The organism is Bacteroides ndongoniae, from assembly GCF_900108345.1.
Lineage (GTDB): Bacteria > Bacteroidota > Bacteroidia > Bacteroidales > Bacteroidaceae > Bacteroides > Bacteroides ndongoniae.
Genome location: NZ_FNVV01000012.1, coordinates 576,715 through 807,400, shown reverse-complemented (window position 1 = coordinate 807,400; position 230,686 = coordinate 576,715). Strand labels below are relative to the sequence as shown.

Annotated in this window: 168 protein-coding genes, 2 tRNA genes and 2 pseudogenes (2 of these 172 running past the window's edge); 84 read left to right on the top strand and 88 right to left on the bottom strand. The window is 51.6% G+C overall.

Annotation, left to right across the window (positions count from 1 at the left end; all coding sequences use genetic code 11):
• On the bottom strand, window positions 1–356 hold the 5' portion of the coding sequence (locus tag BQ5591_RS03395) for a cation:proton antiporter (protein ID WP_071148594.1). The gene continues 1,780 nt to the left of window position 1, outside the view; the window shows 356 of its 2,136 coding nt (coding positions 1–356); its start codon is at window positions 354–356; the stop codon falls past the left edge of the window.
• A gap of 135 nt (window positions 357–491) precedes the next feature.
• Between BQ5591_RS03395 and BQ5591_RS03390 the strand changes: the two genes are divergently transcribed.
• Window positions 492–1,499: an aspartate-semialdehyde dehydrogenase gene (locus tag BQ5591_RS03390; protein ID WP_022161865.1), complete on the top strand. Its 1,008-nt coding sequence runs from the start codon at window positions 492–494 to the stop codon at window positions 1,497–1,499.
• A gap of 361 nt (window positions 1,500–1,860) precedes the next feature.
• A complete protein-coding gene (locus BQ5591_RS03385) occupies window positions 1,861–4,401 on the top strand; it encodes a DUF5686 and carboxypeptidase-like regulatory domain-containing protein (RefSeq protein ID WP_071148433.1) in 2,541 nt (846 codons plus the stop codon).
• A gap of 121 nt (window positions 4,402–4,522) precedes the next feature.
• Here BQ5591_RS03385 and BQ5591_RS03380 read toward each other — a convergent pair whose 3' ends face one another.
• The 9 genes and pseudogenes from BQ5591_RS03380 to BQ5591_RS03335 form a co-directional block, all read right to left on the bottom strand.
• Window positions 4,523–7,285, bottom strand: coding sequence for a hybrid sensor histidine kinase/response regulator transcription factor (locus tag BQ5591_RS03380; protein WP_071148432.1), 2,763 nt, complete (start codon window positions 7,283–7,285; stop codon window positions 4,523–4,525).
• A gap of 218 nt (window positions 7,286–7,503) precedes the next feature.
• Window positions 7,504–8,397, bottom strand: coding sequence for a carbohydrate kinase family protein (locus BQ5591_RS03370; protein WP_071148430.1), 894 nt, complete (start codon window positions 8,395–8,397; stop codon window positions 7,504–7,506).
• Between the two features lie 165 nt (window positions 8,398–8,562).
• Window positions 8,563–9,729: an MFS transporter gene (locus BQ5591_RS03365; RefSeq protein ID WP_071148429.1), complete on the bottom strand. Its 1,167-nt coding sequence runs from the start codon at window positions 9,727–9,729 to the stop codon at window positions 8,563–8,565.
• A 37-nt stretch (window positions 9,730–9,766) separates the two neighbouring features.
• Complete coding sequence (locus BQ5591_RS03360; RefSeq protein WP_071148428.1) at window positions 9,767–11,962, bottom strand: alpha-galactosidase; 2,196 nt, start codon at window positions 11,960–11,962, stop codon at window positions 9,767–9,769.
• Window positions 11,963–11,983: 21 nt separating this feature from the next.
• The gene (locus BQ5591_RS03355) at window positions 11,984–13,855 is read right to left on the bottom strand and encodes a glycoside hydrolase family 32 protein (RefSeq protein WP_071148427.1); all 1,872 of its coding nucleotides are present in this window, start codon (window positions 13,853–13,855) and stop codon (window positions 11,984–11,986) included.
• A 265-nt stretch (window positions 13,856–14,120) separates the two neighbouring features.
• A pseudogene (locus BQ5591_RS03350) lies at window positions 14,121–16,477 on the bottom strand (TonB-dependent receptor).
• Window positions 16,478–16,648: 171 nt separating this feature from the next.
• Window positions 16,649–17,002 (bottom strand): DUF2023 family protein, encoded by a 354-nt coding sequence (locus BQ5591_RS03345; RefSeq protein WP_071148426.1) that lies wholly within the window; start codon window positions 17,000–17,002, stop codon window positions 16,649–16,651.
• A gap of 27 nt (window positions 17,003–17,029) precedes the next feature.
• Complete coding sequence (gene fldA, locus BQ5591_RS03340) at window positions 17,030–17,539, bottom strand: flavodoxin FldA (RefSeq protein ID WP_022163038.1); 510 nt, start codon at window positions 17,537–17,539, stop codon at window positions 17,030–17,032.
• Window positions 17,540–17,824: 285 nt separating this feature from the next.
• Window positions 17,825–19,387: an ATP-binding protein gene (locus BQ5591_RS03335; protein ID WP_071148425.1), complete on the bottom strand. Its 1,563-nt coding sequence runs from the start codon at window positions 19,385–19,387 to the stop codon at window positions 17,825–17,827.
• Between the two features lie 221 nt (window positions 19,388–19,608).
• On the opposite strand from BQ5591_RS03335, the gene BQ5591_RS03330 reads away from it, so the two are divergent.
• The 7 genes from BQ5591_RS03330 to BQ5591_RS03300 all read left to right on the top strand — a co-directional run bounded on the left by BQ5591_RS03330 (window position 19,609) and on the right by BQ5591_RS03300 (window position 28,579).
• Complete coding sequence (locus BQ5591_RS03330; protein ID WP_083380864.1) at window positions 19,609–20,820, top strand: exo-beta-N-acetylmuramidase NamZ family protein; 1,212 nt, start codon at window positions 19,609–19,611, stop codon at window positions 20,818–20,820.
• An 11-nt stretch (window positions 20,821–20,831) separates the two neighbouring features.
• Window positions 20,832–22,283: a sodium:solute symporter gene (locus tag BQ5591_RS03325; protein ID WP_071148424.1), complete on the top strand. Its 1,452-nt coding sequence runs from the start codon at window positions 20,832–20,834 to the stop codon at window positions 22,281–22,283.
• A 41-nt stretch (window positions 22,284–22,324) separates the two neighbouring features.
• On the top strand, window positions 22,325–23,788 hold the full coding sequence (locus BQ5591_RS03320) for a glycosyltransferase family 2 protein (protein ID WP_071148423.1): 1,464 nt from the start codon (window positions 22,325–22,327) through the stop codon (window positions 23,786–23,788).
• A 180-nt stretch (window positions 23,789–23,968) separates the two neighbouring features.
• Window positions 23,969–24,865, top strand: coding sequence for a DUF4922 domain-containing protein (locus BQ5591_RS03315; RefSeq protein ID WP_083380879.1), 897 nt, complete (start codon window positions 23,969–23,971; stop codon window positions 24,863–24,865).
• Entirely contained in the window at window positions 24,862–26,202 is a 1,341-nt protein-coding gene (locus tag BQ5591_RS03310; RefSeq protein ID WP_071148421.1) for a SpoIID/LytB domain-containing protein, read from the top strand. Before BQ5591_RS03315 ends, BQ5591_RS03310 begins: the two co-directional genes overlap by 4 nt.
• Window positions 26,203–26,280: 78 nt before the next feature.
• Complete coding sequence (locus BQ5591_RS03305) at window positions 26,281–27,618, top strand: AmpG family muropeptide MFS transporter (RefSeq protein WP_071148420.1); 1,338 nt, start codon at window positions 26,281–26,283, stop codon at window positions 27,616–27,618.
• A 130-nt stretch (window positions 27,619–27,748) separates the two neighbouring features.
• Window positions 27,749–28,579 (top strand): ATPase, encoded by an 831-nt coding sequence (locus BQ5591_RS03300; protein ID WP_071148419.1) that lies wholly within the window; start codon window positions 27,749–27,751, stop codon window positions 28,577–28,579.
• 160 nt (window positions 28,580–28,739) lie between these two features.
• Here the strand turns inward: BQ5591_RS03300 and BQ5591_RS03295 are convergent, their stop codons facing one another.
• Together BQ5591_RS03295 and BQ5591_RS03290 are read right to left on the bottom strand one after the other, a co-directional pair.
• Window positions 28,740–29,363, bottom strand: coding sequence for a BamJ family beta-barrel-assembly machinery protein (locus tag BQ5591_RS03295; RefSeq protein ID WP_071148418.1), 624 nt, complete (start codon window positions 29,361–29,363; stop codon window positions 28,740–28,742).
• 165 nt (window positions 29,364–29,528) lie between these two features.
• Window positions 29,529–31,070 carry a glycine--tRNA ligase gene (locus BQ5591_RS03290; protein ID WP_022163863.1) on the bottom strand — a complete coding sequence of 514 codons (1,542 nt, stop codon included), beginning with the start codon at window positions 31,068–31,070 and terminating at the stop codon, window positions 29,529–29,531.
• Window positions 31,071–31,484: 414 nt separating this feature from the next.
• Between BQ5591_RS03290 and BQ5591_RS03285 the strand changes: the two genes are divergently transcribed.
• From BQ5591_RS03285 to BQ5591_RS03270, 4 genes are all read left to right on the top strand, one after another.
• Entirely contained in the window at window positions 31,485–34,169 is a 2,685-nt protein-coding gene (locus BQ5591_RS03285) for a DNA gyrase/topoisomerase IV subunit A (RefSeq protein WP_071148417.1), read from the top strand.
• Window positions 34,170–34,289: 120 nt separating this feature from the next.
• Window positions 34,290–35,135 (top strand): DUF3316 domain-containing protein, encoded by an 846-nt coding sequence (locus BQ5591_RS03280; RefSeq protein ID WP_071148592.1) that lies wholly within the window; start codon window positions 34,290–34,292, stop codon window positions 35,133–35,135.
• Window positions 35,136–35,147: 12 nt separating this feature from the next.
• The gene (locus BQ5591_RS03275; protein ID WP_071148416.1) at window positions 35,148–36,158 is read left to right on the top strand and encodes a S41 family peptidase; all 1,011 of its coding nucleotides are present in this window, start codon (window positions 35,148–35,150) and stop codon (window positions 36,156–36,158) included.
• 134 nt (window positions 36,159–36,292) lie between these two features.
• Window positions 36,293–36,374 (top strand) — tRNA-Leu (locus BQ5591_RS03270).
• A gap of 268 nt (window positions 36,375–36,642) precedes the next feature.
• Here BQ5591_RS03270 and BQ5591_RS03265 read toward each other — a convergent pair.
• The 5 genes from BQ5591_RS03265 to prfB form a co-directional block, all read right to left on the bottom strand.
• On the bottom strand, window positions 36,643–39,198 hold the full coding sequence (locus tag BQ5591_RS03265) for a TonB-dependent receptor domain-containing protein (protein ID WP_083380863.1): 2,556 nt from the start codon (window positions 39,196–39,198) through the stop codon (window positions 36,643–36,645).
• A 213-nt stretch (window positions 39,199–39,411) separates the two neighbouring features.
• A complete protein-coding gene (locus tag BQ5591_RS03260; protein WP_071148415.1) occupies window positions 39,412–40,710 on the bottom strand; it encodes an MgtC/SapB family protein in 1,299 nt (432 codons plus the stop codon).
• A 47-nt stretch (window positions 40,711–40,757) separates the two neighbouring features.
• Window positions 40,758–41,225: a CYTH domain-containing protein gene (locus BQ5591_RS03255; protein WP_022163869.1), complete on the bottom strand. Its 468-nt coding sequence runs from the start codon at window positions 41,223–41,225 to the stop codon at window positions 40,758–40,760.
• Between the two features lie 15 nt (window positions 41,226–41,240).
• Window positions 41,241–41,375 carry a hypothetical protein gene (locus tag BQ5591_RS21980; RefSeq protein WP_022163870.1) on the bottom strand — a complete coding sequence of 45 codons (135 nt, stop codon included), beginning with the start codon at window positions 41,373–41,375 and terminating at the stop codon, window positions 41,241–41,243.
• Window positions 41,376–41,742: 367 nt separating this feature from the next.
• A complete protein-coding gene (prfB, locus tag BQ5591_RS03250) occupies window positions 41,743–42,855 on the bottom strand; it encodes a peptide chain release factor 2 (RefSeq protein ID WP_071148414.1) in 1,113 nt (370 codons plus the stop codon).
• Window positions 42,856–43,006: 151 nt separating this feature from the next.
• Here prfB and BQ5591_RS03245 point away from each other — a divergent pair, with 151 nt between their 5' ends.
• Together BQ5591_RS03245 and BQ5591_RS03240 are read left to right on the top strand one after the other, a co-directional pair.
• The gene (locus BQ5591_RS03245) at window positions 43,007–45,925 is read left to right on the top strand and encodes a M16 family metallopeptidase (RefSeq protein ID WP_071148413.1); all 2,919 of its coding nucleotides are present in this window, start codon (window positions 43,007–43,009) and stop codon (window positions 45,923–45,925) included.
• 412 nt (window positions 45,926–46,337) lie between these two features.
• Complete coding sequence (locus BQ5591_RS03240; protein WP_071148412.1) at window positions 46,338–48,542, top strand: BACON domain-containing protein; 2,205 nt, start codon at window positions 46,338–46,340, stop codon at window positions 48,540–48,542.
• Between the two features lie 267 nt (window positions 48,543–48,809).
• On the opposite strand, the gene BQ5591_RS03235 is transcribed toward BQ5591_RS03240, so the two are convergent.
• Complete coding sequence (locus BQ5591_RS03235; protein WP_159434426.1) at window positions 48,810–49,835, bottom strand: hypothetical protein; 1,026 nt, start codon at window positions 49,833–49,835, stop codon at window positions 48,810–48,812.
• Between the two features lie 105 nt (window positions 49,836–49,940).
• Window positions 49,941–51,749, bottom strand: coding sequence for an AMP-dependent synthetase/ligase (locus tag BQ5591_RS03230; protein ID WP_071148410.1), 1,809 nt, complete (start codon window positions 51,747–51,749; stop codon window positions 49,941–49,943).
• A gap of 212 nt (window positions 51,750–51,961) precedes the next feature.
• Between BQ5591_RS03230 and BQ5591_RS03225 the strand changes: the two genes are divergently transcribed.
• Together BQ5591_RS03225 and BQ5591_RS03220 are read left to right on the top strand one after the other, a co-directional pair.
• Entirely contained in the window at window positions 51,962–52,570 is a 609-nt protein-coding gene (locus BQ5591_RS03225) for a porin family protein (RefSeq protein ID WP_022163875.1), read from the top strand.
• A 316-nt stretch (window positions 52,571–52,886) separates the two neighbouring features.
• Window positions 52,887–53,957 carry a M20 family metallo-hydrolase gene (locus BQ5591_RS03220; protein WP_071148409.1) on the top strand — a complete coding sequence of 357 codons (1,071 nt, stop codon included), beginning with the start codon at window positions 52,887–52,889 and terminating at the stop codon, window positions 53,955–53,957.
• 21 nt (window positions 53,958–53,978) lie between these two features.
• On the opposite strand, the gene BQ5591_RS03215 is transcribed toward BQ5591_RS03220, so the two are convergent.
• The 4 genes from BQ5591_RS03215 to dut all read right to left on the bottom strand — a co-directional run bounded on the left by BQ5591_RS03215 (window position 53,979) and on the right by dut (window position 58,346).
• Window positions 53,979–55,271: a murein hydrolase activator EnvC family protein gene (locus BQ5591_RS03215; RefSeq protein ID WP_022163877.1), complete on the bottom strand. Its 1,293-nt coding sequence runs from the start codon at window positions 55,269–55,271 to the stop codon at window positions 53,979–53,981.
• 63 nt (window positions 55,272–55,334) lie between these two features.
• Window positions 55,335–55,880, bottom strand: coding sequence for a DUF4292 domain-containing protein (locus tag BQ5591_RS03210; protein ID WP_071148590.1), 546 nt, complete (start codon window positions 55,878–55,880; stop codon window positions 55,335–55,337).
• Window positions 55,881–56,034: 154 nt separating this feature from the next.
• A complete protein-coding gene (locus tag BQ5591_RS03205) occupies window positions 56,035–57,897 on the bottom strand; it encodes a tetratricopeptide repeat protein (protein ID WP_071148408.1) in 1,863 nt (620 codons plus the stop codon).
• A 14-nt stretch (window positions 57,898–57,911) separates the two neighbouring features.
• Window positions 57,912–58,346, bottom strand: coding sequence for a dUTP diphosphatase (gene dut, locus BQ5591_RS03200; protein ID WP_071148589.1), 435 nt, complete (start codon window positions 58,344–58,346; stop codon window positions 57,912–57,914).
• A gap of 294 nt (window positions 58,347–58,640) precedes the next feature.
• Here dut and BQ5591_RS21325 point away from each other — a divergent pair, with 294 nt between their 5' ends.
• Window positions 58,641–58,829, top strand: a complete 189-nt coding sequence (locus BQ5591_RS21325) for a hypothetical protein (RefSeq protein ID WP_159434425.1) — start codon at window positions 58,641–58,643, stop codon at window positions 58,827–58,829.
• A gap of 234 nt (window positions 58,830–59,063) precedes the next feature.
• Window positions 59,064–60,395, top strand: a complete 1,332-nt coding sequence (locus tag BQ5591_RS03195) for a deoxyguanosinetriphosphate triphosphohydrolase (protein WP_071148588.1) — start codon at window positions 59,064–59,066, stop codon at window positions 60,393–60,395.
• Window positions 60,396–60,461: 66 nt separating this feature from the next.
• Here BQ5591_RS03195 and BQ5591_RS03190 read toward each other — a convergent pair whose 3' ends face one another.
• Complete coding sequence (locus tag BQ5591_RS03190; protein WP_022162790.1) at window positions 60,462–61,448, bottom strand: glycine N(alpha)-acyltransferase GlsB; 987 nt, start codon at window positions 61,446–61,448, stop codon at window positions 60,462–60,464.
• Between the two features lie 24 nt (window positions 61,449–61,472).
• Entirely contained in the window at window positions 61,473–62,303 is an 831-nt protein-coding gene (locus BQ5591_RS03185; protein ID WP_071148407.1) for a lyso-glycine lipid O-acyltransferase GlsA, read from the bottom strand.
• A gap of 232 nt (window positions 62,304–62,535) precedes the next feature.
• Between BQ5591_RS03185 and BQ5591_RS03180 the strand changes: the two genes are divergently transcribed.
• The 15 genes from BQ5591_RS03180 (at window position 62,536) to BQ5591_RS03110 (ending at window position 80,208) form a co-directional block, all read left to right on the top strand.
• A complete protein-coding gene (locus tag BQ5591_RS03180) occupies window positions 62,536–63,039 on the top strand; it encodes an RNA polymerase sigma factor (RefSeq protein ID WP_022162788.1) in 504 nt (167 codons plus the stop codon).
• Between the two features lie 416 nt (window positions 63,040–63,455).
• The gene (mraZ, locus tag BQ5591_RS03175; protein WP_071148406.1) at window positions 63,456–63,956 is read left to right on the top strand and encodes a division/cell wall cluster transcriptional repressor MraZ; all 501 of its coding nucleotides are present in this window, start codon (window positions 63,456–63,458) and stop codon (window positions 63,954–63,956) included.
• Window positions 63,957–63,990: 34 nt separating this feature from the next.
• Window positions 63,991–64,923: a 16S rRNA (cytosine(1402)-N(4))-methyltransferase RsmH gene (gene rsmH / locus BQ5591_RS03170; protein WP_071148405.1), complete on the top strand. Its 933-nt coding sequence runs from the start codon at window positions 63,991–63,993 to the stop codon at window positions 64,921–64,923.
• Window positions 64,924–64,935: 12 nt separating this feature from the next.
• Complete coding sequence (locus tag BQ5591_RS03165; protein ID WP_022162785.1) at window positions 64,936–65,298, top strand: FtsL-like putative cell division protein; 363 nt, start codon at window positions 64,936–64,938, stop codon at window positions 65,296–65,298.
• 59 nt (window positions 65,299–65,357) lie between these two features.
• Complete coding sequence (locus BQ5591_RS03160) at window positions 65,358–67,502, top strand: penicillin-binding protein (protein ID WP_071148404.1); 2,145 nt, start codon at window positions 65,358–65,360, stop codon at window positions 67,500–67,502.
• Window positions 67,503–67,637: 135 nt separating this feature from the next.
• Window positions 67,638–69,092, top strand: coding sequence for a UDP-N-acetylmuramoyl-L-alanyl-D-glutamate--2,6-diaminopimelate ligase (locus BQ5591_RS03155; RefSeq protein WP_071148403.1), 1,455 nt, complete (start codon window positions 67,638–67,640; stop codon window positions 69,090–69,092).
• Window positions 69,093–69,204: 112 nt separating this feature from the next.
• A complete protein-coding gene (gene mraY, locus BQ5591_RS03150) occupies window positions 69,205–70,473 on the top strand; it encodes a phospho-N-acetylmuramoyl-pentapeptide-transferase (protein ID WP_071148402.1) in 1,269 nt (422 codons plus the stop codon).
• 91 nt (window positions 70,474–70,564) lie between these two features.
• A complete protein-coding gene (gene murD, locus BQ5591_RS03145) occupies window positions 70,565–71,971 on the top strand; it encodes a UDP-N-acetylmuramoyl-L-alanine--D-glutamate ligase (RefSeq protein ID WP_235817031.1) in 1,407 nt (468 codons plus the stop codon).
• A gap of 254 nt (window positions 71,972–72,225) precedes the next feature.
• A complete protein-coding gene (locus tag BQ5591_RS03140; RefSeq protein WP_071148401.1) occupies window positions 72,226–73,542 on the top strand; it encodes an FtsW/RodA/SpoVE family cell cycle protein in 1,317 nt (438 codons plus the stop codon).
• A gap of 31 nt (window positions 73,543–73,573) precedes the next feature.
• Window positions 73,574–74,719, top strand: coding sequence for an undecaprenyldiphospho-muramoylpentapeptide beta-N-acetylglucosaminyltransferase (murG, locus tag BQ5591_RS21060; RefSeq protein ID WP_071148586.1), 1,146 nt, complete (start codon window positions 73,574–73,576; stop codon window positions 74,717–74,719).
• A gap of 24 nt (window positions 74,720–74,743) precedes the next feature.
• Window positions 74,744–76,114 (top strand): UDP-N-acetylmuramate--L-alanine ligase, encoded by a 1,371-nt coding sequence (locus BQ5591_RS21055; RefSeq protein WP_071148400.1) that lies wholly within the window; start codon window positions 74,744–74,746, stop codon window positions 76,112–76,114.
• A 10-nt stretch (window positions 76,115–76,124) separates the two neighbouring features.
• Window positions 76,125–76,859 (top strand): cell division protein FtsQ/DivIB, encoded by a 735-nt coding sequence (locus BQ5591_RS03125; RefSeq protein WP_071148399.1) that lies wholly within the window; start codon window positions 76,125–76,127, stop codon window positions 76,857–76,859.
• 16 nt (window positions 76,860–76,875) lie between these two features.
• Window positions 76,876–78,300 carry a cell division protein FtsA gene (gene ftsA, locus BQ5591_RS03120; RefSeq protein ID WP_071148398.1) on the top strand — a complete coding sequence of 475 codons (1,425 nt, stop codon included), beginning with the start codon at window positions 76,876–76,878 and terminating at the stop codon, window positions 78,298–78,300.
• Between the two features lie 30 nt (window positions 78,301–78,330).
• A complete protein-coding gene (gene ftsZ / locus BQ5591_RS03115) occupies window positions 78,331–79,644 on the top strand; it encodes a cell division protein FtsZ (protein WP_022163386.1) in 1,314 nt (437 codons plus the stop codon).
• A 114-nt stretch (window positions 79,645–79,758) separates the two neighbouring features.
• Complete coding sequence (locus BQ5591_RS03110; RefSeq protein ID WP_022163387.1) at window positions 79,759–80,208, top strand: GatB/YqeY domain-containing protein; 450 nt, start codon at window positions 79,759–79,761, stop codon at window positions 80,206–80,208.
• A 144-nt stretch (window positions 80,209–80,352) separates the two neighbouring features.
• Here the strand turns inward: BQ5591_RS03110 and recO are convergent, their stop codons facing one another.
• Window positions 80,353–81,081 (bottom strand): DNA repair protein RecO, encoded by a 729-nt coding sequence (recO, locus tag BQ5591_RS03105; RefSeq protein WP_071148397.1) that lies wholly within the window; start codon window positions 81,079–81,081, stop codon window positions 80,353–80,355.
• Between the two features lie 521 nt (window positions 81,082–81,602).
• Here recO and BQ5591_RS03100 point away from each other — a divergent pair.
• The 5 genes from BQ5591_RS03100 (at window position 81,603) to BQ5591_RS03080 (ending at window position 84,921) form a co-directional block, all read left to right on the top strand.
• Window positions 81,603–81,674, top strand: a tRNA-Glu gene (locus tag BQ5591_RS03100).
• Between the two features lie 41 nt (window positions 81,675–81,715).
• Entirely contained in the window at window positions 81,716–81,970 is a 255-nt protein-coding gene (rpsT, locus tag BQ5591_RS03095) for a 30S ribosomal protein S20 (protein ID WP_022163390.1), read from the top strand.
• A gap of 116 nt (window positions 81,971–82,086) precedes the next feature.
• Entirely contained in the window at window positions 82,087–84,060 is a 1,974-nt protein-coding gene (gene gyrB, locus BQ5591_RS03090) for a DNA topoisomerase (ATP-hydrolyzing) subunit B (RefSeq protein WP_071148396.1), read from the top strand.
• A 411-nt stretch (window positions 84,061–84,471) separates the two neighbouring features.
• Complete coding sequence (locus BQ5591_RS03085; protein ID WP_022163392.1) at window positions 84,472–84,699, top strand: winged helix-turn-helix domain-containing protein; 228 nt, start codon at window positions 84,472–84,474, stop codon at window positions 84,697–84,699.
• Window positions 84,700–84,702: 3 nt separating this feature from the next.
• Complete coding sequence (locus BQ5591_RS03080; RefSeq protein ID WP_071148395.1) at window positions 84,703–84,921, top strand: winged helix-turn-helix domain-containing protein; 219 nt, start codon at window positions 84,703–84,705, stop codon at window positions 84,919–84,921.
• An 88-nt stretch (window positions 84,922–85,009) separates the two neighbouring features.
• On the opposite strand, the gene BQ5591_RS03075 is transcribed toward BQ5591_RS03080, so the two are convergent.
• The 7 genes from BQ5591_RS03075 to BQ5591_RS03045 form a co-directional block, all read right to left on the bottom strand.
• Window positions 85,010–85,687 carry an MIP family channel protein gene (locus BQ5591_RS03075; RefSeq protein ID WP_071148585.1) on the bottom strand — a complete coding sequence of 226 codons (678 nt, stop codon included), beginning with the start codon at window positions 85,685–85,687 and terminating at the stop codon, window positions 85,010–85,012.
• 303 nt (window positions 85,688–85,990) lie between these two features.
• Entirely contained in the window at window positions 85,991–86,308 is a 318-nt protein-coding gene (locus BQ5591_RS03070) for a DUF3784 domain-containing protein (protein WP_022163395.1), read from the bottom strand.
• 9 nt (window positions 86,309–86,317) lie between these two features.
• Window positions 86,318–86,893, bottom strand: a complete 576-nt coding sequence (locus BQ5591_RS03065; RefSeq protein ID WP_071148394.1) for a hypothetical protein — start codon at window positions 86,891–86,893, stop codon at window positions 86,318–86,320.
• A 110-nt stretch (window positions 86,894–87,003) separates the two neighbouring features.
• Entirely contained in the window at window positions 87,004–87,585 is a 582-nt protein-coding gene (locus BQ5591_RS03060; RefSeq protein WP_022163397.1) for a DUF3109 family protein, read from the bottom strand.
• Window positions 87,586–87,612: 27 nt separating this feature from the next.
• The gene (locus tag BQ5591_RS03055; RefSeq protein ID WP_071148393.1) at window positions 87,613–90,186 is read right to left on the bottom strand and encodes a DEAD/DEAH box helicase; all 2,574 of its coding nucleotides are present in this window, start codon (window positions 90,184–90,186) and stop codon (window positions 87,613–87,615) included.
• A gap of 114 nt (window positions 90,187–90,300) precedes the next feature.
• On the bottom strand, window positions 90,301–91,818 hold the full coding sequence (gene gpmI / locus BQ5591_RS03050) for a 2,3-bisphosphoglycerate-independent phosphoglycerate mutase (RefSeq protein WP_071148392.1): 1,518 nt from the start codon (window positions 91,816–91,818) through the stop codon (window positions 90,301–90,303).
• 115 nt (window positions 91,819–91,933) lie between these two features.
• Entirely contained in the window at window positions 91,934–94,054 is a 2,121-nt protein-coding gene (locus tag BQ5591_RS03045) for a glycoside hydrolase family 31 protein (protein ID WP_394331794.1), read from the bottom strand.
• 193 nt (window positions 94,055–94,247) lie between these two features.
• Here BQ5591_RS03045 and BQ5591_RS03040 point away from each other — a divergent pair, with 193 nt between their 5' ends.
• Together BQ5591_RS03040 and BQ5591_RS03035 are read left to right on the top strand one after the other, a co-directional pair.
• Window positions 94,248–96,491: a TlpA family protein disulfide reductase gene (locus BQ5591_RS03040; RefSeq protein ID WP_113740833.1), complete on the top strand. Its 2,244-nt coding sequence runs from the start codon at window positions 94,248–94,250 to the stop codon at window positions 96,489–96,491.
• Between the two features lie 425 nt (window positions 96,492–96,916).
• The gene (locus BQ5591_RS03035; RefSeq protein ID WP_071148390.1) at window positions 96,917–97,843 is read left to right on the top strand and encodes a magnesium transporter CorA family protein; all 927 of its coding nucleotides are present in this window, start codon (window positions 96,917–96,919) and stop codon (window positions 97,841–97,843) included.
• A 97-nt stretch (window positions 97,844–97,940) separates the two neighbouring features.
• Here the strand turns inward: BQ5591_RS03035 and BQ5591_RS03030 are convergent, their stop codons facing one another.
• Together BQ5591_RS03030 and BQ5591_RS03025 are read right to left on the bottom strand one after the other, a co-directional pair.
• Entirely contained in the window at window positions 97,941–101,180 is a 3,240-nt protein-coding gene (locus BQ5591_RS03030; protein WP_071148389.1) for a hypothetical protein, read from the bottom strand.
• Window positions 101,181–101,726: 546 nt separating this feature from the next.
• Window positions 101,727–104,468, bottom strand: a complete 2,742-nt coding sequence (locus BQ5591_RS03025; RefSeq protein WP_159434424.1) for a hybrid sensor histidine kinase/response regulator transcription factor — start codon at window positions 104,466–104,468, stop codon at window positions 101,727–101,729.
• Between the two features lie 308 nt (window positions 104,469–104,776).
• Here BQ5591_RS03025 and BQ5591_RS03020 point away from each other — a divergent pair, with 308 nt between their 5' ends.
• Window positions 104,777–105,550 carry an IS5 family transposase gene (locus tag BQ5591_RS03020; protein ID WP_071148388.1) on the top strand — a complete coding sequence of 258 codons (774 nt, stop codon included), beginning with the start codon at window positions 104,777–104,779 and terminating at the stop codon, window positions 105,548–105,550.
• Between the two features lie 105 nt (window positions 105,551–105,655).
• Here BQ5591_RS03020 and BQ5591_RS03015 read toward each other — a convergent pair whose 3' ends face one another.
• From BQ5591_RS03015 to BQ5591_RS03005, 3 genes are all read right to left on the bottom strand, one after another.
• Complete coding sequence (locus tag BQ5591_RS03015; protein WP_071148387.1) at window positions 105,656–106,261, bottom strand: ribonuclease HII; 606 nt, start codon at window positions 106,259–106,261, stop codon at window positions 105,656–105,658.
• Window positions 106,262–106,361: 100 nt separating this feature from the next.
• Window positions 106,362–106,781 carry a lipocalin family protein gene (locus tag BQ5591_RS03010; protein ID WP_022163404.1) on the bottom strand — a complete coding sequence of 140 codons (420 nt, stop codon included), beginning with the start codon at window positions 106,779–106,781 and terminating at the stop codon, window positions 106,362–106,364.
• Window positions 106,782–107,026: 245 nt separating this feature from the next.
• Window positions 107,027–109,228, bottom strand: coding sequence for a sodium-translocating pyrophosphatase (locus BQ5591_RS03005; RefSeq protein ID WP_071148386.1), 2,202 nt, complete (start codon window positions 109,226–109,228; stop codon window positions 107,027–107,029).
• Window positions 109,229–109,413: 185 nt separating this feature from the next.
• On the opposite strand from BQ5591_RS03005, the gene BQ5591_RS03000 reads away from it, so the two are divergent.
• Both BQ5591_RS03000 and BQ5591_RS02995 read left to right on the top strand, forming a co-directional pair.
• Window positions 109,414–109,761: a hypothetical protein gene (locus tag BQ5591_RS03000; RefSeq protein WP_071148385.1), complete on the top strand. Its 348-nt coding sequence runs from the start codon at window positions 109,414–109,416 to the stop codon at window positions 109,759–109,761.
• Window positions 109,762–109,859: 98 nt separating this feature from the next.
• Window positions 109,860–110,903, top strand: a complete 1,044-nt coding sequence (locus BQ5591_RS02995) for a CNNM domain-containing protein (RefSeq protein WP_071148384.1) — start codon at window positions 109,860–109,862, stop codon at window positions 110,901–110,903.
• Window positions 110,904–111,064: 161 nt separating this feature from the next.
• On the opposite strand, the gene BQ5591_RS02990 is transcribed toward BQ5591_RS02995, so the two are convergent.
• The 10 genes from BQ5591_RS02990 to rimP all read right to left on the bottom strand — a co-directional run bounded on the left by BQ5591_RS02990 (window position 111,065) and on the right by rimP (window position 122,776).
• The gene (locus BQ5591_RS02990) at window positions 111,065–111,385 is read right to left on the bottom strand and encodes a heavy metal-binding domain-containing protein (protein ID WP_071148383.1); all 321 of its coding nucleotides are present in this window, start codon (window positions 111,383–111,385) and stop codon (window positions 111,065–111,067) included.
• Window positions 111,386–111,579: 194 nt separating this feature from the next.
• The gene (locus BQ5591_RS02985; RefSeq protein WP_071148582.1) at window positions 111,580–112,815 is read right to left on the bottom strand and encodes a cysteine desulfurase; all 1,236 of its coding nucleotides are present in this window, start codon (window positions 112,813–112,815) and stop codon (window positions 111,580–111,582) included.
• A gap of 158 nt (window positions 112,816–112,973) precedes the next feature.
• Window positions 112,974–114,317, bottom strand: a complete 1,344-nt coding sequence (gene sufD / locus BQ5591_RS02980; RefSeq protein ID WP_071148382.1) for a Fe-S cluster assembly protein SufD — start codon at window positions 114,315–114,317, stop codon at window positions 112,974–112,976.
• A 60-nt stretch (window positions 114,318–114,377) separates the two neighbouring features.
• Complete coding sequence (locus BQ5591_RS02975; RefSeq protein ID WP_071148381.1) at window positions 114,378–114,758, bottom strand: GxxExxY protein; 381 nt, start codon at window positions 114,756–114,758, stop codon at window positions 114,378–114,380.
• Window positions 114,759–114,812: 54 nt separating this feature from the next.
• Window positions 114,813–115,565, bottom strand: a complete 753-nt coding sequence (gene sufC / locus BQ5591_RS02970; RefSeq protein WP_071148380.1) for a Fe-S cluster assembly ATPase SufC — start codon at window positions 115,563–115,565, stop codon at window positions 114,813–114,815.
• A gap of 106 nt (window positions 115,566–115,671) precedes the next feature.
• Window positions 115,672–117,126: a Fe-S cluster assembly protein SufB gene (gene sufB, locus BQ5591_RS02965; protein WP_113740832.1), complete on the bottom strand. Its 1,455-nt coding sequence runs from the start codon at window positions 117,124–117,126 to the stop codon at window positions 115,672–115,674.
• Between the two features lie 36 nt (window positions 117,127–117,162).
• The gene (locus BQ5591_RS02960; protein ID WP_071148581.1) at window positions 117,163–117,693 is read right to left on the bottom strand and encodes a CvpA family protein; all 531 of its coding nucleotides are present in this window, start codon (window positions 117,691–117,693) and stop codon (window positions 117,163–117,165) included.
• A 200-nt stretch (window positions 117,694–117,893) separates the two neighbouring features.
• Complete coding sequence (gene infB / locus BQ5591_RS02955; RefSeq protein ID WP_022161953.1) at window positions 117,894–120,968, bottom strand: translation initiation factor IF-2; 3,075 nt, start codon at window positions 120,966–120,968, stop codon at window positions 117,894–117,896.
• A gap of 63 nt (window positions 120,969–121,031) precedes the next feature.
• Window positions 121,032–122,303, bottom strand: a complete 1,272-nt coding sequence (nusA, locus tag BQ5591_RS02950) for a transcription termination factor NusA (RefSeq protein WP_071148378.1) — start codon at window positions 122,301–122,303, stop codon at window positions 121,032–121,034.
• A gap of 5 nt (window positions 122,304–122,308) precedes the next feature.
• The gene (gene rimP / locus BQ5591_RS02945; RefSeq protein WP_071148377.1) at window positions 122,309–122,776 is read right to left on the bottom strand and encodes a ribosome assembly cofactor RimP; all 468 of its coding nucleotides are present in this window, start codon (window positions 122,774–122,776) and stop codon (window positions 122,309–122,311) included.
• A 348-nt stretch (window positions 122,777–123,124) separates the two neighbouring features.
• Between rimP and BQ5591_RS02940 the strand changes: the two genes are divergently transcribed.
• The 3 genes from BQ5591_RS02940 to BQ5591_RS02930 all read left to right on the top strand — a co-directional run bounded on the left by BQ5591_RS02940 (window position 123,125) and on the right by BQ5591_RS02930 (window position 126,315).
• Window positions 123,125–124,546 (top strand): DUF1593 domain-containing protein, encoded by a 1,422-nt coding sequence (locus BQ5591_RS02940; RefSeq protein WP_071148376.1) that lies wholly within the window; start codon window positions 123,125–123,127, stop codon window positions 124,544–124,546.
• 16 nt (window positions 124,547–124,562) lie between these two features.
• On the top strand, window positions 124,563–125,615 hold the full coding sequence (locus BQ5591_RS02935; RefSeq protein ID WP_071148375.1) for a DUF1593 domain-containing protein: 1,053 nt from the start codon (window positions 124,563–124,565) through the stop codon (window positions 125,613–125,615).
• Between the two features lie 301 nt (window positions 125,616–125,916).
• A complete protein-coding gene (locus BQ5591_RS02930; protein WP_071148374.1) occupies window positions 125,917–126,315 on the top strand; it encodes a hypothetical protein in 399 nt (132 codons plus the stop codon).
• 10 nt (window positions 126,316–126,325) lie between these two features.
• Here BQ5591_RS02930 and BQ5591_RS02925 read toward each other — a convergent pair whose 3' ends face one another.
• Complete coding sequence (locus tag BQ5591_RS02925; RefSeq protein ID WP_071148373.1) at window positions 126,326–127,045, bottom strand: YgjP family zinc-dependent metalloprotease; 720 nt, start codon at window positions 127,043–127,045, stop codon at window positions 126,326–126,328.
• Window positions 127,046–127,370: 325 nt separating this feature from the next.
• Here BQ5591_RS02925 and BQ5591_RS02920 point away from each other — a divergent pair, with 325 nt between their 5' ends.
• Window positions 127,371–128,231: a head GIN domain-containing protein gene (locus BQ5591_RS02920; protein ID WP_071148372.1), complete on the top strand. Its 861-nt coding sequence runs from the start codon at window positions 127,371–127,373 to the stop codon at window positions 128,229–128,231.
• Between the two features lie 396 nt (window positions 128,232–128,627).
• Here the strand turns inward: BQ5591_RS02920 and BQ5591_RS02915 are convergent, their stop codons facing one another.
• From BQ5591_RS02915 to BQ5591_RS02895, 5 genes are all read right to left on the bottom strand, one after another.
• Window positions 128,628–129,110: a hypothetical protein gene (locus tag BQ5591_RS02915; RefSeq protein ID WP_071148371.1), complete on the bottom strand. Its 483-nt coding sequence runs from the start codon at window positions 129,108–129,110 to the stop codon at window positions 128,628–128,630.
• A complete protein-coding gene (locus tag BQ5591_RS02910) occupies window positions 129,100–129,609 on the bottom strand; it encodes an RNA polymerase sigma factor (protein WP_022164154.1) in 510 nt (169 codons plus the stop codon). The genes BQ5591_RS02915 and BQ5591_RS02910 overlap by 11 nt, the downstream gene beginning before the upstream one ends.
• Before the next feature lie 81 nt (window positions 129,610–129,690).
• Window positions 129,691–130,467 carry an acetylglutamate kinase gene (argB, locus tag BQ5591_RS02905; RefSeq protein ID WP_071148370.1) on the bottom strand — a complete coding sequence of 259 codons (777 nt, stop codon included), beginning with the start codon at window positions 130,465–130,467 and terminating at the stop codon, window positions 129,691–129,693.
• 97 nt (window positions 130,468–130,564) lie between these two features.
• A complete protein-coding gene (speA, locus tag BQ5591_RS02900) occupies window positions 130,565–132,457 on the bottom strand; it encodes a biosynthetic arginine decarboxylase (RefSeq protein WP_071148369.1) in 1,893 nt (630 codons plus the stop codon).
• A gap of 168 nt (window positions 132,458–132,625) precedes the next feature.
• Window positions 132,626–133,153, bottom strand: coding sequence for a shikimate kinase (locus BQ5591_RS02895; RefSeq protein ID WP_022164157.1), 528 nt, complete (start codon window positions 133,151–133,153; stop codon window positions 132,626–132,628).
• 192 nt (window positions 133,154–133,345) lie between these two features.
• Between BQ5591_RS02895 and BQ5591_RS02890 the strand changes: the two genes are divergently transcribed.
• The gene (locus BQ5591_RS02890) at window positions 133,346–133,993 is read left to right on the top strand and encodes a ribonuclease H1 domain-containing protein (protein WP_071148580.1); all 648 of its coding nucleotides are present in this window, start codon (window positions 133,346–133,348) and stop codon (window positions 133,991–133,993) included.
• A 7-nt stretch (window positions 133,994–134,000) separates the two neighbouring features.
• Here BQ5591_RS02890 and BQ5591_RS02885 read toward each other — a convergent pair whose 3' ends face one another.
• From BQ5591_RS02885 to BQ5591_RS02860, 6 genes are all read right to left on the bottom strand, one after another.
• The gene (locus tag BQ5591_RS02885) at window positions 134,001–134,660 is read right to left on the bottom strand and encodes a hypothetical protein (protein ID WP_159434423.1); all 660 of its coding nucleotides are present in this window, start codon (window positions 134,658–134,660) and stop codon (window positions 134,001–134,003) included.
• Window positions 134,661–134,941: 281 nt separating this feature from the next.
• Entirely contained in the window at window positions 134,942–135,391 is a 450-nt protein-coding gene (locus BQ5591_RS02880; protein ID WP_071148367.1) for a DUF6078 family protein, read from the bottom strand.
• Between the two features lie 136 nt (window positions 135,392–135,527).
• Window positions 135,528–137,369 carry an ABC transporter ATP-binding protein gene (locus BQ5591_RS02875; RefSeq protein ID WP_071148366.1) on the bottom strand — a complete coding sequence of 614 codons (1,842 nt, stop codon included), beginning with the start codon at window positions 137,367–137,369 and terminating at the stop codon, window positions 135,528–135,530.
• Window positions 137,370–137,482: 113 nt separating this feature from the next.
• Window positions 137,483–138,421 (bottom strand): glycosyltransferase family 2 protein, encoded by a 939-nt coding sequence (locus BQ5591_RS02870; protein ID WP_071148365.1) that lies wholly within the window; start codon window positions 138,419–138,421, stop codon window positions 137,483–137,485.
• Window positions 138,422–138,460: 39 nt separating this feature from the next.
• Complete coding sequence (locus tag BQ5591_RS02865) at window positions 138,461–139,786, bottom strand: glycosyltransferase (protein WP_071148364.1); 1,326 nt, start codon at window positions 139,784–139,786, stop codon at window positions 138,461–138,463.
• 86 nt (window positions 139,787–139,872) lie between these two features.
• Window positions 139,873–141,927, bottom strand: coding sequence for a glycosyltransferase (locus BQ5591_RS02860; RefSeq protein WP_159434422.1), 2,055 nt, complete (start codon window positions 141,925–141,927; stop codon window positions 139,873–139,875).
• A 541-nt stretch (window positions 141,928–142,468) separates the two neighbouring features.
• On the opposite strand from BQ5591_RS02860, the gene BQ5591_RS02855 reads away from it, so the two are divergent.
• On the top strand, window positions 142,469–143,425 hold the full coding sequence (locus BQ5591_RS02855) for a glycosyltransferase (protein ID WP_071148362.1): 957 nt from the start codon (window positions 142,469–142,471) through the stop codon (window positions 143,423–143,425).
• Here BQ5591_RS02855 and BQ5591_RS02850 read toward each other — a convergent pair.
• Window positions 143,402–144,268 (bottom strand): glycosyltransferase, encoded by an 867-nt coding sequence (locus tag BQ5591_RS02850; RefSeq protein ID WP_071148361.1) that lies wholly within the window; start codon window positions 144,266–144,268, stop codon window positions 143,402–143,404. The two genes, BQ5591_RS02855 and BQ5591_RS02850, sit on opposite strands and share 24 nt — an antisense overlap.
• A 145-nt stretch (window positions 144,269–144,413) precedes the next feature.
• Between BQ5591_RS02850 and BQ5591_RS02845 the strand changes: the two genes are divergently transcribed.
• From BQ5591_RS02845 to BQ5591_RS02825, 5 genes are all read left to right on the top strand, one after another.
• Window positions 144,414–145,388 carry a glycosyltransferase family 2 protein gene (locus BQ5591_RS02845; protein WP_235817030.1) on the top strand — a complete coding sequence of 325 codons (975 nt, stop codon included), beginning with the start codon at window positions 144,414–144,416 and terminating at the stop codon, window positions 145,386–145,388.
• 287 nt (window positions 145,389–145,675) lie between these two features.
• The gene (locus tag BQ5591_RS02840) at window positions 145,676–146,566 is read left to right on the top strand and encodes a beta-1,6-N-acetylglucosaminyltransferase (protein WP_071148359.1); all 891 of its coding nucleotides are present in this window, start codon (window positions 145,676–145,678) and stop codon (window positions 146,564–146,566) included.
• Window positions 146,567–146,623: 57 nt separating this feature from the next.
• Window positions 146,624–147,730 carry a UDP-galactopyranose mutase gene (gene glf / locus BQ5591_RS02835; RefSeq protein ID WP_071148358.1) on the top strand — a complete coding sequence of 369 codons (1,107 nt, stop codon included), beginning with the start codon at window positions 146,624–146,626 and terminating at the stop codon, window positions 147,728–147,730.
• Window positions 147,731–147,881: 151 nt separating this feature from the next.
• On the top strand, window positions 147,882–148,751 hold the full coding sequence (locus BQ5591_RS02830; RefSeq protein WP_022161877.1) for a hypothetical protein: 870 nt from the start codon (window positions 147,882–147,884) through the stop codon (window positions 148,749–148,751).
• 1 nt (window position 148,752) lies between these two features.
• On the top strand, window positions 148,753–150,009 hold the full coding sequence (locus BQ5591_RS02825) for a protoporphyrinogen/coproporphyrinogen oxidase (RefSeq protein WP_071148357.1): 1,257 nt from the start codon (window positions 148,753–148,755) through the stop codon (window positions 150,007–150,009).
• On the opposite strand, the gene BQ5591_RS02820 is transcribed toward BQ5591_RS02825, so the two are convergent.
• The 8 genes from BQ5591_RS02820 to BQ5591_RS02785 form a co-directional block, all read right to left on the bottom strand.
• Window positions 150,006–150,917, bottom strand: coding sequence for a glycosyltransferase family 2 protein (locus BQ5591_RS02820; protein WP_205410616.1), 912 nt, complete (start codon window positions 150,915–150,917; stop codon window positions 150,006–150,008). The two genes, BQ5591_RS02825 and BQ5591_RS02820, sit on opposite strands and share 4 nt — an antisense overlap.
• A gap of 15 nt (window positions 150,918–150,932) precedes the next feature.
• A complete protein-coding gene (locus BQ5591_RS02815) occupies window positions 150,933–151,778 on the bottom strand; it encodes an alpha-1,2-fucosyltransferase (protein ID WP_071148356.1) in 846 nt (281 codons plus the stop codon).
• Window positions 151,779–151,825: 47 nt separating this feature from the next.
• On the bottom strand, window positions 151,826–152,728 hold the full coding sequence (locus BQ5591_RS02810) for a glycosyltransferase family 2 protein (protein ID WP_071148355.1): 903 nt from the start codon (window positions 152,726–152,728) through the stop codon (window positions 151,826–151,828).
• Between the two features lie 29 nt (window positions 152,729–152,757).
• Window positions 152,758–153,534 (bottom strand): lipopolysaccharide kinase InaA family protein, encoded by a 777-nt coding sequence (locus BQ5591_RS02805; RefSeq protein WP_071148354.1) that lies wholly within the window; start codon window positions 153,532–153,534, stop codon window positions 152,758–152,760.
• Window positions 153,535–153,941: 407 nt separating this feature from the next.
• Window positions 153,942–154,658, bottom strand: coding sequence for a family 2 glycosyl transferase (locus BQ5591_RS02800; RefSeq protein ID WP_071148353.1), 717 nt, complete (start codon window positions 154,656–154,658; stop codon window positions 153,942–153,944).
• Window positions 154,659–154,798: 140 nt separating this feature from the next.
• On the bottom strand, window positions 154,799–155,386 hold the full coding sequence (locus BQ5591_RS02795) for a DUF5025 domain-containing protein (RefSeq protein ID WP_071148352.1): 588 nt from the start codon (window positions 155,384–155,386) through the stop codon (window positions 154,799–154,801).
• A 131-nt stretch (window positions 155,387–155,517) separates the two neighbouring features.
• Window positions 155,518–156,207 (bottom strand): outer membrane beta-barrel protein, encoded by a 690-nt coding sequence (locus BQ5591_RS02790; RefSeq protein WP_071148578.1) that lies wholly within the window; start codon window positions 156,205–156,207, stop codon window positions 155,518–155,520.
• Window positions 156,208–156,371: 164 nt separating this feature from the next.
• Window positions 156,372–158,009 (bottom strand): tetratricopeptide repeat protein, encoded by a 1,638-nt coding sequence (locus BQ5591_RS02785; RefSeq protein ID WP_205410615.1) that lies wholly within the window; start codon window positions 158,007–158,009, stop codon window positions 156,372–156,374.
• Between the two features lie 344 nt (window positions 158,010–158,353).
• Between BQ5591_RS02785 and BQ5591_RS02780 the strand changes: the two genes are divergently transcribed.
• On the top strand, window positions 158,354–160,159 hold the full coding sequence (locus tag BQ5591_RS02780; protein ID WP_071148350.1) for an LTA synthase family protein: 1,806 nt from the start codon (window positions 158,354–158,356) through the stop codon (window positions 160,157–160,159).
• 101 nt (window positions 160,160–160,260) lie between these two features.
• Window positions 160,261–161,325: a 4-phosphoerythronate dehydrogenase PdxB gene (gene pdxB, locus BQ5591_RS02775; RefSeq protein WP_071148577.1), complete on the top strand. Its 1,065-nt coding sequence runs from the start codon at window positions 160,261–160,263 to the stop codon at window positions 161,323–161,325.
• Window positions 161,326–161,457: 132 nt separating this feature from the next.
• Here pdxB and purN read toward each other — a convergent pair whose 3' ends face one another.
• Window positions 161,458–162,078 carry a phosphoribosylglycinamide formyltransferase gene (gene purN / locus BQ5591_RS02770; RefSeq protein ID WP_083380860.1) on the bottom strand — a complete coding sequence of 207 codons (621 nt, stop codon included), beginning with the start codon at window positions 162,076–162,078 and terminating at the stop codon, window positions 161,458–161,460.
• 98 nt (window positions 162,079–162,176) lie between these two features.
• Between purN and BQ5591_RS02765 the strand changes: the two genes are divergently transcribed.
• From BQ5591_RS02765 to rnc, 3 genes are read left to right on the top strand one after another with little or no spacing between them, the layout of a single operon-like run.
• Window positions 162,177–162,413, top strand: coding sequence for an acyl carrier protein (locus tag BQ5591_RS02765; protein ID WP_004291965.1), 237 nt, complete (start codon window positions 162,177–162,179; stop codon window positions 162,411–162,413).
• Window positions 162,414–162,436: 23 nt separating this feature from the next.
• Entirely contained in the window at window positions 162,437–163,702 is a 1,266-nt protein-coding gene (fabF, locus tag BQ5591_RS02760) for a beta-ketoacyl-ACP synthase II (protein ID WP_022161832.1), read from the top strand.
• A 9-nt stretch (window positions 163,703–163,711) separates the two neighbouring features.
• Window positions 163,712–164,689, top strand: a complete 978-nt coding sequence (gene rnc, locus BQ5591_RS02755) for a ribonuclease III (protein ID WP_083380859.1) — start codon at window positions 163,712–163,714, stop codon at window positions 164,687–164,689.
• A 61-nt stretch (window positions 164,690–164,750) separates the two neighbouring features.
• On the opposite strand, the gene BQ5591_RS02750 is transcribed toward rnc, so the two are convergent.
• Window positions 164,751–165,761: an ATP-dependent 6-phosphofructokinase gene (locus BQ5591_RS02750; RefSeq protein WP_071148348.1), complete on the bottom strand. Its 1,011-nt coding sequence runs from the start codon at window positions 165,759–165,761 to the stop codon at window positions 164,751–164,753.
• A gap of 131 nt (window positions 165,762–165,892) precedes the next feature.
• On the opposite strand from BQ5591_RS02750, the gene BQ5591_RS02745 reads away from it, so the two are divergent.
• Window positions 165,893–167,404, top strand: a complete 1,512-nt coding sequence (locus tag BQ5591_RS02745; protein WP_071148576.1) for a GH3 auxin-responsive promoter family protein — start codon at window positions 165,893–165,895, stop codon at window positions 167,402–167,404.
• A gap of 20 nt (window positions 167,405–167,424) precedes the next feature.
• Here BQ5591_RS02745 and mnmA read toward each other — a convergent pair whose 3' ends face one another.
• The gene (mnmA, locus tag BQ5591_RS02740; protein ID WP_235817029.1) at window positions 167,425–168,474 is read right to left on the bottom strand and encodes a tRNA 2-thiouridine(34) synthase MnmA; all 1,050 of its coding nucleotides are present in this window, start codon (window positions 168,472–168,474) and stop codon (window positions 167,425–167,427) included.
• Window positions 168,475–168,953: 479 nt separating this feature from the next.
• Between mnmA and BQ5591_RS02735 the strand changes: the two genes are divergently transcribed.
• From BQ5591_RS02735 to cysS, 3 genes are all read left to right on the top strand, one after another.
• Window positions 168,954–169,778: a Cof-type HAD-IIB family hydrolase gene (locus tag BQ5591_RS02735; protein ID WP_071148347.1), complete on the top strand. Its 825-nt coding sequence runs from the start codon at window positions 168,954–168,956 to the stop codon at window positions 169,776–169,778.
• Window positions 169,779–169,790: 12 nt separating this feature from the next.
• Window positions 169,791–172,091 carry a sensor histidine kinase gene (locus tag BQ5591_RS02730; protein WP_071148346.1) on the top strand — a complete coding sequence of 767 codons (2,301 nt, stop codon included), beginning with the start codon at window positions 169,791–169,793 and terminating at the stop codon, window positions 172,089–172,091.
• Between the two features lie 80 nt (window positions 172,092–172,171).
• Entirely contained in the window at window positions 172,172–173,647 is a 1,476-nt protein-coding gene (gene cysS / locus BQ5591_RS02725) for a cysteine--tRNA ligase (protein ID WP_071148345.1), read from the top strand.
• A gap of 140 nt (window positions 173,648–173,787) precedes the next feature.
• Here the strand turns inward: cysS and BQ5591_RS02720 are convergent, their stop codons facing one another.
• Window positions 173,788–174,132: a HigA family addiction module antitoxin gene (locus BQ5591_RS02720; protein ID WP_071148344.1), complete on the bottom strand. Its 345-nt coding sequence runs from the start codon at window positions 174,130–174,132 to the stop codon at window positions 173,788–173,790.
• Window positions 174,133–174,140: 8 nt separating this feature from the next.
• Complete coding sequence (locus BQ5591_RS02715; RefSeq protein ID WP_071148343.1) at window positions 174,141–174,458, bottom strand: type II toxin-antitoxin system RelE/ParE family toxin; 318 nt, start codon at window positions 174,456–174,458, stop codon at window positions 174,141–174,143.
• A 302-nt stretch (window positions 174,459–174,760) separates the two neighbouring features.
• Here BQ5591_RS02715 and BQ5591_RS02710 point away from each other — a divergent pair, with 302 nt between their 5' ends.
• From BQ5591_RS02710 to BQ5591_RS02700, 3 genes are all read left to right on the top strand, one after another.
• A complete protein-coding gene (locus BQ5591_RS02710) occupies window positions 174,761–177,106 on the top strand; it encodes a TonB-dependent receptor (protein ID WP_083380876.1) in 2,346 nt (781 codons plus the stop codon).
• A 224-nt stretch (window positions 177,107–177,330) separates the two neighbouring features.
• Window positions 177,331–178,743, top strand: coding sequence for a DUF4374 domain-containing protein (locus tag BQ5591_RS02705; protein ID WP_071148342.1), 1,413 nt, complete (start codon window positions 177,331–177,333; stop codon window positions 178,741–178,743).
• 34 nt (window positions 178,744–178,777) lie between these two features.
• Window positions 178,778–179,938, top strand: a complete 1,161-nt coding sequence (locus tag BQ5591_RS02700) for a PepSY-associated TM helix domain-containing protein (protein WP_071148341.1) — start codon at window positions 178,778–178,780, stop codon at window positions 179,936–179,938.
• Between the two features lie 22 nt (window positions 179,939–179,960).
• Here BQ5591_RS02700 and BQ5591_RS02695 read toward each other — a convergent pair whose 3' ends face one another.
• Window positions 179,961–183,875, bottom strand: coding sequence for a hybrid sensor histidine kinase/response regulator transcription factor (locus tag BQ5591_RS02695; protein WP_449374826.1), 3,915 nt, complete (start codon window positions 183,873–183,875; stop codon window positions 179,961–179,963).
• Window positions 183,876–184,260: 385 nt separating this feature from the next.
• On the opposite strand from BQ5591_RS02695, the pseudogene BQ5591_RS02690 reads away from it, so the two are divergent.
• The 5 genes and pseudogenes from BQ5591_RS02690 to BQ5591_RS02670 all read left to right on the top strand — a co-directional run.
• Window positions 184,261–185,280: pseudogene (locus tag BQ5591_RS02690) on the top strand (SusC/RagA family TonB-linked outer membrane protein); the annotation flags it as partial.
• A 135-nt stretch (window positions 185,281–185,415) separates the two neighbouring features.
• A complete protein-coding gene (locus BQ5591_RS02685; RefSeq protein ID WP_071147970.1) occupies window positions 185,416–186,702 on the top strand; it encodes an IS1380 family transposase in 1,287 nt (428 codons plus the stop codon).
• Window positions 186,703–186,873: 171 nt separating this feature from the next.
• The gene (locus BQ5591_RS02680; protein WP_071148338.1) at window positions 186,874–188,859 is read left to right on the top strand and encodes a SusC/RagA family TonB-linked outer membrane protein; all 1,986 of its coding nucleotides are present in this window, start codon (window positions 186,874–186,876) and stop codon (window positions 188,857–188,859) included.
• A 32-nt stretch (window positions 188,860–188,891) separates the two neighbouring features.
• Window positions 188,892–190,562 carry a RagB/SusD family nutrient uptake outer membrane protein gene (locus BQ5591_RS02675; protein ID WP_071148337.1) on the top strand — a complete coding sequence of 557 codons (1,671 nt, stop codon included), beginning with the start codon at window positions 188,892–188,894 and terminating at the stop codon, window positions 190,560–190,562.
• Window positions 190,563–190,695: 133 nt separating this feature from the next.
• A complete protein-coding gene (locus BQ5591_RS02670) occupies window positions 190,696–192,660 on the top strand; it encodes a family 20 glycosylhydrolase (protein ID WP_071148336.1) in 1,965 nt (654 codons plus the stop codon).
• Window positions 192,661–192,830: 170 nt separating this feature from the next.
• Here BQ5591_RS02670 and BQ5591_RS02665 read toward each other — a convergent pair whose 3' ends face one another.
• Window positions 192,831–194,378, bottom strand: a complete 1,548-nt coding sequence (locus BQ5591_RS02665) for a sulfatase family protein (RefSeq protein ID WP_071148335.1) — start codon at window positions 194,376–194,378, stop codon at window positions 192,831–192,833.
• A 26-nt stretch (window positions 194,379–194,404) separates the two neighbouring features.
• A complete protein-coding gene (locus tag BQ5591_RS02660) occupies window positions 194,405–195,607 on the bottom strand; it encodes a glycoside hydrolase family 88 protein (RefSeq protein ID WP_071148334.1) in 1,203 nt (400 codons plus the stop codon).
• Between the two features lie 154 nt (window positions 195,608–195,761).
• Here BQ5591_RS02660 and BQ5591_RS02655 point away from each other — a divergent pair, with 154 nt between their 5' ends.
• Window positions 195,762–196,166 carry a PaaI family thioesterase gene (locus BQ5591_RS02655; RefSeq protein ID WP_022164169.1) on the top strand — a complete coding sequence of 135 codons (405 nt, stop codon included), beginning with the start codon at window positions 195,762–195,764 and terminating at the stop codon, window positions 196,164–196,166.
• Here BQ5591_RS02655 and BQ5591_RS02650 read toward each other — a convergent pair.
• Together BQ5591_RS02650 and BQ5591_RS02645 are read right to left on the bottom strand one after the other, a co-directional pair.
• Window positions 196,156–197,028: a DUF3108 domain-containing protein gene (locus tag BQ5591_RS02650; RefSeq protein WP_071148333.1), complete on the bottom strand. Its 873-nt coding sequence runs from the start codon at window positions 197,026–197,028 to the stop codon at window positions 196,156–196,158. The two genes, BQ5591_RS02655 and BQ5591_RS02650, sit on opposite strands and share 11 nt — an antisense overlap.
• Window positions 196,976–198,889 (bottom strand): Ig-like domain-containing domain, encoded by a 1,914-nt coding sequence (locus BQ5591_RS02645; protein WP_071148332.1) that lies wholly within the window; start codon window positions 198,887–198,889, stop codon window positions 196,976–196,978. The genes BQ5591_RS02650 and BQ5591_RS02645 overlap by 53 nt, the downstream gene beginning before the upstream one ends.
• A 299-nt stretch (window positions 198,890–199,188) precedes the next feature.
• On the opposite strand from BQ5591_RS02645, the gene BQ5591_RS02640 reads away from it, so the two are divergent.
• The 4 genes from BQ5591_RS02640 to lpxA all read left to right on the top strand — a co-directional run bounded on the left by BQ5591_RS02640 (window position 199,189) and on the right by lpxA (window position 206,166).
• Window positions 199,189–200,364 carry an efflux RND transporter periplasmic adaptor subunit gene (locus tag BQ5591_RS02640; RefSeq protein ID WP_071148331.1) on the top strand — a complete coding sequence of 392 codons (1,176 nt, stop codon included), beginning with the start codon at window positions 199,189–199,191 and terminating at the stop codon, window positions 200,362–200,364.
• Between the two features lie 136 nt (window positions 200,365–200,500).
• A complete protein-coding gene (locus BQ5591_RS02635; protein WP_071148330.1) occupies window positions 200,501–203,917 on the top strand; it encodes an efflux RND transporter permease subunit in 3,417 nt (1,138 codons plus the stop codon).
• A gap of 73 nt (window positions 203,918–203,990) precedes the next feature.
• Window positions 203,991–205,382 (top strand): TolC family protein, encoded by a 1,392-nt coding sequence (locus BQ5591_RS02630; RefSeq protein ID WP_071148329.1) that lies wholly within the window; start codon window positions 203,991–203,993, stop codon window positions 205,380–205,382.
• A 16-nt stretch (window positions 205,383–205,398) separates the two neighbouring features.
• Window positions 205,399–206,166: an acyl-ACP--UDP-N-acetylglucosamine O-acyltransferase gene (gene lpxA, locus BQ5591_RS02625; RefSeq protein ID WP_071148328.1), complete on the top strand. Its 768-nt coding sequence runs from the start codon at window positions 205,399–205,401 to the stop codon at window positions 206,164–206,166.
• A 119-nt stretch (window positions 206,167–206,285) separates the two neighbouring features.
• Here lpxA and BQ5591_RS02620 read toward each other — a convergent pair whose 3' ends face one another.
• The 4 genes from BQ5591_RS02620 to BQ5591_RS02605 form a co-directional block, all read right to left on the bottom strand.
• The gene (locus BQ5591_RS02620) at window positions 206,286–207,092 is read right to left on the bottom strand and encodes a hypothetical protein (protein ID WP_159434420.1); all 807 of its coding nucleotides are present in this window, start codon (window positions 207,090–207,092) and stop codon (window positions 206,286–206,288) included.
• A gap of 116 nt (window positions 207,093–207,208) precedes the next feature.
• The gene (locus BQ5591_RS02615) at window positions 207,209–207,880 is read right to left on the bottom strand and encodes a hypothetical protein (RefSeq protein ID WP_071148326.1); all 672 of its coding nucleotides are present in this window, start codon (window positions 207,878–207,880) and stop codon (window positions 207,209–207,211) included.
• 91 nt (window positions 207,881–207,971) lie between these two features.
• Entirely contained in the window at window positions 207,972–209,810 is a 1,839-nt protein-coding gene (locus BQ5591_RS02610) for a heparinase II/III domain-containing protein (RefSeq protein ID WP_071148325.1), read from the bottom strand.
• 152 nt (window positions 209,811–209,962) lie between these two features.
• The gene (locus BQ5591_RS02605; protein WP_071148324.1) at window positions 209,963–210,424 is read right to left on the bottom strand and encodes a transposase family protein; all 462 of its coding nucleotides are present in this window, start codon (window positions 210,422–210,424) and stop codon (window positions 209,963–209,965) included.
• A 64-nt stretch (window positions 210,425–210,488) separates the two neighbouring features.
• Between BQ5591_RS02605 and BQ5591_RS22265 the strand changes: the two genes are divergently transcribed.
• Entirely contained in the window at window positions 210,489–210,839 is a 351-nt protein-coding gene (locus BQ5591_RS22265; RefSeq protein WP_449374825.1) for a hypothetical protein, read from the top strand.
• 149 nt (window positions 210,840–210,988) lie between these two features.
• Here the strand turns inward: BQ5591_RS22265 and BQ5591_RS02595 are convergent, their stop codons facing one another.
• Window positions 210,989–211,816 carry a SecDF P1 head subdomain-containing protein gene (locus BQ5591_RS02595; protein ID WP_071148322.1) on the bottom strand — a complete coding sequence of 276 codons (828 nt, stop codon included), beginning with the start codon at window positions 211,814–211,816 and terminating at the stop codon, window positions 210,989–210,991.
• A gap of 340 nt (window positions 211,817–212,156) precedes the next feature.
• Between BQ5591_RS02595 and BQ5591_RS02590 the strand changes: the two genes are divergently transcribed.
• Together BQ5591_RS02590 and BQ5591_RS02585 are read left to right on the top strand one after the other, a co-directional pair.
• Window positions 212,157–214,568 (top strand): glycoside hydrolase family 127 protein, encoded by a 2,412-nt coding sequence (locus tag BQ5591_RS02590; RefSeq protein WP_071148321.1) that lies wholly within the window; start codon window positions 212,157–212,159, stop codon window positions 214,566–214,568.
• A 277-nt stretch (window positions 214,569–214,845) separates the two neighbouring features.
• Window positions 214,846–215,373, top strand: a complete 528-nt coding sequence (locus BQ5591_RS02585; protein WP_159434419.1) for a hypothetical protein — start codon at window positions 214,846–214,848, stop codon at window positions 215,371–215,373.
• Window positions 215,374–215,412: 39 nt separating this feature from the next.
• On the opposite strand, the gene BQ5591_RS02580 is transcribed toward BQ5591_RS02585, so the two are convergent.
• The 3 genes from BQ5591_RS02580 to BQ5591_RS02570 form a co-directional block, all read right to left on the bottom strand.
• Window positions 215,413–216,915 (bottom strand): glutamine synthetase family protein, encoded by a 1,503-nt coding sequence (locus tag BQ5591_RS02580; protein ID WP_071148319.1) that lies wholly within the window; start codon window positions 216,913–216,915, stop codon window positions 215,413–215,415.
• 394 nt (window positions 216,916–217,309) lie between these two features.
• Window positions 217,310–217,960 (bottom strand): carbohydrate-binding family 9-like protein, encoded by a 651-nt coding sequence (locus tag BQ5591_RS02575; protein WP_083380856.1) that lies wholly within the window; start codon window positions 217,958–217,960, stop codon window positions 217,310–217,312.
• Window positions 217,961–218,016: 56 nt separating this feature from the next.
• Window positions 218,017–219,099 carry a phosphotransferase enzyme family protein gene (locus BQ5591_RS02570; protein ID WP_071148317.1) on the bottom strand — a complete coding sequence of 361 codons (1,083 nt, stop codon included), beginning with the start codon at window positions 219,097–219,099 and terminating at the stop codon, window positions 218,017–218,019.
• Window positions 219,100–219,337: 238 nt separating this feature from the next.
• On the opposite strand from BQ5591_RS02570, the gene BQ5591_RS02565 reads away from it, so the two are divergent.
• Window positions 219,338–223,426 (top strand): hybrid sensor histidine kinase/response regulator transcription factor, encoded by a 4,089-nt coding sequence (locus tag BQ5591_RS02565; protein ID WP_071148316.1) that lies wholly within the window; start codon window positions 219,338–219,340, stop codon window positions 223,424–223,426.
• 275 nt (window positions 223,427–223,701) lie between these two features.
• Here the strand turns inward: BQ5591_RS02565 and BQ5591_RS02560 are convergent, their stop codons facing one another.
• A complete protein-coding gene (locus tag BQ5591_RS02560) occupies window positions 223,702–224,688 on the bottom strand; it encodes a metallophosphoesterase family protein (RefSeq protein ID WP_022164185.1) in 987 nt (328 codons plus the stop codon).
• Window positions 224,689–225,215: 527 nt separating this feature from the next.
• Between BQ5591_RS02560 and BQ5591_RS02555 the strand changes: the two genes are divergently transcribed.
• From BQ5591_RS02555 to BQ5591_RS02545, 3 genes are all read left to right on the top strand, one after another.
• Window positions 225,216–226,757 (top strand): sulfatase family protein, encoded by a 1,542-nt coding sequence (locus tag BQ5591_RS02555; protein WP_071148315.1) that lies wholly within the window; start codon window positions 225,216–225,218, stop codon window positions 226,755–226,757.
• Window positions 226,758–226,803: 46 nt separating this feature from the next.
• Window positions 226,804–229,275: a polysaccharide lyase family 8 super-sandwich domain-containing protein gene (locus tag BQ5591_RS02550; protein ID WP_071148314.1), complete on the top strand. Its 2,472-nt coding sequence runs from the start codon at window positions 226,804–226,806 to the stop codon at window positions 229,273–229,275.
• Between the two features lie 174 nt (window positions 229,276–229,449).
• Window positions 229,450–230,686, top strand: partial view of a sulfatase family protein gene (locus tag BQ5591_RS02545; RefSeq protein ID WP_083380855.1) — the 5' portion only. The gene runs 143 nt beyond the window's last position; the window shows 1,237 of its 1,380 coding nt (coding positions 1–1,237); the start codon lies at window positions 229,450–229,452; its stop codon lies beyond the right edge, outside the window.

The window sequence follows — 230,686 nt, the reverse complement described above, 5'->3', positions numbered from 1 at the left end:
AGCAGCGCGACATTGGCCACAAAACCGATGACGATAGGCACCACAAAAGCCAGCAGACCCAGCACGAGCGCCTTGTTGCGGTTCTGCTTGAAGTCGCTCATGTTCATTTCCAGTCCGGCCAGAAACATGATGTAGTACAGGCCCACCTTGCCGAAAAGTTCAAAACTGCTGTCGCGCGCCAGGATGTTGAACCCGTGCTCGCCGATGACCAGCCCCGCCAGAATCATGCCGATGATGTGCGGAATGCGCAGCTTGCTGAGCAGCATGGGGGCAAACAGGATGATAAGCAGCACCAGCAGAAATATCCACGTGGGGTCGGTTATAGGTAGTTCCAAACTGAAGTTGAGCCAATCCATACGCATCACATATTAGGTTTTCATGTGCAAAATAACAAAAAAGTTTTCATTTAGTGTGATGCCGTACTGCATTTTGTAGTAAATTTGCGGCCGAAAAGCTCAATTTTTAACCCATTAATTAAAAAGAAAAGAAAAATGAAAGTAGCTATTGTTGGAGCAAGCGGAGCCGTAGGACAAGAATTCCTGCGGGTGCTCGATGAAAGAAATTTCCCGCTGGACGAGTTAGTGCTGTTCGGATCGAAACGCAGTGCAGGTACGAAATACACCTTCCGCGGTAAACAGATCGAGGTCAAACTCTTGCAACACAACGATGACTTTAAAGGTGTGGACATCGCGTTCACTTCCGCAGGCGCAGGCACCTCCAAAGAATTCGCCGAAACCATCACCAAGTACGGAGCCGTGATGATAGACAACTCAAGCGCCTTCCGTATGGATGCCGACGTGCCCCTCGTAGTGCCCGAAGTAAACCCCGCCGACGCCAAAGACCGTCCGCGCGGCATCATCGCCAACCCCAACTGCACCACCATCCAGATGGTCGTTGCACTGAAAGCCATCGAACAGCTATCACACATAAAGACCGTACACGTGTCTACCTACCAGGCAGCCAGCGGCGCCGGAGCAGCCGCCATGGACGAACTGTACACACAATACCGTCAGGTACTGGCCGGAGAGCCCGTCACCGTCGAGAAGTTCGCCTACCAGCTTGCCTTCAACCTCATCCCGCAGATCGACGTGTTCACTGAAAACGGCTATACGAAGGAAGAGATGAAGATGTACAACGAGACACGCAAAATCATGCACTCCGACGTCAAGGTCAGCGCCACCTGCGTACGCGTACCCGCCCTCCGTTCTCACTCCGAGAGCATCTGGGTAGAGACCGAACGCCCCATCTCCGTCGAAGAAGCCCGCGAAGCCTTCAGCAAGGGCGAAGGACTGGTGCTGATGGACAACCCCGCCGAGAAGGAATACCCCATGCCCCTCTTCCTGGCAGGCAAAGACCCCGTATACGTAGGCCGCATCCGCAAGGACCTGACCAACGACTGCGGACTGACGTTCTGGATTGTAGGCGACCAGATCAAGAAGGGAGCCGCCCTGAACGCTGTTCAGATAGCCGAATGGCTCATCAAGGAGAACGCCCTCTAAACGAATCGCACACGCGCACACATACCGGCAGGCGGTCGCGGAAGCCACATCAGGCTCCGGCGGCCGCCTGTCCTTTTTTCCACCTGCCAATACAAGCACCACACAGCTTCGGGAGCGGCGCAAGTGTCGCTCGCGAGAGACACAAGTGTGGCTCGCGAGCCGTACAAGTGTCCCACAAATGAAACACAAGTGTCCCACAAATACCCTGCAAGCGCCCTACGGAACACTGAAAAAGCCGTTTTTCTCCATAATTCCAGCCACAAAAAAGAGAAACAGAACATTTCTCCAGCAAAACTGAACTTTCCAAAAAAGTTTTCCGCCGTAACTTTGCAGCCCGAATCAGAGCCTAAAACATAGTAGGATGAAGCTTGCAAAAACAGTTCTTTGGATCATGCTCGTATGTGCCGCCCTCCCCCTGAAGGCACAGTACACCCTGCGCGGGACAGTAACCGATTCCCTGACAAAGGAACCGCTGCCCTACACATCCGTCTACCTGAAAGGAACCACCGAAGGAGGCATGACCGACAACGAAGGGCACTTCCGCTTCACCACCCGCCGTACGCAGGCCCAGCTCACAGTGTCGGCCGTGGGATACAACGAATACACCCGAACCATACGCCCCGCCACGCAATCCGAACTGCACATCGCACTGTCGCCCGCCACCTACGCCCTGCAGGAAGTCGTCGTGAAGCCCCGCCGCGAACACTACAGCAAGAAGAACAACCCTGCCGTCGAGTTCGTCCGCCGGATGATAGACCACCGCGACGACTACTCGCCCGACGAACAGGACTACTGGCAGCGCGACCGCTACGAGAAGACCACCTTCTTCATCAACAACTTCGACAGCCTGAAAAGCCAGAAATGGATCTACCGCAAATTCGACTTCCTGACCGACTACGTCGACACCTCGGCCGTCAGCGGGAAGCCCATGCTCGCCGTGTCCAACCGCGAACTGCTGGCCACCGACTACTACCGCCGCTCGCCCCACACCGAAAAGCAAGCCGTCCGCGCACGCCGTCAGGCAGGCGTCGACGAAATGCTGTCGCAGCAAGGCATGGAGCAGGCCATCAGCGTCACCATGACCGACGTCGACATCTACCGCAACAACATCACCCTCTTCACCAACAAGTTCGTCAGCCCTCTGTCGCAAATGGGGCCCTCGTTCTACAAATACTACCTGGCCGACACCCTCGACATCGGCGGGCAGCCCTGCGTCGACCTCACCTTCGTACCCTTCAACTCCGAGTCGTTCGGATTCACGGGACACCTGTACGTATCGCTCGACAGCACCTACTTCGTCCACCGCGTACAAATGAACTTCCCCCGCAAAATCAACCTGAACTTCGTCGACGACATGACTCTCGAACAGAACTTCGACCGCGCCCCCGACGGCACCCGCCAGCTCACCGACGAAACCATCCTGACCGAATTCAAGCTGACCGAAGGCAGCGACGGCATCTACGCCAAGCGGCAAGTGTCCTACACCAACTACCGCTACATCCCTACCCCCGAAGGACTCGCCGCCTTCGAGCGCCCCGAGAAAGTCATCGAGCCGCGCGAAGCTGCCGCCCGCACCGACCAGTACTGGGCACAGAACCGCCCTGCCGGCATCAGCCCCAAGGAGACCTCGGTCGACCAGATGATGGCCCGCCTGCGCACCTACCCTGCCTACTACTGGACCGAAAAGATACTGAAAATACTCTTTACAGGCTACGTTCCCCTGCCGCGCGACCACTCGCCGCTGTTCTACTACGGTCCCGTCAACACCTCCATCAACGGAAACACCCTCGAAGGCGTACGCATCCGCGCCGGGGGCATGACTACCGCCTGGCTCCACCCGCACCTCTTTGCCAGAGGCTACATGGCCTATGGTTTCAAGGACCAGCGCGTCAAGGGACTGGCCGAGCTCGAATACTCCTTCAACGAGAAGAAGGAATACGCCAACGAATTCCCCATCCACTCGCTCAAGCTCAGCTACTACTCCGACGTCAATCAGTACGGACAGAACTATCTGTACACCAGCAAAGACAACGTCTTCCTGGCCCTGAAACGGAAGAAAGACGACCGCATCGGCTACCAGCAGAAGGCCGAACTGACCTACAGGCATGAGTACCACTCCGGTTTCTCCTACCAACTCATCGCCCGCTTGCGCCGCGACGAGTCGTCGTACCTCATTCCCTTCATCCGTCAGGACGAAAACCACACCTACGTGCCCAGCATCGCCAACAGCGAACTGGAGCTGAAGCTACGCTATGCCCCGGGCGAAAAGTTCTTCCAGACGCAATGGAACCGCTTCCCCGTCTCGCTCGACGCTCCCGTCTTCAGTCTGTCGCACACGATGGCCGCCAAAGGCATATTGGGCAGCGACTACAATTACCAGTACACCGAAGCGGGTTTTCAGAAGCGTTTCTGGTTCTCGGCCTTCGGCTACACCGACGTCATTCTGAAAGCAGGAAAGGTATGGAACAAGGTGCCCTTCCCCCTGCTCATCATCCCCAACGCCAACCTGTCGTACACCATACAGCCCGAATCCTTCAGCCTGATGAACGCGATGGAGTTCCTCAACGACGAGTACGCCTCGTGGGACGTCACCTACTATCTGAACGGATGGCTCTTCAACCGCATCCCCTTGCTGAAGAAACTGCAGTGGCGCGAAGTCCTCTCGTGCCGGGGCATGTATGGCCACCTGAGCGACCGCAACAATCCCGCCTGCTGCGAAGGCCTCTTCCAGTTTCCGGCAGGCAGCCACCTGATGGGCAGCAAGCCTTATGTAGAAGTAGGTGCAGGTATCGAAAACATTCTGAAAGTCCTCCGTTTGGACTACGTATGGAGGCTCACCTATCGCGACCTCCCCGGCATCGACCGCAGCGGCCTGCGCATCAGTCTGCACATGACGTTCTGACGGGGGATGGTCGGGAGGTACAACACCCACTCCGCTTCCCTCGTTCTTCCTTTCTTCCAAAGAATCACAACTGTAACCGAAGCCATACGGCCGACGCACTTCCGTCCGCAGAGCGGCAGGCTCACTCCCCACCATTCTTCCGACGCAGGAATTCGGTCGGTATCTCGCCGAAATACTCCTTATAGCACTTGGTGAAGTACGAGGGCGAACTGAAGCCTACTTCGTAGGTAATCTCGGCCACGGTCTTTTCGGTCGAGGCCAGCAGCGAGGCGGCACGCTTCAGGCGGGCAATGCGCAGCAGCTCGTTGGGCGAGTAGCCGCACAGGGCCTTCGTCTTGCGGTACAGCTGCACGCGGCTCAGACCTATCTGTTCGCCCAGCTCCTCTACGCTGAGATTGGGGTCGGACAGACGCTCGTCGATCAGGCGGCGCAGCTTATCCATAAAGCCCTTGTCCACATCGGTGACCGCGGGTTTGGGCTGTTGCAAGGCAGTGTTGCTGCCATCGGCGAAGAAGTTCTGCAGGCGGTGACGGTTTTCGATAAGGTTGCGCAGGCGCACAGTCAGCAGGCGGGCACTGAAGGGCTTGGCGATGTACGAGTCGGCACCGCATTCGTAGCCTTTTATCTTCTGCTCGTCCACAGCATAGGCGGTAAGCATCATCACGGGGATGTGCGACGTCTGCAGTTCGGACTTCAGGCGGCGGCAACACTCCATGCCATCCATCACGGGCATCATCACGTCGCAGATGATGACGTCGGGCACATACTTCATGGCCTGCTGAATGCCCTCCTGACCGTTGGCAGCCTCGATTACACGGTAGTCGTCCTGCAGGATGGAGTGCACGTAGTCGCGGATGTCCTGATTGTCGTCTATCACGAGCACGGTTTCCTTATCCTCGGCAGGGGTGTCGGACTCGGTAGCTTGCAGTGTCTCCTGGTCGGCGGCCAGCACGGCACCTTCTTTCAGATTGGCCAGCACGGCGCTGCGTGTGGTGTCGGGGTCGAGGTCGCCCGTCTGGCAAGCGGGCATCTCGATAGTGAAGCAAGTGCCCTGCCCTTCGGTAGTGTCTACACGGATGGTGCCGCGGTGCATCTCGACAAAGGCTTTCACCAGGGCCAGACCGATGCCCGAACCGGCATGATGGACGTCGATCTGATAGAAACTGTCGAAGATGTGCTGCACGTGCTCGGCAGGCATGCCTACGCCGGTATCGGTGACTTGCAGGCGCAGCGCGGGTTCGCCTTCGCGGCTGAACAAAGCCAGGCCGACACTGATGTTACCGTTCTCGGGCGTGAACTTGAAGGCGTTCGAGAGGAGGTTGTAGACGATGCGTTCCAGCTTCTCGGCATCGGCGGTCACGGTGTAGTCGGCAGCAGGGTCGGCCTCGATGCGGAAGTGTATGTGCTTGCGGAACGACAGGGTGCGGAAAGCGTCGGTCCACTCCATCAGCGCCGTACGCAGGTCGAAGCGGCTCAGACGCAACTGCAGTTTGCCATCCTCGAACTTCCGGAAGTCGAGCACCTGATTGACCAGGCGCAACAGCACGGTGACGTTCTTGTGAATGATGTTCAGCAGGAAGCGTTCGTGCTCGGTCAGGGTGTGGCTGTGCATTAGCTGCTCCACGGGGTCGGCAATCAGGGTGAGCGGGGTGCGGAAGTCGTGCGAAACGTTGGTGAAGAAGGCCAGTTTGGCATGTGTGGCGTCCTCCAGCTGGCGCGACAGGTGGATGAGCTGGTCGCGCTGTTCCTCCACCTGCTGCTTCTGTTGCGAAAGTTCGGTATTCAGGCGATTCTTGGTCCAGAAGGCACGCACCACGAAGACGAGCAACGCTCCTACCAGCACCAAAATAACGATGCAGGCATATAGAAACATGCGTTGGGCCGAGTAGCGCAGCAGGAAGGCGTCGAGCTGGCTGTTGAGCTTCTCGATTTTTTCGTCGAGGGTGCCTATGTGGGTCGTCTGCATCTGCATGATGCGGGCGTTCTGACGGTTGACCAATGCGGTAGAGAGGAGCGTCTCGCGCGGATAGCTGCGTCCTTCGAGAATATCCATGGCCACCTGCACGACGCGGTCGCCGCCGGTGGGATAGATGAAGGTGGCATCGAGGGTGCCGTCGGACACCATCTCCACACCCAGTCCCTTGCCCGAAAGGGCATCTACACCGACAAACAGCATCTCTTCGGCACGTCCCCGTCTGACGGCAGCATCGTGCGCACCGGAGGCCATACGGTCGTTGTGGGCAAAGACGAGGTCGATGCGCGGCTGGCGGTCGAGGATGGAGTCGAAGGCCTGTTCGGCCGATTGCCTGAACCATCCGGCATCGGCTGCAGCCACGACGTGTATGCCCGGAGCGTCGGCCAGGGCGTCCATCAGTCCGCGATGGCGGTCGCGCGCTGGGGTCGAACCCTGTAGTCCGGTCAGTTCCACAACGTTACCTTCCCCTTTCAGGCGACTGACGATGTAGGCACCTATCTGGCGTCCCATCTCGTAATTGTCGGCACCGATGTAAGCGGTATAGCGGTCGGAGTTGATACGACGGTCGACCAGCAGCACGGGAATGCCTTTGTCGTGCGCCTTTTCGATGGCGGGTGTCAGCGCTTCGGCTTCGTTGGGCGCCACCACAATCAGGTCAGCTTTCTGGTCGATGAAATGTTCGATGTCGGCTGTCTGCCGGGCATTGTCATCGCCGGCCGAGCGGATGTCCACTTCCACACCGGGATAGAAAAGTGCTTCGCGACGGATTTCCTTGTTCATCTGCGTGCGCCACTCGTCGTCGCTGCATTGCGACACGGCTATCAGGAAACGGGCCCGTTCGCGCCCGCATGCCGTCAGCAGCAGACACAGTGCGCACAAGGTAAAAAGGTAGAAGGTATTGTGTTTCATGGCCTTTCTTTTGGGGATTAGAGAAGGCAAATATAACGAATATAATGCAGAAGAGCGACACGGGGCGGGAAAAGATTGGGGGAAAGGCTTGGAAATTGGCAGGAATGTGGGACACTTGCATTCCATTTATGAAACACAAGCACGGCTCGCGAGCCGTACTTGTGTTGCTCGCGAGCCGTGCAAGTGTCCCACAAACGGGGAATAAGTGATGTCGGAGGTCAGGCCAGACGGCTGGTCAGCGACTCGGGCAGCACGGGCATAGCACCCTGCTGTGTGCAGACGTAGGCCGAGGTGTCGACGGCCAGGCGATGGGCTTCGGCTACGGGAAGTCCCTTCAGCGTGGCGGCCACGAAGGCGGCGGTGAACGAATCGCCGGCACCCACCGTGTCGGCTACCTGCACCTTCGGCGTCTCGACAAACGAAACATGACCGGGCGTGAAGACGTAGCTGCCATTGACACCACAGGTCAGGATAAGCATCTTCAGGTTGTACTTGGCCAGCAGAATCCAACACTTGTCCTGCAAGTCGATGCCGGGATAGCCGAACATGCGGCTCACGGTGACCAGTTCCTCATCATTAATCTTCAGAATGTTGCAGCGGCGGAACGAATCGCACAGAATCTCTTTCGTATAGAAACCCTGACGCAGGTTGATGTCGAAGATGCGCAGCGTATCGGCATCGTTGGGCATGGCGTCGAGAAAACGGTGGATGGTCTGGCGCGACACGATGCTGCGTTGTGCCAGCGAACCGAAGCAGACGGCACGCGTCTGACTGGCCAGTCCTTCGAGGGCCTGCGTGTAGGGGATGTTGTCCCAGGCCACGCCTTCCTTGATGTCATAGCAGGGCACGCCCTCGGCATCCAGCTCTACCTGAACGGTACCCGTGGGGTAAGGCACGGTTTCGATAAGTCCGTACAGCTGTTTCTGGCGGAAGTTTTCCAGAATCTCTGCGCCCAGTTTGTCCTGACCTACGGCACTCACCACGCGGCTCTCCAGCCCGAACTGCGACACGTGATAGGCAAAGTTGGCGGGTGCTCCACCCAGTTTTTTTCCTTCGGGCAGCACGTCCCACAGTGCTTCGCCCATTCCGACTACGATTGGTTGACTATTCATGGTTGTTGGTTTTAAATGGTGGACGAGTTGACAAGGGAATCAGTTAGTAGACGAGTTGACAAGGCTACAGGCTACAAGGACTTGTGGTCTCGTTTACTTGTTGACTTGTTAACTCGTTTACTTGTTTCTTGATTACTTGTTGACTCGTTTACTTGTTTACTAAAATCAGGCTTTCTTCATCTTCAGCGTATAGGCAATCAGATAGAGCACGCCGACCGTCATCACGGCCACCGCACCACTCTGACCTACTGCATCGCTGGCCACACCCATCAGCAACGGGAACACCGTGCCGCCGAAGAGGCCCATAATCATCAGACCCGAAACCTCGTTCTTCTTCTCGGGCACAGTCGTCAGCGCCTGCGCAAAGATGATGGGGAATACATTCGAGTTGCCGAAACCGATCAGCGCGATGCAAACGTAGATGACGTAGTGCGCGTCGGACACCAGCAGTCCTGCCATTGCCACCAGCATGCAAACCACACTGATGCCCAGGAAGCGGCGTGCCGACAGATGTTGTAGGATGAACGTACCCAGCAGGCAGCCCGCCGTACGGAAGATGAAGTAAAGGCTCGTGGCAAATCCCGCCTCTTCGAGCGTCAGGCCCACACGTTCCATCAGCAGTTTGGGAGCCGTGGTGTTGGTGCCCACGTCGATGCCCACGTGGCAGACGATGCCCAGGAAGCACAGCAGAATGAACGGACGGCCCAGCAGGCGCAGGCAGTCGGCAAAGCCCGATGCCTGGTCGGGTTTCTCTTCCTCGATGGGTGTAGACGACAGCCACAGGATGGCAATGACGGCCACTACCATGTAGACGGGGAACAGCACACGCCAGCCCAGTCCGAAAGTAGGCATGGCCTGCGTAGCGCCCCACATGGCGATGTAGGGGGCCAGAAACGAAGCGATGGCCTTGACAAACTGTCCGAAGGTGAGCGAACTGGCCAGGCGGTCGCCCGTGATGATGTTGCTCAGCAGCGGGTTGAGCGAAGTCTGCATCAGCGCATTACCGATGCCCAGCAGCGAGAAGGAACAGAGCATCAGCCCATAACCGTCGCCAAAGAGCGGCAGCAGCAGCGACACGGCAGTCACAAGCAAGCTGAGCAGCACGGTACGCTTCCGCCCGATGCGGTTCATCAGCATCCCCGTCGGCACGGAGAAGATGAGGAACCAGAAGAAGACAAGCGACGGAAAAATATTGGCCTGCGAGTCCGTCAGCCCCAAGTCGGCCTTTACGTAATTGGAAGCGATACCCACCAGGTCAACAAAGCCCATGGCGAAAAAGCAAAGCATGACGGGTATCAGCCTTCCGTATTTCATTTGTTGTTTTGCGGTCATTGTTTTTAAGAATTTAAAGAAGTTAGAGAAGTGATATTCATTCTACCTCCGTCAGTTCCACCACCCGACTCTGCATCGGCTGGAAGCCGAAAGCGTCGAGTCCCACCTTCATCAGATAGTCGCCCGAGAGCACTTTGCCGTTGGCAGGCAGTGTGGACTGTGTACCGGGCATCAGGTTGATTTCCTCTACCTTGTAACGCTTCGTCGGGTCAAGTCCCTGCAAGCGGACGGGCAGCAGTTTCTCCTGATAGCGCGGATAGACATCGTAGGCAAAGAGTACGGCCTTGCGGCTGTCCGTGCTCACGTAGTTTACTGCCATGTGGTTGCTTTCGTAAGGTGACACCAGACGATACTGACTGCCGTCCAGAATGACGGGTTGCAGACGTTTCCAGTTGGCCACGGCCGTCTGGCAGTAGAGCAGTTCGTCAGCACTCAGCTCCTTCAGTCCCAGGTCGAAACCCAGCTTGCACATCGAAGCCACATCGGTACGGAACTTCACCGAAGCTGCCTTGTTCCAGCTCGTCACATGAGCACACATGGCCTTGGCCGGGAAGAACTGCGAGAAACCCCATTGAATGTAAATGCGCTCCACAGGATCGGTATTGTCGCTGCACCAGAACTCGGTGAAATACTTTAGCGCCTCGTAGTCGCAACGTGCACCGCCGCCCGAGCAGAGCATCATGGGCACGTCGGGATAGTTGTCCTTCACCCGTTTCATCACGTTATAGACGCCGCGTACATGGTCGATGTACAGTTGTCCCTGTTCGGCCTTGAGGTAGGGTGAGTAGATGTTGGTGATGGGGCTGTTGCAATCCCACTTGAAGTAAGCAATGTCGGGGTTCTCCTTCAGCAGCTTGTCCACGATGCCGTAGACGTAGTCCTGCACGGCCGGGTTGCTCAGGTCGAGCACCAGCTGGTTGCGGTAGTAGTACGTCTCGCGGTTGGGATAGTGGATGGCCCAGTCGGGATGCTGTTCGAAGAGTTCGCTTTTGGGATTCACCATTTCCGGTTCTATCCACAGTCCGAACTTCACGCCAGCCTCTTTGGCTGCGTCGGTCAGGGCACGGATGCCGCCGGGCAGCTTGTCGTGCGTCACTTCCCAGTCGCCCAGTCCGGCACGGTCGTCCTTGCGCGGATACTTGTTGCCAAACCATCCGTCGTCCAGCAGAAACATGTCTACACCCAGGTCTTTGGCTTCCTTCATCAGTTCGGCCAGAATGTCCTGATCGAAGTCGAAGGCGGTGTTCTCCCAGTTGTTGAGCAGCGTCAGGCGTGTGCCTTTGCCGTCCTTCAGCTGGTAGTTGCGTGCCCAGGCCTGCAGGTCGCGGCTGCCCTGGCCGGTACCTTCAGTGCTCAGTGTAAAGATGAATTCGGGGGTAGTGAAGACCTCATCGCGTTCCAGTTTGTAGGCCGACGCATACGGATTGATGCCGGGAATGATGCGCAGGTTGCCCACATTGTCCACCTCGAAGGTGAAGCGGAAGTTGCCTGTCCACGCCAGTGTGCCCATCAGCACTTCGCCCTGCCGTTCCTGAGCGGGCTGGTCCAGCCCCACGATGAAGAAGGGATGCGTGTGCATCGCGGCACGGCTGCCCAGCTTGGTGTCGATCACCTTCTTGCCGAAAAGCAGGGGCTGCGTGCTCATCTGCGCTTCCTTGGCCCAGTCGCTGCTGAACTCCGTCAGGTAGTAAGTCGGACGGCTAAAGTAAAGCATGGTCGAGGCATAGGCCGACAAGGTAACAGGCTTCTTCTCCTGATGGCGGATTTCGCTCCAGGTCTTGATGACGTTCTCCTTCGGATAGGCCACGTAGTGCAGCGTCACGTCGACGGGATACTTGTCGTCGCGCAGCTGGATGTCGGTCCGCACGCCTCCCTCCACGGGGTGCGAGGAGGAAGAAACGTAGTAGAGCCATGTGGAAGGATTTCCGTCGTTGTGGGTGACGGCCAGGGCAGGTTCGAAGAAGTCTTCGTTGCCCGAACCGCTGTACACCTCCCACCCGCGGCGGCTGACACTGCCGTCCGAGGCGGGGTGTACGCTCCAACCCAGTTCTTTCAGGTCGGACTCATTCAGCAGCCGTTCACCAAAATAGCTCTGGTAGAGGCGGCCGTTGTCGCCCACCTGCAGCACCAGGTCGGTGCGGTCAGTGGAAATGCGTATTTGTTTCATGTCACTGGCATTCAGTGTAGTGGTGGCGAGCAGTGCAAGTGCCGCCGTTGCGATGAGGTGTTTCATGGGATATAAGGGCTTTTAGTGTTACAATCCTAATTGATGTATCTTCAGGTTCTTCACTTCGGCCTCACCTCCCTGAGTATAGAAACGCAGGGCATTGTAAGGCTGGGTGGGGAACACAAGGTTGGTCATGGCGATGCGGCCACCGTCTACGAAGATTTCAACAGAGCACTTGTCTACGAACACATCGAGGTGATATGTCTTGCCTTCGCACAACGAGAGCGGTGCCCAGGTGCCCAGAGCGAAATCGTTGATGTAGTTCACTGATTCGGTCTTGCGGTGATCGTCGGTCTCTTTGGCGTGAGGTTCTGCTTTCTCGCCGAAAGCGGTCAGTCCGCTCTGAGTACGATCCATGACGAGGCGGCCGGCCTTCATGTCGAGGTAGATGTCTACCTTTTCGCCTTTATCGTTTAGCAGTTGGAAGCCTGTGGTTTGTGCTTTGCCCGGGGTGATGTCCATTTCCAGTTCGCAAGCGCCTTCGGCACCGGTAGCCAGCGGGCTGACCAGATGTTCGTCGGCCAGGGTGAAGTCGTTGACAGGTGTAGTGCCTTTGCGCAGGCCTTCGGTCTCCTTCACGGCATTGGCGGCCATGTAGATTTCACCGTCCTTGGTGTAGAGTGAAAGCTCGCGAGGCAGGGCGTTGGCACCGCGGTACTGACGGATGGGGGTTACGTTGGCATACTGCCAGTTGCTCATCCAGGGAACTGCGATGGTGCGGTCGCCGGTATTCGAGAAGCAGACAGTGGCATAGTGATCCTTACCGAAATCGAGCCACTTGGTGACGCTCTTGTCGTTGTCGCACTTGAATTCCTTGCCATCGAACTCGCCTACGAAATATTCCGTAGCACTACCGCCGAAGGGGCAACCGGGGTTGATGTTGACAATCATCACCCACTTCATGTTGTCCTTGTTGCCATCGACAGGCAGCTGTACAAAGTCGGGACATTCAAACTGGTTGGGTTGTACACCGTAACCTTCGCCAAACTGGCTGAGGTATTCCCAGTTCTTCATGTCGGTGGACGAGTAGAAACGCATGTTCTTGTCGGCAGAAACAATCATATACCACTTCTGTGCGGGTTCGTACCAGAAGACTTTCGGGTCGCGGAAGTCCTTCAGTCCGTCGAACGGAGTCAGGATGGGGTTCTTTTCGTACTTGGTGTAGGTGCGGCCGTTGTCGTTGCTGTAGGCCATGCACTGTATCTGTCCGTGCTCGTCGCTGGCCGAGGTGTAGAAAGCAATCATGGCGTCCTTGCCGTAGCCGGCGCTGTTGTTCTTGTCGACAACGGAGCTACCCGAGAAGATGTGTCCCAGCGTGTCGCGTGCGATGGCCGGGTCGAGGTGTTCCCAATGAATGAGGTCGCGGCTGACGGAGTGTCCCCAGTGCATGTTGCCCCACTTCGATCCGTAGGGGTTGTACTGGAAGTACAGGTGATATTCGCCATCTTTGTAGACCAAACCATTGGCGTCATTCATCCAGCCATAAAGCGGCGTGTGGTGATAAACGGGACGGTAATAATCGGTATTGGTAGTATCGAAAGTGTCGGCCAGGCGGATGCTATCCCAGCAGATGGCGTTAGCGGCCACGCGACCAATGGTTACAGTGGCTTCTTTGGCTCCCTGCGGCAGGGCGAAAGGCACGTAATACTCCACGCTGTCTACAGCCAGACGCACGTCCATCGCCATGTCGGCCGGACTGCCGGTATCTAGTTTCACCTTACCCTCGGCACACGATTCCTGAATGGGGAGGATGAGATATTTCTTGGGATTGCTGATGTGAACGATGGTGAGTGTATCGCCCTGATGTTCGAGGCGGATACCGTTGTTCTGCGGCTGGCAGGCGCTGAGTGCGGCAACCGTTGCCAAAGCCATTGTCAGATGATTGAAATTAAGTTTCATGGTTGCAATATCTGTTTTATATGTTTAAAGATACGAATTAAAATGTTATCCGAAAACAATCTATCTGCCTTTTATAAATTAAAGTGAAGGAGCCACCAGATGAAAGAATTGTAGAGGTGTTTCTATCGGTTGTTCCCCGAAGGGAACATCAGGAATCAGGAAGCCTAACCTATTGCTTCGTCTCCCGTCGCAGGAGGAATGATTCATTTAAAAGACGGTCTGTGTGTCTCCTTCACTTTCCGGCTTCCCGATTCCTTTTAGGGTTTCAGAACTTCAGGCTGGCGCTGAATTCTACGGTGAACGGACGGATGTAGCTACCTGCCATCACATGTCCGGCATACTGTCCGGCATCTTCCTTTTCGATAAGTTCGGCACCGGCGATGCTGCCTTTAGCACCTGTCTGGTTCAGGAAGTTGACTACGGTACAGCCCAGGGCAAGTTTATCGTTTACCTGCCAGTTCAGTCCGCCGAAGGTTTCCCAGCGGCCGTTGAAGTAGTAGGCATCGTTGATGTTGGCGTATGTCTTGCTGAAGTAACGGAAGCTGGTCCAGATCTTCAGGTCTTTGGTGATCATGTAGCTGGGGTCGATTTCGACGATGACCTGCGGAATCTCGGCTACGATGTTGCCGGTAGCGTTGATCTGGCCTACATAGCCGTCAGAGAAGGTGACGGAAGTCTCGTACTTCTTATAGGTCGGCTTCTGGTAGGTGAAGAGGAAGTGGAAATCAAATCCCTTGAACGGATGGGTTACCACGTCGGTAGTCCAACCCAGCGTCTTGATGTCGTAAGTCAGCGGAGCGGCCATGATTTCGGTCTGACCGGCGGCTGTCTTGTGTTGCAGGTTCAGCGTAGAGTTGTTGTTGGTTTTCGAGATGTAAGAGAACAGTGAAGTCAAGCTCAACCACTCGTTGTTGTAGTAGATACCGGCACGTCCCAGGGGAACGGAAATCTTGTCGGTATTGGGCAGTGTGGCGGGAGCAAAGTTCTCGATCTTCGGGTGCTGGGTGATGTAAGTGAAGTCACCTGTCAGTCCGAACTGTCCGGTCAGCTTATAAGTAGCGGCGGCAGTCAGGGCGTAGTTCAGCCAGTCGTAGCTCATGGGCGTGGGGCAATCTTGGTGCCGTCGGCAGCAGTAGCGCCCAGGTAATAGTCGGCGAAACGGCCTACGTAGTTACCCTCGGCATTCTTCACGGCTGCATTGTCGCCACGCAGGGCCTGATATTCCAGACGGGCACCGTAGTACAGGTTCAGCTGGTCGGTTACGTCCCAGTCGTGGGTGAAGTAAAGGGCTATCTTGTTTTCGTGTCCCTTGTAATATTCGGATGCATTCTTGTTGAAGTCGTAGTAGTAACCGTTTCCGGCATAGGTGCGGTCGGCGTAGGTAGCATAGTCGGCATTGTAGAGGCGTACGGGGTAGCTACCGTCGGTAGGTACAGACTGGTCATACATGGTAGTGGCCGATGCGTAGTCGATGTCGTAGTACCACTCGTTCAGTCCCAGGCGCCAAGTGCTGTTACCAGCTTTGCGCGACAGCTCGGTGGTGAACATGAAGGAGTCGATGAAGCCGCGGTTCAGACACGACATACGGCTTTGTACGTAGTCGCCAGTATAGGGTTTCATGCTACCGTCGGCTGCTTCGTACAGGTAGTTGATGCCTGCTTCGTTCTGGTCGAGCGACATCGGAGTCTGATAGACGCACGAACCGGTGGAGTGGTCGTACTTCATGATGGTCTTCCAGTTCAGGCCGTTGTCCCAAGTGTAGTTGTTCATCAGGGTAAATTCGCTGCCTTTATTCTGCACGGCGTCGTAGAGGTTGGTCTTGCAGACTTCTCCGGTACGCATGTCGCGGTATACCATTTCGTTGTCCATCGGCAGGTAAGAGGTAGTTCCGAGGGCAAACTGGCCGAACTCCTTCACACTACCGTCGCCCACGTAGACGAAGGGAGCCGACTGAGTGGCGTACATGTAGACGGGATGGCTGTTGCTGTAGTGATAGATGGCAGTCAGTTCGCCGCGTCCTTCGTTGTACTTCTTGGTGAGGGCGAACTTATAGATCTGTGTGCGGTCCTGGAAAGGAGTCGATTTGATTTTGAACGTTCCCGGGTCGAAGTCCTGATAGATGCTTCCGCTGTAGTACCAGTCTTTGGCGATGTCGCCGTTCAGGTTGAGCGAGAACTCCTGCATACCGAAGTGGTTGCTCTTATAGTTAAGTGTTCCGTTGAATCCTTTTTGTCCGAGTTGGGTGAAAGAGTTGACGGCGTAACCGATGTTACCAGTCGTGATGGCCGTTTCCGAGATTTTCAGCAGTCCCACGTGGCTCAGGCTGGCATCGGCGCGCCACAGAGAGTTGACGGAGTGCGGGTTGGTGGCATAAGTGACGGGGATACCGTTTTCCAGTACGTTGACGTCGGCCGAGGGGAGTCCGATCTGGATTTCGCGCGGGCCGTTGGCACTGGCGGCATTCAGCATGACGTTACGGTTACCTTCTTCTTTACTGTTCGAAGAATCATCGTTCTTGGAGGAAGCATTCTGTTCCTGCGCCAGCGCGCTTCCACATGTCAGAGCCAGAAGCACTGCGGCTGTACCGGCCTGTCGGAAAATTTGTTTCATACCTTTTTTCATGGTATCTGAATTTAGTTGTTAAACGAAAGTATTTCTTGTTTTCAAACGCTGGGCAAATGTAGGCATTGCATACTTCCGGGTATGAAACAGATGTTTCGGATGCTGACAAAAATGTTGCATGAAACATTTGTTGCAACAGATGTAACATGCGTTATAGTGCATCCAGGAGGCTCAGAGGCGGGATTTGCGGGCACAGTAGCGTTTGCACTGCGCACAAAGGTCGTATCCCAACATGGCACCCAGGATGAAGTCTTCCTCGGGCGTCAGCCGGTTCAGCGGTTTGTCGACCATGCAGGCAATGGCATGGATGCATTCGGGTTTGCCGAAGAACAGATTAATCTTCGATTCGTCAACCGGGCGTACCAGATAGGCAATGTGCTGGCTTTGCAAGCGCGCCACAGCAAAGGCCTCGTACCGCCGGTTGACGGTATAAAGCACCATCTGGCGCACGCCTTTCTTGAACTCGTAAACGTGGTTGAGGAAAACCTTCAGATCACCGGGGTGCATGTCGGGAGAGAGAGTCATATAAGTACTACAGGGTAAAGAGAACAATTAATCCAGAAGAGGCCTCAAGGTGGCAATCCAGTCGTCGATGCGCTGCGGGGTGCGGTCGCTCTCGTTCACCTCGTCGAGGGCCAGGCCTACAAAGTTACCGTCGACCACCGCAACGGACGAGGAGAACATGTAACCGTCGGCACTGACACCACCCCCGATGAAGTGGCATCCACTGCCTTTCAGACCTTCGTACAAGAGGCCCATCGCGTCGCAGAACGTGTCGGCATACGATTCCGAATCGCCACAGCCGAACAGGGCCACATCCTTGCCCGTCAGGTCGGACGAATTCAGCACCCGGATGCCGTCGTACCAGTCGTCTTGCAGTTCGCCGTCGCCCCAGGTCGAGGTGCCCAGCAGCAGTACGTCGTATCGGGCCACGAGATCGGCCGAAAGCCGGTCGGCACTATGCACATCGCCCTTGTCCACACCCAGCCGGTCGGCAATCATGCCGGCCAGCTCTTCACAGGTTCCGGTACTGGAACCATAAAAAATTCCGATTCTTTTCATTGCAACTAACAGTTTTTGATTGTCCGTTGCAAAGTAAAGGCTTTGGCCGAAGCTGTGAAATACCCAGAAATAGGCTTTCTGAAGCTGCCGTCTACCTACATGAAGTTAGCTTTTCAGGGGGATGCGTGAGGGACGTTTGAGCGGCGCAAGTGTCGCTCGCGAACAACACAAGTGTGGCTCGCGAGCCGTGCAAGTGTCCCACAAATGGAATGCAAGTGTCCCACACGAGCCGTACAAGCGTCGCTCGGCGGGGCGGAAAAAGGGTGTCTGAACAGGTGGCGGAGGTCAGCGCACTTCCCAGTCGCTGATGGTGCCCGTCTCGGACGAGAAGGCGGCGCCAATCTTAAATACCCGGCGCGGATCGGCCGAATACTCCAGGGCATAGCCTTTCGAGTCGATCTGGCGCATAGCCTCGGCGGCGGTGCCGTCCAGCTTGAACTCGAATACATAAATGAACATCGGCGTCTGCACCACGCAATCTACACGACCCTGGCTCTGCACCTTCTCCACATAGACGGTGTAAACGCTGATCAGACGCATCAGCAGGTAGAAGGTATATTGGAAGTAGCGTTCGCGCTCGGCCTCGTCGTCTTTCCGGCGCATGGTGTAGGGAATGCTGGCCAGAAAAGATGTGAACAGAGTGCGGAGGCGTTCCGTATCGCCGTCTTCCATGGCCAGTACCACATCGCCGGTCCAGCCCTCGACACGTTGTTTGGGCTTCAGGTACGAGGTGGCCAGCATGGTCAGGAAACCGTCTTTCACCTCGTTGTTGGGGAAGTCGAGCAAGAAGCGGTTCAGGCGCATGTCATAGCCTTTGATGGTCAGGTAGCCGCTCTGGTATATCATCGGCAGGGGGCGCTCCACATCGGCCTTGTAGTCGATGAACTCTTCGGGGCGGTAGTATTTGCCCGTCAGTTCGTTCAGGTTCTCGTTGAAGTGGGCCAACAAGCGGATGAGGTAAGTGGGGGTGCCCGAACGGAACCAGTAGTTGTCCAGACTCTTTTTGCTGAAAGCGTTGAGCAGACTAAAGGGGTTGTACACGTCCGTCAGACCTTTGCTGAAGTGATAGCCATCGTACTGTTGTTTTAGCCGCTGCTTCATATCATCGGGCGCACAACCGTAATCAGCCGCCATAGCAGCAATAGATTCGGCAAAGTATCGCTCCAGTTCTTCCTGCGTGATGCCGCACAACGCTTCGTAACGGACATCCATACTGATGTCATCGGGTTGGTTGAAACCGCTGAACACACTGACCTGCGAAAACTTGGTAACACCTGTCAGCAGCACAAACTGCAAGTAACTGTCGGCCGCCTTGAATACGGAGTAGAAACCTTTCAGCACATTGCGGTGACGGTCTTCCAGCGTAGTGTCGGCATCGAGCACATCCAGTATCGGCTTATCGTACTCGTCAATCAGCACCACGCAGCGGCGCCCCGTCTGTTCGTGGGCTGCTTCGAGCACACGGGCAAAACGGTTGCCCACGCTCACATCGCTTTCGGGCTGCACGCCGTACTTCTTTTCCCATCGGGACACGTAACTCTGCAATATGGCCTCCAGTTCGCCGGGATTGAAGAAATTTCCCCCGTTGAAGTCCACGTGGAACACCGGATACACTTCCCAATCCGTTTCCAGCCGTTCGATGGCCAGTCCGCGAAACAGTTCCTTGCGTCCCTCGAAATACTTCTCTAATGTCGATATCAGCAGACTCTTGCCGAAACGGCGCGGACGGCTCAGAAAGTAAATCTTGCCTTCGTGCGTCAGGTTGTAAATCAGTTCGGTCTTGTCCACATAAACAAATCCGCCTTCGACAATCTGGTCAAAGCTCTGCATTCCGATAGGGTATTTCATAACGGCGTTCCTCCTATTGTTTATCATTCGAGGCAAAGATAGCGAAAGGTGAGCACAGAAGCAAGACAAAAGCTTGCTTTTGGCAGGATATTGCCGAACCGCATCCTATCTTCGTTAATAGAAAGATAAACAAATTATACGAAGATTGATGCAGGCCGCAAAAGACAAAACTTGAAAAATAACATTATCTTTGTGGGCACAACCATGTCGTACTGATAAAAATGAAACAGAAAAACATACCTCACCGACAAACCGCAAGTATAAAAACCCTGACCGCCCTCTGCTGTCTGCTCCTGCTCACAGTCTGCCTGCCCGTCCGGGCACAAGGCGAACGGATTATACTCGGCAACGAACGAACCTCCGAATACTACCCCCTGCTGCGGGGAAAACGTGTCGCCCTCTTCGGCAACCATACCAGCCTGCGCGGCAACCAGCATCTGTTGGACTGCCTGCTGGCGGACAGCATCCGCGTAGTGGCCGTCTTCTCGCCCGAACACGGTTTCCGAGGCAATGCCGACGCAGGCGAAAAGGTAGGCAGCAGCGTGGACAGCCGCACGGGTGTCCCCATCCTCTCCCTTTACGACGGTAAGGACAAGCGCCCCTCGGCTGCCTCGATGAAGAAGTTCGACGTGCTGCTAGCCGACATTCAGGACGTGGGGCTGCGCTTCTATACCTATTACATCACCCTGTGCCGCCTGATGGACGCCTGTGCCGAATATGGCAAATCCGTCATCGTGCTGGACCGTCCCAATCCGAACGGCCACTACGTCGATGGTCCCCTGCTCGACATGAAGTACAAGAGTGGTGTAGGCTGGCTACCCATTCCCGTGGTACACGGCATGACACTGGGCGAACTGGCCCGCATGGTGAACGGTGAAGGCTGGCTGCCCGCCGGGCGAACCTGCCGCCTGACCGTAGTGCCCTGCCTGAACTACACCCACCAGACACGTTACGACCTGCCCGTGCCGCCCTCGCCCAATCTGCCCAACATGAAAGCCATTTACCTCTACCCCTCGCTCTGCCCGTTCGAGGGGACGGTGGTCAGTCTGGGTCGCGGAACGGACAAACCCTTCCAGATATACGGTCACCCCGATATGAAAGGCTATTCCTACAGCTTCACCCCGCACAGCGTGCCCGGTGCCAAGAATCCGCCCCTGTTGGGCAAACGGTGCCACGGCGCAGACCTGAGCGGAAAGAGCGACGAAGAACTCCGCCGCGAAGGCCTCAACCTGACCTACGTCATCGATGTCTATCGCAACCTGAACATCGGCGACCGCTTCTTCACCTCCTTCTTCGAACTGCTGATGGGTACCTCCTACGTGCGCCAGATGATCAAAGAAGGCCGCAGTGCCGAAGAAATCAGAGCACGCTGGATGCCCGAGGTGGAACGGTTCAAGGAGCAACGCCGCCCCTATCTATTGTATAACGAATAAACACTACACACATGTCTCCCCTATCCGTTCTGCTTACCCTCGCCGCCTACTTTGTCATCCTTTTCACCGTCTCCTACCTGGCGGGACGCAAAGCCGACAATGCGGGCTTTTTCACTGGGAACCGCCGTTCGTCGTGGCCAGTAGTGGCGTTTGCCATGATCGGCGCCAGCATATCGGGCGTCACCTACGTCTCCGTGCCCGGCATGGTGAAGGACAGTGGCTTCGGCTACCTTCAGATGGTGCTGGGTTTCATTGCGGGGCAGTTCATCATTGCCTTCGTACTCACGCCGCTGTTCTATCGTCTGAATCTCGTTTCGGTCTATGAATACCTGGAAAGCCGCTTCGGACGGGCATCCTACCGCACGGGGGCGTGGTTCTTCTTCCTCTCGAAGATGCTGGGAGCTGCCGTACGTCTGATGTTGGTCTGCATCACCCTGCAGTTGCTCGTCTTTGGTCCCTGCGGGCTGCCCTTCGTGCTGAATGCCGCCCTGACGGTGGCATTGGTGTGGCTCTACACCTGGCGCGGAGGCGTGAAGTCGCTCATCTGGACCGACTCGCTGAAGACGCTCTGTCTGATTGTGTCCGTCGTGCTCTGCATCGGCTACATGGCTTCAGGGCTCGGGCTCACGCTGGATGGGGCTGCGGAAGCCGTCATGTCCAGCGAACTGTCGCGCATCTTCTTCTTCGACGACCCGAACAACCGCCAATACTTCTTCAAGCAATTTCTGGCAGGTGTATTCACCACCATCGCCATGAACGGGCTGGACCAGGATATGATGCAACGCAACCTGAGCTGCCGCAACTCGCGCGAGTCGCAGAAGAACCTGCTGACCAGCGCCGTGCTGCAGTTCTTCGTCATCCTGCTGTTCCTGATGCTGGGCGTGCTGCTCTACCTCTTTGCCGAAAGTCGCGGCATCCGGGTGGAGAAGAGCGACGAACTGTTTCCGCTGATTGCCACCGGCGGCTACCTGCCCATCGTGGTGGGCATCCTCTTCATCGTGGGACTTACCGCGTCGGCCTATTCGGCGGCGGGTTCGGCACTGACGGCACTCACCACTTCGTTCACGGTGGACATCCTGGGCATCAAGGGCAAGACCGAAGCCGAAGTCGCCCGCTTGCGCCGCAGGGTACATGCCGGCATGGCGGTGCTGATGGGCATCGTCATCGTGGCCATCAACCTGCTGAACAATACCAGCGTCATCAACGCCGTCTATACATTGGCCAGTTATACTTACGGACCCATCCTCGGCCTGTTTGCCTTCGGCATCTTCTGCCGGCGCAGGGTGCGCGACCGCTACATCCCGCTGGTGGCTCTTGCCTCGCCCGCACTGTGCTACGTGTTGCAGCGCAATTCCGAGGCTTGGTTCGGCGGCTACCAGTTCAGCTACGAACTGCTGATATTCAATGCGCTGTTCACCTGTCTGGGGCTGTGGATGGTAAGCCTGCCCCGGAAGAACGTATAAAGAATAATCCATTATCCACTATATTTTACTTATTACAGATTATGAACATCGATTGCTACCTCCTTAGTACAGGAAACAAAGACATAGAACAGATCGTCAGCGGCCTGAAGGCCACAGGACAGGTCGCACAAATCAGCCTCTTCGGCCCCAATGTGCCCGCGAACCTGAAGAACGGTTACGGCGTTCTGGAAACAGAAGCTCCTTTCAGCAGCCAGGTGATGCAAACCATCGCCCGAAGCGCACAGGCGCCCTATACGCTGCTCTACACCAAGGACACCACCCTCTGCCTGGGCATGTTCGCCCTGGAGCGTATGATGCGCATTCTGGAAGACAGCGGCGCGGGCATGGTCTATGCCGACCATTATCAGCTGAAGGAAGGCCGGCGGCAGGCAGCTCCCGTCATCGACTACCAGCCGGGATCGCTGCGCGATGACTTCGACTTCGGCTCCGTCCTGCTGCTGCGCACCGACGCGCTGAAAGAAGCTGCCGACCGCATGACGTCCGACTATCGCTACGCCGGCCTGTACGACCTGCGCCTCAAGCTGTCGCAACATCATCAGCTGGTACACATCAACGAATACCTTTACACGGAAGTGGAGACCGACACCCGCCTGAGCGGTGAGAAGCAGTTTGACTACGTCGATCCGCGCAACCGCGACCGCCAGATTGAGATGGAGGCAGCCTGCACCGAACACCTGAAGGAGGTGGGCGCCTATCTGAAACCGGAGTTCGAGTCCGTAGCCTTCGATGCCGGCGACTTCGAGTACGAAGCATCGGTCATCATCCCCGTGCGCAACCGTGTCCGCACCATCCGCGACGCCATCCGCTCGGTACTGTCACAGCAAGCAGACTTCCGCTTCAACCTGATTGTCATCGACAACCACTCCACCGACGGCACCACCGAGGCCATCGACGAATTTGCAGGCGATCCGCGCCTCATCCACCTCGTGCCCGACCGCGACGACCTGGGCATCGGCGGCTGCTGGAACGTGGGTGTGCACCATCCCCGGTGCGGTAAGTTCGCCATTCAGCTGGACAGCGACGACGTCTACAAGGACGAACACACGCTCTCGACCCTCGTACGCGCCTTCTACGAGCAACAGTGCGCCATGGTGGTAGGCACGTACCTGATGACCGACTTCCAGATGAACCCCATCCCGCCCGGCATCATCGACCACCGCGAGTGGACACCCGACAATGGCCGCAACAACGCCCTGCGCATCAACGGCCTAGGAGCACCCCGCGCCTTCTACACGCCCGTGCTGCGAGCGATAAAGGTGCCCAACACCAGCTATGGCGAGGACTATGCCCTGGGACTCGCCTTCTCGCGCCGCTACCGCATAGGCCGCGTTTACGACGTGGTCTACCTGTGTCGCCGCTGGGAAGGCAATTCCGATGCCGCCCTCGACATTGCGAAGCAGAACGCCAACAACCTTTATAAGGACCGCATCCGCACTTGGGAACTACAAGCGCGCATCGCACTGAACAGGCAGCGGAAAGCCTGAAAAATGCCGCGCTTGCAGGACGTCCGAGCAACACTTGTGTCGAACACGAGCCACACAAGTGTGGCTCGCGAGCCGTACAAGTGTCCCACAAATGAAATGCAAGTGTCCCACACGGGGCATTCGAGCGTTTCAGCAAATATCTATAAATCAACAAATTAAGAAATACACTTCATGAGCACTCTGAACGAAAACATACGCCTGCTGACCGAGCAGCAACTTGCCACCTGGGAAACCGCCCGCCGCAACTACGAGGCCCTTGCCCACGTGAAGCTGAAGGAGGTGGACGTGCGGGGCGTGCGCTACCGGGTGCAGTTCAACCCCGCGCGCATCGTTTCGTCGGCCGCACGGGTGGACGACCGCTCGCTGCGCGAACGCCGCTGCTTCCTCTGTCCCGCCAATCGTCCGGCCGAGCAGCAAGGCATCCCCTTCCGCGGGCACTACCAGCTGTTGCTGAACCCCTTCCCCATCTTCCCCCGCCACCTGACCATCGTGGAGGACGAGCACACGCCCCAGCGCATAGCCACGCGGGTGGACGACATGCTGGAACTGGCCCGACTGCTGACGGACTACACCGTCTTCTACAACGGTCCCCGCTGCGGTGCCTCCGCCCCCGACCATGCCCACTTCCAGGCAGGCAGTCGCGGCTTCATGCCCATCGAAAGCCAGTGGCGCACACTGGGACAGACGCAGATAGACACCTGCGGCACAGCCCGGCTGCTACGGCTCGACGACGCACCACGCCACACGCTGGTCATCACTTCGCCCTCGGCCACGGATGCCGCACAGTTGTTCCGCCATGTATACGACGCCCTGCCCGTCGCCCCCGGCGAAGACGAACCGATGCTGAACCTGCTTGCACTGTACGAGCCCGCCGGATGGACGCTTTTCGTCTTCCCCCGCCGCAAGCACCGCCCTTCGTGCTACTTTGCCGAAGGCGATGCCCGCCTGCTGTGCAGTCCCGCGTCGGTCGATCTGGGCGGCGTATTCATCCTGCCGCGCGAAAAAGACTTCCTCCGCATCGGCAGCCACGAGATAGAAGAAATGTTGAACGAAGTTTGTTGGGAGGGAACCCTATGATAGAACCACACATCACACACGAACCCATAATCGAAGTCGGCATCGTGTCCGGCACCGAAATCCATTTCAACCTCTCCGCGCACTACCGCCTGACGGGGACTTACGTCGGCGGCTGCGTGGTCTATTCCTGCTACGTGCAGGGCCCGCAAACCGTCCGCTATGCCGACGGGCAAATCGGCTGGCAGAACAAGACCTTCGACACCCTGATGCTGCAACCCGCCGAGTCGGCAGACAGCACTTTCGAGCTCCAGGAAGTCACCATCGGCATCGACTTCCACTGGCAACGGCGCGAGAACCAAACCTTCGGCGGCCTGCTGAAATTCGTCATCGAGAACGAACGCCTCACCGCCGTCAACGTCCTCCCCCTGGAAGACTACCTCGTAAGCGTCATCTCCAGCGAAATGAGTGCCCATGCCTCGGAAGAACTGCTGAAGGCGCATGCAGTGATTTCGAGGAGTTGGGCGCTGGCGCAGATGTTCCCTTCCCCCCTCTCCTTGGGAGAGGGGTCGGGGGTGAGGCATCACACGCTCTACCACGTCTGCGCCGACGACCACTGCCAGCGCTACCAAGGACTGACGCGACCCATCACCGAAAAGGCGCGGCAAGCTGTAGCCGACACACGCGGACAGGTGCTGACCAGCGGAGGACGCTTGTGCGACACCCGCTACTCCAAGTGCTGCGGCGGCGCGTTCGAGGAGTTTCAGTACTGCTGGGAAGACACGCCCCAGCCCTACCTGCGCAAACAACGCGACTGGCGCGTGCCTCAGGGCGATACGACGGTGCCCGCCCCCGACCTGCCCGACCTCACCGTGGAGGCCGAAGCCGAACGCTGGATTCGGTCCACGCCCGACGCCTTCTGCCACACCACCGACCAGCGCATCCTGAAGCAGGTGCTCAATCACTACGACCAGGAAACGACCGACTTCTACCGCTGGCGGGTGGAATACACACAAGAGGAGCTTTCAGCCCTCATCCAACGCCGCTCGGGAGTGGACTACGGACAGATCATCGACCTCGTCCCCATAGCCCGCGGCACCAGCGGACGCATCTGGCAACTGAAGATTGTGGGCACGCAGCAGACGCGCATCATCGGCAAGGAACTGGTGATACGGCGCACGCTCTCACCCTCGCACCTCTACAGTTCGGCGTTTGTCGTCGATCGCGAAGACCTGTCGCCCGAAGGCATCCCCGCCCGCTTCATCCTGACCGGAGCCGGATGGGGGCATGGCGTAGGCCTCTGCCAGATAGGTGCCGCCGTAATGGGAGAGCAAGGCTACAAGTACGACGAGATACTGAAGCATTACTATGTGGGGGCGGAGATAGAGAATATTTATTAAGAGGAGCCTCACCCCTAACCCCTCTCCCAAGGAGAGGGGAATTAGGATAGAATACATATATAGAAAGAAAGAACAACTATGAGCAATAACAAAAAACACACACACACTCCCCCCCTCTCCTTGGGAGAGGGGCCGGGGGTGAGGCCCCACAAGCCCTGGCTATGGATCCCCACCCTCTACTTTGCCGAAGGGCTGCCCTACGTAGCCGTGATGACCCTGGCCGTCATCCTGTACAAGCGGCTGGGACTTAGCAACACGGAGATTGCCCTCTACACCTCGTGGCTCTACCTGCCCTGGACCATCAAGCCGCTGTGGAGCCCCTTTGTGGACCTCATCAAGACCAAACGCTGGTGGATAACCACCATGCAGGCGTTGATAGCCGCCTCGATGGCGGGCATCGCCTTTTTCATCCCCACCGACCATTATGTACAGGCTACACTGGCCTGCTTCTGGCTGATGGCCTTCGGCTCGGCCACGCACGACATTGCCGCCGACGGCTTCTACATGCTGGGACTGACCACGGGCGAACAGTCGTTCTTCGTGGGCATCCGCAACACGTTCTACCGCCTGGCCAATATCTTCGGGCAAGGCATCCTGGTGATGCTGGCCGGATGGCTGGAAACATCGGGCGGGAACATTCCGCTGGCATGGAGCCTGACGTTCTACTTCATGGCAGGTCTGTTCATTGCGATTACCCTGTACCACCGCTTCGTCCTGCCCCGCCCCGACACCGACGTACGCCGTCCCGAACTTTCGGCCGGCAAGCTGCTGAAGGACTTTGTGCAGACGTTCGTCAGTTTCTTTCGGAAGAAGCACATCGGTCTGATGTTTTTCTTCCTGCTGACCTATCGCTTGGGCGAATCGCAACTGGTCAAGATAGCTTCACCCTTCCTGCTGGACAGTCGCGAGGCAGGTGGCTTAGGACTGGACACAGCCTCCGTGGGTATGATATACGGCACACTGGGTGTGGCGGCGTTGCTGGTTGGCGGTATAGTCAGCGGACTGCTGGTGTCGCGCCACGGTTTCCGTCGCTGGCTGCTGCCCATGGCACTGGCCATCAACCTGCCCGACCTGCTTTACGTCTGGCTGGCCGTTGCTACGCCCGACAGCGCATGGGTCACGGCACTTTGCGTAGCCGTGGAGCAACTGGGTTACGGCTTCGGCTTCACCGCCTATACGCTATACCTTATATATATAGCCGAAGGCGAACACAAGACGGCACACTATGCCATCGGCACCGGTTTCATGGCCTTAGGCATGATGCTGCCCGGGATGCCTGCCGGCTGGCTGCAGGAAACGATGGGCTACTCCACCTTCTTCGTGTGGGTTTGCCTCTGCACCGTGCCGGGCATCGTAGCGGCACTACTGGTGAGAAAACAGATAGAGCCGGAATTTGGGAAAAGACAGGTTAGTTGACGAGTTAACAAGTAGACGAGTTGACGAGGCTACAGACTACAAGACATTTCCTCGTGGTCTCGTTAACTTGTCAACTCGTTAACTTGTTTACTTATCAACTTAAAAACTCAGAAACTTAAAAACTCAAAATATGATACTTTTAGCCGACAGCGGCTCCACCAAGACCGACTGGTGCGTGGCCGAAGGCGGGAAACCGCTGAAACAACTGACTACACGGGGCATCAACCCGTACTTTCAGACAGAGGAGGAAATAGAACAGGAAATCACCAGCGAACTGTTGCCCCGGCTGGACGGGTTACGCCCCGACAGCGTGCACTTCTACGGTGCGGGCTGCATCAACGACAAGGCAGAGGCAGTGCACCGTGCCTTGACTCGCAGCCTTGGCACCGATGCCGTAGAGGTCTGCACCGACATGCTGGCCGCTGCACGTGCCTTGTGCGGACACGAGGCGGGCATTGCCTGCATACTGGGCACGGGCTCGAACTCGTGCTTCTACAACGGTCGCGAAATTGAGGCCAATGTATCGCCCTTAGGCTTCATCCTGGGCGACGAAGGCAGTGGTGCCTGTCTGGGCAAACTATTGGTGGGCGACCTGCTGAAAGGGCAGATGCCGGCGGCACTGAAGGACGAATTCCTGTCGAAGTACGACCTTACGCCCGCCGAGATTATCGACCGCGTCTATCGCCGTCCGTTCCCCAACCGTTTTCTGGCAGGCCTGTCGCCCTTCCTGGCCGGACACTTGCAGGAACCTTGCGTGCGTCGTCTGGTGACGGACAGCTTCCGCGCCTTCCTGTGCCGCAACGTGAAGCACTACGACTATCGCCGGTACGAGGTCCACTTCACGGGTTCCATCGCCTTCCATTACCAGCCGCTGCTGGCCGAGGCTGCCGAAGCCGAGGGCATCCGCCTGGGACAAGTCGTAAAAAGTCCGCTGGAGGGGCTGATCGGATTTCATGCCTAAAGCAGTTTTTGTACAATGGGGGAAGGAAATATGCAAACGGCCTGTTCCCCAAACATAAAAAGCGCAGACCTACACCGAATGTTGTCCGGAATTGTCTGACAATTCCCGCACTTTTCCATTCGATATAGGTCTGCGCCTGTTTATTTATAGCGGCAATAGCTTAGTCAATGCCTTCTAACTGCAAGTCGAAGGTAAGAGCAGAATACCCCAATACATTATTACTTCCACTCTCACCATATCCACTCTGGTAAGGAATATAAAGCATCCAACGTTCGCCTACGTGCATGTATTGCAAAGCTGCAGTCCAGCCAGTAATTACCCCACTTACCGAGAATTGTCTTGGACTGTCGAAAGCTGTCGGTGCCTTTGTCTCAGGATCAAGTACACCGCGGTCGGTTGCTCCGTACCCCTCAAACGTGCCTTGGAAGCTATCGCCCGTAATCAGCGTACCGTAATAGTGAGTCTCTACGGTATTAGTATATACAGGCACGGCACCTGCCGTATTTTTTACAATCTTCTTGCAATACACATACTGCTTGCCCGCAGTGGTGCTTGCCGTAGTCTCCAAACCGAATATTTCGCCCGGTTCGAACTTGTCCGCTTCTTCCTGCGCAGCGTTCAGGGGCAGCAGACGGTCGGCAGCAAGGGCGTGAATAGAGTCGATAAAGGCAGTATTGCGCGGCTCCCAGTTGTCGTACTCGCCCACTTCTTCTACCTCATCGCAAGCGGCAAAGCCTACCGACAGAAACAGGAAGAGGGATAGGTATAAAAGACATTTGTTCATATGGATTATTTTTAGTTAACGAGTTGACATGTTAACAAGTTGAGGAGTTGACAAGTTAACGAGTTAACGGGGGAAGCGGATAAGCAGAATATTCTTTCACCCTCTGCCTCCTTCATCTTTGTAGCCTTGTTCACTTGTCAACCCGTCAACTTATCAACTGAAAAATTACAGTGTCTTCAGCAGTGAAGTGATGCTGACGCGATCGGCAATCAGACGGTCAAGGTCGGCGATGGCCACACGTTCTTGCTGCATCGTGTCGCGGTTGCGCAGTGTGACGCAGTTGTCTTCGAGTGTCTGATGGTCGACAGTGACGCAGTACGGAGTACCGATGGCATCCTGACGACGGTAACGCTTACCGATGGAGTCTTTCTCGTCGTACTGGCAGTTGAAGTGGAACTTCAATGCGTCGATAATCTCGCGTGCCTTCTCGGGCAGTCCGTCTTTCTTGACAAGCGGCATCACGGCCAGTTTCACCGGAGCCAGGGCAGCGGGCAACTTCAGCACTACGCGGCTTTCGCCGTTTTCGAGCTGCTCTTCCTTATAAGAAGCCGACATGATGCTGAGGAACATACGGTCGACACCGATTGAAGTCTCGATGACGTACGGTGTGTAGCTTTCGTTGGTTTCGGGATCGAAGTACTTGATGTTCTTGCCCGAGAACTTCTCGTGCTGCGAAAGGTCGAAGTTAGTACGGCTGTGGATACCTTCCACTTCCTTGAAACCGAAGGGCATCAGGAATTCGATGTCGGTAGCGGCGTTGGCGTAGTGAGCCAGTTTTTCGTGGTCGTGGTAGCGGTAGTGATCGTCGCCAAAGCCCAGGGCCTTGTGCCATTTCAGGCGGATTTCTTTCCACTTCTTGAACCATTCGAGCTCGGTGCCGGGTTTTACGAAGAACTGCATTTCCATCTGTTCGAACTCGCGCATGCGGAAGATGAACTGACGGGCTACAATCTCGTTACGGAATGCTTTTCCTATCTGGGCGATACCGAAGGGGATCTTCATACGACCCGTCTTCTGCACGTTCAGGTAGTTGACGAAGATACCTTGTGCTGTCTCGGGACGGAGGTATACCTTCATGGAGCCGTCGGCAGTCGAACCCATTTCGGTAGAGAACATCAGGTTAAACTGACGTACTTCAGTCCAGTTCTTCGTACCGCTGATGGGGCATACGATTTCTTCGTCGAGGATGATCTGACGTAATTCGTTCAGGTCGGGACCGGCGTTCATCGCGTCGGAGTAGCGTTGGTGCAGGGCGTCGCGCTTGGCCTGATGTTCCAGCACACGGGCATTGGTGCTGCGGAACTGAGCCTCGTCGAAGGCGTCGCCAAACTTCTTGGCAGCCTTGGCCACTTCCTTATTGATTTTTTCGTCGTACTTGGCTATCTGGTCTTCGATAAGAACATCGGCACGATAACGTTTCTTCGAGTCACGGTTGTCGATGAGCGGGTCGTTGAACGCATCCACGTGTCCGCTGGCCTTCCATATTGTGGGGTGCATGAAGATGGCCGAGTCGATGCCCACGATGTTTTCGTGGAGCAGCACCATGCTCTGCCACCAGTATTGCTTGATGTTGTTTTTCAGTTCCACACCATTCTGTCCGTAGTCATACACGGCTCCCAGCCCGTCGTAGATTTCGCTGCTGGGGAACACAAAACCATACTCCTTGCAGTGTGATACAAGTTTCTTAAAAACGTCTTCTTGTGCCATTTTCTTAAAATATCGATTAATTTTATTGCTAATTCTCGTTTAAAACGCCACAAAGATAGATATTTATCCAATATGTAGCACCGTGCAAGGACTTAATAATTGAAAATTTACGCACCCCTTCAGCCTCTGCCTCCTGCCCTTACCCCCTGCGGAGAGGCATGCACGCAAGGCCTTCGAGCCACACTTGCATTCCATTTGTGGGACACTTGCACGGCTCGCGAGCCGTACAAGTGTTGCTCGCGAGCCGTGCAAGTGTGGAACAAAGGGGGGAGAAACACTTGCGAAACAGGGGGCAAAAATCGAGAAATAGGGGTGTATTCTTCGGTTTCACTGCACAAAATCCCGATAATTTTCGTAATTTTGCCTGCAACAGAAAAAATTTCCGTAACGACATTGACAATTCCCCGATAGAATATGAGCGAAAACTTGGACGAACCGAAAGACGATTTGGAAAAAGACTTCAACGAAGCAGGCAGCGAAGAACACTCCGACTACAAACCCGCCGACACGAAAGATGCCAACGTGAAACACCAGCTGAGCGGCATGTACCAGAACTGGTTTCTGGACTACGCCTCGTACGTTATACTGGAACGCGCCGTGCCGCACATCCTCGACGGACTGAAGCCCGTGCAACGCCGCATCCTGCACTCCATGCGCCGCATGGAAGACGGCCGCTACAACAAGGTGGCCAACATCGTGGGGCACACCATGCAGTTCCACCCCCACGGCGACGCCTCCATCGGCGACGCGCTGGTGCAGCTCGGACAGAAGGACCTCCTCATCGACTGCCAGGGTAACTGGGGAAACATACTGACCGGCGACAGTGCCGCTGCCCCCCGTTACATCGAAGCACGCCTCTCGAAGTTCGCCCTCGACGTGGTGTTCAATCCCAAGACCACCGAGTGGAAGCTGTCATACGACGGACGCAACCGCGAGCCCGTCACCCTGCCCGTCAAGTTCCCGCTGCTACTGGTTCAGGGGGTCGAAGGTATCGCTGTGGGATTGTCGTCGAAAATACTGCCGCACAACTTCAACGAGCTGTGCGACGCCGCCGTCCGCTACCTGCATCACGAGGAATTCCAACTCTACCCCGACTTCCAGACCGGAGGCAGCATCGACGTCAGCAAGTACAACGACGGCGAACGGGGAGGCGCCGTACGTATCCGCGCACGCATCGAAAAGATTGATAACAAGACCCTCGCCATCCGCGAAATTCCCTACGGCAAAACCGTGGCAAGCGTGTGCGACTCCATCGTAAAGGCTAGCGAAAAGGGCAAAATCAAGGTGAAGAAAGTGGAAGACCTTACCTCGGGCAACGTCGAGATACTCGTTCACCTGGCTCCCGGCGTGTCGTCGGACAAAACCATCGACGCCCTGTACGCCTTCACCGACTGCGAGGTGAGCATCTCGCCCAACTGCTGCGTCATCGACGGACAGAAGCCCCACTTCCTCACCGTGAGCGACGTGCTACGCAAGTCCGTGGACAATACCCTGGCCCTGCTTCGCCGCGAACTCCAGATACGCCGTGGCGAAATCATGGAAAGCCTGCACTTCGCCTCGCTCGAAAAAGTATTCATCGAAGAGCGCATCTACAAGGACCGCGAGTTCGAACAGGCCCCGAACATGGACGCCGCCTGCGAGCACATCGACCTGCGCCTGACACCCTACTACCCCACCTTCGTACGCGAGGTGACCAAGGACGACATCCTGCGGCTGATGGAAATCAAGATGGCGCGCATCCTCAAGTTCAATTCCGACAAGGCCGAAGAAGCCATCGCCCGCATGAAAGCCGACATCGAAGAGATTGACCGCCACTTAGACAACATCGTGGAATACACCGTCGATTGGTTCCGCATGCTGCAGAACAAATACGGCAAGAACTTCCCCCGCCGCACCGAACTGCGCAATTTCGACACCATAGACTCGGCCAAAGTGGTCGAGGCCAATGAAAAACTATACATCAACCGCGAGGAGGGCTTCATCGGAACCAGTCTGAAGAAAGACGAGTTCCTGGCCAACTGCTCCAACCTGGACGACGTCATCATCTTCTTCCGCGACGGACGCTACCTTGTCACCCCCGTGGCCGACAAGAAGTTCGTGGGCAAGAACATACTCTATGCCAACGTGTTCAAGAAGAACGACAAGCGCACCATCTACAACCTGTGCTACCGCGACGGCAAGGAAGGCACCACTTACATCAAGCGCTTTGCCGTGACCTCCGTTGTGCGCGACCGCGAGTACGACGTCACCCAAGGCACTCCCGACTCGCGCATCACCTACTTCACTGCCAACCCCAACGGCGAGGCCGAAATCATCAAAGTCACCCTGAAACCTAACCCGCGCCTGCGCAAAATCATCTTCGAGGAAGACTTCAGCAAGATAGGCATCAAGGGACGGCAGGCCATCGGAAACATTCTGACCCGCAACCCGGTGCACAAAATCAGCCTGAAGCAACGGGGAGGCTCTACCTTGGGCGGACGACAAGTATGGTTCGACAGCGACGTGCTGCGCCTGAACTACGACGGACGCGGCGACTACCTGGGCGAATTCCAGAGCGACGAACTCATCCTGGTGGTGCTGAACAACGGAGACTTCTATACCACCAACTTCGACGTCAACAACCATTACGAAGACAACATCCGCATCATCGAGAAATTCAGTCCCGACAAGGTGTGGACCGCCGTCCTCTACGATGCCGACCAGCAGAACTATCCCTACATCAAGCGTTTCTGCTTCGAGCCCTTCACCCGCAAGCAGAACTACTTAGGCGAGAACAAGAACAACCGCCTCATTCTGCTGACCGACGAATACTATCCGCGCTTAGAAGTAGTATTCGGCGGACACGACAGCTTCCGCGAACCATTGGTAGTCGAGGCCGACGAATTCATCGCCGTGAAGGGCTTCAAGGCCAAGGGAAAGCGCCTGACCACCTTCACCGTTGAGACCATCAATGAGCTGGAGCCCACCCGTCAGCCCGAACTGCCCGACGACAACGCCGGCAACACTCCCGACGAAGAGCCCGAAAACCTGGACCCCGACCGCGACAAGAGCGAGGGCGACATCATCGACGAGATAACGGGACAGATGAAACTCTTCTGAGGAAATCAGGAGCATACCTTTATATATACATCAAAAAAGGTTTTGAGCCAAGCGAATGAAAAATAAGAAATGAAGAATCATGAAATGCGGGATGCCCCGGACATTTCTTTAAAGAATAAGATGAACCACAGATTTTTATACCTGATCCTGACCCTGCTCGGCTGTACCACGCTGGCGGCACAAAGCCCCGAACAGCAAGCCGTGCAGGCACTGAAGGCCGACTCGGCGGCACAGAGCCGCTTCATCACCCGCGCAACGCTGTACGGCGTGGGGGCCACCAACGTATTCGATACCTACCTGTCGCCGCAGGAGTACCGGGGCATTGAGTTCCGCATCGCACGCGAAAGCATGCGCATGACCCACTGGCTGGACGGCAACATCTCGCGCCAGACCTTCTTCCAGGGCAACTTGGGATACACGCACAACCGTGCGGAAAACAACAACACCGTGAACGCCCTGCTCAACTGGAACTATGCCCTGCACTACAACTTCCGCCTGACCGACAACTTCCGCCTGCTGGCCGGAGCCGCGGGCGAGCTGAACGGCGGCTTCGTCTATAACATGCGCAACGGCAACAACCCCGCACAGGCACGTGCCTACGTCAATCTGGCCGCATCGGGCATGGCCATCTGGAACCTGCGCATCCGCAACTACCCCATCACGCTGCGTTACCAGCTGAACCTGCCCGTCATGGGTCTGATGTTCTCGCCCCACTACGGACAGTCGTACTACGAAATATTCTCCTTGGGCAATGCCGACGGAGTGGTCCGCTTCACCTCGCTGCACAACCAGCCCTCGCTGCGGCAGATGCTGACGGCCGACTTCCCCGTGGGACGCGTCAAGATGCGTCTGGCCTACCTGTGGGACGCACAACAGTCCAGCATCAACGACATCCGCACCCATACGTACTCGCACGTATTCATGGTGGGCTTCGTGAAAGAACTCTACCTGATGCGCAACAAATAAACCGAAAGCCTTATGAAAACCCGTTATACCCTATACAGCCTGCTGCTGTCCCTGCTTGTGCTGGCAGGCGGCTGCATCCGCGAAGAAGAATTCGACAATACCCCGCAGGGCAACTTCGAGGCCCTTTGGAAAATCATCGACGAGCAATACTGCTTCCTCGACTATAAGCAGATAGACTGGGACGCCATCCACGACAAGTACCAGCCCCTGATCAGTCCGGGCATGAGTAACGACGGCCTGTTCGAAGTACTGGGCAACATGCTGGCCGAACTGAAGGACGGACACGTCAACCTGTACAGCGCCTCGAACACCGCCCGATACTGGGACTGGTATCTGGACTACCCGCGCAATTTCGACGAAGCCATCATCGAGCAATACCTGGGACGCGACTACCGCATCTCGGGCGGAATGAAATACCGTATCCTCGACGATAACATCGGCTACATCTACTACGGCGACTTCTCGTCGGGCGTGGGCGACGGCAATCTGGACGAAGCCCTGTCATACCTCTCCATCTGCAACGGCCTCATCATCGACGTGCGAAACAACGGAGGAGGCAATCTTACCTATGCCAGCCGCATTGCAGCCCGATTTACCAACGAACGGGTGCTGACGGGCTACATACAGCACAAGACCGGCAAGGGTCACAACGACTTCTCCGACCCCGAACCTATCTACCTGGAGCCTTCGAACAGCATCCGCTGGCAGAAACAGACGGTGGTACTGACCAACCGCCACGCCTACAGCGCCACCAACGACTTTGTCAACTCGATGAGTGTGCTGCCCGGTGTCACCCTCGTGGGCGACAAGACCGGAGGCGGTTCGGGCCTGCCCTTCTCGTCGGAGCTGCCCAACGGCTGGGCGGTGCGTTTCTCGGCCAGTCCACACCTGAATGCGCAGATGGAACAGATTGAGTTCGGCATCGACCCCGACATTCACATCGACATGGACGAAGCCGACCAGAGCAAAGGCATAGACACCATCATCGAACGGGCCCGTCAGTTGCTGAAGTCGGGGCAGTAAGCCTTTCAGCAAACGGCCTGAAGGCATCGTACAGACGCAGTTTATGCCCTGCAACCGCCAAAATCTTTGTCAAAGAGTTTGGCACAACCGAAAATCTTATTATCTTTGCCCCCGCTAAACCAAATTAGCCCCCGGCGGGTGTGGCGTAATTGGCAGCCGCGCCAGACTTAGGATCTGGTGCCGCAAGGCGTGTAGGTTCGAGTCCTATCACCCGCACTCCTTCGCTGAAGGAAAAAAGAAGATGCACCTCAATCGGGGTGCATCTTCTTTTTTGTCCATACCCGACGGTCTGTTCCGCCGGCATGCCGCCGCCCTGTCTACTACCGGAGCAAGACCCGCCACAAGCCCTCTGGACAGGGGTTTGAGCGACGCAAGTATGGCTCGCGAACAACACTTGTGTGGCTCGGGAGAAACACAAGTACGGCTCGCGAGCCGTGCAAGTGTCGCTCGCGAGCCGTACAAGTGTCCTGTAAACCGTCTGTTTTTACTCCATTCCGCCACCGGAAGCTCCGCTGCTTTCGCCCGACTTCACATCGTCGTTCGAGATAGTGCGTGCTGCTTTCTTTACGGTAGCTTTCAGTTCGCCAATGCGGTAGCTGATGCTGACACCGAAGCGCATTTGCGGATATTTGTTCCACGTGTCGTAAACGAAGCCCTGTCCCTCGATGTGCGACTCGTTACGGTTGTACTTCTTCAGGAAGTTGCTGGCAAAAGCTGAAAGCGACAACCGCCGTTCCATGAACGACTTGTTCAGACTCAGGCTATAGCCGAAGTAACTGCTGCCTTTTCCCTGCAACATAATCCACGGAGTCTGGCCGAAGACGTTCAGGCTCAACCGCCAGTCGTGCTTGAAGGTCTGCTGCGCTCCGCCGTAGCCGAAGAAGCTCCATCCGCTGTTCTTCAGTCCCTGTGCACCCTTCAGGTCCGTGTAGCTGCCGAAAGCGTTGATGTAGATACGCGTATCTTTCGTGGCATTCCAGTTGACGTAGCCGCTCAGACTGAGGTCGCGGCTCTTGCCGATGTTCCGGTAGGTGGTGTAGAGCACGTCCTTGCCGGTCTTCTTGTCTTCGGACAGGTCGGGAATCTCGTCCTCGGACACCAGGTTGGTGACGGACTGGATGCTGTTGTTCGTAAACGAGTAGCGGACCGAGAGGTTGATGTTGAACTTCTGCGTGAAGTTGCTGTAGCTGAGGTCGAAGGCATGGCTGTGCTCGCTCTCCAGCTCGGGATTACCCTGGCTGAGGTTGGAGGGGTCGCTGTCGTCGAGGTACGGATTCAGGTAGCCGATGCTCGGACGATAGATGCGCATGTTGTAGCCTAAGCGCAGGTTCGACAGGTCGCTCAGCATCCAGCCCACCGAAGCGGAGGGCACTACGTCGTCGTAGTTCTTGCGGAAGTCGTCGCCGCGTCCCAGCAGGTATTTCACGTCCTCGATGGTATGCTCGTAGCGCACGCCCAAACGTCCGGAAAGCTTTTTCCACTTCAGCCCGTAGCCCAGGTAGGCGGCTATGATGTCGTTCAGATGACGGTAGTGCTTGCTTTGCTCGTCGTCGAAGCTGTAGTCCGATTCGGCATTGCCTGCCGTGCGCAGGTAGCGGTCGTTGTCCGAGGCGTTGTTGCGCAGGATGTACTTCACGCCCGTCTCCAAGGTGTGCAGCTTGCCGATGGGCGTGGTGTAGTCGGCCTGAAAGGTATGTTCGGTAGTGCTCTGGCTGCCGTCGTTGTGCTGGTCCTGCAAGCGTCGCAGGTAGTCGGCCCAGTCGGTTTCGCCGAAGGCAATGCCGTATTCGGAGTAAGCGTCCGAGGTTTGCGGGCGGGTATTGATTTTGTACGAGAACGTCAGCATGCGGCCTGCCACCGTACGCGACAACTTCTGATAGTCGATGCCTCCGTCGATGGAGTACCACGACGACTCGCTCCGGCTGCCGATGCCATACTGGTAGAGCAGGTGGTTGTCCAGCGGCGAGAATCCGCGATAGGCACTACCACCGTTGCTGTTGCTGCCGCCGCCCCACAGGCCGAAAGAGGCCGAAATCAGGTTCAGCGAGTCGATCTCGTAACTGGCTTCCATGCTGCCCGACTGAAACGAATAGTTGCTTTCGCTGCTTCCGTCGTAATCCAGGTTGGCCACGTCGGCAGAAACCTCGGTAGCACGCTGCGAACCGCCCGAATAGCTGCGGGGCGAGTCGTTATAGTTGTAGTTGTAGCGTGCGCTTACGGTCAGTTTTCCTTTCTGCACGGTGCCGAACAGTCCGCCTCCGGCGCCGCGGTTGCTGACGTTGCCGCTTACAGTCACCGTGTAGCCTTCGAATCCGCTACCCTCGGTCACGATGTTCAGGATACCACCCACGCCCTCGGCATCGTATTTAGGGCCGGGGTTGGTGATGACCTCAATGTGCTTGATGGTGTTGGCGGGCATGCTCTTCAGCACTTCGGTGGGGTTGTTGCTCATCATGTTGTTGGGCTTGCCGTTCACGTAGACCTTGAAGGAGCTGCTTCCGTTCACTTTGATGTTGTCTTCTCCGTCCACGGTCACCAGGGGTACCTTGCGAAGCATTTCGAGCAGCGAGTTGGTTTCCGAGTCGGGGTCGTCCTTCACGTTGTATTCTATTTTGTCAATGTCAGCCTTCACCAGCGGCTTCTGTGCCACTACTTCCACCTGGCCCAGTTCGTTCGAGGCATCGGTGACGTAGAGGGTTCCGAAGTCTACCAGCTTCTCGCCGGCCTTGACGGTAAAGTTTTTCACAATGGGGTTGCGTCCCACCGAAGTGATGGTCAGCACAAAGTTTCCTGTGCCGGGCACCTTCTCGCGGAATTCGCCTTTCATGTCCGACACCAGCATTTTCACCGCCTGCTGCGGTTTCTCTTTCTTAGCCACTCGGATGGTGGCATACGGCTCGCCTTCGTGGGTGAGCGAATCGAGCAGCACTCCCTTGATCTGGAAAGTAGCCGCCGTGCCCTGTGCCACTGCTACGGCCGATACTCCGACGAGCATCCACAGCAGTACACAGCACTTCATCATGCGTTTAGCGCTTTTCATACTCTTTTTAAATAACCTACTGTCTGTTTGTTGATGTATTGTTCTGGCCGTATGCCTCTCTTCTTACATACGACTGGGCAAAAATAGAACTTTTTCCGATAGTTACGAGAGTTTCGGAGTTAAAAAAGGCAAAACTACACGAATTCACAAGCCAGCCGGTACAGTTGCTTCTGCACCGATTTTCCAGAATGATGCACATTAGGATGGTTTAAGCTACTTTATAAGATAGAAAAGCAGGAGCAGGCATACGTTAACGGCAATCACGCAACCGAAGCCTTTCAGTATCCAGCCACGCAGCGCACTGCCCCGCCCCGCAAAGAAAAGGGCGTAACACATGTTGACGGCAATGTTGCTGACAATGGCCTGCATGCTGCATGCCGTAATGACAAGCGTGGCCACGCCGCCCGTACCTTGCAGCAGGTTCAGGATGAAAGGGGTAATGTCGCTAAAACCGGAAACGAAAGACAGCAACGTCAGACCGCCCGTACCGGCATAGAGCAGCGTATAGTGCGTCAGCACGGTAAACACCACAAACAACCCCGCAAAAATCAGAGCCACCTTGAATTCAAGCGGGTTGCGGCTGTCTTCTTCCTCCTCGCTCTGCCCGGCTTCGTTCGTACGCTTGCGGCGCAGGTGCAGATACCATGCCGCCCCGGCCGACACGACTGACATACCCAACAGGTAAGGATAAATGGTCAGCAGCGTTTCGCGGCTGAAGATGCCTATCAGGATGAGGAAACGCAGAAACATCATGCTCACTGCCAGCAGCATGGCAGCCACATACTCGGGTGCCTCCTGTGCCGAAGCTCCCCGACTCTTGCGGGCCAGCACCGAAATGGTGGCCGTACTGCTGTACAATCCGCCGATGATGCCCGACACCAGGATGCCCGACTCGCGGAACACATAGCGCCGCAACAGGTACGAAAGGTAGGAAATGCCCGACACCACCACCGTAGCCAGCCAGATGCTGTAAGGCGTCAGCTTGATGCCCGGAATCAGAGGTTCATCGGGCAGCATCGGCAGTATGATGCCACTGATGGCGAGGAACTTGGCCAGCGTAATCATTTCGTCGTTCTTCATGCGCTGTGCCAGCTCGGTAAAGGTATGTTTCAGTTCGGTGAACAGCAACACGGTGACCACCACCATGATGTAGAACCACGAAGGCTGCGTGGCCACGATGGGGGCAATGCAATAGGTGATAAGGGCGATGACGATGGTCGTCACCCCGAATACGCGGTACTGCGTCTGCTTGACGTAATAGTTCAGTGCCAGCAGCACACCCAGCACAGCCCCGCCACCCATAAACAGACGATAGTCCACGGGGTCGAGGATATAAAGCAGATAACCCAGAATGCCGATGAAAGTAAACGTGCGGTCGGTTCCGAAGAGCGTAGTCTCGCCTTCGTGCTTCAGACTAATGCGCCGTTGCGAAAGCCCGATGAGCAGGGAGAAGAGGGTCACCAGTACGAAGGTGACCAGTTCGCGGGGCAGGTATTGATAAAGTTTCTCCATAATACTCCGTTATAAAATTGGCTGGCACCTCCCGCGCCCGCACGTCGTCACCAGCGGCAGAAAGGATGCCTCATCAGCTGCGCATTGTAGTAACGGGCGTCTCCCGTCACTTCCTGCCCGATGAAATCGGGCTTTTCGAAGGGTTCGTCGGGCGAGGACAGTTCGACCTCGGCAATGACCAGCCCTTCGTTTTCGCCATAGAATTCGTCCACTTCGAACACGTGCCGGCCGCTCCGCACCAGGTAGCGCGTCTTGTCGATGGCACCCGGTTCGCAGATTTTCATCAGGTCGCGGGCTTCGTCCAGCGGTATCTCCTTCTCCCACTCGTAACGGCTGATGCCCGAGGCATCGGCGGGTCCCTTTATGGTGAGGTAGCCTTTGTCGTCGCGAATACGGATGCGCACGGTCCGCCCGCGCGCACTACAGATGTATCCCTGCACGATGCGGCTGCTGGCGTAGGCCTTCGACTTGTACTCGCCGTCGACGAGGAATTTCCGTTCGATCTCTTGTGGCATAATTCTATCTTCTTATCAGCCCCAGAAGGAGTAGAGCACAAACATTGCAATGACCAGGACTACGGCTACGACGCCGATGCCTATCAGAACTTTCTTGCCTTGCTCTTCTTCCTTGCGGGTGTGTCCCATATTTTTCTTATTCTTTCCCATGGTCTTTCTATAGTTTTAAGTTCAACGATGAACAAAGTAAGAGGAAAAAAGGGAGGAATGCAAGAAAAAAGAAAGAAAATTTGTGTTTTTCGTGTCCGGCAGGCAATCGGCCGCCATCCGGAGGGCCGGAAACAGGAAATCGGGGCAGAAACAGGGGTTTTACAGGACACTTGTACGGCTCGTGTGGAATGCAAGTGTGGCTCGTGAGCCGTGCAAGTGTCGCTCGCGAGCCGTGCAAGTGTCCCAGACGAGCCACACAAGTGTCCCAGAAAGCGGTGAAATGTGCCCTATAAAAAAGAGACGCGGCTGCAGGTGCTAATCCCTACAGCCGCGTCCCCGGCCATCCGTGTCCAAGGGGACACGAACGTTATTCTGCTCCGGCAAATTCCATCAGGTAAGCCTTGACGAATCCGTCTATCTTACCGTCCATCACGCCGTTCACGTCGCTTGTCTGGTAGTTGGTGCGATGGTCTTTCACACGGCGGTCGTCGAAGACGTAGCTGCGGATCTGCGAACCCCACTCAATCTTCTTCTTGCCGGCCTCAACCTTCGCCTGCTCGGCCATGCGGTGCTTCATCTCCTTGTCGTACAGCATGGAGCGGAGGAGTCGCAATGCGTTTTCGCGGTTCTTCGGCTGGTCGCGCGTCTCGGTGTTTTCAATCAGGATTTCTTCTTCCTCGCCCGTGTAGGGGTCTTTGTACTGATAACGCAGACGGACACCGGACTCAACCTTGTTCACGTTCTGTCCACCCGCGCCACCGCTTCGGAAGGTATCCCACGAAATGCGTGCCGGCTCGATGGTCACTTCGATGGTATCGTCGACCAACGGGGTGACAAAGACGGATGCGAACGACGTCATTCGCTTGCCCTGCGCGTTGTAGGGCGACACGCGTACCAGGCGGTGTACTCCGTTTTCGCCTTTCAGGTAACCGTAGGCATAGCTGCCTGCTATTTCGATGGTACAGGTCTTGATGCCCGCTTCGTCACCTTCCTGCAAGTTGGCAATCGTGGCTTTGTAACCATGAGTTTCGGCATAGCGCAGGTACATACGCATCAGCATGCTGGCCCAGTCCTGGCTTTCCGTACCTCCGGCACCGGAGTTGATCTTCAGCACGCAGTCCATCTGGTCGGCCTCGTCGCGAAGCATGTTCTTCAGTTCGAGTGCCTCGACGGCATCGGCAGCTTTGCAGTAAGCCTCGTCCACCTCTTCTTCGGTCACCAGTTCGTCTTTATAGAAGTCGAAAGCCAGCTGCAGTTCGTCGGCCAAGGTCTTCACTTCGTTGTATCCCTCAATCCATTGCTGCAGGCCTTTCACCTTCTTCATCTGCGCTTCGGCAGCCTTCTGGTCGTCCCAGAAGCCGGGTGCCTGCGTGCGCAGCTGCTCTTCTTCTACTTGAATCTTTTTCCCTTCGATGTCCAGATAGCGGCAGAGCGCTTCGGTACGTTCCTTGATGTCCTTCAGTTGTTCTATGGTAATCATCTGTCTATGTGATTTAGCTGTTATTCTTGATGCATGGAAGTCGAAATCTGCGCAAAAGACCTGCCTTCGGCAGCAGATTCTTCCGTTCGGCTTGCAAAGGTATGAAAAAAACGCATAAATTTGCGGTTATCAACCTAATTAAGTATTGCTTATGAACAAACGAATCAGACAATTCGGTTTTTCGCTCCTGCTGCTGGCCACGTTAGGACTGGGCAGCTGCAGTTCGAAGTACAGTTACGAGACTGTTCCCAACGACCCGCTTCAGGCACGCATCTACACCCTGGACAACGGGCTGAAAGTGTACATGACCGTCAACAAGGACGAGCCACGCATCCAGACCTACATTGCCGTGCGCGTAGGCGGTAAGAACGACCCCGCCGAAACAACCGGTCTGGCCCACTACTTCGAACACCTGATGTTCAAGGGTACCAACCACTTCGGCACCCAGAACTACGAAGTGGAAAAGCCATTGCTGGACCAGATTGAACAGACATTCGAAGTCTACCGCAAGACTACCGACGAAGCCGAACGCAAAGCCCTCTACCACGTCATCGACAGCCTTTCGTTCGAGGCCTCGAAATATGCCATCCCCAACGAATACGACAAGCTGATGGCCGCCATCGGAGCTAACGGCACCAACGCCTACACCAGCTACGACGTGACCTGCTACACGGAAGACATCCCCAGCAATCAGGTGGAAAACTGGGCCAAGATTCAGGCCGACCGCTTCAAGAACTGCGTGATCCGCGGTTTCCACACCGAGCTGGAGACGGTATACGAAGAAAAGAACATGTCGCTCACCCAGGACGGACGCAAGGTATACGAACAGACCCTCGCCGCCCTCTTCCCCCATCACCCCTACGGCACACAGACCGTGCTGGGCACACAGGAAGACCTGAAGAATCCTTCCATCACCAACATCAAGAACTACTTCAAGACGTGGTACGTGCCCAACAACATGGCCATCTGCCTCAGCGGTGACTTCGATCCCGACCAGATGATTGCCACCATCGACAAGTACTTCGGCGACATGCAGCCCAACCCCAATCTGCCCAAGCTCGACCTGCCCAAGGAAACGCCTATCACCGCGCCCGTCGTACGCGAAGTGTTCGGCCCCGAGGCCGAGAACGTAAGCCTGGCATGGCGATTCCCCGGCGCAGCCAGCAAGGACATCGAAACCCTGCAAATCGTTTCGCAGATATTGTACAACGGACAGGCTGGCCTCATCGACCTCGACCTGGCGCAACAGCAGAAAACACTGCTTGCCTACTGCTATCCCATGACCATGAGCGACTACAGCGCCTTCCTGATGGCCGGTCGCCCCAAAGCCGGACAGACGCTGGACGAAGTGAAAGACCTGCTGCTGGGCGAGCTGAAGAAGTTGCGTGACGGCGACTTTGACGAAAGCCTGCTCGAAGCCAACATCAACAACTTCAAGCTGTACCAGCTGAAACAGCAGGAAAGCAACGACGCCCGTGCCGACTGGTTCGTACAGTCGTTCATCAACGGAAGCCAATGGGCCGACGAAGTGACCGCTCTGGACCGCATGGCCAAACTGACCAAGCAAGACATCGTGGACTTTGCCAACAAGTATCTGAAGGACGACAACTATGCCATCATCTACAAACGTCAGGGCAAGGATCCCAATGAAAAGAAGATAGAGAAACCCCAGATTACGCCCATCGTAATGAACCGCGACACCGTGAGCGCCTTCCTCAAAGAGATTCAGGCAAGCACGGTGCAACCCATCGAACCGGTCTTCCTGGACTTCTCGAAAGACCTGACCCAACTGAAGGCCAAGGACGACATCCCCGTCATCTACCGCCACAACAGCACGAACGACCTGTTCGAACTGATTTACCTCTTCGACATGGGCAACCGCAACGATAAGGCGCTGGGCATGGCCGCTCAATACCTGGAGTATCTGGGCACCTCTGACATGACGCCCGAACAGGTGAAGAGTGAGTTCTACCGCATGGCTTGCACCTTCTATGTGTCGCCGGGTAGCGAACGTACCTATATCGTACTCTCCGGCCTCAACGAAAACATGCCGAAGGCCGTGGCTCTGTTCGAGAAACTGCTGGCCGATGCGCAAGTCAACCCCGAAGCCTATAACAACCTGGTGGCCGACCTGCTGAAGAGCCGCTCCGACGCCAAGCTGAACCAGTCGCAGAACTTCAGCCGACTGATGGTCTACACCGAGTGGGGCCCCACCAACTACGCCACCAACCAGCTGAGCGAAGCCGAACTGAAGGCCATGGATCCGCAGCAACTTGTCGACCGCATCCACCAGCTGAACAGCTACAAGCACCGCATCACCTACTACGGTCCCAGCAAGACCGAAGAACTGCTGGCCGTCATCAACAAGGAGCACCGTGTGCCCGACACCCTGAAAGACGTGCCGCAGGGCATCGAATTCAAGCAACAGCTTACGCCGGAAACCAAAGTCTATATCGCCCCCTACGAAGCCAAGAACATTTACATGGCACAGATTTCGAACCGAGGCGAAAAGTATGACCCCGCCATCGAACCCGGCCGCAAACTGTACAACGAATACTTTGGCGGCGGAATGAACTCCATCGTCTTCCAGGAAATGCGCGAAAGCCGCGGACTGGCCTACTCGGCATGGGCCGGAATGGACCGTCCGAGCCTGCCCAAGTACAACTACACGGTCAGCACGTACATCGCCACCCAGAACGACAAGTTGATGGACGCCATCCGCACGTTCAACGACATCATCGACAACATGCCCCAGTCCGAAGCCGCCTTCAAGCTGGCCAAGGAAGGCCTCATCGCCCGACTGCGCACCGAACGCATCCTGAAGAGCGACATCATCTGGGCATACATCAACGCACAGGACATGGGCGAAACAACCGACAGCCGCATCCGCCTGTACAACGACCTGCAGACCGCAACCCTGAAAGACGTTATCGACTTCCAACAGAAATGGATCAAAGGCCGCACGTACAACTATTGCATCCTGGGCGACAAGAAAGAGCTCGACATGGAATCGCTGAAGAAGATAGGTCCCGTCATCGAACTGACTACGGAAGACATCTTCGGCTATTGATACTTCCGCCATCCTGATACGCAAGCGGGTGTACCGGCACAGGGGATTTTCCCCACCGGCACACCCGCCTGTTTTTTATCCCCCGACCCTGCTCACAACTGCCCTACGAAGGGTCGTCGAGCAACACAAGTGTGGCTCGCGAGCCATGCAAGTGTCCCAGAAATGGAATGCAAGTGTGGCTCACGAGCCGTGCAAGTGTTGTACAAATGGGGGACAGACGGGGTATGGAAAGAAAAGAGACCGAGAAACGGGAGTGCAAAAAAGATGAATAAAAATTATACATCATCCGCACCATATTCGCGACCTACTACAAAATTCACATTCAGCGATAAATAAGCAGCTAATCAGTTGCATTTTTCAGAACAAAATCAGTATATTTGTAAAAGCCTTACTTACAAAATACAATACTATCATGAAAAAACTTTTATTTCTCTTGCTGAGTGTTTTTCTCTGCATCAGTTGCAGCGACGACAACACCACTACCGACGAACCGACACCCAACCCGGGCGAGCCTCAAATCGAAATACCGGCCACTTCGCTGACACCTAACTTTAAATCCGAAGGCGGCGAAAGCACCATCGAATTTACAGCTAAAAGCGATTGGAGCGTTTCTGTTGTCAACACACGGGCCGAAAGCTGGTGTAGCGTGTCACCGCTTAGCGGAAAAGCAGGAAAAGCCAGCCTGACTATCCGTACTGCCGCCAACGAAACATACGACGAACGCAACGCCACCATCACTCTGCGCGCCGGAACCGACAGCAAGAACATCATCGTGACACAGAAACAGAAAGATGCCCTACTCGTCAGCTCCAGCAAAATCGAAATGAAAAAAGAGGGCGGCGAATTTACCATCGAAGTAAAAGCCAACGTCACCTTCAGCCACTCTATAGACGAAGGCATCGACTGGATCAGTGCTGCTACAGCCGACACCCGCGGTCTCACCACCACCCAACTGAAATTCAGCGTCAGTGCCAACACTTCAGTCCACAAACGCGAAGCGGGCATCACCGTGACCGACGGTACCTTGTCCGAACGCATCACCGTCTATCAGGAAGGCGAAGAACCTCAGCTGACAGCCACTGCCAGCCAGCAGACTTTCGGTCCCGAAGGCGGCACACTGAAAATCGAAATAAACAGTAATGTCGACTACGAAACCCTCCTCCCCGACGCATCCTGGATTACGGAAGACCAAGCACGCAACCAGTCCACCCATACCCTTTACTTCACCATAAGCCCCAACGAAACCTACGACAACCGCCAAGCCGACATCGTGTTCAAAGACAAAGAAAGCGAACTGGCGGATACGGTGCGGGTGATGCAACATGGGAAACAAAATAATACAGAAATAAACATCAAAAAACTGTTGATGAAAATCTATAATAGCGCAGGAGGGAATAATTGGACAAGGAAAAAAAACTGGGGTGAAAATACCTCTATTAGATTTTGGGATGGAATCAGCATTCTCACAGATGAGCAAGATAATATTATCCAATTAGAAATTCAATTATCCGACAATAATTTAGTCGGCACTATTGATTTATCAAGTACTAATATTGACATTCCTTTCATTCTACATTGTAACAATAATAAATTGACCCAAATTAATCTTAAAGCTAACAATAATATAAAAGAATTAAATTGTTCATACAATCTAATCACAGCCATAGATGTTGGAGAATGTAATATCTTAGAAATACTAAGATGCAATCATAACAATATAGTCTCTTTAAGTACTTCAGGCCTAACGAAATTGTCACATTTCGAATGTTCATATAATCCTTTAACAAGCCTAGATATTTCAAACTGTACCTCACTTGAATGGGAACATATATGGGGATTATTAGAATGTCCTTTAGTCATATTAAAAGCCTCCAATACATCGTATACATCTATAAAAATCTCACGAAATAAATCATTTCCTGAGTCACTACAAATCATAGATTTGAGTCATTCTGATAATCTAACAAAAATAGAAACTGCTTGGGAGACATACACGTCCCCTTCTCTAAAATCAATAGATATCAGTCATTGTAAAAACCTAAAATATGTATCATGTGGGTATGGATGCGAAAACTTAGAATCACTTAACATAGAAGGAAGTTCCAACATAGAAGAATTGTATTGTAGCTATACTAAGATACCATTTCTTGAATTTATAGATTATCCCCATTTACAAGAATGTTGGATTGAATATAGTATGTCTTTCAAGAACTTAAGCTTCCGCAACTGTCCTTCATTAACAAGAATTATCTGTAATTATTGTGCACTTGAAAATTTGAATATAGAAGAGTGTCCTCAACTAACATATTTAGGATGCAATGACAATCAATTGACAGGCCTTGATTTACGACAAAATTTAAAACTCAAAAGCTTATGGTGCCAAAACAATTTTCTAACAGCAGTTGCATTTCCAGCGAGCTTAGAATTCCTAGATTGTCGCGGAAATCACTTAAACTCTGTCATTCCTAAATGGTTTAGTGAAATACCTACTTTTTTCTGCGATTGGAAATATAAATATACTCATATTGGGGAAGATGGTAAATGGCGATATGAAACTTTTCAATATGGTTGGTGGTATGATGGAGAACCTGAGTGTGGACCAGTATATCATTTTTAGATTTAATAAATTCAATTTGAATAAGAAAAAAACATAATCAGATCGACTATCATCATTATGCATAACTAATCTTACAAGTTAGTAAAGTTTCATATAGTTCTTAAACATTCAGGCGAGTGTACCAGCACAGGGAATTTTCCCCACCAGCACACCCGCCTGTTTTTTATCCCCCCGACCCTGCCCACAACCGCCCTCCGAAGGGCCGTCGAGCAACACAAGTGTGGCTCGCGAGCCGTGCAAGTGTTGTACAAATGGGGGAGTTGTGCCTCACTTCCCGATATGCACCGGCACTTCCTTCTTCGTCAGCGAATAAGCTTGTGGGGTGTAAAGGTCGGCACGGCCTTCGTACACGCAGCGGTGGCCGGTTTGCGGGTTGCTGGCATACAAAGTGTAGGAGACACCGGTGAAGCGGTACCAGCACTTAATGGTACACTCTATCTGTGTGAGGGGCGGAACGTCAATGGTGTCGACTACCGACAGCAGATCGTCTGACAGGGGGAAGTGGGTCTTGCCGGGCGCGAACGCAAGCTTCTCGCCCAGCAACGCCGGAGACTGAAACCTGTCAAGCCCGGGTACGTCCACAACGGGCTTTTCTTTGCCGAAGAGCTGGAAGGCTACCTCATCAATGGGCTCGTGCCACTGATCTCCTCCCTGAAAGGTGAACGTCCGCTGGAAGTATTCGTAGGGATGGAGCTCATACTTCCAAGACGTTTCGGTGGCATTGGTGGGGCCAACCACATACGTCGAGTACATGGCACTATCCTCTTCGAGCCAGAAATTCAGCTTGTAGACAAGGCTGTCCAGCTGATAACGGGGCGAAGGGTCGATGTACAGGTCTATCTGTTCGTAACTGTAATCATTGCCCACATTCAGTTGCAGCTGTAACGAGCCGGTACCCAGGTTCTCCGCATCCAGAAAACGGAGTTCTTTCCCCGAAGTACGTTCTATGGTCAGTTTGAAGGTCGAGGAATGAGCCACAAAGCGGAAGGGCTCCTCATCCTGGCAATAAAGCTCCGTGTCCCGCGCCATCAGCGTGCCGTCGAGGCTGTAAATGTCGCCCACGACCGGATCGTAAGTTCCCCCGTTAACCGACTGGGTAAAGTCGATACGGAGCCACAAGCCCAGAGTGCGCCAGTTGGACGCACCGAAACGGAGAATAGCTTCGGAACCGTCGGCAGGCACATGCACCTTTTTTGCCGAAGGCAAGAAATTGTCAACAAATACGTCGCTGTTGCAGCTGCACAGCACGAGCAGCATCAGGTATAGGGTCAGACGGGAAAAAGTTCGCTTCATAACGTTGATGATTTGGATTGGATTGCAAAGAAATGAATTTCCCTTCACTTCTCCAACAATCCAACCCAACAATCAACCTATGTTGACGCTCCGTGTGCGACGGACTTACTCCTCGTACATGCGGTCGATGACATCCTTGTAGTTCTGTGCCACAACAGCACGTTTCAGTTTCAGCGTGTTCGTCAGTTCGCCGCGCTCCATGCTGAAGGGCTTGGGCAGCAGCGTGAAGCGCTTCACCTGCTCGTAGTGGGCAAACTGCTGCTGCAGGGTGTCGATGCGGGCACGAAACAGAGCCTGTATCTTGGGATGCTGCAACAACTCTTCCATACTGTTGTAGGCGATGCCTTTCTCCTTGGCATAAGCCTCCACCAGCCCGTAAACGGGGACGATGAGGGCAGAGACAAACTTGCGTTCGTCGGCTATGATGGCCACCTGGTCGATGTAGCGGTCGATGATGAACCTCGTCTCCAAAGCCTGCGGACAGATGTATTTGCCATTCGAAGTCTTGAACAGGTCCTTGATGCGGTCGGTCAGGTAGAGCACGCGGCCTTCCAGACGTCCGGCGTCGCCCGTATGGAACCATCCGTCCTTGTCGAAAGCGGCGGCGGTGGATACCGGTTTGCGGTAATAGCCGGGCGTGATGGTCTTACCACGCAGCAGGATTTCGTTGTTCTCGCCTATCTTCACTTCCAGGTCGGGCATCACCTCGCCCACCGAACCCAGCTCGAAGCCCACGGGCGGGAAGCAGGACACGGTGGCCGTCGATTCGGTCAGTCCGTAGCCCACCACCATGTTGATGCCTACCGAATGGACAAACTCGCACACTTCGTTGGACACGGCGGCTCCTGCCGTGGGGAAGAAGGTGCCGTTCTCGATGCCGATGGTCTTCTTCAGGATGGCATAGACGGTCTTTTCGTAGAACTTGTATTTCATGTGGAGCATCAGGGGCGGTGTCTTTCCCTGACGAAGGTAGTCCAGGTTGTACGCCCGCCCTACCTTGATGGCATCCAGTATCATGGCCCGTTTCAGACCGGTCTCCTGATTGATGCGTTCCTGCACGCCCTGATAGACCTTCTCCCAGAAGCGGGGAACGCTGCACATCACCGTGGGGCGTATCTCCTTGATGGTCATCTGGATGTCCTGCGGATGCAGGTTGATGCAGACTTGTGCACCGCGTTGCAGGCAGACGTAGGTCCAGCCACGCTCGAAGACGTGCGTCAGCGGCAGGAAGTTCATCGAAACGTCTTTGTCCGTCAGCGAAGGGATACGGATTTCGTGCGTACGGAAGGCTTCCATGTAGTTGTAGTGCATCAGCATGACGCCTTTTGGTTCGCCTGTCGTGCCCGAAGTGTACAGAATGTTGGCAATGTCGCTGTCGGCCACTTCTGCTGTGCGTTTCTCTACTTCGGCTTCGTGCGGCAGCCCCTTGCCCAGTGCAAGGAACTCGTCGAAGTAGATGGACATCGACTGGTCGCGGGCGTCTTTCTGCACCTTGCGGTCGAAGATGATAACTTGCTTGAGCGACGGACACATGCCGAACACACGGATGGCGGCGTCGTATTGAAACTGTTCGCCAACGAAGAGGTAACGGATGCCGGCATCGTTGATGATATACTGCGCCTGTGCAGGCGAACTGGTGGCATAAAGCGGGATGGTGACAGCACGGTCGGCATAGGCGCCGAAGTCCACGTAAAGACATTCGGGTTTGTTCTGCGAGAAGACGCCGATGTTTTCCTGAACTTCCACACCCAGCGTCAGCAGGGCATTGGACACTTGGCGCACTGTCTGCGAGAATTCGTTCCAGGAGACAGCGTTCCACTGTGCTTTTTCATAGTCCCTGTATTTCAGGGCTACTTTATCTCCATACTTCTCCGCCTGGCGGTGTACCATGACGGACAAATGATGATAAGCCATGTCTGTTATAAAATTGGTTAATGTTTTGCAAAGGTAGTGGTTTCATTTGAAACTATCTGCCTCCTTATGATAAAATATTCGGAGCAAAACCTCCCAAGCGGGATATTCCTATACAAAAAACAAGAATTACCTGATTTTCTTACCTGCCGATTAACAAAAAATCAAATATATTCCTATATTTGCAATTGAGTAACCCTTAAATTTTAACAAGCATGAAAAAGTTTTTAGCATTAGTAGCATTATTAGTGGCCGGCATTTCGGGCATGAATGCACAGGAGAGTCTTAAGTGGGGTATCACCGCAGGTCTTAATTCAAGCAACTTCTCGGTAAGCGGATTCGACAGCCGCATCGGTTTCCATGCCGGTGTAAAGGCCGAAATGGGACTTCCCCAACTGGCCGATGGAATCTATCTGGACATGGGAGCACTACTCTCGCTGAAAGGTGCCAAAGTAGATCTTGGCCCTGCAGGATCTGTTAAATACAATCCTTTCTATCTGGAAATCCCTATTCACATGGGTTACAAATATGCCGTTAACGACAAGTTTGCTATCTTCGGCAACTTCGGTCCTTACATTGGCATCGGACTGTTCGGCAAAGCAAAAGCCAGCGGTGAACTGATGGAAGGCGAAGACACTTCTGTCAATGTCTTCGGTGACGATGCCATGAAACGCTTTGACTTTGGTCTGGGGCTGAAAGCAGGCGTAGAACTGAATCAAAAATACCAGTTATCCATCGGCTACGACTGGGGCTTGATTGACAACATCGAAGACAGCGGCAACAAGAACCGCAATCTGATGATTTCACTCGTGTACTTCTTATAACCGAAGAATATACCGAGGAAATTACTTCCTCTTCTTGTGTGGGCAATTCCGCAAGCCGCCAGGTAACGGAGTTGCCCACACCTCTTTTTTACCACCCACCCGATATCGCCCTAGACCCTACAAAAGGGCACTTTGAGCCACACTTGCACGGCTCGTGAGAGACACTTGTACGGCTCGCGAGAAACACTTGCACGGCTCGCGAGCCACACTTGTGTCCCAGAAATGCACTGCCAACGATGAGTTTTTTCCACAGCGGCGTGCGTTGTCTTTCACTTTTTATCCGTAAGTTTGCAACAGTAAAATCAAACTTCTGCTTATGACCTACGACATACCTACCCTGGCTTCGGACGCCATCGGCCTGCTGAAGTCGCTGATAGCCATCCCCTCCGTAAGCCGCGACGAACAACAGGCGGCCGACTTCCTGCAACGCTACATCGAAATGCAGGGAATGGATACCGGACGAAAAGGTAACAACGTGTGGTGCCTCAGCCCCATGTTCGACCTGAACAAACCGACCCTGCTGCTCAACTCGCACATCGACACCGTGAAGCCCGTCAACGGCTGGCGGAAAGATCCGTTTACCCCGCAACTGGAACCTAACGGCAAACTCTACGGACTGGGCAGCAACGATGCCGGTGCCAGCCTTGTCAGTCTGCTGCAAGTGTTCCTCCAGCTGTGTCGCACACGCCAGCACTACAACCTGATCTACCTGGCTTCGTGCGAGGAAGAAGTTTCCGGCGCCGGAGGCATCGAATGCGTGCTTCCCGAACTGCCGCCCCTGGCGTTTGCCCTCGTGGGCGAACCTACCGAAATGCAACCCGCCATTGCCGAAAAGGGTCTGATGGTGCTCGACGTCACTGCCACAGGCCGCTCGGGACACGCTGCCCGCGAAGAAGGCGACAACGCCATCTACAAGGTGCTGGACGACATCGCCTGGTTTCGCGACTACCGCTTCGAGCAAGTATCGCCCCTGCTGGGTCCTGTCAAGATGAGCGTAACCATGGTCAATGCCGGCACCCAGCACAACGTCATCCCCGACCGCTGTACGTTCGTGGTGGACATCCGCAGCAACGAGTGTTACACCAATCAGGCATTGTTCGACGAAATCACCCGCCACATCCATTGTCAGGCCAAGGCCCGCTCCTTCCGACTGAGTTCATCACACGTATCGCCCAAGCATCCGCTGGTGCAACGCGCCGTCGCCCTGGGTCGCACACCTTTCGGCTCGCCCACCCTCTCCGACCAGGCCCTGCTGTCGTGTCCCTCGATGAAGATGGGTCCCGGCAAAAGCGCCCGCTCGCACACGGCCGACGAATTCATTTTCGTAAAAGAAATAGAAGAGGCTATCGGACTGTATCTGGAGTTGCTGGACGGAGCACAGCTGTAAACCTGTTACCCCTAAACAGTATCAACGCTCCAGCCACCCCTCCGGATTCAGCTTTTCCTTCTCCTTGCGGAGCTGGAAGTGGAGAACGGTGCGACCGCCGTCGGAAGCATCGGAGAAGACGGTACCGAGCGACTGACGGGTCTTCACCGTGTCGCCCGTCTTGACGGAGGCTGAAGAAAGGTTGCAATAGACGGAGATGTAGGCGCCGTGGCGGACAAGGATGTTGAACAGGCCGTTTAGCTTGAAGACGGCAGCTACCTTACCGTCGAAGATGGCACGTGCCTGTGCGCCGGGCTTGCCCTGGATGTCGATACCCTTGTTGTCGAGCTTCACCCCGCGAAGCCCCTCGACGCTGTATTGCCCGTAGTGGCTGGTGATGAGGTAAGGACCCGTGATGGGCATGGGCAGCTTGCCGCGGTTGCTGACAAAGGTGCCCGACAGTTCGCGGTCGGCCTTGCTCATGTTGAACCGCTCCAACGGAGCAGCTTTCGACTTGGTGCCCGACGAGCCGCTTTTAGTCCCCTCTGACTTACGGCGTGCGGCAGCTTCGCGACGGGCTTCTTCCTCGGCCCGCTTGCGTGCCTTCTCTATCTCTTCGGCTATCAGGCGATCGATACGGGCATTCAGTTGGTTGGCCTCGCGGCGTTTGCGCGATATTTCGTTCTGCAGTCCGCGCTGCTTCTTTTGCAGATTGGCAATGAGGGTGCGTTTCTCTTTCTCCTGCGCCTCCAGTTTTCCCTTTTCGGCTTCACGCTCCTTCAGCAGACTTTCCTTGGCCTGCTTCACCTGTTTCAGCTCGGCTTGCTTGGCAGCAATCTGTTGCTGCTTTTTCTGAATTTCTTCGCCTTGCAGACGCTGGTAGGTGGCATACTCGCGCACGTAACGCAGACGGCGGTAGGTTTGTGCCAGGTTTTCGGCAGAGAAGATGAACATCAGCTTTTCTTCAACCGAACGGTTCTTGTACAGGTAACGCACGGAAGCGGCATACTTCTGGCGCTTCTCCTTAAGCTGACGGCGCAACGTAGTGAGTTGGCGGTTGAGCGAGGAAAGTTCCTGCTCGATGGCTTCCATGTCGCGGTTGATGCTGAGGATGTAACGTTTCCGTTCTTCTATCTGTCCGGTCAGTGCGGCAAGGCCGTTCAGCTGGCTGCCCACGGTTTTCTTGGTAGACTTCAACAGGGTTTCGGTCTCGGCAATCTGTTTCTGCAAGTCGCCACGCTTGTTTTCCAGCTCCTTGATCAGTTTGTTCGACTGAGCCAGAAGCGGCGATGCACAGGTGCACAAGAGGAAGAGAAGAATCAGTATTCGGGACATTTCGGAAACGGTTAGGGACTTATAAATTCAACGTTGTTCAGTACTCCGGCGACCGCCTTGGGCTCAGGCGGAAAGGTCGAGCAGCATTTCGAGCAGCTCTTCCAGCGTCACTTCGCGATAGCGGGAAGAAACTTCGGTGGGCGTCAGATTGATGGGTTTGTTGGAGAACTCGGTCAGCTCGATGCGGCACTTTTCGAGGTCTTTCAGCCCCAGCTCCTTGCCGTCGATCCAGTTCTTGGCACCTGGACGCGAAGCCTTGAAGAGCATCTTCTCCAGATTCTCGAAGTTGGCCTTGCGGGGCAGCATGCCGCGAAGTTCGCCACGGGTGACACGCACGTAGCGTTTCCCCATACGGTCGACGAGCAACACCTCATCGGGCGTAATATCCATTCGGGCTACCTCGGTGCGCAGGATAGGCATGAGGAAGGAAAGCTGCATACGCTCGCCACTCTTCAGTTTCATAGTGCCGCTTACGGTGAACGTGGCATCCTTGTGAGGGATGGTCAGACGGACTTTCGACGACAGGCAGAGGGACTGTGCACCATGGCTTTCGGCCTTGCGCGAGGTCTTACAGCCGGCCAGACTTACGGTCAGCAACACAAGAAGCATCAGCCGCAGGCAGAGGCGGGCGGTGAAGAACGGTGTCCGCACGGCAGCGGAACGCAGAATGGGAGTGTTATCGGTCATTGTTTCGGATATTATCGGTTGATATATATGGTTTCGTTATCGGCGGGAAGAAGCAGACCGATGCCGGCCAATGGTGTCAGTCGGCAGGAATGTACTTCTTCTTCTCGATTTTTTCTTTCAGCTTGGGCGACTTGCATCCCATGTCGAGGGCTTGTTTCCAGTACTTCAGGGCACCGTCCACGTCGCCTGTCATGTAGTAGATGTCGCCGCAATGCTCTACGACGTCCTCGCTCTGCCCGCCGCCGTTCTTCATGGCGTCGTCGATGTAGAGACGTGCCTCGGCGTAGTTGCCCTTTTCGAAGAGAATCCAGGCGTACGTGTCGAGGTAGGTGGCATTGCCCGGCTCGGCCTTGACGGTGCGATAGCTCATTTCCTCGGCACGGTCGAGGTCGCGACGTTCGAGCGAAAGGTAGTAGGCGTAGTTGTTGAGCACGCCGATGTTATCGGACTTGTAGACCAGTGCTGAGTCGTAGGCGGCATAGGCCTGCTCGGTCATGCCGTCGGTGTGGTAGGCATCGCCCATGATGGCATAGAAGTCGGACACGAGATCTTTCTTGCTTTCGGGGGTGACGCGTTCCAGTGCTTTCCGACAGGTGGAAAGCACGTCGGCGGTGCGATTGTCCTGGTTGTAGCCGATGGCCAGGTAGAAGTAGAATTCGAGCATATCGGGATTGGATTCTACTCCGGCCTCGCAGAGGTCGACCACAGCTTTATTGTCGTTCTGCCGTACGGCTTCGCCCAAAAGTGTCATACGGGCAGCCGTGTTGGTAGGATCGATATCGAGCACGCGTCTGAGCACGGGGAGCGACTGTTGGTTCATGCCTTTCGACAGGAGGTACTGTGCATAGAGCATGGGCAGGTCGGGCTCGTCGGGGTCTTGCTGCATGATGCGGTCGAAGAGGGTGATGATGCGCAAGCTGTCGCCGTCGGCCTGCTCGTTGCGGATGATGAGCTGGCGCATGATGTTGGACTTGATGTCGGGCGTCACCTTGCGGTTGAGCAGCAGGGAGTCGAGTTGCTGCTGGTAGAGGGAGTCCTGACCCGTTTCTTCGTAATAGCTTGCCAGCGAGTACATGGCCATGGCGTTGTCGGGTTCTTCGGCAAGCACCTGCTGGTAGATGTCGTAGGCTTCGTCTTTCTTGCCGTTCTGCAAGTAGACGTCGCCCAGCACAACGCGGTAGCGCAGGTCCTGGGGATATTCGGCCACAAGGTTCTCCATCTCGCCGAAAGCGCGCTTGTTGTCGCCCTTGCGCAGATAGATGCGGAACTTCTCAAGGCTGAGCTGTTCGTTCTTGCCCATGCGCTGTTCGAGCAGGTTCAGCACGTCGAGCACCCGGTCGTAGTCTTCCTGCTGGTTGTAGATTTCGAGCAGGCTGTACAGAGGGTCAATACGGGTGGAAAAGCGCTGCACCATATCTTCAAGCAGGACGGTTGCCTTTTCGGCCTCGTTCTGCTGCAGGTAGAGCTGCGACAAGGCCTGGGCGTACCAGTAATTGTCGGGGTCGGCAGCTACGGCCTGTTCGATGGTGGCCGTGGCACGGGCAGGCTGCTTCAGGTAGAGGTAGTACTGAGCCAACTCGTACAAAGCCGAAGCGTCGTGCGGATTGATGGCAAGACTGTGTTGCAACAAGTCGAAGGCAGCATCGTAGTCGCCCGCCTGCTTCAGGCGGATGGCTTCGAGGAAGTAGTAGTCGAACTTGCGCTGCTGTTCCTCGGTGAGTTGGGGCACGGGAGCGGCTTCGGCCTGACGCTTTTGCTTGTTGCGCTTCTTCTTCGGCTTTTTGGCGTCGGGCTTCTTCTTGTTGGCGGCGGTGTGAGCACCTGCGATGGCAGCCGATGCCGCCAGGCCGCCGGGCAGTCCGCCTACGATGGCGGCATAGGAAGTCATACACAGGGCGCTCATCCAGAGCGCGAGCAATATTTTTATTCCGAGTTTCATGCTACGTTTGTTCGTTAGTTTTTGCCCGTGTGGCCGAAACCTCCGGCTCCACGTTCTGTTTCGTCCAACACTTCCACTTCCTGCCACACGGCCTGCTCGTGGCGGGCTATCACCATCTGGGCGATGCGTTCGCCGTCTTCGATGACGAAAGGCTCGGCCGACAGGTTAACAAGGATGATGCAGACCTCACCGCGATAGTCGGCATCGATGGTGCCGGGCGAGTTGAGCACGGTGATGCCCTTCTTCAAAGCCAGTCCGCTACGCGGGCGAATTTGCGCCTCGAAGCCCGCAGGCAAGGCGATGTAAAGCCCCGTGGGTACCAGGCAGCGCTGCATGGGAGCCAGCGTAATGGGTTCTGTCAGATTGGCGCGGATGTCCATTCCCGCCGAGAGCGAAGTGGCATAAGCCGGAAGCGGATGCTTCGATTTATTGATAATCTGTACGTTCAGCATATTCTTGTTCGGTATTTGGCGCCTGCCCTACCGACGGATGACGACGAAAAGCAGGCCTCGTTTTAACGGGCAAAAATACAGATTTTGGAGCAAACGGACACAATTTTGCAGTTAAATAATGAGAAACACGTTCGAAGCCGTGGGCAAAGGCTGAGTTCCAGAAATCAATCTGACGAAAATCCAGACCAAAAGCAAGCAAAAAGACAGAAAAACGCCCGTTTCAGCAACAACGCCTTCCGACAAAACCTGCAAAGCAGGGAAACCGGAAGCAGCCGATATGCAGAAAAGCGCATGAATATACGTGAAAAAGAACCGAATTGTGCATACCTATGCGCCGGAGACGATGCTGCACTGCGCCGGAATGCTTGTGCGGAAGGAGAGCAACGCTTGTCCGGCTCGGCTGAAATGCTTGTGTGGCTCGACCGGATTGCTTGTGCGGCTCGGGAAGAAAGCAGACGACGGATGCGAAGAGGGCACTGAATGAAGGCAAGAAGCATCTTTCGCCTCCAGAATATTTGTAAGCATTTCGCTACCATACTATCCGACAGACAGATAAGCAGTTTCCGCTTCGAAAACAGCCGGTGCGCCGCACCTCCGGACGAAAAACGCGATTCTAAGGCGACCGGCGCGACAAAGTGTCAAAATGAAAGGAAGCATTTTTTCTGTCGGAAAATAGTGATACATTTGCAGACGGTAAAACATAAGGAACGCAACATGATGAACTGGAACCAACTCCTCTCCGCCAAGCGCTTCGGACTGGAAGAATATCACTCCGAGCATCCCGAGAACCGCTCGGAATTTCAGCGCGACTACGACCGACTCATCTTCTCCGCCCCCTTCCGGCGGTTGCAGAACAAGACGCAGGTATTCCCCCTGCCGGGCAGCATCTTTGTGCACAACCGACTGACGCACAGCCTCGAAGTGTCGTGCGTAGGACGCTCGCTGGGCAACGACGTAGCACGCGCCCTGCTGGCCAGCCAGCCCGAACTGCACGAAACCTTCCTGGCCGAAATCGGTTCCATCGTCTCTGCCGCCTGCCTGGCGCACGACCTGGGCAATCCGCCCTTCGGGCACTCGGGCGAACGTGCCATCTCCACCTTCTTCTCCGAAGGCGGCGGACTGGCTCTGCGCGACCGTCTGACCGACGCCGAGTGGAGCGACCTGACGCACTTCGAAGGCAACGCCAACGCCTTCCGTCTGCTCACCCATCAGTTCGAGGGACGCCGCCGCGGCGGCTTCGTGCTGACCTACTCCACGCTGGCCAGTATCGTGAAGTACCCCTACTCGTCGAGTCTGACCGGCAAAAAGTCGAAGTTCGGCTTCTTCACCACCGAGGAAGACAGCTTCCGCCGCATTGCCGAAGAGCTGGGCATGCAGAAGCTGAACGACGCTCCGCTGAAGTATGCCCGCCACCCGCTGGTCTACCTCGTCGAAGCCGCCGACGACATCTGCTACCAGATGATGGACCTGGAGGACGCCCACAAGCTGAAGATCATGACCACGGCCGAGACGCAGGCACTGATGCTGTCGTTCTTCACCGACGAGCGGAAAGCACGCATGCAGAAGACCCTGCAGATAGTGAGCGACACCAACGAACAGATAGCCTACCTGCGTTCGTGCGTCATCGGACTACTGATACGCGAGTGTACCCGCGTCTTTTTGGAGAACCAGCAGGCCATCCTGGCCGGTACGTTCGAGGGACCACTCATCCGCCACATCGACTCCCTGCCCGCCTCGGCCTACGAACACTGCGCCGACGTTTCGTTCGAACGCATCTACCGCTCGCGCGACGTACTCGACATCGAGCTGGCCGGTTTCCGCATCATCGGCACCCTGCTCCAGCTGATGACCGACGCCGTGTGTGCCCCGGAGAAGGCTTACTCCCAGTTACTCATCAACCGCGTGTCAAGCCAGTACAAAATAAATTCGCCTGTATTCCACGAAAGAATACAGGCGGTATTGGATTATATTTCGGGCATGACCGACGTCTTTGCGCTCGACCTCTACCGTAAGATAAACGGCAACAGTCTGCCTACTATTTCTTAAATACAAGCGAAGAAGGGCGTACTGAAACCAAAGGGATGCCTGTCAGTACCCCCCCTACTTACATTATTACTTGCTGGGGTAGAACAGTTTATTCACCCCCGAAGTCAGGTGGCACGCATCCGGTTCGCTCTCGATGAACGACTGGATGTGACGCATACGCTTCTCGGCCAGAATCTCGTCGACGGCAATCAGGATGCCGGTCTCTTCCACGTCGCCAAAGCCGTAGTTGATGGCGGTGCCGAACATACGCATTGTGGGGCTCAGGCTCATGTAAGCGTTCACCAGCGGCGGAATGTTGTAGCCCAGCTTACGGATTTCGCCGTTCAGAATCTTATAATCTTCCTTGAACGTGTCTTTGCAGAACAGTGCGGCAAGTTCCTTCTCGTCCGACTCCAGCTGCAACGGCTCCATGGGAACAATCAGTCCCTCCTTATCGCCGAAATGCTTGCGCAGGAAGTACAGAATCATGTCGCGTCCCTTGCGGTTGTAGCTGGGGTACATGGTCACCTTGCCGAAGAAATACTTCACATTGGGCATTACTACGGTCAGCGCGCCCAACCCGTCCCACAAGTTGTCCAAAGCAAACAGACCTTTGCTTCCTGCACGTGTAGACTGGTACTCCAGCGTCACAAACGAACGTCCCAGCTCGATCGTGGTAGGAAGATACTCTTTCAAAAACTTCTCCGAAAAGTGGAACATGTGCGAAGTAGCCAGAATAGGAGCTCCGTGCTCGTCGAAGCGCACATCGGTGCCCAAAATATACCGGTAACCTCCCAGAATTTCCTCTGCTTCGGGATTCCATACAATCAGCTGCTTGTAAGGATGCTCCATGGTGTCGAACTCGTCAATGTCCATCGACATGCCGGTTCCTCCGCCTGCCGCACGGAATGCAATCTCGCGCAGACGGCCAATCTCCTTCATGGTGTTGGGAGAGTCTTGCGCCGTGATGATATAAATCTGGTTGTTGCTCTTGTTGGTCATTCGCAGGCGCTTGTCTTCGGTCAACTCCGCTTTCAGCAGTTCCTTACTGATAGGTTCAATAATATCTTCCATATCTCTCTTTACCTAACTCTATTGTTAATTCTCTATTTTCAGTTTATAAACGATGTCTTTCACATACTGCGCCCATTGGGTCGGCGTCTTCGACTTGTCAAACGTCTGCCAGGGAATCGGCTTGCCTATGGTGATGGTGAAAGTCTTGTGGCGGTTCTTCAGCATTTCGTCAGCCAGATACAACATCGCAATGTTGAACTTCAGGCCGATAGCCTTGCAGAAGTTGGCCAGATTGTAAAAGAAGTCGGAGTTTCTTCCTTCGAAGTGAATGGGCACGATGTCGCGGTGCGACTGTACACTCTTTACAATGAATGTCTTCTTCCAGTCCAGGTCGCGGATCACACCGTTGCGACGCCGCGAGCAAAGCCCGGCGGGAAACATTATCAGATGATTGTCGGATGCAAAGCCGGCCTCCACCAGCTTCGGGAAATCTTTCGCCTGACGTCCGGTCTTGTTGATAGGGATGCAAAGGGGAGCCAGTCCGCGGAGATTCATCAGCAGGTCGTTGACCATATACTTCACCTTGCCGTCGTAGAACGAGCCTAGCACGTAGCCCAGCGCCAGTCCGTCCTGTCCGCCCAGCGGGTGATTGCAGACAAAAGTGCAAAGCCCGTCTTTCGGCAGATTCTCTTTCCCTTCTACCACAATCGTGGCATCGAGGAAGTCGAGACTGGCTTTCAGGAAATCCACACCAACCTTGTCTTTCGACTCTCGCAAAAAGACATTCAGTTCATCCTGGTGAACAATGTGTTTCAGATAAGAGACGACAAACTTAGGTATATACTTCGACTGCTTCGGAGCTTTCTCCCGAAGAATTCTGTCAATGTCAATCAAAAACAAAGAGTCATCAGCCATTCTTCTTTACAATGAAATGAGTGCGCAAAATTAATTCATCTTTTTTATTAATTGCAAACATTTAACCGAAAACTGCACCCAAAATCTATCAAAACTCACATAAAACCTATCAATTGATAGTTTTTCCCCCTAATAATGTCTGTTTTCGGTCGGCCCAAGCCAAAGAAGTTTCGTAAACTTGCACAAGAAATCACCTGAAAGAACAAGTAAAAACCAAAACAAAGCACATTTTATGAACAGCATCGCATTTCAAAACGACTTAGTAGGAATACAAGACGAGCTCTTGCGCTTTGCATACAAACTGACTGCCGACCGCGAGGAGGCAAACGACTTGCTGCAGGAGACATCGCTCAAAGCACTCGACAATAAGGACAAATACATGCCCGACACTAATTTTAAGGGTTGGATATATACGATAATGCGGAACATCTTCATCAACAACTACCGCAAAGTGGTGCGCGACCAGACATTCGTGGATCAGACCGACCAGCTCTACCACCTGAACCTGCCGCGCGACACAGCCTTCGAAAGTACCGAAGCCGCCTACGACCTGAAGGAAATGCACCGCATCGTCAACACGCTGCCACGCGAGTACAAGCTCCCCTTCTCCATGCATGTAGCAGGGTTCAAGTACCGCGAGATAGCCGAAAAACTGAACCTGCCGCTTGGCACAGTGAAGAGCCGTATCTTCTTCACCCGCAAAAAGCTTCAGCAGGACCTCAAGGACTTTGTCTGATTTCCCAATCTTTCTCCATACATATTCAAGTTTGGCCGGCTCGCCCATGGCAACAAACCGGGCGGGCCGACTGGCCAAACAACACATTTAGCAACAGCCAACGCCAGGCACAGCCTGCAAATGAAATAACCATCGTAAATTTTAGTTGTGTCGACAAGAAGAGCTAAGCGGAACATACTCCACTTAAGCTCTTCTTTCTTTTTCCCCCACTTTACGCCACTCCCCAACAGCCATCCGCACAATGCCCTAACCCACAGATTGCCCACCAGTAAAGGGATACAGCATATTCTTCATTCTCAAACGGATAAGTCATCAACAGGGTGTTGAAAACTTCTTATAAAGATTTTGGTTAAAACATTGTGGGGAATTGTGGGGAATTATGTACTTTTACAGTCGCTTATTATAATAAGGTAGATATGATACGTTTTTTAGGCAACATCGAGGCCAAAGCAGACGTTAAAGGAAGAGTCTTTATCCCTGCTGGTTTCAGGAAGCAGCTTCAGGCCGCCTCCGAAGAACGGCTCGTGTTGCGCAAAGACGTCTATCAGGACTGCCTGGTGCTCTACCCCGAAAGCGTGTGGTTCAGCACCCAGAACCAGCTCCGCCAACGGCTGAACAAGTGGAACGCACGACAACAGGCCATCTTCCGCCAGTTCGTCAGCGATGCCGAAATCGTAGTGCCCGACGGAAACGGACGCATCCTGATTCCTAAACGCTACCTGCAAATGGCAGGCATACAAAGCGACGTGCGCTTCATTGGCATGGACAACACCATTGAAATTTGGGCGAAGGAACGGGCCGAACAGCCCTTCATGTCGCCCGAAGAGTTCAGCCAGGCCTTGCAGGAAGTACTGGGCGACGAAACCTGCCTACCGGAAGACGCAATCGAAAGCCAATACCAGAACCCAATGCCCTGAAAGCACACCAACCCAAAGCAAAGGAGAAAAAGAAATGGCAAATGAAGAACAGACATATCACATACCGGTACTGCTGAAACCCAGCGTAGACGGAATGAACATACGCCCCGACGGAACGTATGTCGACGTTACATTCGGCGGAGGCGGACACTCGCGCGAAATACTTTCGCGACTGGGCGAAGGCGGCCGTCTGCTGAGTTTCGACCAGGACGAAGACGCCGAGCGCAATATTGTGGACAATCCGCACTTCACGTTCGTGCGTAGCAACTTCCGCTATCTGCACAACTTTCTGCGCTATCATGGCATTGAGCAAGTGGATGCGATATTGGCCGACTTGGGCGTATCCTCCCACCACTTTGACGACAGCGAACGGGGCTTTTCCTTCCGCTTCGACGGGGCTTTGGATATGCGCATGAACAAACGGGCCGGACTAACCGCCGCCGACATTGTCAACACCTACGACGAAGAACGCCTGGCCAACATCTTCTACCTGTATGGCGAACTGAAGAACAGCCGCAAACTGGCATCGGTCCTCGTCAAGGCACGAAGCACACAGGCTGTCTCGACCATCGGCGAGTTTCTCGACATTGTCAAGCCTCTCTTCGGACGGGAACGCGAGAAGAAAGAACTGGCTAAAGTCTTTCAGGCTCTACGCATCGAAGTCAATCAGGAAATGGAAGCACTGAAAGAGATGCTCTACACAGCTACCGAAGCCCTGCGCCCCGGAGGAAGGCTCGTAGTCATCACCTATCACTCGCTGGAAGACCGCATGGTGAAAAACATCATGAAGACCGGCAACGTCGAAGGCAAAGCCGAGAAAGACTTCTTTGGTAACGTGAAGACTCCGTTCCGCCTGGTCAACAACAAAGTGATTGTCCCCGACGATGACGAAATAGAACGCAACCCGCGCTCAAGAAGCGCCAAGCTGCGAATTGCAGAAAAGACCGATAATGCCGATAACAAATAGAAAGAAGCAATTATGGGCAACAACGAACATACAGAAGAAAAGAAGAACGAAAAGATAAGAAGACGCACTGCATGGAAGAACATCATCGGAGGCGACATTCTGGCTGCTGACTTCTTCCGCCGCCAGAGCAAGCTGATTGTGCTCATCATGGTTCTTGTCATCTTCTATATCCACAACCGATACGCCGCTCAACAACAGCTGATAGAGATTGACCGGCTGAAGAAAGAACTGATCGACATCAAATACGATGCATTGACACGTAGTTCTGAGTTGTTGGAAAGAAGCCGGCAGTCGAAAATCGAAGAATACATCGCCACCAAAGAAAGCGACCTGCAAACTTCGACCAATCCGCCATACCTGATAAAGAACAAATAAACATATTCCATTTGAACGATAAAAACTAAACAACATTGGCTGTCAATAAACGAAACATAATGACCCGTTACTTCTTCGTCATGCTCATCATGGGTGTGATAGGAGTATTTATTATTGCCAAAGGCGCCATCATCATGTTCGCCGAGAGGCAGTACTGGCAGGATGTGGCCGACCGCTTCGTCAAAGAGAACGTCACCATCAAGCCCAACCGCGGAAACATTCTCTCCGCCGACGGTAAACTGATGGCCAGCTCGCTTCCCGAGTACAAGATCTTCATGGACTTCATGACGGGCGAACGCGACGAGAAGCGCAGAAAGAAAGAACAACACCGCAAAGACTCTGTCTGGAATGCCAACCTCGACTCCATCTGCATCGGGCTGAACAAAATATTCCCGGAGTACTCTGTCGCCACGTTTAAAGCCCATCTGAAGAAAGGGCGCAAGATGAAAAGCCGCAACTACAACATCCTGCCCAGCCGAAGCCGCCGTATTTCGTACATCCAGTACAAGGAAGCCAAAAGGCTGCCTGTATTCAAGATGAACAAATACAAGGGAGGTTTCCACGAACAGATATTCAACCAGCGCAAGAAACCTTTCGGCTCGCTGGCAGCCCGAACTTTGGGCGACCTTTACGCCGACACGGCTCAGGGAGCAAAGAACGGAATTGAGCTGGCTTTCGATACCCTGCTGAAAGGACGCAACGGTATCACACACCGCCAGAAAGTGATGAACAAGTACCTGAACATTGTCGACCTGCCGCCGGTAGACGGATGCGACATTATCTCGACCATCGATGTCGATATGCAGGATATTTGCGAGAAAGCACTGGTTGATAAACTGAAGGAACTCAACGCCAGTGTAGGTGTAGCCGTACTGATGGAAGTGCAGACGGGCGAAGTAAAAGCCATCGTCAACATGATGAAAGCCGGCGATGGCAATTACTACGAAATGCGCAACAACGCCATCAGCGACATGCTCGAACCGGGCTCTACCTTCAAGACAGCCTCCATTATGGTGGCCCTTGAAGACGGAAAGATTACGCCCGACACCGAAGTCGATACCGGCAATGGTGTTATGAACATGTACGGCAGCAAAATGAAAGACCACAACTGGCATCGCGGAGGATATGGAAAGATCAACGTCACACGCATACTGGAAGTATCGTCCAACGTAGGTGTATCGTACCTGATAGACAAGTACTACAAGGACGACCCTCAGAAGTATGTGGACGGGCTGAAGCGTATGAGCCTCGACCAGCCCCTGCATCTGCAGATACCCGGCGAGGGAAAGCCAAACATAAAAGGTCCCAAAGAACGCTACTTTGCCAAGACTACCCTGCCTTGGATGAGTATCGGTTACGAAACACAGCTTCCACCGCTCAATACCCTGACGTTCTACAATGCCATTGCCAATAACGGCGTAATGGTACGCCCCAAGTTTGTCAAGGCAGCCGTAAAGGACGGAGAAGTTGTCCAAGAGTACCCAACCGAAGTCATCAATCCGAAAATCTGCTCCGACCATACCCTCACGCAAATTCGTGAGATTCTGCGGAAAGTCGTTTCGGAAGGACTGGCCAAACCGGCAGGAAGCAAACAGTTCTCGGTATCGGGGAAAACAGGAACCGCACAGATTTCGCAAGGCGCAGCCGGATACAAAACCGGACGCACCAACTATCTGGTAAGTTTCTGCGGATACTTCCCCTCGGAAGCACCGAAGTATAGCTGCATCGTCGCCATACAGAAGTCCGGACTACCGGCCTCGGGAGGTTTGATGGCGGGAAGTGTTTTCAGCAAGATAGCCGAAAGGGTATATGCCAAGAACCTGCGCTTCGACCTGAGCAACGCAATAGACAGTACCACAAACGTGATTCCCCCGGTCAAAGCCGGCGACTTGCGTGAAGCCTCGTACGTACTGAACAGCCTGAATGTACCCGTTCAGGGCGAGGTAACCGACGGAAAGAAAGGCACCGACGTATGGGGACACACTCAGGCAGCTCCCAGCGCCGTTATCCTGCAAAGCCAGGAGATAGCAGACAATACCGTGCCCAGCGTCATCGGAATGGGAGCCAAGGATGCGGTCTATTTGCTGGAGAAACAGGGGCTGAAGGTAAGAATCAGCGGAGTGGGACGAGTGAAGCGGCAGTCCATTGCAGGTGGAAGTCGTGTCGTGAAAGGTCAGACCATCCTGCTGACCATGCACAACTAAGCATTCCGGAACTTCAGGCAAAGCTAACTGCCCGGAAAACCAAAACAACAAAGAGAAAAGACAGTATATATAATAAGGTATAGAATAAACAAGCTAACGGGAAACACCCCGTTATCCGTTATCAGAACAAAAGACATGAAACTGAACGAATTGCTTAAGACGATACAACCGATACAGATTATCGGAAGTACGGAAACGGAAATAAACGGAGTAAACATCGATTCAAGACAGATAGCCGACGGACACCTGTTCATGGCCATGCACGGCACACAGACCGACGGCCATGCCTATATTCCGGCCGCCATCGAGAAGGGAGCCGTCGCCATCCTGTGCGAAGACCTGCCCGATGAACGCAAGGAAGGCATCACTTACATACAGGTGAAAGACAGCGAAGAAGCTGTCGGCAAGGTTGCCACCCTGTTCTACGGCGATCCGACCTCGAAACTGGAGCTGGTAGGCGTAACCGGTACCAACGGAAAGACCACCATCGCTACCTTATTATATCACACCTTCCGTTACTTCGGCTATAAGGTGGGACTGATATCGACCGTGTGCAACTACATCGACGACCGTGCCGTGCCCACCGAACATACAACCCCCGACCCCATCACACTGAACCGTCTGCTGGGCGAGATGGCCGACAGCGGCTGCAAGTATGCCTTCATGGAGGTAAGCTCGCACTCCATTGCACAGAAACGCATCAGTGGATTGCGCTTTGCCGGAGGAATCTTCACGAACCTGACGCGCGACCATCTGGATTACCACAAGACGGTGGAGAACTATCTCAAAGCCAAAAAGAAATTCTTCGACGACATGCCTAAAGGCGCATTCAGCCTGACCAACTTGGACGACAAGAACGGCCTGGTGATGACACAGAACACGCGCTCGCAGGTGTACACCTATTCGTTGCGCAGCCTGAGCGACTTCAAAGGCCGCGTACTGGAGTCACACTTCGAAGGCATGTTGCTCGACTTCAATAACCACGAAGTAGCCGTTCACTTCATCGGACGCTTCAATGCCTCCAACCTGCTGGCTGTATTCGGCGCTGCCGTATTGCTGGGCAAGAAGGAAGAAGACGTACTGGTGGCCCTGAGCACCCTGCACCCGGTGGCCGGCCGCTTCGACGCGGTGCGCTCGCCCAAAGGTTTCACCGCCATCGTGGACTATGCCCACACGCCTGATGCACTGGTCAATGTGCTGAACGCCATCCACGGCGTACTGGAAGGCAAAGGAAAAGTAATCACCGTAGTAGGTGCCGGCGGCAACCGCGACAAAGGCAAACGCCCCATCATGGCCAAGGAATCGGCCCGACTGAGCGACCGTGTCATCATCACCAGCGACAATCCCCGCTTCGAAGAACCGCAGGACATCATCAACGACATGCTGGCCGGACTCGACAAGGACGACATGCAGAAAACCATCAGCATCGTCGACCGCCGCGACGCCATCAAGACGGCCTGCATGCTGGCACAACCGGGCGACGTCATCCTCATCGCCGGCAAGGGACACGAAAACTATCAGGAAGTGAAGGGCGTAAAGCATCACTTCGACGATAAGGAGGAAGTGACCCGAATCATGAACGGCGAGTAAAGCATCTCCCTCCTGCCCCTCTCCTAAGGAGAAAGGAAACGAAGGCCAGCTTCGAAAAACGAACAATGGGAAACTTTGGTAAATATAGAAACTGATAAACTAAAAGACTGATATGCTGTATTATTTATTCCAATGGCTGGACAAATACGACTTCCCCGGCGCGGGTATGTTCGCCTACACGTCGTTCCGCTCGCTGATGGCTGTCATTCTGGCCCTGCTCATTTCGAGTATCTGGGGTGACAAGTTCATCGACCTGCTGAAGCGGAAACAAATCACCGAAACACAGCGCGATGCCAGCATCGACCCCTTTGGCGTGAACAAAGTGGGTGTGCCGAGCATGGGAGGTGTCATCATCATCTTTGCCATACTTATCCCCTGCCTGCTGCTGGGCAGACTGGAGAACATCTACATGGTGCTGATGCTGATTACGACCGTATGGCTGGGTTCGCTCGGATTTGCCGACGACTACATCAAGATTTTCAAGAAAGACAAGGAAGGCCTGCACGGCAAGTTCAAGATTATCGGTCAGGTAGGTCTGGGCCTCATCGTGGGACTGGCGCTGTACCTGAGCCCGCAAGTGGTGATACGCGAAAACATCGAAATCCCCCAGCCCGACGGACAGGTGGAAGTGGTGCATGCCGCCAAAGAGATAAAGGCGACGCAAACCACCATCCCCTTCTTCAAGAGCAACAACCTGGACTATGCCGACCTGATGGGCTTTCTGGGCGAACACGCACAGACCGCAGGATGGGTGCTGTTCGTGCTGGTCACCATCTTCGTAGTGACGGCTGTGAGCAACGGTGCCAACCTGAACGACGGCATGGACGGCATGGCAGCCGGAAACTCGGCCATTATCGGCGTAACGCTGGGCATATTGGCTTACGTATCAAGCCACATTGAGTATGCCGGCTACCTGAACATCATGTACATACCGGGCTCGGAAGAACTGGTTATCTTCATCTGCGCCTTCATCGGTGCGCTGATAGGCTTCCTGTGGTACAACGCCTACCCGGCACAGGTCTTCATGGGCGATACCGGCAGTCTGACCATCGGCGGCATCATCGCCGTGTTTGCCATCATCATCCACAAGGAACTGCTTATCCCGATTCTGTGCGGCGTGTTCCTGGTCGAGAATCTTTCTGTCATTCTGCAGCGCGTCTACTACAAAGCAGGCAAACGGAAGGGAGTGAAACAACGCCTCTTCAAGCGTACGCCCATCCACGACCACTTCCGCACCAGCATGAGTCTGGTAGAACCGGGATGCAGCGTAGTCTTCAAGAGCCCCGAAAAGCTGTTCCATGAATCGAAGATCACCGTCCGCTTCTGGATTGTAACCATCGTGCTGGCAGCCATCACCATCATTACACTGAAGATAAGATAAAAGGCCTCTCCCCCAACCCCTCCCCCAAAGGGAGGGGAGAAGGTGACTGAGAGACAGAAAAAACAAAAACTGAACATTAGAAGAACAAGATATGAAACAGGAAAGTAATTGTACAGACAGAAGTAACTCTACCGCTCTCCCTGCCGGGGAGGAAAAGGAAAAGAGAACTCGGATTGTAGTATTAGGAGCCGGCGAAAGCGGCGCAGGTGCTGCCGTACTGGCCAAGGTGAAGGGACTGGATACGTTTGTTTCCGACATGTCCGCGATCAAAGACAAATACAAGGAGCTGCTGAACAAGTACGACATTGCCTGGGAAGAAGGACACCACACGGAGGAGCTGATTCTGAACGCAGATGAAGTGGTGAAAAGCCCCGGCATCCCCAACGACGCCCCCCTGATTCTGAAACTGAAGGAAAAAGGCATCCCCGTCATCTCCGAAATAGAGTTTGCCGGACGTTATACCGATGCCAAAATGATTTGTATCACCGGTTCGAACGGTAAGACCACGACCACCTCGCTCATCTACCACATCTTCAAGAGCGCAGGGCTGAACGTCGGTCTGGCCGGAAACATCGGAAACAGCTTGGCCCTGCAGGTAGCCACCGAGCAGCACGACTATTACGTCATCGAGCTGAGCAGCTTCCAGCTGGACAACATGTACAAGTTCCGCGCTAACATCGCCGTGCTGATGAACATCACCCCCGACCATCTGGACCGCTACGACCACTGCATGCAGAATTACGTCGATGCCAAATTCCGCATCACGCAGAACCAGACGCCCGACGATGCCTTCGTCTTCTGGAACGACGACCCCATCATCAAGCGCGAACTGGCCAAGCACGGACTGAAGGCGCATCTGTACCCCTTCTCGGCCGTCAAGGAAGAAGGAGCCATCGCCTACGTGGAAGACGGCGAAGTAGAGATAAACGCTCCCATCGCCTTCAACATGGAGCAGGAAGAACTGGCGCTGCGCGGCACGCACAACCTGTACAACTCGCTGGCAGCCGGTATCTCGGCCAATCTGGCGGGCATCAAGAAGGAATACATCCGCAAGGCGTTGTCCGACTTCAAGGGCGTGGAGCACCGACTCGAAAAAGTCTGCGACGTGCGCGGCGTACACTTCATCAACGACTCGAAGGCCACCAACGTCAACTCCTGCTGGTATGCCCTGCAGAGCATGACCACGAAGACCGTCCTCATCCTAGGCGGCAAGGACAAGGGCAACGATTACACCGAAATCGAAGACCTGGTACGCGAGAAGTGTTCGGCGCTGGTCTACCTGGGCCTGCACAACGAGAAGCTGCACGACTTCTTCGACCGCCTAGGCCTGCCCGTAGCCGACGTGCAGACGGGTATGAAGGATGCCGTCGAAGCTGCCTTCCGCCTGGCCAAGAAAGGTGAAACCGTGCTGCTGAGCCCCTGCTGCGCCTCGTTCGACCTCTTCAAGAGCTACGAAGACCGCGGCGACCAGTTCAAGAAGTACGTCCGCGAACTGTAATCCCTGAACATGCATTCCACACCGGTTGAAGGATGCCCGACGGCATCCTCCGGAAGGACTGCCGGACATGCGTTTGCAGGACACTTGCACGGCTCGTGAGAGACACTTGTACGGCTCGCGAGAAACACTTGCACGGCTCACGAGCCACACTTGCACGGCTCGGGCACCCTGCCAGACACCTCCTGAGAGGCCTCAAAAGCCGCCCGGAGCAACAACGAAACTGTAGAAACCATATAACTCAATTATCGACTAACGTGGATTTACTAAAAAGCATATTCAAAGGAGACAAGGTCATCTGGATCATCTTCCTCTTTCTTTGTCTCATCTCCATCATCGAAGTGTTCAGTGCCGCCAGTACGCTGACCTACAAAAGCGGCGACCACTGGGCACCCATCACGCAGCACAGCATCCTGCTGATGGTGGGAGCAGTCATAGTGGTACTGGTTCACAACATTCCCTACAAGTGGTTCCAGGTGTTCCCCGTGTTCCTGCTGCCGCTCTCCATCGGGTTGCTTGCCTTCGTCATGCTGATGGGTTTCGTCACGGGCGACCGCGTCAACGGTGCCGCCCGCTGGATGACGTTCATGGGCATCCAGTTCCAGCCTTCGGAGATAGCCAAGATGGCCGTGGTCATAGTCACCGCTTTCATTCTGTCGAAGGGTCAGGACGAAAACGGAGCCAGCCCGAAGGCCTTCAAGCGAATCATGATTATCACGTGCATCGTGTGCGGCCTCATCCTGCCCGAAAACTACTCCACGGGAATGCTGCTCTTCGGCACCGTCTACCTGATGATGTTCATCGGACGCGTCCAGGCCAAGAAGCTGTTGTTGCTAGGCGGAGGCATCGCCGCCTTCCTGGTGGTATTCGTGTCGTTCCTGCTGGCCACGCCCGACAAGACTCTTGAGAAAATTCCGATGGGCCACCGCTTCACCACCGTCAAGTCGCGTATCGCCGACTTTGCCAGCAAGGAAGAAGTGCCCGCCGCCAAGTTCGACATCGACGGCGACGGACAGGTAGCCCACGCCCGCATTGCTGTGGCTACGAGCCACGTCATAGGCAAGGGACCGGGTAACTCCGTGCAGCGCGACTTCCTGAGCCAGGCCTTTTCCGACTTCATCTTCGCCATCATCATCGAAGAGCTGGGTCTGGTAGGCGGCGCCGTAGTTGTCTTCCTCTACATCTGCCTGCTGGTACGCGTAGGACGCATCGCGAAGAAGTGCGACCGCACCTTTCCGGCATTCCTCATCATGGGCATCGCCCTGCTGCTGGTCACGCAGGCCATGTTCAACATGATGGTAGCTGTCGGACTGGCCCCCGTCACCGGACAGCCGTTGCCCCTCATCAGCAAGGGTGGAACCTCGACGTTCATCAACTGTGCCTACATCGGCATGATACTGAGCGTGAGCCGCTACACTGCCAAGCTGGAAGAACAGAAACAGCACGACGCACAGATTCCGCTGCTGGTCGATGCCGGTACCGGAGCTGCCCCCGAGCCATCGCCCTCCAGCGATGCACAGACGGCGGCCGACCCTACCTCGAAAGCCCTGAACAGCGATGCTGAATTCGAATAACATACAACAATCTATTAATACTTCAGACGAAATGAACGAACATCCTCATATCATCATCAGCGGCGGCGGCACGGGAGGCCACATCTTCCCCGCCGTCTCCATAGCCAATGCCATCAAGGAACTGCGCCCCGGAGCCGAAATACTGTTCGTAGGCGCCGAAGGACGCATGGAGATGCAGCGCGTGCCCGATGCCGGATACAAAATCATCGGACTGCCCGTGGCCGGATTCGACCGCAAACACCTGTGGAAGAACTTCGCCGTACTGGTGAAGCTGGCACGCAGCCAGTGGAAGGCACGTAAAATCATCAAAGACTTCAAGCCCCTGGTGGCCGTAGGCGTAGGTGGCTATGCCAGCGGACCCACGCTGAAGACCGCCGGCATGATGGGCATCCCCACCCTGATACAGGAGCAGAATTCCTACGCCGGCGTCACCAACAAGCTGCTGGCCCAGAAGGCGCGCAAAATCTGCGTGGCTTACGAAGGCATGGAGAAGTTCTTCCCGGCCGATAAAATCATCATGACCGGCAACCCCGTACGGCAGAACCTCTTCGGCCACTCCATCACCCGTCAGGAAGCTGCCGACCTGTTCGGCCTCGACCCGGCAAAGAAGACCATCCTGATACTGGGCGGAAGTCTGGGCGCACGCACCATCAACCAGACGCTGACTGCCGCCCTCGAAACGATGCGCGCACATCCCGACATCCAGTTCATCTGGCAGACCGGGAAAATATACATCGAGCAGGTGAAGCAGGCCATTGTCGCCTTCACGGGCGAAGCCGTGCGCCATCCGCACATCACGGCCATCCCCAACCTGTACGTCACCGACTTCATCAAGGACATGGCCAAAGCCTATATGCTGGCCGACCTCGTCATCTCGCGTGCCGGAGCAGGCTCCATCTCCGAATTCTGTCTGCTGCACAAGCCCGTCATACTGGTGCCCTCGCCCAACGTGGCCGAGGACCATCAGACGAAGAACGCCCTGGCGCTGGTCAACAAGGATGCGGCCCTCTACGTCAAGGATGCCGAAGCGATGGAGAAACTCATCCCCACCGCCCTCGAAACCGTGGCCGACGACAACCGCCTGCAAGCACTTAGCAGCAACATTGCCCGGCTGGCTTTGCCCGACTCTGCCCGACGCATCGCCGAAGAAGTACTGAAACTGGCAGATAACGCATAACAACAACCTAAAGACATACAGACAATGAATATAGAAAACATAAAGTCGGTTTACTTCGTCGGCGCAGGCGGCATCGGCATGAGCGCCCTGATACGCTACTTCCTGTCGAAAGGCAAGACCGTAGCCGGCTACGACCGTACGCCCAGCGAACTGACCGAACGCCTCATCGTAGAAGGCGCACAGATACACTACGAAGAGAATGTCGACCTGATCCCCCAGGCCTGCAAGGACAAGGACACTACACTGGTTGTCTTCACCCCCGCCATTCCGCACGACCACCGCGAGTTGGCTTATTTCCGCCAGAATGGGTTCGAGATACACAAGCGTGCCCAGGTGCTGGGCCTCATCACGCGCGGCAGCAAGGCACTCTGTGTGGCCGGCACTCACGGTAAAACCACTACCAGCACCATGACCGCACACCTGCTCCACCAGTCGCACGTAGGCTGCACCGCCTTCCTGGGAGGTATTTCGAAGAACTACGGCACCAACCTGTTGCTCTCGGCCGACAGTCCCTACACCGTCATCGAAGCCGACGAGTTCGACCGCTCCTTCCACTGGCTCTCGCCCTACATGAGCGTCATCACTGCCACCGACCCCGACCATCTGGACATCTACGGCACCAAAGAAGCCTACCTCGAAAGCTTCCGCCACTACACCACCCTCATTCAGCCGGGTGGCGCGTTGATCATCCATACCGGACTGGAGATGAAGCCCGATGTGCAACCCGGTGTACGTACTTACACCTACTCGCGCACCGAAGGCGACTTCCATGCCGAAAACATACGCATCGGCGGCGGTGAAATCATCATCGACTTCGTTGCCCCCGACACGCGCATCAACGACATACGACTCGGAGTTCCTGTCAGCATCAACATCGAGAACGGCGTGGCAGCCATGGCGCTGGCCCACCTCAACGGTGCCACCGACGAGGAAATCCGTCAGGGCATGGCCAGCTTCGGCGGAGTGGACCGCCGTTTCGACTTCCGCCTGAAAACCGACCGTCTGGTACTGTTGAGCGACTACGCCCACCATCCCGCCGAGATAGCCCAGAGCGTGAAGTCCATCCGCGAACTCTACAGCGACCGGAAGATTACAGCTATCTTCCAGCCCCACCTCTATACGCGTACGCGCGATTTCTACAAATACTTTGCCGACAGCCTTTCGTTGCTCGACGAAGTCATCCTGACCGAAATCTATCCGGCGCGCGAAGAGCCTATCCCCGGTGTCAGCAGCCAGCTCATCTACGACAACCTGCGACCGGGCATCGAAAAGTACATCTGCCCCAAGAAAGACCTGCTCAACTTCCTTGCGACGAAGAGCTTCCAGGTGGTCATCGTATTGGGTGCCGGCGACCTCGACAACTATATACCCGAGATAATCAAGATACTCCATTAATACCCAGGTTATGATAAAGCGTATTTTACTTTCCATCGTCCTGCTGCTCATCACAGCCTATCTGGTGATGGCCATCACAGCTTTCAACCGGAAGCCGGAAGGACAGGTGTGCCACGACATACAGCTCATCATTCAGGACACTGCCTATGCCGGATTCATCACCCAGAAGGAAGTAATCAGCATGCTTGAAAAGAAAGGCATCAGCCCCATCGGGAAGAAACTGGACCGCATACGCACCAAAACCGTAGAGAAAGAGTTGTCCAAGCATCCCCTTATCGACCGGGCCGAATGCTACAAGACACCCAGCGGCAAGCTGTGCGTTGAGGTCACCCAGCGCATTCCCGTATTGCGCGTCATGAGCGACAACGGCGAAAACTATTACCTGGACAACAAAGGAACTGTGATGCCTCCCCACGCCAAGTGCGTGGCGCACCTTGCCGTAGCTACCGGAAGTATAGAAAAGTCATTTGCCATGAGGGATTTATACAAGTTTGCTGTATTTTTGCAGAACAATTCCTTTTGGAATGCACAGGTCGAACAGATTCACGTACTGCTGGGCAGAAACGTCGAACTGGTGCCGCGGGTAGGCGACCACCTCATCTACCTCGGCCGGCTGGACAATTACGAGAACAAGTTGAAACGGGTCAAGGCTTTCTACGAGAAGGCACTGAACCAGGTAGGCTGGAACAAATACTCCCGAATAAACGTTGAATTCGGGAATCAGATAATTTGTACGAAGAAATAAACTAAATACATCAAATATGGCAACAACAGATTTTATCGCCGCCATCGAGTTGAGTTCTTCCAAGATATCCAGTATCGCCGGCAAGAAGAACAGTGACGGAAGCATCCAGGTGTTGGCTTATGCACGCGAAGAGGCATCCCAGTTTATACACAAGGGAGTCATCTACAACATTGATAAGACAGCCCAGGCACTGACTTCCATCATCAACAAGCTGGAAAGCCAGCTCAACAACTCTATTGCCAAAGTGTATGTAGGCATCGGCGGACAGTCGCTACGCACAGTAGCAAATGCGGTAAGCCGTACGCTGGAAGAGGAGGGCATCATCTCGCAGGAACTCATCGACAGCATCTGCGACGAGAACCTCGAAGTCCCCTTAGCCGACATGAGCGTACTGGATGTCGCCCCGCAAGAGTATAAAATAGACAATACCCTACAGGCTGACCCCGTAGGAGTTACGGGAAAGCGTATCACCGGGCAGTTCCTGAACATCGTGGCACGGGCCACGCTCAAGAAGAACCTGGAGCACAGCTTCGAACAGGCCAAGATTGAAATAGCCGACTTGCTCATTTCGCCCCTCGTACTGGCCAAAGCCGTACTGACGGAAAACGAAATGCGGTCGGGTTGCGCACTGGTAGACTTCGGTGCCGACACCACTACCGTCTCTGTCTACAAGAACAACATCCTGCGCTACCTCAGCGTACTGCCCCTGGGCGGAAACAGCATCACGCGCGACATCACTACCCTGCAGATGGAGGAAGAAGATGCCGAGAAGCTGAAACTGCAATACGGCGATGCCCTCTACGAGGAGGAAGAAGGAGCCGAAACGCCTGCCACCTGCCAGACAGAAGACGGACGTAGCATCGAACTGAACGTTCTGAACAACATCATCGGCGCACGTACTGAGGAAATACTGGCCAACGTATGGAACCAGCTGCAACTTTCCGGCTACGAGGACAAGCTCTTCTCCGGTGTCATCCTGACCGGCGGAGGCTCGAACCTGAAGCATCTGGAAGAAGCCTTCCGCAAACAAAGCAAGATGGAGAAGGTCAAGACTGCCCGATTCGTTCACGAGACCATTCACGGCTTCAGCGACGTACTGAAGAAGAACGGTACTCAGAATACACTGCTTGGTCTGCTGGCTGCCGGAAACGAAAACTGCTGCTTACAGGAGATTCCGCGCCCCGCGCAAACAGCAACCGCCAACAGCACAGCGGACATGTTCAGCAACGACGAAGAACTGAAGAAACAGGAAGAAGCAGCCCGAATCGCCAAGCTACAGCGCGAAAAGGAAGAGCGCGAACGCAAAGAACGCGAGCGCAAGGAAAAAGAACGGCTGGAGAAAGAGGCCAAAAAGAAGAAGAAAAAAGACGGTCCCAGCTGGTTCGAAAAAACCTTCAACAAGCTGTCCAACGAAATCTTCTCGGACGAGGACATGAAGTAATAAGGGTGATAACAAGAAACATTCATAGTTATGGAAGATATAGTACAATTCGATTTCCCGACCGATTCGCCGAAAATCATTAAAGTGATCGGTGTAGGAGGCGGAGGCGGCAATGCCGTCAACCACATGTACCGGGAAGGCATACACGACGTAGCTTTCGTGGTGTGCAACACCGACCGCAAGGCCCTCGAAGAGTCGCCCGTGCCCGTCAAACTGCAACTGGGGCACGAAGGCCTGGGAGCCGGCAACCGTCCGGCAAAGGCTAAGGAGGCAACCGAAGAAAGCATCAACGAAGTAAAAGACATGCTCAACGACGGTACGAAGATGGTATTCATCACCGCCGGAATGGGTGGAGGAACTGGTACCGGAGCTGCCCCCACCATCGCCCGCATTGCCAAGGACATGGACATCCTGACCGTAGGTATCGTTACCATCCCCTTCCGCTGGGAGGGCGACAAGAAGATCGACCAGGCACTGGACGGTGTAGAGGAGATAAGCCAGCACGTCGATGCCCTGCTGGTGATCAACAACGAGAAACTGGGCGAAATCTACCCGGACCTCTCGGTGACAAGTGCCTTTGCCAAAGCCAACGACACACTGCTGATCGCCGCCAAAAGCATTGCCGAAATCATCACCATGCGAGGCATCATCAACCTCGACTTCAATGATGTGAAAACCGTGATGAAGGACGGTGGAGTGGCCATCATGAGTACCGGCTACGGCGAGGGAGAGAACCGCGTAAGCGAAGCCATCAAGAACGCACAACACTCGCCGCTGCTGAACGAAAACGACATCTTCAACTCCAAGAAGGTATTGCTCAACATCTCGTACAGCGCCGAACACGAACTGATGATGAGCGAGATGGAAGAAGTGAAGGAATTCATGAACCGCTTCAACCGCGACTTCGAAACGAAATTCGGTATGGCCATAGACAACTCGCTCGAAGGAAAGGTGAAAATCACCCTGCTGGCTACCGGATTCGGTATACAGGACATTCACATGAAGGAGATGGACGAGCGCGTCAGCCAGCGTTCGGCCGAAGAACAACAACGCCTGGCCGAACTCGAAGAAGAGGAAGAACAGCGCCGTATGCGTCGCGAAAGCTACTACGGAAGCAATGCCAACAGCCGTAGCCAGCGTACGCGCCGCCGCCACATCTACATCTTCGCACCCGAGGACCTGGACAACGCCGACATCATCAGCATGGTAGAAAGCACGCCGACTTACCAGCGCGACAAGAGTACGCTGAACAGCATCAAGAGCAAAGCCGAAACTGCCGTGCAGCAGGCCACCGAAGCCGCACAGGAGACGGGAGGAAACGACGGAGGAATTATTACCTTCTGATGCCTCACCCCCGACCCCTCTCCCAAGGAGAGGGGGGAGTGGAAGTGGTTGAAATGATTTTCCGTAAGAGAGAATAAAATAGAGAAACGTAGAAACTTAAAAAGACACAATATCATGGATTTATTCGACAAAGTCAGCGAAGACATTAAAAACGCAATGAAGGCCAAAGACAAAGTGGCTTTGGAAACTCTGAGAAACATCAAGAAAGTATTCCTCGAAGCTAAAACAGCACCGGGAGCCAACGATACCCTGACAGACGACGCTGCCCTGAAAATCATCCAGAAACTGGTGAAACAAGGCAAGGACGCTGCCGACATCTACATTCAGCAAGGCCGTCAGGACCTGGCCGAAGGCGAGCTGGCACAGGTGAAAGTCATGGAAGCCTATCTGCCCAAGCAGATGAGTGCCGAAGAACTGGAAGCTGCCCTGAAGGAAATCATCGCCGAAGTAGGTGCCACCAGTGGCAAGGACATGGGTAAGGTGATGGGCGTAGCCAGCAAGAAACTGGCCGGACTGGCCGAAGGACGTGCCATCTCGGCCAAAGTTAAAGAACTGCTGGGATAAAACGAACAAGGCGGTGCTTGCCGGCTGGCAGGCCCGTCGGTTTTACGGAAAGGGGATACAGGATTCGTCCTGCATCCTCTTTCTTTTTATCCCTACCACTACTGTTGCGGGCGTACAACCGGTGCAGAGCACGCACAGACACGCTCAGTCGAACAGCTCCTTCAGCACCTCCAGCGACCGCAGTTCGGGGAAGTCAGGCAAATGCAGACGATAATAGTCGTTGATGACGGACAGACAGCGGGCACGCTCGGTACGGCTCATGCCGAACAGGTGCATCGTCTCGTAGTTCATACGCATCAGACGCCGCAGACGCGCGGCCTCCTGCGGACCAATGTAATGCGAGTGTGTCTGCGGACGCAGCGAAGTGAAGCAGGCAGCCTGCAGGTCGAAATAATCGCCCTCGGCATAATGCTCCAGATTGGGGTACAGACCTAGGAAGCGCGACAGGCGCATCAGAAAAACCAGATGAAAATTGGCAAAGCCGCCACGGCACTCGTCCAGCCAGACAACCGAATGCTGCAGATAGGCAAACAGCGGACGGTTTTCGGCCTCCTCGCGCAAGGCACGACACAGGAACTCGGATAAGAACAGAGCAATGGCCGACTTGTAAGGATCGAACGGCAGCGACGAGAAAGGATAGAACAACTTTGCCTCTTTTACCTTATACATAGTAGCGTTCGGCCGATAGTCTGCCTCCAGCTCTACCATCGCCAGGGGCTGAAACAAAGCCGTCTTCACGGGCGCCTTGCGCGAACGCGACACAGGCAGCAGGAACGACGTGCGTCCCGACACCTCGGTATAAACGTCCGCAATGAGCGAACTGTCCTTGTACTTCAACGTGCGCAGCACGATTCCACGAGTCTTCTGTAACATGCCAATCTCTCCTTTCCGAAGGCAAATCTACAAAAAAATCCTTTTGCTTCACGTGCCATGCATCCAAATATCTCTTCGCCATCCTGCCCCCCCAGACACCCGCCACGGGCACCCTTTGAGAGACACTTGCACGGCTCGTGAGAGACACTTGTACGGCTCGCGAGAGACACTTGCACGGCTCGCGAGCAACACTTGCACGGCTCACGAGCCATACAAGCATAGTAGAAAAGCCACTCCTGCCCCCTTCATACCATCCCTACAGCTTCCACCAACCCGCCAGCCCCATTTTCCACCACTTTCCACGGTTGGGCAAAAGAAAAATGCATTTTCCCATAAAAATTTTATCACCGTCTATTTATTTGATTTACAATATATTACACGCAGTTTGCGAGTATTTCAAACAAAAAACTTCGAAAAATTTCTTGCGAATGTTTTGGTAATTCAAAAATAGTTTCTACCTTTGCATCCGCAAACGAGAAACAAAGACACTCGCTAAGAGCGGAAACGCTCGACAAAAGGATGGCCCGTTCGTCTATCGGTTAGGACGCAAGATTTTCATTCTTGAAAGGGGGGTTCGATTCCCCCACGGGCTACTAAATAAAAAGATAAACGAATTAAAAAAAGATTAGTCGAGATGGCAAATCATAAATCATCACTGAAAAGAATCAGACAGGAAGAGAAGAGAAGACTTCACAACAGATACTATGGCAAGACCATGAGAAATGCTGTTAGAAAACTTCGCGCAACTACTGACAAAGCAGAGGCTACTGCCATGCTTCCGCTCGTTGCAAAAATGCTGGATAAGTTAGCTAAGAACAACACCATCCACAAAAACAAAGCCAATAACTTGAAGTCGAAGTTGGCTCTCTACATCAACAAGCTGGCTTAAGCTGATTGAGTACAAACAAAAGATACAGAAAGGCGAGATTTTTTAATCTCGCCTTTTTTTGTATCTCAAAGATTTTCACTAACTTTGCTCTGTTATTACAATAAGGAAAATACAATATGACAGAAGAAGAAAAGATAAACGGCGAGAACAACTATTCGGCCAGTAACATCCAAGTCCTCGAAGGCTTGGAAGCCGTACGCAAGCGTCCCGCCATGTACATCGGCGACATCAGCGAAAACGGTCTGCACCACCTCGTCTATGAGGTAGTAGACAACTCCATCGACGAAGCCATGGCCGGCTACTGCGACCACATCGAAGTAACCATCAACGAAGACAACTCCATCACCGTGCAAGACAACGGACGAGGTATCCCCGTCGACTTCCACGAGAAAGAACAGAAATCGGCACTCGAAGTGGTAATGACCGTGCTCCACGCCGGCGGAAAGTTCGATAAAGGTTCCTACAAAGTATCAGGCGGTCTGCACGGCGTCGGCGTATCCTGCGTCAATGCCCTCTCCACGCACATGACCACACAAGTATTCCGCAACGGAAAAATCTATCAGCAGGAATACGAATGCGGAAAGCCCCTCTACCCCGTCAAGGAAGTAGGCACATGCGACCCCGCCTTCACCGGAACCAAACAGACCTTCTGGCCCGACGGAAGTATCTTCACCGTCACCACCTATAAATACTCTACCTTGCAGGCACGTCTGCGCGAACTGGCATACCTCAACGCAGGTATCCGCATCACACTGACCGACCTCCGCGAGAAAGACGAAGACGGCAACCCCATCCGCGAAGTATTCCACTCGGAAGAAGGCGTGAAAGAGTTCGTCCGCTACCTGAACAGCAACAACATACCCCTGTTCAACGACGTCATCTACCTGAACACCGAAAAAGCCGGCGTGCCCATCGAGTGCGCCATCATGTATAACACCGGCTACCGCGAGAACCTCCATTCCTACGTCAACAACATCAACACCAAGGAAGGCGGAACACACGAAGCCGGATTCCGTGCTGCGCTGACCCGTGTACTGAAGAAGTACGGTGAAGAAACCTGCGCCAAGCAGCTCGAAAAAGCCAAAGTGGAAATATCAGGCGAAGACTTCCGCGAAGGACTCATCGCCGTTATCTCCGTCAAAGTGTCCGAGCCCCAGTTCGAGGGACAGACCAAGACTAAGCTGGGCAACAGCGAAGTAAGCGGCGCCGTCAACCAGGCCGTGGGCGAAGCCCTCACCAACTACCTGGAAGAGCATCCCAAGGAAGCCAAACTGATTGTAGATAAAGTGATACTGGCTGCCACCGCCCGTGTGGCTGCCCGCAAGGCACGCGAGTCCGTACAGCGCAAGTCGCCCATGAGTGGCGGCGGAATGCCCGGCAAACTGGCCGACTGCTCCAGCAAGGACCCCGACGAATGCGAACTCTTCCTGGTCGAGGGAGACTCGGCAGGCGGATCGGCCAAGCAAGGCCGCAACCGTACGTTCCAGGCCATCCTGCCCCTGCGCGGTAAAATCCTGAACGTAGAGAAAGCCATGTGGCACAAAGCCTTCGAAAGCGAAGAAGTCAACAACATCATTCAGGCACTGGGCATCCGCTTCGGCGTCGACACGGAAGACAGCAAAAAAGCCAACATCGACAAGCTGCGCTACAAGAAAGTCATCATCATGACCGATGCCGATGTCGATGGTTCGCACATCGACACCCTCATCATGACGCTCTTCTTCCGTTACTTCCCCGAAGTCATCCAGCAAGGCTATCTGTACATTGCTACACCGCCCCTCTACCTTTGCACCAAAGGCAAGGTGAAGGAATACTGCTGGACCGACCAACAGCGCCAACGCTTCATCGACACTTACGGTGGTGGTTCGGAGAACGCCATTCACACCCAACGATACAAAGGTTTGGGTGAGATGAACCCCGAACAGCTGTGGGAGACAACCATGAACCCCGAAAACCGTATGCTGAAACAGGTGCATCTGGAGAATGCTGCCGAAGCCGACTACACCTTCTCCATGCTGATGGGCGAAGACGTTGGTCCGCGTCGCGAGTTCATCGAAAAGAACGCCACATACGCTAACATCGATGCATAAACAATCGTAATATATTAACCAACCTCACATCTTACAACGAAGAAGTCCCGGAACAACAGGAAACTCCTGCCCGTTCCGGGGCTTTTCCGTTTCTGTCCCTCGGGAACAACTGTCTACCCCCTTTTCCTCCACCCCATTCGCACCAACGTAACAACAAAGAGAAAAAATCATTAAAAAAAGAGAGATTTCCTGAGAAAAAACTCTTAAAGGTTGTTTTATTATCCGAAAAGTATACTTTTGTAACAGATTCATATAAGAATCTTATTTGAAGTAACAAATCGACAGTCGATTTCCGCTTGCGAAAAAGATTGCCGGTCCCTCTCGAAAGCCAGACAAACTCCTCCGGGAATATGTATGGCCTATTGTATAACCTTACTAAAACGAAAGACAAACCATTAAAAAGAAAAGCCTATGAACATTCAAAGTATCGGCGAAAGCGCAGGCATCATCTGGAACCTGCTTCAAAGCGAAAGCCGGAAGTGGGACTACCAGGAAATCAAACAGGCAACCGGCCTGTCAGACCGAATCATCAATGCCGCCATCGGCTGGCTGGCACGCGAAGGAAAACTTTCTATTGAGGAAACCAAAGTAGGAAGAAGAAACGTATTATACATCGAACTAAATTATTATATCGGCTAAATTATGGATAAATACACTATCGGAAACAATGCAGGCATCGTCTGGACCTTGCTGAACGACGGCAAACGCTGGAAATACGAAGACCTGAAAGCCGCATCGGCACTATCGGACAGAGACCTGAACGCAGCTATCGGCTGGCTGGCACGAGAAGACAAAATCTACTTCGAGACAGATAGCAACAACGCGGAATACCTATATCTTTCTCTCAACATCTATTATTAAAAAGACAGTAGGAGCAACATCTACACATAAGCTCCCGCCCGGCACAGCCATCGGCCAACCGGACGGGAGCTTATACTTTTCACCGCAATCAGTCTTTCTCCAGATAGTTCCAGACCATCGCACTGAAGGCTGCACCCACAAAAGGCGCGATAATAAAGAGCCATAGCTGCGACAACGCTGCTCCACCCTCGAACAAAGCTGGACCGATGCTACGTGCTGGATTGACCGACGTACCCGTGATGGGGATACAGACAATGTGTACCAGCACCAGCGTCAGACCGATGGCCAGTCCAGCCAACTGTCCGGCACCTTTTTTAGGGTCGGTCGAACCCAAGACAACCAGAACAAAGATAAACGTAAACACCGCCTCGGCCACGAAGGCTTGCACCGTCTCTCCAGCGTCGAAGCTGTTGGCACCCGTTGCCGTAGGGCCGTCGTGCGCACCGGTCGTGATAAGCGCATAAAGTACCGCCGACCCGATAACGGCTCCAATCACCTGAAACACCATGTACATAGCGGCCTCTTTGCCCTTCATGCGTCCCGAAAGGAAAACGCCCAGCGTAATGGCCGGATTGATATGGCAACCCGAAATGCCTCCAATAGCATAAGCCATGGCCACAACCGACAGTCCGAAGGCCAAAGCTACTCCAATAGTTCCTACACCGGCGCCTACCGTATCGGCCACACTGCCGGCAAAAACAGCACTACCACATCCCATGAGGACGAGCACCATCGTCCCCACCATTTCTGCAATGTACTTTTTCATAAGCATATAAGATTGGTTGTCCAACAATTATACGCTTTTTTTCCGAGAAAAACAAGTCTTGGGGAGAGAAATCGAGGAAAAGCTCCCTTTGCCCATACCCATCTCCGCCCGATCCGGCAAAACATCAACACCTGTTTCCTGCAGAAAATACAAAGAAAAAGAGGGATATTGGAGCACACTTGTACGGCTCATGAGAGACACTTGTACGGCTCACGAGAGACACTTGCACGGCTCACGAGCAATATTAACCACTATTCAGAAGTTGAAATTCTATTCAGATAGCAGACACCATCCTGCCTGCAGTCACCGCCCGCGATCGTAACGCTGCGCGGCAATCAGTATATAAAATGCTCCCAGCATGGGTACCAACACGACACTTAACAGCAAGGCTATCTGCCCGCGCATGCCAGCCAACACCAGCAGGTAATGACACAGAACGAGGAGCACCCCGATCATGCAGAACGCACGGCACATGAAAGTCCTCAACCCTTCGACATCGACTTTCTTCTGCCGCTCGGACGACATCGTGTTGTAGCCCGCTATCAGTTTCGGGTTTTTCCGTACAAGCAGTCCCAAGACAACAAACAGGGCGGCAAAAAGCCAGACGAGATAAGCTTCCATAACCTTCTATCATTTATACATATCGATATCCACTACCCAGCAATCATCCACATACATCTTTGTTCCAGCATAACTATGTATTTCAAATACAAAATAATCTGCTATAGCAGGAACTTCGATCGTGTAATCAAACAGTTGCCACTCTCCATATTCAAGAGGAAAAGAAGAGAGTCCGTACCCGCCTCCTCGTATAACTCCCCATGTAGCATCGTCATAAAAAGAGGCCAACACATCATTCGGAATATTATTGGTTCCGCCTTCACGGAAATAGCAATACATTCGCGGTTTAGTACCCGTACATTCCGGTTCTATGTAATAATGAAAACGCAAACGAAGAAGATGCCCGGGGGTCACCTTCACTTTTTGACTCAATGCTGCCGTAATTCCCTTAGCTGGTGAAAGCATACAGACCGCATACGACCCTTCATAGACAACATCTCTTTCCTTTATTATACAATCTTTATTACGCAAAGACCATCCCGACAAATAAGTATTCCCCATAGGAAGAGTAGTCCATTCCTCACAATTTCCATTTGTTAACAAATTCATTATGGGCTTCAATTCCAGTTCTTCCAATTTATCCAAATCGGAAGGAGAATCATTGCCTTCTTTACACGAAGTAAATAAAAGGCAAACAATCAGTAATAGATTTAAGTACAGACAACGCATATAATTCTAACTACCCGTTCACAATTTTACAGCATCCCCTGCTTCTCCAACTCCTCGGCTGCAATCTCCAGTTCCTTGTACCAGTCTTCGCCGAACTTGCGGATAAGGGGTTCACGCAGGAATTTATAGACAGGCACATTCTCTTTGCGCCCCAAGAGGACAGCCGCTTTGCAAACGTCCCAACGATGGTAGTTCACCGCCTTGTAGGGACCGTAATCGCCTACGCGGATGGGGTACAGATGGCAGGAAACGGGCTTGTAGAAGTCAGTCTTACCAGCACGGAACGCTTTCTCGATGGCGCAGTAGCAGCAGCCGCGCTCGTCGTAGCAGGTGAAGACACAATCTTTGTTGTTGACGATGGAGGTTACCAGATCGCCCTCGCAATCGGTATAGACTACCCCCTGACGGTCGATAACGGCACGCGCTTCGGGGCTCAGTTCGTCCCAGATGACGGGAAGCACCTCTTCCAGCTTTTCCACTTCGTCCAGCTCAACGGGCGCTCCCGCATCGCCTTCAATACAACACTGCCCTTTGCAGGCATCCAGATCGCAAAGAAACTTCTCGCGAAACACATCGAAACTCACTACTACGTCGCCTATCTGTACCATCCTTGTTTTGTTTTTATGAATATCCGCTTATTTGCCCATGCTCATCAGCTTGCCGAACAGCTGGAACATGCGCGTCACACTTTCTTTGTCGGGCACGGGAATCTCGATAGAAGTCCGTCCCGTCTCCTTGTCTTCCTTCACCAACGTATCCACCAGTTCGGCGGTCTTCTCGGGCGAGGCGAGCGCGTCGGCCAGCTGCGTGAAGAACGACACTCCCTGCATGACCAGCTCCTGCGGGCTTTCCGCCCGCCATGCTTTCCGGTGTCCGCCGTCGATGCTGTCTGCCCCGTCCGCTTCGGACTGCCCGGCAAAAGTCGGCTCCTCCGCCGAAGGCATGGAAGCAGCCGTCGGCTCTCCTACGTCTGCCGGTTCGTTGTCGTCCTCAAAGGAGATGACAAACTGACCGTCGTCTGTCCCGGTTCCGGTTTCAGAGGCCGCAACGGCCAAAGGCTCTTCCGCTTCTTCCTCGACAGGAACCGGAGTCGTTTCCGGTTGCGCCGCTCCATCGTCCTGCGCCGCAGCAGACTCCAGCACCACTTCCTCCACGGTCTCCATCAGCTTGTTGAACTTGCTTTCCTCGAAGAAGACCGAGTCTTCGCCACCGTCCAGGATGCCTCCGGCCACGTTGGACTTGAATTTCAGCGTGGAGAGCATCCGCTCCTCGATGGTGTTCTCAGCCACAAAATTGATGACCTGCACACGGCGCTGCTGCCCGATGCGGTAGATGCGGGCAATGCGCTGCTCCAACACGGCCGGGTTCCAGGGCAGGTCCAGATTGACAATGACGGAAGCCACCTGGAGGTTCAGGCCCGTGCTGCCCGCATCGGTGGAGACAAACACCCGGCAGTCGGGATTGTCGGTAAACTCATCCATCAGTTCCTTGCGCTTGGCCGAAGGCACGGAACCGTTCAGGTTGGCGTAGCAGATGGAGCGCTTTTCCAGTTCCTGACAGATGACGCGCGTCATCCGCTCCCACTGGCTGAAGACCACCATCTTCTCCTCGCCGTTCTCCACCATCTCCTCCACAATCTGCATCAGCTCGTCCACCTTGGTGTCGTGGCGGGTGCGCTGGTCCAGAATGAAGGTGCTGTCGCAGACCATGCGCATCTGGTTCAGGAGCAGGAGCAGCCTGTTGCGGTCCTTCTCGCTCAGGAAGTGCAACCGGCGCCATTTCGTCACAATCTGCCCCACCACGTACTGGTATTCGCTGTGCAGCACGCGCTGCTCCTTGGTCATGCCGACATAGAGAATCTTGTCCGTCCGCCCCGGAAGCTGAAGCGCCACATCGCGCTTGCGGCGGCGCAGCAGTATGCCCTCCAGCAGCCGCCCCACCACGTTCAGGTTCTTGTAGCCCGTCACCTTACCGTCGGCATCGGTCACGGTGGTGAAGTCCGTAAAACGGTAGTAAGGACCCAGGCGGTACTGGTCCACGAACTGGACAATGGAGTAAAGTTCCTGTAACTTGTTCTCCAGCGGCGTGCCCGAGAGCACCACCGTATAGTCCGACTCGATGCGCCGTGCCGCCTTGGCTATCTGCGTGTTCCAGTTCTTCAGGCGCTGCGCCTCGTCCATAATCAGCAGGTCGGTCTGCAGCGAGCCCAGCACCTTGACGTCGTTACAGGCACTGTTGTAGGAGATAATCTTGTAAGGTTCCTCGGCCTCATACTGCTTCCGCCGCTGAAGGTGCCCACCCTCGATGACGTGCGCCTTCGCACCTGTGAAACGCTCAATCTCCTTCTTCCACTGATACTTGAGCGAAGTGGGACACAAAATCAAAACGGAAGCAACCATCTTCTCCCGTCTGAGCAGTTCCGCCGTACCGATGGCCTGAATGGTCTTTCCCAAGCCCATTTCGTCGGCAATGATGCACTTCCCCGCACGGACGGCAAAGCGGATGCCCTCACGCTGATAGGGATAGAGGGGAACGGTGAGCAGATGGTTCAGTTCGTCGTCGCTGCACTGCTCGTCCACCAGCTTCTCCCGCCGGCGGATGTCGCGGATGTCGAGGATGTACTGATAGACATCGGGATAGCAACGAAACGTGTCGCTGAGTTTCCGTGCCCTCGAAAGGAAAGTGGAAAAAGAATAAATGCAATCGGGACGCAACACATTGTCCTCACTGAAATATTCGGCAGCCAGACGCTTGAAATCGTCCCGCTTCTCGCTGCCGATGCGGATGCAGACTTTCCGTCCCTGCACGTAAGAAAGGTAAACTGCCGTATAAGGAGGCAATGAGGTATCGGGACGCAGTTTGTTCTCATCCAGCCAAAGCTTCACGGCCTCAATATGCTTGCAGGTACCCAGCTGGTTGGACTTGAAGTCCATGCACGAACAATAGTTCCAGGGACTGCCCTCTCCGCGATAGATAATCTTGTAGAGCCGGTGGGACAGCGGACTGAACAAGCGGTAGCAGCCGCTTTCGTCGGTGTCGGTCTCCTGACTAATGCCGAAGTTTTCCTTCTTTGCGGCCTGTTGTCTCAGCAATATCTGCCACTGCTCCAGCGTCATGCCGGGCGGGCATACGAGGTTGGACAGCCGAATCGTCTTCGCCGTCTGTCCGCCGCTCTCTTTTCCGGTAGTTTTGTTCCCTTTCTTTGTCATGGTACGGTCTTTTGTGAGCAGGCTTTTGCCTGCAAAAAAAGCAGGCGGAGAGTCTCTGTCCCGTCAGTTTCCCTCTGCCTGCCCTCTTATGTCGTTTCCTTATTGGTTATCAGATTACTTAATCAGGTCCTTGCCCGTCATCTCTGCCGGCTGAGGCATGCCGAGGATGTGGAGGATAGACGGAGCTACGTCGGCCAGTACACCATTCTCTACCTTGGCATCCTTGTTGTCCGTTACGTATACGAACGGAACCGGATTCAGCGAGTGAGCTGTGTTGGGTGTGCCGTCGGCATTCAGTGCGTGGTCGGCATTACCGTGGTCGGCAATGATGATGACTTCGTAGCCGTTAGCCTTGGCAGCCTCAACAGTGTCCTTCACACAGTTGTCGATAGCTACAACTGCCTTTTCGATGGCTTCGTAGATACCCGTGTGGCCTACCATATCGCCGTTGGCATAGTTCACCACGATGAAGTCGTACTTCTGCGTGCCGATAGCCTCTACCAGTTTGTCCTTCACTTCGTAAGCGCTCATTTCAGGCTTCAGGTCGTACGTGGCAACCTTGGGCGAAGGAACGAGGATGCGGTCTTCGTTGGCATACGGAGTTTCGCGGCCACCGTTGAAGAAGAAGGTTACGTGGGCATATTTCTCTGTCTCGGCAATGTGCAGCTGCGTCTTGCCGTTGTTGGCCAGGTATTCGCCCAGCGTGTTCTGTACGTTCTCCTTGTCGAAGAGGATGTGCACGCCTTTGAACGATGCATCGTACGGCGTCATGCAGTAGTATTGCAGACCGGGGATGGTGTGCATGCCCTGTTCCGGCATATCCTGCTGGGTCAGTACGATGGTCAGCTCTTTGGCACGGTCGTTGCGGTAGTTGAAGAAGATCACTACGTCGCCTTCCTTAATGGTGCCATCGAAAGCGCCGTTTACGATAGGCTTGATGAACTCGTCGGTTACACCTTCGTCGTAAGACTCCTGCATGGCTTGTACCATGTCGGTAGCTACACGGCCCTGTCCGTTAACAAGCAGGTCGTATGCTTCTTTCACACGTTCCCAGCGTTTGTCGCGGTCCATAGCGTAGAAGCGGCCCACGATGCTGGCAATGCGGCCGGCCGACTGTGCGCAGTGAGCAGTCAGTTGTTCGATGAAGCCCTTACCGCTCTTCGGGTCGGTATCACGACCGTCCATGAAGCAGTGGATGAAGGTAGTGTCCTGCAAACCGTATTCCTTGGCAATGTCGCAGAGCTTGAACAGGTGATCGAACGAAGAGTGAACACCGCCGTTCGAAGTCAGTCCCATGAAGTGGATGTTCTTGCCATGCTCCTTGGCATACGTGAAGGCAGAAACAATTTCCTTGTTCTGCAGGATGCTGTTGTCGGCGCAGGCACGGTTGATCTTCACGAGGTCCTGATAAACGATGCGTCCGGCACCGATGTTCAGGTGACCTACTTCAGAGTTACCCATCTGACCGTCGGGCAAACCTACGTTCTCGCCGCTCGCCTGGAGCTGTGAGTGCGGATAGTTGGCCAGCAGACTGTCCCAGTAAGGAGTGGGAGTGTTGAAGATCACGTCGTCCTTCTGATGGTCGCCACAACCCCAACCATCGAGAATCATTAAAAGAGCTTTCTTTGACATAATGCTTAATGTATTTAAAGTTTAAATCAATCTTATTTCTTTTCCGGCCGCAAAGTTACAAAAAAAGATGCGTATGTAAAGGATTAATCTATGTTAAGTTAACAACGAAGCCTACTTACTCCTGCGTCATGAAACGCCAGTTTACAGTACCGATATTATCCGGCTTTCCCCTCTCGGCCTTCGAAATACTGCCTTTCAACCGTCCTTTTCGGTCGCGGGTCACACGGATATCACGCCATGTGTATTCGCCTCGCTCATAATCGTACGTTTCTCCATCATCATCGTAGAAGCGATAAAAGCCATCGGCCTTTCCATAATGACGAATTTCGAGATTCATTTTCTGCCCAGCAGTTGGAGCATGCAGCAGAGGCTCCATCAAAGGAATAATCGCTCCATCTTTCACAAACACCGGAATACGATCCAAACCTGGTGAAACGGTAATTGTTTCTCCGTTACCCACATATTTACCCGTATAAAAGTCATACCAGTTACCTTTCGGCAAAACAACCTTACGCTGAGTCTGCCCTGCAAACAAAGGAGCTATCAACAAGTATTCGCCTGCCATGTACTGGTCTTTGATTTCTTTGGAAACGGCCTCCAAATAAGGATTGGTTTCCAAATTTGCATTGGTATTTTGCAGCTCCACAGGCTCTACTCCAGAAGGGGAAAAACCCGCCTCCAGATTCATAGCACGAAAAGGAGGAATGCCATCAAAATGATAACGAGCAAACTCTGTATACCAATAAGGAATCATCCGCATACGCAACAGGGCGTATTCTTTCACCTGCTCAGCTACTTCAGGGAACGACCAAGGTTTCGTACCACTAGCCCAGGCATTGAGCATAGCCATCGGTGAGAAGACTACCGTCTGGAAGCGGCGCAACCACTCCTCGGCTGTCTTAGAGCCACGTACTTCAGGTGTCCAAAGCACACCGCAGAAGCCCGAGTTAATCAAAGCCGTAATAAAGTCCGGATGACTGTAATAATCGTTATAGATGACGTAGGGATAAGCACTGGCACCAGCGTTGGAGGCACGTACCAGTCCATAGGTACGCTGATTGCGTTGGTGATACAGGTCGGTCGTCGTACGCTGTACCCACAGGCCATAGGTCTGCCGCATCTGCTCGGCCGACACACCGCTGGGGAAGATAGCCACGTCGGGCCACAACCAACGGTCGTAACCATCCACCTCGTCCACCTTGTAACCGCTCACACCGATGCCTACATGTTCCTTGTCCAGTTTGTCCATCCAAAGCCGACGTCCTTTTTCGTGAGCCAAGTCGGGCACAATGCCGCACCACACCGTGTGCGAGCCACTCAACGGAAACATTTGTTCATAAATGTCCGACTCGGGAGAAACATAAGGGTTGGTCCACAAATTAATACGGATGCCACGCTTCTTCATCTCGTCCACAAATGCCTTCGGCTGAGGGAAACGCTGTTTGTCCCACTCGAACGTACACGGATAAGACTTGCTCTGCCAGCCGGGTTCCAAACCGATGAAATCGAGCGGATAACCACGACGTTCAAACTCTTCGGCTTCCTGCTTCACCTGATCGGCCGTATAAAGAGAGGGAGTGCGATGCGTAAATCCCAATCCCCAGCGCGGAGGCAACGTACCTCCTCCGCAGAACAGGTTGTAACGGCGTACCACATCCATCGGCTGGGGACCGGCAAACAGATAAATCTCAACACCCGGAGCCGGAACCAATACTGAAACAGCATCCGAATAGGGATTGGCGCTCCACGTCTTGTCCGTATTACGGTCTTTAGCAACAGGTGCGTCAGGGCTATCCTTGCGCGAACCGCTTCCAGCATAAACAGTCAAATAACGAGCTGAATTAATTAATATACCATAGCCACAACTGGATACATAGAAAGGAACTGGCGCATGAGTTCTACCATCATCCTTACCACCGTAATGATCTACATGCAAATTCAATATTCGTCCACGCTGGTGCACAGTTTTAAAATTCAGCCCAAAACCATATAACTGTTCCTGTCGCTGCAAGGGAATAGTAATGTACGTCTTCCCGTCGTTCAAAGTAGCAGTTATTTCATCGGCCAAAGCAGGCAAAGTCACTACCGGCAGACGGGTAAAACCCTCTTTCAACGGCATCTTTCCCGAAACACTCAATAACGAATACTCTTCCGGAGTACCTACAACTCCTTTCCACACTCCCGGTTCCACCAGGGTCCAATGAATTTGTGCCCGCAAAGGGGACAATACCAGCATTAAGCATATGCCCAATGCCAACCATTTTTTAACGCTTTTACTCATAGATTTTTAAGATTATGAACAATACAAAGATAAGCTGTCTTTTACTATTGTTGTATCTTTGAGTCAATGAAATTTGTATTTATACATAACTTTTGTACCTTTGAGACAATATAACAAAAACATTTGTCTAACTTATTTTAATACTACTATGATAAAGGTATTTCTCTGCAGCCTCCTGCTCCTGCTACCAGGACTGCTGACGGCACAAACCATCGAGAACCCCACGTTCAAGGCACGCAACGGCAGCATCCGCAACATCACCCGCATCGAGCGCACCCCTGAGTACACTAAAGTCTATATTCACGCCATTTTCCGTCCGCACTGGTGGATTATGGAAGACGGAGAAAACTATCTGGAGGATGCCGCCACCGGCAAACGCTACGCACAAACGGGCGCCGAAGGCATCGAACTGAAAAAAGAAACCTTCATGCCCGATTCGGGCGAAATGGACTTTGTACTGCTGTTCGAGCCCCTGCCCAAGGAAACACAGACCATCCACATGATTGACCCCAACGGCAACGAAAGCAATACTTACGACATCTCGTTAGTACCCACGAACCCCAAGCAGCCATCGCCTCTGAAACAAGTGGAAGGCAACTGGTTTGCCGACGACGCGCAAGGCCGCTGGACGTATGGCGTCCACGACTCGCTCGTCATCCTGAACAACCGATTGTACGATCTGACCGAATGCCGCAAGAAAGGGAAGCGCATCGTGCTGACTGCCCGCAGCCGCACAAACGGCTCCACCGCCACCCTGCAACTGACACCACGCAAGGACGGCTCCTGCCTCATTGCCCTCGACGGTGACGAAGCGCAGCGTTATGTCCGTACCCGTCCTGGGACGGTTGCCGCCGAAACCGACAACGGTTATGGAGAAGACTTTTTCCGCCGCGACAGCGTCTGCCTGCAAGGCTATCTGAACGGATACGACCCGCGACTGGGCTTTGACAGCGGCATCCTCTATCTGAAAGACGAAATCACCCGACAGGACTATCCCACCGTGGTGCCCATCAACCCCGACGGCAGCTTCCAATGCTCCTTCCTCCTGCGGCATCCCGTCTGCGAGAACCTGATAATTAGAAATAATATAGATATACCCTTCTATGCCGAACCGGGCGACACCGTCACCCTCTACATAGACTGGGAAGACGTCATGGCCCGCAGCCGCGCACGCGATATGAACTACCCCCTCTCCCACACCGCCTATATGGGCAAGAGACCCGATCTGTCGTACTTAGCCACGACACTGAACAAATACTTCCAGTATCCTTACAACCAATTGTCCGAAGCACAGAAGACGCTGACGCCCGCCCAGTTCCAGGAACGGCTGAAACCCGTCATCGACCAATGGCAACAGCAGGCCGACTCGCTCTCCCGCCTTTACGCCCCCTCGCAGAAAGCCGTGTCGCTGATACGCAACCAGAAAGCTACACAGACAGGGATGGCTTACTTCGATTTCCAAATGGATCGCAGCTACTATGCACAGCAAGACACTACCAATCAGATACTGAAAGTGCAACCCGACGCCTCTTACTACGATTTTCTGAAGGAAATGCCTCTGAACGAGCAGTCGGTATTAGTCAATTACGGCACAAACTTTTTTATCAACCGCTTCGAATTCATGAGTCCGCTTTCCATTCCCCTTCAGGAGCAGATAAACATACAGAACGATGAAGCCTTTCAGGCTCTGCCCTTAGAGGAAAGACAGCTGAGACTTCAGCTGAGATTCTCTGAGAAAAAAGACAGCATCGTCAACAGCTTGTGCGCCACGCCCTCCCCATTGCTTTGGCAAATAGCCCGTGTGCGTAACCTGCACTTCATGTTATCTGATGTATTAAAGCAGCGCCAGTATGCCGAAGCCTTCCTTACCCAGCTGGAAAAAACCGTCACCCATCCCTATCTGCGAGCCACAGCCCGCGAAATGTTGGAAGAACGGTTCCCCGACACCCCAACGACGTCGTACCAACTGCCCGAAGGGAAAGCCACCGACATCTTCCGCCGCATCATCGCGCCCCATGCGGGCAAAGTGCTGTTCGTCGACTTCTGGGCAACCACCTGCGGTCCTTGCCGGGCAGGCATAAAGGCCACAGCCAAGCTGCGCGAGCAATACCGCAACCATCCCGAATTCCAGTTCGTTTACATCACCAGTGAAGCCGAATCGCCTCTGAAAGACTATACGGAATACGTGGAGAAGAACCTGAAAGGCGAAGCCTGCTTCCGCTTGGGGGACACGGACTACAAGTACCTGCGCCAACTCTTCCGCTTCAACGGCATTCCGCATTACGTCGTGGTGGAAAAGGACGGCAGCATTTGCACCGAAAACGTCGAAGCCTACAACCTGGCCTCCTTCCTGCAACTACGCTTCGGCACGGAACAGAAGAAAACAGAATAACGCGCTGAATATCACTATAATGCAACGCCCTTCGCGAATGGTGCTTATCCCCCGTGTGTAGGACACTTGTGTGGAACAAATGTAACGCAAGTGTGGCTCGCGAGCCGTGCAAGTATGGCTCACGAGCCACACAAGTGTCCCACAAACGGTGTACTTGTACCCTTCCCGCCGACCGGCAGAACCCGCTCCGCGACATTCCGCCACCGGTTCCTTCCCCCAAATCGAAACAAAACCTAAAAAATCAGGCCGGATGCACCGGCTATCGGTCCGTTTCATTACTTTTGCCCCGCATTAAAAACAAATTGAGAACAAGATATGGACGATTCAAACCCTCGAACGTGCAACAGTATTAACCCTTAACCGCGGACGGAGACCCTCTGCATCGCCAGCCTCCGTACGTAACCTAAGAAAGGAGGCTATCACCGATGAGAAAGTATCTCTACAGCGAAAACGGCTTCGTAGAGAAGCCTGTGTGGGCACCCAACTGCTGGGTAAATGTAGAATGCCCCGACAACAACGATTTCCAATTCCTGACTCGCGAACTTAACGTACCCGAATCCTTCCTGGAGGACATTGCCGACGCCGACGAACGGCCCCGCACCGAGACCGAAGGCAACTGGCTGCTGACCATCCTGCGCATCCCCATGCAAAGCAGCAACCCGCAGATTCCCTTCATCACCGTGCCCATCGGCATCATCACCAACAACGACATCATCGTCTCCGTCTGCTACCACCGCACGGAGCTGCTGCCCGACTTCATCCAACACACGCGCCGCAAGGGCATCTGTGTGAACAACAAGTTGGACCTCATCCTGCGCCTCATCTACTCCTCGGCCGTCTGGTTCCTGAAGTACCTGAAGCAGATAAACAACGAAGTGGCCAACGCCGAAAAAGAGTTGGAGAAGAGCATCCGCAACGAAGACCTGCTGCGACTGATGAAGCTGCAAAAGACGCTGGTTTACTTCGACACCTCCATCCGCGGCAACGAAGTGCTGATAGGCCGGCTGAAGAACATCTTCCAGAACACCGGCATGCTGGACATGGAGCTGCTGGACGATGCCGTCATCGAGCTGCGCCAGGCCTACAACACGGTGAACATCTACAGCGACATCCTGACCGGCACGATGGACGCCTTCGCCTCCATCATCTCGAACAACGTGAACGACATCATGAAACGCATGACGAGCCTCAGCATCACGCTGATGATACCCACCGTCATCGCCAGCTTCTACGGCATGAACGTAGACATCCACCTGGATGCCTTCCCCCATGCCTTCCTGCTCATCGTAGTGCTGTCCGTCGCCCTGTCGGCGGTGACGTTCGTGTGGTTCAGGAGGATCAAGTGGTTCTGAGAAGAAATAGCATAAAAAAGATAGGAGATGTACACTACAAACGATGTGCACATCCCCTACTCTTAGTTATCCAACGTATTGGATATTAGCCCATGTACTATACAGACGGGGTACCTGGATTAGGTTTAACTGTTACGGCTACATTGTAAACAAATGTCTTCCACTTATATGTAAAGGTAACCGGAATATAAATGATGTATTCCTTATTAACAGGCGTACCGCTATAGTTATAGTAAACCAATTCGTCTTTACCTCCAGAAGTTGTTCTGATAATTTTCACATTCTTTGGCAATGCACCATCTTGGTAACCTTCAACCGGTTCAATATTTCCATCAACTAACTTCAAGTTGGTCTTCAGTCTCGAAGGATCCAATTCACCGGTAGTCAGATCGAGGTATGGCCATTCACCTTCGTTTGCTTCATAGAATTCCCACAGTGCTTTTGGCAATCCGGCTGTATTAGCAACGGTAGAATTGTTCCAAGCCTTATATGTGAACTTACCTTCTATAGAAATACGAGAACCACCTTCTTGGGCATCAGTGAACGGTGCCAATGTCGGATCGCTCATAGTCAACGGTTCAATGATGAATGCCTCATAAGCCTTCACAGTCTTTACATTCCAGTCTTTGCCAACTGCATCGCAAAGTACCGCCTCCATTCTAACCGGAACATCTGCTCCAACCAATGCCTTGGCTGCTTCTGTCGGTTTCTCACCGGTGCGCGGAGCGTGGATTGCATTTTCCTCTTCCAGACGGATGTTGTAAGTCTGTTCTGCCGCATTCAAGAAGTTCTTTCTTTCATTGATGATCTTGGCAGCAACTTCACCGTTAATCCACAAAATAGATACATAGTAAGAGGTTCCGTCAATCGTTTCCAGTCTATTTTGTACCGTTGCCTTCTTAGGCTCATACTTCATTGCCGAACGGTTGTAATACTGGTAAGTATAGTTATTGATGCGCGTATCGTCAAACACGAAACGAATGGTTTCATAAGGTTTCTTATAGAAATCTTCCTTCACTTTACCACAGTCATACCAAACGGCATCTTCTGCGAATAATGGCTTCGTACCTTCTTCATTCAGGAATCCGTTCAACAAGTCGGTATAAATGTTACAAGTTGCATTTTCATCCTTCCAGTCTGCTGCGTTTGTTTCCAGTTCGCCCCATGCCGGATTGGATTCTTCCGTATCATAAACAATCGGGTTAACGTTGAAGATTGTGTACTTCGGATCTGTTGTCTTCCAGTATGTACCCAAGTGACCCCAAACGCCAAGTTCAGGCATGTTCACTCTTCTCTTCAATGTAATCTTCAGATCCGGATAAGACTTGGAATCATTTCTGTAGTAAACAACCTTGCTGAAGTCTTTGTACTTCTGACCCGGCCAGATGTTGCCCATTGTTTCTGTTGTCAAATCCCAAAGGATATTATAAGAATCTACACCACCTTCGGTATTGATTACGTTCTTAGCCGTACCATAAGGTTCAGAAGCATTTTCGTCAAATGTCGTATAGATAGCCTTGAATTCTTCGTGAGTCATACCGCCTTCTTTAGCCTGGTGGTAGATTAATTCATTCATCATCTGAGTCGTTACACGGCTTTGGATGCCACAAGCATAGCAAATCGGATCAAACTCGATTGTGATTTCCTTCACACCAATTTCTCTTGTCCATTTTACTTTCAGATAGCGCTGTGCAACCAATGCATCACCGTTTTTGGTATCAACCAATGATATACGCACGATAGGCTCACGACCGATAGCTGTAGCAGATGTTCCTTCAATTGTATACACCTTTGATGTCATGATACCATTGGACGGAGAATCAATTTTTGCAAACTTCTGCTGGTCGGTCTTATTGGTATTACCTTCCGGACCTCCTAAAGTGATGTATGGAGCTGCTGCCAGACTAAAGCGGAATTCCAGACCATAATCCTTGTAATTCTTGAACAGTTCGTGTTGAGCATGATCCTTCCATGCCTCTGCCTCATCAGAAACACAGACTGTTACATACTTCTTCAGATCCAGTTCTTCGGCATAGTCTGCATAAATGTCAATATCCTTACCTGCTAAAGATTCATATGTACAAATGGAGTCACGATAGTGTACATAGAAACTTCCATTGGCATCTGTCTGAACTTCGTCAGCAAAATAGTCGGTAGTCAAAGGCTTGCCGAAATCTGTTCTGATATTGGCAATATAAGGCACTTTAACCAGCTCTTCAATACGCGAATATTCAGAGTTCACATAGGTCTTTGTTCCTGCTTCATAAGCTTTCCGTTCCTCAGCATCCAGATTTTCCTTAGCAATGGCAGCTTTAGCCGATGCCATCCAGAATTTTTCTTGTCCAGGTGCGGGGTGAGCATCGCCCGTGCTCATGATTCGGTCGTTCAAGAATTCTTTGCTTTTCTTGAAAGTAACAGTCATCAGACTCTTGTCAATTTTAAAACCTGTCACTTCAATAGGACTGTTCTGCTTAATCAGGTCACTTTCAGCTGCACGAGTTATGTTTTTAGAAGTCATGCAGTCGAAGGCTAGACTTTCCAGATCCTGCGTACGGACACCCATATTAGGACTTACCTGATAATATGCCTCGTTCTTCTCACTAGACAGATAACGTACTTTCGCACCCGCTACAGCCGTGTGGTCCAATACAGGGCGTTTGGAGTGATCGGCAGGTGTTGTCATTACTGGATGCAATGGGTCAGAATAATCCGTTACAGCATGTCCTTTAATAGGAGTATATACCTGCGGAGTATATTTCAGCGAAGTGAAAATAATGGCAGGAATACCATTGATATGCTGCGTAGGAACCAAGTTCATGCTTGTCAGACGATGGCCTAACAGTCTGATGACTTCTTCACTTAACTGAGATACTTTTGCAGCCAAAGCATTCAGCTCTTCGTCTGATACAAAATCACTTAAAAGTTCCGCTTTCAAAGCTTCAATTTTCGCATTTACGTCCTCTAGTGAAGCTTTTTTGCCCAACTCTTCCTGAATTTTCTTTTCAGCATCAGCAATTGCTTGCTTCAGCATTTGTTCCAATTCTTCCTGTGTCACTCCATCAGGAGTGTTTTCACCAACTTGAGCCAAAGCTTCTTCAGCTTCAGCTTTAGCAGCCTGAGCTTCTTTGATTGCTTTATCAGCATCAGCGACTGCCTTATCAATGGCAGATTCAACGCTACTGATTTCTGATCTTAACTCCTCAATAGAAGCTTTCTGATTCACTTGCTCCTGCAGATTAGCAATCTCATCATCGTAATCCTTGCAAGAGGTAAATGTTCCAGTAGAAGCCATCAATAGGGCACCCACTAGCATTACATTAAGATACCTTCTTCTCATAGCACATAACATTAATAAGTTAAACATGTTTCCAGGATTTTCCTGTTGTCATGCAAATGTAGCCCAATCCGCTTCATCAAGTTAGGATTTTTAAAGCAAGAATAAGGATTTTTAAACCCAATTCTATCCTACAAATAGGAAAATTGAAGCATTAATTTTTAATAATCAACTAATAATCAATATATTAAAAATCCTACTAATACGTCATTCATTTCTCATTCATCCGCAATTTTCAGTCTTCTGATTATCAAAAAGCAGACAGTTTTGGGGCTCAAAATTTGCCATCAATCTAAATTGAACCCAGATTTGAAAGCATAAATTCTTTTTTTCAACAATAGCAAACGTTAAATAAGAAGGGACACAACAGCAGAATTGCAGGCACACCAGCCTGCATTTATTAGATTAGAAAAGTCGCGAGTAACTGTGAATGTGCAGTTCAGCTAACCACACAACTTACGTTACGAATGCAATATTAGCTAATTAATTAGAGATTCTTCCGGATGACTTTTGCGCACTTCACTCCAAATCCGGGATGAACATACGTCCTTATTGAGGCGTTTTACGGAACAATGAAGGTGTTGTAGAAAACAGTTGTTTGAATACGCGCGTAAAATAACTGGTATCTTCGAAACCACAGTTCATGGCAATCTCACCAATAGGCTGTTCTGTGGAAACCAACAGACGCTTGGCTTTTTCCATACGGATTAACAAAATATAAGCCGTAGTACTGTAATTGGTTATGGCTCGTATCTTACGATTCAACTGCGATTTGCTGACACAAAATTTGTCGGCAACCATTTCTGCATTCAAAGCCTTTTCGGCCAAATGCTGATGTATAAATTCAGTCAAGTTGTTCAGGAAGTCACGGTCGGCAGGACGCAATTCAACGTTCCCCGTATTGCCCTCGCACAATGCTTTCGAGTATTTTTCACGCAAGATGCGCCGCTGGTTCAGGATATTTTCAATTTGCAGCAATAGTTCGTCGGCATTGAAAGGTTTCAATAAATAAGCCTCTGCTCCAACCTGTATTCCCTTCAACCTATCGGTTTCCTCACTTTTCGCTGTTGTAATGATGATAGGGATATGGTTGAGCGTTTGTGAACTGCGTATATTTTGGCACAAGGTGTATCCATCCATCTCAGGCATCATCAGATCCGTAATGATTAAATCGGGCATATTTTCATTGCATACGTTCAAAGCTTCACATCCATTGTGTGCATGCCTGATCCGATACTTTCCCTCAACGAGCTTATGAATGTAGAATGACACATCTTGGTTATCTTCCACAATCAGAATCAACGGATTAGCATTCTCTAAAGGTTCTTCATCTATTACGGTTATATCACAGGCTTCAGCAGGCTTTTCATTGTTTTCCGGCAAACTACTCAAAGCAGGTTCACTTTCTTCAACCCGAATTTCAATATGAGCCTTTGGATTCTGTAAGGGTATCCGAATGGTAAATTCGGCTCCTCCCTCTTTGCTGTTGGCAGCGGTGATACTTCCATTCATACTTTCAACCATTTGCTTGACAAAAGCCAATCCGATACCGGTACCCATATTATTTTTGCTGTTTGACCCTTGGTAAAATGCGTCAAAGATGTATGGAAGTTCTTCTTTTGATATTCCTTGCCCGTTATCAGTAATTTGCAGAATCAACAGCTTGTCGGATGCTGTGCCCAAGTGAACTTGTATCATTCCCTCTTTGGGAGCGAATTTAATAGCATTACCGAGTACATTCTGCAATATTTTATTGATGTATTCAGGAATGTAATCTGCCTGTAGCGTCTGTACTTGTGTAGTGAAGATGAGTTGGATATGTTTGGCATTCAGATAGCAGCGATAGCCATCCAAAACCAACCGGATATAAGAAACAATATCTGCATGTACCCATTTCTGCTGTTCCATACCCGGAGCCGATTTGGCTGCATCAAGCAACTGGTTAACCAGCCCGAGCAGACTGCGGCTTTGTCTGATAATAGTTTCCAGATAATCGTCCACATCTTTTTTCCCAAACTCCTGTTTTTTCAACTGTTCGGCTAAGCCTATGACGACAGTAAGTGGAGTCCGAAATTCATGAGTAATGTTAGTAAAGAAAGTACTTCTCATCTGAATCGTACGTTTCAGCTGCCGGTTGGTTCGTAGACGTATGCGCTGAATGTATAGCAGAAGCAATATAATAGTTACAGCCAATATAGCAAATAACACACTACCTATAAGAATTGTATTTTTGGATTTCTGCTCTGTTCGATAAGCATTTTGAGCCACGTTGATAGTTTTCTGCGCTTTATTCCTCTCATACTTCATCTGTAAGTTCAGCGTATTGCTTTTGTTTTTCTCGTTCATTACGCTATCCGTATATGCCAAACTTTTTTCGTAATGACTAATGGCTTCCTTAAAGTTTCCGGCCTGTTGGCAGACTAGAGACTTCAACCTGTATATTTCAGACAAATGTTCAGGTGAGTGGATATTCAGTGCTTCCTGTTCACTTCTTTCGATATAAGGCTCGGCTTTCCCGCGCAGATTCTGCAATAAATACACACGCGCAATGGCAATGTGTGCTTCCAGCCAATGCCACCGATCTGAATTTTCTTCCATAAGTTGGCCCGAACTTTGGTAATGTTCCAAAGCTTCTTTCCAATTTTTTTGTTTTTCTGCCATACGTCCGAGGTGATTATGGCAAAGAGCAATGCCTAAATTGGATTGAGCCAAACGATTGAATTTCATAGATTCCTGGTAATAGATGTAGGCTTTTGCTGTTTCTCCTTTCGTTTCCAATATACTCCCAATATTAGCATAGTTGATGGCTTGTCCCAAATAGCTGCCCAATTTCTTTTCTCCTTCGAGTGCTTTACTGAAAGCTTGCATGGCAATTTCAGCATTACCCAATGTCAGATGGATATTACCGATTCCATTGAGCGAAACTACCTTGTTTTTTTTCGCAACGTCCGATATTGTATCGCTCCAGTTTTCACAATAGCGCAATGCGGTATAATGGTTGTTAGATGCCTCATCCAAAATCCCCATACGCCTGAAGTTTGTACCTAAATTGTTGTATGCTTGAATGATTTCATTAGTATCTTGAGCCGCCAAGGCATATTCCAAACTTTTATAATGGGCATTCAAAGCTTCCCTGAAACGAGATTTATCCCGCAGTTCCTTTCCTCTTATCTTATAAGCGATACTAAGGGCGTAATTGTTCTTCCTATGCTGATGGATGAAGCAGTCAAGCGAATCAACTTTTGCCATCTGTTTTGCCAGTTTTTCTATTTCCTGCTTTCCTGCATCCATATTAGCTCCTTCATGTACGGACGGGACACAGCTTACCATTATTAGTAAAACACTTAATATCTGTATTATAAGGCGCTGCATAAGTAGTAATCCTATATTTTTTATTATAATAATCAAAAGGAGATTGTCATAATGCAAAAATAGCAGAATTTAACAAAACAGAAAAGGTTTTTAATATTAAAAAAACGCCAACGATGAGAAACTGTTTTGAATTGATTCAAGAATAATGTTACAGTCTCCTTAAAATTTGAAATCAGCAGGCCAATTGGAAAAATGTTATATCTTTAAAGGTACCAAACTATAAAGTTATGACACACTATCCAACCGACCTGACTGAAAAACAGTGGCAAGTTATAAAAAATATTTTAGAACCGCAAGCGAGGAACCGAAAACATTCTCTTAAAGAGATAATGAATGCAATCCTTTATATCAACAAGACCGGCTGCCAGTGGCGTATGCTTCCCTCTGACTTCGCCCCTTGGCAAACCGTCTATTACTATTTCCGTAAATGGAAGCTTGAAGGCGTGTTTGAAGAGGTGATGGATACCTTGCACGCTTTCATCCGTAAACAGGCAGGGCGTCAGGAAAGCCCCAGCCTTGGCATCATGGATTCCAGAAGTGTGAAGACTTCCCATCATGTTGATTCTGACCGCGGTATAGACGGGAACAAGAAAATCAAGGGGCGGAAAGAGCACATAATTGTCGATACGCTTGGTCTTCCGTTAGCCGTCGCAATCCATGAAGCCAACCTGCATGACAGCAAAGGCGCTCCGCAAGTCATAGAGAAACTTGCTTATAAATTCCCGCGCTTGGTGAAAATCCTGGCAGACGGTGGTTATAAGGGAAAGTTGGCTGATTGGGTCAAGAAGAAATTCGGATGGGTATTGGATGTCGTGCTCAGGCCGGACGAATGTCCAACCAAGTTTCAAGTTCTGCCTAAGCGCTGGATTGTGGAACGCTCTTTCTCATGGCTGGAAAACTTCAGAAGGCTAACCATCGATTATGAATTCCTCGCTGAAACTGCGGAAGCCATGGTACAAATCGCATTCATCCAAATCATGCTTAACAAATTTATCGAATGAAATCAAAACAGCTTCTGAATTATCATTTTGTTTACTCATTTTAATCTTGGCAATCTACCTCGGCTTTTATTTTCCAAGCACATTCTCGCCTCCAAGATAGTAACATTATTTAAAATCCAGCGAAAGCTGCCCGTCGCCCAGCAGATTGAATGTCAGGCGGTGATAGGGCGTAGTGCCGTGCTCGGCAATGGCGGCGCGGTGTTTCTTGGTAGGGTAACCTTTGTTCCGGTTCCAGTCGTAGTAAGGAAACTCCTCGTGCAGGCGATTCATGTAGTCGTCGCGGTAGGTTTTGGCCAGAATGGAAGCGGCGGCAATGGAAAGATACTTGCCGTCGCCCTTCACCACCGTAGTGTGGGGGATGTCGGCGTACTTCCGGAAACGGTTACCGTCGATGAGCAGATGCTGTGGCCGTATCTTCAGCTGGTCGATGGCGCGGTGCATAGCCAGAAAGGAAGCGTTCAGAATGTTGATTTGGTCGATTTCCTGCGGCGAAACCACACCCACCGCCCACGCCAGGGCCTCCCGTTCGATAACTTCACGCAAGGCATAACGTTGGTGTTCGGTCAGTTGCTTGGAGTCGTTCAGCAGCTCGTTACGGAAATTTTTGGGCAAGATGACGGCAGCCGCATAAACAGCCCCCGCCAGACAACCACGTCCGGCCTCGTCGCAACCGGCTTCGATCAAATCAGGGTTCAGGTAAGGAAGTAACATCTGTCTCGTTTTTCTGGTTTCGACAGCAAAGATAGGGGAATAATATCAAAAAAAGGATGCCTGCCGGCATCCTTTTTCCTAAACCATTCTCTTAGTATGTTCATTCTACCTTTCTACAAGTCGTCTTATCATAATACTCGTAGGAATCTTCTTTTTCATAATATTCGAGTACCATTTCCGAAGCATTCAGCTTTACTACCGTATATACTTCAGTAGAGTATCTTTCGTCAATCATGAGCTGGTTACCCTCTAACTTCCACGAGAACTTCTGAGTATTATTCTGATAATATCCGCTCCCGTCAGCTTCGAATGTAACAAATTCACCTCCAACTTCTTCGCTCCATCTGTCATTGTATTCAGGTTCCTCATCGTCAATTTCGTAACCTTCACTCCATACAGCTTCCCACTTACCGACAATAGCAGCAGGATCTATACTTTCGTCATCATCGCTACACGACGCAAAACCTGCACTTAATACAAAGGCAAACAAAAGAAAAGACAAATACTTTAAAGTTTTCATAGACGTTTAATCTGTTTAGTGGCTTCAACAGGTCCTCTCAAGCCATCGGTTCATATTAAAAATGCAGCGTAGGGACCCTCAGAAACAGTTCCTTTCTGCTACGCCGCATACCCATCTGCTATGTGCAAATATAAAGTAAACCGCAGATTAGTAAAAAAACGTTTTTATATGTATTCGTCTTATAACAGAGGCTTCAAGGATTATCCGGTCGAAAATAGCGATTATGCCGACCAAAATAATTCCTCTTAGAACACGCTCCAAGCCACAGTGAGTCCGGCCATGACGATGGCTACCATCGACATCAGTTTGATAAGGATGTTCAGGCTGGGGCCAGAAGTGTCCTTGAAGGGGTCGCCTACCGTATCGCCTACCACAGTTGCCTTGTGAACATCGCTACCCTTGCCGCCGAAGTTTCCTTCCTCGACATACTTCTTGGCGTTGTCCCACGCGCCACCGGAGTTGGCCATGAAGATAGCCAATACGAAACCGCTGCTCAAGCCGCCAATCAGCAGGCCCAGCACACCCGGTACGCCAAAGACAATACCTGTCAGAATGGGAGTAATGATAGCAATGAGCGACGGAACCACCATCTCGCGCTGCGCACCACGGGTCGAAATGGACACGCAACGGGCATAGTCGGGTTCGGCCTCGCCCGTCAGGATGCCTTTGATTTCGCGGAACTGGCGGCGAACTTCGTCTACCATGTGTGCGGCAGCACGTCCTACGGCGTTCATCGTCAGTCCGCAGAACAGGAAGGCCATCATGGAGCCGATAAACATACCCGACAGCACCTTGGGATTCATCAGTGTGACGTCGTAGTGGTGCATGAAGTCGAAGAACGTGGCGTCCTGCAAAGGCACGGCCTTGTCGCCTACAAAGATTTCGGTAGTCCCGAGGCGGGTCAGCCCGATGCGGATTTCTTCGACATACGAAGCCAGCAGAGCCAGTCCCGTCAATGCGGCCGAACCGATGGCAAAGCCCTTACCCGTAGCGGCCGTCGTATTGCCCAGTGAGTCGAGGGCATCGGTACGTTTACGCACTTCGGCTCCCAAGCCCGACATTTCGGCATTACCGCCAGCATTGTCGGCAATGGGGCCATAAGCATCGGTAGCCAGGGTGATGCCCAGCGTAGAAAGCATACCTACGGCAGCAATGCCAATGCCGTAAAGTCCGAGGCCTACGTTGCTGAAGTCGAAGCCCGAAGCGAACAGGTAGGAAGCAATGATGCCCACTACCACCGCAATCACCGGAATGGCTGTGGAAAGCATACCCAGACCGATGCCGGAAATGATGACCGTGGCCGGTCCCGTCTTTCCGCTCTCGCTCAGGCGTTGTGTGGGCTTATAGGACTGCGAAGTGTAGTATTCCGTGGAGCGTCCGATGACGATGCCCACCAGCAGACCAACGACAACGGAACACGAAATCCACATCCAGTTATCGAGCTTCAGCAACCAGAGGATGAAGAACGTGGCGATAACGATGAGCACCGAACTGAGGTTGGTACCGAAGCCCAGTGCGCCGAGCAGGTCTTTCATTGTGGCATTCTCCTTGGTGCGTACTGAGAAGATACCGATGATGGAGAGCAGAATGCCCACCGCCGCTATCAACATCGGGGCGATGACGGCCTTGTACTGCATCAGCGTGTCGCCCGAATGTATGAAGGCTGCCGCACCCAGTGCTGCCGTGGCCAGAATAGAGCCGCAATAGCTCTCGTAGAGGTCGGCACCCATACCGGCAACGTCGCCTACGTTGTCGCCTACGTTATCGGCAATGGTGGCGGGATTGCGCGGGTCGTCCTCGGGGATGCCGGCTTCTACCTTACCCACAAGGTCGGCACCTACGTCAGCCGCCTTCGTGTAGATACCTCCACCCACACGGGCAAAGAGGGCCTGCGTCGAGGCACCCATACCGAAGGTAAGCATCGTAGTGGTAATGACACAGAGTTTGTGTGTGGGTGTCAGCGTTTCGGCAGGTATTACGGCATTCAGCAACAGGTACCAGAAGGAAATGTCCAGCAGTCCCAGTCCGACCACTACCAGCCCCATCACCGCACCACTGCGGAAGGCGATGCGCAGACCGCCGTTCAGCGAGCCTCGGGCTGCATTGGCTGTACGGGCCGAAGCATAAGTGGCCGTCTTCATGCCCAGAAAGCCCGAAAGGCCTGAGAAGAAGCCACCCGTCAGAAAAGCTACCGGCACCCAGTGGTTCTGCACATCGAAGCCATAGGCCATGATGGAGAACAGAATGACCAGCCCCAGGAAGACCAGTCCCACAATCTTATATTGCTGTTTCAGGTAAGACATGGCGCCCTTGCGCACGGCCGCCGCAATCTTAATCATTTGAGGAGTACCTTCGCTCTCCTTCATCATCTGACGATGGAAATACCAGGCAAAGCCAAGGGCCAGCACGGAAGCTACCGGTACGACCCAGAATAGAAGTTGATCCATAGCATTCTTTATGTTTTGAGGTTTGACAAAATAGAATGCGCTAAATATATAGAATTGAGACGGAATAAGCAAATTTGTTTACCACTATTCTCATCGCTATGGCAACCAATCAAATGCTAAAAAAACAAAAAGGCACCGTTTCCTTACGGGCAAGAAAGGCATTTGCCTATCTTTGCTCCACACAAATGAAAAAAGATAACCGCATATACAAGGTTGCAACGTGGATCATCATCCTGCTTTTCGCCATGCTGCAACCCCTCGGACAGTATGAATCGCTGCCCGATGACGTGACTTCGTTCGACAACTGCGAAATGCAGTTCTGCCAGCAAGGCTCGACCTGCATCGACGAAGACACCACTCCCTATGCCCCTTCGGCAACAAGGCTGCGCCACCAGACGACGTCGGTTTCCGGCCCGTCAGTCATCCAGCGCCACGTTTCATCCCTGTCGGCCTGTTCCGGCCGGAAAACCTTGTGCACACCCTCGGCCGACTATATCCGCCGCCGTTCCACGCTGTGCATCTATCGGCTTTAGACACAAGTTCCATCCTACAGCTTTTATTTTATCAACCGGACGGGCCTTTATCCTATCCCAAAGGCTCGCGTCCGCATGTTTCACTTAATACTCATTTTATGGGACTTGTACTTTTATACCTTATTCTTGCCCTTTCCGTATCTTTTCTCTGCTCCGTCATGGAAGCAGTGCTGTTGTCTACCCCCATGTCCTTCATCACCATGAAGGAACAGTCCGGCGCCAAGTCGGCCACCCTGCTCAAGCGGCTGAAGCAGGACATTGACAAACCCATCGCCGCCATTCTGTCACTGAACACCATCGCCCACACCGTGGGTGCGGCGGGCGTCGGAGCCGAAGCCGTAAAAGTGTTCGGCGAAGCTTATTTCGGCATCATCTCCGCCGTACTGACCATCCTCATCCTTGTCCTCTCCGAAATTATCCCGAAGAGTGTGGGTGCCAACTATTGGCGTTCGCTGGCTGTGCCTTCGGCCCGCATCATCCGGGGTATGATTCTGATCTCCTATCCGCTGGTGTGGCTGTCCGAACTGATTACGCGCCTGGTGGCGCCGTCGAAGCACGAGGCTTCGGTGAGCCGCGAAGAGGTGTCGGCCATGGTGTCTATCGGTGCCGAGGAAGGCGTGTTCCAGAAGGACGAAAACCGAATGATACAGAACCTGATCAAGCTGGACAACGTAACGGCCCGCGACGTGATGACGCCTCGTGTAGTAGTGGCCGCTGCACCCGAGGACACCACACTGAAGGACTTCTACCGCAGCAAGCAGTTCTGCAACTATTCGCGCATCCCCGTCTTCCACAACAACGAAGACAACATCACGGGCTACGTGCTGCGGCAAGTCGTATTGGAGCGCCTGGCCGAAGACAAGTTCGACATGAAGCTGTCCGACATTGTACGCCCCATCCTGACCTTCCCCGAAAGCACTTCGGTTTCGAAAATCTGGGAAAAAATGCTTGAGAAGAAAGAGCACATCTCCATCATCATCGACGAATATGGCTGTCTGCGGGGCATCGTCACCATGGAAGACATCATCGAAACAGCCCTCGGTTTCGAGATTGTGGACGAGCGCGACGCCGTGACCGACATGCAGAAGCTGGCGCGTGACCGCTGGCAGAAACGGAAGGCAGAACAGGGTTCCACCTTCTAAAAGCGTATACCGGAAGCAGTGAATCTTCCCCCCTCGCAGAAGCACTCCAGAGCTGTCCGGGAGCCATACAAGTACGGCTCGTGAGAGACACTTGTGTTGCTCGTGAGCCGTGCAAGTGTCCCACACGAGCCGCGCAAGTGTGGTTCACAGGGGTATTTGCGTCACTCTACGGTCACCGCCGTACCGGCTGCCGTCACCATCAGCATGGAGCCGCTGCCGCCCACAGTTTCGTAGTCCAAGTCAACGCCTATCACGGCATTGGCCCCCAAGGCACGAGCCTGCTCTTCCATCTCGCGCAAGGCAGTTTCCTTGGCTTCGCGCAGCACTTCTTCATAAGAGCTGCTGCGTCCGCCCACAATGTCGCGGATACCGGCAAAAAAGTCACGGAACACATTGGCACCGATAATGGTCTCGCCCGACACGATGCCGTAGTAGCGGGTAATTCTCCCGCCGTCAATCATAGAAGTGGTTGTAAGTAACATATCTGTCTCGTCATTTAAAAGTTATTTGCTCTTATTAGACGCAACCGATGGAGGAAAAGTTGCAGGAGGGAGAGAAAAAGATGGAAAAATCAAAGAAAAGGGTCGGACAGATAATATAAACCGCAGAGAATACGGATTTAAATTGCAATCCGTGTCCTCTGCGGCTTTATGGTTCCGATTGACGGCTTTAAATATCAGAACATCCTGCTCACGCGCTCCACACCGGCTACCAGCGCATCGATTTCTTCCTTCGTATTATACAAGGCGAAGGAAGCGCGGACAGTGCCCTCGATGCCAAGCCGTTGCATCAGCGGCTGGGCGCAATGATGTCCCGTGCGCACGGCAATGCCAAGGCGGTCGAGCAGCGTACCCATATCGAAGTGATGGATGTTGCCCACAAGGAAGGAGATGACACTACCCTTTTCGGGAGCTTCGCCGAAGATACGCATGCCGGGTATTTCCTTCAGGCGACGGGTGGCGTACTCGGTCAGTTCGTGCTCGTAGGCTGCGATGCGGTCCATACCGAGGGCAGAAACGTAGTCCAGTGCCTTAGCCAGACCTGTAGTGCCGATGTAGTCGGGCGTGCCGGCCTCGAACTTAAAGGGCAGTTCGTTGAACGTGGTGCGCTCGAACGAAACGTGCTGAATCATCTCGCCCCCACCCTGATAGGGAGGCAGCTTGTCGAGCCAGTCTTCCTTGCCGTAGAGCACGCCAACGCCTGTGGGACCGTAAATCTTATGTCCGGAAAAGACGTAGAAATCGGCATCGAGCGCCTGCACATCCACCGGCATGTGGGGAATGCTCTGTGCGCCGTCTACCAGCACGGGGACGCCGTGGGCATGGGCCGTGGCTATCATTTCGCGCACGGGGTTCACCGTACCCAGCACATTGCTGACGTGAGCCACACAGACAATCCGGGTACGCGGAGTAAAGAGCCGTTCGTATTCGTCCAGCAGCAGTTCGCCACGGTCGTTCATGGGAATCACACGGAGAACAATGCCCTTACGCATCTGCAGCAGTTGCCAGGGGACAATGTTGCTGTGGTGCTCCATGGTGGAAACAATCACCTCGTCGCCCTCCTTCAGAAAAGCTTCGCCAAAGCTGGAGGCCAACAAGTTGATGCTTTCGGTCGTGCCACGGGTGAAGACTATCTCGTTGGTGCTGCGGGCGTTGATAAACTTGCGCACCGTCTCGCGGCTGGCTTCGTGAAGTTCAGTGGCCTGCTGCGACAGGAAATGTACCCCACGGTGCACGTTGGCATTGACGCTGTAATACTCGTCGGTGATGGCATCGACTACGCAGCGCGGCTTCTGGGTTGTGGCGCCGTTGTCTAAATAGACCAGCGGTTTGCCATAGACGGTGCGGCTAAGGATGGGGAAGTCTTGCCTCACCCCCATCCCCTCTCCCAAGGAGAGGGGGGAAGAAAACATTTGTGAGTTATTCTGTTCAGACATATCTTTCATCTATTATTCGTTTATTTGCTCCATCCTTTTTCTTCAAAAAGAATGTAACTTTCAGCCTCTTCCTATACTTTCGCATTCGGTCACTCCTCCCCTCTCCTTGGGAGAGGGGTCGGGGGTGAGGCTCCCTACTTACAGATAGCACACCCCTGACACTTGTTCAGCTCGCCGCGGAAGCGCTTCTCAACCAGCAGGTGCAGACGGTCGCGCAAGGCGTCAAGGCGGATGGTGTCTATCACTTCGTTGACGAAAGCAAACATCAGCAACAGACGGGCTTCGTGCATCGGAATACCACGCTGACGCATATAGAACAGAGCTGCGTCGTCCAGCTGACCGACTGTCGCACCGTGACTACACTTCACGTCGTCGGCATAGATTTCCAGTTGCGGCTGCGTGTACATACGAGCCTCGCGAGTGGCGCAAAGGTTACGGTTGGTCTGCTGCGAACTGGTGTGTTGTGCACCGGGACGAACCAGTACCAGTCCGGCAAAAGCACCCGTAGCCTGATCGTCGAGCACATACTTGAAAAGCTCGTTCGACGTACAGCGGGGCACGGCATGGTCGATGACGGTGTGGGTATCTACATGCTGGTTCTTGTCAGCAATGGCCATGCCGCAGAGGTTGATTTCGGCATTCTCGCCAGCCAGGGTCACGTTGACAGTATTGCGTGTGGTGCCGCCTGTCAGCGTCATACCGTTCAGCAAGACATTACTTCCGCTGTCCTGACGGACGTACATGCTACTGACACGTACGGTGCTGGTATGTGTTTCCTCCAGCTCGTACAGGTCGAGTACGGCATTCTGTCCCACAAAGACTTCCACTACTTGTGTAGCCAGGAAGCTGACTGCATCCATTGCATGATCGCATACCAGCAGACGAGCCTGCGCACCGTCTTCCAGCACAATCAGCACACGACGGTTCACCATCAGATTGACGTCGCTGCGCAGGATATTGACCAACTGAATGGGGCGTTCTACCACTACGTTCTTAGGCACATAAAGCAGCACACCGTCTTGCGTCAAAGCCGTGTTGAGGGCAGTCACTCCGTCCTTGGATGTATCGGCCAGCTTGCCGTAGTATTTCTTCACCAGTTCGGGATGCTCCGCTGCCAGCTGACGTAAGCTGCCGAAGAGCACGCCTTCGGGCAAATGCGACTTGGGCAATGACTTGCTATAAAAAGTATCGTTCACAACAAAATAGAGCGAAGTGCTCATGTTGGGCACGTCGCACTTGAACACGTCGTACGGATTGACTGGTATGTCGAGCTGCTTCAGGTTGAGCCCGTAATCGGGTTCGAACAGTTTGCTGACATCGGTGTACTTGTATTTCTCGTCCTTGCGGGTGGGGAAGCCCAGGCGCTCGAAATCGGCAAACGCCGCTGCACGGGGGGCATTCATCACCTCGCAACTGTGCTGGCATATCATGGCCTCGCACTGCGAGAACAGGTCTATGTATTGTTGTTCGGGTCTCATAATTCTTCTTTCTTTTTAGATACGCGGACGACACGGATCATACGGACGAACGCGGATGGATTATTTCATACGTTGACGACTGAATATCTTTCGTCTGAATGCCGGTTCGGGACCAAAGTTTAAAATGAGTCCCACTTCAATACCGGTAGCTTTCAGATAATTCATAAGTTGTGCTTCGTGTCCCGGAGTAATATTCTCAACAGCCTTCAACTCAAGAATAACAACTCCTTCCACCAAAATATCAGCATAATACAAGCCTACCACTTCTCCTTTATAATAGACTTCTATCTTCTTTTGCGGTTCACACTTCAAACCGGAACGAAGCAATTCCTTATATAACGCATTCTGATAAACATTCTCCAGAAAGCCATAGCCCAGCTCATGATAAACATCATAAAAGGCACGCAAGATCTTGCTTGTTATATAAGAATGCAGCACCATATAAATAAAAATCCGTGTTAATCCGCCTCATCCGCGTAGTCCGCGTATCTATCATTATTCGCTAACTTCCTTTTTAATCCAGTCGAAGCCGCGGTTCTCGATTTCTGTTGCCAGTTCGGGACCACCGGTCTTCACGATGCGGCCGTTCAGGAGGACGTGTACCACATCAGGCTTCAGATAGTCCAACAAACGCTGGTAGTGCGTGATGATCATGGCCGAGGTCTGCGGCGTGCGCAGCTTGTTGAAGCCCTCGGCCACAATACGCAACGCATCCACATCAAGGCCAGAATCTGTCTCGTCGAGGATGGCAAAGGTCGGCTCCAACATGGCCATCTGGAAGATTTCGTTGCGCTTCTTTTCACCGCCGCTGAAACCCTCGTTCACCGAACGGTTGGCCAACTTGCTGTCCAGTTCGACGATGGCACGCTTCTCGCGCATCAGTTTCAGGAACTCGCTTGCCGAAAGGGCAGGCAGATGGCGGTACTTGCGCTGCTCGTTGACGGCAGTACGCATAAAGTTCACCATCGATACACCGGGAATCTCGACCGGCGTCTGGAAGGAAAGGAAGATACCCTCGTGGGCACGGTCTTCGGGCGAAAGGGCCAGCAGGTCCTTTCCGTTGAAAGTAATGGAGCCACGTGTCACTTCGTAAGCAGGATGGCCTACAAGAACGTTGCTCAGCGTACTCTTTCCGGCACCATTCTGGCCCATAAGGGCGTGTACCTCACCGTCGCGGATGGTAAGATTGATGCCTTTCAATATCTCTTTGCCATTAATGCTGGCATGAAGGTCTTTTATCTCTAACATAACTTATGTAATTAAGAATGAAGAATGAAGAACGAAGAATTACTTTTTCCTCATCCCGACTTCCTCATTCAATTTGATTCTTAATTCTGCATTGTTCGTTCATCATTTATCCCACACTGCCTTCCAGCGAGATGCTCAGCAGTTTCTGAGCCTCGACGGCAAACTCCATGGGCAACTTGTTGAGCACTTCCTTGGCATAGCCGTTGACGATAAGTCCCACAGCGTCTTCGTTCGAAATGCCGCGCTGGTTGCAATAGAATATCTGGTCTTCACTGATTTTGCTGGTGGTAGCTTCGTGTTCCACTACCGCTGTTTCGTTGTGAATGTCCATGTAGGGGAAAGTATGTGCACCGCACTTGTCGCCCAGCAGCAACGAGTCGCACTGGCTGTAGTTACGGGCATTGTCAGCCTTGGGGCTGACACGAACCAAACCACGGTATGAATTCTCGCTCCGTCCGGCCGAAATACCCTTGCTGACAATAGTCGAACGGGTATTCTTACCGATGTGTATCATCTTCGTACCTGTATCGGCCTGCTGGTAGTTATTGGTCACGGCTACGCTGTAGAACTCGGCCACGGAATTGTCGCCTGCCAGGATGCACGAAGGATACTTCCAGGTTATAGCACTACCCGTCTCGACCTGCGTCCACGACAGTTTACTGTTCACACCCTTACAGATGCCGCGTTTGGTGACAAAGTTATAAACACCACCCTTGCCTTCGGCATCGCCGGGATACCAGTTCTGCACAGTGCTGTACTTCACCTCGGCACGGTCGTGTACCACAATCTCCACGATGGCGGCATGAAGCTGGTTCTCGTCACGCATCGGAGCCGTACAACCTTCCAGATAGGAAACGTAAGCATCGTCATCGGCCACAATCAGTGTACGTTCAAACTGCCCTGTACCTTGCGCATTGATGCGGAAGTAGGTGGACAGCTCCATGGGGCAACGCACACCTTTGGGGATGTAAACAAACGATCCGTCGGAGAAAACAGCGGAGTTAAGCGCAGCAAAGAAATTGTCGCGGTAAGGAACAACCGAGCCCAAGTACTTCTGCACCAGATCGGGATGCTCGCGGATGGCTTCACTCATCGAGCAAAAGATGATGCCTTTCTCCATCAGTGTTTCCTTGAAAGTAGTCTTTACAGAGACGGAGTCCATCACGGCATCCACGGCCATGCCGCTCAGTGCCATCTGCTCCTCCAAGGGAATGCCCAGTTTATTGAAGGTTTTGATCAGTTCAGGATCCACTTCGTCCATACTCTTGGGACCTTCCTTCTTCTTAGTCGGGTCGGCATAGTAAGAGATGGACTGATAGTCAATCTCGGGAATGCGGAGGTGAGCCCATGTGGGCATCTCCAGTGTCAGCCAGTGGCGGTAAGCCTTCAGGCGGAACTCCAGCATCCAGTCGGGCTCACCCTTCTTTTGGGAGATAAGACGGATAACGTCTTCGTTCAAGCCCTTCTCGATGACATCGGTATGCACGTCGGTGGTGAAGCCATATTTGTACTTCTCCTGCGTGAGTTCCTTGACATATTTATTGGGTTCTTCTTGCATCACAATATAAAATCAATGAATTATTTATGAATCACTATACTATAAGTCAACCGAAAGTTTGTCCAAATCACCGTTTACAAATTCTTCTGCAACTGTTTTTGCCACAGGAAAGAAGATGCCGGCAAACGACTCCATGGGATAATATAACACCGATTCTTTCTTTTTTGTTTTATCAATCAGTGAATTATCGGAATCGATGAATTCGAGTACACCAATCAGCAGACTGACCAGCAGAAGATACTTCAATGCGCCAAGCCCCGAGCCCAGCCAACGGTTCACCCAACCCAAGGAAACAGCCTCCATGGCTTTAGTCAGCAAAGCGGCTATCAGCGTAAAAGCCAAAGGTACCGCAATCCAGATCAGGACAAAAGCCAGTATTTGTGCAAACGTCATGGAATCGGTCAGGGCAGGACATAGCTTTTCGGCTGCCGAAGCATACAAGGCTTTAGCAGCCAATAGTCCCACAATCAGTCCGAGCAGAGATGCCAGCTGTTTTATAAAACCTTTGATAAATCCCAGCACTGCCCCGATACCTACAATAACAAGTATGATGATATCAATCATTGTCATGCTTCTCTCTATTTGCAAGGCTATAGCCAAAAGTATTCTTCTGTTTCGGCATTACCTTATTTATTATATAAACTTCAGCCGCAGGCAACACCGACAACGCAGATTTCACTTTCCCTTGCGGTATGACAACACGAATCATTCGTGCAGCACAAAATCTATGTCATCCGCGTTAGCTGCGGCTGAAGAATCAACTATTCAAATTACAATGTCTGCTTTACTTCTACTTCTTCATAGGTTTCGATGATATCGCCCACCTTGATGTCGTTGCAGTTGGTCAGGCTGATACCACACTCGAAGTTAGTACCTACTTCCTTCACATCGTCCTTGAAGCGTTTCAGTGCATTGATGTTTCCGCTAAAGATTACAATACCATCGCGAATAAGGCGTGCCTTGTCGGTTCGTTTCACCTTTCCGGTCTTCACCATGGCACCAGCTACCATACCAACCTTGCTGATGTTGAATACTTCGCGCACTTCGATGGTTGCAGTTACCTGTTCCTTCACAGTCGGAGCAAGCATACCTTCCATAGCGGACTTCACTTCCTCGATAGCGTCGTAGATCACAGAATACTTGCGGATATCTACACCTTCCTGCTCGGCCAACTTGGCTGCCGAGTTAGACGGACGTACCTGGAAGCCGACAATAATAGCATCGGAAGCGGCGGCCAGCGAAACATCGGATTCGGAAATCTGTCCCACACCCTTGTGAATAACGTTAACCTGAATCTGCTCGGTAGACAGCTTGATAAGAGAGTCGCTCAAAGCTTCGACAGATCCGTCCACGTCGCCCTTCACAATAATGTTCAGTTCGTGGAAGTCGCCCAAAGCCAAACGACGTCCTACTTCGTCCAGTGTCAGCATCTTCTGTGTACGCAATCCCTGTTCGCGCTGCAACTGTTCACGTTTGTTGGCAATTTCGCGTGCTTCCTGTTCGGTTTCAATTACGTGGAACGTATCACCTGCAGCCGGCGCACCGTTCAGGCCCAGGATCAGAGCGGGTTCAGCCGGACCGGCTTCTTTCATACGCTGGTTACGTTCGTTGAACATGGCTTTCACCTTACCATAGTTGGTTCCGGCCAACACGATATCGCCCACTTTCAAGGTACCGTTCGAAACGAGCACTGTTGCCACGTAACCGCGACCTTTATCAAGTGAAGACTCAATGATAGAACCTGTTGCCTTCCGGTTAGGATTAGCCTTCAGGTCAAGCATTTCGGCTTCGAGCAATACTTTTTCAAGCAATTCGGGAACACCAATACCCTTCTTTGCCGATATATCCTGTGACTGATATTTACCACCCCATTCTTCAACGAGGAAGTTCATACTTGCCAATTCTTCCTTAATCTTATCGGGGTTGGCAGTCGGTTTATCAATCTTGTTGATGGCAAAAACAATGGGCACACCGGCAGCCATGGCATGATTGATAGCTTCTTTGGTCTGCGGCATCACATTGTCGTCGGCTGCCACGATGATGATAACAACGTCTGTTACCTTGGCACCACGGGCACGCATGGCAGTAAAGGCTTCGTGACCTGGTGTATCGAGGAATGTAATCCGGCGTCCGTCTTCCAGCTTCACATTGTATGCACCGATGTGCTGCGTGATACCACCCGCCTCACCGGCAATAACGTTAGCCTTACGGATATAGTCGAGCAACGATGTCTTACCATGGTCTACGTGACCCATCACAGTAACAATCGGGGCACGAGGCTGCAAGTCTTCTTCTGCATCAGCTTCTTCGACAATGGCCTGAGCCACTTCGGCACTGACATACTCGGTCTTAAAGCCAAACTCCTCGGCTACCAGGTTGATAGTCTCGGCATCGAGACGCTGATTGATAGATACCATAATACCGATGCTCATGCAAGTTCCGATTACCTGTGTCACAGGTACGTCCATCATGCTTGCCAATTCGTTAGCTGTTACGAACTCCGTCAGCTTCAGTACTTTGCTATCGGCCATTTCCTGATTTTCGAGTTCGTGCATACGGTCGGCCGCCTGTTCACGTTTCTCTTTACGATACTTGGCTCCCTTACTCTTACCCTTGGCTGTAAGACGTGCCAACGTTTCTTTTACTTGCTTAGCAACATCTTCTTCGCTTACCTCCTGTTTTACTACAGGCTTCTTGAAGCGATCCTTATTCTTCTTTCCGCTACCTGGCTGTCCGGGCACTCCCGCCATCGGGTTACCACCTTTCTGACGGTCGTTTCCTCCACGCTGGAAGTTGGAAGCATTATTGATATCTACTTTTTCCTTATTGATGCGCACGCGTTTCTTCTTGCCGCCCAAGTCTCCATCGTTGATGTCCTTCATCTTGCTGTCTTCCCGACGGATTTCCTTAATGATGGCTTCTTTCATCTGCTTGCGCTGATCCATGCGCTGCTTTTCCTTCTCTTCACGCTCGCGTTTCTTTTCTTCCTTCGATTTCTTCTTGGGGCGTGTAGACTGGTTCAAAGCAGCCAGGTCGATTTGGCCTATGACATTGATTTTCGAAACGAACTCCGGCTGGCGAATCTTGAAGATTTCCTCCTCGCCCGATTTCTTCGTTTCTTCCGTATGCTCAGCTTCAGGTTCTGCTCCATCTGCCTCGTCCGATGCAGACGCATTTTCCTGAAGAGGTTCTTCTGCAGGTTCGGCTTGCTGACTGGCAGACACTACGTCTTCCTGACTGTCGGCAGCTGCGGCATCCTGTACCAAGGTCTGCTCGGGCTGCGAAGAAACAACCTGTGCCTGCGGCTCGGGCTGTGACTCTTCTACTTGTTTGTCGGATTCATCAGCCGTTACAGTTGTTTCCTGTTCAGCCTGTACATTGGTGGCCACTTCTTCTACTTTCTCTATTGTTTCCACGTTTTTTTCCTCGGTACTCTTCTCCATTTGCGTATTATGTACTTCTTCCTCTTTCTCCACTACCGGACGACGGTTCAGCTTGTCAAGGTCGATCTTACCTACTGGCTTGAACTTCGGGCGTATATCTTCCGGAATCACAGTTCTGATTTCTTCTGACTTCGTTTTCTCCTGAGTTTCCGTTTCGTATCCGTCGATCGATACAGAAGCCTTATTACGCTCCTTGTTCTGACGTACCTGGCTGAAACGTTCAGACTTCATCTTGAGATCCTTGTCTGTACTGAACTCTTTCTTGAGCATTTCGAACTGTTCATCCGTAATCTTCGTGTTAGGATTTGCCTCCACGGTAAACCCTTTCTTTTGCAGGAATTCGACAGCCGTCGTAATTCCTACATTCAAATCTCTTGTTACTTTATTTAACCTAATCGTCATACTTTAATTTTAATGAATAATAGTGGAGAAAGAAGTGGGGTAAGTCATGCTGTTCGCCCGGACTTACTCATTGTTGTCGTCTTCAAACTCCTGTTTCAAAATACGTAATACATCGTCCACCGTTTCTTCTTCCAAATCGGTCTTTTCGATCAGCATTTCACGGGGCGCGTTGAGCACTGCCTTGGCAGTATCTATACCGATAGACTTGATGGCGTCGATCACCCATCCGTCTATTTCGTCGCGGAACTCGTCGAGATAGATATCTTCGTCCTCAACGGCACTGTCATCCAGTTCACGGAAGACGTCGATGGTGTATTCTGTCAACATGCTGGCCAACTTGATGTTCAAACCTCCCTTACCGATGGCCAATGACACTTCTTCGGGTTTCAGGAAGACTTCGGCCTTGCGCTCTTCTTCGTTCAGACGTATGGACGAGATGTGTGCAGGGCTGAGGGCACGTTGGATAAAGAGTTGTATGTTGGATGTATAATTGATCACATCAATGTTCTCGTTACGCAGCTCGCGTACGATACCGTGAATGCGGCTTCCCTTCACACCGACGCAGGCTCCTACGGGATCGATGCGGTCGTCGTAGCTTTCTACGGCAATCTTGGCACGTTCGCCGGGAATGCGTGCAATCTTCTTGACGGTGATCAGGCCGTCGTTGATCTCGGGCACTTCCATTTCGAGCAAACGTTGCAGGAAGACGGGCGACGTACGGCTCAGAATGATTTTCGGATTGTTGTTCTTGTTGTCCACACGGGCTACCACGGCACGGGCCGTCTCACCTTTACGGTAGAAGTCGCTCGGAATCTGCTCGGTCTTGGGCAACAGTAGTTCGTTTCCTTCGTCGTCGAGCAACAGGATTTCTTTCTTCCAGATCTGATATACTTCCGCATTGACAATAGTGCCTACCTTGTCGATATACTTGTTGTAAAGGCTATCCTTTTCAAGTTCCAAAATCTTGGAAGCCAGTGTCTGGCGCAGATTCAAGATGGCACGGCGTCCGAACTTGGCAAAGTTCACTTCGTCGGTCACTTCCTCGCCCACCTCGTACGAAGCATCTATCTTCTGTGCTTCGCTCAGCGAGATTTGCAGGTTGGGGTTCTCCAGGTCTTCGTCGGCCACCACTTCACGGTTACGCCATATTTCGAAGTCACCCTTGTCGGGATTCACGATTACGTCGTAATTCTCGTCGGTACCAAACATCTTTGCAATGACGCTGCGGAACGACTCTTCCAGCACGCTCACCATCGTGGTACGGTCTATATTCTTCAGTTCCTTAAATTCCGAAAATGTGTCTATCAAGCTGACAGTTTCTTCTTTCTTGGCCATAAGTCTTATTTAAAACTGATTAAGTATTTAGTATATTTTATTTCTTCGTATGCAAAGGTCAGGTCTTCGTCTACCATCTTAGGACGTTTGGCACCTTCTTCTTTCACCTTCTTCTGTACAGTCACGATGAAGCGTTGTTCGTCGGCATCCTTCAGCACTCCGTGCAGTTTACGCCCGTCGCAGGTAAGCACTTCGACTTCGCTGCCGATGTGGCAGAGGTATTGTTGCAGCACCTTGAAAGGTTGCCCGATACCTGCCGAGCCTACTTCCAGCTCGTAGTCTTCTTCTTCTCGATTCAGCTTGGACTCAATGTAGCGGCTCAGTTCCACACAGTCTTCAATCCAAACACCGTCTTTGTGGTCTATTTCTACCACGATTTTATCATCCGGGCTGATGGTCACATTGACCAGGAAGTAGTCTTTTCCTTCCAGCCACTCATCAACAATCTGACAAACAGTTTTCTTTTCTATCATAGATTAACTAATAAGAACAAAAAAGAGGAGCTTGATTGCCCCTCCACCTTTCATCCGTTTCCGGTGCAAAGATATAAATAATCTGCTCGCCTGCAAAATATTAGAACGAAAAAATTACGCAACAGAAACAAGCTGTGCGGCGCATAGGGGTTTCTCCTGCGCTCAATCATGCGCATTTCAAGTTTTTATTTCATATCCGATAGGTTCTTTCCAAACGTAATATATACCTTTTCGACACATCCAACCAGCAAAAATCTCGGAATTCGCTCAATTTCTCCCTCAAAAGAGGCAATTTAAATGAAATTTCCAACGTAACTTTGCGAAGTTAACTAAAACACATCACGTATCATGAAAACTTTACTCAGAACACTGCTTATTCTGCTTGCAGGAAGTTGCCTCTGCACAAATCCGGCGAAAGCACAAAACAAACAGCTGAAACCACGCCTGGTAGTACTGACCGACATCGCTCCCGCCAATGTGGAGCCCGACGACATGGAGTCGCTCATCCGTCTGCTGGTACATGCCGACTTGTATGAAATTGAAGCCATCATCGCCACCAGCGGATGGAACAGCAGCGGCGGCCCCTACCCCACCAGCTGGATGGACAGCATCAGCACCGTCATCGACGCTTACCAGAAAGACTTGCCCAACCTGATGAAACGCTCGGCACAGAGCGGATTCCTGCCCCTGAAAAAGGAGAACCGCCAACAACAGCTTGGCTATTGGCCCAGCGCCGACTACCTGCGTAGCAGGGTGATGGCGGGCAGCCTGGAACTGGGTAAAGACAAACTGGGAGAAAAGAACAACTCGCGCGGCAGCGACTTCCTGATTCAGCTGGCCGACGAGGACGACGACCGCCCGCTGTGGATTACCGCCTGGGGTGGAGCCAACACACTGGCACAAGCCATCTGGAAAGTGCAACGCGAACGAACGGAAGAGCAACTGAAAGCCTTTCTGGACAAACTCTACGTCTACACCATCACCGACCAGGACGTGTCCTGGGGCGACCGCGGCAACCACAAGTACAGCTCGCACTACTGGATGCGCCAGACGTGTGGCAAATCGCTGCGTTTCATCTGGGACGAAAGCGCCTGGCTCTCGCAATGCGGACTGGGCAGCAGCCGCTGGGGCGAATACGCCACCCACATACAAGGCCACGGACACCTGGGCCGCATCTACCCCAAAAACAAATACGGTGTAGAGGGTGACACCCCCTCCTACCTGCACCTGATGCCCAACGGGCTGAACAATCCTGCCATCTTCAACGAAGCGGGCTGGGGCGGCTACTTCGAGTGGGGACTGAGTCCCGACGGCGAAACCAGCTGCTACACCAACCACCAGCCCGAAGTGAAGAAAATATCGCAGAAGTACGAAAACTACTTCTACCCCGCCATCTTTGCCAACTTCGCCGCCCGCATGGACTGGGCTGCCCAAGGGAAAGGCAACCGCAATCCCGTCGTGATAGTCAACCGCCAGAAAGGGCTGGATGCCGTCAGCCTTAAAGCCCGTGCCGGAGAAACCATCCAACTGGATGCCTCGAAATCGTCCGACCCCGACGGCGACCGCCTCAGCTACCACTGGTGGATACTGCCCGAAGCCGGAACCTATGCCGGTACGCCGGAGATAGAGCATGCCGACGCGGCCCGTGCCATCCTCACCGTGCCTGCCGACGCAGTTGGAAAGACCCTTCACGTCATCTGCGAAGTGACCGACGACGGACAGCCCGCACTGAAGGGCTACCGCAGAGTAATCATAACCGTCAACCCCTAACAACACCCTATAACTCATGAGAAAAAAACTATCCCTCGCCTTTCTTCTGCTGCTCGTAGCGGGCAGCCTGTTGCAGGCAGCACCGCGCCTGCGTGTAGTCATCATGACCGACTTTCCTCCGGTGGACGTAGTGCCCGGCGGAATGGGATTCGGCGCTCCCGAACGCCGGAGCGACTCGGACGACGTACAGTCGATGGTCCGCTTCCTGCTCTACACCAACGAATTCGATGTAGAGGGCCTCATCGCCACTTCGGGCACCTTTGCCAACGTGGCCAACAAACAGAATCTGCTGGATATGCTCTACCTGTACGAAGCCGTACAGCCCAACCTGAAACGGCACGACAACCGCTACCCGACTGCCGACGCCCTGCGCCGGGTGACGTGGCAGGGACGCTCGGGCACGTGGGGCAAAAAGGCCGATGAGATCATTGGAAAAGATTGCGACAGCGAGGCATCCGAACAGATTATCCGCCTGCTGGAAGAACCCGACGCACGCCCCGTGTGGTTCTGCGTCTGGGGAGGAACGGCCGACCTGGCCCAGGCCTTGTGGAAAATACAGCAGACCCGTCCCCGTGCCGAAGCCGAACGCCTGATGGCCAAAGTACGCGTCTACATGATAGCCTTGCAAGACGGCTCGGGACAATGGCTGCTCGACACATTCCCCCGCCTGTTCACCATCATGTCGCGCCAGAACTACATGGGCATGTTCTGGAACGCCGTAGGCTCCGACCCGTCGGTGGCCGACCTGAAGTGGGTGAACCAGCACATCCGTCGCGGCCACGGACTGCTGGGTATGGCCTACCCTGAAAGCGGTTTCTATCCCGACACGCCCGGTGTGTGGGAAGGCGACTCGCCCTCGTACCTCTACCTCGTAAGCGCCGCCTTAGGCATCAGCGATGCCGAAAAGCCCGACCAGCCCAGCTGGGGAGGCCGGTTCATCCGTCCCAACGCGAACAAGAACCACTGGTTCGACTCGCCCGAAGGCGGAAAGGCCGTCTACCAATGGCGCGCACAGTTTCAGGAAGACTTCGCCAAGCGTGCCGACTGGATGCTGCCGCCTGCCAAGTAAACGGCCGCGCACTGCATAGCACACAAACATAGCCCGCGAGCAACGCTTGTGTGGCTCATGAGAAACACTTGTGTGGCTCGCGAGCCGTGCAAGTGTCGCTCGCGAGCCACACAAGTGTCCTACAACTACCTGAAAACAGAGTGCTTTTTCTGGTAAAAACAATGCCTTCCGAAACACTTTCCGCATCCGCCTCCTTCGCCATTCAGCTACAAGCCAGCCACATGTTTTCGGGACCGGAACGACGGGGAAACCGAAAAATGAATTATCTTTGCGAAGAATTATCTCTAAACGCATCCAAACCATGACACACCGTCTGAACACCAACAAGCAATTCATGATAGGCAACGGCATTCTGGCCTTCGCCGTCATCCTGGTAGTCGTGATATTCGTCTACATGAGCATGCGCCTGCAACGCGAGAAAGAAGGCGAACGCTACTTTGCCGAAACCTACAACATCACCCTGGTACGCGGATTTGCCGGCGACTCCGTCTCCATCCTGATAAACGACAGCCTGCTCGAACGCCGCACCATCGACACCGAGCCGTTCAGCCTGTCCGTCAAGCGCTTCAGCGAGCAAAGCGCCCTGATGATTGTAGACAACGCTACCGACAAACTCTCCCTGTTCGAACTGAGCGAAAAAGGCGGCGACTACCACTTCGAAAAAGAAGGGGAAGAAGTAAAACTGCTGTCGCAGGAGTAAACCGCCCGCCCTACCGGCCAAGGCCACAAAGCCCCGTGCGGAATTGCCGCAGTTCCTGACGCAAGGCCAGCGCCCGTCCGTCAGTCATCCTGTCCAGCAAGGCCCAGAAACGGGGGCCGTGGTTCATCTCGCGCGTATGAGCCAGTTCGTGCAGCAGCACATAGTCTACCAGATGGCGCGGCAGGAGCAACAGATAAAAGGAAAGGTTGATGCTGCCCCGCGCCGAACAACTCCCCCACCGTCCGCAACTCGAATTGATCTTCACACTGCTGTACGTCAGCCCGTTCCGTGCGGCAAGCTGCTGCAAACGCGGCGGAAGCACCACTTTCGCATTCCGTCGCAACGCTTCGTCTATCACCTTGCGCAGCCATGCCTGCAAAGCCTCGTCGGCAAAGTCGGCATCCGGCGGACAGACAATCTGCATCTCGCCCACGCCGGACCGGGACAGGAAACGTTCCTGCCGTCCGGGCACCAAAGTCAGCCGGAAGTAATCGGCATCAATCCGGAAATTCAGGTCGATCAGCGGACGCGCCAGTTTCTGCCGGGCCGCCAGCAGACGGGGACGCAACTGCTCGATGGCGCGTTTCACCTCGGCAAGCGGCGTACCGGGCGGCACCGTCACGTGTATGCCATCGGGCTTCGTGCGGAACGTCAGCCGCCGTGCACGGGCATCGGCACGCACCAGCAGCGGCCCCAGCTGTTCGTCGTCTATCACATAAGGGTTCGTCATATCAGCGTTTTTAATCAGGCAAAAGAACAAAGATTCCCCGAAACCACCAACAAAACCTCCATCAAACTCTGTCGCCCGCCCCGCAAACATCCCGTCTCCACCGGACAATCCACCCGCAAGACAGTACGCAAAAGCGGACAACTGTCCGTTTCCGAACAGAAGATGATTCTTGATATTTGTTGCAAATCAGCCGATTAGACTTTTGGCACAGGAATTGTCCTACACATACCGACGAAACTTTTTTGAAAAAAACATCGCTAACCGTGCAACTTTTCAACAGGGCTCTACGTCTAACAGATAAACGAAATACTTAAAAACAAAAGATATGAAACGAATAACATCTATCCTTCTGGTCTTCATAATGGCCATCAGCACACAAGCTTGTTCTTTCTCCGGAAACTACGGTTTCGGAAACGGCAAACGCGTCAAAGGTAGCAATAACTATGTGACCAAAGAAATCCGTACCGGCAATTTCAAGAAGATAAGCGTCAGCGGAAGTTCCGACGTGACTTATACCCAGAAGTCCGGCAAACCGAAAGTAGAAGTCTATACCTCGGACAACATCGTCGAACTGCTTGACATCTACGTTAAGGACAACACCCTGCACATCGGCTTCAAGAAGGGCTACAACATATCTTATAACAAGCTCGAAGTGCGTGTCACTTCGCCCGACCTGAACAAGATCAGCGTAGCCGGTTCGGCCGACATTAACCTGGTCAACGGAATAAAGACCAACGACTTCGGAATAAGCGTGGCAGGTTCGGCCGACATCAAGAGCCCCCACACCATCGCCTGCGAAAACATCTGTAGCATTACCATAGCCGGATCGGGCGACATCGATGCCAACGCCCTGCGCTGCAACCGACTTGAGGTTTCGGTAGCCGGATCGGGCGACATGACCATAAAAGATGCCCAAGCCACCAGTGCCAATGCCTCGGTAGCAGGATCGGGTACCGTCACCATCGCAGGAAGCGTGGACAATGCCGAATACAGCGTGGCAGGTTCGGGCGACCTGAATGTTTCCAATCTTCGTGCCCGCAGCGTGTCGGCACAGGTCAGCGGCTCGGGCGACATCCGCTGCCATGCCACCGAATACCTGAAAGCACGCACTGCCGGCAGCGGAGGCATCGGCTATAAAGGCAATCCGCAACTGGATCTTGAAAAGAAAGGCATATATAAACTCTAACAGCAAATATAAATTCTCTCTTTCCGAAGGGTGCGCACCAGCTGCCGCCACAGACTGAACAAACCTGCACAGAAATATCTCAGACACAATGCGGAGAATCCGACTGGGAACTCCGCGACAGCACAGGCAATCTGTGGCAAATACCCGAATAAGAGCACCCTTCCCAATACAGGCAAAAAGGCTTCCGCGAGGAAGCCTTTGCCGTTTCTGCCCAGTCGGGAAAAATAAAAGGGACGCTGCATCACGCGGCGTCCCATTTATCTTAGTTAGTTTCTATAAGAATTTTGAGAGAATTGAAACTTCACAGCTTCTAAATTTCCGTTTTTAATAAAGCACACTAACTATTTATATATATAAAGCAAATGAAAATGTTATTTTAAAAGCAAATTAAAAACTCTACTTCTTCAGTTCCTGCTTCTCCACCCGCTGCAGACTGTCAAGAATCTGCTGCTCGTGAGTTGCCGGCGTCTCCTCCGAAAGAGCTACCGACGGAGCGGAAATCTGTTTGCCGATGGTGTCGACTGTGGCCATTTCCCCGTTACCGTCATAGAACGAATGCTGCATCACGTTGCCCAGCGAAAGCACTACAGCCACTACGGCGGCAGCCTTGAACAGCGGCATAAAGCGCGACATCAGCGACATACGGCGTGCCTTGACTACCGGTACTTCTACCTGTGCCAGTACGCGCTCGTCGAAATCGTCGCTCAAACGGGCATCGTGCTGAAGCTGCTGGTACACAAACAAGTCTTTGTAACGGAGCAGATGTGCAGGGATGTTGCCCGCTTCGGCGAAGTAGGCACGCAGCTGCGCTTCTTCCTCTAAGGAAGTTTCGCACTTCCAATAGCGCTCCAAGAGTTGTTCTATATGTTCAAAGTCCATAACCATCAATATCTATAAATCTTTGTTTTACCTTCTGCCGCGCCCTGAACAGGTTCACCTTCACTTGTTCTTCGGTCAGGTTCAAGGCTGCTGCTATTTCCTTGTAACTTTTTCCCTCTACATCCCTCAGCAACATGATTTGTCGTTGTTTTTCGGGAAGTTCGCCGATCAGGCGGTGCACCAGTGCCATGCGGTCCTTTGTCACCAGTCTGTCGTAGGGGCTCGATGCGTCGGGAGTCTGCTCCAGTTCCGGTGTCAGTTGCACCGTTTGCGCGTCTTTCTTTTCGCTGCGGTCGATGGCGAGGTTTCTGGCTACTGTCAGGCAATATGCCTCTATCGACCCGAACTGCGTCCACTCGTCGCGCTTGTTCCATACCCGAATCAGCGTTTCCTGTACAACATCCTCAGCCTCGGCCCTGTCGAAAACAATCTGCAGAGCCAGTCGGAAGAGTTTATCTTTCAGCGGAAGAATGTCATTACGAAAACTGATTTCTTGCATCTCTATTTACATTGACGGTTAAGTCGGCCGAAAGTTACAGCCGACCCCTGTTTTTTTCTGAAAAAATATGTTTTTTCCCGATTATCGGATGATACGGGTACCCTCGCCCGGCGTATTAATGGCCGATGCCTGCGTGATGATGACCTGCGACACGCCTGCACGGAGTGCCTCGAAAGCGTTCTCCAGCTTGGGAATCATACCACCCTGCACCACACCGTCGGCCACTAGCTGTTCGAAGTCGGCACGGGTGATTTGGGGAATGACACTGTCGTCATCGTTCTCGTCGCGAAGCACACCGCGCTTCTCAAAGCAGTAGACTAGCGTGACGTCGAACAGCTGTGCCAGAGCCTTGGCTGTCTCGCCGGCAATGGTGTCGGCGTTGGTATTGAGCATGTTGCCGCAACCGTCGTGAGTCAGCGGTGCCATCACCGGCACGACTCCCTTCGCAATGAGGTCGCCCAGCAGGGTTGCATCTACCCGTTCCACATCGCCTACAAAGCCGTAGTCCACATCTTTCACAGGGCGCTTCACCGAACGGATAACGTCCATGTCGGCACCTGTCAGTCCCAGTGCATTGACACCGCATGCCTGCAAGCGGGCTACGATATTCTTGTTCACCAGTCCGCCATAGACCATGGTTACTATCTTCAGTGTTTCGGCATCGGTGATGCGGCGCCCGTTCACCATCTGGCTTTCGATGCCAAGGCGGGCAGCCAGCTTCGTTGCCGAACGTCCGCCGCCGTGCACCAGCACCTTGCGGCCTTCGATGGCGGCAAAGTCGCTCAGCAGTGCCTGGAGGGTGGCTTCCTCTTCTACTATTTTTCCTCCTACTTTGATCAGTGTCAGTTTCTCTTTCATATTCCTTTATATAAATAATTCACCACAAAGGACACAGAAGAACACAGAGAGGGAAAAACTCTGTGAAACGCTGTGTCCTCTGTGGTGAAAAAGTTTTTTATTCCAAATAGGTATATCCGTACAGGCCCGAACGGTAGTTGGCCAGGAATTCCTTGCCTTCTTCGAGCGAGATGCGGCCTTCCTTCATAGACTGTGTCACCCAGGTTTCGAGCTTGCGCACCAGTTTCTTGGGATTGTACTGCACATAGTCCAACACTTCGGCCACTGTTTCACCGTCAATCAGCTGGTCGATGGTGTATCCCTTGGAGTTGACAGAAACGTGTACAGCATTCGTATCGCCGAACAGATTGTGCATGTCGCCCAGAATCTCCTGATAAGCTCCTACCAGGAAGACGGCCAGGTAGTAGTGCTCGTTGTTGCGCAGCGAGTGGAGCGGCAGGGTTGTAGCGTCGGGGCGCGAGCTGACAAAGTTGGCAATCTTTCCGTCCGAGTCGCACGTCATGTCCTGAATGGTAGCTTCGCGGTCGGGTTTCTCGTCCAGACGCTGGATAGGCATGATGGGGAACATCTGGTCGATGGCCCACGAGTCGGGCAATGACTGGAACAGGGAGAAGTTGCAGAAATACTTGTCGGCCAGCAGTTTGCTCAGTTTGCGGAACTCGTCGGGACAGTGCTTCATGCCACTGGCAATGGAGTTGATTTCACGACAGATGCTCCAGTACAGTTTCTCAATCTGGGCACGGGTGTTCAGGTCTACAATGCCGTGGCTGAAGAGGTCGAGTGCTTCCTCGCGTATCTGCTGCGCGTCGTGCCAGGGTTCCAGCATGCTGCGTTGGTTCAGGTTGTCCCAGATGGCGTAGAGTTCTTTCACTAATTCGTGCGCATTCTCGTCGGGTTCCCATTCATCGTCCATCTGCGGCAGGGAGGCTGTTTCGAGCACCTCGAAGATAAGTACCGAATGGTGGGCCGTCAGGCTGCGTCCGGTTTCGGTGATGATGTTCGGATGGGGGAAACCGTGCTTGTCGGCCGCATCGACAAAGGTCGAGACAACGTCGTTCACATATTCCTGAATGGAGTAGTTGACCGAGCTTTCGCTGTTCGAAGAGCGGGTACCGTCGTAGTCCACGCCCATACCGCCGCCGGTGTCAACAAACTCGATGTTGAAGCCCATCTTGTGCAACTGCACGTAGAATTGCGAAGCTTCGCGCAGGGCGTTCTTGATGCGGCGTATCTTGGTGATCTGGCTGCCGATGTGGAAGTGTATCAGCTTCAGGCAGTCCTTCATCTCGCGTTCTTCGAGGAAGTTGAGAGCTTCGAGCAGTTCACTCGAAGTCAGGCCGAACTTGCTGGCGTCGCCGCCACTCTCCTCCCACTTGCCGCTTCCGCTGGAAGCCAGCTTGATGCGGATGCCGATGTTGGGGCGTACCTTCAGCTGTTTGGCCATCTTGGCGATCAGATTCAGTTCATTCAGCTTTTCTACCACTAAATAGATGCGTTTGCCCATCTTCTGTGCCAGCAGGGCCAGTTCGATGAAGCTTTCGTCCTTGTAACCGTTGCACACTACCAGCGAGTCAGGGTCGGTGTTGACTCCGATCACGGCGTGCAGTTCGGGTTTGGAGCCGGCCTCCAGTCCAAGGTTGAACTTTTTTCCGTGATTGATCATTTCCTCGACTACGGGTCGCATCTGGTTGACCTTGATGGGATAGATGATAAAGTTCTCGCCCTTGTAGCCGTATTCCTCGGCTGCCTTCTTGAAGCAGCAGGACACCTTCTCGATGCGGTTGTCCAGAATATCGGGAAAACGTACCAGCATGGGAGCAGTCACGTCGCGCAACTGCAATTCGTCCACCAGTTCTTTCAGATCGACGGCCACACCGTCCTTGCGCGGCGTTACCACCACATGTCCCTTTTCGTTGATACCAAAGTACGAAGTGCCCCAACCGGTGATGTTGTACAGCTCTTCAGAATCTTCAATACGCCATTTTCTCATCGACTTGTTTTCTATTTACAGATTTAAATTAATGAATACACGCGCCCGCATCTGCTTCTTCGCACGGAAGGGAATGCGAGACTGCTACAATCAATTAGGAAGTGCAAAAATAAGCATAAATATGACACCCCCTGCATCTTTTGCCCAGAAATACACATTTACAAGGGATTATAGCCCCAACAGGTTACGCAGTTGTTGCACGGACTCGGCAATCTGTCGCCGGCTTTCCAGCCGCCCGCCGTTGAAACGGTAGCGTGCCTTCGAGTAATAGGGCTCGCGTTCGCCAAGCGCCTTGACAATGAACGAACGCAGTTCGTCGTCGGTCTTGCCCTGCAGGATGGGGCGTTGCTGCGTGGCCACGCGCAGGCGTCGGAACAGGATGTCGGGATGAACGTCGAGCAGCACCGTCTGTCCCTGACGGTTCATGTAGTCCATGTTGTCGAAGAAGCAGGGCGTGCCGCCGCCAGTAGAGATGACGACATCCTCGAACTCGCCTACTTCGTGCAGCATCGAGCGTTCCAGTTCGCGGAACCCATTCTCGCCCCGTTCGCGGAACAGTTCGGAAATGGATTTGTGGAAACGTTCCTCGATGTACCAGTCCAGATCGATGAACGGCACATTCATCTCGCGGGCAAAAGCCTTGCCCAAGGTTGTCTTTCCGGCACCCATATAGCCGGTCAGGAATATACGTATCATGTTATTTTGAGTTTTTGAGTTTTTAAGTTTATAAGTTCTTGAGTTCTTAAGGGGGTTGAGTTTACACGCTGAATTAACTTACAAAGTTACAAACTTATAAACTTAAAAACTCAAGAACTCAAAAACTTAACAAAGGTAAGCAATTCTGCAATGTACAAGAGGGAAAACAAGAAATATTTGTACCTTTGCCGCATGAAAAAGAAACAGAAATACTACGTCGTATGGGCAGGCGTCACACCCGGCATCTACGACAACTGGACAGACTGCCAGCTTCAGACCAACGGATACGAGGGTGCGCGGTTCAAGTCGTTCGACACGATGGAGGAAGCCGAACAGGCTTTCGCATCTTCACCTTACGACTACATCGGGCAAAAAGCCACCGGTACAGAACAGCCACGAAAAGCTGCCGCAGCCACAGGAAAACTGCCGCCGGAGGTGATAGAGAACAGCCTCGCTGTCGACGCTGCCTGTAGCGGCAACCCGGGACAGATGGAGTACCGCGGCGTACACGTGGCCTCGCGCCAGCAGGTGTTCCACTTCGGACCCGTCTACGGCACGAACAACATCGGCGAGTTCCTTGCCCTTGTCCACGGCCTTGCCCTGCTGAAGCAGAAAGGAATAGACATGCCCATCTACAGCGACAGCCGCAACGCCATCGCCTGGGTGCGGCAGAAGCAATGCAAGACCAAGCTGCCCCGCGAGCCCCGTACCGAAGCCCTCTTCCAACTGATAGAGCGTGCCGAGAAATGGCTGCGCGAAAATACGTACTCCACGCCGATACTGAAATGGGAAACCGAGCAGTGGGGCGAGATTCCGGCGGACTTTGGGCGGAAAGGGTAATGCAGTCTTACTTCTTCGTGTGCAGACGCAAAGTCTCACGGTCAAAGACTTCCTGACTGTATGTCCACTTCCTTTTATATCCTAGCGAACGATAAAGCCGTTCGAAATAGACCTCTTTGCGCTTCAGCCCGTCTGCGGTCAGTACGCACATCAGAAACAGGCAGGGGCGTCCGTCCTTAATGGCATACCACTCGGCCGAATAAGCGTATCTGCCACGCACGGCTTCGGACAGGTTTTTCTCGAAAAGCCAGACGGAATCAGCCCCAAATTCCTGGTCGGCATCGGAAGCCGCATACACCGTCAGCCCTTCCCTTGTGCCAGACTCGACGGCCTGCTTTATGTAATCCGGTTCAGTCTTCGCCCCTCCCAACCAGGCAAGGGTCAAAGCCGAGACATCCGGATAAAAGGCCACACATTCCTCGTCGTCAGACAACAGCATATAGTTGTAGAAAGGTGTCACTCCGCCCGCTTTACGCTCCTCAGGTATCCAACAGGCATCCTGTCCCTGCTGCACAACCTCAAATCCGTCTGGAGTCTTAACCACAAATCCTGTAGCGCGCCCGGCAAAACGGGCATATTTGTGAAAATCGGGAAGCAAAGACTGCGCCACTCCCTCAATCGAGACACACAGCAACAAAGCTAAGACAGTAGATATCAACTTATTCATGCGAATAAACTTTAGTAAGAACAGATCCTTCATTATTTCGTTTTTTAAAATTAACCTCCGTAATATACAAATTCTATCTGCTTCTTTCCGTCTCCTCTCCCCTAAGCCTTCCGCCAACACTCCAGTATGTTTTCTCTCTTCTCATAGGCATGAGAACAGTTTTCTCATAGGTATGAGAATGTCGTTCTCATAAGCATGAGAATTCCTTTCTCATAGGTATGAGAAAGAATAAAACCTTAGGCGTTGTCCGGCAAAAAGAGTCGGGGATGGTGCGGCAGTGACTAACGTAAGTCGTAACGCTCGATATATTCATCGAACTGCGGCTCTTCCTTCAGACCAAGCCGGCGGAAAAGTGCGGCAATCTTTTCTTGCTCTTCGGGGAAGACGAAACGCTCGCCGTGGCGTATGCGGTAGAACATATTCCGTCCGAAAAAACCGTAAAGGGTAGCACGAGCCATACGGGCTTCCCGGTAAGGCAGTTTTTCAAACTGTTTCAGCACGGTTTCGATGCCTCGTGCATAGCGCACTTTCCGGATGGGCCGGAAATACATACATCCCGCAACGGCCATCTGCCGGGCGGCAGCAGGCGAAAAGACGCGGATAGAAGTATGAGCCGCCGGAACACCTTCGGCTATGGCGCGGCGCAGGCATTCCTTGGCACGGGGGCAGGCATCGTGCAGACAAAGGGTATAATTCTCGGGGAGCAGGGTGTAATCGAAATCGGTTAACATAGGCGTATGGTTAGTATTAGTTGACGAGTTAACAAGGGAACAAGTTGACAAGGGGACAAGTTGACGAGGAAAGAAGGAAAGGATCAGAAAAAGAGTCCCATTCGTCAACTTGTCCCCTCGTCAACTTGTCATCGTATCAGCTCAGCGACTGCATATCGTTCAGTCGCTTGTAATATCCGTCGAGGGCAATCAGTTCTTCGTGAGTACCACGCTCTACGATTTCGCCTTCGTACAGCACGCAGATCTCGTCGGCATTCTTGATGGTCGACAAACGGTGAGCGATGGCAATCGTCGTACGTGACTTCATCAGGCGCTCCAGAGCCTCCTGCACCAGACGTTCGCTCTCGGTATCGAGGGCTGAAGTAGCCTCATCCAGAATCAGGATAGGCGGATTCTTCAGAATGGCACGGGCAATGCTGATGCGCTGGCGCTGTCCGCCGGAAAGGCGTCCGCCACGGTCGCCGATCATGGTATCATAGCCCTTCTCCGTCTCCATAATGAAGTCGTGAGCGTTAGCTATCTTGGCAGCTTCGATCACCTGCTCCATCGTAGCATTCTCCACACCGAACGTAATATTATTATAGAACGTATCGTTGAAGAGGATGGCCTCCTGGTTCACATTACCAATCAGCGAACGCAAGCTGCGGATAGATACATCCTTCACATTCTTTCCATCGATTATCAGCGCGCCTTCGGCAATGTCGTGATAGCGTGGCACCAGGTCCACCATCGTCGACTTTCCCGAACCGGACTGTCCCACCAGAGCGATTGTCTTGCCCTTGGGCACGGTGAGGTTGATGTGCTTCAGCACCGGACGACCTTCCGTATAGCTGAAGCTGACGTCGCGGAACTCCAACTTATCCTCGAAGTCGGTCAAAGGCAACGGCTGTGCAGGTTCCTTGATAGGATTCTCGGCTTTCAGAATCATATCGATACGGTCCATACTGGCCAGACCCAACGGAATGTTATAGAAAGCCTTGGAGAATTCTTTCAACGGATTGATGATGCTATACAATATCACCATATAGAAGATAAAGGTAGCCGCATCCATCGGTGCATACGTCTGGTTCAGAATCAGCGCACCACCAAACCACAGGACAATAACAATGACACACGTGCCCAGAAACTCGCTCATCGGGTGTGCCGAACTCTGACGGATAACCATCTCGTTCATGGCCGTGCGGAACTCATCGTTCGTCTTGGTGAAACGTGCCGACATCTTTTCTTCGGCAATAAACGCCTTGATAATGCGCAGTCCGCCCAACGTTTCGTCCAGCTGCGACATGATGTCGCCCCACTGTGCCTGCGCGGCCGAAGACTGGCGCTTCAGCTTACGGCTGACTACACCCATAATCCAACCGGCAAAGGGCAGAATGACTATGACGAAGAGCGTCATCTGCCAGCTCACGGTGAACAGGGTAAAGAAGTAAATCAAAAGGGCTATCGGGTTGCGGATAAGCATATCAATCGAACTCGTCAGCGAGTTTTCAACGGCCGTCACATCGGCACTCATACGGGCTATGATGTCGCCCTTGCGCTCCTCGGAGAAGAAACTGAGAGGCAGCTTCAGCACCTTATTATATACTTCGATGCGGATATCGCGCACAATACCCGTACGCAACGGCACCATCACCGCCGATGAAGCGAAGTAACCTGCCGTCTTCAGCAATGTCATAAATATCAGAACGCCTCCCAGCATGACAAGCGTCAGGAAAGCACCGTTCGTCTCTACGAAATGGCTGATCCAGTAATAAGCATTATTCACCAGCACATCCTTATCGAAATGTTCCCAATCCATCGGCTGATATTCGTACACTTTGCCATCTATCTTGAACAGAATATTCAGAATCGGGATAATGGCCATGAACGAGAACACATTAAGCCACTGCGACACGAAGTTCAGGATAACAGCCCATGTCAGATACTTGCGGTAAGGTTTGATGTACCGCTTCATCAAAGAAAAAAATTGTTTCAGCATAATTATCAAGTGAATAACGGGGACAAAGGTAGAGAAAAAATACGACCTCTGCAACAAGAATGAAATATTAGCGAATGCCGGCTATACGCACCACTCGCCAAGGCCTCTTACAGCTACTTCCCCTTACGGCGTAAAGCACGGAAAAGATATTTTGCAAACAAGCCGGAAGCTACAGCCGGAGAAATCTGCCACACCGCACGGCACATGCCCCAGAGGTCTACCACGTCGAAGACACTTCGCAACGAACAAACCAGTATGGTCTTTATATAACTCTTCAATGCACAGTGCAAAACGGCATCGTCCCGGCGGTCGGGATAATATCTGGCAATCCAGTCCACGAACAGAGCGGTAGCCTTCGCCTTCTCCTTGTTGTAAACGATAGAATTGGATATGTTCTCGTTCTCGGCATTCCGCCAGCACACCGGCTGTCCGTACAGCGACACGATGCCACCTGCCAGGTCGGCAAAACGAGCCCATGAGGCATCGTCCGAACACCAAGCCAGCGGAAACTTCACAAAGCCACCTGCCTCAGTATACACATCGCGGCTGAATACATACTCACACGCCGCAGAAGATATTTTTCCGCCAAGCTTGTCCAACAGGAAATGATAACCCGAAATACAGTCCGCATCGAACGGCGGATTGCTACGGAACAAATGGCCTTCGGCATCGACCAGCGACAACGGGAAACGGAAAAAGACACGGGTATCACCATGCACCGCAGCTGCCTGCAAGATGCGCTCTACGCCGTCAGCGGGCATCAGATCGTCGTCGGAGAAAAGCCAGATTAACGGTTCATTACGGCTCAGCGCAATGCAACGCTCCCAATGACCGGGCAAATCGTTCCGCCCCATATTCTCTTCGAAACGATGGTATACGAGGGGAAACTCATTCCGATAGCGTCCGACAATCGCTTCCAGATTCTGCGGGCTGTTATCATCACCGATGTACACCACAAAATCCTTGCAACTTTGCTTCGCGATAGAATCCAACGTAGCCTGCAAGAAACGACTTTTATAAGCCGGTATCACAATTGCCAGTCTGCTGTCCATACCCTTTACTGTTTCATTCACCATTATTCCTTCATTACCTTACGCCTTTCGTTCCAACAGCTTCTCACCCAGAATCTGCTCGTAAATCGCCATCCGGCGCTCCAGCATTTCCTGCGGATTGTACAAAGCACTCAGCTTGTCGGCAGCCTGCTGCACCAGTTTTTCCTGCAGTTTTTCGTCCTCGGCCAGCCGGACTACCGCATCGGCAAAGGCCGAAGCCTCATCGGCTATCAGACATTCCTCACCACTACGGAAGTCAAGCCCTTCGACTCCTTTGGAAGTAGTGACAAACGGCACCCGGGCAAAGACGGCATCCAGTATCTTCATGCGCATTCCGCTTCCCACCCGAATGGGCACTATGGAAATGGCTCCTTTCAGGAAAGTTGTCAGCTCGTCTACAAACCCCATGAACTCCATTTCCGGGCAGACTTCGCAAAGCCTCTTTGCATCTCCGCTGTTCCACTTTCCTACCAGTTGGAATGTGAACTTGAATCCACGCTGACGCAAAAGCGGAGCTATTCCGGTGCAGAACCAGATGACGGCATCCCAATTGGGCATATGGTCTTCGCCGCCTACAAACACCAGACGATTGGTTTGCGCGGGGACAAACGTATCGGCCACATTTCCCGACTTGCGTATCACTGCCGGAGAAGTATAAATGCGCTCTGTCCGTCCCAAAAGCTCGGCCAGCAAGGCACGGTCGGTCTCAGTCAGTACAATCAGATGCTTATAGCTGTCCAGCGCCCCTTTCTCAAAATCTCTTGCCACACCATAAAGCATACGGTCTTCATTGGTCATCTGCTTGAGAAGTTTCATTTCGTTCTGGTTGCGAATGTATCGCAGTTCATGATGCACAAACACGGTCTGTACATCGTCCGGCAGAACGTAAACCAGTGGTAACAGATCATAGAACTGAGCTTCCACTATGTCAAATCCCATGCGTGAAACCTTGGCCACATAGTCGACATACTGGCTGTCGAAGTTCCTGAAAGTAGAATTCATGATGGTGCCTCTTCTACGTACTTCATTACCCTCGACGGCCTGAGTGCCGTGTGCAACCAGCTGCCTCCTCATTTTGCGGGCAACCGATACCTGAATCTTTTTCAGCCATTTGTAATACAGCGGATGCTTAATCGAATAACCCTTTTCTTCGTCCCCGGCTTCGAACAGGAAGAACTCTACATCGGGCCAGATTTTCTTCAGCTCCTTCACCGCCTGCCTTTCTCCGGAAGTGTGCGGATTGAGCAAAATAGACACTGACAAATAGCGGCGCATGTAGTCCACCATATTAAAGAAAGCCTGATTACCTCCGGAGTTCAGAGGATAGGGAGGCCAAGGGTTAATTATAAGAATCTTTTTCATCATCGAACACATTCGTAAACGTTTCACATCCGGAGTATCCCGATAACTGTCCAACCGGAATCCGGTTATATTATTTTAAAACAGCCGACTTAGGCTGTTGGTTCAACATTCTTCCACACTTTATTGTAGACATCTATATACTGCCGGGCAGTGCAGGATATCTCAAATTTCCGTGCAATAGGCGCCACACGTCTTTTCAGCTCGCCATACAAAGACGAATCGGTAGCAAGCCGGACTATAATATCCGTAAGGGTGTCTACCGGCACTTTCCCGTCCTTCAGTTCGAACAGGGCTCCTGCCACTCCGCCGTCCGTATCGGTAATCATGTTCCGGATTTCTCCAACATCGCTGGCTATGATGGGGGCACCACTCATCAGGCTTTCGATAACTACCAGCGGAAAGCTTTCTCCCTTGAAGTATGAGGGAAGCAGTCCGGCATCGGACATGGCGAAATAATTGCGCACATTTCCTTGCCTGCCCATCAGATGTATGAACGGAGGAAGATCCTGCTGCTTCAGCGCCTCATAACACTCGCCGTCTCCTACCAGAAGCAAATGAACCGGCCGTTGTATGGTTGCATTGGCCCGTTTCACAGCCTCTACCGCTTCCATCCAGCCTTTGTACAGGAAGCCGCGGCTCACCAGCGACAGGCAGAAAGCATCTTCCTCAATGCCCAGACTGGCCCGACTATAAGGCGACAAGGGAAGATAGGGCAGACCGTTGCCTATTTTCTTCAGCCGAATCTGCGACTGAACGTGCTTCAGCGGGAGCAGATTCTTATCTGCGATGTAAACAAAGCACGAACATACGGGGAGCACTGCTTTCAGAATCTTGTTCAGTTCCTCTTCCGGCACAGCTTCGTACATTCCGTGAAGGGTGACTACCTGCTTACACGGAAACGAACGGTTGCCGATGGCATTGGCCACCGCACTGTCGATGGTTCCGTGATGGGTATGGATGATGTCGGCACCCAGCATAGTCATCACGTTGCGAAGCTGTAAGACGTGCGGCAAAGCCAGCAAAGGCACATTCCGGTCCAGTTTCTGCCTGATTTCTTTTTCACCACGCTCTCCTCTGAAATCGACAAACGTCACGGCAATGCCCTGTCTCTTCAGCTCATTGGCCAGGTAGATGGGAAAAACCTCTCCTCCTCCCTGCACCATGGCATAAGTACAAATCAGCACATTGGGCTGTCTGTCCGCCATGCTTTCTTTTATCTTGTCCAAAGAATAAGCCTTCTCGACTTCTTCCACAGTGATACATTGCTTTTCAAGGCAATGTTGAATAAGATTTTTCTTTACCACCTCGAAAACTGCCGCATCGACTGCGTAGTTCCGGGCCACGAAACAGGAAATCTGCAACGTTTCCGTATAATAGTCCAGCGTCTTCTGAATCTTCAGCGACGTGCTTCCCGGATGAATTCTGTAATAATTGTTCACCCGATTGGTATAGCTTACAGCTCCGCCTTTAATCAGCCACAGGTAGAACAGCCAGTCGCCGCACAAGGACATCTGCTCCCATTGGGATATAATGTCAGCCGGAATGGTACCTATGTTCCGGAAGACGGCACTGCTGACGTTGGGCACCACATTCTTGATAGCAAAAGCCTTGCTTACGAGCTTGTGGGCCGACATGATGAACGGCGCATTCCAGGCAACCGGCAAATCGGCCAGATACTCTTCCTGAGACCAGATCTGCTTTCCTTCCTGCATGAATACGCTTCGTGCAAACGACAGCATGACCGACTGATGGCGCAAGCCCTGAAGCACTGTTTCCAGAAAATTCCGGTCGCAATAGTCGTCGCTCTCGGCAATCCAGACAAACTCTCCCCTCGCCAGTTCCAGTCCTTTGTTCCACTGATGGAACACTTTGCCCGAATTGTGCTCATTGGCAACCAGGCGAGTATTTTCGGGATACTTCCGCGCATACTCTTTCAACACCTCTACACTTCCGTCGGTCGAACAATCGTCCAACAGGATCACTTCGAAGTGTCTGTACGTCTGATTATAAATGGAGTCCAACCGTTCTTTCAGATAGCGGGCATGATTGTAGTTGGGCACGATGATGCTGACCAAAGGCGGCTTTTTCCAGGTCACCGGTACATCCAGTGCACCAAAGTCATTATCCCTGACATTAGGGAACACTCTTTTTGAAGATAAGAACTTTGTAGAATGAATAAATTTCAAATAATGCGTACGGGTAAAAGCATCTGTTTTTTCACGTTTAAACAGAGTCACTTTAAAGCACTTGCGTTTTTCAACAGAATACAAGCTGCTTCCCGTAATCCTCTTTTCATAAACCAAGGGCAACAGCTTATGCCGAAAAAGTTTTTTCAGTGTCATTTCAGTCATTTCACTTTACAGAAACAATACATTTTACATACAGGTAGGCTAAAACACAGCTTTCTTCGATTCACAGAATCCAACAAAGCTTTATATAAAAAAACAAACTACGCACGAATACTGCATCACGTTGCGTTAAGGTTTGTTATTTGCGACTGCATCACGACGACCGGTCTGTTCGGGCACACACGGGTTTCGAGACACTCTCTCCAATAGTTTATTTTGCAAACATAGTAAAAGTTCTCCTATGCCACAACTTTCGACCGAAAAATCAGTGAAAGACATGGATTTCTGAAGAAGATACGCTAACTTTGCTTCTGAAAACCAGATATCCCGTATAAACATGCCTCCCAAAGTCAGCGTCATCGTGCCCAACTACAATCATGCCCGCTACCTGAAAGCGCGCATCGACTCCATCCTGAACCAGACCTTTCAGGACTTCGAGCTGATTCTGCTGGACGACTGTTCGACCGACAACAGCGCCGAACTGCTGAACAACTGCCGCAACAACCCGCACGTAAGTCACATCGAACTGAACGAACAGAATAGCGGAAGCGCCTTCAGGCAATGGGAGAAAGGTATACAGCTGGCGCAGGGCAAATACATTTGGATAGCCGAGAGCGACGACAAGGCCGAAAACCGCTTTCTGGAACGCGCCGTCGAAGCTTTGGAGAAGCACCCCGAAGCCCAACTGTGTCTTACCGGGTCACATCTGATTGATACCTGCGGCAATCCACTGCACTCGTCCGAATTTGACCAATGGGATGAAGATGGACGGATCTACGAATACTCTTCCTTGCAATACCTGCGGAAAAAACTCCTCAACCAAAACACCGTTTACAATGCAAGCATGGTGCTCTTCCGTCGCAAGAATTGCCTGAAAGATATTACGCCAGCGTACAAAAAGATGCGTTATTGCGGCGACTGGCTGTTCTGGATAGAGCAGGCGCGGAAAGGAAACGTCGTCGAGATACACCAGAAACTAAACTTCTTCAGAAAACATCCCGACAATACGACCAATCAAGGAACCAGAGAAGGGAACTCCATTCCCGAAATGATAAGTATCAGGAAATACTTCTACCAGCATGTACTTCCACCTCAATGCTGCACGGATATCGTGATAGACAAGGCTCTGCTGTACGGGCACATCAAGCACCTGCCCATATCAGCCGAAAGAAGAAAAGAATTGCTATTATCGCTCAAAAAAGAGTTGAATATCAATTGGCTTGATTATCTTATTGGAAAGTGGATCCGGTCGCTACTGAAACACAAGAAGTCAGCGGACGCGCAAATACTTTAGCGTACAGCTAAGGCAATGTTCCAAGTGCTTCCAGCCGAACGGACGGCGCCAGAAAGCGTGCAGCAGATATCGTTTCCGCGAGTAACTGCTTCGTAAGGCATTGTGCAGAAAACGGTAGGACAAGTCTTCCGACGTACGCCGCCGCTCTTCCTCCGTCCAACGGACATCGGCCGTCCGTACGGGCAACAAGGGTTTCCACTTTGTGTCGTGCAGCTGCACCGTTGTCTCGTACCAGCGTCCGTCCAGATTGCCCGATGACAGATGTTCCACGGCAATGCCGCCACATACGTAGTTCGTGTATTTCCGCCCGACAGCCAGCGTAAAGTCCAAGTCATAGCAATGGAAGCCCTTCAGCACATCTTCGTCAAAAGGAAACTCCTCCCACACCTCGCGCCGCACCAACAGGGCAAAGCCGTCAAGTGTCACCACCGGCTCGAACGATAGAACTCCCTCTTGCAGCCTGCCACCTTGCACACAGCGAACACCGTTCTGTATGTACGAGCAACAATCCCATCCGGCATGGTTCTGCCACCAACCCGAATAAACATCCAACTTCACCTTGCTACCCGCAAAGCCTATCACACCACAGTCCGGACTGGCCAATCGTCCGATAAGTGCCCTCCCCCAATCCTGCTGATGAAAAACAACATCTTCATGCACAAAAAGCAGACAACGCCCCGATGCCCGACGCGCCCCTTCGTTGTAGACACGGGCTATCGGCCACCCAAGCTGACGATTGTCCACCGCCACCATTTCATACTCCACGCCAATGGTCTCGTCCACATTCTTGCACAAACGCTGCAAACGTTCCTGCGACACCGAACAAACGATTACTGATATCATATCCGACTTTGCTACATTTGACTTGAAAAACACAGTCCGTACCGTTACTCATTGACAAATGTACAACAAAGAATTGAGAAAAGACATGGATTTCTGAAGAAGATACGCTAACTTTGCTTCTGAAAACCAGATATCCCGTATAAACATGCCTCCCAAAGTCAGCGTCATCGTGCCCAACTACAATCATGCCCGCTACCTGAAAGCGCGCATCGGCTCCATCCTGAACCAAACCTTTCAGGACTTCGAGCTGATTCTGCTGGACGACTGTTCGACCGACAACAGCGCCGAACTGCTGCAATCGTATGCCGGCAATCCGCACATCAGTCACATCGTGCTGAACGACCACAACACCGGCAGCCCCTTCCTGCAATGGCAGAAAGGCATCGGCCTGGCGCAAGGAGAATACGTCTGGATAGCCGAAAGCGACGACACAGCCCAACCCGACTTTCTGGCCACTACCGTAGCGGTGCTCGACCGCCATCCGCAGGCCGCGCTGTGCTACACCGGCTCGCGCCTCATCGACGAAGACGGAAACGACCTGCACCACGACATCAACCAGTGGGGCAGCCGCAAACTAAATCTGCCCGAGAAACATTCCGTCATCGACGGACGACGGTTTGCCGCACGCAACCTGTACTGGCGCAACTACATAGCCAACGCCAGCGCCGTCCTTTCGCGCGCCGACCACCTGCGGCGCATCGACCTGCACGACTGCATCCGCATGCGCTACAGCGGCGACTGGCTCTTCTGGTTTCGCATGACGCTGACGGGCGACGTAGCCGAAGTCTACACCGACTTGAACAACTTCCGCCAACACACGCAGAAGGTGACCGTAAAGGCTGAACAAAACGGAGGTGGGAAAAAGGAAGACATCGACATCGTGGCCCAGATGGAGCAGCAACTCCCCGAAATAGGACGTTGCAAACAGGTCATACGCCACGGTATCCTCTACAACCGCATCGGCAGACTGCCCCTGACGCCCGAAGGCAAGCACGAACTGCATGCCTACCTGAAGTCGAAGCTGAACGCCGGCCCCGCCGAAGGACGTCTGGCACACGTGGCCCAACTGCTGCGACTCGTCTGGCCGTGGGTGCCCGACATGAAGCGGGACAGAGTCTGATTATCAGCCATCTACAGACACGCTAAAAAGTGCCGCGAGCCGTGCAAGTGTTGCTCGTGAGCCGTACAAGTGTTGCTCGCGAGCCACACAAGTGTCTCTCACGAGCCGTGCAAGTGTCTCTCATGAGCCGCACAAGTGTCCTTTAAAACCGCCCCAGAACGGCCCCAAACGAAGCTGAAGCCGGGCGAAACAAAAATATTAACTTTTTTTTTGCAAATATTAGGTTGTAAACAAAAAAAACATGTAACTTTGCAACCTAAACCTAAACATCTAAAAATTAACGCCTAATGTCTCTTCAAAACAAACATGCTTACTTAATCATCGCACACAATGAGTACCCCGTGCTGAGGACCCTGCTGTCGATGCTCGACGATGAGCGTAACGACATCTACCTCTACATCGACCGGCGCTCGCGCAACCTGCGAAAAAGCATGCATCATTACGAACTGAGCAGAGCCAAGCTCTACATCATCCCCAATCCCATCAAGCTGTATTGGGGTGACATCAGCTTGGTCGAAGCCGAATTTACCCTGCTGGAAACAGCTTCCGCAAACGGTAAATACGCCTATTACCACCTGCTGTCGGGTGTGGATCTTCCACTGAAAAACCAGAACTACATCCACGACTTCTTCGACCGCCACGCCGGACAAGAATTTGTGGAATACTGGCACAGCCCCGAACACCAGAAAGACCTCGAACGGAAAGTATCGCGCTACTACCTCTTCACCAAGAGTCTGCGCCCCAACGACCGCTGGCACGCCTTTACCATGCCTTTCTACAACTTTGTACTCATCCTGCAAAAGCTGCTCCACTTCCGCCGCAAGCACGAAGTCGGATTCCAGAAAGGCTCGCAATGGTTCAGCATCACCAACGACTTCTGCCAATATCTGCTCAAGGAGAAAGCCTTCGTACTGAAACGTTTCAAATATACCCTGTGCCCCGACGAGATATTCATCCAGACCGTTCTGTGGAACTCCCCCTTCCGGAAAAACATCTACCGGCCCGAGGACGAAGCAGCCGGCAACATGCGCCTCATCGACTGGCACCGCGGAGGACCCTACGTGTGGAAGAAGCGCGACTACGACGAACTGGTACAGTCCGACAAGCTCTTTGCCCGCAAGTTCAGTTCCGATCAGATGGAGCTGGTGAACCACCTGGAAGCCACCTTCGCCTGCTAAATACCGTGAAGGCCTTCCGGCCTTCGCGACAAACAACCGCCTAAAACTGACCGACGAATGAAACAATACGATTACCTGATTGTAGGAAGCGGACTCTTCGGAGCCGTCTTTGCCCACGAAGCCCACAAGGCCGGAAAACGCTGTCTGGTGATAGAGAAACGCCCACACACGGGTGGGAACATCTATTGCGAGGAAGTGGCAGGCATCAACGTGCACAAGTATGGCGCCCACATCTTCCATACCGACAACAAGGAAGTGTGGCAATACGTCAATCGTCTGGTCGAGTTCAACCGATACACCAACTCTCCCGTAGCCAACTATCAAGGGAAGCTCTACAACCTTCCCTTCAACATGAACACCTTCTACCAGCTATGGGGAGTGCGAACACCTGCCGAAGCACAAGCCAAACTGCAGAAACAGTGTGCCGCCTATGCCCACATCAGCCAGCCCCGCAATCTGGAGGAGCAGGCCCTCAGACTATGTGGCAATGACATCTACCAGTATCTGGTGAAAGGATATACCGAAAAGCAATGGGGATGTGCCGCTACCGAACTGCCGGCCTTCATCATCAAGCGGCTTCCTTTCCGCTTCACTTTCGACAACAATTACTTCAACGATCCCTATCAGGGCATCCCTTACGGAGGCTACAACCGCCTCATCGGATTGCTGCTCGAAGGTGTCGAAGTACGTACAGGTGTCGACTATCTGGAGCACCGTGCCGAACTTTCCGCACTGGTTCACCGTACCCTCTACACCGGATGCATTGATGCTTACTTCGACTATGCCTGCGGACACTTGGAGTACCGCAGCCTGCGCTTCGAACACAAACTGCTGGAGGGCGTCGCCAACTTCCAAGGAAACGCCGTGGTCAACTATACCGACCGCGAAACGCCCTACACACGCATCATCGAGCACAAGCATTTCGAGTTCGGCCAACAGCCCGATACCGTCATCACCTACGAGTACCCCGACAGCTATGCGCCCGGCAAAGAACCTTATTATCCCGTCAACACCTCGGCCAACAACGAAATCTTTGCCCGCTATCAGTCCATGGCCCGACAAACACCCGACGTGCTGTTCGGCGGTCGTCTGGCCCAATACACTTACGCCGACATGGACGATACCATCGCTGCAGCACTGAGTCTGTGGCGCAGTCAGCAGTAACGTCCTTTGCCAGCCGTCTGCCACAAACCTCAGGGAGACAAAAAATATCTACAGCAGTTCTTGTTTTTTACCGAATAGGTTCTATCTTTGCAAGGTAGTAATACTAAAACGCTAACCGAGTTTCTAATATAAAACAAGAATTGCAATACACATGTCATGCACGATAGCCCTTTTGATTATATATAATCACCGGTACGATAAAAACATAAAACGCTTAGAAGAGATTTACGACAACCGATTCAGCCACATTTACCATATAGTACCCTTCTATGACGGCGATCTGCCCAACGTGATTCCCGTCTACGAATCTTCGTACTATTTCTCCGGATACATCAGCCAAGCCTATCCCCACCTGAAAGGGAAAGGCTACACCCACTTCTTCGTAGTGGCCGACGACATGATTATCCACCCTGTGCTGAACGAAAACAACCTGATCGAAAAGATGGGCCTGGCCGAAGATGAGTGCTACATAGACTACCTGCTGAAGCTACAAGAACTGACCTACCCCTGGCGGCAAACCGAAGCCATGAAATATAAGGTAAAGCAGAAAGGAGTAGAAGCCGCACAATTCCTGCCTACCGTAGAAGAAGCGCAGAAACAGTTCGACAAATACGGCATCCCTTATTCGGCCATACCATTCCGTCCGCTGATAGATATCCATTGCAAATACATCTTCAAATATCTGCGCAACTACAAAAGACGCCACCTCGACTATCCGCTGGTAGGCGGATATGCCGACATTCTGCTACTGACAGCCGACATCATGGAAAAATTCACCCTGTACTGCGGGGCTTTTGCTGCTACCCGGCTGTTCGTCGAATTTGCCATTCCTACAGCATTGGTTCTGTCGACCGACAAACTGAAATTTACCTCCGACACTCCGTGGGAATCCGGCGTAATGTGGCGCCCCCATTACGAAACCTTTGCCCAGCAGTACGGCTACAACCTCTCCGAACTAATGAAGAACTATCCGGCCAAAAAACTATTCCTGCATCCCATCAAACTGTCTAAATGGTCCTAACATGAAAATCGCTGTTATCGGCGCCGGCATATCCGGACTTGCCATCGCACATATACTGAAACAGAAACATGAAGTCATCGTTTTCGAAGCCGACGCACGCCCCGGCGGACTGATCAAATGCGACTACGTCGACCACAGCCTGTTCCACCGGACAGGAAGGCATGTATTCAATACCAAACGAAAAGACGTGGCCGACTGGTTCTGGCAACACTTCGACCGAGAAAAGGAGTTTACTAAGGCCCTGCGCAATTCGGTCATCGCCATGCCCGACGGGAAAGAAATCCCCTATCCCATCGAGAACCACCTTTATCTGCTGGACGAAAACACACAGAAATGTGTCATCGACGACCTTCTGCACATGTCCAGTTCCGCTGCCGAACCACCTCACAACTTCGAGGAATTCCTGCGTAAACGCTTCGGCGATACCCTTTACCGGCTTTACTTCCATCCCTATAACACCAAGATATGGCGTCGTCCTTTGAACAAAGTTCCCCTTGAGTGGCTGGAAGGCAAACTACCGATGCCCACCGCTGCCGAAATCGTATACAACAACATCAATCACGTCAAGGAACAAACCTTTGTACACAGTTCATTCTATTATCCCCGGCAAGGCGGCTCACAGTTCATTGCCGACCGTCTGTCGCAAGGCCTCAACATCCGATATAACTCGGCTGTGAACCGTATGGAACAAAACAAAGGGAAATGGATTATCAACGAAGAAACTTTCGACAAAGTGGTATTTTGCGGTAACATCAAACAGTTACCCACCATGCTCAACGGACATACAGCCATACGCCTCTATGCAGACAGAATAGACAGGCTCGAATCGCATGGCACCACAACCGTCTTCTGCGAAATCAGCCCCAATCCCTACAGCTGGATCTACCTGCCTGACGGACAACACGCTTCTCACCGGATTATTTGCACCGGCAACTTCTCTCCGGCCAACAGCTCACCAGTCAGCAACCATCCGACAGAGAGACTGACCGCCAGCATAGAGTTCACCGACCGGATAGAGAAAGAGGAAATTCTGGAAAATCTTGCCAAGATGCCTTACTGCCCCCGTTATCTGACCCATCACTACGAGCAGTATACCTACCCTATTCAGGACAAAGACACCAAAGCAGCCATCGCCAGCCTGAAAAACGAATTACGCCAGGCAGGCATATACCTTTTGGGACGTTTTGCCGAATGGGAGTACTACAACATGGATGTAGCCATCGGTGCAGCACTCGACATGGAGAAGGAGTTTGCCTAACTCCTTCCCATCACCTCCCTGAAGAAGTCGGGAACGGTATTGTCTACATAGATAAAGCCATCCTTGCACAAACGGTCGTACACAGGTGTACCGATCACGCGGCCATACTCCATCTCCAGCTTACCTTCTTTGTACATCTGGTAGAAGTAACGCCAATGGCATCCGCCATGCTTGCTGGGGTTCTGTTCGAGCTGCTTGCCTCCGTTGATCATTTTCTCCATGAAGTGACGCTTGCCACGAATGTTGTAATGATAGACGTGTACTTTTCCCAGTTCCGAACGGCGGGGAAACATGGTTACCTTGTGGTTGCCCATCGAAATCTGCAGGTAACACTTGGTACGGTGAATCACTTTCTTGTTCTGATGGTCGAACAGAGAATAGAGCGACAGGTCATACTGTTCGGGTTGCGAAACGGTCTTTACCATCTTGTTCCACTGCCAGAAAGGCTTGTCTTCTTCCGGATAGACACTGCGCACCTCGCACTTCAACACATTGGAGTGGATAGCCGACAAATCATTCTTCAGGTTACCCGAAGGTGAGTACCACAACTCATCGGCATCGGCATTGATCACCCAGTCGGCCTTGTACACCGTCTTTGCTTTCCATATCATGCGGTCCACCCATATTTTCTGCTTGTAGTTGGTAGCCTTTTCCCAGATGACTTCCTTTACCCAACCTTTCTCCTGATACTTGCGGATGATGTCCGGCGTACGGTCGGTAGAATTGTTGTCGGTGATAATGAAACAATCTACCCCCATGGCTTTATGAAACAGAAGATTGTCTTCCAGTACATCTTCCTCGTTCTTCACCAGCAGCGTCATCACCAGCCGCGGCGAAGGTGTCAGCCGGAAGCCTCCGAAGCTCTCGGCAAGAGCCAGTCCTACCTTTTTCAGAAAATACATGCTCATAGTCTATCAGATTTGTTAATTAATCGCCACTTTCACCCAGCCTACCGGATAGATGTTCGGTGTCTCGCAATGCTGGAACCAGCGGTTCGGAACAATCACAATCTTATCCTCGTGTGGGTCGAGCCAGGCTCCCCACCAGCTGAAAGTACTGTTGCAGATGATGTGGTGGCGACAATGGCTCATCAGCATCATGTCCTGCCAGCTTTCTTCTCCCTTGTTCCAATCGATGTAAACGGCATTCTGCAAAGGGATGTTCTCCTTCACCCAGGCTATATCGTCGGAGAATACATAATACGAAGGTGCAGCCACCCTGCGGTTCATCTCGGCTATAGCATTCTGATAATAGGGAAGCTGACAGACACTGCCTGTAGTGGCCCAGTGTTGCGGTTGCAGATAGTCGCCCCGACGGATGTGCAGCGAAACGGAATTCGCATCGGCATCCAGCCGGCGAAGCAATTCGGCACTGCGGGCGTTCACCTTGCTACTGTCGAAGGTAAAAGCCTTGCGCACCTCATCCTTTATATCGGCAAAGAAGCGCTCGGACTGATAAAAGCCTTTGAAATAGAGCAGCGGCCACAGGTATTTCTTTTCGAATGCCCGCAGACTGTTGGGGTCCTGCTTGCGCTCGTATATCTTCTTAAAGAACAGAAACTCAATCACCTTTTTCAACGGTTGGTTGATGCAGAATTCCGTATGCGGCAGATTGAAGACGCGATGCATCTCGTAACCATGATGAACATGATAGTGCACCATGTCCGAAAGGTCAATGCGCACCCTGGGATAGCGCTTCTTCATTCGCAAATAAAAGGCGTAGATAAACATCTGGTTACCCAGTCCGCCTGTCATTTTTATCAGTCTCATAACTGTCTGCTTCTATTATATATGTATAATTGGTTCTGTTTGCCATACTACCTGTTCATAATCCCCAGACGCTCGTGCAGTCCGTCGCAATAGGCTTTCCACAGGCGGGCAATGTCGCCCCACTGCCAGGCATCGGAGAAGGGGCAGGTGAAGAACGCCACCAGTATATAGCCTATCACTCCGTTGAAACCACGAAGATACCTGACGGCCCAGTTGCGTCCGTAGTGATGGTTCAGGTACGTGGAATTGCGCACCTGGTAGTATCGTTTCCATTTCTTTTTCTTGCTGCGTTCACTCCACGTGTCGTTCGAGAAGAACTTTTCCTTATCCATCAGGGCCGAGGGTACGTAGAGTATCTTGAATCCTGCCAACACAGTGCGAAGGCAATAGTCGGTATCGTCGCAGAAGATGAAAAGCTCCTTGTTGGGCAACCCGATTTTTTCGATCACTTCCCGGCGGATAAAGGGGCCTTCGAAAGCTGTACCTTTCACCTCGGTAGGAGCGGTTATGGTCTGCTTCGACAGTTTCTTGCCGTACATCGAAGAAAAAGGATTGGTCAGGTTGTATTCCTGAAAATCGTGGGTGAAGATTTTTCCCTCCATCAAGCGGCGGGGCGCCAGAATACCTACGTCTTTTCGCCCGGCTTCGGCCAGAAGATGTTCCAGACAGTCGGCCCGCGGAAATACATCATCGTCCATGCACCACACCCAGTCGGCTCCTTGCTGATATGCGCGTTGCATGCCAGTATAAAAACCGCCCGAGCCTCCTACGTTGGACTGATGGATGACGGTCAGGTCGCTCTGCTGGTCGAGCCATGCGGCAGTGCCGTCGGTGCTGCCGTTGTTTACCACTATGATAGAAGTAAGCGGCTTGTTCTGCCGCAAACAATGAATGTTTCTCTTCAGGAGTTCCTGACGGTTGTACGTCACGACCACAGCGATAATGTTCATAGCAGATTCTTGTTTTAAAGGATTCTTGTTTAATAGAGTTCTCCTCCCTTTTCGGTCTGAAGCCGCCGGTAGTAGGAAATCAACTGAAAGCATTTCTCGGCATCGAAGCCCCGCACCTTGGCATATTCTTCGGCCATCAGGCGGTGCATCTCCGGAGTAGCGGGCAAGCGTTCGAAGTTACGGCATCCGCGCCGCAGGCCGATGTGCCCGATGTACATACGGTTCAAGTCGACTATCTCTATCTTGGCCGAACCGTCGGACATGGGGCGGAACAGAATGTTGCCGCGGCCATAGTCTTTGTGGGCATATCCGTTTTCGTGCAGAATGGCAGTCACCCGTCCGATTTCGCGCAACACTTTCTCTTCGCACTCGAATTTCTGCACAAAAAGATCGGAATATACGTAAGGACAATCGGACAGACAGCTGACGTAGTAACTCTTGTCAAACAACAGCCCCTGACGCTGGTCCATACTTCCGACAGGCTGTGGGGTGCCTACTCCCAGCTTCAGGAACGCATCGGCATAAAGGAAAGAACGTTTGGCCTTGGAAGCGCGAAACACGCCGTAAATCACACGGTTGAGCCAATTGGGCTGATGAAAGGACTTCACCACATAGGTGACTCCTCCGTATTCCATACGACGCAGTTCGTTCCGCCCTCTGTGTATCACCACGCCTTCGTTCCGACGAAAGCGCATAGGCAACGACAATATAAACGGCTCCAGACTCTTATAGTCCGGATGAATGGTCAATACCCTCGGATGAAGAAAACGATATAGAGCGGAAACCTTCCCCTTATCTTTTATCATAATGAATGTACCTAAGCTTATAGACAAAGCGTTGCCTCACAGCATCCAAGACAACGGAATTCGCGGCAAATATAGGCATTATTTGACAGACTTCCAAAAAACACATTGCCTGCCGACCACACAATTTCAATATGGAAGCCGAAGGAACTGAATTTTACCGGAAGAAAAGGCTGACTCCTGCTGAGAGACACTTGCATTCCATTTGTGGGACACTTGCACGGCTCGCGAGCCGTGCAAGTGTTGTTCGCGAGCCGTACAAGTGTCCTACAAACGGGATTCAAAGGAGGCGTTTCACCCCTTTCCGCCGCCTCTTTTCCCATTCTCTATCTCTGGGAATTTTCTTCAGCAAGCGATAAAGGTATGAAGCCGGTTTCGGAACATGCCGAAAAAGGTGCAACCTTCCTGCTTCAGATTTTATCCAGTCCTTTCGTATATTTCAGCCAATAATACTTCAAAGGATTCTTATACTTCAACTGTTTCCAGGGACGACTGCTGTGAGGACGGTGCCACACGGGAAGCGTCGTGAACAGATAGTTGCGGAACCCTTCCTTCTGCGACTGGTGCGAGATGGTGACATCGTGCCAGTTCTTCTCCGGGTCGAGCTGGTGGAAGTCGAAAGTCCGCAGAAAGTTGACTGTCAGCAGCGAGCAGCAGAAGCTGCAATGCTTCTTTTCGGGGTATACCTGATTCTCGTTTCCTTTGGCAAACAGGTAGGGATAGTTTATCTCGCCTTTCTCATCGACGGTGACGGCGGCAGCTATACCACAGTCCGTGCGCTCCTCCGCGCCGTCGAACAGAGCCTGAAGCGTATTCTTCTTCACCACCACGTCCGACTCTACGATAATCAGCGCGGCATCTTCGGCAATGGCGCGCTCCTGCGCCATCTGCAGCACCAGCAGATAGTTGGGCGAAGGATGGTCGGTCAGATCCGAGAGGTTCACCAGATTGAACCCCATCTTCTTCGAGGCCTCCTGCAACCGGGCAGTATTTTCGGCCGTACTGAAATCGTTGTAGATGGTATATGTGTAAGGCACTTTGATGTCCGATGCCACGATGGCTTCGGCCGTCTGTAAGGTCAGGTCAATGGAGTCCTTTACCGGAGTAATCACATGAATGCATTTCATACGTTCTATTTTTATCGTCTATTTGTCCGTCGATGCCATAGGGCAGACAAAACTATGTAATATTTTGCAAATGTCCAAACCCCGTTTGTATTTTGTGCTCCATACGCAAGAACCGCACCCGGCTCATCCAAGATCCGCCATCAACGCCACAACCGGAACTCCACATCCTCGAACGTAATGCAGTCCGCAGGATCTGCTTCATTGTAGAGGGTACCCTCCATCCGCCCGGTGACAACCGGGAATGACGTCATTGCAGCATCTTTATAATCTACATCGTCCACCTGCAACAGGAACGGATGCTCCGGAGAGCAGCAATAGGTCCTTCCGCTATCCGCAAAAGTCAAACTGATGTATGGCACCCGCTCCGCATTGGCATCCACCAACTTCGATGATGTCAACTCAAACGAGCCCGTTTCCATCGGTCCCCATTGCAGATGCATGGTTGCCCAAGGCTCATCGCGATAATCGGCTGCAAACCTGATAAGCCATCCGGTGATGTCAATATGCTGATACGAGTCCTGCGGGATATAGAGTAAAGGATCTATCCGGACATCATAATAAGAGTCTTGCCTGATGTTTATCAAGCTGTCATTCATCATTCCCACAAAATAGCTCTTTGTGTAAGGCAACGCTCCGGGCAAGGAGTCTTCATCATGTCCGTTGCCGCAAGCGGCAAGGCAAAGCAACAGGGCAGCCAACAGGGTGGCAGGAAAAAACTTCAGTTTCATAATATTACAGTTTAAACAGTTATACAAAAATAGAGGATTAGGACTTAAAATGCTCGTAGCCCTGATGATTGGCTTACGACTAACCTAATCCTCATTAACGCATCAACTAAATTACCATTTACGCACAGTACTTAAAACCGATACCCCACCGACAATTGCAGACCGTAATTCCTCAAATCGTTCTGCTTTTGTCCTTTTTTGATTGACTCATAATAATCCAGGTTCACAATGTAATGTTTGCAAACAACAGCTTTCAGTCCACCCATCACGCCATACGTCCAATGCCTGAAAGGAGAAAGTGTTGCCGTGTAAGGCTGAGACTCACTGACAGGAGGCTCGTAAGTATAGCCGTTCATAGGTTTCCACGTCGTGTATCCCCATCCGCCACCTTCTTTGAAGAAAGCCAGCGAAGACTTACCCGCATTGAAATCAATGGAACCATACCACCCCACGGAAGGTATCAGCTGGAAATCCTCGCAGAAACGAACGTTATAACCTACTTTCAACGGAATAATAAAGTGATTTAGTTCTATGTCTGTATGAGGAAAGAAATAACCATAAGTCATTCCATCCGTCAGGTTCATCGTACTACGGGTTTGTGCAAACATCAGACCGGAAGAAAGCAACCAGTGCCGCTTAAACTCATAACTGACATCCGCACCTATCTGAAATCCGGTTTTCATTCCGTCCACCTGTTTTTCTTCAGTGTTCTGGCTGCTTTTAAAATGGGAAAAGTTTACGCCGGCTTTGATGTCGTACGTAAACTGTGCGAACGAAGACAGCGGTAAAAGTAACATAAAAAATAGAATAATCTGTTTCATACCATTTACATTTTCAAATTTGACGTTACGAAGATGAGCGGAATAAACCAGATAATCGCTAAAAAAGAGTACGCAAAAAGTACGCATTTAACTTGCGTACTTTTTGCGTACCCCTTAGAACAACCAACTTATCTATTGTTTTTCAAACATTTATTAATGTTTACTTATAAACTTTGAACAAGTTGGTCACATTGTTTAGAAGACCCTTTTGTTCCGGACAGCTTTGTGTAAAGCCGTGAACGGACAGACGAAATATCCTGTTTGGAACTAATCATAATGGTTGCCATTTGAGTAGGTGTAACACCTATTTTGATCAATAGACAAATATGTAGTTCCTTTTCTGAAATCTGAGGATATAACTCTTTCAACCGTGTAGTGAAACCACCATACGCTTCATCCACTTGTTCCTGTAATTCTTGCCAATCTTCAATCTTAAGCAACTGGGATTTTTCTTTACTGTTGGCTACTGTCTGGAACTTATTATAGATGTTCGTCATATATAAACCAGCTTCAACCTTCCGCTGCATTTCTTGCATCTCTTCAATTCGCCGATTGTCTTTCTCAATCTGTTCTTTTTGAACCTGCAATAAATTCCGATGTAGCAAGTCTTTGTCTTTTACTGCATTTTCCAATTGCCAAGACAATTCTTCAATCTTCTTTTTGTTTTCTTCTATTTGTTCTTGGCTATATTGCTTCAGTTTTTCTTGTTGACGTTTCAATTTTTCCTGTTGAAGCAACATAGTCTGTTCCTTTCTCTTGTATTTTTGCCATAAAACACCCCCCAACAGCAAAACTATCAACGTCAAAGACAACGATAAGAACAGCAGAAATTTTCTTTGAAGCTCTTTACTTTTCAACTCTTTATTCTCTTGTTCATACTTTTTATAATTATACAAAGCATCAATCTTATTCATAGTCTCCGTACGGATGATATTCTGCAAAGAATCCTTATAAAGGACGTGCTGTTGGAATAAAGCCCAAGCTTTAGCATCATTTCCTTGCCGATGAGCGATATTGGCAAGGCTCTCATAAGCTCCAGCCTTATGGAGAAGTGAATTGGAAGCAAGCTCTTTTTCATAATAATAGGCAGCTGAGTCTAACCGGTTGGTACAATAATAATAACGTGCCATATTTGCATAAAAAGGAGGCAATCCAAGACTGTCTATTGTTGTTCTTCCTATCTGCAACATTTCATAAGCCTCAGCATACTTACCCAACTTAATACAAAACCCAGCAAACTCACGGTAAAGCATATTCCGTAACACATCATTTTTTATTTGTTGAGCCATTGCAATCGCACGACGGTAATACCAATCCGCACTGTCTTGCCGTTCCCTCACCGCAAAAGACCGCCCAATATCCCGCAAATCGAAAACAAGGTTGGCACTATCTTTCAGTATCAAGTCACATTGATAAGCCTTACGGAGCACACCAGGCAATTCGTCGTAAAGTTCTTGATAGAAGAATAACGTCCCCATCTGGCTGTAGATGCGGCTCAGCAGATTGTAATCTGTCAGTTCCTCGCGCTCCATGACGTCGATGGCACGCTGGTAGTACTCCAACGCCCGTGGAGCATCCTTCAAGTCGCTATAAGTGCGGCCGGCATAGTAGAGGGCTTCGGGCAAGTGGGTCTTGTCGCGCTGCTCCCGATAGTAGCGCACTATGGAGAGGATCAGGCTGTCCGAAGTGTGCGTGACGTAAGCCTTGTCATCGGCCTTCACGCGAAGCAGGTTGTAGTACATCCGGACACGCTCCGGGCAGTGACCGATGCTGTCGGCCCACGTGTCCAACACAACTTTCATACTGTCCAGACGTACGTTCAACAGAGAGTCGGCCTGCTGCAACAGGCGGACGTCGTCGCGGTCGGCACGACAGGAAGCCAACAGGACGACAACAAAAAGGATGATATAGCAAGCGGGGTGTTTCATATTGTGCGTCTCTTTTTTCCGTTTTCAAAGCACAAAGATACGCTTGTTCGAAATAAGATGCTATAAAAAGGAAGAATAGTATCGCCAAATCATGGATATTCACAAATATAGCCGTACCTTTGCCGCCCCATAAAGAGAGAGAAAAAAGGTCTGGAATAGAACGACCTAGCATAGAGAAGTCAATGAATGAAAAAAGCTTAAAACCGCGCTTCGCAAAAATGCCCGACTGGAAAAGCGCGTGGAACCGTACAGCTATCGTTTTTGCAGCTGGACTGTTCCTGAAACTCACCCTTTTCGATGCCATCTGGTGCATGGACACTACTTTCGCATCGTTTTCGTACCTGGAAACCTACCTTTCCAAGTTGTTCATCGCTACGTTGCTACTGCTCCCCTACATCCTGTTCAGGAGCAAAGGGGTAGAAAGCGTTATTCTGTTCTGGCTCGACAGCCTGCTTATCTGCAACCTGCTCTATTACCGAACGTACTACACACACATCCCGCTGAGCAGCTACGGACTGGCCGGCAACCTGACCGACTTCACCGAAAGCGTCAGAGATTCGTTCAGAATGATAGACGTCCTGTTGCCCTTGTCGTCCGTCGTCACCATCTTTATGGCGTTCCGCAAACCAGACCGAAAAGGAAGCAGCCTCATCCGAAGACTTCCCGGGTACTTTGCCGTATTGGTTGGAACAGCATTGCTGAACATGGCTTGCCTAAGCTTCTACGGCGGATTCCATCAGTCATTCAATGCCATCCGGCAATCGCCTTACCTGTGTTCAAGCTGTGCACCGATGTTCACCGTATTTGGCTGCGTATACTACGACCTGACGGAACAGCAACAGGAAATCAGCCCCGAAATAGACCAACGCATCGGGAGCTGGCTTGCCGCACAGCCCGCATGGACACTCCTGCCCGACTCGATAGAGACGCGCCGCAACTGCATCCTGATTTTGGCCGAATCGTTCGAAAGCTGGGTGCTGGAGCAAGAAGTGGAAGGACAGGAAATCACGCCTTGCCTCAATCGCCTGCTGAAGGAACCGACCACCCTCTACGCTCCCCACGTACTCACCCAGGTGAAAGGCGGACGCTCTATCGACGCCCAACTGATGATCAACGCCGGCATGCTGCCCCTCAACTCGGGCGCATACAGCAGCCTGTACCCCGACAACCACTACGCCACCCTGCCCAAAGCCATGCACGAGCTAAAACACTCGCGCAACTATCTGCTGACCATCGACAAGGTATCGACCTGGAATCAGGGAGCCATTGCCTACAGCTTCGGGCTGGACACCATCATCGCCTATCACGACTTCCGCAAAGCCGAAGCCTTCGGCACACACAAGCGCATCGGCGACGTGCCTTTCTTCGAGCAGTGCAGCGAGAAAATCAGCGATGGCGAGGTGTGGAAGCAGGACGAAACAGTCTTCATGCAGTTCGTCACCTACTCCGGCCACGCGCCGTTCGTGCTGCCCCAGCACTTGCAGGAAATCAGTTTCTCCGACTCCATCCCCGCGAAGGCAGCCGACTACATGAAGACGGCCCGCTATACGGACAAAGCCCTCGGACAGTTTGTCGACTTCCTGAAGTCGCGGCCCGAGTATAAGGAAACACTTATCGTCATCACCGGCGACCACGAGGGGCTCGCTTTCTACCGCAACGAGCTGTGCCAGGCGCCTGCCATGCAGGGCATTGTTTCCGACAAGCCCTATACGCCGCTCATCATCCTCAACTCGCCCGTAGGCATGCGCTACGAGGACGTGATGGGACAGATAGACATCTACCCCACCCTGCTCCAGTTGCTGGGACTCGAACGCTATCCGTGGAAAGGCATGGGGCAGAGCATCCTGTCGCCAACGAAGCGGGGACTTGCCGTAGGCTCGCACATGAACGTCGAAGGCGATGCCTCCGACAGCCTGACCCTGCACCACCTGCAACAGGCTCACGACATAGCCGACCTGATGCTGCGCTTCGACTACCTGAAAGAGAAGTCCGGCACAGACGGGAATAAACAAAACAGGCCCTGAATGTGTTATACATCCGGTGCAGCCACGGCCTACGGCCCCGCTACACAACGGCCCGAACGGTGGAAACCGTCCGATACATGCACAAAAAAACAGAAAAGGAAATGAAAGTAATTGTCGACAACAAGATTCCCTTCATCAGGGAAGCCATCGGGCAGATAGCCGACGAAGTAGTCTACCTGCCGGGAAAAGCATTCACGCCGGAAGCCGTCCGCGACGCCGACGCACTGATCATACGCACCCGAACCCTGTGCAACCGCCAGTTGCTCGAAGGCAGCCGCGTGCGCTTCATCGCCACAGCCACCATCGGATTCGACCACATTGACACCGAATACTGCCGCCAGGCGGGCATCGGATGGACCAACGCTCCGGGATGCAACTCGGCCTCCGTAGCCCAGTATCTGCAATCCACCCTCCTGCTGCTGCAACAGCACAGACCCGACCGCCCGCTGGCCGGACTGACGCTCGGCATTGTCGGCGCGGGCAACGTAGGCAGCAAAGTGGCAGAAGTAGGGAAAAGACTGGGTATGAAAGTGCTGCTCAACGACCTGCCGCGCGAAGAACGCGAAGGGCACGATGGATTCGCATCGCTGGCACAACTGGCAGCCGAGTGCGACGTCATCAGCTTTCACGTGCCTCTATATAAAGAAGGAAAATACAAGACCCTGCACCTGGCCGACGCCGCCTTCTTCGGCTCGCTGCAACGCAGACCGGTCATCATCAATACATCGCGCGGAGAAGTAATCGAAACCGGAGCCCTGCTTCGTGCCCTCGACAGCGGACAAATAGCCGATGCCGTCATCGACGTGTGGGAAAACGAACCCGACATCAATCTGGAGCTGCTCGGCAAAGTGTTCATCGGTACGCCCCACATCGCCGGCTACTCGGCCGACGGAAAGGCCAACGCCACCCGCATGTCGCTCGACGCCCTTTGCCGCTTCTTCCACCTGACAGCTCAGTACGCTATCGAGCCGCCACAGCCCGCCACACCCGTCATCACTGCCAGCAGCCTGACCGAAGCCGCCCTGCAGATGTACGACCCGCGACGCGACTGCGACGCACTGCGCCAGCACCCCGAACTGTTCGAACAGCTGCGAGGCGACTATCCGCTACGCCGCGAACGGCGGGCTTTCACCCTCGTCACGCCACAGCAGTATCAGCTGTTCTGATTCCGGCGGCAGGCTATCCGCACCGTTTCCACCTGTGGTAACCACCGTAACCACTTGCGGGAACCGTGTTCCCCACTTGTGGGAACGGCAGTTCCCGCAAGTGGAAACCAGAGGAAACACCCGTCAGACGGCTCAGCGCATCACCTCACGACCGATCACCTGCGGATAGTACTCGTACTCCAGCGCATGTACCTTGGCCGCCACGTCCGCAGCCGTATCGTCGGGCAACACTGCGCAACGGTACTGGGCAATGACTTCGCCCTCGTCGTAGTGCTCGTTAATATAATGTATAGTGATTCCACTCTCCGTCTCGCCGGCAGCCACCACGGCCTCGTGCACGCGGTCGCCGTACATACCTTTGCCCCCGAACTTGGGCAGCAACGAAGGGTGTATGTTGACAATCTTATTGGGATAGGCCCGAAGCAGACAATCGGGGACGCGCGCCAGGAAACCTGCCAGCACCACAAAGTCGATGCCCTGCTCGCGAAGCAGCTCAAGCACCGGCTCGCCGTCCGCCCAGTCTTCCTTGCCGAAATAAGCACACGGAACGTCCAGTTTGCGCGCACGTTCCAACACAAACGCATGTTGCCGGTTCGTCAGGACCAGCTTCACTTTCACCTCTTCGCTACCTTGAAAGTAGCGGATGATATTCTCGGCATTCGTACCGTTGCCGGATGCAAAAATCGCGATGTTTTTCCCCATATTTTTCTCAATCTGTGCACAAAACCGTGAAAATTGTGCAAAAATCTGCATTTTGTTCGCCAAATATTTGTTAGAAACGATAAATATTCATTCCTTTGCCCCGCAAAATTAAAGAAATAAAACTAATTATTAATTAAAAACTTAAAGTTATGTCTGAAATTGCATCAAGAGTAAAAGCGATTATCGTCGATAAATTAGGCGTTGAAGAATCAGAAGTTACTAACGAAGCTAGCTTCACTAACGATCTGGGAGCAGACTCTCTTGACACTGTAGAACTTATCATGGAATTCGAGAAAGAATTCGGTATCTCTATCCCCGACGACCAAGCTGAGAAGATTGGTACTGTAGGCGATGCTGTATCTTACATCGAAGAACACGCTAAGTAATTTTAATCCGTTCATTTCTTAGTATGGAATTAAAAAGAGTTGTAGTAACAGGTCTCGGCGCCATTACTCCCATTGGCAACAACGTTCAGGAATTCTGGGATAGCCTTGTGAATGGGGTTAGTGGAGCTGGACCTATTACTCATTTCGACGCATCCCTTTTCAAGACCCAATTTGCATGCGAAGTGAAGAACTTCAATGCAAGCGACTATATCGACCGCAAGGAAGCCCGCAAGATGGACTTGTATACACAATATGCCATCGCTGTAGCCAAACAAGCCGTAAGCGATTCCGGTCTTGATGTCGAAAATGAGGATTTAAACAGAATCGGCGTCATCTTTGGTGCCGGTATCGGTGGAATCCGTACCTTCGAAGAAGAAGCAGGCAACTATGCCATCAACGGCAAGGAAATGGGTCCTAAGTTCAATCCGTTCTTCATCCCCAAGATGATTTCGGACATCGCTGCCGGACAAATTTCTATCCTGTACGGTTTCCATGGTCCCAACTACGCAACCTGCTCAGCATGTGCCACCTCTACTAACGCCATAGCCGATGCATTCAACCTCATCCGTCTGGGTAAGGCCAATGCCATCGTAACCGGAGGTTCCGAAGCTGCCATCGCCGCTTGCGGTGTAGGCGGATTCAACGCCATGCATGCATTATCCACGCGTAACGATTCGCCCGAAACAGCCTCACGTCCCTTCAGCGCAAGCCGCGACGGTTTCGTAATGGGTGAAGGCGGCGGCTGTCTGGTTCTCGAAGAACTGGAACACGCCAAGGCACGCGGCGCTAAAATATATGCAGAAGTAGCCGGCGTAGGAATGTCTGCCGATGCTCACCACCTCACAGCTTCCCACCCCGAAGGCCTGGGAGCCAAGCTCGTGATGAGAAACGCATTGGAAGATGCAGGCATGCAGCCTGAAGAAGTAGATTACATCAACGTACACGGTACTTCGACTCCCGTGGGAGACATCTCGGAAGTGAAAGCTATCCAGGAAGTATTCGGAAAACATGCTTACGAGCTGAACATCAGCTCTACCAAGTCAATGACAGGACACCTGCTGGGTGCTGCCGGAGCGGTAGAATCCATCGCAAGTATTCTGGCCATCAAGAACGGCATCGTTCCCCCGACCATCAACCACGAAGAAGGAGACAATGACGAAAACATCGACTATGACCTGAACTTCACCTTCAACAAAGCACAGAAGCGCGAAGTAAACGTTGCCTTGTCCAACACATTCGGATTCGGCGGTCATAACGCATGCGTCATCTTCAAGAAGTACGCAGAATAATTCAGCATCGTGTTACGCAATCAAATAGACAAGATAAGGCTCCTGTTTCACAAAGACAGGAAGTCTTATCTTTGTTTTTATAAGATACTGGGCTTCTACCCGCGCAACATACAAATTTACCAGCAGGCACTGCTGCACAAATCCACCTCCCTGCGTTCCGAAAAAGGCCGTCCCCTGAACAACGAACGGCTGGAATTTCTCGGCGACGCCATCCTCGACGCCATCGTAGGCGACATCGTCTACCGTCATTTTGAAGGGAAACGCGAAGGTTTCCTGACCAATACCCGCTCCAAAATCGTACAGCGCGAAACACTGAACAAGCTGGCCGTAGACATCGGACTGGACAAACTGGTAAAGTCGTCCACCCGCTCGTCGTCGCACAACAGCTACATGTACGGCAATGCTTTCGAAGCCTTTATCGGTGCCATATACATCGACCAGGGCTACGACCGCTGCAAGCAGTTCATGGAGAAGAAAATATTCAAGAGCTACATCGACCTGGACAAGATGTCGCGCAAAGAAGTCAACTTCAAGTCCAAGCTCATCGAGTGGAGCCAGAAAAACAAACTGGAAGTATCTTTCGAACTCATCGAACAGCTTTTGGACAAGGACTACAATCCCATGTTCCATACCGAAGTCCGCATTCTGGGTCTTTCGGCCGGAAAAGGTACAGGCTATTCGAAAAAAGAATCGCAGCAGAACGCTGCACAAATGGCTCTGAAGAAACTGAAGAGCGACCCGCAGTTCATGGAAAGCCTCGAAGCACTCAAAGCGCAAGCCACTGCCGCTGCAGCCCAAGCCGCCGAAGAGCCTCAAACAACCGAAGCCGAACCGGCACAAGCAGACAGCACCGCTCCTACAGCCGAACCGCTTGCCGTCATCGAGACTGCAATAACCGTCGAAGCCGAAATCGACGCATCTGCTCCGGAAACGACAGACAAACTGCCGACGGAACTGTCCGACGACACTCCCGCCTCTAAAGCATGAAACGAGGCCATAGGCCCCGTTCCACTTCCATTATACTCAAGTTTCAAGTAATTTTCCTGCTTTATCCGAAGCAGACCCCCATCCGTCTGCCTTGCACCACTAAGTCGTGGTCTTCGGTCACCAGCTTCAGCTTGCCGGCTATCTCGTCCAGCGGAGCCGACGATATTTCGTTGCCTTTCAGCGTTATCATGCGTCCGAACTGGCCGTTGGCTATCAGTTCCGTGGCATGGCCTCCCATGCGGGTGGACAGGTTGCGGTCGAACGGTGTAGGCGAACCGCCCCGCTGTGTGTATCCCAACACTGTTTCGCGTGTCTCGATGCCCGTCTCGTACTCTATCTCCTGGGCAATGTATTCGCCCGCCCGCTTGCGTCCGTCTGTCTGTATGCCTTCGGCCACTACGACAATCGAATACGGTTTTCCCTTCTTCAGGCGGTTCAGAATCGTTTCGCCTACATTATGGATGTTGTAGGGGATTTCCGGAATCAGAATCACATCGCCACCTCCGGCCATGCCCGAATACAGAGCTATCCAGCCTGCCTTGTGCCCCATTACTTCAATCACCATCACGCGTTTGTGCGAACTGGCCGTAGAATGCAGGCGGTCGATTGCTTCGGTAGCTATGCTGACAGCCGAGTCGAAGCCGAATGAGAAGTCTGTTCCCCAGATGTCGTTATCGATTGTTTTGGGGATGGAAACGATGTTCAGCCCCATAGCCGCTAGTTTAGCAGCAGTCTTCTGCGTTCCGTTTCCTCCGATACAAACCAGACAATCCAGGCCTAGTTCACTAACATTCCTGAGGATCAGTGAAGGCTTGTCGACGTCCGATATAATGCCGCCGCGTTTGAAAGGCTTCTCGCGCGAAGTACCCAGCATGGTACCACCCAGATTGAGCAGCCCCGACAGAGATTGTTCCGTCAGCGTTTCCACATCTTTTGTCAGCAGTCCCTGAAAACCGCTGTGAATACCGATCACCTCCATTGCATAGTGATTGATGGCTGTCTTGCATACACCACGAATCGTAGCATTGATGCCGGGACAGTCGCCTCCCGAGGTCAGAATTCCAATCTTCATAACGTATTAGTTTAAATTTCCTTTCTTTTCATCTATATGGACGTAAAGGTAGAAAAAAAACAGAAAAAAGATAGAGAAGACGATAAATAAGATTATTTTTGCGCCTTGAAAATCTGATCTCAATAAGAAAGATGAATATTACTAATTTACTGAATAAGATATATTTCACTCCTCGCTATAAAGAGATTGAGCTCTATGCAAACCGTGCCGAAGAACTACAGCAACGAGTGTTGCAGCGGTTGTTGCACAAAGCCGCCGGCACCGAATGGGGAAAGAAATACGACTATGCCTCCATCCGTACTTACGAAGATTTCAAGAAAAGACTTCCCATACAGACCTACGAAGAGATAAAGCCCTACGTGGAACGACTGAGAGCCGGAGAACAGAATCTGCTCTGGCCAAGCGAAATACGTTGGTTTGCCAAATCGTCGGGCACTACAAACGACAAGAGCAAGTTCCTGCCTGTCAGCCGCGAGTCGCTGAAAGACACGCACTACCGCGGAGGCACCGACGCCGTGGCACTGTATCTGCAACAGAATCCCCAAAGCCGCTTCTTTACGGGAAAGGGTCTGATACTGGGCGGAAGTCACGCACCCAACCTGAATACCAACCATAGCCTGGTGGGCGACCTCTCGGCCATCCTGATGGAAAACCTCAACCCGCTGGTCAACTACATCCGTGTGCCGAGCAAGCAGACGGCACTGATGGAGCACTTCGAGCCCAAAATGGAGGCTATCGCACGCGAAACCATCCATGCCAACGTCACCAACCTGTCCGGCGTTCCCTCGTGGATGCTGGTGCTCATCAAGCACATTCTGGAGAAGACGGGCAAGCAAAGCCTCGAAGAAGTGTGGCCCAACCTGGAAGTGTTCTTCCACGGCGGAGTGGCCTTCACGCCCTACCGCGAACAATACAAGGAAGTCATCCGCAGCCCCCGCATGCACTATGTGGAGACTTACAACGCCTCCGAAGGCTACTTCGGCACCCAGAGCGACCCTGCCGACCCGTCGCTGCTGCTGATGATAGACTACGGCGTCTTCTACGAGTTCATCCCCTTGGAAGACGTAGGCAAGGAACAGCAGCGCGTTTATAGCCTGACGGAAGTGGAACTGGGCAAGAACTATGCCATGGTCATCTCCACCTCAGCCGGACTCTGGCGCTACATGATAGGCGACACCGTGAAGTTCACGTCGAAGAATCCTTATAAGTTTGTCATCACCGGCCGCACCAAACACTTCATCAATGCCTTTGGCGAGGAGCTCATCGTGGACAACGCCGAGAAAGGTCTGGCCCGCGCCTGTGCCGAGACGGGTGCCCGCATCACCGATTACTCCGCCGCACCGGTCTTCATGGACGAGCATGCCAAGTGCCGCCACCAGTGGCTCATCGAGTTTGCCCAGATGCCGGACAGTCTGGAGAAGTTTGCCCGCATCCTGGACGACACGCTGAAAGAAGTCAACTCCGACTACGAAGCCAAACGCCAGAACGACCTGGCCCTGCAACCGCTGGAAGTCATCGTGGCCCGTCAAGGCCTCTTCCACGACTGGCTGGACCAGAAAGGCAAGTTAGGTGGGCAGCACAAGATTCCCCGCCTGAGCAATACACGCGAGTATATGGAGGAGATGCTGAAGCTGAACCAGTAACAAGGAGCCTCTCAAAATCATTATACAATAATCCCCCCGCCCAGCAGCAACCCCTCGGCATCGTAAAAGGCAGCTGCCTGACCCGAGGCAATGGCTTCGAGCGGCTCCAGCAAATCGACGCGGAGCAGACCTCCATCGGCTGCCGACACCCGGCAGCGGTTGGCCTGCTTGCGGTAGCGTATCTTCACAATGACCTCTGCGCCGCCCGTCACACGGGCCTCGTCCACCAGGTTCCAATCCTTCAGCAACATCTCCGTCCGATAGAGCGAGGTGAGTGGTGCCAGCACCACTTCGTTCCGTTCGCGGCGTATTTCCTTCACATAAACCGCGCGGTTCAGGTGGATGCCCAGTCCGCGCCGCTGGCCGACGGTATAGAAAGGATAGCCCTCGTGCCACCCTAAAAAATCGCCCTTTTCATCGAGAAACTGTCCCCGTCCGGGCAAGGCCGAGGCGGGCAGTTCGCGCCGCAGGAAGGCACGGTAGTCGCCCGGGCAGAAACAGACACCCAGACTGTCCTTCTTTTCCGCCACACGCTCGAAGCCCCGGCGAGCGGCATAGGCACGGGCTTCGGCTTTCGTCAGGTCGCCCATGGGCAAAAGCATGCGCCGCAGGATGTCCTGCTTCAGCCCCCAGAGGAAGAAAGACTGGTCCTTGTCGGGATCGGCGGCAGGGGCGAGGTAGAACTTCCCCTCGCGGCAGACCTTGCGCACATAGTGACCCGTGGCGATGTAAGGGATGCCCAGCTCATCGGCCATCTGTGCCAGCAGGGGCCACTTCAGCAGATTGTTGCACAAGGTACAGGGCACGGGGGTGCAGGCCGCCAGATACTCGTCGGTGAAGTAGCGGACAATGCGGCGGCGGAACTCGTCGCGCACGTCGCGCACGCAATGGCGGATGCCCAACCGAGCAGCCAGTTGCCGGGCGTCGTCCAAGTGCGCTTCGCCACCCTCTGCCTCGTAGAAGCGGAAGGTCACCCCTACTACCTCGTAGCCGGCCTCCTGTAGGAGCATGGCGGCCACGGAGCTGTCCGTCCCGCCGCTCATGCCCAGTAATACTTGTTCCTTCATCATTCTATCGTTATTCAACGGTTGTTCCATCAAAAACTCCTCGGTTTTCTTGTCAAAACGCCTCGACTTTTCGGTCAAAACCCCACGGCTTTTCAGCCAAAACTCCACAGGCTTCCGGTCAAAACGCGGCGGGTTTTCAACCCAAACCCGGCGGCTTTGCAATGCCCTTTGAGCGGATTTATGTGAATCACTGATAATCAGTCTGATAGCATTCGACATAAATCCGGCGTGAGCCGTGCAAGTGTTGCTCGTGAGCCACACAAGTGTCGCTCGTGAGCCGTGCAAGTGTTGCTCGCGAGCCGTACAAGTGTCCCACAAATGCCCTGCAAGCACCGCTTTCCGCGGCCCTGCGAAGTGCACCCGAGCAGGCAAAGATACGACGCTTTTTCCATCCGACGGCAAAATCGGCACACATTCCGTCACCGTTCGCGAAAAAGCATTACCTTTGCAGCCGAAAAACAATCCATTTCAAATTCCGACACATGAAACATACGTACCGCCTGCTTGTGCTCGACTTAGACGGCACACTGACCAACTCGAAGAAAGAGATTTCCCCCCGAAACCTCCAGACACTGCTGCGCCTGCAAGAAAGCGGCGTCCGACTGGTGCTGGCCTCCGGACGACCCACTTACGGCATCGCACCGCTGGCCGAAGCCTTGCAGATGCAGAAGCATCACGGCTGCATCCTGTCGTACAACGGCGGTGAAATCATCGACTGGAGCACGGGCGAACTGCTCTACAAGAACCTGTTGCCCGACGACGTACTGCCTGTCCTCTACACGGCCGCCGTCCGCAACGGGCAGACCATCCTGACCTACGACAACGAATACATCCTCACCGAACAGCCCGACGACGAGTATGTGCTGAAAGAAGCCTTCCTTAACAAGATGCAGATACGCCCTACCGACGACTTCCTGCGCGATGCTCCCCTGCCACTGCCCAAGTGCCTCATCGTGGGCGACCCCGACAGGCTGATGCAGACCGAAGCCGAACTGTCGCTGCGCCTGCAAGGCCGCATCAGCGTCTACCGTTCCGAACCTTATTTCCTTGAACTGGTTCCGCTGGGCATCGACAAGGCTCGCTCGCTGGCCGTGCTGCTGGAACGTCTGGGCCTGACGCGTGAAGAGATGGTAGCCATGGGCGACGGCTACAACGACCTCAGCATGATACGTTTTGCCGGCATGGGTGTAGCCATGGCCAACGCACAAGAACCCGTACGCAAAGCCGCCGACTACATCACCCTGAGCAACGACGAAGACGGCGTAGCCGTAGCTGTCGAGAAGCTCTTTTTCAGCAACGAAGCATAACCCTCACCGCCCGTGAAAGTCCGCAATGTCCTTCTGCTCTCGTTCCTCGCCCTGCTGCTCATCAGCCTTTTCCAGCGGGCAGGCGTATGGTTTGCCTACCGCAACCAGATGCAGAAGGCCGAAGCCACGCTGGCTGCGTGCTTCAAGGAAACCTTTACATTGGTGACGGACGCCCAAGTGAACCGCCTGCCCTATCCCGAAGGGACCGTTACCCACATCGTCTATGCGCCCGACAGCCTGCACTTAGACATCGAGAACCGACAGCTTCACTACGCCGAACAGACTTCGGCCGTGCTGCAGGATGGTTACGGGTTGCCCGAGACCTCGCTCGACTCGCTGCGCCTGACGCTGACCGCCGTCCTGCAACGCGAAGGCGTGACGGGCAGCATCTACATCCGCAAGCTGGATGCCGCCACAGGTCGCACCCTTCAGACATCGCCCACCGGCGTCCCGCTGCCCGACAAAGGCATCGGCGTGCTGACCTCGCCCCGCGCCCTGCTCCACCCGCAAAAGGGCATCGCCGTAGAAGCCATCGCCGACCTGCACTACTTCGACCACCCGTCCAACCTGCTCTTCCCAGGACTTACCTTCCTCATCACCGGCCTGCTGATAGGAGCCATTGCCTTGCGCATGCGCCTGCTGCAACGTCTGCGACGCGACATCGGCCGCCAGTGCGAGGACTTTTACCAGCTGGCCGAACAGATGTCGCAACCCGTCCGCCGGATGCAGGTCTGCCTGCATGCCTCCCGCTGGACCGAAGCCCGTCAGCAGGGACAGCAAGTGCTTTCCGACACCGAAGCCACCCTGACCCGCGCCAAACAGGAGAATGCCCGCCTGCGTTCGCGCCGCACCACATGGCTGCGCCGCCTGTCGTGGGGCATGGTGCCGCTGGCCTTCGTGCTGCCCGCCCTGTGGGCCGGATACATCTACCACGAACAGTGGAGGGCACTGAACCGCGAAGTACAGGTGTGCATCGAAGAAGCCTTTGCCGAGGAAAACGCCCTGCGCCACAGCCGCTCGCTCGACGTCAACCACCTGCGCGGCACCCGCAAGTCACACATTACGGGGATGACCGACTACTTCCACCATCAGATGGACTCGCTGCTGACCATCCTCTACCGAAAAACAACCGACGAGAAGGGAAACACCAGCTACGCACCCGCTTTCCCGGGCTCCGTCAGCGAGATTTATGTATCCCACCAAAGCATGAACCTGAGCGAAGGCACCCGCCTCTTCCGCGCCTATGGCACGCAGCAGCTCGTCAATCAGCGACCCGTCGTCGTCCCCCTCGATACGCTTCGGCTCGACTCGCTCTTTCGTGCCGCCCTCACCGATGCCGGGCTGAAGACACCGGGCGGCATCCGCATCGTGCGCCCTGCCACGGGTCAGGTCGTCAGGCAGACGGCACACGCCGTTCCCCGTTGGGGCAGTCTCGTCACTACGCCCTTGCGTCTGGCAGACGACGGCGCGGTGTGCGTGCAGGGTGTAGTACCCACTCCCGAAAGGCTCATCCTCCGTTCGGCATGGTATCTCTTTGTGCCGCTGGGACTGACGTTCGCTTTCTGCCTGCTGTGCATCGGCCTGTTGTGGCGTGCCTGGAGGCAGCAGCGCAGACTGGAACAGTTCCGCAAGGACTTTACCTACTCCATGATACACGACATGAAGTCGCCCCTGCAAACCATTCTGATGGGAACGCAAATCATGGAAAGCGGCCGCCTGGCCGACAAACCCGAAAAGGCCGACAAGATAGTCCGGGCCATGAACGACGAATGTGCCCGTCTGCTCACCCTCTCAGGGCGCGTGGTCATGCTGACACAGATGGATCGTGGCGAACTGGAACTGCATCCCGTGCCTGTGTCCTTGCTGCCGCTGTTCAACGACCTCGCCTCCAAGTTCCGCCTCAAGGCATCCAAGCCGGTGGAGTTCGACATTGTCTGTCCGGAAAGCCTTTGTGCCACGGCCGACGCCTTCTGCCTGCGCGAGGTTCTTTCCAACCTGATAGACAACGCCGTGAAGTACTCCGGCCCGTCCGTGCGCATCCGCTTGGAGGCCGAAGCCACTGCCGACGGCACCCTGCACATAAAGGTACGCGACAACGGCATCGGCATCCCCCTGAACCAGCAGATGAAGATATTCGGCAAGTTCGAGCGCATAGCCTCGGGCAGTCGCACCACCGGCGCATCAGGCTTCGGTCTGGGGCTGAACTTTGTATGGCAGGTAGTGCAGGCTCATGGTGGCAACATCGCCGTGCAGAGCCGCGAGGGCAGTGGCAGTGAATTTACGGTATCGTTGCCTTCTCCCATCCTCCGCTGAAAAAAACACGGCCATCATGGGGCTACTTATCCGAAAAACAGTAACTTTGTGCTTTCAACCGGAAATAAATACCTAACAATATGGAACATCAACTGACGATTTACAACACACTGAGCCGAACGAAGGAAGTATTCAAGCCGCTGCACGCCCCACACGTGGGTATGTACGTCTGCGGCCCTACGGTCTATGGCGACCCACACTTGGGACACGCCCGTCCGGCCATTACCTTCGATATCCTCTTCCGCTACCTCAAGCACCTGGGATATAAAGTGCGCTATGTGCGCAACATTACCGACGTGGGCCACCTGGAACACGACGCTGACGAAGGCGAGGACAAGATAGCCAAGAAGGCACGTCTGGAACAACTGGAGCCGATGGAAGTGGCACAGTATTACGCCAACCGTTACCACGAGGCTATGGATGCCTTGGGCGTACTGCGTCCCAGCATCGAGCCGCAAGCCTCGGGACACATCATCGAGCAGATAGAACTGGTTAAGCAGATACTGAAGAACGGATATGCCTACGAAAGCCACGGTTCCGTTTACTTCGACGTGGCCAAGTACAACCACGACTACCACTACGGCAAGCTGTCCGGCCGCAACCTGGACGACGTACTGAACACCACCCGTGAGCTGGACGGACAGGACGAGAAGCGTAACCCCGCCGACTTCGCCCTGTGGAAGAATGCACAACCGGAGCACATCATGCGCTGGCCGTCGCCTTGGGGCAACGGTTTCCCGGGCTGGCACTGCGAATGTACAGCCATGGGACGGAAGTATCTGGGCGAACACTTCGACATACACGGAGGCGGCATGGACCTCATCTTCCCGCATCACGAATGCGAGATAGCCCAAAGCGTGGCCAGTCAGGGCGACGACATGGTGCACTACTGGATGCACAACAACATGCTGACCGTGAACGGACAGAAGATGGGTAAAAGCTACAACAACTTCATCACCTTAGAGCAGCTCTTCACCGGCACACACCCGCTGCTGGAGCAGGCCTACACCCCGATGACCATCCGCTTCTTCACCCTGCAGGCACACTACCGCAGCACCGTGGACTTCGGCAACGAGGCCCTGAAGGCCGCCGAGAAGGGACTGGCCCGACTGATGGACGCCGTCAGCGGACTGGACAAGATTACGCCCGCACAAGCATCGACAGTGGACGTAAAGCAGTTGCGTGAGAAATGCTACGAAGCTATGGACGACGATTTGAATACGCCTATCGTCATCGCTCACTTGTTCGACGGAGCCAAGATGGTGAACAACATTCTGGCAGGTAACGACACCATCACCGCTGCCGACTTGGAGGAACTGAAAGAAACCTTCCACCTGTTCTGCTTCGACATTCTGGGTCTGAAAGCCGAGAACGCTTCGAACGCCGCCCGCGAAGAAGCCTTCGGCCACGTAGTAGACATGCTGCTGGAAGAACGCGCCAAAGCCAAAGCCAACAAAGACTGGGCTACGAGCGACAAAATACGCAACGAACTGACCGCCCTTGGTTTCGAGATAAAGGACGGCAAAGACGGCACCGAGTGGAAACTCAATAAATAATTCCCCACTCCCGCCGCTGCAACAGGCACGGATGGCATTACCTTTTTCCCGACATCGGTCAGGAAAGGCGGTGCCGCCCGTGCCTTTTTCATGTCCCGACGACGGCGCGGCATTCAGTCATCCCGTTACCCGCCGGCTCCTTACAGAGCCGCTACAAGCTTACGGATATTGGCCAACTTCTCCATGAAGGATTTGTTCGACTTGGCTACCTGCATGTCGTAACGCACTTGCTGGCGAATCCAGATCTCCGCATCAATTCCCAATGCGGCCTCGAACAGCAACGCATACTCGGTCGAGACGGCACGTTTGCCGTTCAATATCTCGTTGAGCAGCGTGGGCGAGATACCCATCTGTGCGGCAAGCTTCCGTTGCGACAGGCCACGATATTCTATCTCGTCCTTTATCATTTCTCCGGGATGAATCGGTTCCGAAGGAGTCAGATTGTTGGCTATCATTTTTGGGTCAACGCCTTTCAAGGTAATCATAGTGCTTCTTATTTATAATGATTCGATAAATCCAATATGTTACAAATAGTAATAACAGGTTCTTCCGAAGTCTCTCTAACGGTAAACTCCACCCGATACTTATTATTCACACGAATAGACGAAATGCCTTGTTTGTCCCCTTTCAGCATTTCATAGTTCAGCGAGTTTATTCGCATAAGGTCTTCCGTACCTCGTGCGTCCAAAAGATAATCAATGCATCTTTGGTACCTCCTCACAATATCGGGCTGATAGCGATGCTTCTTATCGCCGGTCGTCCCTTTCTCGTAGAGTTCCTGCAAATAGGTTTCTTCAAATGTGACAATCATGGCATTTCGGGTTACAACGGCAAAGATAAGTATTTCATCGGGTATTCACAAATATGTGAACACTTCTTTTTGTACACCTCGCTCCTTCCCACTCCGAGGGCTTTACCTATTAATGGTTATTGACGCGCATGCCCCAGAGGAGGGAGGGAAAGAACGGGCGGCATAAATACCAAAAACTGGCGATTGCGGAACTACCTTTTTCTGCGGAACTTTGCAGCCGGATAACCAAGTACATAAACAGCGTGAAAACAAGTACATTTACACTATGGGTGGCAGTCCTGATGTGCCTGTCAGTAGCAGGGATGCTCCGCGCACAGGACTTCCACGGCAAAGGTCACCGATGCCTGGTATCGGGCAAAGTCACTTCGACCGAGAAAGAAACAGTCGATTTCGCCACCGTTTACCTGAAAGGAACTTCCTTCGGCGGCACAACCAACGGTGAAGGGCGTTTCCGCATCAAGGCTCTTGAGGGGAAATATACATTGGTCGTCTCGGCCGTAGGCTACAAGACAGTGGAGCAGCCACTGGACCTGCGGCGAGGCGAGGAACGCGAGGTGAACATCACCATCGCCCCCGACGTGCAGCAGCTGGACGAAGTGACCGTCGTTTCGACCGGTGTGAGCCGCGTCAAGCGTTCGGCTTTCAACGCCGTAGCGGTAGACACCAAAGAATTGCAGAACACCACCAAGAACCTGAGCGAAGCGCTGGCCAAGGCACCGGGCATGAAGCTGCGCGAGTCGGGCGGCGTGGGTTCGGACATGCAGGTGATGATGGATGGCTTCAGCGGCAAGCACGTCAAGGTGTTCATCGACGGCATCCCGCAGGAGGGCACAGGCAGCTCGTTCGGCCTGAACAACATCCCCGTCAGCTTTGCCGAGCGCATCGAGGTATATAAAGGTGTGGTGCCCGTAGGCTTCGGCACGGACGCCATCGGCGGAGTCATCAACATCGTGACGGGCAAACAACGTCGCCGCTGGTTTCTCGATGCATCCTACTCGTACGGCTCGTTCAATACGCACAAATCCAACCTTCGCTTCGGGCAGACCTTCCGCAACGGCTTCACCTACGAGATAAACGCTTTCCAAAACTATTCGGACAACGACTATCGTGTCGATGCTCCCGTACTGAACTTCGAAACGGGCAGCTTCAGCGACAAGGAGCTGGTGCGCGTCCGCCGCTTCAACGATACGTATCACAACGAGGCCATCGTTGCCAAGGCAGGCTTCGTGGACAAACCCTGGGCCGACCGCCTGATGCTGGGCTTCATCTGGTCGCAGATGTACAAGGAGGTGCAGACCGGCGTGCGCCAGAAAACCGTCTTCGGCGAGAAGCACCGCTTCGGGCACTCATTGATTCCCTCGTTGGAGTACAGCAAGCGGGACCTGTTAGTGAAAGGCCTCGACCTGACACTGTCGGCCAACTACAACCGCAACGCCACCACCAACGTGGATACGGCCCACTACAAGTACAACTGGTTAGGCGAGCGTCAGCCCCTGAACACGCCCGGCGAACAGTCGCGCCAGTACAGCCGCGCCGACAACGACAACTGGAATGCCACAGCCACGATGAACTATCGTCTGGGGCGCATCCATACGTTCACCCTGAACCACGTTCTCAGTACCTTCCGCCGCAACAACACCTCGCTGCTGGCTGCCGAAGCACAGACCGACCCCATCGCCAAGCAGACGCGCAAGAACATTACCGGACTGGCGTACCGCCTGATGCCGTCGGAACGCTGGAACCTCTCCGTCTTCGGCAAGCACTACAGCCAGTATGTGGCCGGCCCCATGGCCGAGGATGACACGGGCAGCAACTACGTACGCACCAACCGTACGGTCAGCTCCTGGGGCTATGGTGCGGCAGGCACTTACTTCCTTGTCGAAGGACTGCAAGCCAAACTGTCGTACGAGCGTGCCTACCGTCTGCCCACCATCGAAGAGATGTTTGGCGATGAGGACCTGGAGAGCGGACAGATAAGCCTGCGCCCTGAGAGCAGCCACAACGTGAACTTCAGCCTCAGCTATGCGCGTACGCTAGGCAGCCACTCTTTCTATGTAGAGGGAGGACTGGTCTACCGCGACACGCACGACTACATACAGCGCAACGTACAAGACCTGAGTGGCGGCAAGGAGAATGCCACCTACATCAACTACGGCAATGTACTGACCAAGGGCTACAACCTCTCCGCCCGCTACAGCTTGGGACGCTGGCTCAGCCTGGGCGGTAACTTCACCCAGATGGACGTGCGCGACAATGAGCCCTACCAGATAGGCAGCACGGGCAACGCGGTGGAGAATCTGGGCTACCGTTCGCGCATGCCCAACGTGCCCTACCGCTTCGCCGACTTCGACGCCAACTTCTACTGGCGCGACCTGGGCGGACGGGGCAACCTGCTGACACTGACCTACGACAACCAGTGGACGCACTCGTTCTCCTACTACTCCGAGGTCATCGGCAGCAGCAGCGACTACATCGTCCCCGACCAGTTTGCCCACAACCTCACGCTGAGCTACAGCGTGAAGGGCGGCCGCTACAACTTCTCCGTAGAGTGCCGCAACCTGACGGACGAGAACCTGTACGACAACTTCAGCCTGCAAAAGGCCGGACGGGCTTTCTACGGAAAGGTGCGCATCCACTTCGGCGACTGAGCCGGCCAACGTCAGCACCTCTGCCCGACAGCCTACAGACCTGAGGGTACAATCATCCCGGATGATTCCTACAATCAATGCGGATGATTCATACCATCATCCCGGATGATTGTACCCTCTCTCCATACCCCGACCATGCAAAGCCGTAGGGAAAGCATGCCGGAAGCCTGCCTCATGGCAGCCATCGGAACGAACAAAAACAAATACATAAAAAAGAGAAGAATATGAAAAAGAACCACTTACTTGCAGGCCTCTTTGCCGCCTCGCTGGCAGGCATGGCCCTTACCTCCTGCTCGGAAGACGACCAAAACGGAAGCAACAACAACTCCAACACCTCAACAGGCAACTACGTGATAGCTGCCACCGTGACCAGCAGCAGCACCGATACCTACGTACTGCTGACAGCCCCCTCGCTCGACGAAGGCGAAGTGACCACTCAAGGCAACGGCCTGGTGAACGAAGGAGCCACCTACTGGGTGTTCTACACCAACCGCTACCTGTACGCACTCAATTACAATCAGGGCGAAGCAGGCACTACGCAATCGTTCATCCTGAACAACACCGGTGCACTGGAGAAGCGTTCGCAGGAATACTACGTCAACCGCTTCACCACCTACGGCTACTACGACCGCTACATCATGACCACCTCGACAGGCGACGGCCCCACGGAACTGAAGGACGAGAACGGCTACGTGCCCCAGTCATTCCTGGCTTCGTATCTGGACGTGGAGAACCAGACCTACACCAGCAACACGGTCAATGCATCGACGCCCTTCCTTTCCGAAAACTTCCTGGGCAACGGTGAATACGTCACCCTGGCCGGACTGGCACAGGTAGGCACCCGACTCTATGCCGCCGCCGTGCCCATGGGCCTCAGCCAATACGGCTGCATGCAGAAGAACGACGACGGCAGCTACAAGTGGGTGCTGCCCGGCAACGAGGACCTCATCAAGACCGAATCGGGCGGCAGTGGCAGCGGTGCCTACGACAAGGACGAACTGCAATGGACCCAATACCCCGACGAATGCTGGATGGCCATCTTCACCGACCAGACCCTGACCGACTGGAAACTCATCAAGACCGACAAGATAAGCTACGCTTGCGGACGTAACCGCTCACAATATTACCAGATGAACTGGCTGGCCGACGACGGCTACATGTACGTCTTCTCGCCCTCGTATGCCAAGACGATGAAGGACGCCCGTCAGCAAACCACCCTGCCCGCCGGCGTGGTGCGCATCGACACCAAGGCCGAAGACTTCGACCCCAACTACTATTATAACCTCGAAGCGAAAGCCGACGGCGCATCCTTCCTGCGCAGCTGGTACATCGGCGGAAACTACTTCCTGCTGCTGATGTACGACAAAGCCATTACCGCCTCGGACAAGGTGGCCAACCGCCTGGCCATATTCAACGTCAGCAACGGCGACCTGTCCTATGTCAGCGGACTGCCGACCGACGTCAGCGGCTTCGGTAACACGCCCTACATGGAGAACGGCTCGGCTTACATCGCTGTGACTACCACTTCGGGCTATCCCGCCATCTATCGCATCGAGCCTTCGACAGCCACCGCCAGCAAGGGACTGGTCGTAAAAGCCACTTCGCTGAACGGCGTAGGACGACTGGAGGCCCAGTAAAATCCGTACATCATCCCAACCCAACGAATAAACAATGAAGAAAGCATTCCGACACATACACCTGTGGCTGTCCGTCCCCTTCGGACTGATTATCACGCTTGTCTGCTTCTCCGGCGCCATGCTGGTGTTCGAGAAGGAAGTGACGCAATGGCTACGTCCCGAAGTATTCAACGTCGACCCGCAAGGCCGCCAGCCGCTGCCGATGGACGAAGTAGTCCGTCGGGTATCGGCCACGCTGCCCGAGGGCGTACAGGTGACGGGCGTCACCGCCTTCCCCGACCCGACAAAAGCCTGGCAACTCCCACTGTCCAAACCTGCCAAGGCTTCGGTCTATGCCAACCCCTATACGGGCGAGGTAACGGGCCGGGGCGACCGTCTGCCCTTCTTTGCCACCATGTTCCGTCTGCACCGCTGGCTGCTCGACAGCCGCCCGTCGGGCGACGGCGTGTTCTGGGGCAAGGTGGTAGTAGGCACCAGCACGCTGCTCTTCGTTCTGGTGCTGGTGTCGGGCATTGTCATCTGGTGGCCTCGCACGCGTAAAGCGTTGCAGAACAGTCTGAAGATTGCGGTACGCAAAGGTTGGCGCCGCTTCTGGTACGGCCTGCATGTGGCAGGGGGCATGTATGCCCTGCTGTTGCTGCTCGTCATGGCCCTGACGGGACTGACGTGGTCGTTCGGCTGGTATCGCACGGGCTTCTATGCCCTGTTCGGTGTAGAGGCACAGGCAGGAGGCGGACACGGTTCGCACAACGCCAAGTCACAAGAAGGCCATCAGAAACAACAGGGACGGAAAGGAAAAGGAGACAAGAACACCGACCGCACCGCCCACTGGCAGACAGTGTACGAGCAGCTGAAGCAGAAAAATCCCGACGCCCGCCAGATCAGCCTGTCCGACGGATCGGCCAGCGTCAGCGTCAACCGCTTCGGCAATACGCGAGGTGCCGACCGCTACCAGTTCGACACACGCACCGGCCAGCTGACCGGATATACTCCCTACAAGGAGCTGGACCGTTCGGGCAAAATACGCGGCTGGATTTACTCGATGCACGTAGGCAGCTGGGGCGGACTGCTGACCCGCCTGCTCTGGTTCGTGGCTGCCCTGCTGGGTGCTACCCTGCCGCTGACGGGATATTATCTGTGGATTCGGCGGCTGCAGAAAAGCCCTTCCAGAACCTCTGGCCACCGGCCTTCCTGAACGGACAGGCCAGCGGAAAGGATCATTCCTCTGTCGCCTCCGTTTGCCTGATCCGCTTCTTATACTGTGTAGGAGTTTCGCCCATGTATTGCTTGAAAGCCGTACTGAAATAAGACGAGGTAGCAAAGCCTACCTTTTCGGCAATCTCAGTAAATGGCATGTCGGTAGTCCTGATCAGCTGAATAGCCCTTTCCATCCGGAATTTATTAATGTACTCGTTAGCGCTGATGTCTGTCAGCGCTTTCATTTTATTATAAAGGGAGGCACGACTCATGTGTACTTCATTACAGATGGTAGCGATGTCAAGATTGCAATTGTCCAGATTGTCCTGAATCACTTTGTTCAGTTTCGACAGGAAGGCTTCGTCGGCCGGACTGAAGGTTGTCTCCTCGGGCACGGGCACAGGGCCAGCCTGCATGTAGCGTTCGCGGATTTCTTCCCTGTTCTTCAAACGGTTTCGCACCAGTTCGAGCAGCGTTTCTTCCTCAAAAGGTTTTGCCAGATAAGCGTCGGCACCATTCTTGTATCCCTCCTGCTGGCTCTGTTCATCGTCACGGGCCGTCAGCAGAACAACAGGAATATGGCTGATGGTAATATCTTCCTTGATATACTGGCACAACTGATAGCCGTTTATACGAGGCATCATCACATCGCTGACAATGATGTTGGGCATATTATTACGTATCACTCTCAGTGCTTCCTCGCCGTCGGCCGCCGTCAACACCTGTTTGAAGTGGGGCTCAAGTACCTTTTTCAGAAAATCCGTCATTTCCGCATGATCGTCGACAACCAGTATCTTGTAGGCCGACGTGTCGAACTGCTCTCCCGACAAAGCAGGCTGCTCAATGCCATCGTCACCAATCAGTTCGTTCAAATAGGCTCTGGGCTGGCTCACGACTTCTACCTCGGTATGCCTTACAGGTAAATCAAAATAGAAAGTGGCCCCTACGTCTGGATTGTTGTAAGCCCCGATCTTCCCTCCATGTTGCTCAACGAGAATCTTGGAATAGGAAAGGCCTATACCGGTACCGTTTTGCTCTCCCTCTCCCTGATAAAAACGGGTAAACAGTTTTCCCATATTGACCTGATTCAATCCGCATCCCTGGTCGGAAATGGCAACACGCACTTCGTCGCCACTGACTTTCAGCTCGGAACTGATGGTGATTGTCGTACTCTGCGGACTGTGCTTCAAAGCATTCGTCAACAGATTGCTCAATACAATCTCACACTTGTCCTTATCGAAGCAGACTTCCTCTATCCGTGGATCAAGCTGAAAACGTATATGCACCTGTTCCGCCTCACCCTCATTGGCAAAATCCTGAGATACCTGCTCAATCCAGGTATTGAACGAATATGGTTGCATATGCAGCTTGCTCTCGCCTACCTCCATCTTGCGCACATCGAGCACCATGTTAATCAATGCTTTCATACGCTGCGACTGACGATATATGGCCTTCAACGGCAGATATTGCTCATTTTCGGGTCCGATAGTCTTCAGAATACGTTTTAACGGAGCATATATCAATGTCAGTGGAGTACGCAATTCGTGACTGATATTGATAAGGAAACGTACTTTTTCCTCGTAGACCTGTTGTTCGTGCTCTTTCATGGCCCATTTCAGCTGACGTTCTTTCCTCCTTAATGCTTTGCGGAAAGCAACGGCTACCAGAAGAATTCCTCCAACCATACAAAGCAAAATAAACCACCAGGTCTGATACCAGGGCGGCAGAATGGTCAGTGTTAGTATCTGGGTATCGGGAATCCAGCTGCCGTCCTTTGCCGTACACGCCACCATAATCCGGTAAGTACCAGGCAGCCGGGTATGCATAATCAGTTCCGGCTGGTAAGTCTCCGTATAACTGTTGTCCAATCCTTCCACACGATATCTATACAGCCTTTTTCGGAAAATATCTTCCTCCTTGGCCATTACCTGAATGACTACATTACTGTTTTTGTCTACAGAGAGGGCATCCTGATTCTTCTCCAACTGATCATTAATAGATTTCCCATTGAGAATGATGTCCGACAAATGCATCTCAGGTATGCTTATTTCATCAGTCTTCTGCCCGTTAGCTATAAAGAGCAGCCCTTCCACTCCGCCCATGTAGATGCCTTGCTCATCAATAATCAATTGCGAACGGGGGATGTATTCATTGGGCATCACTCCATCCGACTCTCCATATATTGTAAAACGTTCCTTATGCGGCGAATACGAAAAAAGCATATTTTCGGCACCAATCCATATTTCATCAGGATTATGGCATACCACCAGCGACACATCAGTAAACAAGTTGGTCTGCACGGATGAAAGCTCGTTTGTCTGTACAGAATAGCATTCCAGTCCACGGCTGGTACCCATCCAGAAAGTACCTTTCTTATCATATGCTACAGAATTAATAATGGTTTCTTTAGAGGAGGTAAAAAGTGAGGTCAGTTGCAACGTAGAATGATCCATCACATAAATCCGTCGGGAGTCAAACAGATAAGTATGCCCTTCCTCACTGGCAATGGCCTGAAGGGTTCCCCAAATAATAGGCTCTTTTTTATCTTCTTTAGCTATCCGGAACGACTTGTCGTACAGATTGTATATGTAGACATGATTGCTCAAAACCAGCACCGTATTGGGGGTATTCCGATAAAGATAGATAGAATATCCGTGTTGGGATATGGTTTGTGTAGTAGTCTCGTCCACTACACAGAAAGGCGTCATCGTTCCGGTCGCAATATCAAAAACAAATACTCCTTCAGCAAAAGCCGACACCAGAAGCTTACCCGGCGTAAACCCGCAAATAGAGGTTATTTTATCTTCACGGGTACTAGGATAATGGGTAAACGTCTCCGTTTCGGGATGAAAGCTATTGATTCCACCACCATCAGTACCTATCCAGATGCGTTCGGGATTTTCCTGATAAAGGCTGATAACAATGTTATGGCTTAACCCCAGCGGATAGCCGAAAGGAGCATCGGTATATGTCTTCATCGATACTTCACGCATGTTAATAAGCCCGTTGTATACTCCTCCCATCCAGATATTTCCATAATAGTCGCAATAAATACAATTGATTGAGTTGGTCGGCAGCGAATACTGCTTATCGCCAGGCACATGTTTCAAATGAGAAAAGCGACTGTTATCAACATCCAAAATATTGATACCACCTCCATCCGTACCGACCCATATCTTTTCCTCTTTTTCCGTAATACAAAGCACTATATCACTGCTCAGTTCTGAATTACGGGTCGTATATGTTGCTATTTCCTTCCCTTCAGGTGAGAAACAACGTAGTCCCTGATTATAAGGAGCAATCCATATACGCTTTTGAGAATCGATAAACATATCCGATATTTCTTTCCCACAGCCAAATGGTTCCGCACTTATCTCTTTGGTTCTCAGATCAATGGCATATATCCCTTCCCAACGGCTACAACACAGCAGCCTGTTGTTCTTAGAAATAGCCAGACGGATGATTTCAAAGCGTCTTTTGTGTCTCAATTCGTAAAATACTCCCAACTTGCCGGTCTGCATATCATAAGCGTATACCTTATCGGTTCCGCCCAACAGCAACAGGTTATTCCACTGACAGATAGAATAAGCGATGCACATTTTCCCGTATTCGTCCTTCACGGGCACAAAATTGTTATTGCGATAGTTGTAACGGGCCACTCCCATATCAGTCAATACCCACAATTGATGATAAGAATCTTCAAAAATCTGATAGATATAATTACCCGGAAGTGTTGTCGAATCTTCATGCTGATGAAGATATCTTTTCTGTTCATGCCCATCAAAACGCCCTAATCCGAACTTCGTACCAGTCCACACAAATCCCCTCGTATCAGAGGATATACAGGTCAGCGTAGTAGGGAGGCCTGTGTTCAGCAATATCTGTTTGTACAAATAATGTTTAGCACAAACTGAAGCCGAAAAGACAAACGGCATAAATAGGGAAAAAAGAAACCTAAAAACTTTCATATTATTGTAGAACCAGGCTTTAAAAAAATATCATTATAAAAAGATCTAATGATATTTTCCTGACGACAAAGATAACATCTCATCTTTTATGTTCGTTCAAAATATAGTATGTTTTTCGATATAAATTCTGATAATACCATGCATTTAGGGAAATTCGGATTATACTTCTAATTTTGTCTATTTAAACTTTAAAAAATCACTAAAGTATTCGTTATTAGATATATTTGAAAAAGAAATAGCGATTTCTTAAAAAAGCCAATTAAACATTCTTTTTATTTTTGCAATAGTCGGACAGGACAAAAAATGAGTTCCGGCTTTACAACAATAATGTTAAACTTAAATTTCTTACTTCATGAAAAAAGAGAAAGAAAAACTGTTTCGGGCACTGCCATTAGCAGTTGGATTACTTTGGGCCAGTGGAAATGTTTTGGCTGTACCTGTATTGGCACCATATGAATATGCTGTCAACCAACAGACCAATCAGGTAACAGGTGTCATCAACGATGCCAACGGAGAACCATTGATCGGAGTAAATGTAGTAGAAAAAGGAAATACACAGAATGGCTCTATTACCGACTTAAATGGAAAATTCAATCTGAACGTATCTCCCAATGCTGTTTTAATCTGTTCTTATATTGGATATAAAACAGCCGAAGTTCCTGTAGAAGGACAAAAGAATCTCACCATCACTTTACATGAAGACAGCGAAGCATTGGACGAAGTCATTGTTATCGGTTACGGTACAGTACGCAAGGCCGACCTCGCGGGCTCTGTTGCTGTAATGGACAACAAACAATTCAAAGACCAACCGGTAACCCGCATCGAAGATGCCTTGCAAGGTCGTGTATCAGGTATATCAGTTATGTCAAGCGGTGTACCGGGAGGAGACCTTAAAATTCGCGTTCGCGGTGCCAGCTCTATCAATAAATCAAACGATCCTTTATACGTAGTTGACGGTATCGTACGCGAAAGTGGTCTGGAGGGAATTAACCCCGAAGATATCCAGAGCATGCAGATTCTAAAAGACGCTTCATCAACTGCCATCTACGGTTCACGCGGTGCAAACGGTGTAGTACTGGTTACTACAAAAACCGGTAAAGCAGGAAAAACAGAAGTAGTATTCGATGCATCAGTCGGTTTCTCTAACGCTTACCACATTCCTGAAGTTATGAGCACACAAGAATATGCACAAGCCCTGGTAGATTACAAGGGGGCTGACCGTGCAGCTTTGTCAGGTTATCTGGACGGAAGTAATCCTGGTATCGACTGGATGGACGTATTGTTGCGTACCGGAGTTACCCAAAATTATAAAGTAGCTATTTCTAAAGGTAATGAAGATACCCAATTCTATGTTTCGGGTAACTATATGAACCTAAATTCCGCAGCATTTTAGTTTAACTTATTTTATAAGTACCTGAGCAACAAAAAGTTGCTCAGGATTTTGCCATGTCAGATTTTTCACCTATCTTAGTGTTGCAAATCAAAATATGTATCAAACCCGACAGACATGGCAAAGGTAGCAATAAAATCTGAGAAACTCTCTCCTTTTGGAGGAATTTTTTCAATAATGGAGCAATTTGACTCCAATCTCTCATCTGTAATCGACTCAACCCTCGGTATGAGATGTAGGCTGTATGGTTATCAATACAGCGAAATCATCCGTTCGCTTATGAGCGTTTATTTCTGTGGCGGCTCATGCATAGAGGATGTCACCACTCATCTGATGTATCACCTCTCGCTTCATCCGACACTTCGCACATGCAGTGCCGACACGATTCTCAGAGCCATAAAGGAACTGACCCAGGATAACATTTCCTACACATCCGACACTGGCAAGACCTACGACTTAAACACGGCAGACATGCTGAATACACTGCTCCTCAATTGCCTATTGTCCACAGGGCAGCTGAAAGATGGCGAGGGGTATGACGTTGACTTCGACCACCAGTTCATAGAGGCTGAGAAGTTTGATGCGAAACCCACATACAAGAAGTTTCTCGGATACCGTCCTGGCGTGGCGGTTATTGGCGACTTGATTGTCGGCATTGAGAACAGCGACGGCAACACAAATGTCCGTTTCCACCAGAAGGACACGCTGAAGAGGTTCTTTGAAAGGTTTGAAAAGAACAAGCTTATGATCAACCGTTTCAGAGCTGATTGCGGCTCGTGTTCTGAAGAGATAGTGGAAGAGATTGCTAAACACTGCAAGACCTTCTATATCCGTGCCAACCGATGCAGTTCGCTCTACAATGACATCTTTGCCCTCAGAGGTTGGAAGAAAGTGGAATTGGGCGGCATTGAGTTTGAGCTGGCCTCCATTCTCATCGAGAAATGGAAAGGGAAGGCATACCGTCTTGTGATTCAAAGACAGAAGCGGATAGACGGCGAACTCGACCTGTGGGAAGGAGAATACACCTACCGCTGCATCCTTACAAATGACTACGAGTCTTCCGAGAAAGAGATTGTCGAATTCTATAACCTCCGTGGAGGGAAGGAACGCATCTTCGATGACATGAATAACGGATTCGGCTGGAACAGGCTTCCAAAATCCTTCATGGGAGAAAACACGGTGTTTCTTCTGCTTACGGCACTCATACGCAACTTCTATAAATTCATCATGGCGAGGCTTGACGTGAAGAGGTTCGGACTCAAAGCAACAAGCCGCATCAAGGCGTTTGTCTTCAAGTTCATCTCTGTGCCAGCCAAATGGGTCAGGACATCAAGGCAGTATGTGCTGAATATCTATTCATGCAACAACGCTTATGCTGATGTGTTCCAGAATGACTTTGGATGACACCGACAACTTATGGTCGTGATTTTGCGTATTGCCTCAAGTCGCATGGTGGGGTAAGGGGATTTAATGCGTCTTTGTGGCGATTTTTGCTGCGTTGCACCCTCTTTTGCCACAGTGTCGCTACCTTTTTGACCTCTGTGTCATCTTATGAGGGCGGTTGCGGATTTGAGGATGAATACAAAAGGTGTAATTACCGATACTGATTTTGCACGTTATTCAGTAAAAGCAAATATACACTCCAAACTGTATAGCTGGCTGGAAATGACAGCTGACGTCAACCTGTCACAAAGTAACGGTTCGGGTGCCGGCTTTAACCAAAGCCAGGAAAACCCCATTTGGGTAGGATTGAACTATTCACCCACTATGGAGATGTATAACGAAAAAGGCAACTACAATACCGACCCCTACAACAACATTCAGAATAATCCTTATGGTATTCTTCACGAAAACCTTAATGACCGTAAACGCAACGTAGTAAGTGGGCATGTTGATTTGAAGTTCAACATTCTGAAAGGTCTTACCTTTATTACCACCAACGGTTTGGATTACTCTGACCGCAAAGGTTACTCCTTCTCATCAACCCGTGTACAGACACAAAACGGTATGGGCAACAACAATAATTATAATCTGGTGTTGCAGTCTACCAACAACTTGACTTATATGGGCAACTGGAATAAGCACTCACTGACCGCAACAGCCGTATGGGAAGCTACTTCGTCAGAAACACGTTACATGGCAATAAGCGGTAAGAATCTGTCGGCTGAACAAGTAGGTTACTGGGATGTAAAGAATGCTAAGACCCGTGATGCGGAAAACAGTTACAGTAACTGGAATCTTCTTTCCGGTGTAGCCCGACTCATGTATAACTATGCAGACAAATATATGCTGACTGCTACATTCCGTGCCGATGGTAGTTCTCGCTTCACAAACCAAAAGTGGGGATATTTCCCTTCTATCGCTGCTGCATGGACAGTGACAAAAGAAAAGTTCATGAAAAATGTCAAAGCTTTGAGTGATCTGAAAATCCGTGCCAGTTACGGTATTATCGGTAATCAGGATATTGACCCGTATTCAACTCTCGGATTGATGACAAGTACTTCATTCAACTTCGGTACAGGTACGACTTATACCGGTTACTGGGGAAACGGACTTGCAACTCCTGACCTGACTTGGGAAAAGGTGAAACAACTCGACTTGGGCATTGATTTGGGTTTCTTCAACAACCGACTGACCTTCAGTATGGATTACTTCGACAAACGCACTTCGGATGCTCTTCTAAGACGTACAGCGCCTAACTACGTAGGTGGTACTTCCTATTGGATAAATGCCGGTGAAGTAAGTAATAAGGGTATAGACCTTTCTATCACCGGACGCATCATCCAGAATGACAATCTGCAATGGACCAGCAGCATCAACGGAAGCTACTTGAAAAACGAAGTCACAAAACTGACAGCCGAAGAACCTGTAATATACGGTGTAAGCCCATCGCCAGGTACTGTAGATCCGGCAACCATCATCAAAGAAGGTGAAGCTATCGGTACGTTCTACGGATACAAATGGGCAGGAATCATGAAAAACGATAATGGAGATTTCGTTGACTCCTACTATACAAAAGACGGTAAAATAACAACCGACCCATCAGGCGAAGATAAAATGGTATTGGGTTGCTCTAATCCAGACTTCACTTTGGGATGGAATAACACCATCAGCTATAAAAATTGGGATTTCAACGTATTCTTTAATGCAGCCTTTGGCGCACAACGTCTGAATCTGGTTGATTTTGCCATGAGTTCAATGGTAGGTGCATCAATGTTTGTGACAGCTAAAGATTACTTTACCAACGTAGGTAACACCATGCCTACACCGGGCGTAACAAACAAGAACTATGGTAACTCCAGTAAGTGGCTCGAAAATGCTGACTATCTGCGCTGCGAAAACATCAGTATCGCTTATACACTGCCACGTAAGGTTACGAAGTTCGCTGACATCCGTATTTCACTCTCTGCACAAAACCTATTCACCATCACCGGATATAAAGGTATCGACCCGGCAGGTGCATCGTTCAGTGCTAATAGCGTAGATATAGACAATGGTATGGATATGGGTGCTTACCCCAATCCGCGTACAGTTACAGTAGGTGTACGTATGAATTTCTAAATAATTAACCCATTAAAGACTTGAATCAAAATATGAGAACAAAAATATTTTTGGGCTGCCTTATGGCAACCAGCTTATTAAGTACTTCATGTAGCGACTTCCTGACGGAAGATCCCAAAGGAAAGCTGACTCCTTCTACTTTCTTCGTATCACAGGACGCTCTGGATGCCAGTGTATACTCACTCTACCAGAAAGTAAATGGTACACAGACTTATACCAACATGATGTATCCCCAATGGCAAGGTGATGACATGACAGCAAACCCCGGTTCAAACAAACAGGCTGTTGCTGAACTGGACGGATTTAGCGCCAATAACAACAATAAGGGGGTACAGGATGCATGGTCAAAACATTATACTGTTATCAAAGCTGCCAACTTGATTCTGAACAATGCAGGAGAAACACCGGTAAGCGAAACAGAACTTAACATTGCTATGGGACAAGCCCATTTCTGGCGTGCTTATGCCTACTATTACATGGTACGTATCTTCGGTCCCCTTCCTCTGATAAAGAGTGCCGACGAATTAGGCAACAACATACAGCTCTCATCAGTAGAAGAAGTCTACAAACTGATTGTTGAGGACCTGACTACGGCCGAAAGCATTCTGCCGACCAGTTATTCAACTGCTCCACGTAACCATAATGGCGTAGACGCATATGTAACAAAGCAAGCCGTCCAATCCACCCTTGCAGCTGTCTATATGTCAATGGCTGGATATCCGTTGAATAAAACTGAATATTATGAAAAGGCTGCAGCAAAAGCCAAAGAAGTAATCGACAAAGAAAGCCAATACGGTTTCTATCTGGATAGCGAGTGGAGTCACGTATACTCCATGGGCCACAACTATAATAAAGAAACAGTGCTTGGTATTGACTACTCTCCGGTTGTAGACTGGGCTACAGACTCACAATTAACTTCCTGTAACCGCTTCGAAAGTCTGGGCGATGCCGGATGGGGTGATTCATGGGGAGAAATAGCTTTCTGGAAACGTTTCCCCGAAGGGCCGCGTAAGAATGCTGTATATGCTCCGAAAATTACATTTCAGGATGCCAACTACAATATTACCAAAAGTGTAGACTGGTGGGAACTGGACAGTGAAGGCAAACCTATAGTTTCCGAATATCACCCAATGTTCACGATCTTTACAACCAACTGTAATGCTAGCGGTGTAGAACTGGCACAACCCTATGACTATACTCAGCCTAACTATACAGGAATGTGTAACGGACATCGCCATCGTGTTATCCGCTATTCAGAAGTTTTGTTATGGTATGCAGAAAGTGCAGCCCGCTCAGGAGAAACCAACCTCACACTGGCTAAACAATGCCTAAAACGAGTACGCGAACGTGCTGTAACCGACTACGAGAATGTTCAATTAAGTGATGGAAGCGTCGTAAGTATTGATAATATGAATGCTGCCCAACTGGCTGAAGCCTGCTACATAGAACACGGCTGGGAAGTAGCCGGTTACTGGGTTGCCATGGTAACACGTCGTTCTGACGAATTCCGCATGAACGAATTGAAAAAGAATTTCGATTACCGCGTTGCTAATAAAGAAATCGAAGTCGCACCTGGAATCAAAGCTAAGGAAAGTGTAGCCGTAGTAAAAACGACATGGGCAAACGACAATAGTATTTATATTCCTTATCCAGATACAGAAGTAGAGAAAAACCCCAATTTAAACAGAGATCTCATAAAATGACAATATCTCTATTCTTCTAACTTACTAATCTCAATAGGTACACGCTGATAACTCAGGGGCCGAAGCACAACATTTAGTTTCGGCCCCTTCCTGCTATCAAAGTAGCCTTTATGACTAAAATATTACAAATAATATGAGGTATCCAATTTTAAACAAATTCATCGGCACACTGTGCTTATTGCTATACATCGCCTTGGAAATATCGGCTCAAAATACCAAACCCTTCGTAATACCTGAACTGAAAGAATGGAAAGGTAAAGAAGGATACTTTGTCCCCAACAGCCAACTACGCATTATATATAATGAGCCAGCATTACAGAAAATAGCCAAAACATTTGCCGACGATTATCAAGCGCTATTCGGCATACGCCCCCAAATAGCACAAGGAAAAGTTAATAAAGGAGACTTTTTCCTGACACTTAAAACAGACCGTAAACTGGGTAAAGAAGGTTACACCATTGATATAACTGACTATGTAAAAGTATCGGCACCTGAAACTGCCGGAATTTATTGGGGCACCCGCACCCTGTTGCAGATCGGTGAACAAAATGATAACCATCAACTACCCAAAGGATTGATACGTGACTTTCCTGATTATAGCATGCGCGGCTTCATGATAGATTGTGGACGGAAATATATCCCGATAAACTACCTGCGCGATTTGGCCAAAGTGTTGTCTTACTATAAAATGAATGTGCTACATGTACACCTGAACGACAACGGATTCAAACAATTCTTCAACCACGATTGGGACAAGACCTATGCAGCTTTCCGTCTGGAATGCGAAACATTCCCCGGACTGACTGCACGTGACGGTTATTATACCAAGCAGGAATTCATCGAATTCCAGGACGAAGCTACAACATACTTTGTTGAAATCATCCCCGAAATCGATGTGCCAGCCCATACACTTGCCTTCAGCCACTATAAACCCGAAATTGGCAGCAAACAATATGGAATGGACCATCTGGATCTCTCCAATCCTGAGACATACACCTTCCTTAATGCGCTCTTTAAAGAATATCTGGAAGGCGAAGAACCTGTGTTCCGTGGTCCAAGAGTACACATCGGAACCGATGAATATTCTAACAAGGACAAAGAAGTTGTAGAACAGTTCCGCGCCTTCACCGACCACTATATCAGATACGTCGAAAGTTTTGGAAAGAAAGCTTGTGTATGGGGTGCTCTGACACATGCTCCTGGCGAGACGCCCGTAAAAGTTGAAAACGTAGACATGTTTACTTGGAACAACAATTTTGCCAATCCACGCGAAATGGCCAAATTAGGTTACAAACAAATCTGCATTCCCGACTGGGCTGTCTACATCGTTCCACTGGCACCCTACTATCACGATTATCTCGACAACAAGTATCTGTATGAGGAATGGACACCTGCCCATGTAGGTAAAGTAATGTTCGATGAAAAAGATCCGGCTATTCTCGGTGGCATGTTTGCTGTATGGAATGACCTTGTTGGAAATGGTATTTCAGTAAAGGATATACATCACCGTGTCTTCCCAAGCTTACAGACAATGGCTATGAAGACCTGGAATGCTAACCCACTGATTACATTCGACATATTTGATTCCAATCGTATGGCACTGAGTGAAGCTCCGGGTGTAAACCAGCTTGGCCGAATTGGAGACAAACCCGGATTAGTATACGAAACTGCCAATGTACAACCGGGAGCCAAACTGCCTTTCCCCGAGATAGGCTATAACTACACGGTGACATTCGACCTTGATGCTCAATCCGAAGCTTTAGGCACAGAGCTATTCCGTTCTCCGGATGCAGTATTCTATCTTTCCGATCCCGTCAGCGGATTATTCGGTTTTGCCCGCGACGGCTATCTGAACACATTCGGTTTCAGTCCTTACCCAGGAGAGAAAATTAATGTACGAATCGAAGGTGATCCTTTGTCCACATCACTCTATATAAACGGGAAATTATTTAAGAAGCTTGATGTACAAATGCAATTCTACAATAGTGGAAAAGACTCGATGAAATACATCCGGACATTGGTATTCCCACTCGAAAAAGCAGGAAATTTCAAGAGTAGAATCACCAATCTGAAAGTTTATAATCACATACCGAAATAAACCGTTTAGTCAAACGAGTTATATAAGAAAGGCTTCGGTTATTCGCCTTGCGCACTATAACCGAAGCCTTTTAATTTATCTGTCTATTTATATGCCTCCCCCAATAATAGCGTAGTTTCTTATCTAAGAAGGCACCAGGACCTTTTAAGATCAATATCAGACAACAAAGATCAATAAGGTATCATATCCTTCAGGATGCCCTCGCGATACCAGGGGTCGTCTATCTCCTTCAGCACCTTGCCCATTTCGGCACAAAGCTGCTTCACGACTTCGGCATTCTCCTCCAGTGGCAGATTGTTCAGCTGATAAGGATCGTGTTCGTCATCGAACAGCAGGGTTTTCTTCAGCTGCTTAGTCTTGCGGTCGATGTAGAGGGCCAGTGTATACTTAGCCGACTTGAACCCGCGAGCCGAGGGGAAATAAGACTGCACCTTGCCGTCGGCATCCTTCTCGCCGTCTACGTTCTGTATGTAAAGCGCACCGGTAGGGCGTACCACGTCGGCCTGTGCATCGAGGAAGAGCGGAGCATAATTGTGTCCCTGCACCGTGGCAGGAATCGAATCGGCCAGACCGGCCAAACCCAGCAAAGTAGGCATGATGTCGGGCGAACACAGCATCAGGTCGTCGACACGCGGCTCTATCTGTCCGGGGAAACGTACCAGGAAGGGGACGTTCATCGACTCGGCATAAGGCGAGTTCTTCGGGTCGTCGGTACCCTGGCTGCACATGGTTTCGCCATGGTCGGACGAAAATACGACGATGGTGTTCTTGTCCAGTCCCAGCTCCTTCAGTGCATCGAGTATCTGTCCGAATGCACGGTCTACACCCGTCACCGACGCAAAGTAGTAGCGTGCCGACTCGGCTTTCTTCATCGTCGGGTCAGCATTGGGACGTATCAGCAGGCTGTCCAGCGGCTGATCTTTGTACAGGTTGAAGTCTTCTTCCATGCAGTCGTCCAGCGAACGGTACGGGCTGTGGGGCGGATTCATGCCTACCATGATGAAGAAAGGCTTCTTCGGGTCGCGCACGTTTCCTTCGTTCTTCAGATACGACACCACTTTGCCTGCCTCGTGCAGGGGCGACCACTCTTTGGGGTCGTGACGGCGGCCGTCGGTATCCCAGTAGTGGGGATTCTTGTGTTCGTCGAACGTACCGTACGAATACCAGTAGTTAAAGCCATGCCGACGCTCTGCGGGGGTATAGGCATCCCATGCGGGCACCTGCTCTTCTACGTAGTGGCCGGGGTTATTGGGGTCGTTAGGTGTCGGACAGTCGACATGCAGCTTGCCGAAATAAGCACAGTCGTAACCAGCCTTGCTGAAAACGTCGCTGACACATTCGGCGTCCTGACGCAACGAACTGATGGGGCGGTTGGAATGACAGTTCAGTGGCACTCCGCTCTTATTGGGGTACATACCTGTCAGCAGAATGCCCCGATGGGGACTGCTTAAGGGACAGTTGCTCTGCGCCGAAGTCAGCACCAGCGACTCGCGGGCAAAATCGTTCAGACGGGGCGTATGTACCGGGTCGTTGCGGAAGTTGACATGTTCGCGGAATCCTTCCTCTCCCCAGAACTCCATGGCATGATTGCGGTACTGGTCGGGGAAAACATAGATGACGTTGGGTTGCAAAGCAGCCGGCTCTTGCCGGGCAGATTTGCACCCGGCCAGAGCCAGCAGTCCCATGCCCCCCACCAATATATTAAAGGGATGTTTCATGGATTAAAACAGATTAAATGTAGGGATTATTTCTTCTCCAGGTCTCTTTTACGGATCAAGCCTTCCAGGAAGTAGTAGTCGGCATAGTTCAGAGGCACGTCGATTTCGGCACCATGAGGAATACTGCCTACCGAGTGCATCAGAATGAAGTTGCCGTTTGTTCCTACAGCTGCACGGTAAGCGGGTGAACCCAGGCTTTCCATTATCTTGTCGGCAGTTTCCTTATATCCCTTGTTGGGTACATAAGTACTCAGCTCATACAAGGCAGAAGCTGTACAGGCAGCAGCCGAAGCATCACGCGGCTCATTGGGGATGTTGGGAGCGTCAAAGTCCCAGTAAGGAACCAAGTCTTCGGGCAGGTTCTTGTTGTTGAAGATGAAGTTGTATACCTTTTCGGCTTGCTCCAGATACTTGGCATCGTGTGTATAGCGGTAGCACATTGTGTAACCGTAGAATGCCCATGCTTGTCCGCGTGCCCAAGCTGACTCGTCGGCATAGCCCTGTGCAGTCTGTTTCTTGCGAACTTCGCCAGTCTCCGGATCATAGTCTACTACATGATAGCAGCTGTTGTCTGCACGGAAGTGGTTCTTCATTGTTGTATTGGCGTGGCTTACTGCAATGTTATAGAAAGTAGAATCGCCCGACATCAACGAAGCTTCGAACAGCAATTCCAGATTCATCATGTTGTCGATGATCACCGGACACTTCCATCCGCGCTGTGCTTGCCATCCTTTGTCGGCATCCCATGATTGTATCACTCCTGCTCCGGGACGGAAACGGGTAGACAGAGACTTGGCAGCCTGTATGATAACCGGCTTGTACTCCTCCTTGCCCAAACGACGATAACCGTTCAGATAGCTGGAACCAATCATAAAGCCTACATCGTGGTGCCATGTCAGGTATTGCACCGAGTCAAGAGCTTCGGTATACTTCTCGGCCAGTGGTATCCATTTCTTATCACCGGTCAGCTCGTAAGTGAACCAGATATTGCCGGGGAAGAAACCGGAGCACCAGTCGTCAATAGGAATGTAATGAATACTGCCATCCTTGTCAATCGTACGCGGATTCAGTACCTTTCCTGATTTCTCGATAATATCGGTCTGCAGCGTATGTTGCGCTACCGCATTATCAATGTTGTCTTGAATAAAATCGATTTCAGTTTTCTTTTGTCCTGCACAACCGGCAAAAACAAGAAGGGCAAGCCCCAATGTTGCGAAAGCAGTTTTCATAGATAGTGGATTTATAATTTAAAATTTAGAATTGTTTCGTTGACAAAAGTAACCGTCATTTTACAAATAGACCCACCCAAATCATACAATTAAAGGCCAAAATTGTTATTTTTGCGCCTAAACGGAACAATTTGAACTAAATAACCACAAAAATATGACTGCACAAGATTTCTTTAAGAATGACCTGTTTGCCAGAAATGCTGGAGTAGAACTGCTGGAAGTAAAAGAAGGATATGCCAAAGCATGCCTGACCATCACAGCCGACCACCTGAATGCAGGAAACCGTACCCAGGGAGGAGCCATCTTCACACTGGCAGACCTGGCTCTGGCAGCAGCTGCCAATTCGCACGGCACGCTGGCGTTCTCACTCTCGTCCAACATCACCTTCCTGCGCAGCAGCGGACCCGGCGACACTCTGTATGCCGAAGCACGCGAACGCTACATAGGCCGTACAACCGGCTATTACCAGATAGACGTAACCAATCAGGAAGGCAAACTGATAGCGACTTTCGAATCGAGCGTGTTCCGGAAGGGCGATACCCTCCCGTTTACTCTGTAACTATCGAAGTCATCGGATAACGGTTGCCTCTTACACTCTTGAAGAAAGCTTTGGCCGAACCGAAATTCAGGTACATATCCAACCGGATGGGCAAATGGTTGTCATCGTCGGAAATAAAGAAGGTGATGACTTCCTGCTCTTTTCCTTTCTTATACTCGACAAAGGAAAACACCAGACAGCGATACGTCGTATCATTATTGGCTTTCACATTCTCTTTGCCCCGATAAATCAAAGTCTGTTCCTCGACTCTGCGCCCGGTAGCCATCGGAAAGAGTATCTTATCGCCTACTTTATAGTCGCGCGGATCGTACGAACGTGCCTGAGCCAAAATACTCAGCATATCGAAGATACAACGCGAATCGTTATATTCCATCTCATACTTTGTACCATCCCGGTAAGTACGACGTTGCTTTACATAGGACACTCCGTCCTTGTAAGAGAACCACGCCTCGTCCACCGTATAACGCTTACCTTCTTCGGCTGCCTTACGGAAATAAAGCGGTTCCATACGATCCGTAATGTAACAGGTCAGCGTATCACGCATCTTGAAGAAGAAATCGGTCTGCTTGCTACCTGTCGATAACAGGTTCATCCGATAAGCCGGAGCGTGATTAAAGGTAGTCGAATTTGTCGTCAGGCTGGCCAGACCTACCTTTTTCCAGATAAACTTCCAGTTGAAATACAAGTCGTACACAACCTGTTCACCCGATTTGAAAGCTTTGTTTTCGGCAGGACACTGTGCCCGGAGCGGCATGGCAACCGTCGTGCATAGCCACCCTATCACCAACAGCATCCACAGCCGTCCTTTGTTAGTAATTGCTGCTGTTACTGTTGCGGTTATTTTTTTTCTTTTTGTCTTCATCTGGTTTCTGTTTTTTAAGTACATCAGGCTTCTGCTTGTCCAATGGTCTGTCTTTTACATTCCATGTTTGGGTCAATTCGAAATTAGCCTTCAGTTCGATAACTTGCCAATAATAGAACACTTCTTCCGGCTGACGTTTAGCAGCATAATCGCCTTCCGTCCATACACCGTCACCATTCCTGTCATTGATCAGACGTGCTCCGTATTTGCCCGGATTCAGGAAATAAAAGTCTGCTTTCCCATCAACCACCGGAACCGAACGCACCACCTTGTCCTGTTCGTCAAGCAAATCTACGAAAGCCAGGGAATCGGCGCCCGAAACATTAAAGAATATGGCTCCGTAATCTTCCTGCTTTTTCACCTTAAAGTCCTTTTTTATTTTATCAGTGAAAAGCCCGTACAGGCCATGGAAAGCCATTGAATCGACTTCAAAAGAATAACTTCCGTCGAATTCCCAGTCTTTGCCGGGCAATACATTATATATTTTCTGGTCAAGCGAATCTTTCACCAACTCGAAAGGCAGGTCTGTCCACAGCGAGTCGACCTGTTGCCGCAAATGGATAGCCGTATCGTTTATACTGCTCAATGGTTCCTGGAAAGTCAACGTAATGTAATCGTATATATCCATAGGCGAGGGAGCATATACGTCAACTGGCAGGAAATTAACCTGGATGGTGTCTTTATCTCCCCGTTTACGCTTCTTCTCCAACTCTTTTTCGCGCTCTTTCCGTTCTTTTTCCAGTTCCTTCTCACTCTTGGGACGCTGTTTCGACACCAGCTTCAGGGTATCGGTCCGCGGTACCAGCTGCTTCAGCGAATCGGTATAGAGATAAGAAAGACTCATCTTCAATGTATCAATCTGATAAATCAGCGAATCCTTAATCCAATAGTGCAACGTATCGTTACGTCCCGTTGTCTGTTCGATGACAAAAGCATCTTTTTCATCAAAATTCAAGCCCTTCAATACCGGCAAGCTATCGGCCGGAGCCGTAAAGTAAAGCGAGAATTCCTTGGGAGTAAGACGTTCGCTACGAGCCAGACGCTGTGAGAAACGCTTTTCCTTAAAGCAACGCAGCATCACGTCATCCGGCAGATAATGCGTATAATTCCGGTCGATAATAGTATCTATCGTCAGCGAGTCGACCCACACCGTATCGTGACGCAAACGTATTTCCGAAGAAGGAATAACCAGCGAATCATTGAAAGCAATCGCTTCAGTAGGCTGGGAATAATAATAATTCTGATCGGCATCCTGCAAAGCGTAAATGCGGTATTGGCCGGCAGCAACTCCCCTAATGGAAAAGCGTCCGCGGCTGTCCGTCAGTCCCACACGGTCGAATGGCAAAGCTGTAAACGCCGAATCGGCAAGGTTAGCATGCAGGCCGACCAACATACCCTTAACAGGCTCCAAGTTCTCGGCATTGAGCAACGTACCGGATATGACCATCGTATCCAATACCGCACCTGTCGAAAACGTATAGGTAAACGACTCTAGGGGATTGCCTTCGTTGTTGTCCTGAATGGCGTCGCCAAAATCTATGGTATATGTTACATCTTTTTTCAGTGTATCCTGCAAGCTCACCAACACGCGCTTGCTGCTGGCCTTAATTTCGGGCTGCTGCACCTGTGGCGGAGAGATAACAATCTTTTCATTCGGCTTTTCCAGCGTGATATATTCATCGAACTCAATGGCTATCTTCTTCTTGGTGTTATGCAATGCTCCCGGCTTGGGCGAAGCCGACACAAAACGGGGAGGATCTTCATCATAAGGACCTCCTTCCAAACGTCCGATACTCGCACAAGAATAAAGTGCAGCTCCTATAACTGCAGCCACTCCTAATCGCCGAAAAAACGATTTCATCCTACTATTATAACGATTGCAATTTAACATGCTGCAAAAATAAAGGTTATCTATTAATTAGCTGTATACTTTACAGTATTTTAAACAAAAAACCTCCTTTGCTCCGCATATATATATGAAATATAGTTAAAAAAGCAAAGTATTCATACCTTATACAACAAGAAAAGAATAAATTTGCACACAAAAAACTAATTAGAGGTATTTAGTTTTCATATGGAAGCCCTATATATGGGCAAGAACACACACAAGCTTTGGCAAATCAATGACAATATAATATCACATAAGAGAATATAAAGAGTATGAAGAGTAGATTAGGATTATTGGTATGTTGCCTGGCACTGCTAAGCAGTTGCGGACAAGGCAACAAAAATACGGGCAGTGCCCCCGAAATTGCAGTCATGGAGGTAAATACCACTACTGCGAACCTGACAAACAGTTACCCTGCTACAATCAAGGGTAAACAAGACGTAGAAATCCGCCCAATGGTAAGCGGTTTCATTACCAAATTACACGTAGATGAAGGTGCCGTCGTACGCAAAGGACAAGTATTGTTCACTATCGATCCCGTACAATACCAAGCTGCCGTACAGACTGCCAAAGCAACCGTAGAAACTGCCAAAGCAGCCTTAAGTACCCAAGAACTGACTACTGCCAACAAGAGAGAACTGAACAAAAAACAGATCATCAGCGACTATGACCTGAAAATGTCCGAGAACCAGTTGGCACAAGCTAAAGCCACACTGGCACAAGCCGAAGCTCAGCTCATCAATGCCAAGAATAACCTGTCGTATACTCAGGTTACCAGCCCCAGCGACGGTGTAGTAGGTACCATTCCTTACCGTGTAGGTAGTTTGGTTAGCGCTTCCATTGCTACCCCACTTACCACTGTGGCCGACATTTCCGAAATGTACGCCTACTTCTCAATGACCGAGCGTCAGTTGCTGTCAATGATACGCGAAGGAGGCACCATGAAAGAAATCCTCGACAAGATGCCTGATGTTCAGCTGCAACTTATCGACGGAACTATGTATGCCGACAGCGGACGTGTGGAAACAATCAGCGGTGTCATCGACCAGACTACCGGTTCAGTAAACATGCGTGCCCTCTTCCCCAACAAGCACAATATTCTGCGCAGTGGTGGTACAGGTAACGTTGTCTTCCCCAATCCGTTACACGACGTTATTATGATTCCTCAGTCGGCTACAACCGAAATCCAGGACAAGCGATTTGTTTTTGTACTCCAGGCAGACAATACACTGAAAAATACCGAAATCAAAGTCTTCACTTTGGACGACGGCAAGTATTTCTATGTAACCGAAGGTCTTAAGAAGGGCGACAAAATAGCCATAGAAGGCGTACAGTCGCTGAAAGACGGACAGGCAGTAACTCCGATTACCCCAGCCGACAAAGAAGCCGAATACCAAAAGGCGCTGAAAGACCAGAAAGAAGGTAACATACAGACTGCATTCAAATAACAAGTTAATGAGTTGACAAGTATAACAGGCTAACCTATCGCGAAAAGGACAATAGATATCCTCTCTTCCCCTATTTGTGTTAGCCAATTCGCCTCAAAGCCGAAAGCCCGTCAACCAAACAATAAAAGAAGAAACAATGAAACTAGATAGATTTATAAACCGCCCTGTACTATCGACGGTTATCTCCATCCTGATAGTAATCCTGGGCTTTATTGGTCTGGCAACATTGCCTATTACGCAATATCCAGACATTGCACCGCCTACGGTATCCGTACGTGCCACCTATACCGGTGCCAATGCACAGACCGTATTGAACTCTGTTATTGCCCCGCTGGAAGACCAGATCAATGGTGTAGAAAACATGATGTACATGACTTCGAACGCCTCCAACAGCGGTTCGGCTGATATCTCCATCTACTTCAAGCAAGGTACTGACCCCGATATGGCAGCCGTAAACGTACAGAACCGTGTGTCCATGGCACAAGGACTGTTGCCGGCCGAAGTAACCAAAGTCGGTGTAACCACCCAGAAGAGACAGACCTCTATGTTGATGATCTTCTCACTCTACGACGAGAAAGACCAATACAACATTGAGTTCATTGAGAACTACGCCAACATCAACCTTATTCCTGAGGTAAAACGTGTTACCGGTGTAGGTGATGCCAACGTGATGGGTGTGGACTACTCTATGCGTATCTGGCTGAAACCAGACATCATGGCTCAGTACAAACTGATCCCCAATGACGTAGTAGCAGCACTAGGCGAACAAAACATCGAAGCAGCTCCCGGACAGTTGGGTGAACGTGGAAAACAAACTTTCCAATACACACTGCGCTATAAAGGTCGTCTGCAACAAACCAGCGAATTCGAGGATATTGTTATCAAAGCACTCGAAAACGGTGAAGTTTTGCGTCTGAAGGACATTGCCCGTATCGAACTGGGACGTATGACCTACAGCTTCAATAATACAGTAAACGGTCACAAGGCTGTCAGCTGTATCGTTTACCAGATGGCAGGAACCAATGCAACCCAAACCATCAGCGACATTGAAGCATTGCTCGATGACTACGCAACCCAATTGCCTGCCGGCTTGAAGATCAACATTGCACAGAGTGCCAACGACTTCCTCTTCGCATCTATTCACGAGGTAGTAAAGACTTTGATCGAGGCATTCATCCTTGTGTTCATTGTGGTTTACATCTTCCTGCAGGACATGCGTTCTACCCTGATTCCGGCCATTGCAATCCCGGTAGCTTTGATCGCCACATTCTTCGTACTGAAGCTTATCGGATTCAGTATCAACTTGCTGACCCTTTCGGCTATGGTGCTCGCCATCGCCATTGTGGTCGATGATGCCATTGTGGTTGTCGAAGGTGTCCATGCCAAGCTTGACCAAGGTTACAAATCGGCCAGAGCAGCTTCTATCGACGCCATGCACGAATTGGGCGGCGCCATCGTCTCTATTACATTGGTGATGATGTCCGTATTCGTCCCTGTAAGCTTCATGGGTGGTACAGCCGGTACATTCTACCGCCAGTTCGGTCTTACCATGGCCATTGCCATCGGTTTCTCCGCATTGAACGCCTTGACACTGAGTCCTGCCCTGTGTGCCATCTTCCTGAAACCCCACAACACCAACGCTCCTCTTAAAGAGCGTGTTGGCACTGCCACCAAGGAAGCCCGTAAAATCTTCATTGCACGCTATGCCGACTCTTTGGGTCGTCTGATGCGTCCGGGCATAACATTGCTGTTCACTATCATCGCCATTATCGGTATGATCTTCGGCCTATTCAGTTTCGAGAATCATCCGGTGCTCTGCGTTGTGATGATTGTCATCAGTATTCTGGCTTTGGCCGGTATGACAACCGACAAGTTCAAGAACTCCTTTAATGATTCCTATAACTCACTTCTTGGCAAGTACAAAAAGCAAGTGCTGAAATTCATCCAGAAGAAATGGTTATCGGGAAGCATTGTAGTAGCTTCTATTGCCCTGCTGGTTGTCTTTATGCAGACAACGCCTACAGGTATGGTGCCCAATGAAGATACCGGTACCATCATGGGTGCCGTGACCTTACCTCCCGGAACCTCACAAGAACGTGCCCAGGAAATTCTGAATCGTGTAGACAGCCTCGTAGCTTCCGATCCTGCCGTACAATCGCGTACTATTATTTCCGGCTTTAGCTTCATCGGTGGCCAAGGCCCTTCGTACGGTTCGGTCATCATCAAACTGAAAAACTGGGAAGAACGCTCTACGATGCAGAACTCCAATATTGTTTATGCAACCCTCTTCATGCGTGCTCAAAAAGTGATCAAAGAAGCACAGGTATTGTTCTTCGCTCCGCCTATGATTCCGGGTTACTCAGCATCTAGCGATATCGAGCTTAACATGCAGGATAAGACGGGTGGTGACCTGAACCACTTCTTCGACGTGGTCAACGCTTATACAGCCGAATTGGAAAAACGTCCGGAAATCAACTCTGCACGTACCAGCTTCAACCCGAACTTCCCGCAGTACCTGCTGAATATTGATGCAGCTGCTTGTAAGAAAGCAGGCCTTAGTCCAAGCACCATTCTTACTACGCTACAAGGATATTATGGAGGTATGTATGCATCCAACTTCAACAGTTTTGGTAAGATGTATCGTGTCATGGTACAGGCAGAACCCGACGCAACCAAGAACCTGGAGTCACTGCAAAGTATCAAGGTGCGCAACGGCAATGAGATGGCTCCTATTACCCAGTTTGTTTCTATCGAGAAAGTTTACGGTCCGGATGTTATCAGCCGATTCAACCTGTATACTTCTATGAAAGTCATGGTAGCTCCTGCTTCCGGCTACACTTCAGGTCAAGCGCTGCAAGCCATTGCCGAAGTAGCTCAGCAAAATCTGCCTGCCGGTTTCGGTTACGAATTAGGAGGTATGGCGCGTGAGGAGGCAGAAACCAGTGGTAGTACAACCGGCCTTATCTTTGTACTGTGCTTCGTCTTCGTATACCTGTTGCTGAGTGCACAATACGAAAGCTACATTCTGCCGCTGTCCGTATTGCTCTCAATCCCGTTCGGTCTGTTGGGAAGCTTCCTCTTCGTCAACGGAGCCAGTGCCATCGGCAGCATCCCTGCCTTGAAGATGATTATCGGCTCTATGTCCAACGACATTTACATGCAGATTGCCTTGATCATGTTGATGGGTCTGTTGGCCAAGAATGCCATCCTGATCGTTGAGTTCGCACTTGACCGCCGTAAGATGGGTATGAGTATCACATGGGCAGCCGTACTGGGTGCCGCCGCCCGTCTGCGTCCTATCTTGATGACGTCAATGGCCATGATCGTCGGTCTGCTCCCGCTGATGTTTGCTTCGGGTGCCGGCGCCAACGGTAACCGTACACTCGGAACATCGGCCATCGGTGGTATGTTGATCGGTATGATCCTGCAGATCTTCATCGTACCTGCCCTGTTCGTAGCTTTCCAATATCTGCAAGAGAAATTCAAACCGATGGAATGGGAAGACGTGGACAACTCCGATGCAGAACCTGAGATAGAACAGTACACCAAATAATATCCAAACAGGCAAGAATGCAGAATGAGCATCCAGACATGCTCATTCTACATTCTTCATTAAAATAGCATTTATGAAGAAACAAATCATAACTTTGATGTGTGCCACTGCCCTGTTAAGCAGTTGTCACATCTACAAATCATACGACAGACCCGAAGACATCACGACAGCAGGGCTCTATCGCGACACCGTAGCCGGTGGCGATACGCTCGTCGCCGATACAGCCAATTTCGGGAATCTGCCCTGGAGGGAAGTTTTCACCGACCCGAAACTGCAAGCCCTCATCGAACAAGCACTGACCAGTAGCCCCGATATCCGCACTGCAGCCTTGAAAGTTAAAGAAGCTCAGGCTCCGTTACTGGCTTCTAAACTGGCATTTATCCCGGCATTGACTCTTTCGCCTCAAGGAACAGTCAGCAGTTGGGACAAAGGCAAAGCCACACAGACCTATTCGCTGCCCGTAACTGCCAGCTGGCAGATTGACCTGTTCGGACAACTTCTGAATCTGAAACGTCAGGCACAAGCCACTTTGGAACAAACCAAAGCCTACGAACAGAACACCCGTGTACAGCTCATCGCCAACACGGCCAATCTGTACTACACCCTGCTGATGCTCGACCGTCAGCTGGAAATAACCGAAGGAACAGCCGAGATTCTGAAAAAGAATACCGAAACGATGGAAGCCATGAAGGAATCCGGTATCTATAATACGACAGAAGCTGCTGTAGAGCAAAGCCGCGCTGCATACGCACAAGTGCAGGCTTCATTGCCTGACATCCGTACCAGCATCCGCGAGATCGAAAACTCTCTCTGCCTGTTACTGGGCGAACCAGCACACGCCATCGAACGCGGTATACTGGAAGAGCAGCAGCTTCCCAGCGATTTCTCAGCTGGCATTCCTCTGCAACTGCTTTCTAACCGTCCTGACGTAAAAGCAGCCGAACAAGCTTTGGCATCGGCTTATTACAATACCAACGTAGCACGCTCCAACTTCTATCCGCGCATTACCCTCAGCGGTTCGGCCGGTTGGACCAACAGTGCCGGTGCAGCCATTGTCAATCCGGCCAAATTATTGGCTAGTGCCGTGGCTTCGCTCACACAGCCTATCTTCCAGAATGGTGCTAACATCGCCAAACTGAAAATTGCCAAAGCCCAACAGGAAGAAGCACAGATCCAGTTCCAGACCACCCTGCTCAATGCCGGAAACGAGGTAAGCAATGCGCTCGGCCAGTATCAGGCATGCAGCCAAAAGGTAGAAGCACGCAACATGGAAGTAAATTCTGCCAAGAATGCAGCCGATTATACAAAAGAATTGTTTAACTTAGGCACGTCAACTTATCTGGAAGTGTTGTCTGCTCAGCAATCCTACCTCAGCGCACAGCTTTCCGAGGTAAGCGATACATTCAGCCGCATGCAGGCTGTCATCAGCTTGTACCAGGCTTTGGGTGGAGGAAGAGAACAGTAATTAAAAACCTAATATTATGATTAGTCCATTAGCTTATGTAGACCCTGCCGCCAAAATCGGTAAAAACGTAACCGTACAACCGTTTGCCTATATCGAAGCAGATGTAGAAATCGGCGATGACAGCATCATCATGTCCGGCGCACGTATTTTGAGCGGTACCCGCATGGGGAAAGGTAACAAAGTGCACCACGGTGCCGTATTAGGAAGTGAACCGCAAGACTTCCATTATACAGGTGAGCATACATTGCTCGTTATCGGCGACAAAAACGATATTCGCGAGAATGTAGTCATCAGCCGAGGAACGCACGAAGGACAATACACACAGATAGGCAACGAAAACTATCTGATGGATGGTGTACACCTGTGTCACGATGTGAAAATTGCCAACCATTGCGTACTGGGCATTAAAACCACAGTAGCAGGCGACTGTTGCATCGATAGTTACGTAATCTTAAGCAGCAACGTACTGTTGCAGCAAAACTGCCACATAGGAAGCTGGTCGCTGGTACAAAGCGGTTGCCGCATTTCCAAAGACGTGCCTCCCTACATCATCATGGCCGGAAATCCTGCCGAATACCACGGAGTGAACGCCATGGTACTGCAACACAAGAATCAGGTCACAGATCGCATCCTGCGCCACATCATGAATGCATACCGACTGGTATACCAAGGTAACTTCAGCATTCAGGATGCCTTGCAGAAGATTGAAGACCAGGTGCCCATGAGCGACGAGATACGCAATATCATCGACTTCATTGGCAATTCGAAAGGCATCGTGAGGTAACATCTGTCACGCAAATAACTCTAATATAAGAAAAGAGGTTGCACATCAGCGTGCAACCTCTTTTCGTTTTTATACATTCCGTAGTGCCGTTGCACTACACATCTTAAAGCCTCATCTTATCAGTCTACCTTGACAACCTGCTGCGTAAACACCTTCACGCCTGGATAGGACGTCGGAATCTGTTCGGTCACATCTTCAAACAGGGCCATAGTAGGAATCAAGTAGTCTCTTGTCACTCCCTTCTCGTTCTTATAAGGCAACAATATCAGTGTGTATTCTTTCTCTTCCAACAGAAAGCGGTAGTACCACGGATTCTCCTCACTGCGGTCGGAGTTGACGATGAAGGTACCCTTCACCATTTCTTCCTCTTTGTCCATCTCCGTGGGATAGAAACTGAGCGTACCGCTGTATGGATCCTGAGGATTGTCAGACACCATCCGGTAGCCTCCACCTGCCTTTTTTACTGGAATAGTGGCCAAGGCTTCCTCGCGGAGTCCGGCTTTCTGTTCGTCCGTCAGTTCTTCACCTCCAGTAATAAGGACATCCATACCTCCGATAACCAGCGTCTGTTTTGCCTGGAAAACATTTACTTTCAGTACAATGGATGCACCCGTACCGTCGGTCACGGTGACGTGTGCTTCTCCCCAATCCTGCGGATAGAGAACGAACGCATTGGAATGTTTCATGTCGATTTTCAGGACAGCGTCATTGTCGCACTGCGCAGTATAGTTACCACCGCCACCCAGAATGGTGACGGAGCCTGCGCTCCCGTCTTCTTCAGAGCGGGGGAAACAGACATCTACGGTGTTGTCCGTATCGGTAGAGAGGTCGAAGCGGAGCGGATTACTCTCTTCATCGCTGCATCCTGTCAAAGCGACGATACAAAGAAATGCAAAAAGCATTCTCAATAAATAGGTTGTTTTCATAATCTTTGGCTTTTAGGTTTGTAATATGCTATGCAAAAATATAAAATTCGGCCGGTTCGTCCAACAACGCACTAAAAATCTCAACCTATGTTGAGGGTTTATGGCACCCCGCTCGGCTACAACGAGATATGAGACGATTTCAGTCTGGCTATTTTCTTGTCATCCATGTTTGCATGAATACGTTCGAGTAGCACTTCTCTGTTTTCAAACTGCCGGTATAAGTCGGCTTTCCACTCTTCCTTGGACTTTAAGAACAGTGCGGAGAAGCGGTCCGAATCCCAATGCCTGATTTCCTTTTCTATTTCCTGCTTTACTTCTGCAAGGAAACGGGCGTCATTCAAATAAGAGGCCAACGCCAGTTTGAATGCAAAAATGCGATGCCAGTTCGTGGGATTGTGTTGGGTTGCAAACGCTAAAGAAGCTTTCCGAATGCATTCACACAGGTCGCCCGACAGAATATTGTCTTTCAAGAGCATGCCAAACTGTTCTTTGGCACACTCGGCGGCTGTTGGGAACAGATATTCGTGCAATGAAGTCTTGATGAAGAACTGCATACCTTTCTTGTCATAAAGCTCCCATGAAAAAACAGGTACCTTCATTCTGATTTTTTCCTGTTCCCACAGCGGCAGGCATTCCAAAACAACCCGATAGGCATCAGACATGACCTTCTCAAGCCTGAGCCCTATCAGAACGAAATCGGCCCTCATGTACAAAGTAGAGGCTGTGTACGGCGATAAGGTTGGGAACAGTCCTTGCCAGTCATTAAGTATCTGTTTCATTTCCATCATATATCTTTAACTAGAGTTTATATAGAATAAGGTACAGGTACACTGATTTACAGTTCCCTTAAACCTTATTCTGTATAATGTCTATTTATGGTTAGATTTCTTTGCTGCTCATCCGTATCGTCACCTTACCATCTGTTCCTTTGAATGAACATTCGGCTTCAAGCATTGTGATACCTTCGATAGGTTTTTCTCCTTTATAAGTATTCTTGGCCGGATAAGTCTTGAACACTGCACCGGCAGGAGCAATTATCTGCATATAGAAATGTTTGCCATTGCGCATAAAGTGAGCTTTGTTTCCGTTCACTTCTACATTGGCTTTAGTGCCGGCTACCCATGACACCTTTGACCCGGCATCAAGTAGGCTTACTTCATCTTCCACTTCTATGGTATAATTGTTTAGTAGCGTGAATATGCGATAAACACTTTTTGCTTTTTCTTTGTATACTTCACATAAGTTCAGTTTGACGGAAGGCTGCTTGGCTTCGGGATGCTCCTCGCAGACAAAAGCATGGCCATTGGCATATTGCAGGCTATGGTCTATGTTGATAACATTGTGCGAGAAATTGTTGTTGCGGAAGTATTTCCAACGCTGGCCACCGGGTTTCCCATCCCAAAAACCGGGCAAGTCGTAGTCATCGGCACCGAGATCTTCTGTCCAAAGCACACCGTCACTTTCTACAATGAATGTGCCGCAATCCATTTGCTGATGTGCCTGATTGGGTAGACCACCTTTGGCTACTAAATAGATAGAACCCTTTTTGTTGCGGTCACCGTTGAACACCACAATGTCATTAATCTTGTTGTGATACACTTCCATGGCAGGTACAGTGCTTGTTTTACCGGTAGGAGTGTTGTCAAACCAAGGTAAGGAGAGAAAGAAAAGTTGGTCGAACATTCTGACACCATGCAGTGCTTTAGCCACTTCGTTTCTATTCCAGGCGGATACTTCGGGCTGATGGAACATTTTACCATACAGAAAATAGGCAGGACCGCCAAAAGACTCATGTCCGATACCTGCATTGCCGAAATAGAACGGATGTCCTGATGGGGTGAGTGTGCGTATCTGGTAAAGGGCTGTACAGTTGATACCCGGCAATTGGGCAATGCCTCCCTTATCACCTCCATTGTCTGTTACCGCTTTCAAATACATGGAAAGGTAGCGGTTGGTGTATCCCCAATAGGCGGGTCCTTCGTAACATACACCGTCGGGAGCAAAAAGTTTCAAGCAATAGGGCATATATTTGGCGGCATTTTCTAAAATGACATCGGTTTCTTGAGGATAGTCTTCGGCTACAGCCAATGCACCCAATACCATACCGGTGTTACATACCACGTTCCAGTTGGTTTCGCGCTTTGCCCAACTGCCCGGTCCTCCTTTTTCGTATTCGCGCAGCACCCGGTGAATCGCATTTTTGTAGATACTCGCTTTGACCAGCTGTTTTGTAGCCTGTGGAAGTTCAGCAAAAAGCCAGTCGTAGGCAATGGCTACGGCTGTGGTCATTTCGGCTGTATCAAGGTAGTGTTTCGGGTCCCAGTCAGGGAAGTTACACACCCACAAGATAGCATCATTGGCCGCTTTTAAATATTTATCTTCACCATAGATGCGGTAGGCTAATGATAAAGTACCCAACCGATAGACATAAGCACGTGAAGTCCACAACATATTACCATATTTATCCATTTCGTATGGCAATTGTGGTGCTTCTGCTATGGAATCAGCTTCTGCTTTCAGATATAATGCCAATTCACCGGCTAATGGCTCGTTCTTTATTAATTCTTTCACTTCGGAAGTCTCGGCTCCGGTAAATAATAGACGGGGATGATTCGGCAGCCAATTTTGTTGTCCCCATGCACTGCAAGTTAAAAGTAGCATGGCCAGAAGCATAATGCTTTTAGCCATGTGGCTCGTTGAAATGATAACGTTCTTCATAATAAATGATTGATTTAATTTTTGTTCTATTCTTGTTTAATTGCACAAAAATAGGAATATAAAATATAATGTAGGGGAAAATATTATCCATTTGACGGATGCTTTCTGTTCAATGAATAAAAAAAATTAAATTATATTAGACATTATATGGATTAATTTGTTATATGACTCATTTTATGACTGATTCTGAAGTTGTGTAATCCACAAGCAATAAGAATCACCATATCTTCGAAACCGAATTTATGGCATCTAAATCGTTCTTTGACAATACGGCATTTTTTCATACTACCCATGGCATGTTCCACTTTAATCCTGGTTCCGGAAATCCTCTTGTTCTCTTGTTTTTCAACACTAGTAAGCTCTTTCCTTTTAGGTTTCTTTTTGGGCATGCATATTTCAACTCCATCCGGTCTGTGTCCGATGAAACCTGTATCTTGCCAGAGCCTAATACCTTTGGGGAGTAGAAGAAGCTCTTCATCACAAACCTTTTCGTCATAGACATGACCTTCGTATGTGGAGCTCAGCCATACAATCCTAAGATTGTTGGTATATAATAGGTTATTCTTTATGCTATGAGTTTTTACCACTATAGCATGCAGACTGCCTGTCTTCATCCAAAGGGCTTTGAATAGGTCGCTCTGTTCCGTCCAACAAGACTTCTTCGCATCCTTAAAGAATGTGGATCAGACGTTTGGAGTTGCGGTCCGGCAATTCACCAAGCGTTTACAATGTATGCCGGAGAATCTCAGAAAGAAGGTGAATCCATCTATTGGCTTGGGGTTGGGTCATCTCAAACTGAATGGCATGGAATTCCTGAAGGGGATTGGTCTTCAAATATACCAATATGAAAAACAGTTTGTCCTGAATCAAAGGCAACACACTGGTCTTTCTGTTGTAAGATATACGTTAACGCACTTTACCTTCCAAGGTAAAATGGCTGTAATGTTCATCCAATGGTACTTGAAAGTTATTAGTAAGGCGTCAAACTCAACAGGAGTTAATCCTGTCGCAGCAAGCACTTGGCTATGACGGTGGCGAATCTTGTCGTAATACATCTATTGAACTTTTTAGACCACAAAGATAAATCAAAGAACGCTTTAATCAATTATTCGATATAAACTCTACTATAAATACGGATATTAAACGAGATTAGAAGCTAGCATAGAACACTTCTCTGTTTACTTCTTCTTCGGCATCACGGCATACACACCTTCCTGCTCTACAATCTCCCAGCCGCCTGACTCCAGCATCCGATTCCATTGGGTCAGCGTTTCCATAATGAAGTCGTACAATCCCTGACTGATGTATAGGTCCTCGGCTGAGCAGAAGGTAGGCTCCAGCCGGCCGTCGGCCACGCATAGACGCTTTTGTGCCCGCTCCAGTGCGGCCAAGTAGACCGTCTGGTTGAAAGCGTAATTCTCGTTGAAGCCGTCGCCACTCCAAGCATCAATAGCCTTCAACGACATCGAGCCGCGGGTGTCCAGAAAAGTCGTATCTGTCATGCTGGCTTTATATTGCCTTGCCTCGTCCCATAATTTTTGGCTGTGCACGCGGCGCAGACTGTCCTCACGGTGCATGTCTGTTTCATTGGGGCCTTTTGTCTCCATCATCAGTCGGTAAACGGCGGGCAATTCCCAATCGTTCCGGCTGCTTATCTGGAAGCGACCGCTTTCGATACGTGCGTTGACACGCGGCGCGGTCAGCACACTGTCCTGCCAGACAAAAGCAATGCGGCGTCCAATGGCCTTTGCAGTCTCGTCCGTCCAGTGTTTCCGCTTCTCTTCGCGCACCTTGCCTGTTATTACGTGCTTGCCGTAAGCATCGGTATCCAGTTCGAGTGCGGCAATGTCTTCCAAAGTAATGAAAGGGGCGGCATCAAGGCTGTCCGCACGTCCTTCACGGACATGGTACCAGCCGTCCGGGCGCTGAGTTTGCTGGCCTTGTACAGAAAGGGCGGGCAGTAAAGTCAAAAGGCACACACCCGCTAATTGTTTGGCTTTATTCATAGTATGACAAATAATGTTTTTTGATGTGGCAAATATAGACCTTTTCATTCATATTTTCAACAGCCACCGCCGGATGCGGCTCATGTGCGTACTTTCGACGGATAGTCAAAAGTACAAAAAAGCATGTTTTTTCCACAGTTAAAGAAAAATTTTTCTCTAACTGGAGAATATTTTTTTCCTAACTAAGAAAAAAACACACCCTATCTATAAAATTACCCTAGCAAGAACAAAGATTAACACACTAATAACTACTTTTGTGACGATAATAGAAATGAGTATAAGAAAAAATCATTTCAGCAATCTCAAATTATATTTACTCAATACTAAAAACACATATTCCATGAAGAAAATCCTTATTTCAGCACTGCTGTTGGCGACCTTGCTTCCCAGTGCAAAAGCACAAGGGAACAAGACGGAAACCCACGGCTACCCGATTGATCCCATCCCCTTCACTTCAGTCAAAGTGACGGATTCCTTTTGGGGACAACGCCTGAAAGCAAGCCGTGAAGTAACCATCCCACTGGCTTTCAGCAAATGCGAAGAAAACGGCCGCTACAAGAACTTTGAAATGGCTGCCCATCCCAGCGAGAACAATAAAGTGACTGGCTTCTCTTTTGACGATACTGACGTATACAAAACCATCGAAGGAGCCAGTTATTTGCTGCAGACCTATCCGGACAAGAAACTGAAAAAGTACATCGACAGCGTATTGGTGATAGTGGCTGCTGCACAGGAATCCGACGGCTACCTGTACACCGCCCGCACCATGAACCCCAAGCATCCTCACGAGTGGGCAGGCAGCAAACGCTGGGAAAAGGTGGAGGAACTGAGCCACGAGTTCTACAACCTGGGACACATGGTCGAAGGTGCCATCGCTCACTACCAGGCCACCGGACAACGCAACTTCCTGGATATCGCTATCCGCTATGCCGACTGCGTTTGCCGCGAAATCGGCCCCAATCCCGGCCAACAGGTGAAAGTGCCCGGACATCAGATAGCCGAGATGGCATTGGCCAAACTGTACCTGGTAACCGGTAATAAGAAGTATCTTGATCAGGCTAAATTCTTCCTTGATGAACGTGGACGCACTCCATATCGCAACGAATATAACCAAACTCACAAACCCGTTACCGAACAAGACGAAGCTGTAGGCCACGCCGTACGTGCTGCCTACATGTACTCGGGCATGGCCGACGTAGCTGCCCTGACCGGCGACAGTGCCTACATCCATGCTATCGACCGCATCTGGGACAACATCGTCAGCAAGAAACTCTACATCACCGGAGGCATCGGCGCCACCAGCCAGGGCGAAGCTTTCGGCAAGAACTACGAACTGCCCAACATGTCAGCCTACTGCGAAACGTGTGCCGCCATCGGCAATGTATACATGAACTATCGCCTGTTCCTGCTGCACGGTGAATCGAAATACTACGACGTACTGGAACGCAGTCTGTACAACGGTCTCATCTCGGGCGTATCACTGGACGGAGGTGGCTTCTTCTATCCTAATCCGTTGGAGTCCATGGGCCAGCACCAGCGTCAACCGTGGTTCGGCTGTGCCTGCTGTCCGTCCAACATTTGCCGCTTCATCCCCTCACTGCCCGGTTACATCTATGCAGTGAAAGACAAAAGCGTCTATGTAAACCTGTTTGTTGACAACAATGCCACACTGAAGGTAGACGGCAAGAAAGTAACACTTCGCCAGTCGACCCAATATCCTTGGAATGGTGACATCACCGTACACGTAGACCGTAATTCGGCCGGACAGTTCGCCCTGAAAATCCGTATACCGGGCTGGGTACGCAACGAAGTTACTCCAAGCGACCTTTATATGTTCACTGACGGTAAACAACTGCAATACGCCATCCGTGTCAACGGCGAGGAAGTGAAATCGGAACTGCAGAATGGCTACTTCGTCATCGACCGCAAATGGAAGAAAGGCGACAAAGTGGACATCCACTTCGACATGGAGCCTCGTACCGTACAAGCCAACCCGAAAGTGGAAGCCGACCGCGGACGCATTGCCATCGAACGCGGACCGCTGGTATATTGTGCCGAATGGCCTGACAACGAGTTCGACATCTTCAGTGTACTGCTGCCCCGTCATCCCGAATTTACTGTAGTTGAGACGCCTAACCTGCTTTACGGTATCAACCAGTTGAAAACCGATGCCCAAATTCTGAAATATAACGAAGAAGGCTATCTGAACGTGGAAAGAACACGCCTCACCTTGATCCCCTACTACGCATGGGCTCATCGCGGACCGGGCTCCATGGCCGTATGGTTGCCACAAGAACTGAACGCCACACGTCCCAGCCAGCCGGCAACGCTTGCTTCGAAGAGTAAAGTGGATGCTTCGTATAAAAGCAGTGCCCTGTCATCCATTCACGACAGACTTGTACCGAAAGACGAATTTGACCACTCCATCCCCTACTACCACTGGTGGCCTAAACAAGCAAGTACGGAATGGATCACTTACGAATTTCCTGAGAAGGCAGAAATCAAGACTTCTACCGTCTATTGGTTCGATGACGAACCATGGGGTGGTTGCCGTACTCCCAAGAGCTGGAAACTGTACTACCGCAACGATCAGGGAGAATGGGAAAGCGTGAAAGGTGTCAGCCGTTACGGTACAGACAAAGGTGTAGGCAATAAGATAATGTTCGACCCTGTTGAAACTACAGCCGTCAAGCTGGAGATTGTGCTGCCCGATAAATATTCGGCTGGAATCTTCGAATGGGAAGTAGAATAATAATTCATCTGCCAAAGGTTAAATAGGGACTTTACAGATGATATTTATGACCCGTTTATAGGACACTTGCACGGCTCGTGAGCCACACTTGTACGGCTCGCGAGCGACACTTGCATTACATTTCCACCACACTTGCATGGCTCAACAGGCTCACAAGTGTGGTGAAATTCGTATATAAGCAGAGTTTGATTTCTCGAAAAAACACATTACTTTTGTTGATAAAGGGAAATGATTCTATTTCCTAAATATCATATATAATCCTTAATACTCGATACTTATGAAACCGTCCTCCTTTTTCCACTCCACCACATGGAACAGAAGCTTCTTATCTCTGCTTCTTGCCATCCTGAGTCTTGGTGCATTCGCCCAAACTGACGAACTGGTTAGATACAACTTCGGAATGTTTTCGATAATGTTTCCTGAAAGCTGCCAAAAAATAGAAACCGAAAGTGACGAAGAACAAGGGTGTTCAGGCTGGGTAACTCCCAACAAAGACTTTATCTGTACTGTCTGCTTTTTCGGTTTTGATGAAGGATTCGATCCCGAACAACGTTTCCGGGAAGAAGCTGAAGGACTTAATATTAACTTAGATAAAAGTGAAAGGTTTATGATTACAACCGGTACGGAACAGGGGTTGCAATGCGCCCTCATACAACGTTCTGCCAACAGCTACCTGGCCATTGGACTGTATCCTGATCTCAAGCAGAAAAAAGGTGTCTTTCTGTGCATGATGTGTACAAACGCAGAGGAACCAGCTCTGCTTGCTTATGTAATGTCCTCTTTCAGGGTCGGACTCGAAGACTGAAAGAGGACATAAATATGAGAAATCGGCAGTATATATGCCTTATCCGCAATGGAAATATTTCTTCACCAGAGCCAGCATAGCATCCTGTTTTCCTTCCAGATCGGCACGTAAAGTACGGTCGTCATAACTACGCAGGCGGGTAATGATGCCGTCGATCATGGCAGGACTGAATACATTGTATTGCTCGAACACTGCACGCTGGCGTTGCAAACAGTCGGCCGAAGCAGCACAACTGTCGGGTAGCTGAGCCAATGCCTCCAACCTGTCGGCATTCTCCTTCTGATGAATATTCACATTCACATAAGTTTTTTCGGCTACTTCAAGCGCATCAGACATCTCGAAACCATGGCGGCAGGCAACAGCCAGTCCGGCAAGCAACTGATAGAGGTCGGCCGAACCGTCGGGCGAGCGCATCTCTACAGTTTGCTTCTGTGTGGTATCGAAATGATTTTGTCCTTCCAGCGGATTGGCCAATGCACACATGTCGGTCTTGGCAGTCCACCCCAACGGAACACGCACCAATACCGAACGGTTCCGGTCGCCCCAACAAACATTGGTCGGCGCTTCCTGATGGGGCACTAAGCGGAAATAGGAAGTAGGATTGGTATTGCCGAAAGCCGTAATAGAGGGAGCCAGCTCCATCATACCTGCAATGGCTTTGCGGGCAGCGGCAGACAACACACCGTCGTGCAGCATCTGGTTCTGGCCATCTTTCATCATGCGCATGTGAATATGTAGACCCGAACCGGCTTTGCCAACAGTGATTTTCGGAGCAAAAGTCACATTGTAACCCAACTTATAACCCAGATTACGGATAACCCACTTGGCAATCATCAACTGGTCGGCAGCCTGCTCGGCAGGAACGGGTAGAAATTCAATTTCGTTCTGCTCATAGACACAACCGTCGAGCGTAAAATTACCTACCTCCGAATGACCGTATTTAATCTGTCCGCCGGTTTGAGCTATATAAGCCATGCACTGTGTACGGAATTCATTGAACTTAGCATACGGACCTGACTCGTGATAGCCACGCTGGTCGGTAGCCTCGTACATACCCGTATCAGGAGCCACCACATAATACTCCAGCTCGCCCATCGCTTGAAATTCCATTCCTGTAACATCGGTAAAGGCACGGCAAGCCTTACGAAGCGTATATTCGGGTGCACTCTCCAACGGTTCGCCATCCTTATTAAAGAATGAACAAAGCATGGAAAGGGTGGGAATTTCGGCAAACGGATCGACAAAAGCCGTACAGAAACGCGGAATGACATACAAATCACTACTACCTGCCTCAATAAAAGAGAACAGGCTAGATCCGTCGACTCTCTCACCACAGGTCAAAATAGCCTCCAGATAGGCTTCGTTGGTAATGACAAAATTCAGGGTTTTCAGCCGTCCGTCACCCGCCGGGTACATGAAATTGACCATTCTGATACCGTTTTGGCGGATAAAGCCGATAATGTCTGCTTTGGTGAATTCAGAAGCTGGTTTCTGAAGTGACGCTACCACCAGATTAGCGTTCATTGACAATTCTTGATTCATAAGTTGGTTGTTTTTCGTTGTTAGTAAGGTAAGAGCCAAAGATAGGCATACAACGCTGAACTTCCAAATACCCTGCTGATAAAAAACGGTAAAAAGAAGAAAGAAAAAACGCAGATTACTGCCAATGTGCATCAGCTATTTATGCTTCTACACAAAAACGGCAATAATCTGCGTTTCAGAGTAAACTGATATCTTCTGTTCAGAGCACCTAATTCATAGGAAATACTTTCGCAAGCTCAAGTTATAGTTGACAAGTGACAAGTTGACGAGTTGACAAGGCGTTTGTATCAGCCGCTTCAAGCAACACTTTATCAAGCAGGCTTTCTCAGCCTTGTAGACTTGTTGACTGAAGCCTTGTCAACTAGCAAGTTGAGCACCAGCGAAACTTAAGAACTTATTCAAACTTCAACGAACCGAAGAACTGCGGACAATGAAAATTAGGAGAAGGCAGTTCTATTGGGTTCCACGACAAGAAGTGAGGTGTCTGTAAACAGTCGCCACATTTATAGAAATTGGCTCGTATGTTCTTTCCTTCCAACGAACGAATGTCGTGCGCAAAGAAAGTAGTAAACGGAATAACCAGGGCCACTTCCCAGGCACACTCTCCTACCCGTTCTTCGAAAGAAGCACGTCCCAATGATGACCAACGTTGTACACGGTCAAGCACCTCCTGCGGAGCATGTACACGACCTTCACGTCCACCTCCGGCGGCAACCAGCAAAGTTCCTGCACAGTTACACTCTACATTATAATATACCCCATCGCCGGCAGGTATCGAGAAAAACTCTACACAAGCATCTTCCCATACAGGACCATTGTCATGTCCAGCTACAGCCCGTACACTAGCTTCGCTCACTTTGTAATGCAACAACAATGAATCGTCCGTATATGCCATACGGAACTGCACTGCTGGACAATAAGGATAAGCTGTCCAATTGACCGTGTCAATGGGCTGAAAAGCTACCTTCTCTTTATCGAGTAAAGCCGGTACTGCTTCTACCGATAAACCAGCCGCACTTACTTTCTTTACATTCAATTCTTTCATAACAATAATGCTTTTGTTTAAAGATAAGTACACTAATGAAGTTCTTCCCTACAGGATTACAACTGCGACTGGATGAAAGCTTTCATTTCGGGAGTATGCTCTTCTACACTCTGGAGCAATTTGAACTGAGCTTTGGTACGCACCAGATTGTGTTCGGGATATTGAATCTTGTAATATGTATCACCATTAATATAGTCAGCCAAAAAGCGAACGCATTGCATGTAAGGGAACAAAGCTGCTGCATAAGGCAGGTTCTCGATTTCAATAGGCAACAAAAACGATTTGGCCGATTCCAGATAACCTTTGGTAAAGGCCTTGAATATTTCCATATTAAAGTTTACGTTGTCCAGATTCTTATCGTCTTCCAGACCTGTATTGGCTGCCGAACGCAGGAAATCACCATAATCGGAGAAGATGAAGCTGGGCATCACGGTGTCGAGGTCGATCACACAAAGTACATTACCGTTCTCATCGAACATCATATTATTGACCTTCGTATCACAGTGGCAAACACGTTTAGGCAAACGACCTTCTCTATGCAAACGTTCAGCCTTGCACATCTCGTCGGCACGGCTTTCTATCTCATCCAAATAATATTGAACTTCCTTCACCCGACCAACAGCATCGGCAGCCACAGCATCGTGCAACTGTTTCAAACGGAACTCCATGTTATGAAAATCGGGAATAGTCTCACCTAACGTATCAGGAATATCGGCCAACATTGCCTGGAAATTGCCGAAAGCAACACCTGCATAATAAGAATATTCCGGATTCACAGTCTCGTAAGTAGTTGCACGGGGAATAAAAGTCATTACCCGCCAATAGTTTTCACCGTCAAACCAATATGTCTTACCATTATCGGCCGACAAAAAGTGAAGTACCTTCCGATCAATATCCTTTTCCCCCTTTTCTTCCAACTTCTTTCGGATATGGCGGGTTACGGACTGGATATTCGACTGAAGCATCTCTACATTTTGAAAGATGACGTGATTAATGCGTTGCAATACATAGTCGGGGGCATCTTGCTCAAGAGTAGTCACCTTATACGTGTCGTTAATCAATCCTGTACCCAGCGGTTTGATCTCTTGAATCGTACCCTTCGTGTTGAAGTGAGAAATAATAGAAAAAAGGTTGTTCATGGTAAATATATATTATGAATTATACATTATAAACAGATTAAACAAAACGAGTTCCACCTTCCGGTACAAACGATACAAAAATAGAGCTTTTCTCTGATACCGGAGGACCTTTATTGTCCGATGAACATCCAAAAATATACATTTTGACTGATACAATAACGAAAAAGCCATAAATATTTGAAGATTCTTACATAGAAAATCATATATTTGCCCAGTGAACCTTAAAAACAGACCGAACGTGCGAAAATTATTTTTCCAACTGCTGCTTATATTTCTCTATATACCTATAGTCGGCTTACAAGGGCAAAACGTATCCTTCAAGCATTTGACTACAGACGACGGACTCTCACAGTTTTCTGTCAACAGTCTTTATATCGATGAAAACGGTATCCTATGGATCGGTACACGTGAAGGATTAAACCGATACAACGGTGAAGACATACAAACGTATAAACTGGAGAAAAACAATCCGAACAGTCTTTTCTGCAATAACATTTCCTATATAGTAGGTAATCAGAACGGAAAAATCTACCTGCTCTGCACAGAGGGAGTGGCCGAATTCAATCTTATTACCCAAAAATTCAAGACACTGCTTCAAGGTAGAATCAACAGTATCTATTATAATGACGGATTATTCATTGCCCAAAAGAATGAAATATACCGTTTCAACGAAAAGACCAGTAACTTCGACCTTTATTATCAACTGGCCAGCAATACAGATATATTCTGCATGCACAAAGACCAACAATCGTTTTGGATGGGAACAATCAATGCAGGCGTCTTCCGATTAAATCTGAAGACCAAAGAATTGTCACACCCCATTCAACAAGGCAACATCACCAGCATCTATCAAGACAGTGAAAAGCATTTGTGGATAGGAAGTTGGGAACATGGTCTGTTTCATGTAAACGACAAAGGAGAAATAGAAAACCTGACGCATAACGCACAAAATCCACACAGTCTGTCTTCAAACTTTGTGCGCACCTGTTGTGAAGATAATCTGGGTAATATCTGGATAGGGACCTTCAACGGACTGAACCGATACAATAAGAGTACACGGCTTTTCCAGAACCACACAGCCAGAATAGACCAGAAAGCCGCTTTGACCCACTCTTCCATCTGGTGTATTGTAAAAGACCAACAGGGTACCTTGTGGATGGGAACTTATTTTGGAGGTGTCAACTACTTTAATCCAGAATACGAAATCTACACCCGTTATACTTATTCTCCCACAGAAAAGAAAGGGTTAAGCCACCCGATAGTAGGCCGTACCATCGAAGACAAAGACGGTAACCTGTGGATAGGTACAGAAGGAGGAGGCCTCAACTTCTACAACCGACAAACAAACGAATTCAAATGGTTCTTACCGGGAAAGGCTCCTTATGGACTCTCCAACAACAACATCAAAGCTTTATATTACGACGATGCACGGAAAGCTTTGTGGATTGGAGTACATGTAGGAGGTTTGAACAAATTGGACCTGAGAACAGGTCACATTACTCACTACAGGATGCAACAAGGCAATCCCGAAACACTTCCATCAGACCTGGTCCGCGATATCGAGCCTTATAAAGACCAACTGATCATTGCCACAGAAAACGGAATCTGCCTCTTCAATCCGCAAAATGGAAAATGTGAGCAACTGTTTAAAGACAGCAAAGAAGGAAAATCCATCAAGATTGTTGCAGACATCATGATAGATAAAGCAGGCAATCTGTGGATTGCCACTACCGGCGAAGGAGTATTCCGATATAAATTTGATACCCAAACATTAACCCATTATCGGCACACCCCCAATACACCGCATGGCATCAGCAACAACAACGTAAACGACATCACACAAGATAGTAAAGGAAACCTGTGGTTCGCGACATCGGGTAGCGGGCTCGACCTGTACCATCCGGACAAAGACCAATTCGAAAACTTTGACCGAGCACAAAACGGACTTGCCAACGACTGTATCTATAAGGTAAAAGAATCGCCGGTAAGTGGCAACTTGCTGTTACTTATCAATCACGGCTTCTCTATTTTCGACCAACGAAACAAAACATTCCGTAATTACAGTACAGAAAACGGATTTCCTCTGACAGCTGTCAATGAAAATGCACTCTGCGTAACACGCGACGGAGAAATCTTCCTGGGAGGTACACAAGGAATGATTTCTTTCCACGAAATGGAACTTAACTTTACTCCGAAGCCTTATAAGATAAACCTTTCACGCCTGATTGTCAACGGAAAAGAAGTACAGGTAGGCGACGAAACCGGTATCTTGGAACAAGCTCTATCCCATACTCAAGAAATCACGCTGCATGCCAACCAGAATATGTTCAGTATCGAGTTTGCTACGTCCAACTATGTAGCAGCCAACAAGGACAACATTATCTACCGCCTGGAAGGCTTCTCCAAAGAATGGAACAGTACTCGTGGGTTGCACAACATCACTTATACCAATCTGAATGCCGGGACTTATCATCTGCAGATCAGGCCCGAACACATGAATAACAATATTTGCCCGGAAGTACAGCTCACCATCCACATACTTCCACCATTCTACAAGACCCCTTTGGCTTACCTGCTTTATGCAGTTATCATCGGAGCCTTGCTATGGTATCTGATACGTGCTTACAAAACACGAATCAAACTGAGCGAATCACTGAAATACGAACAGAAACACATTCAGGACGTAGAAGCCTTGAACCAGTACAAACTGCGCTTCTTTACCAATATATCGCACGAATTCCGTACTCCGCTTACGCTGATTGTAGCCCAGGTAGAAACATTGCTGCAAGTGCAGCACTTTACTCCGAATATCTACAATAAGATATTGAGTATCTACAAAAACAGCCTGCAATTGCGCGAGCTGATTACCGAATTGCTCGACTTCCGCAAGCAGGAACAAGGCCACATGAAGATAAAGGCTGCCCCGCACAATATCGTCAAGTTCCTGTACGAAAACTACCTGTTGTTCCTGGAATATGCCAGCACCAAACAAATCAACTTCAACTTCGACAAAGAAACCGACAGTCTTGAAGTGTGGTACGACCAGAAACAGATGCAAAAGGTTGTCAACAATCTGCTGTCCAATGCCATCAAGCATACCAAAGCCGAAGATACCATCACACTGGGCATTCGGACGGAAGGCAGCAATGCTGTCATCCGTGTCAGCGATACCGGCAGCGGAATCGACGCTAAAGAAATAGACAAGATCTTCGACCGTTTCTATCAGATTGATCCGGTCGATTCGAAAGATGCCAACAAAGAAGGTACCGGTATTGGCCTGGCACTAACCAAAGGTATCGTAGAACTGCATCACGGCTCTATCCGCGTAGAAAGCGAATTGGGCAAAGGCACCAGCTTCATCGTGACCTTACCTTTAGGCAACGCTCACTTTGCCCAAGAAGAACTGAGCAAACAGACAGAGGAAGAACCTCAAGAAGAAATCATCCGTCCCGAAACTCCAATTGCCTTGCCCCAGGAAGAACTGGAAGAAGCAGCTCCCCTGAAACAACTCTCTGATGCCAAAATATTGATCGTAGAGGATAATGAGTCCATCAGGGAAATGCTTGCCAATATCTTCAAGCCTTTCTATCAGGTAATAACGGCAGCCGATGGAGAAGAAGGCCTGGAACTGGTACGCAAGGAAATGCCTAACATTGTTGTCAGCGATGTGGTTATGCCACGTATGTCGGGTACTGATCTGTGCAAACAGATTAAAGCCGACTTCAACACGTGCCACATACCGGTAGTGCTGCTGACCGCACGTACTACTATCGAACAGAACATCGAAGGACTGCGTATCGGAGCCGACGATTACATCACCAAACCGTTCAATACCAGTCTGCTTATCTCTCGGTGCAACAATCTGGTCAATTCACGGGTTCTGTTGCAGGAAAAATTCAGCAAGCAACCACAGGCTGCTGTGCAAATGCTTGCCACCAATCCGATCGACAAAGATTTGTTGGACCGAGCAATGGAAATTATCGAAAAGCATATAGACGATACCGAATTCAACGTAACCGTCTTTGCACGCGAAATGGCTATGGCACGCACCAATCTGTTTGCCAAACTGAAAGCCATTACCGGACAAACGCCTAACGAATTTGTCCTCACCATCCGTCTGAAGAAAGGTGCTCTAATGCTTCGTAACAACCCGGAACTGAACATCACGGAAATATCCGACCGCATCGGGTTCAGCTCTTCGCGCTATTTCTCGAAATGCTTCAAAGACGTTTACCACGTCAGCCCACTTGCCTACCGGAAAGGAGAAAATGGGGAAAACAGTGACAGTAAGGGGAACGAAGATAAAGATAACGAAGAAACCAGTTGACAAGGCTTCAGTCAACAAACTTACAAGGCCGAAACGGCCTGCCTGACAAAGTTCCGCTTGAAACGGCTTGCCGCAAACGCCTTGTCAACTCGTCTACTGATTGTTCGTTAACAGTAACTTGAGCTTACGAATTGAAAATCGACGAAGTCAAAGTTGAATCATCAATCATTTTTCATCATCCTTTTACCACCAACAAGATCCCTCTTTGTCCTCTATAAAGTCCCTCTTTAGCACTGCAAAGAGGGACTTTAGACTTCTAAAGAGGCTCTTTACAATTACTTCTTCACGAAACTGTCGGGATAAGTCGAACGGTTCACCTGCTGACCGCCAGCCAAATCAATCCACGTATCAAACGTACGCTGGCCTTCCTTCAGCACGATGACGCGCGCGCCATTGGGCAAGTGGTTGTAAACAGTATTTCCACCCGTATATCGTCCGTAAGCCAACAGAATACCATGCCACATCACGGCGTAGTCGTTATCATGGTCATGGCCTACGAAGACACCCATCACATCGCCCGCTTCCTTCATAGCGGTGAACATCCCCGTATTCAAGGCAGGCGCACAGGCTTTCTCCATACGCGTACCTATCAGGATGGCTTCTTCGCTGGATGCTGCCTGGTTGTATTCAGGCAGCGGAATGTGGAAGAAAGACAGGGCAGGCAACGGTTGGCCTCCATTGTTTTTTGTAAACAAAGCGCTCTGCCGACGAAAATTAGCCACCTGTTCGAATGTTAGCCAATCGTACCCTTTCACTCCCTCCAGTTTTGAATAAGAATGAGAATCAAAAAAATAAAGTATAGCAGCATCACGCTTACCATCGGATGCTTGTACAGTCAGGGTATAATCGGGCGAATCGCAATCACCTCGTTCGGGCTGCAAACAACCCGGCACTGTACGAATGGTATCATACAACTGCGCACGGGTCATTCCCTGTTCGTCATCGTGATTACCAAAGGTTACGACAAACGGTATGTCCCGTTTCGCCATGCGTTCCAATACCATCCGCATCCCATCATTGGCTGGTTGTGCATAAATCACGTCGCCTGTCAATACGACCAAATCCGGACGCTCATTTTTGAGTACTTCATCAATACGTTCTAACGCTATGTCTGAAGCTGGATTACCATATTTGAAATGCACATCGGTAAACTGTACAATTTTAAACTCACCGTTTTTATTAAACTTCAAAGTAGCGTTCTGGGCATGAAGTATTATATGATTCACGCCCAACAAAAAGAAAAAGAACAAAAAACGTTTCATAGAGAACTAAAATTAAGTTATGAATAATGGTAAACATCCAATTTTAGGATACCTAAAAAAAGAGTCCACAAATTTAACGATTATTATTTGCATATTGCCATGGGAAGATTTTTTAATCCGTCTTTTCTCAACAAAAACATTACACTTGACAGCTTGGCTCCTCAAAATACCAACTTTTTCTACGCGCGCGTGTAGGTGAGGTTTAACACTATTGTGAATGAAAGTTAAGCTTCACCTGCACGCGCGTGAGGAAATGTTATAATATTGGGATACCAAGCTGTCAAGCTCAGGAAAAGACAAAGGGAGAGGCAGAACAAAAGTATCCCTTGAAACAGCTTGCCACAAATGTTTCGTCAGCTCATTACTTTCCCACGCCCCGATTGGTCTATAGACAGAAGAGAAGCAAAAGTTATTGTCCGAAAATGTACTATTTGTGACCTTCTGCTGTACGCTCTTGTACACCTTTGCCGGAAATTAGTCGCTATCTTTGCCCAAGAACCCATAATTCAAATTTAAGTCCTAAGACCATGAAACATTTATCTTACCTGTTGACCTTATTACCCGGAGCTGCCCTGCTGACCGGATGCGGCAACGCTGCCAAAAAACAAGCAGACGGACAACCGTCACAAAAGCCCAACGTAATTTACCTAATTACTGACGATTTGGGCATCGGAGACCTGAGTTGTTACGGAGCCACCCGCGTCAATACACCTAATATCGACCGGCTGGCAGGACAAGGCATGCAGTTTACCAACGCCTATGCCACCTCTTCTACAAGTACTCCTTCACGTTTCGGACTGCTGACAGGTATGTACCCCTGGCGTCAGGAAAATACAGGCATTGCACCCGGTAACTCGGAACTGATCATCGATACAGCCCGAATCACCATGGCCGACATGTTCAAGACTGAAGGTTATGCTACCGGAGTAGTAGGAAAATGGCATTTAGGACTGGGTCCCAAAGGAGGTACCGACTTCAATACCCTGATAAAGCCCAATACACAGGACATCGGGTTCGACTACGAATTCATCATCCCTGCCACAGTCGACCGTGTACCTTGCGTGTTTGTCGAAAACGGACGTGTAGTCAATCTTGACCCCAACGACCCGATTACCGTCAGCTATGACCACAAAGTAGGTGACTGGCCTACCGGACTCGAAAATCCGGAACTTGTTAAGATGAAACCCAGCCAGGGACACAACAATACCATCGTCAACGGAATACCCCGCATCGGATGGATGACGGGAGGTAAATCGGCCCTTTGGGTGGACGAGAACATTGCCGACAATATCACCGAAAAGGCAAAGGACTTCATCATCAACCACAAAGACGAACCGTTCTTCCTCTATATGGGTACGCAAGACGTACATGTGCCCCGTGTAGCCCATCCGCGTTTTGCCGGAAAGAGCGGTCTTGGTCCCCGCGGTGACGTTATTCTGCAACTGGACTGGACCGTGGGCGAAATCATGCACACACTAGACAGCCTGAATCTGGCCGACAATACCATCTTTGTATTCTGTAGCGACAACGGCCCCGTCATCGACGACGGCTATCAGGATCAGGCATTCGAGTTACTGAACGGCCACACCCCTATGAAGCACTACCGCGGAGGTAAATACAGCGCCTTCGAAGCCGGTACCCGCATTCCGTTCATCGTACGCTGGCCAGCCGTCATCAAGCCGGGCAAACAGCAGGCTCCATTCTCGATGATCGATGTATACGCCTCGTTTGCTACTCTGCTGAACCATGACATCCCCGAAGGGGCAGCCCCCGACAGCCGCGACCAGCTGGGAACATTCCTCGGCAAGGACAACAACGGTTGCGAATACGTCGTACAGCAAAACTTAAACAACACCTTGTCTATCATTCAAGGCGACTGGAAATACATCGAACCCAGCGACAAACCGGCTACCGAACGCTGGACAAAAATGGAACTGGGTAACAGTCCTCAGCCGCAGCTGTACAATCTGTGTACCGACCCCTCGGAAAAGACAAATGTAGCCAACGAACATCCGCAAGAGGTAGAGCGATTGTCAAAGCTGCTGGAAACAGTTAAGAAAGGCATTTGAACAGATACGAACAATTCTAACCCGATAAAATAAACTTCAATAATCCATGAAAATCAGATTTATCCTGACAAGCATACTTTTCGCCACGGCTTCATCGGCTTTTGCCCAACAAGCCGAACGCGATTTCGCTTTCGAAAACTACCGTCGCTACTATCAGGAAGCGGCCGAATACAACCAAGACAGCAACAAGCTGGAAGCGGTAAAAAAGATGAGGGATTACTTCCACAACCATCCCTACCGCCTGCAACCCACTTCGAACCTGGAGCAAGTGCAGAACTTCCTGAAGCAGCTGGGCGAAGACGGTACCTTTGCCGACATGAACCCGACCGAAAGAGACTTCGAAAAGAACAATGCTTATCAGAAAGGATTCGAGAATACGACAGGAGACGTCGTGGGCATCTTCATTGCTTCGGCCTACGAGCGTCTGTTTCAGATAGCAAGTGCCATCCGGCTGGGCAAGATTGCAGATGACGAAGCCCTGTCGGAGAAAATTCAGAAAGCCATCCTGCACTATGGCGAAATCGAAGTGCGTCGTCCCAACAACAAACCACGTTTCCATGCTTCGTGCTTTGCCATTCCTACGGCTGCGGTCAACCTCTACTTCGCTCTGCTGGATAAGATGGACCAGGCAGAACGGGGAGAGGCAACACCCCTGCTGACCGAAGCCTGCGACATGCTGAAAGCTGTCGGCCTGGAAGCCTGGACCCAACCGCTCCGTAACGACGAGACGGATAAAAACGTGGTAAGCATCGAGCGCTTCCGTAACCACGTATGGTGGGTTGGCGGAAACGCATTGGGATACCGCTCCCTGCTGCCCGTAGCGGCGATGTACAGTTCTGTCCCCATGATCGACCTGCTGGCCGAGATTTGCCAGAAAGGCATCAGCATGACATCACAGACAACGTACAACGAATCGTTCTGGACCGAAGGCTTTACAGCCGACGGTGCCGGATGGGGGCACGGCATGCAGTGTCTGATATGGGGTTACCCCATCGACGGCACATTCAATGCCCTGAACATGCTGACCATGCTGAACGGTACGCCCTGGGCCAAGCAGCTGACCCGCACCAACGCCGAAGCACTGATGAACTTCTTCCGTGGCGGAAACTGGTACTATTACAAAGGATTCCGCTTGCCGGGACTAGACCGTTATTCTTACGTCTACAATCCTACGGAGAAACCCATTCCCTATAAGAAATTGCTTGCCAACGTTGTAAGCAACTGGATCAGTTCCTTCACACCGGAGGAGCAGGCCGAACTGAAGCAACTGCAGAAGGAAGCTGGAGAAAACCGCATCAACATGCAAGGTTACGACAACGGCATGTACACGGGCGTACGCTGGTTCTACAACAACGACGACCTGATGAAGAAAACCCCCGACTACCATATTTGCATCAATATGGCATCCCGACGCACCGACGGACTGGAAAGTGCCGCTTTTGCCGACAATTACAACTTCTATCCCACCGACGGAGCTACCCTTTTCCAACGCGACGGTGACGAGTACTTCCGCGTCATGGGTGGCTGGGACGTAACGGCAATGCCCGGTGTCACAGCCCGCGAAGGCATGGACAAGCTCGTCCCCGTGACCAACTGGCGAGGCTACTGCAGCAAGTATAACTTTGCAGCCGGCGCCACCGACTCGGGCGAGAACGGAGTAGCCGGATACATCTTCGAAAAGATGCACGGTGCAGACAAGGAGAACGTAAACGACAAGGGCGACAGAAACGTAGAGAACAGCCTCCTGTACGGATTCAAGGCCTATAAAGGTTATTTCATCCTGGGCGACTACTTCGTAGCACTGGGCGCCGGTGTCACCAACATGAATCCCGACGAAGAAGGACACATACGTACCACCCTCGACCAGACCGCACTGACCGGTGAAGTGTTCATCACCCGAAACGGCAAAAAAGAAGTGCTGGGCAAAGGCGAGACCACGCTCGAAGGCAACAAGAAGAAAGCCATCTGGCTGACCCAACAGGGAAAATTCTCGTATTGCATCCTGCCGGAATATACATCCAAAGCATTCGTCGCCTGCGAAACACGCCCGACCAACTGGCAAAAACTGAACCCGTCGAACAAGAAAACGGCCGATCTGCCCGAACAGGTACAAATCCTCCGCATCTGGGCCGACCACGGACAGCAACCGGTGAACGACACTTACGGTTATGCCGTCTACACCGGTCAGGGAGTCCCCGGCGAACGTCTGCCGTTCGAGGTGCTGCAAAACGATACCCTCGTACAAGCCGTGCGCACCAACGACCGTAGTGTTACCCAGGCCGTATTCTATCCGGGCAACAAAGGTCTGAAAGCCAAAGGCATCAGCCTGCAGACATCCGTGCCCTGCGCCGTCATGATACAGCAAAAAGATGGCAAACAGACCATCTCGGTGACCGACGCTGCCATGGATGCCAACCTGAAGGAAATCACCGTCACCCTGAACGGTAAGGCACACCGCATCGCACTGCCCCAAGGCCTGCATTGCGGCAACACAGTGACCGTCGAAATAGCTGGTTGAGAGAGGCATTTATACCCCATTTCTGGGACACTTGCACGGCTCATCTGAAACACTTGTACGGCTCGCGAGCCGTGCAAGTGTCGCTCGCGAGCCACACTTGCATTCCAGAAACGCATAAGAAGTACCTCTGAAACACAAGACTTCGACACCAGATTTCATAATAGACAAGAACCTATGAACGAACCTAAATCTATCCGTCCGACACGGGCACTCACATGGATATTGGCCGGCCTCCCACTGGCCTCCTGGGCACAACAGCGCCCCAATATCCTCTTCATCATTACCGACCAGCAATCGGCTACGGCAATGAGTTGTGCCGGCAACAGTGATATTCACACCCCCAACATGGACCGACTGGCAGCAGCAGGCGTCCTGTTCCGCAATGCCTATTGCGCGGCCCCGCTAAGCGGTCCCTCCCGTGCAGCCATGTTCACCGGATATTCTCCCTACGAAATAGGGATGGACAAAAACAATGTCCCACTGCCCGACTCCCTGCACAACCGGACATTGGGGCATCTCTTGTCTGCCGCCGGATACGATTGCGCTTATGCTGGCAAGTGGCACGTGCACACAGCCGCCATGCCCGATGGCGAATTTGGTTTTACCACCATTCATCCGTTCCGCGACAACGGTCTGGCCGAAGCCTGTGTAAACTTTCTGCGACAAAAGCATAACCGCCCATTCTTTCTCGTGGCCAGCTTTGACAATCCACACAATATCTGCGAATTTGCCCGCAGTCAAAACCTGCCACATGGCAATCTACCCTCCCTGCCGGAAGACGAATGGCCGGGGCTCCCGCTCAACTTCGAACGTCAGCCCTACGATGCCGACGTCATCAGCTACGAAAAACGGATGAATTATTCAGCCTATCCCACAGCCGACTTTACTCCCGACGATTGGCGTCGCTACCGTTCCTGTTATTTCCGGTTAGTCGAAAAGGTAGATACGGAAATCGGTAAAATCATCAATGAACTGGACGCACAAGACTTATGGGAAAACACCGTTGTTATTTTCACCAGCGACCACGGCGACGGTATGGGAGCACACCGCTGGAATCAGAAGTCAGCGTTGTACGAAGAGGTAATCAACGTACCCCTCATCGTCACCCTACCCGCCAAGAAGAATGCCGGAAAAGTATCAGAACAACTGGTCAACAACGGAACCGACTTCTTCTCTGCCGTTTGCCAATGGGCCGGAACAGACGAACCGAAAGGACTGCATGGCGTTTCATTTAAACAACTGGCCGAACAGGCCGACAACCAGACGCCTCATCAGCCCTATATAGTGACCGAAACGACTTTTGACAAAGGTGGAGGCACTCGCGGATGGGCACTCCGGACTCCACACTACAAGTATGTACTCTACGATAAAGGACGTTACCGCGAACAACTTTACGACATGCATGCCGACC

What these genes read in the sequence shown, in the direction of transcription:
- BQ5591_RS03215 (WP_022163877.1), bottom strand. Translation starts at nt 55,271, where the DNA reads ATGTCCCGAATACTGATTCTTCTCTTCCTCTTGTGCACCTGTGCATCG.
- BQ5591_RS02550 (WP_071148314.1), top strand. Translation starts at nt 226,804, where the DNA reads ATGAAAATCAGATTTATCCTGACAAGCATACTTTTCGCCACGGCTTCA.
- BQ5591_RS03035 (WP_071148390.1), top strand. Translation starts at nt 96,917, where the DNA reads ATGAGAAAGTATCTCTACAGCGAAAACGGCTTCGTAGAGAAGCCTGTG.
- BQ5591_RS02975 (WP_071148381.1), bottom strand. Translation starts at nt 114,758, where the DNA reads ATGGTGCTGCATTCTTATATAACAAGCAAGATCTTGCGTGCCTTTTAT.
- BQ5591_RS03385 (WP_071148433.1), top strand. Translation starts at nt 1,861, where the DNA reads ATGAAGCTTGCAAAAACAGTTCTTTGGATCATGCTCGTATGTGCCGCC.
- BQ5591_RS02675 (WP_071148337.1), top strand. Translation starts at nt 188,892, where the DNA reads ATGAGAACAAAAATATTTTTGGGCTGCCTTATGGCAACCAGCTTATTA.
- BQ5591_RS03220 (WP_071148409.1), top strand. Translation starts at nt 52,887, where the DNA reads ATGACCTACGACATACCTACCCTGGCTTCGGACGCCATCGGCCTGCTG.
- ftsA (WP_071148398.1), top strand. Translation starts at nt 76,876, where the DNA reads ATGGCAACAACAGATTTTATCGCCGCCATCGAGTTGAGTTCTTCCAAG.
- BQ5591_RS02645 (WP_071148332.1), bottom strand. Translation starts at nt 198,889, where the DNA reads ATGAAATCGTTTTTTCGGCGATTAGGAGTGGCTGCAGTTATAGGAGCT.
- BQ5591_RS03160 (WP_071148404.1), top strand. Translation starts at nt 65,358, where the DNA reads ATGACCCGTTACTTCTTCGTCATGCTCATCATGGGTGTGATAGGAGTA.
- BQ5591_RS02915 (WP_071148371.1), bottom strand. Translation starts at nt 129,110, where the DNA reads ATGGACTTTGAACATATAGAACAACTCTTGGAGCGCTATTGGAAGTGC.
- BQ5591_RS02825 (WP_071148357.1), top strand. Translation starts at nt 148,753, where the DNA reads ATGAAAATCGCTGTTATCGGCGCCGGCATATCCGGACTTGCCATCGCA.
- BQ5591_RS02630 (WP_071148329.1), top strand. Translation starts at nt 203,991, where the DNA reads ATGAAGAAACAAATCATAACTTTGATGTGTGCCACTGCCCTGTTAAGC.
- fabF (WP_022161832.1), top strand. Translation starts at nt 162,437, where the DNA reads ATGGAATTAAAAAGAGTTGTAGTAACAGGTCTCGGCGCCATTACTCCC.
- BQ5591_RS02575 (WP_083380856.1), bottom strand. Translation starts at nt 217,960, where the DNA reads ATGAAAGAATTGAATGTAAAGAAAGTAAGTGCGGCTGGTTTATCGGTA.
- BQ5591_RS03085 (WP_022163392.1), top strand. Translation starts at nt 84,472, where the DNA reads ATGAACATTCAAAGTATCGGCGAAAGCGCAGGCATCATCTGGAACCTG.
- BQ5591_RS03185 (WP_071148407.1), bottom strand. Translation starts at nt 62,303, where the DNA reads ATGGCTGATGACTCTTTGTTTTTGATTGACATTGACAGAATTCTTCGG.
- BQ5591_RS02670 (WP_071148336.1), top strand. Translation starts at nt 190,696, where the DNA reads ATGAGGTATCCAATTTTAAACAAATTCATCGGCACACTGTGCTTATTG.
- BQ5591_RS02910 (WP_022164154.1), bottom strand. Translation starts at nt 129,609, where the DNA reads ATGCAAGAAATCAGTTTTCGTAATGACATTCTTCCGCTGAAAGATAAA.
- BQ5591_RS03080 (WP_071148395.1), top strand. Translation starts at nt 84,703, where the DNA reads ATGGATAAATACACTATCGGAAACAATGCAGGCATCGTCTGGACCTTG.
- BQ5591_RS03320 (WP_071148423.1), top strand. Translation starts at nt 22,325, where the DNA reads ATGAACATCGATTGCTACCTCCTTAGTACAGGAAACAAAGACATAGAA.
- BQ5591_RS03365 (WP_071148429.1), bottom strand. Translation starts at nt 9,729, where the DNA reads ATGACCGCAAAACAACAAATGAAATACGGAAGGCTGATACCCGTCATG.
- BQ5591_RS02780 (WP_071148350.1), top strand. Translation starts at nt 158,354, where the DNA reads ATGCCCGACTGGAAAAGCGCGTGGAACCGTACAGCTATCGTTTTTGCA.
- BQ5591_RS03165 (WP_022162785.1), top strand. Translation starts at nt 64,936, where the DNA reads ATGGGCAACAACGAACATACAGAAGAAAAGAAGAACGAAAAGATAAGA.
- BQ5591_RS02765 (WP_004291965.1), top strand. Translation starts at nt 162,177, where the DNA reads ATGTCTGAAATTGCATCAAGAGTAAAAGCGATTATCGTCGATAAATTA.
- recO (WP_071148397.1), bottom strand. Translation starts at nt 81,081, where the DNA reads ATGTTACAGAAGACTCGTGGAATCGTGCTGCGCACGTTGAAGTACAAG.
- BQ5591_RS21055 (WP_071148400.1), top strand. Translation starts at nt 74,744, where the DNA reads ATGAATATAGAAAACATAAAGTCGGTTTACTTCGTCGGCGCAGGCGGC.
- BQ5591_RS03380 (WP_071148432.1), bottom strand. Translation starts at nt 7,285, where the DNA reads ATGAAACACAATACCTTCTACCTTTTTACCTTGTGCGCACTGTGTCTG.
- BQ5591_RS03045 (WP_394331794.1), bottom strand. Translation starts at nt 94,054, where the DNA reads ATGCTGGTATTGTCCCCTTTGCGGGCACAAATTCATTGGACCCTGGTG.
- gpmI (WP_071148392.1), bottom strand. Translation starts at nt 91,818, where the DNA reads ATGTCAAAGAAAGCTCTTTTAATGATTCTCGATGGTTGGGGTTGTGGC.
- BQ5591_RS02705 (WP_071148342.1), top strand. Translation starts at nt 177,331, where the DNA reads ATGAAAAAGAACCACTTACTTGCAGGCCTCTTTGCCGCCTCGCTGGCA.
- mraY (WP_071148402.1), top strand. Translation starts at nt 69,205, where the DNA reads ATGCTGTATTATTTATTCCAATGGCTGGACAAATACGACTTCCCCGGC.
- BQ5591_RS03260 (WP_071148415.1), bottom strand. Translation starts at nt 40,710, where the DNA reads ATGGAGAAACTTTATCAATACCTGCCCCGCGAACTGGTCACCTTCGTA.
- BQ5591_RS02820 (WP_205410616.1), bottom strand. Translation starts at nt 150,917, where the DNA reads ATGAGCATGTATTTTCTGAAAAAGGTAGGACTGGCTCTTGCCGAGAGC.
- BQ5591_RS02615 (WP_071148326.1), bottom strand. Translation starts at nt 207,880, where the DNA reads ATGATGGAAATGAAACAGATACTTAATGACTGGCAAGGACTGTTCCCA.
- BQ5591_RS03110 (WP_022163387.1), top strand. Translation starts at nt 79,759, where the DNA reads ATGGATTTATTCGACAAAGTCAGCGAAGACATTAAAAACGCAATGAAG.
- fldA (WP_022163038.1), bottom strand. Translation starts at nt 17,539, where the DNA reads ATGAAAAGAATCGGAATTTTTTATGGTTCCAGTACCGGAACCTGTGAA.
- BQ5591_RS02815 (WP_071148356.1), bottom strand. Translation starts at nt 151,778, where the DNA reads ATGAGACTGATAAAAATGACAGGCGGACTGGGTAACCAGATGTTTATC.
- BQ5591_RS03335 (WP_071148425.1), bottom strand. Translation starts at nt 19,387, where the DNA reads ATGAAATACCCTATCGGAATGCAGAGCTTTGACCAGATTGTCGAAGGC.
- sufC (WP_071148380.1), bottom strand. Translation starts at nt 115,565, where the DNA reads ATGTTAGAGATAAAAGACCTTCATGCCAGCATTAATGGCAAAGAGATA.
- BQ5591_RS02960 (WP_071148581.1), bottom strand. Translation starts at nt 117,693, where the DNA reads ATGACAATGATTGATATCATCATACTTGTTATTGTAGGTATCGGGGCA.
- BQ5591_RS03245 (WP_071148413.1), top strand. Translation starts at nt 43,007, where the DNA reads ATGAACAAACGAATCAGACAATTCGGTTTTTCGCTCCTGCTGCTGGCC.
- infB (WP_022161953.1), bottom strand. Translation starts at nt 120,968, where the DNA reads ATGACGATTAGGTTAAATAAAGTAACAAGAGATTTGAATGTAGGAATT.
- BQ5591_RS03180 (WP_022162788.1), top strand. Translation starts at nt 62,536, where the DNA reads ATGAACAGCATCGCATTTCAAAACGACTTAGTAGGAATACAAGACGAG.
- murG (WP_071148586.1), top strand. Translation starts at nt 73,574, where the DNA reads ATGAACGAACATCCTCATATCATCATCAGCGGCGGCGGCACGGGAGGC.
- BQ5591_RS02830 (WP_022161877.1), top strand. Translation starts at nt 147,882, where the DNA reads ATGTCATGCACGATAGCCCTTTTGATTATATATAATCACCGGTACGAT.
- BQ5591_RS02570 (WP_071148317.1), bottom strand. Translation starts at nt 219,099, where the DNA reads ATGAACAACCTTTTTTCTATTATTTCTCACTTCAACACGAAGGGTACG.
- BQ5591_RS02750 (WP_071148348.1), bottom strand. Translation starts at nt 165,761, where the DNA reads ATGAAGATTGGAATTCTGACCTCGGGAGGCGACTGTCCCGGCATCAAT.
- BQ5591_RS02925 (WP_071148373.1), bottom strand. Translation starts at nt 127,045, where the DNA reads ATGACGAACCCTTATGTGATAGACGACGAACAGCTGGGGCCGCTGCTG.
- BQ5591_RS02785 (WP_205410615.1), bottom strand. Translation starts at nt 158,009, where the DNA reads ATGAAAGTTGTGTTGGACACGTGGGCCGACAGCATCGGTCACTGCCCG.
- BQ5591_RS02805 (WP_071148354.1), bottom strand. Translation starts at nt 153,534, where the DNA reads ATGATAAAAGATAAGGGGAAGGTTTCCGCTCTATATCGTTTTCTTCAT.
- BQ5591_RS02890 (WP_071148580.1), top strand. Translation starts at nt 133,346, where the DNA reads ATGAAAAAGAAACAGAAATACTACGTCGTATGGGCAGGCGTCACACCC.
- BQ5591_RS03075 (WP_071148585.1), bottom strand. Translation starts at nt 85,687, where the DNA reads ATGAAAAAGTACATTGCAGAAATGGTGGGGACGATGGTGCTCGTCCTC.
- BQ5591_RS03265 (WP_083380863.1), bottom strand. Translation starts at nt 39,198, where the DNA reads ATGAAAAGCGCTAAACGCATGATGAAGTGCTGTGTACTGCTGTGGATG.
- BQ5591_RS02635 (WP_071148330.1), top strand. Translation starts at nt 200,501, where the DNA reads ATGAAACTAGATAGATTTATAAACCGCCCTGTACTATCGACGGTTATC.
- BQ5591_RS02660 (WP_071148334.1), bottom strand. Translation starts at nt 195,607, where the DNA reads ATGAAAACTGCTTTCGCAACATTGGGGCTTGCCCTTCTTGTTTTTGCC.
- BQ5591_RS03290 (WP_022163863.1), bottom strand. Translation starts at nt 31,070, where the DNA reads ATGGCACAAGAAGACGTTTTTAAGAAACTTGTATCACACTGCAAGGAG.
- BQ5591_RS02735 (WP_071148347.1), top strand. Translation starts at nt 168,954, where the DNA reads ATGAAACATACGTACCGCCTGCTTGTGCTCGACTTAGACGGCACACTG.
- BQ5591_RS02790 (WP_071148578.1), bottom strand. Translation starts at nt 156,207, where the DNA reads ATGAAACAGATTATTCTATTTTTTATGTTACTTTTACCGCTGTCTTCG.
- BQ5591_RS03190 (WP_022162790.1), bottom strand. Translation starts at nt 61,448, where the DNA reads ATGGAAGATATTATTGAACCTATCAGTAAGGAACTGCTGAAAGCGGAG.
- BQ5591_RS02930 (WP_071148374.1), top strand. Translation starts at nt 125,917, where the DNA reads ATGACACACCGTCTGAACACCAACAAGCAATTCATGATAGGCAACGGC.
- BQ5591_RS02580 (WP_071148319.1), bottom strand. Translation starts at nt 216,915, where the DNA reads ATGAATCAAGAATTGTCAATGAACGCTAATCTGGTGGTAGCGTCACTT.
- BQ5591_RS02655 (WP_022164169.1), top strand. Translation starts at nt 195,762, where the DNA reads ATGACTGCACAAGATTTCTTTAAGAATGACCTGTTTGCCAGAAATGCT.
- murD (WP_235817031.1), top strand. Translation starts at nt 70,565, where the DNA reads ATGAAACAGGAAAGTAATTGTACAGACAGAAGTAACTCTACCGCTCTC.
- BQ5591_RS02935 (WP_071148375.1), top strand. Translation starts at nt 124,563, where the DNA reads ATGAGAAAAAAACTATCCCTCGCCTTTCTTCTGCTGCTCGTAGCGGGC.
- BQ5591_RS21980 (WP_022163870.1), bottom strand. Translation starts at nt 41,375, where the DNA reads ATGGGAAAGAATAAGAAAAATATGGGACACACCCGCAAGGAAGAAGAG.
- BQ5591_RS02555 (WP_071148315.1), top strand. Translation starts at nt 225,216, where the DNA reads ATGAAACATTTATCTTACCTGTTGACCTTATTACCCGGAGCTGCCCTG.
- BQ5591_RS02875 (WP_071148366.1), bottom strand. Translation starts at nt 137,369, where the DNA reads ATGCTGAAACAATTTTTTTCTTTGATGAAGCGGTACATCAAACCTTAC.
- BQ5591_RS21325 (WP_159434425.1), top strand. Translation starts at nt 58,641, where the DNA reads ATGAATATACGTGAAAAAGAACCGAATTGTGCATACCTATGCGCCGGA.
- prfB (WP_071148414.1), bottom strand. Translation starts at nt 42,855, where the DNA reads ATGATTACCATAGAACAACTGAAGGACATCAAGGAACGTACCGAAGCG.
- BQ5591_RS02840 (WP_071148359.1), top strand. Translation starts at nt 145,676, where the DNA reads ATGTCTCTTCAAAACAAACATGCTTACTTAATCATCGCACACAATGAG.
- sufD (WP_071148382.1), bottom strand. Translation starts at nt 114,317, where the DNA reads ATGAGACCCGAACAACAATACATAGACCTGTTCTCGCAGTGCGAGGCC.
- BQ5591_RS02700 (WP_071148341.1), top strand. Translation starts at nt 178,778, where the DNA reads ATGAAGAAAGCATTCCGACACATACACCTGTGGCTGTCCGTCCCCTTC.
- BQ5591_RS02870 (WP_071148365.1), bottom strand. Translation starts at nt 138,421, where the DNA reads ATGGACAGCAGACTGGCAATTGTGATACCGGCTTATAAAAGTCGTTTC.
- BQ5591_RS03030 (WP_071148389.1), bottom strand. Translation starts at nt 101,180, where the DNA reads ATGAGAAGAAGGTATCTTAATGTAATGCTAGTGGGTGCCCTATTGATG.
- BQ5591_RS03060 (WP_022163397.1), bottom strand. Translation starts at nt 87,585, where the DNA reads ATGGTACAGATAGGCGACGTAGTAGTGAGTTTCGATGTGTTTCGCGAG.
- BQ5591_RS03005 (WP_071148386.1), bottom strand. Translation starts at nt 109,228, where the DNA reads ATGGATCAACTTCTATTCTGGGTCGTACCGGTAGCTTCCGTGCTGGCC.
- ftsZ (WP_022163386.1), top strand. Translation starts at nt 78,331, where the DNA reads ATGGAAGATATAGTACAATTCGATTTCCCGACCGATTCGCCGAAAATC.
- BQ5591_RS03210 (WP_071148590.1), bottom strand. Translation starts at nt 55,880, where the DNA reads ATGCTTCTTGTGTTGCTGACCGTAAGTCTGGCCGGCTGTAAGACCTCG.
- cysS (WP_071148345.1), top strand. Translation starts at nt 172,172, where the DNA reads ATGGAACATCAACTGACGATTTACAACACACTGAGCCGAACGAAGGAA.
- BQ5591_RS03310 (WP_071148421.1), top strand. Translation starts at nt 24,862, where the DNA reads ATGATAGAACCACACATCACACACGAACCCATAATCGAAGTCGGCATC.
- BQ5591_RS03015 (WP_071148387.1), bottom strand. Translation starts at nt 106,261, where the DNA reads ATGTTACTTCCTTACCTGAACCCTGATTTGATCGAAGCCGGTTGCGAC.
- BQ5591_RS02610 (WP_071148325.1), bottom strand. Translation starts at nt 209,810, where the DNA reads ATGAAGAACGTTATCATTTCAACGAGCCACATGGCTAAAAGCATTATG.
- BQ5591_RS02795 (WP_071148352.1), bottom strand. Translation starts at nt 155,386, where the DNA reads ATGAAACTGAAGTTTTTTCCTGCCACCCTGTTGGCTGCCCTGTTGCTT.
- BQ5591_RS02880 (WP_071148367.1), bottom strand. Translation starts at nt 135,391, where the DNA reads ATGTTAACCGATTTCGATTACACCCTGCTCCCCGAGAATTATACCCTT.
- speA (WP_071148369.1), bottom strand. Translation starts at nt 132,457, where the DNA reads ATGAGAAAATGGCGTATTGAAGATTCTGAAGAGCTGTACAACATCACC.
- BQ5591_RS02710 (WP_083380876.1), top strand. Translation starts at nt 174,761, where the DNA reads ATGCTCCGCGCACAGGACTTCCACGGCAAAGGTCACCGATGCCTGGTA.
- BQ5591_RS02715 (WP_071148343.1), bottom strand. Translation starts at nt 174,458, where the DNA reads ATGATTGTCACATTTGAAGAAACCTATTTGCAGGAACTCTACGAGAAA.
- BQ5591_RS02640 (WP_071148331.1), top strand. Translation starts at nt 199,189, where the DNA reads ATGAAGAGTAGATTAGGATTATTGGTATGTTGCCTGGCACTGCTAAGC.
- BQ5591_RS02845 (WP_235817030.1), top strand. Translation starts at nt 144,414, where the DNA reads ATGCCTCCCAAAGTCAGCGTCATCGTGCCCAACTACAATCATGCCCGC.
- BQ5591_RS02855 (WP_071148362.1), top strand. Translation starts at nt 142,469, where the DNA reads ATGCCTCCCAAAGTCAGCGTCATCGTGCCCAACTACAATCATGCCCGC.
- BQ5591_RS02885 (WP_159434423.1), bottom strand. Translation starts at nt 134,660, where the DNA reads ATGAATAAGTTGATATCTACTGTCTTAGCTTTGTTGCTGTGTGTCTCG.
- BQ5591_RS03285 (WP_071148417.1), top strand. Translation starts at nt 31,485, where the DNA reads ATGAGCGAAAACTTGGACGAACCGAAAGACGATTTGGAAAAAGACTTC.
- nusA (WP_071148378.1), bottom strand. Translation starts at nt 122,303, where the DNA reads ATGGCCAAGAAAGAAGAAACTGTCAGCTTGATAGACACATTTTCGGAA.
- BQ5591_RS03000 (WP_071148385.1), top strand. Translation starts at nt 109,414, where the DNA reads ATGAAAAAAGATAACCGCATATACAAGGTTGCAACGTGGATCATCATC.
- BQ5591_RS02895 (WP_022164157.1), bottom strand. Translation starts at nt 133,153, where the DNA reads ATGATACGTATATTCCTGACCGGCTATATGGGTGCCGGAAAGACAACC.
- BQ5591_RS02990 (WP_071148383.1), bottom strand. Translation starts at nt 111,385, where the DNA reads ATGTTACTTACAACCACTTCTATGATTGACGGCGGGAGAATTACCCGC.
- pdxB (WP_071148577.1), top strand. Translation starts at nt 160,261, where the DNA reads ATGAAAGTAATTGTCGACAACAAGATTCCCTTCATCAGGGAAGCCATC.
- BQ5591_RS03010 (WP_022163404.1), bottom strand. Translation starts at nt 106,781, where the DNA reads ATGAAAACTTTAAAGTATTTGTCTTTTCTTTTGTTTGCCTTTGTATTA.
- rsmH (WP_071148405.1), top strand. Translation starts at nt 63,991, where the DNA reads ATGGCAAATGAAGAACAGACATATCACATACCGGTACTGCTGAAACCC.
- rpsT (WP_022163390.1), top strand. Translation starts at nt 81,716, where the DNA reads ATGGCAAATCATAAATCATCACTGAAAAGAATCAGACAGGAAGAGAAG.
- BQ5591_RS03325 (WP_071148424.1), top strand. Translation starts at nt 20,832, where the DNA reads ATGTCTCCCCTATCCGTTCTGCTTACCCTCGCCGCCTACTTTGTCATC.
- BQ5591_RS02940 (WP_071148376.1), top strand. Translation starts at nt 123,125, where the DNA reads ATGAAAACTTTACTCAGAACACTGCTTATTCTGCTTGCAGGAAGTTGC.
- BQ5591_RS03390 (WP_022161865.1), top strand. Translation starts at nt 492, where the DNA reads ATGAAAGTAGCTATTGTTGGAGCAAGCGGAGCCGTAGGACAAGAATTC.
- argB (WP_071148370.1), bottom strand. Translation starts at nt 130,467, where the DNA reads ATGAAAGAGAAACTGACACTGATCAAAGTAGGAGGAAAAATAGTAGAA.
- BQ5591_RS03125 (WP_071148399.1), top strand. Translation starts at nt 76,125, where the DNA reads ATGATAAAGCGTATTTTACTTTCCATCGTCCTGCTGCTCATCACAGCC.
- BQ5591_RS03255 (WP_022163869.1), bottom strand. Translation starts at nt 41,225, where the DNA reads ATGCCACAAGAGATCGAACGGAAATTCCTCGTCGACGGCGAGTACAAG.
- BQ5591_RS02800 (WP_071148353.1), bottom strand. Translation starts at nt 154,658, where the DNA reads ATGAAATGCATTCATGTGATTACTCCGGTAAAGGACTCCATTGACCTG.
- BQ5591_RS03360 (WP_071148428.1), bottom strand. Translation starts at nt 11,962, where the DNA reads ATGAAACACCTCATCGCAACGGCGGCACTTGCACTGCTCGCCACCACT.
- BQ5591_RS03355 (WP_071148427.1), bottom strand. Translation starts at nt 13,855, where the DNA reads ATGAAACTTAATTTCAATCATCTGACAATGGCTTTGGCAACGGTTGCC.
- BQ5591_RS03330 (WP_083380864.1), top strand. Translation starts at nt 19,609, where the DNA reads ATGAAACAGAAAAACATACCTCACCGACAAACCGCAAGTATAAAAACC.
- BQ5591_RS03020 (WP_071148388.1), top strand. Translation starts at nt 104,777, where the DNA reads ATGACACACTATCCAACCGACCTGACTGAAAAACAGTGGCAAGTTATA.
- BQ5591_RS03295 (WP_071148418.1), bottom strand. Translation starts at nt 29,363, where the DNA reads ATGAACAAATGTCTTTTATACCTATCCCTCTTCCTGTTTCTGTCGGTA.
- glf (WP_071148358.1), top strand. Translation starts at nt 146,624, where the DNA reads ATGAAACAATACGATTACCTGATTGTAGGAAGCGGACTCTTCGGAGCC.
- BQ5591_RS02595 (WP_071148322.1), bottom strand. Translation starts at nt 211,816, where the DNA reads ATGAATAAAGCCAAACAATTAGCGGGTGTGTGCCTTTTGACTTTACTG.
- BQ5591_RS02590 (WP_071148321.1), top strand. Translation starts at nt 212,157, where the DNA reads ATGAAGAAAATCCTTATTTCAGCACTGCTGTTGGCGACCTTGCTTCCC.
- gyrB (WP_071148396.1), top strand. Translation starts at nt 82,087, where the DNA reads ATGACAGAAGAAGAAAAGATAAACGGCGAGAACAACTATTCGGCCAGT.
- BQ5591_RS02665 (WP_071148335.1), bottom strand. Translation starts at nt 194,378, where the DNA reads ATGAAACATCCCTTTAATATATTGGTGGGGGGCATGGGACTGCTGGCT.
- BQ5591_RS03305 (WP_071148420.1), top strand. Translation starts at nt 26,281, where the DNA reads ATGAGCAATAACAAAAAACACACACACACTCCCCCCCTCTCCTTGGGA.
- BQ5591_RS02695 (WP_449374826.1), bottom strand. Translation starts at nt 183,875, where the DNA reads ATGCCGTTTGTCTTTTCGGCTTCAGTTTGTGCTAAACATTATTTGTAC.
- BQ5591_RS02995 (WP_071148384.1), top strand. Translation starts at nt 109,860, where the DNA reads ATGGGACTTGTACTTTTATACCTTATTCTTGCCCTTTCCGTATCTTTT.
- rimP (WP_071148377.1), bottom strand. Translation starts at nt 122,776, where the DNA reads ATGATAGAAAAGAAAACTGTTTGTCAGATTGTTGATGAGTGGCTGGAA.
- purN (WP_083380860.1), bottom strand. Translation starts at nt 162,078, where the DNA reads ATGCAGATTTTTGCACAATTTTCACGGTTTTGTGCACAGATTGAGAAA.
- BQ5591_RS03235 (WP_159434426.1), bottom strand. Translation starts at nt 49,835, where the DNA reads ATGAAGCGAACTTTTTCCCGTCTGACCCTATACCTGATGCTGCTCGTG.
- BQ5591_RS03240 (WP_071148412.1), top strand. Translation starts at nt 46,338, where the DNA reads ATGAAAAAACTTTTATTTCTCTTGCTGAGTGTTTTTCTCTGCATCAGT.
- BQ5591_RS02585 (WP_159434419.1), top strand. Translation starts at nt 214,846, where the DNA reads ATGAAACCGTCCTCCTTTTTCCACTCCACCACATGGAACAGAAGCTTC.
- BQ5591_RS03070 (WP_022163395.1), bottom strand. Translation starts at nt 86,308, where the DNA reads ATGGAAGCTTATCTCGTCTGGCTTTTTGCCGCCCTGTTTGTTGTCTTG.
- BQ5591_RS02920 (WP_071148372.1), top strand. Translation starts at nt 127,371, where the DNA reads ATGAAACGAATAACATCTATCCTTCTGGTCTTCATAATGGCCATCAGC.
- mnmA (WP_235817029.1), bottom strand. Translation starts at nt 168,474, where the DNA reads ATGATGAAGGAACAAGTATTACTGGGCATGAGCGGCGGGACGGACAGC.
- BQ5591_RS03025 (WP_159434424.1), bottom strand. Translation starts at nt 104,468, where the DNA reads ATGGATGCAGGAAAGCAGGAAATAGAAAAACTGGCAAAACAGATGGCA.
- BQ5591_RS02650 (WP_071148333.1), bottom strand. Translation starts at nt 197,028, where the DNA reads ATGAAGACAAAAAGAAAAAAAATAACCGCAACAGTAACAGCAGCAATT.
- BQ5591_RS03205 (WP_071148408.1), bottom strand. Translation starts at nt 57,897, where the DNA reads ATGAAACTCGGAATAAAAATATTGCTCGCGCTCTGGATGAGCGCCCTG.
- BQ5591_RS02685 (WP_071147970.1), top strand. Translation starts at nt 185,416, where the DNA reads ATGGCAAAGGTAGCAATAAAATCTGAGAAACTCTCTCCTTTTGGAGGA.
- BQ5591_RS03275 (WP_071148416.1), top strand. Translation starts at nt 35,148, where the DNA reads ATGAAAACCCGTTATACCCTATACAGCCTGCTGCTGTCCCTGCTTGTG.
- mraZ (WP_071148406.1), top strand. Translation starts at nt 63,456, where the DNA reads ATGATACGTTTTTTAGGCAACATCGAGGCCAAAGCAGACGTTAAAGGA.
- BQ5591_RS02810 (WP_071148355.1), bottom strand. Translation starts at nt 152,728, where the DNA reads ATGAACATTATCGCTGTGGTCGTGACGTACAACCGTCAGGAACTCCTG.
- BQ5591_RS03225 (WP_022163875.1), top strand. Translation starts at nt 51,962, where the DNA reads ATGAAAAAGTTTTTAGCATTAGTAGCATTATTAGTGGCCGGCATTTCG.
- BQ5591_RS02985 (WP_071148582.1), bottom strand. Translation starts at nt 112,815, where the DNA reads ATGTTTTCTTCCCCCCTCTCCTTGGGAGAGGGGATGGGGGTGAGGCAA.
- BQ5591_RS02745 (WP_071148576.1), top strand. Translation starts at nt 165,893, where the DNA reads ATGAATATTACTAATTTACTGAATAAGATATATTTCACTCCTCGCTAT.
- BQ5591_RS03300 (WP_071148419.1), top strand. Translation starts at nt 27,749, where the DNA reads ATGATACTTTTAGCCGACAGCGGCTCCACCAAGACCGACTGGTGCGTG.
- BQ5591_RS03195 (WP_071148588.1), top strand. Translation starts at nt 59,064, where the DNA reads ATGATGAACTGGAACCAACTCCTCTCCGCCAAGCGCTTCGGACTGGAA.
- BQ5591_RS02560 (WP_022164185.1), bottom strand. Translation starts at nt 224,688, where the DNA reads ATGAAACGTTTTTTGTTCTTTTTCTTTTTGTTGGGCGTGAATCATATA.
- BQ5591_RS02620 (WP_159434420.1), bottom strand. Translation starts at nt 207,092, where the DNA reads ATGAAAACAACCTATTTATTGAGAATGCTTTTTGCATTTCTTTGTATC.
- BQ5591_RS03345 (WP_071148426.1), bottom strand. Translation starts at nt 17,002, where the DNA reads ATGACTCTCTCTCCCGACATGCACCCCGGTGATCTGAAGGTTTTCCTC.
- BQ5591_RS02680 (WP_071148338.1), top strand. Translation starts at nt 186,874, where the DNA reads ATGAATACAAAAGGTGTAATTACCGATACTGATTTTGCACGTTATTCA.
- BQ5591_RS02865 (WP_071148364.1), bottom strand. Translation starts at nt 139,786, where the DNA reads ATGATGAAAAAGATTCTTATAATTAACCCTTGGCCTCCCTATCCTCTG.
- BQ5591_RS02605 (WP_071148324.1), bottom strand. Translation starts at nt 210,424, where the DNA reads ATGAAGACAGGCAGTCTGCATGCTATAGTGGTAAAAACTCATAGCATA.
- lpxA (WP_071148328.1), top strand. Translation starts at nt 205,399, where the DNA reads ATGATTAGTCCATTAGCTTATGTAGACCCTGCCGCCAAAATCGGTAAA.
- BQ5591_RS03370 (WP_071148430.1), bottom strand. Translation starts at nt 8,397, where the DNA reads ATGAATAGTCAACCAATCGTAGTCGGAATGGGCGAAGCACTGTGGGAC.
- BQ5591_RS03040 (WP_113740833.1), top strand. Translation starts at nt 94,248, where the DNA reads ATGATAAAGGTATTTCTCTGCAGCCTCCTGCTCCTGCTACCAGGACTG.
- BQ5591_RS02720 (WP_071148344.1), bottom strand. Translation starts at nt 174,132, where the DNA reads ATGATTACCTTGAAAGGCGTTGACCCAAAAATGATAGCCAACAATCTG.
- BQ5591_RS03055 (WP_071148393.1), bottom strand. Translation starts at nt 90,186, where the DNA reads ATGACAAAGAAAGGGAACAAAACTACCGGAAAAGAGAGCGGCGGACAG.
- BQ5591_RS03230 (WP_071148410.1), bottom strand. Translation starts at nt 51,749, where the DNA reads ATGGCTTATCATCATTTGTCCGTCATGGTACACCGCCAGGCGGAGAAG.
- BQ5591_RS02850 (WP_071148361.1), bottom strand. Translation starts at nt 144,268, where the DNA reads ATGATATCAGTAATCGTTTGTTCGGTGTCGCAGGAACGTTTGCAGCGT.
- BQ5591_RS03155 (WP_071148403.1), top strand. Translation starts at nt 67,638, where the DNA reads ATGAAACTGAACGAATTGCTTAAGACGATACAACCGATACAGATTATC.
- BQ5591_RS03280 (WP_071148592.1), top strand. Translation starts at nt 34,290, where the DNA reads ATGAACCACAGATTTTTATACCTGATCCTGACCCTGCTCGGCTGTACC.